Origin of the sequence: Hydrosulfovibrio ferrireducens (assembly GCF_046883345.1) — a bacterium.
GTDB classification, from domain to species: domain Bacteria; phylum Desulfobacterota; class Desulfobulbia; order Desulfobulbales; family Desulfurivibrionaceae; genus Thiovibrio; species Thiovibrio ferrireducens.
This window is the reverse complement of sequence record NZ_JALKCW010000022.1, coordinates 112,466-306,472: the sequence shown is the minus strand read 5'-3', so window position 1 is coordinate 306,472 and position 194,007 is coordinate 112,466. Positions and strand designations below refer to the sequence as shown.

Genomic DNA, 194,007 nt, shown 5'->3' with positions numbered 1-194,007 from the left:
CTGACGAATATTTCGAAACGCTGGACGATGCCGATTAAAAACTGGAAATCGGCGCTGAATCAGTTCAGCATCATGTTTGAAGACAGGCTGCCGGAATTTTGATCACAAAAACCATTTACACAAAATTCTTTACACACCCCATTTGTTTCGTCATCGTCGTTCTCCTCTGTTGTTGAGTTTCCTGCTGTTTCACGCCGGATGCGTGATGTAAAAGAACGGTCTTTCTTGAAAAAATCCGGGAAGGGAAGAAACTCCGCTTTTCCCCGAGCTTTGCAAACGCCTGGTGCTTGCTCTTATCACACGACTATTTCAAAGAGTACCCGCATGTTGGCCTTTGCCGGCTTTGAGTATATCTCTCTAGGCGCTGACTCACAGGCGACCGGGTATTTTTTGCCATAGCCGATGGTGGACTACTTAATGGACATCCGGTTCGTTACGCTCTTCACTCCGTGTACGTCGCTGGCAAGTTTGGTGGCCAAACTCAACTCGGCGGCGTTATTGGCCTTGCCAGACAAGGTGACCTCACCACGCTTCGTTTCGACCTTGGCATTCATGGCGCTGGTCGATTGGTGGGAGAGCAACGTTATCTTGACCTGGGCCGTGATGGAAGCGTCATCAATCTTTTCCCCCACCGTTCGCTCCTTCTGCGGAATCTTTGCCACACTCATCTCGTTATGCACGCCTTTAACCCCTTCCACATCCTTGGCGTATTCCGCTGTCAATTCCTTTTGCGCCAGACTGGCAGCCTCGCCGCGCAGGGTCACGATACCGCCTGCAACCTCCACCTCGGTTGTGCCGGCGCGCACGCTGCGATGAAACAAAAGCGTGATTTTCACCTTCTCACGGAGCCACGCATCGGAATTTGCGGTGGGGGCTGCCCCTTTAACCACCAACCTGTTGTCCACGTTCTTGACCCCAGGCAACCCTGCAACGGTTTCCTGGGCCAATGATTTATGGAAGTTCTCGGCAACGGTCCCGGTCAAGATGACGGCGCCGTCCTTGGATTCGATCTTGATATCATCACCCTGCAGGTAGGTTTTGAACACATACGACTGCCTGGCGGAAGATTCGATGCGAGCGTCCATGTTTTTAGCTTGCTCAGTGCTATCGAGCGCCCCCATAGCCATCGCGGCCACCAGTAACGTTTCGAAACGGGTGTCCTTACTTCCGGCTTGCACAGGTTTATCGAACGCCCCCATGACCAAAGCAACTACCAGTAACGTTATGAAACGTATCGTTTTCATAAAACGTCCTCCTCATGTCGACTGTTGCAGCTTCATCAGTAAATATCCAAGACCGCATATCCTGAAGGAAATGAACAAAAAAATCGGCGCCAGCAAGGATGCTGGCGCCGATTGACTCCCGAAGAAAGTTACTCCGTATACTGGAGGGTGATGATCACGGTTCTGTTCAGCGACCTCCCCTCGGGCAGACTGTTGTCATAGGGCGGATTATTGGGCCCGTTGCCCACATGGTTTATCTGTGCGGCAACCGATGTCCCGGCTTGCTGAGTGGTGTCGTACACCGTTTTTGCGCGGCGCTCCGACAATTCGACATTATATTTTTCCTTGCCAATGGTGTCGGTGTGTCCAATGATATCCATGGTCACGGTCTTAAGCTCCGCCACCCTGCCGAGCACCCGATTGACAATGATCTGATTGCGATCCTTGAGTTCCGCCCGGTCAAAGTCAAAGAGGATCAGACCATACTTCTCCACTATCTTGTTGCCGGTCTTCTGGGCGCTGCGCTCCTCCCGTCTGATAAGATTGATGGCAATCGGCTCCGTGGAGACGCCAAACACATTGCCTTCCTTGTCTTTCACTTCAAGATCGGCGCTGAGCTGCCCAAGCGCGGCAAGATTACGAGAGTTCATCGTTGCCAGGGGGAAAATAATTTCCGCCGGCGGATTCCCCACGCCCTCCCGGGTAGCCAGCACCTTGTCCCCGCCCAGCAGTCTGAGCTGCCAGCGCACAATCTCGGTCTCGGCTTGCAGGGATGAACTGATCCGAATTTCCTTGGTGTCGGCTTGTTCCTGCACATAGGTACTTTTGATGGTGTCGAGGATGGCGGGATGGCTGGACAGGATTTCCACCCGCTGATTTTCAACGATACCTTCCGGCACCCGGCTGGTACTGGGCACGGCGGGAAGATTTCGGGCCTTGATTTCCATCCGGGCCGGGTCAATGGCCCACACGGATTGCAGATAGGCGGAAACCGCCTCGGCCCGGCTCTTTGCCAGGGCAATCTTTCCTTTTTCCACGCCGTTATTGGAATTGCAGCCCACCAGGGTTATCCGGGCCTCGGGGTTGGCCACCAGCCGTTTACCGATCACATTCAAAACGTGGTGGTACTTTTCCATGGTGTCGGTGAGCTTTTCCTCGGCAAACGCCCCTGTCTCCGCCGGGCCGGACAGGGCAACGTATCTTTCCGGGATGCGGCTTTTTCCCGTGTCAAAATAGATGTGGTTCAACAACGGCGAGCTGTCCACGATGGTGACCTCCTCGATATTCACGGAGGAAGGCACGGAAAAAAGAGCCCCGGTCGGCGCGGTGAGAAAACGGTAGGTGACCAAGTAGCGGTGGAAGATGGTGGTGGAAAATTTGTTGAGAATGGGCAGGAAATCACTGGCCGCATTGGCTTTGCGGATCATCCCGTTATTGCCCTGCGCAAACGAGCTCAAAAAAGTATCCAGGCCCGGCTTGTCCATATAGTCCACGGCATAGGCGGTGAAGTTGGTCACACCCGTGGCCGCCAAGCCTACTTCCTCGGCCTTTACCGTGCTGTTGATGTCTTCCCCGTCTGAAAAAACGATCATGAACTTTTGGCTGTCCGCAGGCATCTGGCGGATGATCTCCAACCCCTTCTGCATGCTGTCATAGAGGTAAGTACCGTCGGTCGTCTCCGGGAAATAACTGCTCCGGAGAAATTGGTTCAAAGCCGCCACATCGTTTCCCTGAAACGTCTTGGTGGAGACTCGCGGTAGTTTATCGCCCGGATCGACAAAGGTGACGATATGAACATTATCAATGGGCCGAACCAGGGCAAGGAAACTGCTCATCGCGGCCAGCAGCGGCTCAACCGCCTTGCGCTGTTCCATGGAGTAGGAATTGTCCACCACCAAAACGATATTAAGGCCGGTGTTCCGTTGCTCCAGGACGTCTTCCACCGAAATAATCTTCGCTGTTTTTGGCCCTTGCGTAATGGAAAAATCCTCTTTCTTTAAACCCAGGATGGCATCTCCGTCCTGATCCTGGACCGAGACCAACACCTTGCCTTCGGCAATGGGCTGGAAACTCAGTCTTGTTTTCTGGTGGAGAACCTGCACCTCAAGATTGTCAAGGGCCAAACTCACGCCCGCCCATGAAAAACAGGCAAAAAATAGGCACAATAGACTAACGGTTTTTTTCATGGTGTTTCTCCTGTAAGAATGCGCTGTGCAACACGATGGCAAGACTTCATGCGGTTTTCTTTATCCAACGGCCAAAACACCCATATCATGTGCCACATCCTCCAAGGCGCCACTTACAGCCAACAGGAAGATGTCTCGGTGTTTGTTCGTGATCAGTGTCTTGTAAAGCAGAATATGTGCCAGGTGATGTATTGCCGGGATTCCGGCTGTCATCCTGCTGAAATGATAGAAATTTAAATGGATCGTGCTGTGCGGAACAAACTCTGTGAAAAGGATCGCGAGCTGACATATCAGGAAATTCCTGACATGTCAGCCGTGATAACCACTTGGAAGCAGATGTGCTCCCATTGCCAATTTTCCGCGAACATGCTCCTAGCGGATTGGACTGCGGATGACGAAAGATTTCCCCTGGAAGTCCAATATTGCCCCCGTTGAAGTAATTTCCACGACATGCAGCTCGCTGCTCAGCCAGTCGCCTTCATGCAGCAGGCGATCGTTGATCCGCACCAACCTGCGGCCCGGGTCGGCACTGTGGTAATGCATGCTCATGGTCAGACGGGGTATCCGATCGCGCAGTTCCTTGGGCAAGTCGAGATAGAGCGGCAAATTTTCTTGGCTTCGCGCTTCCGGCTGTTCGCTGACTCCGGCCGTAACCCGTTCAGCGGGTTCCATCCTTTTGCTTGGCGTGCCGCCATGAACCAGCGCCGGTGGTGTACTCAGCGCGCGGCTCTCCGCCGGAATCGGAGCTGAGTCTTCCGCCAAGGAAGCCTCGGGCTGGGGGGCCGGAGCTGGAACAAAATCCTGCAAAACGGCTGTCGGCTCGGCCGGCCTGGACTGATCGAGAGAAGAAGGTGCTTGGCTCGCCCCGTTCACCGCCGGGGCCGGCGCAAGGATTGCGGGTTCAATCCCGCGGTAAAACCACCAACCACTGACCAGAGCCAGGGGCAGGATGCCGGCCGCCAGCCAGGAAGACCAGCGCCGTGCCCGGCGCGAGGACAGCAAGAGTGTCCGTTTGCACACCTCCTGCTGCGGCGTGTTATTCTGCAGCCGTTGCTGCTCCGATTTCTTGAGTGCTTCGAGGATAAAGGACATCAACTGACTCCTAGCGGGGAAAGATGCGGACCGGCCGGATTACGGGCGGTGTCGAGATGGACCAGGGTCATCGGTCCGAGAACGCCATCCGGCGTCAGACCATTACTGAGCTGGAAGCGCTTGAGAGCGACAAGGAGCGAGCCCTCCAGGCGGGCTTCCTGACCGGTCGCGGCATACAGACCCAGCTCCTGGAGGGTCTTTGCCAACCAGGCGACCGAAGCGCCCGCCTCTCCGGGTTCCACAATCTCCCGCTGCAACGGCGGCCTCTGCCAGAGCAGAAGGTACTCCCCAACCCAGTACGGGGCAATCGCGGAAAGCGCCAAGTCGTACTGCTTGCCTCCGGCGATGAATATGCCCCGGTTGCCCTCAAGACGCGCCATTACGACATGAAACGGTGTTCCGGCCTCGCCGTAGAGGGTCAGGATGACCGGCCGATTCATTTTCCGCAGCGTCTTCATGCTGTCGTTGCGGACGAGGCAATCCAACCCCTGTTCGCTGGCGTATGAGCAGTAGTCCGGACGGTCAGGATTATAGGAGAGGCCCCACAGCCCGGCCAGATCGGCAAACGCACCCTCCATGCTCTGGGAAGCGACGAAATCCTCCGGCAGCCTCCGGCCCGCAGCATCGTCGGAACCGCCCTGGGACGAGACTGCCGCCTGCGGATTTTTGCCTTCGCTGGCCGAGCTTTGTGTCTGCGCGGAAGAGTCTTTGCCGAAACCGAATGGCAGCGGGTACGGCCTCTTCCAGTACCAAAAAACGGCGATGCAGATCATGAGGACGAGAGCACCCAGAGCGGCTGCCAGCGCAACCTTTTTTCGCTTTCCTTGCGACTGGAGTCTCCCGAGTACTTCATGGGCGGCCTGGCGAAGGATTCTCCGGTTGACCTGCTGGCGATTCAAGGTATACGCCCCGAGCAGGGCGCGATCGCAAATGAGATTGATCAAGCGCGGAATGCCGCCGGTCAACTGCCAGAGAGTCTTACTAAGATTTTCGGGGAAGAGCGGGCGATTGCAGCCGGCGATCTCCAGGCGATGCCGCACATAGGAGCCCATTTCTTCCGCATCAAGAGGCCCCAGGTGGTAACGGGCGGTAATCCGCTGGGAGAACTGACGCATCTCCTGCCGGTTCAGAATTGAAAGCAGCTCCGGCTGGCCGAGCAGCACGATCTGCAGCAGTTTGTAGCGATTCGTCTCAAGGTTGGTCAACAGACGCAACTGTTCAAGGACATCGGTGGAAAGGTTCTGTGCCTCGTCGATGAAGAGTACGGTTTTACGCCCGCGGGCATTGGCCTCAAGCAGGTAGGCGTTGAGGCGATCGACCAGGTTCTTGATACTGCCCTGTTTTTCCCGGTCGATACGGAGTTCGTCGCAGATGGTCTCCAGCAGCTCGATGACGCTGACCTTGGGATTGAAAACAAAGGCAACATCCACCCCCTCGGGCAGTTGTTCAAGGAGACTGCGGCAGAGGGTCGTCTTACCGGCCCCGACCTCACCGGTCAGAAGAACGAAACCACCGTCTCTCTTGATCCCGTACTGCAGGTGGGCCAAGGCTTCACGGTGGCGCTCGCTCATGTAAAGGTAGAGCGGGTCCGGCGCGATCGAGAAGGGAATTTCATTGAGGCCAAAATGGGAAGTGTACATACAGGTCCACACAGGGTTGGTTGTTGTTAGCTGCTTGACTCCATTACAGAAGAGCAACCCGGTTCCTCCAGGAGGACGGCTTACCTGATCACGGGGTTGGCCAAGGTTCCCGTCAGGTGGAGATTGCGGCTGCCGTCCGGCAAAGGAGTTCCGGCAAGTTGAATAAAATTGGCCAGGGTCGGGTCCTCCTGATCGCCGGCACGTACCGACACATTGAGATTGATCTGGCTGTTTTGCGGATTTTCCTTCACCAGCGTCACGGTTCCCTTGCCGGAAAGCACCACATCCCCCCCGGTGGCTTCCAGGCTATCGATGAAAAACAATGTTCCCTGACCGCTCATCCGCAGGGACATCTTGCCCAGGCGTAAACCGGCCGCATCCCTGGTCAGGGCTTCGAGGCCCTGGAGCGCGGCCTGCTCGAAGCGGAGGTCGATCAGGCTTTTGGTGGCCGATTGCAATGGGGCAGCGGTCTCCATCTGCCCCGTGGTGATAATACCGACAAAACGCATTCCCAAACCGCTCGGCAAGGGGATGTCGACCGGCAGCGCGGTCGCGCCCAGGGCCAGCAGCCCGCTCCGCTGCCAGCGGAAGGCAAGCTCTCCGTCCGCAGCAAAAAGTTTTCCCTTAATCCCCGGGTCTCCCGTGATAATGCCCGCCCAAAAGGGGGAGAACCTAAACCGCTCAACACTGACGACCGTTTCGTGACGATCAAGGTAACGGATGCCCCCTTTCTCGCCGGTCAGGGTAAGCATTGGTTGCAAACCGGCTTTGGCAAGCTCAACCTGGATCGGGAACCGGGCTTCGAGCTCGTAGACCAAGCGCTGCCGGAGAACCTCCTCCGGGAAGGCCAGGTAAACGCCGCCCAGCAGTCCGAACAGAAAAAGAGCGGGTGCGGCAACACGGTAAAAAAGCCGAGGGTTCCGGACCATCCCGGTTTCGCCGGAGAATCCGGCTCGAAAATATTTCGCAAACTGCATCAATTTCTCCTGGCAGCGCTGACCGTGACGCTCATATCAAGTTGGGCTGCGTTGTCGAAGCGTTGCTTGAGGTGCAGGCGGTCGACTCGCATCGGCGGGCTGGCCTGTTCCATTTCCTGGAGAATCCGCAGAACCTGTTCCATGTCAAGCCGCTCCAATTTGAACTCAGTGGTCTCAATCCGCAGTTTCCCCTGAACAACAGAGGGCAGAGGGCGCATCAGGACAAGGTTCTCGCGGCCGCCGATCTGGCTGGCGGTCTGTTCGAGAAAATTCAACGGCGGATTGGTTTCACGGCGGTCCAGATCGCGCTGCAACTGGTCGGCCTGTTTCTTGAGGGTCAGGTAGTCGGCTTGCAACTGCCGCACCTCCTTCAATTGCGCCTGGCCGGAGCTGATCCTGTTGTCCAGCCGTTTACCAGCCGCGCCGTAGGGAAGCACCACGCCGAAAACAATCAGCAACACAGCGAGCACCACAGCCGCGCCGGCCAGGGCATAGAGTTCTCTCTGATTCAATGTTTTGATCATGACGCCCCGCCTTTTTCGCTCACAGTCATGCGCAGGCGGTAACTGACCTGCTTTCCGTCCAGACCCATCTTCGATTCAGAAACCTCGACTTTCTCGAAGTAGGGCGAGTGTCGAAAGGTCTCCGCCATGCTATTGACCTCTTCGAATGTGCCGGTTTGCCCCGAAACCCGCACTTCATTGCGTTCCATGGTGATTTCGTCCACATCGACACTGAGCGACTTCGGCAGTTCGGAGAGGGTTTGCAGCACTTGCAGGGAGGAAAGCCGGCCAAAACTGATGATGCCGACGTCCTCCTGTAACTGCCGGATTGCGCTTTTCATTTGCAGGGGGACATCGACCGCGGTTGCGGCATTGGGAAAACTCTCCTGATAGAGCGCCGCCATCTGCTGTTCCAGCAGCCTGACCTGATGCTGCTTGTCGTAATAGCGCAGCCCCATGCTGACGCCGACCGTAATCAGGGTGAGGCCGGCCAGACAGGCGGCCATCATCAGGGTTTTGCGCAGACCGGCCCATTCGCCTTTCAGGGCAAACACCCCCTGCCGCAGGTTGAAGGCCTGCTCCTTACCGGTATCCGCTGCCCGCAACGCCAGAGCCACAGCCGGCAGAAAAGGCGCGGCGATGGTTTGACCGTTGATGTCGATGGCCAGCAGTTCCACTTGGTCCCGCAGCAGAGCGAGGGAGGCAACCAGTTCTGGCGTGGCCAGAGGGCCCATCAACTGCAAGGGCATGCCATCCGGCTGTTGCGCCCGGGCCAGAACCGTGGCTTGTTGATGAATGGCCCGGGCCTGGTCGGCCACCGGCATCGATCCCCCAAGGGGCATTTGCAGATAATCGAGCACCTCTCCGGAGCGGATCAGGGCCAGGCAGATTTCCTGTTCCATGGCGCAGACCAAAATACCGTCCGCCAGGAAATCTTTGAGACCGGCGACGTAGGCATACGGCGCCAGGTCCAGGATGTGCAGGGGAATGCCCATGGCGTCGAAAGGGGCGAGGGTTTCCGCAAGCAATGTTGTTTTGACCGCGGCGGCAACTATGGTGGCCCCATCACCCTTTCGAACCGGCGGCTGCATGGCCGTACTATAGTCGTCCAAGGCGACCGGCAGTTGACCCGCCAGTTCAAAAGAGAGGGCAGCCGCAATTTTCCGTTGATTGCTGAACGGAAAGGTCAGCCGGCGCACCAAGGCGGCACTGCTGGGCAGACAAGCGGCCAGCCGGTCTCCGAACTGAAAATCGCCATCCACGAAATCCCGCAGCCGAGCCACCTGGCCCGCCACCTCTTCGTGAAGAATTTCCATAACCAGAACGAGCGAAATGGCCCCTTGGTCGCGGCTGAGGACGGCCAGACGCAGAATTTTCCGGTCTATATCGATGCCTATCAATCGTTTTGCCATAGCAGTCAGTGTACCTTTAGAAATAAAAGTAGGTTGCCCTGTTTGTTCACTTCGGCCTGGAAGCGCCGCCGGCCGTCATTGATCACCGCCTCGGACTCGATCCGGTAGCGGCTACTCTTTACGTTCAGCGTCCCAAGATTAGCGAGACTCTTCAGGGCGCTGTAGCCTCCGGCAGAGAGCACCGGCTCAAGTTGATCCAGACGCTCAATCGGCGTTTCCTGGCGATACGCGATCAGGGTTTCGGCCACGTTGGCATCGATCAGGGGATCGAGGGACCTGAGCACACCGCCACTGGCGGTATTGATATTCACCGTCGAGTGGTCATGCAGACCAATATGCGGCAGGATCCGGCGCACAACCTCCGGGGTAAAACCCTTGACCAGCTTCAATTCGTCGAGGGTATCCAGGTGGCCGTTCTTGACCGGATACGGTTGCGGCAAACTCTGATAATAGGAGGACTCGGCCCCCGCCACCGGGGTATCGATCCCATCGGTGCGAATCACCTGGTACGGAGCATCGCCCGTGTCCAACCAATCGATCAGATTGGCGGTCAACTCGGCCGGATCGCCGAGATCGTTGATTGCCAGTGCTACAAAAAGCCGATAAAAACGATCGACCATCAAGGCGCTCGGCGTGTTTTCTTGGACTAGGGCGTTGATTCCCAATTTGCCATCCTGATCCATGATGCGCACACTGACAGCACCGTCACCGACCGGGTAATTGGTGACTCCCTGGGACCAGAGTTCGTCCAAGCCATCGTAGCCATTGCGATCCTCTTGGAGGATCATGCGTCCGGCGGTGATCCCCCCCTTGGCCAAGTAGGAGGCCCGGGTGGTGTCGCGAAAGGTTTCGGTCAGACGCAGGTCGACCAGGGCGGAAAAAGCCAGTTCGGTCAGTAGCGAGGTCAAGAGGGCCACGATAACCAGGACCACCAGTAACGCCATGCCTCGATTGTGCTTGATTTGTAACCGCTCGCGGGGCAAACCCACAAAGGTCAAATAACCACGGAACAAGCGGTCACAGGGTGCCGCAGGTTGCGACAAGCGGGACGGCGATGCGTACTTTTGTCCGTGAGCCGGATCGATCGCCGCAAGATGTGGTGCCCTGTGATCGCTTACCTTGTTTTTTTTCATTTCATTGCCCGCTGACGTCCGGGATTTCAAAGGTCGTGGTAAAGGGAATCCGCTGCTGTTCCTCCTGGCCGACCACCAGGGAAACTTCCACCAGTTGCGGCAATCCGCTCTGCCGGGCATCCCATTGCTCCAGCCAGCGACCTCCGGTGTAAAAGCGCAGCGACAGACTGGCAACATTCGGCGCCAGCCGCATCATCCGATCATCAACAGGCGCGGCGGCTGACTGCCGGGACCGCTCGCCACGCAGCAGCACCTGGCGGCTCTTATCCTCCGCCTCCTGGTCCGGGGCAAGGCGGTAGCGAACCTCGGAAATTCCGCTGCCGGTGTCGCTTAACAGCGTCACCGCCGTGGTGGTCAGTTCCAGGAAAGGTTCGTCCTGGTCATTGACGCCGCCGCGGAACATGGTGGTCTGATCGCCGGAGCGAAAGTAGACGCCATGCAGTTCTCGACCGAAGCGGTCGAAGATAACCCGCGCCAGGTGGTAGTCGGCGCTGTCCCTGTCAAGGCGCAGTTTGGCGGAATTCACCCCCCCGAAAATTCCGTAGACCGCGGTCAGGAGGATGGCCAGCAGACTGACGGCCACCAGCACTTCGATCAGGGTGAAGCCCCGCTCTCCCCATGGCGGCTTATTAAAACAAAAACGAGGTGATATCGACACTCTCATTGCGCTCCTCCTTGCCCCAGAGCACCGTGACCGTGACCATCTGCACCGCGGGCAGGGCTGTGGGACCGGTGGAGATCCGCCAGCGGTAGTCGGCGAACGGTTCGGCAAACGTCCCAGCCCCATCGGCGAGTTTCGCCCCGGTGTTGCCTCGGGCTTCAAGTTCGCTCTGGGCCATCTTCTGCTGGGCCAGCAAGGTCGCCTTGGTCAGATGCTGCAAACGGCTGTGCACCCCGATGGCGCGGTTGCCAAGGCTCAGCAGCGCGATCATGGCAATACCGATGATCGCCAGCGCGATCATGATTTCCAGCAGGGTAAAACCCCGTTGCCCGGCAGCGTTAATGTCCGTGTCTCCCATTTAGAGCGTCTTATAGCCCTCAAAAATTTCAGCGGTTCCGGTCAGCGGCATGACATGCAAGGTCAGCGCGTTTCCGCTGCCATCCTCAAGATGCACGCTGGTCTCCTCGACCCAGCCGGCAGGATGAATCCGCACTGTCACCTCGCCGGTGGTAAAAGTGCCCCGGTCCGGCATTTGCAAATCCCTGAACCGGACATCGCCGGCCAACTCGGTTTCCCGACCAATCCCGGAAAGCGGCACAACCTCACCATCGGCTTCGAGAACCCGGGCGCTGTAGGTGCCACGGTCCAGGTTGCAAATCAGGCGGTGCTCCCTTCCGGTCAGGGCCGCCTCATTGAACAGGTACTTGATCGTCCCGTTCAGGCAACGGGCGGAATAAGCCAGCTTATTGGCCCTGGTCCCGCCGAACAGCGGAATGGTGAGCAGGGAAAACAGGGCCAGCAAGGTGATCACCACCCCCAGCTCCAGCAGGGTGAACCCGGACTGCCCAGGACGCGGTCTGATTGTCAATGAGCCGGCGGCAAGTCCCATACAACAGCTCCTTTTCGCCCAATATCCACAGCTAGTGCCTCGCAAACGAAACGCTTTTCCTTGGGCGCACATGCAGACGCCCTCCTAGTGCCTTGTAACTTTTTTAATCGACATCCCATTAATTCCCTCCCGCAAGGGGAGGGGAGTTTTTCAGAAATATTAAGAGAGAAAGGTGCTAATCAAGCTCCCAACTGTTGATATCCGCATCGAACCCTTCCCCTCCCGGCTCATTGTCGGCACCGTGACTGATCAGATCAAAGGAGAGGCTGTGTGATCCGGGAGAGAGATAGATATACGGCTTGTTCCATGGGTCGACCGGAACTTTTTTCAGGTACCCTTCCTCTGAATATCGGGCCGGAATGCGCCCGGTCTCCGGCTTGACAACCAACGCCTGGAGTCCCTGCTCGGTGGTGGGGAAAAATCCGTTGTCGAGTTTGAACATGCCCAGCGCTACTTCGATTCCCTTCATATCCACCTTGGCCTTGGTCACCTTGGCCATATCCGGACGGCTCAACAAACGCGGCACGATCACCGCCGCAAGGATTCCAAGAATCACCACGACCACCATGATTTCGATCAGGGTAAAACCACGGCAGGAACGATATTTTGGTGATAACATATTCAACTCTCCTTGCAATTGCCTGACGGCATCTTCAACACCCCCGCCTCGGCGCGTATTTATTTGATTTGTAACTATTCAGCCGAACCCTTGGCTTGCCTGGAATATCGGCAACAGGATCGCCAGGACCGCAAAGCCGACCACCACCCCCATGAAGAGAATCATCAGCGGTTCAAGCAGGGAGAGCATGCCGGAGATCGACAGGTCGGTCTGGTGTTCGTATGTATCGGCGACCCTGAACAGCATCTCTTCCAGTTTGCCGCTCTGCTCGCCGGCCGCCGTCAACTGGACCAGCATCGACGGAAAGACCGCGGTTTCCCGGAGCGCGACCGCCAGACTGCCCCCTTCCTGGACCCGCAGCTTGGCGGTCTCCACCGCCCGGCGCAGCACGCGATTAACCAAAAGGTTGCGGGCGACATCAAGGGCCTTGAGCAGGGGAACGCCGCTCTGCAGCATGGTGCCGAGGGTGCGGGCGAAACGGGTTGTGGCGATCAGCAGCAGCAAACGACCGAAAAGCGGCGCCTTGAGCAGCATTCGATCAATGCGCAAGCGTCCGGCCTCGGTGCGCCAATAACGCCGCAAACCCGTGAAACCGAGCACCAGCCCGAGGAGCAGCAGCCACCACCAGGCAAGCAGCAGATCGACCAGATTGATCAGCAGCAGGGTCGGCCAGGGCAAGGCCATTTTCATCTCCTGGAGCATGCGGGTGATCTTCGGCACCACGAACACAAACAGGAAGGTGAGCACGGTGCTGCCGACCAGGGTCATCAGCACCGGATAGGCCAAAGCAGCCTGAATCCGTGCCCGGGTTCGTCCCTGGCTTTCGAGAAAATCGGCCAAGCGGTGCAAGGTTTTGTCGAGCGTCCCGCTGTTTTCCCCAACCTGGACCATGTTGATAAACAGGTCGGGAAAAACCGTCCGATGCTTGGCCAGCGACTCATGGAGCGAATTGCCCTGAATAACATCCTCACGGACATTGGCCAGGATCTGCCCGAGCATCGACTGGTCGGACTGCTCGGCAACGCTGCCCAGGGCAGTATCCAGCGACAATCCCGCCACGAGCAGGGTGGCGAGCTGGCGGGTTGCCGAGGCGAGCTCCGCTGTCGAGCAGCGCCGCAGGAGGGAGCGCAGGTCCGACCAGCGATGGCGCACGCCCGCGAGGGAGCTTTCGTGCACTTCGGTGGGAAAAATCCCCCGCTCGCGCAACTGTTGGCAGACCAGGCCGGATCCGGGCCCGTCGATTCGGCCGGAGACCTTGCGCCCCAGTTTGTCGAGCCCGGTGTATTCGAAAAGCGGCACTAGTTCTCCTCCTGGGTGACGCGCATCACTTCCTCGAGGGTGGTGATGCCCTGCAGCGCCTTGGCGAGGCCGGCAGCCCGCAGGGAGCGCATACCCCGCTGCAAGGCGGCCTTTTTGATGGTGGCGGCGTCCTTGTTCTGCAACAGCAGTTCGCGCACCGTATCATCCACCTTGAGCAGTTCATAAATGGCGACCCGGCCCCAGTAGCCGATCTGCATGCACTGGTCGCAGCCGGTACCGCGATAAAAGGTAGCCCCGGCCGGCAGAGGGACCTCACCGGCAATCTCTTGCAGCAGTTCCTCGGGCGGCTGGTGTGCCTCCTTGCAGTGGGGGCAGATGGTTCGCACCAACCGCTGGGCAATGATGCCGACGATACTTGAGGCGGCCAGAAACGGCTCTACCCCCATCTCCACCAGGCGGGTCAGCGCGCCGGCAGCATCGTTGGTGTGCAGGGTCGAAAACACCATGTGGCCGGTCAGGGCGGATTGCACGGCAATCTCGGCGGTTTCACGATCGCGGATTTCACCGACCATGATGATGTCCGGGTCCTGGCGCAGAATCGAGCGCAGGCCGTTGGCAAAGGTCAGGTTGATTTTCGGATTGACCTGAATCTGGCCGACCCCGGGAAGCTGATACTCGATGGGGTCCTCAACGGTGATGATGTTCTTCTCGCGATTGTTCAGGCGGGTCAGGGCCGTATACAGGGTGGTGGTTTTGCCGCTGCCGGTGGGGCCGGTAACCAGAAAAATCCCGTGATTCTTGCTGATCATCGCCTCGAATGGCTGCAGCAAATCGCTTTCCAGGCCGATCTCCTCAAGGGTCAGGATGCCCGCCGCCTTGTCGAGCAGCCGCAGCACCACCCGTTCGCCAAAGGCCGTGGGCAGGGTCGAGACGCGGATGTCCATGTCGCGGCCACCCATGCGCACGCGGAAACGGCCATCCTGCGGCAACCGTTTTTCAGCGATATCCAACTGGGCCATGATCTTGATGCGGGAGACGATTCCGGCGTGGGCCTTGAAGGTTGGCCGGAGAACTTCGTGTAAAATTCCGTCCACCCGGTACCGGACGATCAGTTCCCGTTCAAAGGGCTCGATATGAATATCGCTCGCCCTTTCCTTGAAACCTTGCGTGATCAGACTGTTGACGAAGCGGATGATCGGAGCCTCGTCGGAACTGTCAAGCAGGTCACGGGGTTCTAGGGAAATAGCCAACTCATTGGCGTTGCCGCCATCGATCTCCTCGATCACGGCGCCGGTGCTGCCGGCCTGTTTTTCATAGCCCCGATTAATGGCGCGCAGAATCTCCTCCGGGGTGGCGACACAGGGTTCGACCCTGGCTCCGGTCAGGGTGCTCAAGTCATTCAGCGGGCGGGTGTCGAGGGGGTCGGCCACGGCCACCTGGAGAGATCCGTTCTGTTTTGCCAGGGGATACATCCGGTATTCCTTGGCAAAGCCGATGGGGATTATCTCGAGCAGACCCTCGGCAACCGTTTCCTCGGGAATCGTCTCCAGATACGGGAGTTCGAACTGGGCTGCCAGTGCTTTTGCCAGGGTCGTGCTGTCCAGCGCTTTCATCTTGATGAAAATTTGGCCGAGGCGCTCCCCGCTCAGCTCCTGTTCCGCCAGGGCCGCCGCAATCCGCTCCTGCGGTACGGTGAAGTCCTGCTGGAGTATTTCGCCAATCCGCCGCCAGTTCTGCATAATTGGTTTCTTTTCACCAGAAGTTACGATCATTCGTTGCCCAATTGGCCGGGCCTCGGCGAGATCGGCGCCGGAGCCGCGTTGCCGGGAGCGGTAATGCTCTCCGCTCCTGCCGCACCCTCGGGCAGGAGGAGATTTGCCTCTCCGGTCTCGCCAAAAAAATTATCCGGCAAGGCACTGCGGACTTTGTCGGTCAATGAATCACTGGCCGCCTTACGGTTGCGGCCGGTTATCAGTTCAAGATCCATGGAATTCTTGATAATGGTCGGATTGATGAAGACCAGCAGGTTGGTCTTTGCTTTCTGGGTTGAAGTGCGTTTGAACAACCAGCCCAGCCCAGGGATATCGCCCAGGATCGGCACCTTGGTGACCGATTCGGTGACGTTGGTATCGATCAGGCCGCCAAGCACCACGGTTTTATGGTTTTCCACCAAAACCGTATTGCGCAGCACGCGTTTGGTAAAGGTCGGGCCAACATCGCTGGGGTTGCCGACGCTGGCCACCAGGGCCTGGGTGGCCGGAGCGATACTGGTTATTTCCTGATACACATTGAGACGAACCAGATCGCCTTCGGTAATCTGCGGGGTAAACCGCAAAATCAAGGCAACATCCTGGCGATCGACGGAGACCCTCTGGGCCAGGCCGTTGTTGGAGCCGACATCGGTCAAGCGGCCGGTGATGATCGGGACATTGGAGCCCACGATGATTTCGGCTTCTTCGTTATCGGAGGTGAGCAGGCGCGGAGCCGAAAGCAAGTTGACATCGGTGTCGGTTTTCGACACATCGATCAGCACCGAAAGGGCCGGAACAGTAATCAGATTGCCATTCGGGCCGGTGACGGTAATGGGATTGAAAAAACCGCCGGCCAGCATCCCGTCGATGGCCTTGGTCAGAAGGTCGGGCGCACCGGGAGCAATTGTCTGCGTCAGGGCAGCCCCGATCCCGACCGGGCCGGTGTTTTGGTTGCTGCTGCCGAAAATAATGCCGTTGCCGTCGGCTGTCCCGGCGCCCTGCAGGGAGACCCCGAGGCGCTGGGTGGCATCCATGGAGAGTTCCAGGATCAACGCCTCGACATAGACCTGTTTGCGCTTGATATCGAGCTTGTCAATGATTTGCTTGATGGTTTTGTAGTCATCCAGACTGGCGTTGATGATCAGCGAGTTGGTCGGCTTGTCGGCCGTAATGGTCACGGGGCTGGAGGACAGCGAACCGGGGGACGGGGATAGCGGCCCGGGGGATGGTTGCCCGTTCGTTGCCCCCTCTTTTTTGGGACCCTTGGTTTCCGTCTTAATGCCGGTGATGATTTCGCTGAGAGTCGCAGCCAGCGTTACCGCATCGGCATTTTCCAGGTAACAGAGATTGATGTTGGAGCGGGTTCCGTCGATTTCCTGGTCCATCCGGGCAATCAGGGCTTTGACGATCACCATGTCCTCTCGGCTGGCCGTGACAATGACGCACCGCCCCGCGGGATACGGGATGATCTTGGTGAGGACCTCATTTCCGAGGTTCACTCCGGATGCGGCCCGCCGCCGGGCAGGATTGGCGGCATCGGGCTGGCTCATCGTCTCGTTGATGGCCTTGGCGAGGTCTTCCGCCTGGGAATTCTTCAACATGATGATTTCAATCTCGTTTGCCGTATTCGGCTGGTCAAGCTCGCGGATGATCTTGGCCAGCCGTTCGATATTGGCTCCCGTATCCGTAATAATCAAGCTGTTTCCCGGCGGATAGGCGGCAACATTGGCGGTGGTCGGCATCAGAGGCATGAGGACAGTCTGGGCAACGAGGCCCACATCGAGATGCTTCAGGCGAAAAACCCGGGTGATGACCTGCTCGGTCCCCTTGCCCTTGCCATTGACAAGGGTCGGCAGGCTGGATTCCTTGGCGCTTTTGAGCGGCACAATCTTGTTGGTATTGCCCGAAGGGACGACCGTGTAGCCCTTGACGTTGAGGACCGTGAGAAAGAGCTGATAGGCTGCGTCCAGGGTCATGCTGTCCGGGGAGATGATCGTGGCCTTGCCCTGCACGGTTTCGTCGTAGAGAAAATTTTTCCCGGTCAGCTCGCTGATCGTCAGGATCAGCTCCGTGAGCTCCACATTCTTGAAATCGAGAGTAACCCGGCCGTCCATGTCCGGCTTTGATTTACTCTGCGCAAGAGACTGGATGGGAACGAGGCATAAAGCCAGAAACGTTATCCATACCACCATTCGGGAGGTAATCGGGATGCTCATGCGGAGAAAACTCCTATTGGATTTCATATAAAAAGCTCATCGGTTGATTATCGCGTTCGACAGCCAGGGTTATCCGGCGTGCTTCGCGCAACTGCTGAACTATCTGCAACCCTTTTTCCGGGCTATCCAGCTTGGTGTTGTTGACATCGATAATCACGTCACCTTTCTTCAGGCCCAACCGGCCCAGAACCGACGACGAGTCGATGCGCTGGATTACAAAGCCATCGATTTTGCCTGCCTGGGTGCGCGGTTGCATCTGGACCAAGCGCATTTGCGCGGCAAAATTGTCCCGCACCGATTCCCCCATGTTGCGGGAGATCAACCAACGGTTTTCGCCGACGTTTCTGACCTCCCCACCCGCACCCCTCTCAGACCCTGCCTTGGAAAGCGTTGCCGGTGTCGAGAGGGACGCCTTCTCCTGGAGCGTCAGAGTAGTCAGGCTCTGGTCCCGATTCCTGATCTGCACCTGGTTGCGGAGGATTTTTTCGACAACCCCATCGCCGGGAACCTTGTCGCCAAGATGGTAGAACTTCAATTCGTTGTTGCCTTCAAGCAGGACTTGGGAACGTCCGGCTGCGACCACCGTGCCGATGAGTTTGAGTTCGGCGCGGGCTGCGGCGACCGAGGCGTCCTCCCTGCTTGTCAGGGTCATGGTCGCGGTGGAAGACCGGCTGTTTGCATCGAAAATATTATTCTGTAGAATCAGGCTCAAACCGGCTTCGGTGTTTTCCTGCGGTTTGAGCACGGCTGAGCGGTTGGGAGGGGGAGCGGCGGTGATTTTCGGGCGCAGATTCATCTGAAGAACGGTATCGATCAGGTGCCCGCCGGCAAGCCCCAAAAGCACAAACAGGGCCAAAAAGATCGGTTTGTAAAAGCTGTGTAAAACGCTCAGCATGTCAAAAATCCCGTGGCCAGTTGAGTCGCGAAGATATAGCCCATCACCCCGGAATGCCGCGAGTGGGAGGCATGGGTTTCCTTGACCGAGTAAAGATAGCGGTGTTTTTTCAACCATCATTTTAAAACCCTGCCAACGATCCGAATAAACAAAAACCCGCCGGAGCGGGTTTTTGTTGCCCCAAAAACTACCCGGCTATTTCACAATCAGATCGTTTTGCACATCCTTGACGCCTTCAACACGGCGGGCAACCTCTCCCGCCTTTATAACGCTCTGCTTTGAATCGACAAAACCGCTCAACTGAACCACCCCTTTGTATGTCTTCACATTGATTTGCATGGTTTTCAGCTTTTCTTCTTCCAAAATTCCGGTTTTCACCTTGGTTGTGATAACGGAATCGTCGATATACTGACCGGTACTTTCGTGTTTTTGGGTGGATGCGCACCCCATGAAAGCAGTGATCAATCCGACACAGATTAATAAATTAACAATACGGTGTAGTTTGGTCATGACACTTCTCCTTGTGTTATTTGTTTACAAACAGTTCCATCATTGGGATACGGATTTGAGCCTAGGGGTTTTCTTTCAGGATTCGGGGATTCTTTCGCAAAATTTTCTTCGCTTCCGGCTGAAGGGCTGCCCGATCAAAATCGAAATGGATGTCATCAAAAGCAATAGCGATCCCCCTCGGTTCAGCCAGCGAGGGAACAAACTTCCCTTGAGCCGCTGACGCGGACTTTTCCTTGTCATCAAACGCAAAGGTTATTCCCGCCATGCCCCCCACAGTATGGGAGGTGTCCTGCATGGCCTCGGTAGCCATATAATCCCGGACATCAACCCAGAGTCCGATAGTATCCGTCATCGCATATTCCACTCCCGCGCCGACATTGAAAGCCGCCGTGCTCCCGGTCAATATCTTGGGGCTGTAGTGTGCTCCGCCCAAACCGGCGCTGACAAAGGGGGTGAATTTGGTGTCGGGCATAAAACGGTAGACAGCATCGATATGATAAAAAATCAGATTCACTCTCTCCATGGGACTTCCGGGCTGTCCTTCCGCAAGGCCTGTTCTTGTTGTGTCATCAACCCGAGTTTGGATACATTCCACCGCGGTTTCAATGCCGAAATGCTTGGTGAAATTGTAGCCGGCTGACTCTGCCCGCATTTCCGCACGAGCATTTACATCTGAAAAAAGAACACTGGCCCCCGCTATCAGAAGTGCTGGATAGAGTAATTTCACAATCCAATCTCCTTCTTTTCACAAAAGCTGATGATGACCGGACCAATCAGGGCAACGGCTCTCGCAGGCAAGGCCGTTGTCACAGCCGCCGCAGGGAAAGCCCGCGTTGTGCATGCGGGCTCCCGTGCGGTTTTTGCTTACTTCGCAGGACGCGTGGCCGTAATTTTCTCGATCTCCACCCGGCGATTGGGCGCCAGACATTTGATCAAGGCAACGTTTTTCTTCCCCGTGCAGTCAGCGATCGGGCTTGACTCGCCCTTGCCTATTGCCTTCAGTCGCTCCGCCTTGACTCCCCTGCCCACCAGATAATTTTTTATCGCCTGCGCACGACGCTCTGATAATTTCTGGTTGTATGTTTCGGAGCCGATACGATCGGTGTAGCCAACAATAAGGACGTCATCTATCGTGCTGTCGCTCATGAGAACGTTGGCGATTTCGTCCAATTTCGGTTGCGACTTCTGCAATTCCGCGCTGTCAAAGGCAAATAGCTCCGTTACCGAGAGGGTATATTTTTGGAAGCGCGGAGCCGGAGCTGGGGCCACTACCGGGGCGGGAGCCGGGACCGGAACAGGTTCCGGCGCTACTGTTTTAGCAACAAGCTCCGGTGCCGGTTCCTCGACGCGCGGAGCAGCAGGGGGAGCCCCGCCGAACCGGAAAACCAGGCCGGCCGAGATAAGATCGATGTCGCCATCGTTGCCAACGGCATCGTCGATCCGGTAGCGTTCCGCCTCAACGCGCATGGCGAGAGCGTCATTGAAAGCGTACTGAAGTCCCAAGCCGAGCTTGTAATTGGTATCGCGCTTGGTGGGGTTGGGATTGAGCACCGTGAGTGAGCCGCTCCCGACAAAGGAGTCTTCGACTTTGGCGTAGTTCGCCCCGACCCGGCCAAAGGCGGAAAATTTTTCGGTAATGGGCAGAATGCCGACTAGGTCGAGATTCACGCCTTTGACTTTGATATTGCCGCTCAGAGTTCCCGGGGGCAACCCGGTTGCAGTAAAATCAAACTTTCCCAGATCGAAATAGCCGCCTTCGAGGGCCAAATACTTGTTGAACTGGTAGCCGCCAAAGAGCTTAAAGCCGAGATCGCGGTTGTCATCTTCGAATCCGGTGGTGGTAAAACCTTCTCCAGCCAGACTGTTGATAATCCTCTCCTCGTCGATTGTCGCGCGTGATTGGCCGATGTTGCCTCCGATGTACAAGCCCGAATCATCGGCCATGGCAAATGGGGTGGCAATTACAGTGAGTGCCACCATCCCTAGTGTCACTGCTGAGGCTCTTATTACTTTCATGGTTTTCTCCTGGAGGATTTAAAAACTCCCGCGCACGTTGCAATTACAAGATGCGCAATCTGTGTCAATCCCTCCTGCCTCCTTGCTCACGCTAGCTTGCACACGCAATCAAGATCGGCAGAAGGGACGTTGTCCATACCGCATTCCTTACGGAGCAGGCACGTTAACCGTATTGGTGTCCAAAGCAATCGTGCCGGCGGTGATCGCCCCGGTCAATATTCTGCCGTTTATCACGGCGCCAGTCACACCAGTGGTATCTCTACCGGCCACTATGGTTCCATAGAAGATCGTGCCCACGCCGATAGTCGCATCGGAAGTAGGAACCCAAAACACGTTCTTGGCCTGCGCGTTGTTGGCCAGCGAAACACTGGCACCCGTCGTCAACGAGGAGCCAATCTGGAAGACCCATACGGCATCGGCGTCGCCCCCTGCGTCAAGAACGAGAGGAGTCGCGACCGACATCGTGCTGCCGGACGTATAGGTGCCAGGGGGAATTCCTAAAGGATACAAGGCGCCCAAGTCTTCGCCAGCATTTATGGTTGTTCCCGGCGGCAAAGTCTTGGCAAAGTTATACGCGACCAGCAGGTCGGCTCTGGCCTGTGCGGACTCTGCATCGTTGATGTGGATGGCGCCGTTCACCACACCCGGCGGAAATCCAGTCATTGAAGTGCCTGGATCCAACGAAACATCCCCGTTAATCGTGGAGGCGCCGGTATTGGTGATCGCGGAGGTTGCCATGATCCCGAAAGTGCTGGCCGAACCAAGGTTTACGGCCCCCGGCGCCAAACCGGTCCCGGTTGTAAAGGTCCACACATAATTATTTGCCAGGGCATTGCCTGCCAAGTCCTTGGCCCCGACGGTAATCGTGCCGGTATATGTGGAGCTGGGCGCAAGATTGGCGTCTGGATTAAAAGTCGCAATGTTGGTCAATGAATCATAGGAGACTAATCCTCCGGGGATGGGTAAGCCAGGCCCAGTCACGGTAAAGGTGATGTTGGTGATCGTTATCGGGTCCATCGGCTCGCTGAAGGTGGCGGTGACGGTCTGGTTAAGGGGCACGTTGATTGCACCATTAACAGGAACCGTGGAAAGCACTGTGGGCGGAGTGGTGTCTAAGGCAGCCCCGGTTGACCAGGTCCAAACATACTGTGCGGCCATTGGATTGCCCGCCAGATCAGTGGCCGCGACGGTGACCGTTGAGGTGAAAAGGGTATTGGCGGCGAAAGTCCCGCCTGTGGGGGTAAAGGTCGCGGTCTTGCTGGCAACGGAATACGTCACCGTGCCCGGCACGGGGTTTCCGGCAGCGGTAACGGTGAAGGAAGGCGGGGTGGTGATGCTTAACGGGTTCATCGCCTCATTAAAAATCACGGTGCTGATTCTGTTAATGGGCAGATCCGTGGCGCCAGCCGTTGCACCAGTTATGCCGTAGGCTCCCGTGGCAATAACAAAGGGTGCGGTGGTGTCCGCGACCGTGCCGGTGGTAAAGGTCCAGACATAGTTGCTGGCCAGGGGAGTGCCTGCCGTGTCCGTTGCCGCCGTGGTAATCGTGGCGGTATAGAGGGTGCTGGCCAGCAGGTTGGCAGCCGGCAGGGTGAGCGTTGCCACATTGCCGGTCGTTACATAGGTAACCGTTCCTCCGGCAACGAGCGTTCCGCCTTGGGCCAGGGTAAAGCTTGCCGTGGTGAGAGAGGCGGGAGCCATCGCCTTGCTGAAGGCGGCGGTGATTATTTTGGTGTTGATCGGTACGCCGGTGGCCTTGTTGAGCGGAGCCACGGCTGTTACCGTGGGCGCGATTACGGCGTCGCCGCTTCCTAGTACAGGAGCTTGGCCGTCACTCCCCCCTCCTCCACAGCCTGTAATGGAAAAAACGCTTAGAACTACAATAAACAAAAGGTACATTTGCCGAGCCTTAAATATTTTCATACAAACCCCTCCTTCTCTCTTTTCCGCTTTAACTTACGGACAACCTCTTTGTTTCTCTTGCTTGTCTCTTCAAAAAAACTTCACAAACGATATTACAGCCGCACTATGTCCCTCCTCTCCACCACAGTGCCGGCAGTACTTCCTTGCCCGGTCTCCATAACAATGGAATTATTGATTGCCATGAAGCCAAATTCCCTGATTGAAATTGTTTGCGTGATAAACAGATACAGCGATTGATCAAGACATGTGCCATCCCTTTAATGGAGGGGCCGATCGCGCCCCAGAGGCAACATGCCTGGCGTTTGTTAGTGATATTGATTAGCAGAATGCGTGCCATGGGCATGGCCGCACAGACGGAAGACCCCATCGTGCTGAAATGATTGATATATAAGAGGAAGCTATAACTGAAAATAGCTGCTTTGCAGAGGGGAATCGCCTGACATATCAGGAGACTCCTGATATGTCAGGAGTTTTCTTGGCTCGGCATATCCTTAACTGCATCCCCGGAGTTTAGGGCGATTGAGGCAGAAATGGGAACATTCCGCAAAAATGAGACAGGTGGTTCGATCCGGCGCACCTCACATGAGCCAGCGTTTTTTCAGTAAGAGATATGAAAACAAAGAAGTTATGAGTCCGACTGCACAGAGATATATCCATTCCAGAGGAAAACTCGATATTCTCCCCCCCTCCAGCAGGATTGCCTTGATTGGCCCATAAAACTGATAGGAAGGCAATACCGGAGCAAAGGAATGCAGTTTTTGCGAAAAGTCGGATAATGCGGAAGGAAGCAGAAGGGGCAGATAAAAAAGGACGCCCAAGGTCCTGGCGCTTGCCTGGGTGCGGCATAAAAAGCCCAAGAATATGCCAAAAGAACTGAAGCAGAAACTCCCAATTCCTATGAAGGCACAATAACTCAGGCTGTTTTCAACTTCAAATTTACCCAGGAGATGCAGGAAGATAACGGCCAGATGTATCAAGATCATCCCTAAAAACAACTTGGCAAGCAACCACTCACATTCACGCACCGGGGTTTGCAAAAGGCCGAGAAGCAATTTCTTTTCTTTTTCTTCGGCAATTTGCGCAGGAATCACAATGAAGCCGACAAGTAAAACCAACATTAAGATCCAGGTGGGCAGCGTCTGCCGTTGAATCCCGCTATCACGAAGAGACGTGATATCGGAAAGCCAGTTTTTGCTCTTCCCTTCCACGGCTATTTGCAAGGCGGAAAACCCTTCAACAATGGCAATGGTTCGAAACGATGCTTTTTCCAAAACCAACAACTCTAAACTCCGCGGCTCCTTTTTAGATTTCAGCAAAAACCCATCTATTTTTTTTTCTTTTAACCACCGTCTTCCTTCCTCTTCCGTGGCAAGCCAAGAAACTACGAAGACTGTATCCGCTGCCTTCAAGCTTTCAATAATAACCGGAGAATATTCCTCATTTTGGATGAGGCCGATCTGTATTGTTTGCAGCTCTTCATTTTTCTGATCCACGAATTGCAAGGAGAGGAAAACAAATAACGGAATAAATAATATGAGATAGATTGTCTTGTTTTTAAAGGCAATGGCCAAATCATTCACAGTCAAGGTGATAATATTTCGTATCATGCGTAGAGATTCTCGTAAATTTTTGACTGGAAATATTCCTGGGGCGGGCCGTCAAAAACCAGACTTCCCTGATGCAACAGCATGATCCGCGTGGCAAGGGTTTTGATCTCTTCGGGACGATGGGAGGTGAACAGAATTGTTTTCCCTGAAGCATGGGTGCTTTTCAGCAGTCTATACACCTCTTTCGTCATCTCGAAATCCAGGCCCGAGGTTGGCTCATCAAAAAGAAGCACCGGCGGGTCCGCCAAAAGAGAACGCCCGATGCTCACCCGTTGTTTTAAGCCCTTGGACAAAACCTGTACCTTGTTATGCCGATAGGTGAGCAAATTAAACTCCTGCAAGATTTCTTCGATTCGCGAAAAAGGTATTTGGAAAAGACGGGCAAAAAGTTTGAAGTTGTATTCAACGGAAAAAAAATCAAAAAGGTTGGGCGTTTCCGGGACAAACCCGATCTTTCGCACCAACGCCATCCTGTTTTCCAGATTGATCCCGGCCACTACAACCTCGCCGCTGTCGGGAATTATCCAACTGGATAGCATTTTCAAAAGCGTGGATTTCCCAGCCCCGTTGTGCCCGACAATGGCAATCAGCTCTCCTTTTTCCACTGCAAAACTGGTCTGAAGAAGTCCCCTCTTTCCAGTATAGATTTTTGCAAGATCACGGACCTCAATCAACATGATAAATCTCCATCTTCTCTCTCTCGTCCAATCTGCTCGAACTGCTTGTCTTTCTGGTATTTGTCAGCGCCTCAGCCACTTTGACGCCCAGGTCCTTCATCGAGAATGGCTTTTCAATAAAATTCACACTCTCGTCCAGCACCCCCTGGTCAGTGATCATGTTCACGGAATAGCCGGACATGAACAAAATTTTCATATTCGGGCGCAGGTTGTGCAGCCGTTCCGCCAGGTCTTTGCCGTTCATCCCCGGCATAACCACATCGGTGAGAAGAAGGTGGATCTCGCCCGCATGTTTCTTGGCCAAGCCAATGGCCTCGCCCGGCGTGCCAGCGGCCAACACCAGATACCCTATTTTTTGCAACATCATCTTGCTCATCTTCAGAAGCGCAGGCTCGTCCTCCACCAACAGCACTGTCTCCCCCTGACTGAGGGGGGTTTCCACCGTTTCCCCCCCCAGGGCGTCAACAACGTGGTCCGCGCATTGGGACAGGTAGATTCTAAAGGTCGTTCCTTTTCCCGGCTCGCTGTAGACGTTGATGAATCCATTGTTCTGCTTGACGATGCCGTATACCATGGATAGCCCCAAACCGGTTCCCTGCCCCACCGCCTTGCTGGTGAAAAACGGCTCGAAGATTTGGTCCAGGGTCTCCTTGTCCATGCCGCAGCCATTGTCGCTGACCGCTAGCAAGACATACTCTCCGGCGACAAACCCGACATGGTCGGCGCAGTAGCCCTCGTCAAAGACAACGTTTCCCGTTTCAATCGTGATCTTGCCGATGTCGGCAATGGCGTCCCGGGCATTGAGGCAAAGATTGGCCAGCACCTGATCCACTTGGACGGGGTCCATCTTGACCAGAGCGAGGTCCTTCCCGGGCAGCCAGACCAGATCGATACCCTCGCCGATGAGCCGCCGCAACATGTTGAGCATGTTGGTCACGGCTTTATTCAGGTCAAGCGCCACGGGGGTGATTGTCTGTTTGCGGGCAAAGGTCAGCAATTGCCGGGTTATGTCCGTGGAACGTTTTCCGGCCTTGATGATTTCCTCAAGGTCGCCATGCAGCGGCTGGGCCGGATCCACCTTGCGTTGCGCCAGCTCCGCATAACCGAGGATCACGGTGAGCATATTGTTGTAGTCGTGGGCCACACCGCCCGCCAGCAGGCCAACCGCTTCCATCTTCTGAGCATGCTGAAACTGGGCGGTCAACCGGAGATGATCGGTGATGTCCCGTCCGACGCCCACATAGTTGACGATCTGCCCCAACGCGTCGCGAACCGGCGAAATCGTGGTTTCCTCGGTGTAGAGGGTCCCGTCCTTGCGCTTGTTGACCATCCGGCCGCTCCAGGTTTTGCCGCCGGAGACGGTCCCCCACAGATTGCGATACAGTAGTTCGTCCTGCTCGCCGCTTTTGAGGATGCGCAGATTCTGCCCGACTGCCTCCTCTCCGGAGTAGCCCGTCATCCGCTTGAAAGCCGGATTGACGAACTGGATGGCCCCCTGGGCATCGGTTACAAAAATGCCCTCGCCAACCTGTTCGATGGCCGCCATCAACCGCGCGCGCTCGGCCTTGGCCCGCTTTTGGGCGGTGATGTCGCGGATGTTGCATTGAATCACCTTGCTGTGATCCACCAAGTACACATTGCTGACAAACTCCACGGCGATGGATTGCCCATCTTGGGTTTCCAGCGGCAAATCCTCATAGCGGATGTATTCGTTATCTTGCAGAGCCTGAAAAGCGTCCTTGGACGCGGCAATGTCTTTGAAGACGCCAAGCTCCCAGATATGCTTCCCGCATAATGCCTCGTACGAATAGCCGAGCAACTGCAACAGGAAAGGATTGACGTCAACTACCTTGCCCGTATCAGCATCGAGAATCAAGATTCCGTCCTTGGCCGATTCAAAAAGCCGGCGGTAGCGCTTTTCGGAATCTTGCAGCGCCTCCCCGGCTTTTTCCTTTTCCAGCAAGGCCTCTTCCAATCGCGCAATATGCTTACCCAGTTCGATGTTGGCGAGGAAAAGTTGATTCTCGGCATGTGTGTCTGACATGGTCACAACCTCAATCTTCTTGCCGAATGGTATCCGGAAAGGTGCCGCGGATTGGCTTCATAATCATGCTGCCTGTTCCGCGACATCACGATTATGGGCCTGAACGGCGGCCAGCACGGAGAGCAACAGGTTGGATATGGTGTGGAGCAGGGAGCAATAATCGTGTCATGCTCAACGCGGTGGCCGGCGAGTCAGGTCGCCCGCCCTCTTTCAAGACGATCTTCCAGTTCACCGATGTAGGCGGCGAGCGTGTTTCCCGACTGTTCAACCGCGGAGCGGAGATCACGATCAAGCTGGTCCAGCCTTGCCAGCACAATCGCCCTCGACTCCGCGTTCAGGCCCGCCTCTCTCTTCAGCTCCGCCTCAAGAAACCCGCGCAGTTCGGTGAAACGCGAAGCCTCGGCTTGGTCCGCAAGCTCCCGGTTGGCTTGCAATTCCCGGGCATGGCGGCGAGCCTCAAGGAGCACCGACGTCTGGAGATAGACCACAAACACCAGAAACAGGGCGGCGAGAAAAGCCACCAAGCCAAGCATGACCAATCCCAGCGGCGCCTGAACATTGGCAACCCCCAAGGAAAGGGTTGCCGGCGCCATGAACGCGCTCCAGTTGAGCGCGGTAAAAACAGCAATTGCGGCCACGGTCAGCAACAAAAACAGAGTGCGAACCTTCATGTTGACCAGTCTCCTTTGTCCATTTCACGGGTAGCACGTTATGCTGCTGTCCAGGATATCACCGGCACTTCCCCCATCTATTGACCCGGCGATTAAATACGTCATGCCCGAATGCTTTAGTCGGGCATCCACACCCATAGATTCCCGCCTTCGCGGGAATGACGGTTTAGCAGGGTGTTGAAAAACTCGTTTTTCGACGCCTTGCGTCCGATCCAGGGATGGATCGTCAATTTCAACGAGTTCCAACTCGGTGAAATTGTGAGATCGGCCAGAATTCACTTCTGGCCGATCGTGGTTGAAAAAAGCCAGGACGGCTTTTTTCAACATCCTGTTAGATATTTAACCACCGAAGCAATATCAAACCAGTTCAAGAGGAGTGTTGCCGGCCGCTCCACGACAACCAGGAGAGGGCGCGTTATTTTTTCAGCTTGGCGCCGACATCTCGAACCCCATCGCGCAATGCCCCCCAAGCGCTTTCCACTTCTTCTTTAAGATGCTCCCAGGCTTCCTCGTTCGCCTCGCCCAGCTCCTTCAGTTTAGCCTTCGTGGCGACAACCCCCTGTTCAAGCTCATCAATCTGCTGCGCGTATTTGATCCGGGCGTCGGCAACAGAAATTTTCGCCTTGGCCCGCAACTCGAATAATTTCGCCTGCGCCAGCTCCACCTCGGCATCTATCTTCTGTTTATAAGCTTCTCTCGTGCTCATAACGCCTCTCCTTTGTTATTGGATTCAGAATTTTTAGGCTTTCTTGAAAAGTCCGATTAATACCAGCAGGATTACAGCTCCCAGAGTAGCTGTCACGATTGAGCCGATTAAACCGCCCGCGGCAATTGCCAACAACCTGAACAAAAACCCGCCTACGACCCCACCGATAAGACCAATAATGATGTTCCCCTGCAGACCAAAGCCCCCGCCCTTCATGACTGTGCCGGCCAGCAAACCCGCCACCGCGCCTACGGCAAGAGAAATCAACACGCTTACGAAGTCCATTGGTTCTCCTCTTGCTTATCAGCTAATATGATTAAAAAGCAAAAGCACCCTTCGCTTAATTCGCACCACCTTGAGCCATTTCGCTTTTAGCGCCATCGAGGGCGGACAATACCGGCAAAACAGCATTCCTGAGAATAGTCCCGTCGTTTATGGCCTTCCGGGCAACCGGAGTAATGGAGGCAATTCCCTTGTCAGTGAGGTCCGTCGAGAGGAACGACTGAATTTCCTTAATATCGCGCATGTAGGCAATGAACCAGCCTTTCACGCCGATGCTGGATTCGGATATTTTTCTATATACCGCATGCAAGTCGGCTCGCCGCTGTTCACTGAGTTCCCGAATCCGCGGATTGGTGTAGGCATTGCCCTGCTTTTCCCACTCGGCGAAGTAGTCTTTGCCCCGAACGCTCATCTCATCGGTGTGCTTGATCAACTTTTCCCCCAAGCGCTCCATCGTAACGACGTTTTCCGAATATGTTGCAAAAGCCTCTTTCGTATCGGACAACCCCGGCTTAATGAGTTTTTCCAGCGAGATCCCAGTCGCATCGATCTGGACAACGGCTTGCCGTATGTCGCTGTCCACGACTTCCATTTTGGCGGTGGTCTTCTCCGCGCGGCCGGAACCGGTCGTCGCGCAACCAGGCAGAAGGAGAAGAACCCCAAGCAACGGGGCAACGAGAGGGAATACGGACTTGATCCTAAATGTCATGAAAAAATATCTCCTTGGATGATGTTCAGTTCCCCGTGTGACGGGACTACGTTGTTGACGCTAGCTCTTCTTGCTGCCCAAAAGGAGGAGTCCGCCGCCAAGCACGATCGCCCCCACGCCAGCCCAAACCGGAACGTTGACCTTCTGCTTTTCCTGCACCGACAGCTCGAGCGGCCCCAGCTTGGCTTCATGGGTCTCCTTGGTGTAGCTGAAACCGCCATAGACCAACCCCAGAACCCCGGCCACGATCAGCAGGATTGCCGCAATTTTGAGTGCGTTCATTTTGTTTCCTCTTCCTGATTATTAAATAAACTCTTACCCCGGCGATTAACTACGTCATGCCCGAATGCTTTCGTCGGGCATCCATCCCTCTGGATTCCGGCCTTCGCGGGAATGACGGTTTACAATTTAACCACCAAAGCAATACCAAGGGATGCTAAAGACGGCGACCCTGAATGATACGAAGCAGAACCACCACGACCGCGACAACCAACAGGACATGAATGAGTCCGCCCATGGTATTCGAGGTGACAAACCCCAGAAGCCAGAGGACTACCAGGATGACGACAATGGTTTCGAGCATTTTGCTTCTCCTTGTGCCATAACTGAACTTTCGGGAGTTGAGCTGACTGGCCATTACAGTGTTTGTCTTTTTCCGCCTTCCCGGCGGAGGAAGGCGCCACCATATGTCAAGCCAGGCCCATGGCTATTGCACCTGACGATGCCCCGATAAAAAATCTCCCGCCCACACACAGTGGGCAGGGAGATATCCCTGCCCGGCCGGACAGGCGAGAATCCCAGCAGGCGCTGGGTGCCGGCCCGGTTGAACAGGGTTGGCCATGACAGTGTCATGCGTGGAGTGCGCGAGGGCGATCCCCCCGCCCTTCAGTCCATCAACATTGCGGATAGACACATGAATTAAACCGAATGTTAGGTGAGCTGCATAATTACTATCACGAGAATTACCACCACTAAGACTGCAATAATGAATTCCATGCTGTACTCCTTTGTAGAATTTTTTATCCGTGCTACACCAAGTAAATAATTACATACACCAGTACAGCGACAACCAATACGGCGACAACAAATTCCATATTGCCCCCCCCCTCATTCCGATAAGTTTCAATGACTCTTTTCGCTGCTCCTATCGCAACAAAAGAGAAAGGGCCCTTGATCTTTCCATGGATGCTTAAAGCAGAATGTGTGCCAGAAGTGTTACTGCCGAGGCATAAGTTCCAATGATATTGAAATCATTGGAACTTATGTGGACACTGCGGGGGAAGGGAATATTCGTTGCGAGGCGCTGCCGCCTGACATATCAGGAGACTCCTGATATGTCAGAAATTATTTTTATTTCGTTGGATGCCTAATCTTTGCATTCTCGATTCAAGCGTCTTCGGGTTGATGCCCAAAATCGTTGCCGCCCCGCTTTTGCCGCTTACCCGCCAGCCGGTTGCGTCCAGCACATCGACGATGTGGCGTCTCTCCAGATCCTCAAGGGTCCCGGACGGGGCTGGCCCAGCCTGCGCAATCTGCGGCAATTCGATGTGCAGCACAGGGGTGGTGGCGACAATCATCGCCCGCTCGGTGGCATTCCGCAGCTCCCGCACGTTGCCCGGCCAGGAATAGGCTTGCATGGCTTGCACGCTCTTTTGCGAGATGGATTCGATCCGCTTGTCCATGCTCTTGCTGAACTCTTGCACAAAAGACCACACCAGCGGCACGATGTCGTCCCGCCGTTCGCGCAGAGGCGGCACGGTGATCTGGAAAATGTTCAAACGGTAGTACATGTCTTGCCGGAAACTGCCCGCGCTGACCAATTCGGCAAGGTCGCGGTTGGTCGCCGAAATGATTCTGACATCGACCTTGATGGTCCGGGGGCTGCCCAGGCGCTCAAACTCGCCGCTTTCGAGCACCCGAAGCAGCTTGGCCTGGAGTTCCAGGGGCAAGGCGTCAATTTCGTCGAGAAAAATGGTGGAGCCATCCGCCAGCTCGAAACGGCCTATCTGCTTCGCCGTCGAGCCGGTAAAAGCGCCCTTCTCGCGGCCGAAGAGTTCGCTTTCGATGAGGGTCGGCGGCAGGGCCGCGCAGTTGACCGTAATCATGAGCCGATCCTTGCGGCCGCTCTGGTCATGGAGCGCATGCGCGAGCAGTTCCTTGCCCGAGCCGGTCTCCCCCTGGATCAGGACCGTCGCCTCCGTCGGCGCAACCTGGGCCACCTGTTTCAAGGCGGCTCTAATTGCTTTACTGTCGCCGACAAAATTAGAATGCGAATATATCTGGTCAATTTCTTCCCGGAGATACAGATTCTCTTCCCGCAGTTGTTCCTTTAATTGCTTGATTATGGTCAGCGCCTCGCGCAGGGAGTCCGCCGCCACCTTGCGGTCCTCTATTTCGTGGGAGAGCCGCTCGTTTGCCTTGATCAACTCTTCCGTCCGCTCATGGACGGTTAACTCCAGGCTGTCATACTCCTTGTGCATCATCGCTTCCAACTGCTTGTACACCGTGACGTCGGTAATCGAGGTAAAGATATCATCATCATTGTGCTCAGAATTATGCACGGCGATGCTTTGAAATTGACCGGGGATCACCCTGCCGCTATTGCTCCGGAAGCTGACCTCGCATCTCTGGACAATCTGTTTTTTCGCAAGGCGGCTGAGGTGATTTAAAAAAACATTCTTCCCGGCGGCATCGACAATAAAGCCGACAAATGATTTATTGAGCAACTGTCGCTTTTCCAAGCCAAGCAGTTGCGCGCCGGCAAAATTCACCTCTCGGATCACGCCCGCGCTATCAAAGGCGAAATAGGCCACCGGCGCAAAATCGCACAGTTCGGCATATTTATCCCGCGACAGTTCAAGCTCGTCCCTGGAGCGGCACAGCTCTGCATTTTGCATCTCCAACTCGATCTGATGGACCTTGAGTTCATGAACGAGCCGCAACAAGTCCTCTTCCCGAGCCTCGGGCGCAGCAGGCCGTTTCCCTGCCTCCGCTTGCAACCGTTTTTCCGCTTGGCTGCGCAGTACGGTTGCCGCGGACAACTTCTTCTTTTTGCTGCATCCCATAGCGACCATGGCGAACCTCCTTCCCCCCCCAAAATTCCCAAGGAGCTCTCTTCGATTTTCTCAGTTGACGCAATCGCCTGTCCATTATTATTTCATGGCAAGATCATTTTCCCGGTTCTTTGGATGCCCAATCGTTGCATTTTCGACTCCAACGTCTTTGGGTTGAGGCCTAAAATCGTGGCCGCCCCGTTTTTGCCGCTCACCCGCCAGCCGGTTGCCTCCAGCACCTCGGCAATGTGGAGCCGCTCCATATCCTCAAGGGTCCCGGACGGGGTTGAGGCGGACGGCGCAATCTTCGGCAACTCTATCTGCAGCACGGGTCCGGTGGTGATAATCATCGCCCGCTCGGTGACATTCTTCAACTCTCTTACGTTGCCGGGCCAGGGATAGGCTTGCATGGCTTGCACGCTCTTGGGCGAGATGGATTCGATCCGCTTGTGCATGCTCTTGCTGAACTCCTGCACAAAAGACCACATAAGCGGCAAGATATCTTCCCTCCGCTCGCGCAGCGGCGGCACCGTGATCGGGAAAATATTCAACCGGTAGTACATGTCTTGCCGAAAACTGCCCGCGCCGACCAACTCGGCAAGGTCGCGGTTGGTCGCCGAAATGATTCTGACGTTGACCTTTACGGTCCTGGGGTTGCCCAGACGCTGAAATTCGCCGCTTTCGAGCACCCGAAGCAGCTTGGCCTGGAGTTCCAGGGGCAAGGCGTCAATTTCGTCGAGAAAAATGGTGGAGCCATCCGCCAGCTCAAAACGGCCTATCTGTTTCGACAGCGCTCCGGTAAAGGCGCCCTTCTCGCGGCCGAAGAGTTCGCTTTCGATGAGGGTCGGCGGCAAGGCCGCGCAGTTGACCGTGATCATGAGCCGATCCTTGCGGCCGCTCTGGTCATGCACCGCCCGCGCGAGCAGTTCCTTGCCCGTGCCGGTCTCCCCCTGGATCAGGACCGTCGCCTCTGTCGGCGCCACTTGCCCTACTTGCTTCAAAACAGCCCTGATCGCTTCGCCGTTGCCCACGATATGCTTGTGGGAATGGATCAGGTCAATTTCTTCCCGCAGATAAATATTTTCCTCCCGCAATTGTTCTTTTAACTGCTTGATGATGGTGAGCGCTTCCATGAGGGCGTCCGCCGCCACCTTGCGGTCTTGTATTTCTTGGGAAAGCCGCTCGTTTGCCTTGGTCAAATCCGCGGTCCGCTCCTGCACCTTGTCCTCCAGGATACGGCTCTGCTCGGAAAGCGCCAGGTGCGTCCTCACCCTTGCCTGCACGATGGGAGTGCTGATCGGCTTGGCGATGTAGTCGACGCCGCCGCAGGAAAGACCCTTGGTCTCATCTTCGATCTCGCCGCGAACCGTAATGAAGATAACCGGGATATTGCGCGTCCGTTCCTCTTCCTTCAGCAACCGGCAGGTTTCAAAACCGTCCATGCCGGGCATCATGACATCGAGGAGGATAATATCAATCGGGGTCGTCATGGCGATTTCGATGGCCTTCTTTCCCCGCGTCGCCACCTTGATGTCGTATTCCGCCATCAAGGCGGCATTCAGGATGCTGACGTTATCCGGCGTGTCGTCTACAATAAGAACGGCCTTGCGTGCCATGTTTGCTTCCACGTTATTTTCCTTTTTTCAACCTTGACGGTCTCGTAATAACTGCCCTTCGACAGGCTCAGGGCGAACGGAAGCTGTCTTAACGTATTGATATTCCGTTGATGCTGAGCCTGTCGAAGCACCGGTTTGCAGCAAATTCCAAGTTGTTACGAGTCCATCACCCTTGACGGTCTTTTGAAAAGTCATCACTCCAGTGAAAATCGGAATCCGGACAACTTATAATTACCTGACGATACCGGTTTCCAGGGTAATACCGCCCTTTTCCGCCAGGGCGCTGAGAACCGCATGTGCTTTCTCATAGTCAAAGTTCGCCAGACAAACCCCGAGTTTTCCCATCTCCCCAGGGGGAAGCCCTGCCAGCTCGCTCCGGCATTCATCCAGATAGTATTCCGCCCTGCCGTCGTTCTCCGTGATATAACGGAGCAGTTGGCTCAGCACCGCTCGTGTCTTTGCCGAATCAACAGCAACAGAAGCCTGCCTGCCATCGGCGCCTGGCCCGGCCAGCGCCAGTTGCAGGGCAGCCACCAGGGTTGCCATTTCTTCGGCAAAACGCTGGAGTATCTCCCAGGTCAACTCCGGCGCATCGTTATGCCTGATGGAAGCGGCCAATTCCGCCGCGATTTCCTGAACCCTGGTCGCGCCGATGTTCCCTGCCACCCCTTTTGTCGTATGGGCAAGGCGTTCCGCCAGGGAGCGGTCCCCCGACGCAAGGGCCGACTCAAGGGCCGCAGCGGTGCCGGCCTGGTTCACCATGAACTTCCTGAGCAATTGCAGGTAGAGCTTGCCGTTGCCGTTAATCCGATACAGCGCTCGCGTCACATCAACGCCGGGAATCTCAGGAACGGCGACCTGCCCCGGTGCGCTGTTACCGCGGCAAGCAAACGGGTGCGCGTCCGCCGGGGAGTGCCGGAGATAACGGCCCATGGCCCGGAACATGATCCGCGGATCAATAGGCTTGGTAATGTGATCATTCATGCCGGCGTCAACCGTCTTCTGCCGGTCCTCCACCAGGGCGTGCGCGCTCAAGGCGAGGATGGGGAGCCCACTGAAGCGCGCATCCCGCCGGATGCGCCGGGTCGCCTCATAACCGTCCATCTCGGGCATCTGGATATCCATCAGCACCAGGTCGTAGGCATGTTCCGCCGTCGTGACCATCTCCACCGCCTCGCGGCCATTGTTGGCCACGTCTACGGTCAAGCCCGCATTCTTCAGGAGTTCGATGGCAAGCTGCTGGTTGATCTCGTTGTCTTCCACCAGCAGGATATGGGCTGGCATAAACTTGTCGGTTATTTCGCCGCCATGGGGAATTCTCATGGCAGTCGCCCGCTCTGCCGGGGTAAGGATCTCGATTATTGCGTCGAACAAAGACGAGGCGGTGACCGGCCTGCGCAGAAAATAATCCGCGCCGGCCTTCCCTGCCTCCGCCTCTCCTCTTTGCTCACCAAAAAAGGACGTGACCATAATGATGGAGGGAATGGTGTGCAGCGCCAAATATTCCTTGATGTGCCGGGCCGCCCCCACCTCATCCATCTCCGAGGTATTCCAATCCATGAGGATGAGCTTATAGGGGTCGGCGGGGTTCTGGTTCTGGATGACGGAAACGGCTTCGATACCCGAATTAACGGTATCAACCCGTGCCGGGAAACGGCTCAAGAGCTTGACCATTTTCCGTTGACTGAGGTCATTATCATCGGCAACAAGGATTTTCATTCGGTTCAGCTTCTCAGGGATGCGCGGCGGCGAACTCTCCGCGCTTTCAATGGCAAACCAGGCCGTAAAGCTGAAGACACTCCCCGTGCCAGGCTCACTTTCCGCCCAGATGTCCCCCCCCATCATCTCCACCAACCGCTTCGAGATGGAAAGCCCCAGCCCGGTTCCGCCGAAACGCCGGGTCATCGAGCCGTCGGCCTGGGTAAAAGGCTGGAAGAGCTTGGCGAGATGCTCGGAAGAAAGCCCCAGCCCCGTGTCGCGCACGGAGAACTGGAGCTTGGTTCTGCTCCCGCCCCTCTCCTGAAGAGCGACAATGAGTTCCACCTCCCCCTCCAGCGTGAACTTGATGGCATTGCCCACCAGGTTGGTGAGAATCTGACCGAGCCTAAGGGAATCGCCCACGAGCTGCCAGGGGATTTCCGGCGATACATCGAGGAGCAGCTCTATATTCTTGTCAACCGCCTTTTGCTCGACAACTGCGATGACGCTGGACAGCACATCGTCCAGGCCGAACAGGGATTGCTCCAGCTCCAGCTTGTCGGCTTCGATCTTGGAAAAATCAAGGATGCCGTTGATGATCCCGAGGAGCGAGACCCCGGAATCGTTGATCTTGCGGACGTAGCCATGCTGCTTGGGGGAGAGGTCCGTATTCAGGGCAAGAGCGGAGAAGCCGATGATGGCATTGAGCGGCGTGCGGATCTCATGGCTCATGTTGGCGAGAAATACGGATTTCAAACTATTGGCGACTTCCGCGGTCTCCTTGGCCTCCTGCAGTTGTTTATACATCTCCTCCTGAATATCGAGCAAACGCTGTTGCTCTGCTTCGACTTGCTTGCGCGCGGTGTTGTCGATGCCGATCAGCAGATAGCCGATGATTTCGTTGTGCGCGTCGCGCAGGGCCGTGACCGAGACGACCGCCGGGAAACGGCTGCCATCCTTGCGAATATAGGTCAACTCGTAAATGTCTTCGATTCCGCGGGAGGCCTTGAAGACCAAGGCCTCGAAACCCTGGCTGATCATGGTGGCAAGCGCAACGCTCAACGATTTGGCGCGCACGCTCAATTCCTGGGGATCGGAAATGTCGGCCGGGGTGATCTTGCCCACAACCTCGGCGGCGGTGTAGCCGAGCATCCGTTCCGCGCCAACATTGAAGATCTGGATAACGCCATTCGCGTCAGTGGCGATGCTGGAAAAATTTTCGCTGTTAAAAATCGCGCTCTGCAGCGCCCCGGCCTTGAGCAGCGCTGCTTCCGCCTGCTTGCTCACCGTGTCATCAACAATTGAGCAAAGGATATGCCCATCCTTGCTTTCGCTGGTGCCCACGGCGATGCTCTGCAGTTGCCCGTGGAACACCGTGCCGTCTTTTCCCTTGAGCCTGATTTCACATCGCTGCAGATCCTGTTTTTGCACAACACGTGCGAGGTGTTGCGCAAAAAGCGCCCTCCCCTCTGCCTCGGCAATAAAACGGCTAAAGGGTTTGTTGACCAACATCTGCCTCTCGATTCCCAGGAGCTGCGCGCCGGTGAGATTTACCTCCCGGATCAAGCCGTGGGCATCAAAGGTGAAATAACCAACCGGGGCAAAGTCATACAATTCGAGATACTTATTCCGCGAAAACTCAATCTCCTCCTGGGCAATGCGCAGTTCTTCATTCTGCATCTCCAGCTCGATCCGGTGCACCTCAAGTTCATGGACGAGACCCATCGTCTCTTTCGCGTTCCGGGGTGGATGCGCGGAGGCCGTTTGCGCCCGCAACAGCTCTTCCACATGGCGGCGCAACTCGGCCGGGGCCGATCGGCTCTTGTTTGTATCCATACCCATTATGTACTTCCTTTCCTCGCAAGCAGCGCCTTGAGCCGTGCATTCTCCTCGCGCAGTTCCGAGTTCGCAGTCTTAAACGCCGTGATGTCCACGAAGGTGATCACCACCCCGGCGATGACATCCTCCATGGTGCGGTAGGGCATGATGCGCACCGAAAACCAGCTCCCATCCGTGGCGGAAATCTGCTTTTCCGAAAAAGTCAGCTTCCGCAAAACCTCGCGCGCTTCTTCGGCCAGGTCAGGGTACACCAGCTTGCTCGCGATATCCGAAAGCGGGCGCCCCACATCGCCGGGGATCAGCTTAAAGATTTTATCCGCCCCGGGGGTGAAGCGCCGGACATTGAGCCTGTTGTCCAGGAATACGGTGACGATTTCCGTGCTGTTGAGCAGGTTGCGCATATCGTCGTTCACCCGCGAAAGCTCATCCATCTTGGACTGCTGTTCGGCGTTCACCGTTTGCAGCTCCTCGTTTAAGGACTGCATCTCTTCCCGGGAGGTGGTCAACTCCTCGTTGGTGGATTGCAGCTCCTCGTTGGTGGACTGCAGCTCCTCGTTGGTGGAGGTGAGTTCTTCCTGCGAGGATTGCATTTCCTCGCGGGTCGCCTGCAGTGCTTCGCTGACCACCTGGAGTTCCTGTTCCAGCTCGAGCACCCTGGCGCTGCCGGCCGGTTTGCGCCGGGAGCCGGCCGATGTTTTCTTTTCCAGAACCGTTGCCACGTCGGTGAAAACGATCATCACCATCCCCCGCAACGCCTCGGGATTTTTGACCACCTGGATGGTGAGATCAACGGCCTGTGTGCCGCCATTGGCCTCGATCTTGAGACCCTTGGCGGTGATCGTCTCCTTTTGCCGGATCGCTTTCTGGAAGGCGTTTCGCAGATCAAAGCGGAGCCCTTCCCGGGCCATGGCGAAAATATTCCAGTTGGCCTTGCCGGCCGCCGGTTCGAGATATCTCCCGGTCCGGCCGCTGACATACAGAATATCACCCAGGTCGTTGGTCAAAACGGCAGGGGGGGAAAAGTGCTGCAAAAGCAGTTGATCCGCGAGAGACTGGAGGTTGTCCGCTGGTTTCAAAATCTCTAACTCCTTGGAAATTCCCGGCCGAGGGTGGACAAGCGACGAGGCAAATGCAAGCGGCTCGGAGAGCACGGCTGATTCGTGCCGCCGAAAGAGTCGCGACTTGATGCTCAACGGCGCGAAGAGATGGGTAAAGGTGCTGACGGCTTCCGAACTTCCCAAAAACAGGATCCCGCCATGGTTCAGGCTGTAGTGAAAGAGCGGCAGAAGCTTTTTCTGCAATTCCGGCGTCAGATAGATCAAGAGGTTGCGACAAATGAGGATATCGAGCTTGGTGAAGGGGGGGTGCATGATGACGTTCTGCGTGGCAAAAGTCACCATCTCCCGAATCTCCTTGCCTATCCGGTAGCCGTTCGGTTCCTTGACAAAAAAACGGCGCAGCCGCTCGTCGGACACATGCGCGGCGATATTGGCCGGATAGACCCCCTGCCTGGCCTTGTCGATGGCGTCCTGGTCCAGATCGGTGGCGAAAATCTGCAGCGTAAAATTCTCCGTGGGCTTGATCTGTTCCAGTGCCTCCGTGAAGGCAATCCCCAGCGAATATGCCTCTTCGCCGGTTGAGCAGCCGACCGACCATGCCCGTAGCAGGCCACCGGCCGGGCGATCCGCCAAGAGTACCGGAATGGCCTCTGTTTGCAGTTGCGCCCAGGCCTCCGGATCACGGAAAAAGTTGGTTACGCCAATCAACAGTTCCTTAAAGAGTAACTCAACCTCCTGGGGATTCTCCTGCAGAAAGCGAACATAGGTGGCGATCCCTTTGATCTGGTGAATGCCCATGCGCCGCTCGATCCGGCGGTAGATGGTGTTTCTTTTGTACATGGAAAAATCGTGGCCGGTTTTGGCCCGCAAGAGAATGACGACCTTTTCCAGGGCGCTTTGCTCCTTCGCCTCCAGCGGGAGACCCTCGGGCTTGGCCACGACCAAGGAATGCGTGAGATAGTCGATAATCTTGCCGGGCAGCGCCTCCGCCGGGGCGACCAGATCGACGAGCCCGGCATCAATGGCGTTTTTGGGCATGCTGTCGAACTTGGCCGAGGCAGGTTCCTGCGCCAGCGTCACTCCCGCTTTTTCCTTGATGGCCCGCAGGCCTAGCGAGCCGTCCGTGCCCATCCCCGACAGGATGACGCCGATACTCCCATTCTGCCGGTCCTCGGCCAGGGAAGAGAAAAAGTAATCGATGGGGAGACGCAGGCCGCGGGGCGCCGTCGGATCGAACAGATGCAGCACTCCGTGCAGGATGGACATGTTTTTGTTGGGGGGGATCACATAAACGCAGTTCGGCTTCACCCGCATCCGGTCCCTGACCTGAAAAACCTCCATCCCGGTGGTGCGCTGAAGCAACTCGGGCAGGAGCCCCTCGTGGTTCGGGTCCAAGTGCTGGACGATGACAAAGGCCATGCCGCTTTTTTCCGGCACATGCCCCAAAAATTGTTCCAACGCCTCCAGCCCGCCGGCGGAAGCACCGATAGCGACAATGGGAAAGAGGAGGTTCTTGGGACGAGGGGGGGCAACAACTGCCGAAGAAATAGGGATTTTCTTGCCTTTTGCCAATGGTTCCCGTTGCTTTTTCACAACAATTCCGCCCATGTTTTAATAGTATCCGAAAAAGACGCTCTCCCTCCGACATACTCAGCGTACGCTACAACACACTCTTCCCGTGTGTGCCCAAGACAATTCTCTGACTTCTTGATGTATCTCTTGAAAATAGAGGCAAACTACAACAGAGAATTTTCCCGGATGCTTGTGAGGATCACCGGAGATATCTTCTGGTCACGGTAACTGCATTTCTGGACTCGCACTCCTTGAGGCGCGAGCTTGGAGCGCGGAAAAAACGATAGACGGTGTTGCGGTTAAGAGCTGTCAGCACACGTGCAACGTGCTGTCGTCATGACGCTTTTTTTTCATAGGACAAAGACGGGAGAAAAATAAACGAAAAATGAACTATTTTTGGCGAAGCAAGAAAGCCTGAACACTAAAATAACTTAACTGTATTTATTATTTTTTTAAAGTACCCCCCGCTTTGCCGGAGGACTCGTAAAGGTTTGACCTTTACTACAATCGTATTCAGGCTGTTCCTGTGAATGGAGCGCCTTTATTCCCCCCTTTAACAAAGGGGGGGGAGGGGGGATTTGCAGTCTGGTTCGTGCAATGCCGACATTTCAAAATCCCCCTCAATCCCCCTTTATTAAAGGGGGAGACAAATAGTGTTGCCGCCTTGGGCGGCTCACGGTTTTGTCGGTGCCTTTGAGGCGCTCCCAATAAGCCCCCCGCTTTGCCGGTGGTGACTCACTTTTTAATGGTGCGCCCGGAGGGATTCGAACCCCCGACTCCCGGCTTCGAAGGCCGATGCTCTATCCATCTGAGCTACAGGCGCACAAGCATTATTTTTGTAACCCAATCAACCTACCACCCCGCAATATTTCGCGGATCGGAAAGCACCTGCCAGGCCCGGTCCGTGATCTCGTCGATCTCAGCCAGGGTCACGGAAAGCGGCAACCAGAGGTAGATCACATTGCCAAGGGGCCGCAGCAAGAGGCCATGCGCAAGCCCGGCCAGGTAGATCGGCCAGCCGACCCGCTCCTGAAGAGCGTAAGGGGTCTTGGTATCCCTGTTCTTCACCAGCTCCATGGCGCAGATCATCCCGAGCTGCCGGAGATCTCCGACCCAGGGCAGGTCTCCAAAGCGGCGCATCCGCGCCTGGAGATGACTGATCTTGGCCGGTAGCCCGGCCATGGTCTGCTCTTCGGCAAAAACCTGCAACGAGCCGAGAGCCGCGGCGGCGGCAAGGGGATTGCCGCTGAAGGTATGGCCGTGGAAAAAGGTTTTTCCGGCGCTGTAGTCTCCATAAAAGGCCTGAAAAATCTCTTCGCTGGTCAACGTTGCCGCCATTGGCAACATACCAGCAGTCAGCCCTTTTGACAAACAGAGAAAATCAGGCGCCACCCCGGCCTGCTCCAGGGCAAACATGGTTCCGGTCCGGCCAAAGCCGGTGGCCACCTCGTCACAAATCAGATGCACCCCATATTCCCTGGTCAAGGCGGCCACCTTGTGCAGATACTTGGCCGGATAGATGATCATCCCACCGGCGGCCTGGATGAGCGGCTCGATGATCAGGGCGGCAATCTTCTCGCCTTGTTCGGCCAGAAGTTCGGCAAGCGGCTGGAGGCACTGGCAGTCGCAGCTCTCTTGGACAAGCCCGGCCGGACACCGGTAGCAGTATGGGGATGGCAGACGATGGGAAGAAAAAAGCAGCGGGGCAAAGGGGCCATGGAATTCCGGCACCCCGCCCAGGCTCATGGTGCCGATGGTGTCGCCGTGGTAGCCGCGCTCTATACCCGCCAGCCCGCAGCGGCCCGGCTGCCCAACCTGCCGCCAATACTGGAGCGACATCTTGATCGCGATCTCGCAGGCCGTGGAGCCGTTATCGGAATAAAACACCCGGGAAAGCTGGGGCGGCGTCAACCGCACCAACTGCTCCGCCAGCAAAATCGCCCCCGCATGGCTGGTGCCGGCCAGCAACACTTGGTCAAGCCGCGCCAGTTGGGAGCGGATTTTTTCCGTTATAATCGGATGGCCATGCCCATGGACAATGCACCACCAGGAGGAAATGGTATCGAAATAACGTTTCCCCTGCTGGTCGAAGAGGAAAATCCCCTCTGCCCTGTCGATGAGGAGCAGGTCGCGCTGGGCATAATCCTGCATCTGGGTGTAGGGATGCCACAGGAACCGCTTGTCTTTCTCCTGCAGGGTCAACACGGGCTCACACCCCGCTGACGAGCTTGTAAATCGCCGGGTACTGACGATGCTGTTCCGCATGGTCAAGGCCATAGCCGACCAGAAAGCCTTCCGCCACCTCAAATCCGGCATAATCCACGCTCACCTCAACCGTGCGCCGCTCCTTTTTGTCGATCAGGGCGCAAATCCGCACGGATTGAGCCTTTCGGGCCGCAAAGAGATCCTTGAGGCAGGCAAGGGTTTTGCCGGTATCGACGATATCCTCCACCAGCAACACATCCTTTCCTGCCAGCGCAAGCTCGGTGTCCTTGGTGCATTGAACTGCGCCGGAGGAACAGGTGGCGGCGCCGTAGCTCGATACCCGGATAAAATCGATTTCAAGGGGCAGCTCGATTTCCCGGACCAGATCGGCCATGAAGATGAAGGCCCCGTTCAGAATGCCGATCATAACCAACTGGCGGCCGGCATAATCACGGCTGATGGCCTGGCCAAGCTCTGCAACCCGCGTGGCGATGTCCTGCCTGGAAACCACCTCTTGCTTCTCAATCATCAACCCCTCTCCTGCAAAATCCTGGACAACGCCGGTGCATGGCGGTCTCAACGCCCATTGGCGATAAAAATCGTTGACGGTGCCCGAGTTGACCACCTATGATTAACAGATACGGCAGCTTGCCCCGGAGGGTTCGCCTGGCATCCCCATACTGGTCACAACAGAAAAAGGAGCACCGCCATGAAACGTTATGAATGTTCGGTTTGCGGGTATATCTATGATCCGGCCGTCGGAGACCCGGACTCAGGCATCGCCCCAGGCACCTCTTTTGAGGATCTGCCGGAAAACTGGTCCTGCCCCATCTGCGGCGCCAGCAAGGATATGTTCACTCCCCTGGACTAAAATCTACAGCAGGATATCCCCGGTGATGCCGGCCCACGTTTTGTCAAGCTCCGCGGAAAACGAATTGACAAATTGCGGCACGCTGACCTCCTGAAACGGGCGGTGGTATTCCTGGATCAACGCCCAGGAAAAAGAGCGCGCCGCATCTTCCGCTGTCACCCGGGGCTCCCCGAGGCAAACGCCCTTCAGGGAAGCAAAGATGTTCGCCAGATTTATCATGGCCACAGGCACCGGGTTGGTTGTGGCCTTTTCCGGCTGATGGTGGAAGTGCATCACATCCAGATACGGCTGCGGCAGGCCAATGCCTTCGGCAAGCCAGACCCCGGCTTGACCATGATCCACGCCGATATACTCCTTTTCCGCCCTGACCACATCCCGCAGTTCTTCTGAAGGTTGGCAAAACTGCGGGTAAAAATTCGGCGAAATTCCATCCAGCACCAGCATCCCCAGGTCATGAAGAAGGCCGCACAAATACAGATCGGCAGAGGTGTTTATCCGGATTACATCCCGCAACATCTCGGCAATTCGCCCCACCACCACCGCATGTTGCCAGAAATCCCTGGAAACCGAGGTGAAACCGCTGAAGGCTTGTGATGACTTGGCCGCCCTGATGGTATCGACCAGCACCTCCTGCACCTGCTTGACCCCGATAATAACCATGGCCAGCGGAACTGTGCCCACCATGTTGGCCCTTCTGAAGAAAGGCGAATTTGCGGTCTGGATCACCCGGCAGCTCAGCACCGGATCAAGGGAGATTAAATCGGCCAGCCGCCGGGTATTATCAATGCCTGCGCCGCCTTTCATCATGGCGGTCAACTCGGCGGCAACCGCGGGGTTCACCGGGAAAACAGCCTCCGGATGGACTCGAGGATGCAGCTTGGCGGGAGTCTGCCGCTGCTCCTTATCGGGCATGGGGGGAAGCGTGATGGTTGGCCTGGCCTTTTGCTCCTTCCCGGACCGCTCCGTGCCCAGGTTCGGCTTGACCGGAGGCCGGGCCGGTTCTTCTTCGGCTTGGGCCTGGACCTCATCGGAAAGCACCTTCTGCAAGATGGACGGCTTGGCCTCTTCACCATCGCGCCCGGCAACTCTTTTATTGGCCAGATCCAGTCTGGCAACCAACCGCTCGCAGAACCGCTTATAAAACTTCAGTTGCAGAAAGACATTTGAGGTGCTGACAATCTCCGGCTCAACCCGCAGGATAAATGATTCCGCGCTTGCCACCACATCGGCGGTTCTTTTTATTTCGGTGACCAGAGCCATTTCCCCGAAGCAATCTCCGGTGGTAAGGGTGGTGAGCTGAATGGGCTTCGCTTTTCCATGCAACCGTTTTTCCACCCGGACTTGCCCCTTGACCAGGATGTAAAACGCCCGTTCGGTGGTGCCTTCCTTGATGATCACCGTGTCGGGAGGAACCCGGAGCCATTTGCTGACCAGAAGGAACTGCTTGAGTTCATGGTCATCAAACCCATGGAAAAAACTCACTTTTTTCAGAAATTCAATCTGCTCGTCAAGGTCGATTTCTTTGCTCTTTTTACCTGGGGCCATGATTTTTCCTTCGCAGTTGCACTGTCGCCATTTCACTGCTGCCGTTGTACCGCCGCCGCTCCGCCACGCCGTTCCACTGCCGCTCCCGGCTGCCGGGCTATTTCCCGAGACAAAACTCCGCAAAAATCATATCCAGCACATCGTCCGTGGTCGTTTCCCCGATAATATCTCCAAGAAAAGCCAGCGCCCCCTGGAGATCAATGGCCAGAAGGTCGGGCGGCAAATCCGCGCCCAGCCCCTCGCCAACCTGGCGCACCGCGCCAAGGGCCCGTTGCAGGGCAACGGCATGCCGCACATTGGGTGCGGCGACCCCAGGCTCCTGGAGGCCATGGCCGCCGGTGGCCGCCCCGTAAACAGCATCCTCCAGCGTGCGGATGCCTTCCCCGGTCGTGGCGGAAATGGCGACAACCGGCACCCCGGGAAACGCTGCTTCGTAATGGGCGCAACTTAAGGGGAGAGCCCTGTCGATTTTATTGACCACCACCACGACCTTCTTGTCCGCGGCCACCTGAAACAGGACGCGATCCTCGGAATGCGGCCCCTCTGCCCCGTCAAGAACCAGCAGGACCAGATCCGCCTGCTCCAACTTTTGCCGTGCCCGCCGGATGCCGATCTCCTCCACCGCTTCGGAGGTTTCCCGGATACCTGCCGTATCGACAATGCGCACCGGCACCCCTTTGATGTCCAGGCACTCCTCGATGGTGTCCCTGGTTGTGCCGGGCAGCTCCGTGACTATGGCCCGGTCTTCCCGGAGAAGACAATTGAGCAGGCTGGATTTACCCACATTGGGCCTGCCGAGAATCACCACGGAGATTCCCTCCCGGATGATTTTCCCCCCCTCCGCCCTTGCAAGCAATCGGGACAAAGGCTCTGCCGCTTCCAGCACCAGCCTGGCCTGCAGCGCTTTGGTGTCAAGGATCTCCACCTCCTCATCGGGGAAATCGATGGCCACCTCCATGATAGCACGAACCGCCACCAGCGCGTCACGAATTTTCCAGATCTCTCCGTGCAATCCCCCCCGGAGTTGGCTCACCGCAAGGCTCGCGCCCTCTCGGGTCTTGGCGCGCAACAGCTCGGCAACCGCCTCGGCCTGGGTCAGGTCGATCCTCCCATTGAGAAAGGCACGCTTGGTGAACTCCCCCGGCTCCGCCAGGCGGGTGGCGGGGAAGGTCACGATCAGGGCGAGGATCTCCTGCAGCAGCAGATAACTGCCGTGGCCGTGGATCTCCACCACATCTTCCCTGGTGTAGGTCTGCGGCGCCCGCATATACACGGCGAGCACCTCGTCAATCGCCAAGCCTGTTGTGGGATGGACGACAGCGCCGAAATAGAGCCTGTGGCTTATGATTTTTTTGGGGGGATTTTTCGGTTGAAAAAGCTGCTGAAGGATTGCGTGGGACTGGGGGCCGCTCACCCGGATGATGCCGATGCCGCCGGCGCCGGGCGGCGTCGCAATGGCGGCGATGGTCGCCTCGTTGAAATCCGGGAAATCCGGCGTTGCCATACGTTTCTTGCCCTATGAAATTCGGCGGAACAAAAAGCTTGCCCACCCCTCGGCACGCTGTCCGTGCTTACAATCGCGGGAAAACCGAGTTGTCGGCGTCACAGCCCCGACCGCAAAAAATGTTGCTCCGAAACCCTTTGCCGCCGGAGCGCGAACGCTCTTCTGGAAACCGCGCTTTCGCGCCCGTTTCCAGAAGCATCATTCCGGGCTCTTTTCCGCGGTTTTCTTTTTTCTTGGCGCGCGGCGCCGCCCTTTCCCGGGCAGATAGATGAGCACCTTCTTGAACAACCCCTCTCCAACGCTGCGGCTCCTGATCTCGGTATCGTCCTGCAGAGCCATGTGCACCATGCGTCTTTCCGCCGGGTTGATGGCGGGAATGGTTCTGGTCTTCCCGGTTTCCTTCACCTCCTGGGCCAGACGCAGGGCCCGCGCCTGGAGCTCTCCCATCCGGTTGTCCCGGAATCCTCCGGCATCGAGGGAGAAAAGAACCTTCTGCGGGAATTTCCTGGTGATGATCTTGCGCATCACATACTGCATGCTGTCAAGGGTCTGTCCCTCCGGGCCGACAAGAATATCGACAAAATCCCCGGCAATCTTGGCATGGACCTTGTTGTTCTGATCCTGGGAAATGCTGATTTCCGAAGAGCAAGCCATGAGATCCAGAATCCTGGCAAGGTCCGCCCGGATTGCCTCCATCTCCTCGGGGGTGACAGGATCGCCGACCGCCTCCTCCTGTTCATCGTTTTCCGCGGGCTGTTCCACCCGGGCCTTGGGGACAGCGGGCTTTTTCTCCGAAACAGCCCGTTCGGGCCTGGCCTTGGGCGCACTCGCCTTTTTCTCCGGGGCCGGTCGTTTTTGCTCGTGGCCGCCCTCTTTCTTGAGCGACACCTGCACCGCCGCCTTTTTTCGGCCCAGGCCGAAAATACCGGTGGAGCCGGTGGAGATTATGCGGATATCAAGCTCTTCCCGCGGCACATTCAGCGCGGCGCAGGCATTGCCGATCGCCTCTTCAACATCCGTTCCCTTATATTCCATCTTGGCAGACGACATCGTGTGATTCCTCCATCTCAGGCCACATTCTCCGGCGGCCCGACGTCTTCTCTTGGCGACTGTGGCAGGGGCTGCCCCTTGCGCGCTCCTTAACTCAACCCGCTCTACGCGACCTCATCCCGGTTCACGAGATACTGCTGGCCAATGGAGAGCAGGTTGTTGACAAACCAGTACAAGACCAGCCCGGAAGCAAAATTGAGGAACATGAAGGTGAAAATGACCGGCATGAACATCATGACCTTCTGCTGGGTGGGATCCCCGGTGGCCGGGGTCATTTTCTGCTGCAGAAACATGGTTGCCCCCATCAGCAGGGTCAGCACCGGTATCCCTCCGAGAAACGGGATATCAAAGCCGACCGACAACCGGTCGGGGGCGGCCAGGTCGGTGATCCAGAGGAAAAAAGGCGCGTGCCGCAACTCGATGGTCTGGAGCAGCACCTTGTACAGGGCGAAAAACACCGGAATCTGGATGACCATGGGCAGACAGCCGCCCACCGGATTTACCTTGTAGGTCTGATACAGCTTGATCATCTCCTGCTGCTGCATCTGCTTGTCGTCCTTGAATTTCTCACGCAGCTTTGCCATCTTGGGCTGCAGCTTCTGCATGGTCTTCATGGACTTCATGCCCTTCTGGGAAACCGGCCAGAAAAGCAGCTTGATGAGCACCGTCACCAGAATGATGGCCACGCCGTAATTGCCCACATATTTATGGAGAAAATTGAGCAGATAGAGGGTCGGCTTGGCCATCACGTCAAACCAGCCGAAATTGATGCTGCGCTCCAGCTCGTGGCCGGCTTCCTTAAGCGCCCCCATGGTCTTGGGGCCGAAATACACCGAATAGGTATACTGCTGGCTCTGCCCGGGCTGGATGACATCGCTGGCTCCAGCCAGCACCGTGGTCACCCGGGTTTCATCCTGCAGGGAAAAATGGGCGGTGTGCTGTTCGCCGGTGCGCGGCACAATGCCGCAGAAAAAATAATTGTCCTCGTAGGCTGCCCAACTGATCTTGCCGGTGAAGCTCTTGCTTCCCTTTTTCAGATCGGAGGTCTTGACTTCCTCCAACACCCCGTCGTACACGAGAGCGGGTCCAACGAAAACCATCTGGCTTTCCTTGACAAACGGCCGGTTGTCCAGGGTCAGGTACGGCGCTCCCTGCAGGGGGGTGGCCGTATTGTTCACCACATCAACGGTCAGCTCCAGCAGGTACTGCTGATCCACGAACCGCAAGGTGCGAACAATCTCAAGGCCGGAGGGCAACTTGCCCCGCATGGTCAGCACTGAGCCGCCATCTTGCCCCTCTTGGAGCGGAGCAGCCTCATAGACCACCGGAGGGATGCTGCCCGGCTCAATCCCCCAGGAAAAATTCAAAGGGAGATTGTCGCCTTCCTTCGGCCGCAGCATTTCTTTATCGCCGGAATCCTTGGCCAGATCCTCGCGGTAATTCTTCAGGCGAAAACTTTTCACCATGCCGCCGGTTTCCGTGACCACCGCCGAATAGAGGCTTGTCGTCACCGGGATCTCACGCCCTACTCTGCCGGCACCGCCGGCGGGCTGGGCAGCCAAAAGGCTTGCCGCGGCAACCGGCGGTGCCGCCGCAGAGGGTTTTTCTTCTGACTTGCCGTTTTCAGGGGAGGAGACAACGGTGCTTTCCGTGACCGGAGGAGGGGTGGGAACAAAAAAATACTGATAACCAAGCAAAATGGCCAAGGAAAGGAAGATGGCCAAAAACATTCTCTGAGTGTCCATGAAATCGATCCTCGTCAGGCTCTATTAGTTGGATGCAGGCCTGAAGCACCCGGGCAACACCACCTGCTGTCGCCTCAAAAAGGTTTGTCCACCGGATCATAGCCGCCGGGATGAAAGGGATGGCAGCGGAGAAGGCGGCGCGTGGCAAGATACAGACCACGAACAGTCCCGTGGAGGGCAAGAGCCTCTATGGCATACTGTGAACAGGTGGGAGAAAAACGGCAGCTCGGCGCGAAAAGTGGAGAGATGCACAACTGGTAACACCGTATCAGGGCAATGAAAATTCTTTTCACATCCAATCCTGATGGTCTCGTAAAAATGTCGGGAACGTGCCGCATCCGGAAAATATGGCGACCATCAGAAAATCACGAGACCTTCAACGCCACTACGCCCGAGCCTGCTCCATTGCCGACCGCTTTACGCCGGGCGAGAAGCGCGCCAACCGCCGCCTCGACCTCCTGCGGGGAGTTGGGGGTAAATCCGGCCCGCACGGCAAAAACCACGTCGGAGAAAGGCTCGATAAAATCTCGATTATGACGAAAGAATTCCCGGATTATCCTCTTGATCCTGTTTCGCTGAACAGCCTGCCGTACTCCGTGGATACTTATGCCCAGCCTGTTGCCCGCACCGCTGTTCGGCGCATGGATCACGGTAAAGTTCTGACCGCGCACCCGTTTTCCCTGCTCATACACCATTCTGTATTGCCAGGGCTTGACCAGCAGCATGGCCTTGGAGAGGGGCAGAGCTTTCATTCGACGCGAACGGTGCTGTTTTTCCGGAGAGAAACTACACGGTCAGCCGCTTGCGACCCTTGGCCCGGCGACGGTTGATGACGGCCCGCCCGTTCTTTGTCTGCATTCTGGCCCGAAAGCCATGGGTGCGGTGCCTTTTGAGGTTGCTCGGCTGAAAAGTTCTCTTGCTCATGATCGTCTTCCTTTTTCTCTTCTGTTAGGGCCTCTAGGGGGCCTGCCTCTCATTTTTGCTGTCTCGCAGCATCCGGGCCTTGCGTCACGCACTCTTACGGAAACAATACCAAAAACGCAAAAGATTCCGCCCAGCAATAAAGCTCGCTATATTACTCAGAGCCAGGCGACATGTCAAACATTTTCCCGAAGCGGCTACTGCTCCGACGATTCATGGTCAAGGCCGAACAACTGCCGGACAAAAGCCAGTTTGAGCTGCGGATTGTCGTGGGGGGTGCTGTTTTTCAGGAATACCATGGGTTCGTGCAGCAGCTTGTTGACAATGGCATTGGCCAGCATCTCCACCGAACGCCGCTCATTTTCCGACAGCGATTTCAGGGTACTCAAGGTTTTCGCCACCTCGGCCTCGCGGATACCGTTGGCTTTTTGCCTTATCGCCGTAATGGTGGGGGCGATTTCCATGCCTTCCAGCCACTGCCCGAACTTGACCACCTCCTCGGCGACAATGCCCTCCGCCCGCAGGGCCTCTTTTTCCCGCTCCGCCTTGTTCACATCGACCACGTTTTTCAGGTCGTCGATATCATAGAGGTAGACATTGTCCAGATCATTGAGTTCCGGGTCAAGGTCGCGCGGCACCGCGATATCGATGAGAAAAAGAGGCCTATTCATCCGCTGCCGCATGAGCGGCTTCACCTCATCCTTGCGGAGAATCAGGTCGGTGGCCCCGGTGGAACTGACCAGAATATCCACCTCCGCCAACTGGGAGGTCAGCTCGGCCAAGCCAACGGCGGTGCCGTTAAACCGGCGGGCCAGATTGGCCGCCCGCTCCAGGGTCCGGTTGGCCACGATTACCCGGCCGATCCCCTGCCTGACCAGATGCTCGGCCGCCAGCTCAGCCATCTCCCCGGCCCCCACCAGAAGCACGGACTTGTCCCGCAGGGTGCCGAAAATCTTTTTTGCCAGCTCCACCGCCGCGTAACTAATGGAAACCGCACTGCCGCCGATATTGGTTTCGGTGCGCACCCGTTTCGCCACGGAAAAGGATTTGTGCAGCAGCCGGTTGAGGATGACGCCGGTGGTCTTCTGCTCCACCGCTTCGCGGTAGGCCTGCTTCAACTGCCCGAGGATCTGGGGTTCGCCCACCACCATGGAATCAAGACTGGCCGCCACATGGTACAGATGGGCAACCGCATCCCTGCCCTGATGCAGATAGCTGTATTGCTGGGCTTCGGCGTCGGCAAGACCGCTCTTGGCAAAAAGAAAACCGCGCACCGCCACCGCCGCCGCAGCCGGGTCGCTGGCCACAAAAATGACCTCCACCCGGTTGCAGGTGGAAAGAAAGCAGCACTCCCTGCACCCCTCGATGTTCATCAGCGTAACAAGCGGCCCGGCGCAATCCCCGGAAAAGGCCAGCTTCTCCCGCACCGCCACCGGAGCGGTCTTATGGTTCACGCCGATAATGACGATACTCTCAGCCAACATAGGAGTGCACGCCCCCCAAAAGATAAGTCACACCCCAGAGGGTGAAAAGCACCGCACCGAACCCGGCAATGGCCATGATGGCCGCCCGCCTGCGCCGCCAGCCCACGGTGAGCCGCTGGTGCAGGATGGCCGCATAGATGAGCCAGGTGATCAGCGACCAGGTTTCCTTGGGGTCCCACTGCCAGTATGCCCCCCAGGCCTGCTTTGCCCAGACGGAACCGGTAACGATCCCCAGGGTCAGCAAGAGAAACCCCAGCGTCAGACAATGCTGGTTCAGATTATCCAGCGCCTCGAGAGAGGGCAGACGGCTGTAGAATATCCCGAATTTTTTCTTCTTGATCTCCCGCTCCTGGAGCAGGTACATCACCCCGCCGCAAAAAGCCAGGGCCATGAAGCCGTTGGCCATGATGGCGAGACTGGCATGCACCGGCAGCCAGTTGCTCTTAAGGGCCGGGGCCAATGGCCGTATCTCCTGGGAGGAAAAGGCGGCGATGAGCATCAGCAGGGAAATAAGCGGCGAAACAAAGACGCCGAAATTTTTCACCCGGTACCGCCACCAGAACGACAAGAAAGCCCAGGTCATTGACCAGGCAAAGAAGGAGACCGCTTCATGGTTGCTGGTCAGGGGGGTATGCCCCGCGGCAACATAGCGGACAACAAAATAAACGGTATGCAGTACTCCGCCGACGAGAAGAATCGCCCGGGCAACGGCCCGCACCTTTTTCTGCTGGGAAAGGAAATGAGCCACATACACCGCGGTGGCCAGGAGATACAGGTACAGGGTGAGCTGAAACAACAGGGTCATCGCGCCGCTCCTGAAGATTGCTGGTATGCCTGCCTGGCCGACTCCAGGCAACCAAGGGAAACATCAGGCCCCAGGACTTCCTGAATGTGGCCGGCAAGCTTCTGCCAAAGCCCATCCTTGATCCAGGCCGCCATTTCGGGATCAGCCAACCGGGCAAAAATCACCTTGTTCTCCGCATGCGGCCTGCCTTCGGCCAGAACGGTATCCCGCAGGGTTCCGAGGATCTCCACCAGCACCCCGTATTCGGGGCCAAATTGGACCTCCAGCGCCTGGCGCAGGGCACTGGCCAGAGCCGGGCTTTTCCCGGCGGTGGAAACGGAAATGGAGAGATCGCCCCGCCGCGCCGTGGCCGGAAGAATAAAGTTACACCATTTTGGCACATCCGCCACATTGAGCAGGATATTGCGCGCTTCGGCCTCGGCATGAATCCGCTCCTGCGCGAGCGGATCATCGGTGGCGGCAATGACCAGAAAAGCCCCGGCCAAATCGCCTTCCTGATACAGGCGGTCCAGCCAGTCAATCGCGCCGGTCCGCAGCAGGGCGGCAAGCGGTTCGCTCAACTCGGGGCTGATCACCCGCACCAAGGCGCCATGGGCCAACAGCCCTTGCACCTTGCGCTCGCCAACCCGGCCGCCGCCGATGACCACACATTGCCGCCCGGCGACCTTGAGGCAGACCGGGAAATATTGCGAATTATCCGCGGCCAAGGATTTCCACCCGTATCTTGCCGGCAAGCAAAGCGGCAAACCGTTTCGCGTCATCGTCCGTCCCGACAACGGCGCCGTAATGCATGGGCACCGCGATTTTTGGTCCGATGGCAAGAGCCGCCTGCGCCGCCTCCTCGGCGGTCATCACATAGGTGCCGGAAACAGGCAGCAGGGCGATATCCGCCCGAATATCCTTCATCTCCGGAATATAATCGGTATCCCCGGCATGGTACACCCGCACCCCAGCCACGGTGAGGATAAACCCCAGCCACCGGTTGGCATGGGGATGGAACTGCTTGTTGATGTTGTAAGCAGGGACGGCCTCGATGGTGATTCCCTGTTCCTCGCACCGTTCGCCCGGGGCAAGGGAGACGATCCTGCCCTTAAGCTGTGCCGCACTCTGTGCTTCGGCAACAATGAGGGTGGAGGGCTGCTGGATCATCTGCACATCAGCGGGGGAGCAGTGGTCGTAGTGTTCATGGGAAATACAGATGATATCGGCAGGCGGCAAGCCGGAACCGAGCTGGAAGGGATCGAAATAGACGACCTTGCCCCCGGCCCGCAGCAGAAAAGCGTCATGACCGAGCCAGCGAAGATTTTTAAAAACGTTCTCTACCATAGCCTCCCTTCCACATTTGTACCCAATCCGCTCTATAATCAATTTGACGCGTTCCGCAATCTAATATAGTACAATTTCCTTACACAGAACGTCGCATGTTACCCATCATCCCTGTCCAGGAGATCTTTCCATGCCAGCAGGAACCCTTGTTATTTCCACCTTGGCAACCATGCAGTTTTCCGACATCACCGCCCAGCTCCAAAAAGCCGTGACCGCAAGCACCGTTGTTGATGGCGTCTGCCACGTGTACAATCCGCACACCACCGCCGGTTTGACCATCAACGAGGGCGCCGCCCCCGACGTGCAGGCCGATATCCTTGCCGCCCTGCAAAAAATCGTGCCGCAAATCCGGTACCGGCATGGAGAAGGCAATTCTCCGGCCCATGTCATGGCCTCGCTCACCGGCAGCTCGGTAACGGTCTTTATTGAAAATGGCCGGCTCCAGCTCGGCACCTGGCAGAAAATCTTCTTCTGCGAATTTGACGGACCCCGTTCCCGCAAGGTATTGTGGCGGATTGCCTAGCCGGCTTGGGGCAAGGGCGCAAAAAAGGTCAAAACATCCCTTTGCGCAACAGCTCCCGCTCTCGCAGACGCACATACTGGAGAAGGGTTTCCTCTTCCCCCTTGGTAAGATCAAAAAGGATCCCATAGCAATATTTTTTATTGTCTCCCCGGGTTGCCCGCATTACCGTTGCCCTACTGATGTTCATATAGGTGCCTGCGCTCAACCCGGTTCCGGCGCCAGGAAAAAATACGGCCAAATCAAGCAGGATATCCCCGGGTTGAAGGGGGGCAAACCTGTCGGTGCAGACAAAGATCCCGTTGGCACTAACATCTATGACTTGAAACCCTTGCCGCATTTCATTGTTATGCACGAACATGACCGTGCTGCCGTTGGGCACCCCAACCCGGTAGTTGGTCCGGCGCTGCAGGCGAAACAGGGTGGTGGGAAACTCGGTGAAGATACTGCTTTCGGTGGTGCGGGTCACCAGGACGCGCACCTTGTTCCAGACCATGGCCTCGTCCTTGAACAGGATATGGATGATCCCCTGGGTTCCGGGCCAGTCAATGGGCTTGTCGATCTCGAGCATCCGGTCATCGTAGTTGACGATGACCGTCTTGGGGGACTGATACCCGGTCTGCACCAGGGAAATGAGTTCCCTTTTTTCCCGCAACCGGTCGAGGGCCATCCGGATCAACTCCGGAGACTCGGTGGATTGCGTCCCATTTTCCAAGGTTATCCATTGTCTTGACATTTTTCCATCACTCACTGCTTTTACAAGCGATCACTTAACCCACAATTTCCGGAAGCCGCCATGGACAGCAAAAAAACACCCCCCACCCCCCTGCATGCACAAGAAATCTGCTTTGGCCTGAACCGGGCAACAGACGAACGTTCCCTCGCGGCGTTTCTGCAACGATTCGCCGAACCCGCCTTCCTGCAGACCCTCATCCCCCGCCTGAAAGAGGAGGAAATCACCTCGCTCCTTGATTTTCTTTCCAGCCTGATGCATAAGCATTGTAGCGAAAAGGAATACCACCGTCTGTTCCTCAAGGATTAAGCCTTCATTTATACTCACAAAATAGCATACCAGCAAGGAGAGCGCAAAGGTGAGCCAGAATATTATCAGAGACCTCCGGGCCTTTCTCGAAATCCTGCGGAGGGAAGATTCCCTGCTCGAGGTTTCCACCCCGGTTGACCCGGATCTGGAGATTGCCGAGATCCATCGGCGGGTGATCGCCCAGGGCGGCCCGGCCCTGCTGTTCACCAACGTCAAGGGCAGCAGCTTTCCGGTGGTCACCAACCTCTTCGGCACCGCCCGCAGGCTTGAGCTGGCCTTTGGCAAACGCCCCCAGCAATTCGTGACCGATCTGGTGCGAGCGGCGGAAACCCTGATGCCGCCAAACCTCAGCAAAATCTGGGAGATGCGCTCCCTGCTCAGCCAAGCCACCAAGGTGGGGCTGAAAAGGGTTCCGGCGGCCAAGGCCCCCATCCTGGAGGTCTGCCAGACCCCACCCCGGCTGGGCGATCTGCCCCTGCTCACTTCCTGGGCCACGGACGGCGGCGCCTTTGTCACCCTGCCCCTGGTCTACACCGAGCACCCGGACGGCAGGGGCCACAACCTGGGCATGTACCGCATCCAGCGCTTTGATGACCGCACCACAGGCATCCACTGGCAGATCCACAAGGGCGGCGGCTACCATTACCATGCCGCGGAGCGCCGCAACGAAGCGTTGCCCATGACCCTGTTCATCGGCGGGCCGCCGGCCCTGATGCTGGCCGCCATTGCCCCCTTGCCGGAGAACATCCCGGAGCTGATGCTGGCCTCCCTGCTGCTTGGCGAAAAACTGCCCATAACCAAAGACCCGGCCGGCGGCCATGCCTTGGTGGCCCACGCCGAATTCGCGGCCAAGGGGTTTGTCCCGCCCCACATGCGGCGCCCCGAAGGCCCCTTTGGCGACCATTACGGCTACAACTCGCTCACCCACGACTACCCGGTTTTTCATGTGGAACGGCTCTACCATCGCCGCGACGCCATCTATCCCGCCACGGTGGTCGGCCGCCCCCGGCAGGAGGATTTTTACATCGGCGACTATCTCCAGGATTTACTCTCCCCGCTCTTCCCCCTGGTGATGAACGGAGTGCGTCAGCTCAAGACCTTCGGCGAGACCGGCTTCCACTGCCTAGCCGCGGCCAAGGTCACCGACCGCTATCCCCGCGAGGCCTTTGCCTCGGGCTTGCGCATCCTGGGCGAAGGGCAGCTCTCGCTGACCAAATTCCTGATCCTCACCGACGGCGAGGTCGAGGTGACGGATTTTAAAAAACTGTGGGTCCATGTGCTGGAGCGGATCAACTGGCAGACCGACCTCTTTGTCTTTGCCAATGTCTCCCAGGACACCCTGGATTACACCGGCCCCTCGGTGAACAACGGCTCCAAGGCGATGATGATGGGACTGGGCAAGGAACCCCGCCGCATCCTGCCCGAGTCCTTCCACGGCGAACTGCCCCAGGGCTGCACCAAGGCAGAGGTCTTTCTCCCCGGCACCCTGGTGGTTAAGGGGGAGGGCTATGGCGCAGAGCAGGAGCTGCCCACCCGCCTGGCCCACTGCCCGGCCCTGGCCGACTGGCAGGTGGTGGTGCTGGTTGACGATGCCAAGGCTGCCACGGAAAATCTCCAGGAGTTTCTCTGGACCGTTTTCACCCGCTTCGAACCCGCGGCGGATATCCATGCGGCCGCCACCGAGCTGCGCCGCTTCCACCCCACCCTGACCCCGCCCATCATCTTTGATTGCCGCCTGAAGCCATGGTACCCGGAGGTTCTTGCGGTGGACGAAAAAACCCGGCTCCTGGTGGACGGGAAAATCCGCGAGATCCTGCCGTCCCGCTATCGCTGAACCTGGAAATTTTGCCCCGTCTTTTTGTTAAAGATTGACGATCCTTCTGCCGAAACGCTATGGTATAGAGCAGATAACAACTATCCATGGAGGGTGTCCATGAAGATCACCACTATTATTCCCGGCCAGCAAAATGCATCAACCAGCGGCACAGGCTCCACCCCGGCGAAAGGCGCCTCTTTTCAGGAGATCCTCGCGCAGGAACTGACGGCGGCGAAAAGTACGCCCACCGCCCCGGCCATGGCCGCCGCTGCCGCTGCCGTTGCTGCGCCGAGTCCGGCAGCCCTGAAGCTGGACGGGATTTCCCTGGCGGAAGAAACCATCAACACCCTGGAAAAATTCAGCGCCGCCCTGGGCAACCCCTCTTTTTCCGCCCAGGATCTTGCCCCCTTTGCCTCCGCCCTCGAAGATGACACCGCAGCCCTGGTTGCGCTCAAAAATCAACTCCCCGAGAACAACTCCCTCGCTCCCTTGCTTGAGCGGGTTGCCACCGCCTCGTATGTTGAAGCGGCCAAACTGCGGCGCGGCGACTACCATGCCTGAACCGCTGCCGCCCCGCGCCGAAAATCCCCCTCGCACGCGTTCGCTTTCTTCCCGCCCCGCTGCTCCCCCTTTCAACGCCTGATTTCCATAGCCCATTCCCATGCCTGAAGAACGGCTGCAAAAAATCCTGGCCAAGGCCGGTCTCGCCTCGCGCCGCAATGCCGAAGAGTTGATCCGCCAAGGAAAAGTGACGGTGGACGGCAAGGTCGTCACCGAGATGGGCTGCAAGGTGGACCCAAGCACGCAGGTTATCGCCTTTGAAGGGCGAACCGTGAGCCTTGAGGAAGAAAAAATATACCTCCTGCTCAACAAACCCCGGGGCTACGTCACCACCCTCCACGATCCCCAGGGAAGACCCATTGTTTCCTCCCTGCTCACCGGTATCACCAGCCGGGTCTTTCCCGTGGGCCGCCTTGATTTTGACACCGAGGGCGCGCTCATCCTGACCAATGACGGCGATTTTGCCGAACGGATTCTCCACCCGCGTTTTGAAATAAAACGTACCTACCAGGCAGAAGTGCGCGGCTTGCCAACACCTGAAAAAATCCGGCTGCTGGAGGAGGGTGTTGAGCTTGAGGGGAAAAAAACCTGGCCGGCCACGGTGCGCATCGTTGCCAAGACCGCGACGACAACCACCCTGGAAATCACCATCCACGAAGGGCGCAAACGGCAGGTCCGCCTGATGTGCCAAGCCATCGGCCACCGGGTTTTCGCGCTCAAGCGCATCGCCTACGGAGGACTGCGCCTGGATGCCTTGCCCATTGGCAAATACCGCCGCCTCACCCCAGCGGATCTGGCCCAAATTTTCTCTTAAAAAAATCCTCTTTACAATTGGGCACTTAGCTGTTTAAGATGTTTTATCTTGCTGTATTTAATGTTGTTTTTTTTAACGGCAGCACTTCGGAGAAGGGCGATGAACAAATCGGAGTTGATCGAAGCACTGGCTGAGGAGATGCATGTTCCCTTGCGGGACGCGAGTTCAGCCGTGACCACCATCCTTGACGCCATGGGTGACGCCCTGGCAAATGGCGAGAGCATTGAGATCCGGGGATTTGGCAGTTTTGTGGTCAAGGAGTACGATTCGTACTTCGGCCGCAATCCGAAAACCGGAGAGAAAATCAAGGTCAAGCCGAAAAAACTCCCCTTCTTCAAGGTCGGCAAGGAACTGAAGGAACGGGTCAACGAATCGGCTGATTAATCGTCGCTGTCCTGCCCATACTCGACAATCTCGCCAACTAGATCATAGGGGTGCGCCTCGGTGATCAGCACCTCCACGATATCACCCGGGTTCGCCACCCCCGCATTGATGTAGACACAGCCATCGATCTCCGGGGCCTGAAAACGGGTCCTGCCTTCCAGCAGGAGATCGGTTTCCCGGCTCCACCCCTCGACCAGCACCTTTTCCACCTTGCCAACCATTGCCTCATTTCCGGCAAGGGAGATCCCGCTCTGCAGCTCCATGAGCCGCTGCCTCCGCTCGCTTTTCTCCTCTTCGCTGCATTGCCCAGCCAGAGTATAAGCGGCGCACCCCTCTTCGTTTGAGTAGCCGAAAATCCCGACATGGGCCAGCTTCTGCTCCTGCATGAACTCGGCAAGCTGGCGCACATCCGCCTCGGTTTCCCCGGGGAAACCCACCATGAAGGTGGTCCGGATGGCGGCCTGGGGCAGAATCGAACGAATCTTTTCCAGCAGCGTTTCGATCTGCCTGCGCCCATAGGGCCGGTTCATGCCCTTGAGCACCGAATCAGAGACGTGCTGGAGGGGGATATCCAGATAGGGGACAATCCGGGGATTGGCGGCCATGAACTCAAGGAGCTCGGCATTGACCCGGGTGGGATAGAGATAGAGGAGACGGAACCAGGGGATATCGCAGGCCGCAAGCAAAGCGCGGAGCAAAGCCACCAGCCGGGGCGCGCCGGGTCCCAGATCAAGGCCATAGGCGGTAAGATCCTGGGCCACCAAGGTCAGCTCTTGCACTCCGTTTTCCGCCAGCATTCGCGCCTCGATCACCAGATCATCAAGAAGCCGGCTGCGCAGGTCGCCGCGCAGGGAGGGAATCAGGCAATAGCTGCACCGGTTGGAGCATCCCTCAGTCACTTTCATGTAGGCGCGATGCGCCGGGGAAGAAAGCTTTCGCGGCCAGGTGGAATCCTGCAAAAAAGTAGGCGGAGCAAGATGCAGCCGTGATTTTTTCGTCTGGGTCAGCTCCTGCAATCTGCTGACGATCTCCTGGGTGCCCTCGGTGCCGATGAAGAGATCGACCTCGGGAAATTCCTTGGCAAGGTCAGCGCCGTAGCGTTGCACCATGCAGCCGACCACCGCCAGTTTTTTTTCAGGGTACTGCCCCTTGACCTCCGCCAGGGTCAGGATCTCCTCGATCCCCTCTTCCACGGCGGACTGGATAAAGCCGCAGGTATTGACCAGCAGCAGATCGGCCTGGTCCGCCTCCTCGCAGGGGGCATAGCCGGCCTCGACCAGCAACCCCAGCATGAGCTCCGTATCCACCAGGTTTTTAGGACACCCTAAACTGACAGTAAAAACAGTACGCATCATCGCCTCATTTTTTTATACCGCAGCCAGAGCGCCGGCACAGCGCAGAAGATCACCCACCAACCCCTGTGAGCGGTTGCGGAAATCCTTGCTCTGAAAAGCAGGCTGCCAGGGATCCTGCCATAACAGGTCGGAAACCATCAGAACGGCAGCCAGTTCAACCCGACGAAACGCCGCCACCCGGATGAGCGCCGAATATTCCATATCAACGGCAAGAATACCATCCTTGCCATAGCGCACAACCTTTTCCCTGGTTTCACGGTACAGGGCGTCGGTGGTCCAAATCGGCCCCTCGTTCAGTTCCTTGCCGGTGGTGGCAAAAAAATCCTTCAGCTCCTTGCGCAGCCGGGGAGAAGATTCGCTCCTGCCCGCAACGGGGTAGTGGACGGAGGTTCCCTCTTCGCTGACACCCCAGGTCGGCAGCACCAATTCGCCCACGCCAAGGTCGGGCTGGAGCGAGCCACACCAGCCGCTGACAATGATCCGTCTGGCTCCCAAGGCAATGAGCTTTTCCAGGCAGATCACGGCCATGGGCGCGCCCACCGCGGGGCCGGCCCAGAACATGGGGGGAGACTGGATGCGCTGGTGGAGATTGCTGTGAAACAGAAAATGCCTCTCCCAGCCTTCCCGGCCTGCGATCTGCGCCGCCTGCCGGGCTTCGGCGGGATTCACCAGCAGCAAGCCGCAGGCAGGAAGCTGCGGCTCGTTTTTGCCCCGCGAGGGATGGACAACGACTTCGCTCATGGACACAGGCCCCGAAAAACGGAAAAAGGCCGCAGGGAAACCCCTGCGGCCTTACACGTCTAAAAAAATCGCGAACAGCTTACTTGAGCAACGGATTCGCGAACAGCAGGATCAGGGAGATAACCAGACCGTAAATGGTCAGAGACTCGATCAGAGCCAGACCGATGATCATGGTAACGGTGATCTTGCCAGAAGCCTCGGGGTTACGAGCGATACCGGAGCAAGCGCCGCCGATACCTGCGCCCATGCCGATACCACAACCGAGTGCGGCAACGCCAACGGACAGAGCGGCAGCAAGACAAACCAGGGCGAGGTTCACAGCAGGAGCCGCAGTGGTTGCAGCCTCGGCAGCAGCCTCGGAAGCCATGGCCACGGTGGACATAGCCAACACCATCAATACAGACAAAAGTGCTTTCTTCATTCTACTTCCTCCAAAAATTTTTTTATAATTGGCCTTCTTCATTAGTTCACAAGGAACCGGTTAAACAGATTAATGGGCATGCTCCATGGCGGCGGAAAAATAGAGGATCGAGAGGAGCAGAAAAACCAGCGCCTGCACGATGGAAACAAACACGCCGAGACACAGAATCGGCAGCGGGGCAAAGTAGGCGCCCGCCAGCATGAACAGGATGCCCAGCAGGGTCTCCTTGGCCATGATGTTACCGAAAAGACGGATGGAGAGTGAAAGAATACGGGCGAAATGGCTGATGAGCTCGATGGGGAGCATGAGGGGAATCAGCCAGGGAATGGGTCCGAGGAAATGCTTGATATAACCGACCCCGTGGAACTTCACGCCCAGGATGTGGGTGGTGAAGAAAACGATCAGGGTACAGGCCAGGGTGATGTTGAGGTTGGAGGTCGGAGACATGAAGCCAGGCATGAGGCCGATCATGTTCGCCACCAGGATGTAGAGGGCAAAGGTGGCGAGCATGGGGAACATCATCCGAGCCCCTTCCTTGCCCATGTTGTCCGCCATGAACCCCTCAAGGCCGCCGATGACGACCTCCCAGAAATTCTGACCCTTGCCGGGCACCAGGGACATCTGACCCAGGGTCAGCTTCGGAACGATGATCAGAAAGAGCATAACCAGCCAGGTATAGGTCATGTGCGGAGAAACCAGCTTGGCCAGCAACGTGTCCCCAACCGGACCGTGGGGAACCGGCATCCCCAGATTTTGCAGAATCAACGAGATAAACAGTATTGGATGTTCCATGGACCGTGCGCAGCCTCCTTAACCTTGTACTACTTTGTCGAGTAAATACTTCTTGCTGCGACCATGACGGCAAGTCCGATGCCCAAAAGCACGGTGGACAGGCCAATAAGCAGTGCGAAGGGGTGAACCAACCGGTACCTGACCAGCAGGAAGAGAACCCCCACGACCACAAACAGCCGCAGATAATATCGCATAAAAAACAACGGCTTGACCGCCTCAAGCGGCCCAGCCAGCAACCGGAGCAGATCCCTTTTCAAAAACAGGAAGCTGAGGTTTGCAATCGCGCCGCCGATAAAAACCGAACGGGCATGGAAGCCTGAATACCCCAACCAGGCCAAACCGGTGAGCACTCCCAGCAACAGCCAGTTGCACACCATGACCTTGGTGAGCGACACCTCACCTCCCGATGCGGGTGAACCACTAACCGGCATCAGAGATCCTTTCTGTTGGCCATGTCATAGAGGTTTTTGAAGGCCGCCGCCACACCGAACCCGAGAAAAATCAGGGTCAGCCAGGGCGAGGTTCTGCCGCCAAATACCGTATGGTCCAGATAATAACCGATACCGACTCCGATAAAGATGGAGAAGGCAACGGTCATGCCAACGGTGCTGAACTGCGCCAGCAACCGCAGTGTATCCTTTCGATTATTGGACATCTTCACCCCCTGCCACACAGCTCGGACAAAGGATTCATCGAGTTATGACCGATAGGATTACTAGCATTGCATCACCCCAAAGTCAACGGCTTTTTTCTCATTTTGCCAACTTTTTGAATGAGCATTCAGTTTTCTCCAGCGCCATGGCCAGCTCGGCCTCGGTTTGCGCGGCGGAAATAAAAAGGGCCTCGAACTGGGAGGGCGCCAGCCAGATTCCCTGCGCCTGCATCTGCCGGAAATGTTGGCCATATCGGGCCGTATCCGCCTGCATGGCGGAGTCGAAATCCACCACCGGCCCAGGGGTGAAAAAAGCCGTCATCATGGAGCCCACCCGGTTCAGGGTGGTCTGCCCGGGCAGATATTTTTGGGCAAGCGTGGTCAACCCCTGGGCAAAGCGGGCCGACTTCTCCTCCAGCGCGGCATAAAAGCCGGGCTGGGCCAACTGCCGCATGGTGGCGGCGCCCGCCGCCATGGCCAGGGGATTGCCGGACAGGGTTCCGGCCTGATACACCGGGCCCACCGGCGAGATAGTGTCCATCAGCTCCTTCTTGCCGCCATAGGCCCCAACCGGCAAACCGCCGCCGATAATCTTGCCCAGACAGGTGAGATCGGGCATGACCCCGAAGTATTCCTGCGCCCCGCCCAGGGACAGGCGCAAGCCGGTGATAACCTCGTCGAAGATCAGGACGATGCCCAGTTCCGTAGTCAGGGCGCGCAGCTTTTGCAGAAATCCCGGCTGCGGGGCGACGACCCCCATGTTGCCGGCCACCGGCTCGATGATCACGCAGGCAATGTCCAATTTTTCATCCCGCAGGGTCTTTTCCAGGATCTCCGGGTTATTATAGGGGATGGACACCGTGTTCTTGACAATATCCTCCGGCACCCCGGGGCTGCCGGGAATGCCGAGGGTGATCACCCCGGAACCCGCCTTGACCAAAAAGCTGTCGGCATGGCCATGGTAGCAGCCGTCGAACTTCACCACCACCTTGCGGCCGGTGTACCCCCTGGCCAGCCGGATGGCGCTCATGGTCGCCTCGGTGCCGGAGCTGACGAAACGCACTTTTTCCACCGAGGGCAGGGCGCCTATCACCAGCTCGGCCAGTTCAACCTCCAGAGGGCAAGGGGCGCCGAAGCTGGTGCCGTCTTGCAGGGTTTTCTCAATGGCCTCGACCACGGCCGGATGGTTATGCCCAAGGATCATGGGCCCCCAGGAGCAGACAAAATCGAGAAACTCGTTGCCATCCACATCCTGAATTTTTGAACCGGCGGCTTTCTTGACAAAAAGAGGATCACAGCCCACGGACTTGCAGGCCCGCACCGGGCTGTTTACTCCACCGGGGATAAGCTGCTGCGCCCTGGCAAAAAGGCTCTGCGATTGGTCGGTTTTCATATTTCTGAACTCCTTGCCTTCTCAATGATTGATGGTTCCGCACCAACAAGGAACGAGGGCGCCGGGCACCGTCCCGGCTGGAACGCCTTCACCATGCACTTTCTCTCTCCGGCGAGCCGGAAATATAGCAGGCCGGGGCCACGCTGTCAAAATTCTTTCAAGCCCGCAGCGCAAGGCGCTAAAAACCCTGTGCTTTCCGCCATCCTTTCCCTTGACACGACAAAGCCCTTCATAGCAATATGAACGCAGAAACAGATGATTCTTTTTCCCACAGGACCAGGACAGGAGACGCCATGGAAATACATGACCCGAATCTTCATCTCAAGCTTATGGAAATGTGTGACTGCTATCTTGGCACGGACTATGCCGCCACCATTCAAAAGGTGGCGGATGCCCCTTCCGCCGACATCCAGGAAGACGCCCTCCGGTACCTGGCCCTGGCCCTCCTCCTCACCCTGACCGAAGAGGCCCGCCAGCTTTCCCTCAAGCGAAAAAACGACAAGATCACCGTCACCATCAAGCATGAGGCCGAAAAAATCGCCTTGCGCCCGCCGGCCAGGGCTGTCTTCAACAAGATCATCTCCATTATGCGCGCCATCCTCCATCTGGAGGAAGACAAGGGGGGGATGCCGCTGACCCTTGGTCTTAAAAATGACCAGCTCGAGGTCCAGGTAAAAGTCGAACGCACCGCGGACAAGGAAACCCTCAAGGTGAAATTTCCCGAGCTGGGTTGAGCGCTTCGGCCTGCGGGCCGATACCAAGCTGCATGCGGAAGAACCACGCCGTACCCGCCTCCGGACTTTTCCCGCTGTCGCCGCAACTCCGCCCCGCCCCTGTCAAGGCGCAACAACTGGCTGTTTTGCCTTGACAATCTTGGCAATGCCAATAAATAATCAAACATCTCCTGCATACTCGCACGTTTTTGGGAGCAAACGCGTTTTTTCAGACTTTTCTTGCCTCTCATCAGCACATGACCATAAGGAGTCGGTAATGACCAAGAAAGAAAGCGGGACTGAAGAAATAGCCCCTTGGGAGCTTACGGGCTTGCCCGTGGCTCCGGCCGGAGCCACCCCTGCAAATACCGATCTCCAAAAAATCATCCGCAAGAACTACCGAGAACCCATTCTGGACGATGATCCGGTCTGTGCCGAAATCGATGGCCGCACCCACAGGGTCTGCGATATCGGCAGTCGCGGCCTGGGCCTCCTGGTTCCAGCCCTTGGCGGTTTTCTGGCCGGCACGCTTTACGACATCACGCTGCATGTCGGCGACAACACCATCGTCCTCCGGGGAAAAGTCACCCATATCTCGCCAAGCGAGACCTCCGGCGAGTGCCATTGCGGAATCGAATTCATCGATCTGGACAAAAAGGACGAGCAGGCCCTGCAGCATTTTCTCTCCGCCCACCATGCCAAGATCTTTGGTGAAACAAGCCGCTCCGCCGACCTTGGCCGGGATTGAATCGCAACCTCATCATGGACCCGGGGGAAAATGTCGGCAAAAAATAAACACGACATCATGGATGACCTGCTGAAAGGCGCGGAGGAGGATGCGGCGCATGAGGCGTCCTCCCTTGCCAAGCTGATCCATCGCACCGGAGAATCACTGCGCGCCACAACGCCCGCGGAAAGCCCGCCAGACCCGGAGCACAAGAAACCCTCGCCCGGCGACAGCAAGAAAAAATCCACCCACTATCTTTCCGAGGAGATTTTCGAGGATCTGGATGACGCGCGGGAGAAAATAAACGAACTTGTGCATCCGCGGCTGAAATCCCGCATTTCAAAATCACGGATCGTCAATCAGGCGCTGAGTATGATCCTCAAGGATTTTGAGGAAAAGGGTGAAAAAAGCCACCTGATGAAAGAAATCCTCAAGGACATCCGCAAGAAATAACCAGAAGTTGGCCACGGCCGGCCCGGAGACTTCACAATGATAATCACTTGCCCCCATTGCAAAAAAGAACACAACATCGATGAAAAGAGGATCCCGCCCAATGTCAAGATGGCTCGGTGCCAAGGGTGCGGGCAGCAGTTCCCCCTCGATATTCCCCGCGAAGAAACGCCGCCCCCGCCACAGCCGCAGCCCGCCCCGGTCGAAATGGTCCCGGACCCTAATCCCGACTCCGCGCCTCGGTCCGATCAGGAAACCAGAAGAATCGGCGTCTCGTTGAGCAAGGGCGGGGTCGGCAAAACCACCACCTCGGTGAATCTCGCGGCCGGCCTCGCCCTGGCCGGGAAAAGGGTTCTGCTGGTTGACACCGATACCCAGGGACAGTCAAGCTTCATGCTGGGCGTAAAACCCAAAGGCGGCCTCACCGAGCTGGTAACCGGCGAACTCCCCCCCGAGGAGGCAATCGTCCAGGCCCGCAAAAATCTGTGGATCCTGGCCGGCGGCAAATCCCTGGCAGGCCTCAAGCGCCTCATCGACCGCAAGGACTACGGCGGCGAGTTGACCATTGCCCAGGCCCTCACCCCGCTGGAAAAAGACTACGATTACGTGGTGGTGGACACCTCGCCGGGCTGGGATCCGCTCACCGTCAATGTCCTGTTCTATGTCAACGAGCTGATGACCCCGGTCTCCCTTGAGGTCATGTCCATCCAGGGATTTGGCGAATTCCTGAAAAGCATCGCCTCCATCCAGAAATTCCGCAAGGAAGTCGAACTGCGCTACATTTTGCCCACCTTCCGCGACATGCGGGTGAAAAGGGGCAGCGAGTTTCTGGAGGAGATTGAAAAAATTTACGGGGAGAAGGTCTGCGCCCCGATCCGCTACAACGTCCGTCTCTCCGAGGCTCCGGCCTATGGCCAGACCATTTTTGAGTTTGCCCCGGGGTCCAACGGCGCCCAGGACTACCGGGATCTTGTCCGCAAGGTCACCGGCGAACCGGACCTCTTCACCTGATCCACGCCCATGCCGCGCGCATTACCGGAAAATAACGAGCCTGTACACCCGTCCAGGACAGGGAAGGATTCTGCCCATGGCCTTTGAAAGCAAACTGATTCCCATCCTGCGCGAGGGAGTCGAGATCGTGAAAATGATCTCTTTTAAAAAACTGAAAGAAACGTTGACCACAAAGCATCCCGAGCACGAAGCCGCCTTCATCGCCAAGCTTGCCGGGGCGCTGATCAATACGGTCTTCGGCGTCCCCCCCCAAGAGGAACCCTTTGCCGCATTTGCCCGGAACCACGCGGACCTCATTGCCCAGGAGCAGGGCAAGATCGGGGAGATGCTGGAGGAACTGCGGATTCCCCTCACCGACGCCCTCCGCATCCAATCCCTGTGCGACCATCAGGAAGGCGCGGACAGCACCGCCACCCTCCAGCAGGCGCAAGACCTGGGCATTCTCCTGGTTGAGCGCGACCTGCCCATGCCCCACAGCTTCATCGAACTGGTCCGCAGGCTGGGCAGCGGATTCGGCCTGCTTGTCCCGCCCCAGCCCGATCCCGATGGGGCAACAACCCACTAAAAAACGCTTGGCAGGCCCCTCACCCCTCAAGCTCATACTTCTTGATCTTGCGCCAGAGGGAAACCCGGTCAATGCCCAGAACCTGGGCAGCCAGGCTCTTGTTGTCCCCGTGCTCCCTCAACACCCACTCGATATAGGCCCGCTCCTGATCGGCAAGACTGGGGATGCCGCCGCTTTTCCGGCGAAAGGTATGAAACGAAGCGTCGCGCAGATCTTCCGGCAGGTGGCCGACCTCAATGGTGTCGCCGCTGGCCAGCGCCACCCCCCGCTCGATGATGTTTTCCAGCTCCCGGACATTGCCCGGAAAATCGTAGCGCAGCAGGATATCCACCACCTCCGGCTCGATATTGCGCACCTCCTTGTGCATCAACACCCCGTATTTCCTGATAAAATGCTGGATCAGCAGGGGCAGGTCATCCTTGCGCTCGGCCAGGGGCGGGATATGGAGCGCCACCACGTTGATCCGGAAAAACAGATCCTGCCGGAAATGCCCCAGCTTTACCTCCTCCTGGAGGTTCCGGTTGGTTGCCGCAAGAAAGCGGACATTGACCTTGATCGGTGAAACCCCGCCGAGATGCATCACCTCTTTTTCCTGGATCACCCGGAGGAGCTTCACCTGCATGGCCGGAGACATCTCGGTGATCTCATCGAGAAAAAGGGTGCCGCCATCGGCCATCTCCACCAATCCCTTCTTCATTTCCACCGCCCCGGTAAACGCCCCTTTCTCGTGCCCGAAGAGCTCATTGGCCAACAGATCTTCCTGGAAAGCCCCGCAATTCACGGAAAGCAGGGGCCCGTTGCGGCGGTTGCTGCAACTATGGACAAATTGGGCCAGCAGCTCCTTGCCGGTGCCCGACTCCCCGCAGATCACCACATTGCTGTCCGAGGTGGCGACCTGGCCGGCCGTGGCCAGTAATTTTTTCATCCCGGGGTTGTCGGTGATGATGCGGGCATCTCCCTGGAACGCCTTGAGATGTTCCCGCAACCTGGAGTTTTCCCGTTTGAGCCTGGTTTTCTCCAGGGCTTCCCGCACAACCTTCCGAACCTCGTCCAGCTTGTAGGGCTTGGCAATATAATGGTACGCCCCGCCCTTCATCGCCTCGATGGCCGAATCCACCGTGGCGTACCCGGTGATCATGATCACCTCGGTGTCCGGATACAGCTCCCTGGTGCGTTTCAGGATCTGCATCCCCCCGACCTTTTCCATCTTCAAATCGGTCAGGACCAGGTCAAACATGTTCTCCTCCAGCAGATACAGGGCCCGGGGACCGCTCTGTGAGGCGGTGACCTCGTACCCCTCTTTCTTCAAAACATGCTTGAGGTTGTTCAAGGCAATCTCTTCGTCGTCAACGACCAAGATCCTTGTGGGTTCGTCATTCGTGACCATGTTCCTGTTGCTCTCCCGGTAGCCAGATAATGAAAGTAGTGCCGAGCCCTGGCCTGCTGTCCACGCTGATGGACCCGCCATGCCACTCGATGATGTCATGCACAATGAACAATCCCAAGCCGGAGCCCTTGCCCACGTCCTTGGTGGTGAAAAACGGGTCAAAGATCCTGTTGACATGTTCCGCATCGATCCCAGGACCGTCGTCCTCGATGAGGATTTCCACCTCATCCAGCCCGGTGCCGCATCCGGTGCCAAGGGCGGAAATCCAGATATGCCCGCTGCCCTGCATCGCATCGATCCCGTTCTTGATCAGATTGAGCAGAACCTGCTGCATTCGCTGCTTGTCAACGACAATGGAAAGATCCTCCGGAACGTCCACTCCGATAACCACTTCGCTGGGAACGTGCCCGCGCAGGAGGAGGATGGTTTCATCCACCAGCTTTTTGAAAAACAGCTTCTCCTTTTTGAATTCCTTGATCCGGGAAAACTCCAGCAGGGTACGGACGATATCGCGCGCCTTGTCCGACTGCATCTCGATCTGGCCGATGAGGCTCTTCTTGAACTCCACATTGTCGTCGTCGATCTCCTCGCCCAGAATCTGGGCCGAAGTGGAGATGTTGGACAGAGGGTTGTTCAGCTCGTGGGCCACTCCGGACAGCAGGGTGCCCAGCGCCGCCAGTTTTTCCGATTGCACCAGTTGATGCTGCCGCATCTGCAATTCCTTGGTCATCCGGTTGAAGGCCGTGAGCAATGATCGGATCTCCTGCTCCCCTTCCCCCACCGCGACCTCCACGAAATCCCCCTGGGAAATCCTCTTGGTATATCCTTCAAGAATCTTCAGGGAATTCACCACCTTCCTGCCCAGCAGGGCGGCAATGGTGAGGGCGGAAACAAACAGACAAAGCATGGAGGCAAGAAGAATCTTCTGGGTCGTTTTCAGGAGGGTCGTGATTTTCCGCTTTACGGCATTCCGGGTTTTTTCGCCGAACTCGGTGAGCTCTTTCCCGGTGGAACGGAGTTGCTCCTCCAGCTTTTCCTGGGTGTGGCCGCTGCCCGCGTAGTCCGCCCCTTGGGCAATCTGCTGGTAATAGGCATGGAGCTGCCCCATGTGCCTGTTGTACGCCTCGATCACCCGCGCCAACTGTTGGGTCTCCGGGGAGGAAACCACCTGATGCAGGGCCGCCGCGTTATTTTCATAGATGTCTCTGATTTGTCCCCAATAAAACTGGTTTTCCTGGAAATCCTTCGCCTGCCGGTAGAGAAAATAGTTCTTCTCGAACCTGCGCAGCTCAAGGGTCGTATTGAAAAAATCCTCGATAACCTCGCTGAAGGCAACCTGGTCTTCCACCCGCTTGACCAGGGCGTAGGTCAGCACGGCGGAGCCCACCATCAGAAGGAGCAACAGATAAAAGCCGTAGGTAATCTTCTTGCGTATGCCGAGGTGGAACATGATCTGCCTTCCTTTCCCGCAAGGTGCCGATTCGCCCTGCCGGTTTCCTGTTCGAGAGCACAATACTCCCAGCGAAAAACAAAGTCCAGAGGTTGCATTTGGCAACACTGGTTTTCTTGTTGCAACACCAACACATCTCGTTGACTTTATTGAGTATTATTTTTTTACCACGGTTCACGTTGCAAAACTGAAACATCGTCCAAAAAATCCAACACACGCACAACTTGTTGAAATAAAAGGATAAAAATAAAAAATCAGACATGGCACGCTTGTTGCTCAATACAACTGGCAACAGCACAAGGGCATGTCCCAGTTTCACGCACCATCCACAGAGAAAGGAGAACCACCATGAACACCATATTGAATCGCATCGACCGCCTGATGACAGCCATTACCTTTGCCGAAGCCAACGAACCAGAACTGGCGCAAGAATACGCCGGCAACCGGAAATCAACGCCGGGCAAACCGGCACCGCAGGCCACGGAAATATCCGGCGGCCAGATCCTGCCGAACCAGGCAACCCATTAAACCGAACACCCTTTCCCCGGAAACGACCATGAGCGCACTGACGACGATGTTCAAAAAACTTGAAGAAGCCATGACTGCGGCGACCTTTGCCGAGGCAGGCGAGTTCGAGACGGCTCGCCAGTTTCTCCAGACAAACAAGAATGCGCGCAAACGGGTACTTCTGGGCACCGACAAACCGGAAATCGCCCCAAGAACCATCAGCTATGCCCTGCATCTCTGTCAACGCCTGGGCGGCGGCCTAGAGATCTTCCACATGCTGAACATGCCGGAGAATGAACCCGTCTCCGGCTTGGGACAGGAAAAAGAGCCCCTCGCCGCCTTGAACCACGCCCTGCAAGAAAAGGGCGTGATCTATCAACCGGTCAGCGGGCTTGACTGCCTGGCCGACGAAGTACTCCGGCATGCCGGCTCCCGCAGGGACATCCTCTGCGTTGTCTTCGATGCGCTGGAGCCGGACGGCCCAAAATGCCGCAAGGCAAAAGAAAACATGATCGCCAAATTTCAGGCCCTGCACTGCCCTGTCGTGATGTACGCAGGGTCGTCCGTCAGGGCCTGACTTCTATAACTACATTTACAACACATAAGGGAGAAAAGATGACCATCACCACCTTTGACAAAAACATGTCGGCTGTCGCCTTTGCCGAGGCGGGCGAACACGACACCGCCCGCCAGATCCTGGGCGAAAAAGCCACCCGCCAGCACGGCAAATCCCCGGCCCCGGCGGCAAAAAGCAAGCCCTACCTGGAGACCATCATCTTCGGGACGATGTCGCTTTCCGCCTATTACCTGCTCTTCACCAACGAAAAGCTGGTCACCGAGGTCTTCACCATGGGCGGCTGGCGCTGGGTGTATCCGGTGGGGGCGGCCTTTTTCTTTTCCTTTATCCATGGGGCCTTTGCCAGCAACCTGCTGAGCGCCCTTGGCATTGAAGCAAAAAAATAAACCAGCCGCACCGGCTCGCATAAAGGAGATTTACCCGCAATGAAGAAGTTACTGCTCATACTCATGTTCGCCCTGCTCCCCCTGTCCCTGTCCGCCCATTCGGCCCTTGCCGCCGGCGATGGCCCGTCCAAGGACATGCTCAAGGGTATTATTACCCAAGTGAACAGTGCCGAGCGCACGGTTCTTTTTGAAAAAGACGGCACCAAGGAAATGGTGACTTTGGCCCTGAACGAGAAGATGGAGCCCGAGGACATCGCCATGAACCAGAAGGTGTTGATCAATCTGGATAAACATGCCGAGGCCGGCAATGTGATGAAGGATATCTCCGTCATGTTCATGGACATGACCGCCAGCAAGCTCATTGCCCTGCTGGTTATCGGCGCTGTTGGCGGCTTGCTCTCCGGCTTCATCGGCTCCGGCGGCGCCTTTGTCATGACCCCGGCCATGATGTCCCTGGGCGTCCCGGGCGCGGTGGCGGTGGCCAGCAACATGTGCCATAAGTTCCCCAAGGCCATGGTCGGCGCTTACAAGCGCTGGAAATACGGCCAGGCCGACATCAAGCTCGGTCTGGTCATGGCCACCACCGCTGTCATCGGCGTGCAGATCGGGATCAAGATCCAGAAATACATCCTGAACCAGTTCGGCGGCGCAGGCTCCAACCTTTACATCAGCGCGGTGTTCATGGTGGTCCTCGTCTTTGTCGGCGGCTATGTGTTTTTCGATGCCTGGAAACTCGCCAGGGGCGGCGGCAAGGAAACCGTAAGCAAGCTGGCCCTGCGCATGCAGAAGATCCAGCTCGCGCCCATGATGCACTTCAAAACCGCCAAAGTGACCATCTCCGCCTGGATCACCATCCCGGTCGGCCTGCTCACCGGCATGCTCGCGGCCACCATCGCGGTGGGCGGCTTCGTCGGCGTCCCCGGCATGATCTATGTAATCGGCGCCTCCGCCGTGGTGGCCAGCGCCACCGAGCTGATCATCGCCTTTGTCATGGGCGCCTGGGGTTCCGTGCAGTGGGGTCTCTCCGGCCTCATTGATATCCGCCTCGCCCTGCTGCTTTTGGCCACCTCCCTGATCGGCGTGCAGCTCGGCGCCCTGGGAACCACCTATGTCAAGGATTACATCATCAAGGTGGTCATGGCTACCACCATGCTCATTGTCGCAGTCAGCCGCGGCGTCAAGATCCCCGGCTATCTGATCGACCTTGAGCTGATGACCCCCATACAGGAAAGCACCCTCGCCCTGCTCGAAGGCATCAGCTTCTGGTCCCTGGTCACAGCCCTGGGTTCCGCCGCGCTCATCATCATCGTGGCCATGATCAAAGGCATGACCGCCGACAGCAGAAGCAAAAAAGCTGTACTGGGCGTAAGCAATGGCTAAGTACCGGAAGATCCTCGTTGCCTACGACGGTTCTCCCTCGGCTCGAAACGCGCTCTCCCTGGCAAGCCAGTTTGCCAGGGAGGACAAGAGCTGGATCAAGGTGCTTGCCGTTGTCCCCCCCTACCAGGGGGACTTGGAGCTCATCGGGGTTTCGGACATTAAAGAGGCTATCGCCGGCCCCGGCCAGGAAATGCTGGCCGAGGCCAGGAACCTTGCGGACCGCGAAGGGATCAGCATCCTGACCAATCTGGAACAGGGCGAGCCATATGAGCAGATCGTCCAGGTCGCGGAAGAAGAGAACTGCGACCTGATCATCATGGGCCGCAGGGGCAAGAACAAGATGGAGCGTGAGCTCATGGGCAGCGTCACTGCCCGGGTTATCGGACACACGAGCAAGGATGTCCTAGTGACTCCGGAAGCCGGCAAGCTCTCCTGGGAGAATATCCTGCTGGCCACGGACGGCTCCACCTGTTGCGACAACGCCCTGGCCCGGGCCCTGGAGATCGCCCAGGAACGGAAGGTAAAACTCAATGCCGTTTCGGTGGTCTATACCAACGACGAATTTTACGCCCTTGGCCAGGAAGTCGTGAAGGAACTGTACCAGGAAGCGGACAAGGTCTTGGACAAAGTGCGAAAATGGGGTGGGGATCTCGGGGTGCAAACGGAACTGTTCGTGCGGGATGGCGAGCCCCATCAGGCCATCAACGCCATGGCGGCGGAAATCTCCGCCACCCTCATCATCATGGGGTCCCATGGCCGGAAAGGGCTGACCCGGTTCCTCATGGGCAGCGTCACCGAACGGGTTATCGGCTATGCGGACTGCCCGGTTTTGATCTGCCACCTGTAAGCGCAAGCTGCCCTTCATCCACACCCTGTTCCCCGCGGGCGCTCATCCGAGCGCCCGTTTTTTTTCAGTGGGCCGAGGCTTCTCGTACAGCTTTGCCCATGGCGCTCCCGCCCGCATTCGGGTATCTTCACTCCCATGCTTCTCATCCATCCCCCAGCCGCCAAGGGTTGCGAACCTCCCGCCGGTATTGCCCGTCTAGCCGGGGCCATCCGGGGCCATGGCCTTCCCTGCACCTTGCTGGACGCCAATCTGGAAGGGCAAATGTTCCTGCTCGCCTCCCCACCCCAGGGCGCGGACACCTGGAGCCTCCGCGCAGGCCGCAATCTCAAGGATAATCTGGCATCCCTGCGCAGCCCGAAACTGTACACAAACCCTTCCCGCTACCGGCGGGCAGTGGCGGATGTCAACCGGGTGCTGGAGCAGGCAGGCCGCAGCCGGAATCTTTCCCTCACCCTGGCCAATTATCAGGAACAGGATCTTTCTCCCTTGCGCAGCGCGGATCTTCTCCGGACTGCCGAGAACCCCGGAGCAAACATCTTCTTTCCCTACTTCGCAACCCGCCTTCCCGCCCTCATCGCGGAAACCCGCCCTGCCCTCATCGGCATCTCCCTGAACTACCTGAGCCAAGCCCCCGTTACCTTTGCCATGGCCGGCTTTCTTAAAAAACAGTATCCGGGGCTGCCCATCGTGCTGGGAGGGGGGCTGGTCACCTCCTGGCTGCGCAACCCGGCTTGGCGCAATCCCTTTGCCGGGCTCATCGATCATTGCCTTGCCGGCCCGGGAGAAGAAGCGCTGGTTCGCCTCATGGGCGCCGATTTTTCTACCGCCCACCAAACCCCTTCCTATTCCGGCCTGCCGCTCGCCGACTACCTGGCCCCCGGCCTTATCCTCCCCTACGCCGCCTCTTCGGGCTGCTACTGGAACAAGTGCCTTTTTTGCCCGGAAAAGGCCGAAGGCAACCCGTACCTGCAGATCCCCCCCGTCACGGTGCTGGCCGATATCGCCGCGCTCAAAGCCGCTGTCCAGCCCAACCGCCCGGCCTTGCTCCATTTTCTCGACAACGCAGTGAGCCCGGCCCTGATGCAGGCCCTGGCCGCCGAACCGCCGGGGCTCGACTGGTACGGCTTTGCTCGCATCACCCCCCTGCTGGCCGATGGGGCCTTCTGCCGGAGTCTGCGCCGCTCCGGCTGCCGGCTGCTGAAACTGGGCCTGGAGTCTGGGGACCAATCCGTGCTGGAGGCCATGAACAAGGGGCAGGATCTGGCCCTGATCGAAAAGGTGCTGCAAACCCTGGCCGAGGCGGGAATCGCCACCTACATCTATCTGCTGTTCGGCACCCCCTCAGAATCCCTTGGGGAAGCGCGGCGGACCATGGATTTTGTGGTCCGCCACCATGCGGCCATCACCTTTCTCAATCTGGCCGTGTTCAACATGCCCATTGGCAGCCCGGAAGCGCCCTTTATGGCGCGCAGCGAATTTTATGGGGGAGATCTCTCCCTATACACCGATTTCGAGCATCCCAAAGGGTGGTCGCGCACGAAAATCCGGCGGTTTCTCGATCAGGAGTTTAAGCGTCACCCGGATATTGCCCGGATTCTCCAGCGCGACCCGCCGATTTTCACCTCCAACCATGCCGCTTTTTTCTGTTAAATGAGCCCGCGCCGATCCGTTGCTTCCGCCCATTCTTTTTTTGTTTTGACAAACTCCCCGGCGATTACGGATAATAATTCAGAAGAGTTCAACCTTTGCCGGGCGACGAAACACCGCCATCGATCCTGTTGGTAAACATCTGAGAGGGAGGATGCTATGTATAAAAAAATCATGGTTGGCTATGACGGCACAAAATTCAGTGATTGCGCCCTGAAGGAAGCGATGGCCATGGCAAAGGGGTCGAGCGCGAAACTCCTGCTGGTGAGCGCCCCGGAAATCGATATCGAATTCCAGGCCATGGCGCCGGACGCACACAAACTGATGGAAAAAAAAGGGCGCGGCGACCTGGACCGGGCGGCGGCCAAGGTTAAAAAGGCCGGACTCACCTGCGAGACCAAGATCGTCGTCTCGACCTCCACCCCGGAAGCACTGGTGGAGACAGCAAAGAAAAGCAAGGTGGATCTGATCGTGCTGGGCACCCATGGCCGCACCGGCCTTGTGCGGCTGCTCATGGGCAGCACCACGGCGTGGGCAATCGGCCATGCCCACTGCAACGTGCTGGTGGTGCGCTGCAAGTAAAGCGTAGCCTTATCCGGCTGAAGAATAAGGAAAGTGATGGCTGTCATAACCGTTCAGCAGTGCCGCAGATGCGCGAAAGAGGTCTGCAAAGTGTGCTATTGCACATGAGCAGGCCGATGACAAAGCAGATGCGGTGCTGCTGGACGGTTAGCGATTGCAAACCGGACACCCTTGCATGGCAAAGGGCTTTTCCAGCCGGCAGGCACCAAGCAGCGCTTCGTCTCGAAAGATATCCAGGGTAGGGCCATCGGCCCGGACCTCGCCTTCGTGCAGGACAATGGTCCGCTCGCACAGCTCCAAGACCATGTCCAGATCGTGACTGGTGAAAATCCTGGTGTGGCGGAAGTTTTTCAAGAGACCCATGAGCTGTCGCCGGGCAAAGGGATCAAGCCCGCTGGTCGGTTCATCCATGACCAGAATGTCCGGTGACATGGCCAGCACTGTGGCGATGGCCACCCGCTTCTTTTCCCCGCCGGAAAGCCGGTATGGAGGCTTGTCGCGCAGATGTCCGGCCCCCACCCGGGCCAAGGCCTCTTGCACCCGCTCTTCCACCTCATCCCCGGTCAGTCCCAAATTCAACGGGCCAAAGGCCACATCGTCAAACACCGTCGGCATGAAGAGTTGGTCGTCCGGATCCTGGAACACCATGCCCACCGTGCGCCGGATCTCAGGCAGAGTGGCGGGGGTCAGGGGAAAATCCCCGATGCGGATAGACCCCTGGCTGGTTGCCAGATACCCGTTCAGATGCAGGAGCAAGGTGGACTTGCCCGCCCCGTTGGCGCCGATGATCGCCACCGACTCGCCATGGGTGATCCGGAAGGAAACACCCCGCAACGCTTCGGTGCCATCGGGATAGACATGACGCAGATCCTTTACCTCGACAATATGATGGCTCATCCTCTCCCCCCTGTAACGATCGTCCCCAGAAGTTGAGAGACATTGATCAGCCTGAAAAAAAGAAACAACCCCGACCAGCCCGCGAGAAACAAGAAATCCCTGGCCCCGAACCGGGTTGTCCGGCGCGGATGGAATTCGCCGGTGAACCCCCTGGCCAGCATGGCGAGATGGATCCGCTCAGCCCGCAGCCAGGTCCGCAAGAGAAGCTGGCTGAGCAACGAACCGTAGGAGCGCCACCCCAATCCTTTTTTGCCAAAAGCACGCAATTCGCGGGCCCGCGCAGTCCGGCCGCCCTCTTCGATGAGCACAAACAGATAGCGGTGAAGAAAAAGGAGCTGCACGGTAAATATCCGGGGCATTCCCAACTGATCCAGGGCATGGCAGATCGCGGGAAATCCGGTTACTGCCACCAGGATGAGGGCGGCCCCGACCGTGAGCGTTGCCCGCACCATAATCGAAGCAAGGGAGAGCCACCCCCCGCTGACCGCAAGGGGACCGAGACGAATCAGCACCGTCTGATCAAAAAGGGGATTGAACATGCCCACCATCAGGGCAAAGGGAAGAACCACCAGGATTTTCCTGGCGATATGGCGAACCGGCAGATTGCCGAGCGCCATGATCACCGCCGGGTACAGAAAAAACGGAAAGAGTGCTGCCAGTTCGTATTTTCCAAAGGAAACCACCGCCAGGATGAATGCCAGGGTCACCAGCACCTTGGCCCTGGCATCGATCCGATGCACGGACGTATCCCCGTTGGCCAGCAGATCAAGCTGCCTGAATTCCGTTATTGCTCCGGCAATGGAGGCCATCCGCCTCTCCTAAAAAAGAGGGGAAGAGGCCGTGCGCCTCCTCCCCGTGTTTGCGCGATTTCCAGACTTTCCTGCCGTCTCAGGCCACCTTTCCCTGCCTTCTTCGCAGGAGCAGGCCGCTCAACAAGGCCATGGCCAGGGTGAGCAGGCCGCCGACAACCCCGGCCACGCTGGAGCCCAGGGAACTTTCCTGCCCTGCCTTGTTTTCCGGTTGTTGCCCGGATTGTTTAAACGTATAATCCGGCAGAAAGGCGATTGAGGCCTGAAACCCGGCAAGTCTGGCATGCAGCCCTTGTTCCGGCCCAGCCAATTCTTCGGCGCCGGTGACCTTGGCAATGGCCCATTCCAACCCATCGGGATTTTCCGAGGCAAACCAGGAAACAAAGCCGCCGGTCAACAAAGCTGCGCCGAGAAAGAGTGCCAGAACCTTGCGCAAAGGGGTTTGGCCGAGGAGGCGAGCCTGCTGGACGCTCTCGATGATCTCCGGCCTGGCTTGATATACAAAGGAAACCACCGCGGCGGTCACCAATCCCTCGACCACGCCGATGGCCAGATGGATGGGCTGCATGAGACCGGCAAAGGCGGCTAGAGGCAGCGCGGAAATGCCCGAAGCCACCGTTTCAAGGACCACGGCAAAGGCGCCCAGTTGGAGGCCGACGATGGCGGCAACCATGGCGGCCACGGTTATCCGGGTTGTGCTCGGCGCGCTGCCGACCAAGGGCTTATAGATGAAGGGGTAGGCGATACAGGCCGGCAGAACCCCGAGGTTGAAGATGTTGCAGCCCAGGGCCAGCAACCCGCCGTCGGCAAAAAACAGCGCCTGCACCACGAGAACCGAGGCAATGGTGATACAGGCTGCGGCAGGCCCGAGCAAAACCGCCAGCAGAAGACCGCCGCCGAGATGGCCGCTGGAGCCGGTGGCCGGAATGGTGAAGTTGATCATCTGCGCCGCAAAGATGAAGGCGCCCAGGACGCCCATGAGGGGCGCCTTGCCCCCGTCCATTTCCTGGCGCAGCTTTCGGGAACAGTATATGATGGCGCCGGCGGAAGCGGCCCACATGGTCCCGCCGACCGCGGGGGATAACAACGCGTCTGCCATGTGCATGGGTTTCTCCTTGTTTGGGCTACATGCCAGGTGGGTAGCACGACATTTTTTATGGTAACACGATCTAGGTACAATATCTCGGAATAGGTGTCAACATATTTTAAGGAGCAACCACATGGGAAAAACCATCCGTTTCGGAATCTCGCTCGACGAAAGTCTCCTGGAAAGCTATGACCGGCTCATCGAGGCCAAGGGCTATATGAACCGCTCCGAGGCGATCCGCGACCTGATCCGCTCGGCGCTGGTGGAGGAGAAATGGGCGGCCGGCGATGCGGAAGTGGTGGGCACCGTCACCCTGGTGTACAACCACCATGTCCGCGATCTTTCCGACAAGCTGACAGAGCATCAGCATGCCCACCACGACCGGGTTATCTCGGCGCTCCATGTGCATCTCGACGCGCATAACTGCCTGGAGGTCCTGGTGGTGCGGGGGATGGTGGGAGAGGTGAAGCGGATCGCCAACGAACTCATCGGGGTAAAAGGGGTCAAGCATGGCCAGTTGGTCATGACCACCACCGGCGAGGAGCTTCACTAAGAGTTTGTCCGTAAATAATCTTTTCAGGAATCGCGCCGGATTGTGAGACGGATTTGGGCGGGACGATTGCGCAAAAACACAGGCATAGCAGCGCTCCGGCGAGGATTTTGCGATTGAGAAGCGGCCACCGGCGGCCACAAGCCGGATGCGAGCAGCAAAGATTTATTTACGGACAAACTCTACGGGCCGGGCCATGCGGGAAGCAGTAATTCTTTGACAGGCTTTCGGTTGCCGTTATATCCTGAGCCAAAGAAGCGGAGCCAAAATCCCTACACAGGAACCCTTTATGCCCAAGACCGTGCTCTTTGTCGATGACAACCCGGTGATCCTCAAAACCATCGAACTGGCCTTTGCCAAAGAGGAGTATACCCTACTCCTGGCCGGCAACGGGGAAGAAGCCCTGCGGCTGGTGGGGGAGGCTTCGCCCCAGGTCATTGTCAGCGACCTGCGCATGACCGGCATGAACGGGCTGGAGTTTCTCCACCGGGCCCGCGAGAAAAACCCGTTTTTTGTGGGGATGATCTTCACCGCCTACCTGGACATCGACAGCATCATGCAGGCGGTCAGTGAGGAAGCGGTCTGGCGCTATATCACCAAACCCTGGCAGGACAACCGGGAACTGGTCATGGCCGTGCGCAACGGTTTCCAGTACCATGAGGCCATGAGCTTCCGCCGCCTGGCCGCGGAACAGCTCCAGCGGGCGGAGCGCCTCGCGGCCCTCGGCCATCTCGTGGCCGGAATTTCCCACCAGTTCAACAATATCGATGTGGGCATCCTGGGTTATGTGCAGTTGGCCCTGCTCCATAAGGATTTGCCCGCCGAGGTCCGCGAACATCTGGAGCAGGTGCGGGTTTGCGCCAGACGAGGCACGGAAATCATCAAAGAGTTGGTCACCTTCAGCGACCAGAGCGCCCAATGGGGTTTTACCTTCGGCAGCCTGACGGATACGGTGATCGAGGCCCTTTCCTTCTGCCGCAAAGAGCTGGATGCGGAAGGCATCCAGATCGAAACCGAGTTTGCCGAGGAGTGCAACGCGGTGCTCAATTTCGGCCTGGTCAAGCAGTTGGTCATGAACCTGATCCGCAACGCCGCCCATGCCACGCTGGGAAAAGAGACGCGCATCGTCCGCATCGAAACCGAAAGGCAGGACGAAAATATTTTTGTCCGGGTCACGGATAACGGCTGCGGCATTTCCAAGGAATACCTGCCCAAGATCTTCGACCCGTTTTTCACCACCAAAGGCGCCCAGGCCGCGCCAGGCTCCACGCAATCCGGCGTTTCCGGGGTCGGCCAGGGCTTGAGCCTCAGCCAGACCGTGGCCCAGGCCCATCGCGGCGCGATAACGGTGCAGTCAACCCCGGGCAGCGGCTCATGTTTCACCTTCACCCTGCCCATGTCCTAGCCGCCGTCAGACGACAAAATCGATCTCCTGCACCATTCCCGCTCCGCCGTTTTCCTCCAGAAAAATCGAGGTTTCCCGAAGCTGTCCCTGCAACCCGTTTGCCCTGTTTTTCAAGGCAAACGAGGTTTCCACCGGGCGGAGCAGAATGGCGCCGACATTTTTTGCGCAAGGGTGGCCAGCGACTCATTTCCTGCCTCCTCCCGCATCCATACTCGCAACTGGTCATACAGCGGATCGTTTTCATCAAGCCAGCCGTTGTTGTCGCTGTCCAGCCGGGCCAGTTCGGCAAAGCCATTGCCGCTGGCCGGGCCGAAAAGCTCCAAGCCGTTGTTGATCCTACCGTCGCCATTGCGGTCAAAGGCCAAAAACCCGTTGCCCGGGGCAAGGCCTGAGATCTGCTCGCTCGTGCCGTCCCCATCAAGGTCAAAAGCGAAGCGCATATCGCTGAGCGCCGCCGCCTTGCCGGTGAAGTTGATCACCAACGGATCAATCAGCAGGGCGTCTCCCCCCCGAATCCGCACATTGCTCGTGGCCGCAAAGTCCCGGCGCATGGCAAGCTGGAGCTGAAAATCAATGGTCTGCCCGTCAACGGTTACAACCTGACCCCTTGCGGAAAAATCGAGGGACTCCTGCTCGGTCGTTGTTTCCGCGAGGTCGTATTCAAGCCCCCATCCCTGGCGGGCTGGCGGGGATTCTTCCGGGCTGGTGCCCTGTGGCGGAATTCCGGGATCTTCAGAGGAGAGGGGCGCAAAGCTGGTGATGCGAATCTTTCTGCCGGTGAGCGCCTCCAAAATAAGGCGCATGGTGGTCAGCTTGGGGTCTTCCGGCGGAGAAGCATCCGGTGGCGGAGCTTCAACAGCTCCTCCGCCCAGCAAGGATTGGGACACCGCTTGTTCACGCTGCCTGGCCTCGGCGGAGATCCGCACCTGGGCAGCCGGCAACTCTTCTTCCCCGGCGAAGACAGGCCGTTCATTGCCCACCCAGAACCGGAGAGACTCGTTCCTGTTCTGCTCTTCGTGCAAAGCGTGGGCGCTTGTCAGACTGACTCCGGCGGCAGCAATCTTCATGACGAAAACCTCCTGAAAATGATGTTGGCTTTTCAGGATACGTTTCGGCTTGCGGGAAGAAAAAGTTTAAAATTCAATCAGGCAACAGGGTTGGCTTGCCCGCCGTTGCCGGCGCCCTTCTTCTTACGGAGCTTGCTTTCGTACATCAACCCGTCGGCCCGGGTCATGACCTGCCCAAGGGTTTCGTCCTTTTTAAGCCGGACCACGCCAAAGCTGATGGCAACGGAAAAGGGGAGATCACCGCTCCTGTTTTCCTGGAGGATGTTGCTCTCCAACCTGGAGAGAATGGCCTGCTCACTGTCCGTTTCCGGCTTGCAGGAGATAAATACGGCAAACTCATCACCGCCCAGGCGGGCAATGATATCCGCCTCGCGAAAGGTGCTCCTTAAGAGCGAGGCCGTGGTGGCAAGGGCCAGATCCCCGGTCTCGTGGCCGAGGCGGTCATTGATCTCTTTCATGTTGTCCAGATCGGCAAAAATCAGGAACATGTCATGGTCTGCCCGCAGGGCGTTGCCCATTTGCTTCTCGGCCAGGGTCAGGAAGCCGCGCCGGTTGAAAAGCCCGGTCAACTCATCGGTGATGGCGATCTCCCGGAGGTGTTGCTCCAGTTCCTTGTAACGGGAGATATCCCTGAAATCCTCGATGATCCCGATAATCTCGCCGTTGATGTCACGGTAGGGAGTGGCGGTGACGGCGCATACGAGACTGCGGCCCGACGGCAAAACCTTGACCAGCTCGGATTCCAGCCGCCGGGGATTAGCAAGGATCTGAGACATGGGGCACTGCCCGGTCTGGCAGGCGGCGCCGGCAAAAGCCTCGTAGCATTTCCTGCCCACAACCTCCTGCTCGGTCAGGCCGGTGAGTGCAAAAAAGGTCTTGTTGGCCCGCAGAACCGTGTTGTCCAGACCCACCACCCGCATGCCATTGGCCGCGGTGTTGAAGATCTGGTCCAGCTCGGCGTGGGATTGTGCAATCTCCGCCGCGCTCCGCTTCTGCTCGGTGATATCCACGGCGGAACCGATGACCCCGGCAACCTTGCCCTGTTCATCAACAAACGGAGCTTTAACCACCAGCAGGTCGCGGCTGGTTCCGTCCGGAAAAACCAGATGCTGTTCTTCCTGCTGCCGGTGGCCGCAGACCATGACCTTGCGGTCCAGGGCTTGTTGCTGGGCCACGGCTTCCGGGCTGACAAGGGAATCGGTGCGCTGGCCGATGATCTTCTCCCTGGGCAGGCGCAAGAGATCGACCACGGCCTGGTTGCAGTTGAGCAAAACGCCATCGCGGTCCTTGAGGGTGATGGGGATGGGGATGGTCTCCATGAGCTGCCGCTGAAAATTGAGTTGCCCGGCGATCTTCCGGGTGGTCCTCAGGTGCAGGCCGAACAAGAGAACAAGCAGCACCGACGCCAGCAGAAGCGCAAGCAGATACCCATGCCGGATGTGCGCCAGGGGCAGCTCCACACCGTAGGAGACCAGAAACCCGGCGATCCGGCCATCGATCTCGACAACCGGCAAAAAGACCACCAGATAATCCTGGCCGTCGAGCAGGACGGTTTGAGTAAAGGGCTTGCCCGCCGCCAATTTTCCGGAAATCTTCGGCCTGATCTCCGTGTTGATCCGGGCTATGAGACCGGGGGCCAGATGTCCGGCATGCCGGTGCTCGGCCGCCTCGGCAACGAAATCGGCCTTTTCCTGAAGATAGCCGTCCACCAGGGTGGAACCCGCATAATTTTTCAGTCCTTCCTGGGTAAGCCTTTCCACGAGAAGGTCTTTTTTCAGGAGCAGAAAATATTCCTCCGGGTAGATATCCCGCAAGGCCTTGCTGATCACATAAAAAGGCTCGCTGATCTCCACCGTCCCCAGATGTTTCCCCTCTTTTTGCAATGGAAAAACATGGCGGAAGGCATGGTAGTCGCGGCCCACCTCAAACCCTTCGACAAAATGTTTTTCGCTATTGGCAAGGCGGACAGAAGGACGGACAGTGAAAAGTTCATCGCCAAATTCCTCCGGCAGATGCATCCGCAAAAAACTGACGCCATCGGCGCCGTGATAGTGCACCTGCCGGAAATATTCCTGGCCAAGATTGCGGTATGAAGGCAGAAGCAGGGCGTACAAGGCGGTGCGCAACCGGTCGCGCTCTACTCCGCTGGCCTCGACACCCTGGGCAAAAAGAGCAACGGCCTCGGGGTTCATGAAAATTTCCCGGGCCGTGAAGCGGGCAAGCCGGCCGAAACAGGCGATATTGGAGGCGTATTGCCCTTGGTGGTGCACGAGCACGTTTTCCACATACCTTTGTTCGGCTCGCTCTTTTCCCCAAAAGAGCAGTCCGGAGAGCACGGTCTCGACACAGACGAAAACAACGAGATACACTATATTTTTTCTAGTCATACAATTCCTAGGTGTTCCTGTGTCCAGCTCCATGGGCGGAACACAGGAAAAAAACGACACCCTTGGCAGCCGCCTCAACCCTCTGCGGCTGGGCCATTTCAGCCTGCGCCCCATGCCTTGGGCAAGAAGGGGCGGCAATTACTCTCAAAAAAAAAAAACAGGGGAACAGGGCTCGCATCTGTTCACCGCCCGTTTTTCCCTGTGTCGAGCACCCTTCTGATTGTTTCACTCATCTCTTTTCGCAGAACAGGCTTCAGGAGAAAGGCGTCAATCCCCAACGCCTTGGCCTTGGCCTCATCCATGACCAGACTGAATCCCGTGCAGAGGACGACCGGGATATCCGGCCGGATTTTTTTCAACTCCAGCACCAGTTGATCGCCGGTCATGTACGGCATGGTCTGGTCGGTAATGACCAGATCAAAGCCCTCGGGAGAAAGGCGAAAAACCTCCAAGGCCTCAACGCTGCTTGTTTTCGCGGTGACATGGTAGCCGTGGAACTCGAGCATCTTCTGCATGGAATCGACAATTTGCGGCTCGTCGTCCACCAGCAAAAGCCGTTCATCGCCGGTGACCGGCGCGGTGCTCAGGATGGAGCTCAATCCCTCTTCGGCTTTGCCCAGGACGGGAAAATACACCTGAAAGGACGCCCCCTGCCCGGGTTCACTGTACACCCGGATATCTCCCCCGTATTTCTTCACGATCCCCAGCACTACGGCAAGGCCGAGTCCGGTCCCCTCCCCGTGTTTGCGCGTGGTGAAATAGGGATCAAAGATCCGCTCCATGGTGGCCTGGTCCATGCCCGGCCCGGTATCGCTCACGGTGAGAACAAGGTACGAACCTGGAAGCAGCCTGCGGTCCAGGGAGTCTCCCGAGCCGATCTCCACCTGGGACAAGGTCACCTCCATGAGCCCGCCCTTGTCCCGCATGGCATGGTAGGCATTGGTGCACAGATTCATGACGATCTGGTGGATCTGGGTAGGGTCGGCAAGGATGGTGACGCCCTCGGCCTCCAGCCGTTGCGTGATCTCGATGGTGCTGGGCAGCGAGGCCTTCAGCAGCTTGAGGGATTCCTTGACCACCGGGACGATCTGAACCGGGCAGATCTCATGCTCCCGCTCCCGGCTGAAGGTCAGGATCTGTTTCACCAGTTCCTTGGCCCGATTGGCGGCCTTGTACACCTCCTGCAAATTCTGCCAGTTTGCGCTGCCCGGAACCTCGGTGGCCATGACCATGTCCGTGTAGGCAATGATCGGCACCAGGATATTGTTGAAGTCGTGGGCGATGCCCCCGGCCAGGGTGCCGATGGCTTCCATCTTCTGGGTCGTGCGGATCTGGGTTTCCAGCTCGGCCTTTTCCTGATCCGCCCGTTTGCGGGCGGTGATATTGGTGGCGACCTCCATTCGGACATATCTGCCGTCGGTCCATTCGATGGCCTGATCCCGGCATTCATACCACTGGTTGTTCGCCGTGTTTTGAAACTCCCAGACATGAACGCCGGTCGGCCTTCCCTCCTTATCCAGCAATCTGTCGTTGGTGCAGAAGGCACACGGCCCTGTCTGCCCGGTTTGCAGGGCCTGCCAGCAAATCTGCCCCGCAATCTCCCCCCAGATCTCCCGGCCATATCTGTTCACGAAAAGAAGCTCATGGGTTTCAAAATCGGCGACATATACCAAGGCATCCAGGCTGTCCACCAGGGTCTTGAACCGCTGCTGGGCATTGAACGTCTCCGTCTCCAGGCGGGTGCGTTCGGTAACATCCCTGATAACCGCACCGAAATTGACCTCCCCCTCCGAAACCCAGATGGAAACATTCAGCTCCAGGGGGAATTCGCTCCCGTCCTTACGCCTGCCGGCAAAAGCAAAAGCCTTTCCCGTGTGCGGCGCCAAGTCCGAAACCACAAAGTTCTTCAGGCTCAGACGATGGCTTTCCCAATATCGTTCGGGCATGAGAATGGTCAGCGGCTTGCCTTCCAGCTCTTTTTCCCCATAGCCGAACATCTTTTCCGTGGCGCCGTTGACCGAAAGAATATTTCCCTGGGCGTCGGCAATCACGATTGCATCATACGAGGCATTGACAAGGGAGCGGAACCGCTCTTCGGATTTCCGCAAGGTTTCGATCTGATGCTCCAATTCGCGGTTCAACCGCTTGTTTTCTTCCAGGGATCTGGAAAGATTGGGCAAGATCAGCAATTTTGGCAAAAGCGGGAAAAGCAACAGAGCCGTGACGATGGAGATAAGGGCCGTGACCGCCTTGACAAGCCCCTCCTCCCAATAGGAGGGGACATAAATCGTCCAGGCGGCGAAAAAATGCGTGAGGCCGCAGGCAAGAATAAAGACACCAAAGAGAAGAAACAGCCAGAAAAAAGGAAGATCGCGTCTTTTGGCAACCAGAAAAAAGAGCATGGCAGCGATGAGAAGATAGGCCAGGCCGGTGACAACATCCGACCCGGCATGGAGCCAGAGCAGGGCCGGATCCCAGACAAGGCAATAACCGTGCGGCATGAATTCCGTTGCCCCGGTTAATTGTTCCAGAAAATCACGCATCGACAATGCCTTTCCCTTGGGAAAACCCCTCTGCGCCCCCCTCCATGGCGGGCAGCGCTTTCATTATACAAAGTATCATACTCAGCCGGGGGGAAAAGATAAAAAGGATTCAACCCCCCAGCGGCACCAGCTCCACCTCGCCCCAGGCGCCCAACTCCTCACCCCGGATGATGACCACCCCCAAAATCCCCGCTATGGCGGAACCCTTGCCAAGGGCAGGTTCAAGCCCCTGCCCCGGCTGAACCATGTTGCCGACCAGGGTGGCCACCGCATCGGCCAGGGCGGTATCCTTGGCCAGCACCGTAACGGCATCGGCCTCGCCCAGACTCAGGGAATGGCCCACGGTGCCGGAGGAGGTGCAGATGCCGAGGGGCATGCGGCTGGCCGGAATCTTCAACCCCACCCGGTTGCTGAGCGGCGATGATCCGGCAAAGATCCCGGCCACGCTTTCCTGGTTGCGGCAACAATAAATATCGCCGCCGTTTTCCACCACCACCTCCCCTGCGCCCGCAGCCAAAAGATCCAGCCCGACATATTCGGCCATGGCCCCGGCCACCGCGGCCATGGGGCCGACCTCCGCCGCCTGGCCCGCAGCGAGCATGGTTTTAACAATGGGCGGGGCGGTGGGATCGAGGGGCAGGGGGGAGAGAGATGTTACAAATTCCGGATGGTGCGCAATGTAGCCTTCCAGTTGACCGCGATACCGGAACACCGCCGCCGTGGCCTCTTGACGCAGGTCTGTGCCGGAAAGGATATGCAAATCCGTTTCCCGGATCCGCACCTCGAAACTGACCAGCCCGCCAGGCGCGACACGGCTCCGGTAGATTCTTTTCCGGTAGGAACATGGGTCCGGACGTTTCTTTTTTCTTTTGACGGTCACGGGATGGCTGGTATGGTGATGGGTTGTTGGGGAAGGATCTTGGTGGCAAGTATAGCGGAGAACAGACCCTGCGGCAAGGATGTTCCCATCAGTGCGTCTCGGCCCGGAGAGTGAACGAAAAATGGAGAAATCCAGACAGGCGCGGCTCATTCTTTTTACCCGGTATCCCGAGCCGGGACGGGCAAAAACCCGGTTGATCCCGGCCCTGGGAGCCGAGGGCGCGGCCGCGCTGCAACGGCGGATGAGCGAAACGATTGTCGCCCGGATGGTCCGGTTTGCGGGGAACTATCCGGCGGGCCTGGAGATTCGCTACACAGATGGGAACCAACAGGCCATGGCGGCCTGGCTTGCCAACGACATCCCCTGCCTGGACCAGGGCGAGGGCGGCTTGGGCGACCGGTTGCGCCGGGCCTTTGCCCACGCCTTTGCCCAAGGCAACCGCCAGGTGGTGGTTATCGGCGCCGATTGTCCAGGCCTTGGCCCCGTTCATTTTGCCCAGGCCTTTAAAGCCTTGGAATCCCAGGATCTGGTGCTCGGCCCGGCCATGGACGGGGGATATTATCTGGTCGGCCTCAACCGACCGGCCCCCGCTCTTTTTGCCGGGATCCCCTGGGGCACCGGCGAGGTCTTGGCCGCAACCCTGAAACAGGCGCACGAACTGAATCTTTCCACCCACCTTCTGGAACCCCTTGCCGATGTCGACCGACAGGAAGACCTACGACATTTCCATTGTCATCCCGACCCTCAATGAGGAGGGCTGCCTCGGCGAAACCCTGGCCGGGCTGACCGGACAGCCGGGAGTGGAGGTGATTGTCGCCGATGGCGGCAGCCAGGATGCAACCGCCGGTCTGGCCATGACCGCCGGGGCCAGAGTGATACAGGCGCCGCAGGGACGCGGCTGGCAGCAGAACGCAGGGGCGCGGGCGGCGCGCGGCAGGGTGCTCCTCTTTCTCCATGCCGACACCAGATTGCCCGAAGGTTTTGCCGCGCACATCCACCTAGCCTTGGGGCAGCCGGGGGTCGTGGCCGGAGCCTTCCGTTTCGCCGTTGCTGCCGCAGGCTGGCGCTTCCGGCTCCTGGAATATTGCGCCAATTGGCGGGCCGGTTGGCTGGGGCTCCCCTATGGCGACCAGGCGCTGTTTCTCCCCGCCGCCCGGTTTCAGGCAATGGGAGGGTTTCGGGAGCTGGCCCTGCTGGAAGATCTTGAGTTGGTGCTCCGCTTGCGGAAAATGGGGAGGATCGCCCTGCTCGCAACCCCGGCTCTCACCTCAGCCCGGCGCTGGCAACGGTTGGGACTGGTGCAGACAACCGCGGTGAATCAGCTTATTTTATTTGGTTTTTATTGCGGGTTCAATCCGGACCGGCTTGCCCGCTGGTATGGCAAGGTCAGGGCGGCCGATGGCAGGCTCCCTGGGCAGTAGATGGCGCTGCAAATTCCGGTCGGGGACAGAGGCAAGCAGGAAGCCCGAACTTTTAAACAGATAAGGCGAGGTCAGGGAACTGGTCATCAGCGGGTTGGAGTCCGCCAGCAGCCCGGACATCACCATGAAGAGAACGGTCACCACCACTCCCGCCTTGACCAGACCGAAGAGGCCGCCCATGAACCGGTCAAACCAGCCGAGAAGCGAGAGGCTCATGACCTTTTTGAGCACATACCCAATGGCCAGGACTCCCAAAAAAACCGCGATAAACAGCAGGGCGTAGGTCACCAGGAAAGAGATTTGCGGCGAAGGGATAAGGAAAGAAAGGCGCGGGCTTATCTGTTCGTAATACCGTCCGGCAAAAAGGTAGCCGAGAATGAGCGCCGCCAAGGAGGCCAACTGGCGAATGAAGCCGATCCAGATGCCGCGCACAAGAAAGATGAGCATGATGGCGATGACGCCGAAATCAATTGCAGTCATGGTTGACCCCTGAGACATATTATCTAATCCTTACAAAAACTTACGGACAAGAGCAAGGATTTTTATCCTAAGGAGAGAACAATGGCGTTGGCCCAAGCCATTTTTGAGGAATACCGGCAGGAGTGGCAGCACCACTTTGCCCCGGCAACCCAATTGCGGCTGGGAGCGGTGCGGCTTGCCGCCCTCGCGGACCAGCAGTCCGGGGAGGCGCATGCCTGCCTGAACGCGGACGAAATGGCGCAATGGGAGGGCTTTCGCCTGAAAAAAAGGCGGCTTGAGTGGCTGGGAGGACGAATGGCGGCCAAATGGGCGGCGGCGGCGATCCTGGGTGAATCCCCGGCAGCGTGGCCGGAACTGGCTATCCGAACCGAACAAGATGGCCGCCCCTGCGTGGCGGCCGGGGCGCACCCTGCGCCGCCCTTCATCTCCATCTCCCACAGCGGGCCGCTGGCCGCGGCCCTGGCGGCAAATCTCCCCTGCGGCCTTGACATCCAGCAACCCGGCGACAAAATCCTCCGGGTGAAGGAATGCTTTGCCGGTGCGGGAGAGGAAGATATCCTGAAGGCCTCGCTGCCCCTCTCTTTTTCGGAAACGGAGCGACTCACCATGCTGTGGACGGCCAAGGAGGCAATGCGCAAGATGGTCCGGATCACCCCCCTGCTCGGCCTGCTGGAAATTCGTTTGCTTGCAAGCCTCGGCGGACAAGGCACTCCGCACAACCCGTTGGCGCTGACTGTTACCCCGGGCAGAGCGGAGAGTTTTTGCCCTGCGCACACTACCGTGCTCTGTTTTTTTACGGACAACCTGGCCTGGGCCTTGACGTGTCCGCCCGCCAGAAAGGAGTAACCCATGGAACTCATGTCTTTTCTCAAACAGGTTCCGTTGTTTGCCGGCCTGACCCCCGAGCAGTATGACGAGCTGACCATGATCATCACCCTCCAGGACTACGCCCGCGGGCAAAGCATCTTTGCCGAAGGCGATCCGGGCGCCGGATTTTATGTGGTCATGGAGGGATTGGTCAAGATCTACAAGCTTTCCATGGAGGGCAAGGAGCAGATCCTCCACATCTTCGGGCCTGGGGAGCCCTTTGCCGAGGCCGCCGTTTTCATGGGCTCGACCTTCCCGGCCCATGCCCTGGCTCTCGAAAAAAGCCGAACCCTCTTCATCCCGCGCCGCGCCTTCACCGACTTGATCCGGACCAATCCGGCCCTGGCCATGAACATGCTGGCCACCCTGTCCATGCGGCTTAAGAAGTTTGCCCACCTGATCGAGGATCTCTCGCTCAAAGAGGTGCCGGGGAGGGTGGCGGCCCACATCCTGTTCCTCAGCACCCAGCAGGGGGACAGCGACACGGTGAAGCTCAACATCGGCAAGGCCCATCTGGCCAGCCTGCTGGGCACCATCCCGGAAACCCTCTCCCGCATCCTGACCAAGCTCACAAAACAGGGATTGATCAGCAGCGAAGGAGCACAGATCACCATTTTAGACCGCGACGGCCTGGAGGATCTGGCCATGGGGGAGAAGCTGTAGAGCAAGGAAGCGGCACACAAACGACCTGCTTGGTGCAGAAAAATGTAGTAACCTGTTCAGCAGCGGTGCAGATGCTAGGAAGAGGTCTGCGAAGTGTGCTTGTCGCACACGAGCAGGCCGATGACAACGCAGATGTGGTGCTGCTGAACAGTTTACTGTTCCAGCCCGAACTCAAAGGCCATCCCGGTCTTGCCCAGGTGAACAAGGATATTCTTGAGCCCCTGCAGGGTGTCGACCTGAAAGTTGATCTGCCAGGCCGAGGTGCGCGACGGCTGGCTGGAAAGCAGTTCGATCTCGCTGATCCGCATCTCTTCCGGGGCCACGCCCAGCATCATGAGAACGCGGTTGCGGGACGGGGCCTCCAGAATGAGGATGCTCTGCGGCTTGGGCACCAGGGTCTCCTTGAGCCGCCAGCGCACCTCCACCACATCCTCCCGCTGCACCTGCAGGGAGGTAATGGTGGCGCATTCCTTCTGATGCACGGAAAGCCCCCGCTCGCTGAGCAGGCCGTACAGCCCTTTTTCCGTGGGCACCGGATTGCAGCAACGGGAAAACTTGATGCAGGCCGGATCCAGGGTGGCAAGCTCGATGCGGTTCAGGCTGCCGGTGGGGGGCTGCAGGGTTTCCTTTCCCGCATACAGGCACGTTTTGATTTCGTTGATGAGTTCCCGCAACCGGAACCTCCCCTCGCCCAGGCCAAGAAAAAGCTCCGGCAGCTCCCGTGCCCCGAGGGGACCCATGATGCTTGCCATGCCAGGATTTTCAAGAATCTCATAGGGCAACCCATAGCGCTTGAGTTCCTGGCGGAGGATACTCTCGCCGATCATGCTGGCCAGACTCTCCCGCCGTTGGCGGAACAGTTTGGAAAGCTCCGCCCGGGCCCTGGGGGTCTGGCACCGGTGCTGGATGTCCGGTTCAAAACGCACCGGCTCCTTCTGGCAGATGATCTCCACCTGATCGCCGTCTTCGAGGAGGGCGTCGGGCGCCACCTGCCGCTTGCCGATCCTGGCCATGATGCAGCGTTTGCCCACATCGGTATGCACCTTAAAGGCGAAATCCAGCACGATGCTGTGGGCTGGCAGCTCAACAGGGTCGCCCTTGGGGGTATAGGTGTAGATCGCCTTTTTGCCGCTAACCGCGATCATCTCCCGGTAGGAGAGATCCTCGTCCGTCCCCAGGATGTCGAGCATCTCCCGCAGTTCCACCTCGAAACTGGAAGGCACCTTCTTGTGGGCAAACCATTCCCGCACCAGGCCGGTGCGGGAGGAGGTGGTCATTTCGGTGGTGCGGATCTTGAACAGGTAGTTGCGCCCCTTGATATTGGCGCGGACATGCAGGCTCTGGTAGCCGGTGGCCTTGGGGTTGGCGATGAAATCCCGGATGGTGCGCGGGATGGGCGGATAGTTCTGGTTGATGACCCCGAGAATGCGGTAGCAGGTTTGGATATCGTTGGTAACGATGATGAATTCCAGGGGGTTGGCGATGGTTTTGTGCAGCACCTTCTGGGCCGGATCAAAGTAGGCCCACAGCCCCTTGGGGTTGAGGCGAATCTCGTGGGTGATCCACACCTCCTGCATCCGCTCCTCAAGGGTGCGCTTGATGACCAGCACCTCCTCGCTCATCTGCAGCCGCTTGATGGCAGCCAGCACCTTCTGGCTCTGCCGGGGAAATTTATACATCAGGGCCAGGGTGTAGAGCTCGCGCTTGATGGAGTTCAAGCCCATGACCTTGGCCAAGGGCGCGTAAATGTCCAGGGTTTCCTCGGCGATCTTCTGCCGCTTGTCCTTGGGCATGGAGCCCATGGTCCGCAGGTTGTGCAAGCGGTCGGCCAGCTTGATCAAGAGAACCTCAAGATGGGCCGCGGCCCCGGAAAAAAGCTTGCGGTGGACCAGCTTGTAAAAGGTCTGCTTGTTTCCGGAAAAATTGGCGATCTTGGTGCAGGCATCGACGATGATCTCGATGTTCTTGCCGAAGATCTCGCCGATCACCTCGCTGGTCACCTCGGGCACATCCTCCACCGTGTCGTGGAGCACGGCCGCGGCCAGCAGCTCCGGGTCGCGGATGTCCAGTTCCTCAACCAGGATTTTCGCCACCTGGAGGGGATGGCTGACATAGGCCTCGCCGGACTTGCGCCGCTGGTCTTGATGGGCGGAAACCGCAAAGGAGAGCGCCTTCCAGAAGATCTTGGCCGGACCTTCCTGCCCGCCGAGAATCTGCTCCATGCGCTCGCAATAGGCGGCTATGTTGAATTTTTTGGAAGGGGCCATGGATGGTCGTTGTCTTTCTTGTCCGGTCATGGGTAAATGGGATGCCCTGTCCCTGTAAATACGCTATAATCACAGTTGTCAGGTTATCTTATAAGGGTATTTCGTTCTTAGCCCTTGTGCAATGATTTTCCATTTCTTTAAAAAAATAGCGTCGCTATCCAGCGTGATGCCGGACCGAGACAAAAACCATACGAGGCACGCCGTGACACAGAGAAGAAAAGTTTTCCGCAGCAAACAGGGGCGGCCGGGAAAGCGGCAGCGCGAGGGCGGCAAACCGGTGCGGCATCACCAGGAAGCACGATTTGAAGGCGAGATCCTGGGCCGGCTCTACATGGCGGAGATGCCGCTTTCCGCGCCCGAGCTTTTCGCGGCCCTGGGGTTGAGCAAGAGCCACCGGCAGGAGGTGCTGGGGGTGTTGGATGATCTCTGCCGCCGCAAGATTCTTTCCTGCAAACGGGACGCCTTTTCCCTGCGCACAAGCGTAGAGCTGTTTGCCGGCCCGATCAGCGTGACCACCAAGGGGTACGGCTTTGTCGCGCCCACCGAGGCCCCGGCCGAACTGGAGATCGACCAGGACGTCTTTATCCCGCCCGGCATGCTGGGCGGCTCGGCCCACAACGACAAGGTGCTGGTCCAGTTGATGAGCCGCCGCCAGGGCCGTTACGAAGGCCGGGTGGTCGCGGTCCTGAGCCGGGCCACCACCCGGCTGGTCGGAACTTACATGGCCGGAGGCAACACCGGGTTGGTGACCCCGGAGGACAGCCGCTTCCCCTACAACCTGATCATCCGCAGAGAGGACAGCCGGGGGGCAAAAAACGGCGACGCGGTCCTGGCCGAGGTCACCTCCTTTGCCGCCGGGCAGCGCAATCTGGACGGCATCATCCTCGAGGTGCTGGGCAATCCCAAGGACATCCAGGTGCAGACCGAGATGGTCATCCGCAAGTTCGATCTGCCCCATTTCTTCACCCAGGAGGTGACCAGCCAGGTTGAGGGGCTGGATCCGGAGGTGAAAATGACTGCCGGGCGCACCGATCTGCGCACGATAACCCATGTGACCATCGACGGGGAAACTGCCCGCGACTTTGACGATGCCGTGGCCATCGAGGTGCTGAAAAAGGGGTATCGGCTCTATGTCTCCATCGCCGATGTCAGCCATTATGTGCGGCCGCAAACCCCGGTGGATGTCGAGGCCTACCAGCGCGGCACCAGCGTCTATTTCCCCACCCGGGTCATCCCCATGCTGCCGGAGCGGCTGTCCAACAACCTCTGTAGCCTGGTGCCGGGCGAAGACCGCTACACCTTCACCGCCATGCTCGATTTCGACGAGCACGGTAACCGGTTGGCCAAACGGTTCATGAAGAGCATCATCCGCAGCAAATACCGCCTCACCTACACAAAAGTCAAACAGATCCTCGTGGACAAGGATGCGGCGGTGCGCAGCCAGTACGAAGACATGGTGGAGGATCTGGAACGCATGGGCCAACTGGCCCTGAGCCTGGAAAAGCAACGAACAAAACGGGGGAGCATCGGTTTTGAACTCCCGGAGCCCTTGATCGTCCTGGGCGAGGACAACACCGTGCAGACCATCAAACGCAGCGAGCGCAACCAGGCGCACAAGCTCATCGAGGAATTCATGCTCGCGGCCAACGAGGCGGTGGCCGAGGCGTTGGAACAGGGCAAGATCGACTCCCTCTACCGTATCCACGAAGCGCCCGACCCGCTCAAGGTGGCGGAGTTCACCGAGTTTGCCCAGAGCATGGGGCTTGCGGTGGACGACGGCGGGGGCTCGCCCCAGTGGTTCGGCAAGGTATTGAGCATGGCGGCGGGCACCCCCCAGGAGTACATCATCAGCAATCTTTTGCTGCGCACCATGCAGCAGGCCCGCTACTCCCCCCACAATCTCGGGCATTTCGGCCTGGCCGCCACCCACTACACCCATTTCACCTCCCCCATCCGCAGGTACCCGGACCTCATGGTCCACCGGGCCCTGGCCGCGAGCCTGCAAAAAAAGGGGCGGGAAAAGCCCGGCCCCGAAGCGGTGTCCACCGAGGAATCCGGCACCTTTCTCTCCAAGCGGGAACGGGTGGCGGTGGAGGCGGACCGGGAGATGGTGGAGCGGCTTCAGGCCCATTTCATGGCCGACAAGATCGACGAGACCTTTGAGGCCATTATCTCCGGGGTCACGGCCTTCGGCTTGTTCGTCGAGCTGACCGAGGTCTTTGTCAACGGCGCCGTGCCCATCACCGAGATGCGCGACGATTATTACGAACTGGAGCAGGGCCGCCACCGGCTCATCGGCCAGCGGACCAAAACCGTCTTCCAGATCGGCGATCTGGTGCGGGTGCGCCTTACCAGCGTGGAGATTCCCAGGCGGCGGATCAATTTCAGCGTGGAGGAAAAATTGGCCCGGGCCACGGATTTGGCGCAGGCTGCCCCAAAAAAACGCACGCCAAGCCAGGCCAAGCCCCGGAAAAAATCCGTGGCCCAACCAAAGAAGCGGCCTGCTCCAGACAAATGAACGAGGCGGTGCAGGATACGGTGCGGGAACTGATGGGTCAGGCGGCCATCGTCCTGGTCTCCCCAAAGTTTGCCGAGAATGTCGGCTCCGCCGCGCGGGTTGCGGCGAACATGGGGATTGGCAGGCTCATCCTCGTCTGCCGGGAAGTACCGGACCGCGAGAGGATGCTCACCCTGGCCACCGCCAAGGCAGCCCATCTCATCGACACCCTGGAACACCACCGGGAGCTGGGGGAGGCCCTGGCCCCCTTCGGCTGGGTGCTGGGCACCTCGGCCCGCCAGGGCCGGAAGCGGACCACGGTCAACAGCCCCAGGCAGCTCATGGGCGAGGTCCTGCCCCAGCTCAAGAACAACCGGGTCGCCCTGCTCTTCGGCCCGGAAGACCGGGGGTTGGCCAACGAGGAGCTCCGCTACTGCAACCAAATCACCACCATCCCCACCGTTGATTTTTCCTCCCTCAATCTGGCCCAGGCAGTGGCCATCCTCTGCCACGAACTCCATTACAGCGTTCTGGACGCAGTGAGCCGCACCGCCTTTCCCGTCTCGGCCCCAAAGCAGGGCGACAAACAGGAGCTTGAGGCGATGTTCGGCCATGTGGAAGAAACGCTTGCCACCATCGGCTTCTTGAAAAAGGGGGAGGATGATTACTGGATGAAGAGCATCCGCCAGTTTCTCGGGCGGATCGGTTTGAAGTCAAAGGAGATCAAGATCATCCGCGGGGTCTGCAGACAACTGCTCTGGCAGGACAGACAAAAATCCCCTGGCAAAGGGAAAAGCGAATAGCGCGGAACCGGAAAGGGCCGGTAACTGTTCAGCAGCGCCGCAGATGCGCGGAAGAGGCCTGCGAAATGTGCTAGTGCACATGAGCCAAGCCGATGACAAAGCAGATGTGGTGCTGCTGGACAGTTACTAAAACATCCGTTTCTTCCAGAGGACATATCCGGCCACGCCGGTGAGCGACATGGAGCACAGCAGCACGTACCAGAACCCAACCTGCTGATCCAGAAAGGGAACGCCCACGTTCATGCCCCAGAAGCTGGCGATCATGGTCGGGATGGAGAGAAGGATGGTCACCGAGGCGAGCAGCTTCATCACCTGGTTGAGATTATTGGAGATCACCGAGGTGAAGGCATCCATCATCCCGCTCAGGATGTCGGAGTACATCTGCACCATCTCAAGGGCCTGACGGTTTTCAATAATGGCGTCCTCGAGGATGTCCTCATCCTCTTCGTACTGCGGCAGCAAATGCTGCAGGGCGCTGTTCTTCCTAAGCCGCAGCAGCCGCTCCAGAACCAGGCCGTTGGAGCGCAAGGCCACCGTGAAGTAGGTAAGGCCCTTTTCCATGTCGAACAGCCTGAAAACCTCCGCATTGTTCATCGATTTACGCAAATGCCGCTCGATTTCGTCGGTTTGGCGGTTGATCTGATGGATGAAGCGCAGATACACCTTGGCGGTCTTGTAGAGAATCTGAAAAAGAAAGCGGGTGCGCTTGCCGGTGTTGTAATAGGCCGGGGCCCCGGGGCCGACGATGTTTCCGGGCAGGATCTCGGTTTCTTCCAGCGAGACGGTAATGACCTGGTCCGGAGTCAGGATAATGCCCAGCGGCAGGGTGTCGTACATGTCCGGCCCGCGCAGCACCGGAAAATTGGTGAGCACCAGCAGGCAGTTGTCTTCGATTTCGATACGGGAGCGTTCTTCCGAGTCCAGCGCGGCGCGGAGCAAGTCTTCCGGCACTCCGGTGGAGGTGGAAACCGTGCTGATTTCCTCCGAGGTCGGGTTGACCATGCGGATCCAGGATCTTGGCACAGGCCCGCTGTCCGTGACGATCTGCAACTGATGATCAAAGCGTTTGTACACGGTAAGCATGTCGGTACGCCTCCTGTCCGGGGCGGAATTTTATCCGGCCAGCATCTCATTTTTATGGGCCGCCCAGCGGCAACTCCGGAAACACAACAGCCGCTCGCTTGAGTTGACGGGAGAGGAGACAGAGAGAAGGCGACAAGAAAATCAGGGGTCCACACCGCCACGATACAATTCAAACCAGCAAAAGCTCTTTACTTGGTTTTAGAAACCCATGTCAACCGAAAATCAGCCCCGGGGCTAAACCCCCTGCAAGGGGCAGCCATCGCAGAGCGGATTGGTTTTCTTGCAGTATTCCTTGGCAAGGCGGACCAGAAGAGCGTGGTATTCGTTGAAGAGCTGGGCGTCGGTGGGCAGCTTGCCCAGGAAGAGATCCTGGATCTCTTCATACCCGGCGTCTTCCGCAATGAGGTCATGCCGGAGCAGGATGCGATAGGTGTAGGCATCCACCACGAACACCGGTTTGCCAGCCCCATACAGCGTAATGGAATCGGCGGTTTCCGGGCCGATCCCCTTTATGGCCAGCAGTTTTTCCCGGAGGGTCTGGGTGCTTTGCTCGAAAAAGGTCTCGAGATCCCCGCTCTCTTCCCGGATGGCGGCGAAAAGCCCCTTGAGGCGTTTGGCCTTCTGGTTGTAGTACCCCGAAGGCCGGATTTTTTCGGCGAGAACCTCGAGGGGCAGGGCTTCCAGGGCTTCAAAGGAGAGAAGCCCCTCTTGCCGCAATGTTTCGATGACCATGCTCACATTGCGCCAACTGGTGTTCTGGGTCAGAACCGCGCCGAGCATGATCTCAAAAGGGGTTTCACCGGGCCACCAATGCTGGGGGCCGAAATGATCAAGCAGGCGGGCGTGGATTTCCTCAATCCGGTTGCTCACGGTTGCTGCGTCCCTGCCAACAATCAGTCTGAGCGCATGAAGAGGAAGTAGACGGCGATTGCTATGGCGCCGATGAACACCCCGGCCACGGGCAAGACCTTGCCGAGCTGGAGAGTCCCGTCCACCACCAATCCCTCCATGTAGCGGCTCCCGCTGAAAAGCCACAGTCCGAAACCGAGCCCGGTCAAGACCAGAGTATCCACGGCCTGCTTGTAGAGGTTGTAGCAAATAAAAGCGATAAAGGGGACCAGAAACCAGGTGTTGGTGAAAAGCCCCTTAAAGTCTACCTCGCGGAACTGTTGCGGCACGTTGGTGCTGTTGACAAAATCGACAATCTGCCCCAGAAATTCGGTCATGCGCTGCGTCCTCCTCTGTGGTGATGGCGAAATTATTTCTGCAAGCGGCCACAGGGTGCCGCATCTGCTTTGTCATCGCCTTGTCCGCATACCTGATGTATAGCGAACAAGGCTCTTGGTCGGCACTGCTGCCGACAATTGACACGCGCATCTGCGGCACCCTGTGGCCGCTTATTTTGGTGACATACGCCGTTCGTCGAGGCTTACGCCGTGATCAGTTATAATTACTTCTGCAAGCGGTCGGGGGCGGTGGCCTGTTTGTACACCTTGATGGCGCAGTACGAGCCGCACATGCTGCAGGCGTCGCCCTTGTAGGAACTCCCCTCCTCCCGGAAACGCCGCGCCTTTTCCGGATCGATGGAAAGCTCGATCTGGCCTTTCCAGTCCAGATTGTTGCGGCACTTGGCCATGGCGATGTCCTTGTCGATGGCGCCGGGCAACCCCTTGGCGATGTCCGCCGCATGGGCGGCGATGCGGGAGGCCATGACCCCCTCGTGCACGTCCTCGGCGCTGGGCAGCTTGAGATGCTCGGCCGGGGTGACGTAGCAGAGGAAATCGGCCCCAGCCGCGCCGGCGATGGCCCCGCCGATGGCGCCGGTGATATGGTCGTAGCCCGGCGCGATGTCCGTGACCAGCGGGCCCAACACGTAGAAGGGCGCCCCGTGGCAGAGCTGCTTCTGGAGTAGGATATTGGCCTGGATCTGGTTGAGCGGCATATGGCCCGGCCCCTCGACCATCACCTGCACCCCGGCCTCCCAGGCGCGCTGGGTCAGCTCGCCCAGGTGGATCAGTTCCTGGATCTGGCCCCGGTCGGTGGCGTCGGCCAGGCAGCCCGGCCGGATGCCGTCGCCCAGGCTCAGGGTGACCTCATGCTCCTTGAGGATGGCCAGCAACTCGTCAAAATGCTCGTACATCGGGTTTTCTTTCTTGTTGTAGCTCATCCACTCGATGGTAAAGGAGCCGCCCCGGCTGACCACGCCCATGAGCCGCTTATGGTTGCGAACCCGGTCCATGGTGCTTCTGGTAATACCGGAATGGATGGTCATGAAGTCAACCCCATCCTTGGCCTGTTGCTCAATGCCCTTGAACATCTGGGCAACCGTGACCTCGCCGATCTTTTTCTTCTGCTTCTCCACCACCTCGGCAATGGACTGGTAAATGGGCACGGTGCCCAGGGGGATGGGGCAGCTTGCCAGAATCTCGCGGCGAATCTCATTCAACTCGCCGCCCATGGAAAGGTCCATCACCGTGTCGGCCCCGGCCTTAAGGCAGACGCAGAGCTTCTGCAGCTCCTGGCTCACCTCGGGATAATCCTTGGAGGAGCCGATATTGGCGTTGACCTTGGTGGACAACCCCTTGCCCACACCCATGATCCGGTCGAATTGGTGGTTTTTATTCTTGGGAATGCAGATCGTGCCAGCAGCCACTCCCTGCATCAGGGTCTGGACCGCGATATTCTCGTTGGCGGCACAATTTTCAAAAAGAGGGGTGAGCGTGCCCCTGATAGCGTCTTCGCGAATACTCATCACAAATTCTCCGATAACCTCCGGCGCAGGCCGCGGGGTGTTGTTGACAGGAAAGATAAAGGAAGTTCAAGACGCAAAAACATACCAGCGCCCCTTTGAGAATGCAATGGAAATGTATGGGAACCGGGGGGGAGAATGCCTATAACACCCCGTGTTCATAGAGAATTTTGAAGCCGATGCCAAGCAGAACCAGGCCGCCGACAATCTCGGCCCGGGAGCCCAAGCGCGAGGCCGCGCCCAGCAGACAGCCCAGCCGCAGACCCAGCGCGGTGAGAGCCGAGGCGACCAGGCCGATGATCAGGGCCGGAAGCCAGACGCTGATCTCAAGCACGGCAAAGCTCAAGCCTACGGCCAGGGAATCGATACTCGTTGCCACCGAAAGGGTGATGAGCATCCGCCCTTTGGTGGGGTCCGCACCCTCTTCCGCCTCGTGCTCCTCCCGAATCGCCTCCCAGATCATCTTGACCCCCACGAAGGCGAGGAGGCCAAAGGCGAGCCAGTGGTCAAAGGCCTCGATGTAGGAACGGACCGTAAGCCCGCCCAGCCAGCCGAGGATGTTCATCCCGGCCTGAAAAAAACCAAAGTGGAAGGCCAGGCGGAACACCTGCCGGGAATCGACCTGGCACAGGCTGACCCCGGCGGCCAGAGCCACGGCAAAAGCGTCCACGGCCAAAGCCAGGGCGATGAGCAGGATTGCGGAAAATTCCATGAAACAGGCTGCGCGGATGGGGTTATGGGGTGGAATGCGCGGGTTCGCGGCCACTTGACCATTTTTCCCCGGGGCTGGCAAGAAAAAAGCCCCGCCATGGCGGGGCCGAAGGAGAACGGAAACAAGCCGGGAAATCAGGCGCCCCGCGGCTCCCCGCTCTCGATGGGCAGGCTCGGATTCCTGGACCATTCGTTCCAGGAGGCGAAATAGACCCGCAAGCGGTTGAATCCGGCCAGCTTCAATGCCACATAGGTATTGGCCGCCCGCGACCCCTTGAAGCAGAAGATGATGATCTCGCTGTCCGGATAGATCTGCTGGCTGGCGCACAAGGCCCGGATTTCATGGGCTGGCCGGAAGGCCGGAATCGCGTCCCTGCTCATGAAGCTGTACCATTCAATCCAGCGGGCGGTGGGAATCCTTCCCCGCCGGGGGGCAAAATCGAAGCCGTAGGGCGAGGAGGTATGGCCCAGCCATTCGTTGGCATCCCGGTTGTCGAGGAGAATGGTTTCCGAACCACCCAAGGCCGCGAGAACATCATCCCTGGTCGCCATCAGGGCGGTGTTGGGGTGGGGGAGAAACCGGCTGGGGATGGGCGGGATCTCCGCAGTTTCCTCGGGCAACCCATACTGCTGCCAGGCCCAAAAGCCGCCGTCGAGAATGCCGCAGTCCGGGTGGCCGAGGTAGCGGGCCAGCCAATACCCGCGGCAGGAAGCGCCATACCTGGTATCGAAGCTGTCTTCGTAAAAAACAACCTTGTGGTCGTGGGCGACGCCCACCCGGGAGAAACTCGCCCCAAAGGTATTCTGCAGGGCAGCCAGCCCTTCCGGGGTGCTCTCGCTTAAGAAAGAAAAGATCTCCGGCATATTCACCGCTCCGGGGATGTGCCCCTCGGCAAAGGTGTCCTGATCGCGGATATCCACCACCAGCACCGCTCCTTGCTCCAGCAGCGCCTGGGTCTCATGGAGGGTATAGAGAATTTTTTCCGTCATGCACATATCCTGAGCCGAAGAGAAAGCCGTTATGCCCTGCGTCCCCAATATAAAACCTTCGCGCCGGGACCGCCCGGAAAATTCTCCGAACTTGTCGAAACATCTTTCTTCCTCTATATTGGACCACAGGAGGTGGCACAATGGCTCTTGATCCGCAGATGAAGATCTTACTCGTTGAAGATGCCGGGACCATGCGCAAAATGGAAGCCCGGATCCTCGGCCAGGTCGGCTTTACCAACATCGTCGAGGCAAAAGACGGCAACGACGCCATGGAAAAGCTTGGTGCCGAACCGGACATCGCCCTGGTCATCAGCGACTGGTCCATGCCCAACTGCGACGGCTATCAACTGCTGCAGTGGATGCGCGGGCACGATGCTTTCAAGAACCTCCCCTTTCTCATGGCCACGGGGCACGGCGACAAGGCCTATGTGGCCAAGGCCAAGGAGGCCGGCGCCAACGGCGTGGTGGCCAAGCCCTTTACCCCGGACGAGCTCAAGGTACTCATCGATGAGATCTTCGGCCTGAAGCAGGTTGCAGCCCCCAAGAAAGAGGAAGGCCCCAAGATGAGCGCCGAGGGCAAGGTTCACCTCAAGATGGCCCATATCCAGATCACCGACCATCTGGCCCTGGGCGTGCTCAAGCACCAGGTGGCCTCGGGGCAAAAAAATCCGCTCCACTTCAGCCTGGACACCCTCTGCATGCCGGGCTGGAACCCGGTGCAAAACGCCCTGGAAAACGGCGAGGTGGACGGCGCCTTTATCCTGGCGCCCATGGCCATGGATCTCTTCAGCTACGGGGTGCCCATCAAGCTGGTGCTTTTCGCCCACCGCAACGGCAGCATCTGCGTGCGCAACAAAACCGGCAAGTATGCCAAGCCGTACCAGCAATTCTTCAAGCACAAGACCTTCTATATCCCCCACAAGATGTCGATCCACAACATGTTGGCCCACATGTACTTCACCCAGATGGGCTTGCGGCCCGGGGTAGCGGGCAAGGAAGCGGTCAACGTTCTTTTCGACGTGGTGCCGCCGGTGGCCATGCCGGAATTTTTAAAGGACAATGCCGAAGCCAGCGGTTTTCTGGTGGCCGAGCCCATCGGCTCGCGGGCCATTACCGCAGGGATTGCCGAGCGTCAGTTCCTTTCCAGCGAGGTGTGGCAGGACCATCCCTGCTGCGTGGTGGTCTTCCGGGAAGAGATTCTCAGCAAGTATCCCGAGGCGGTGCAGGAATTCACCACCATGCTGGTGGAAGCCGGCCTCTATATCCGCGATCATGTGGACGAGGCGGCGGAGATCGCCGTAACCTTTCTCGACCCCCAGAAAAAAATCGGCCTCGAACCCGGCCTGCTCCGCACCGTGCTTTCCGACCCCCAGGGGATCACCACGGACAATCTCTATCCGGTCAAGGAAGATCTGGAGACCATCCAGGACTACATGACCAGCAAGATGGAGATCGGGCGGCGCATCAATCTGGCCGAATTCATCGACACCCGCTTTGCCGATATCGCCTGCAAGCATGCGCCGATCGCAGCAGGAGGAAGCCGGGAAACCACCGCGCCCAGGGGCGCGGCCAAGAAGCTTGGCATCGACCAGTCCCTGGCCTCCCGCGAGGGCAAGTATCTGATCTTCACCCTGGGCAAGGAGCGCTACGGGCTCGGCATCCTCGATGTCCGGGAGATCATCGGCCTGATGGCCATCCACGAGCTGCCGCAGATGCCGCCGTTTTTCAGAGGGGTCATCAACCTGCGGGACAAAGTCATCCCGGTCATGGACATGCGGAGCAAATTCGGCATGGAAAGCGTGGAGTACGACGACCGCACCTGCATCATCGTGGTGGAGGTTTCCGGCCTCACCGGCTCCCGGCTCATCGGCATCATTGTCGATGCGGTGTCCGAGGTGGTGACCATCAAGGAGCAGGAGGTGGAAGATTCGCCCCAATTCGGCAGTGTGGTTGACAGCCAGTGTTTGCTGGGCATGGCCAAACTCGCCGAGGGCGTGACCATCCTTCTGGACATCGACCGGCTCATGCATATCCAGGAGGCGGTGCTGATCGGTGAAGCAGCTTAGGGGATAAGGCCGCAGAGGGTGAGCCCCTCCTTGATCAGGGAAAGGCCGAAAAGGCAAAGCAGCAGGCCAAGAACCCGCAGGGTGAGGCGGTAGCCTTTGCTGCCCAGGAAAACCATCCGCCCGGCCACGCAGGCAAGGAGCGCCTTGCTCCCCACCAACAGCAGATAGAAACTCCCCAGAAAGACAAAAGGCGCCCCCTGCTTGTAGTCCCAGGCCTTGAGAAGGATAGGGCCGCCCACGCCCAGCCAGAACAGATAGGGGTAGGGGCTGAGGACGTTGACCCAAACCCCCCGGCGGAGCGGGTGCGTTTGCACCCGGTTCTCGACAGCCACCTCCCCGGTACTGCGCAACTCCCCCACCCCCATCCAGATCACCAGACCCCCGCCTGCCAGGGCAAGAATCCCCGGCAGCATGCCGGCGGACGCAACGCGTCCCAGCCCCAGCAGAACCAAGATGATGATGGGCAGATCGCTGACCAGGGGAGCCAGGGCCACCCTGACTCCGGCTGCCGCGCCGCGGCGCAGGGATTCGGAGATAACCAGGGTCAGGAGAGGGCCGGGAGAAAGGCCGGCGCCAAGCCCGAGCAGGGCGCCGGTGGCGAGATAGTAGCGCATGGAGAGGAAAATTCCGGCCGTCGCCGGACTAGAGGCTGAACACAGCGACGGCATCCTGATATTTATCGACGAACTCCTCGATAATCAACCGCATATTGCTTTCAAAATTGGGCACCTCGGGCAGCTCTCCTTTCATGCTCTCGTAGGCCAGCACGTCAAAGAAGAAGTCCCCGGAACTGCCTGCGTCGTATTCGGTAAGATGCACCAATTCGTCCGCCAGGTAGATGATCTTGGACCCCAGCCTTTTTGATTGGGGCTGGGTCATGTCATGGTGCAGGCCGACCGGCACGGAAACCGCCTCGGGCAGACCCCATTTTTCCAACAGGGCCATGCCCACCTCGGCGTGGTCCGTATGCAGCAGACGCCGTTCCACGGTCACGAGATCCTCCGGCTCGCTGTTTTCATCCCGGCTGTAACTCGCCACCTGCAAGGGCCGGTCAAGAATCACCTTGCCAACGTCATGGAGGAGGCCTGCGGTATAAATGGCGGAGGTATCCCTGGCCTTGGCGTTGCGGGCAATGATATTGGCCAGGATGGCCACGGCAAAGGAATGGCGCCAGAGCTCGCCTCGGCCAAGGGCATAGGCCGCCTGCGGCGACCTGAGCAGCCCCACCGAAGCGCTGGTGATGGAGATGATCTTGACCGCGTCCACCCCCATGCGGACGATGATGTCCTTGACCGAGGTGATCTTTTTCATGTGGCCGAAGTAGGCGGAGTTGGCCATCTGCAGCATGTTGGCGGTGAGGCCCGGATCCTGCTCGATCTTTTCCGACAGCTTGGGGATGGAACAATCCGCGGCGTGGGCCATGGACAGTACATCCAGCGCCACCTCCGGGCACGGCGCTATTTTTTCCACATCCCTGACATACTCGGCGGCTACATCGATCATTACTTTTCCCGATTCAAAAGGTCTGGAGCCCATGCGGGCGCAAGCACATAATGCCAACGGGTGGATTATCACATATTCGGACACGGTTGTAAATATTTAGGAGGCATTACAAAAACACCAACAGTGCGGCTAGTTGCGAACCTCAGCCTGGTGCAGCTTGACAGGGCCATGGAGATGATTATTTTTTGAGCCACATTGCCGGTTCGGCAACAAAAGAACCATCCCGGGCCACAGGTAGAAACACCTGCAACGCCCCAACGAAACACATTCAGAGAGAGAACCAATGAGTCCCAAGAAAACCACCCCCCAGACAGAGACCAAGGAGTTTCAGGCCGAAGTAAAAAAGATGCTCGATATCGTGATCCATTCGCTCTACACGGAAAAAGAGATCTTCCTGCGCGAATTGATCTCCAACGCCGCGGACGCCCTGGAAAAATTCCGCCACCAGAGCGTGGTGGAAGAGGAGGTCTTTGACAGCCATGTGCCTCTGGAAATCACCATCGACTTTGACGAAAAGGCAAACACCCTCACCATCACCGATTCCGGCATCGGCATGGACCGCGGCGAGCTGGAGGCCAATCTGGGCACCATCGCCCATTCCGGCTCCAAGACTTTTTTCAGCAAGCTCTCCGAGGCCGACCGCAAGGATGTCAACCTGATCGGCCAGTTCGGCGTGGGCTTTTATGCCGCCTTCATGGTGGCCAAGAAAGTCACGGTCAAATCCCGCTCCTTCCGCATGGACGACATGGGCCACGAGTGGGTCTCCGACGGCGGCGGCACCTTCACCATCGCCATGTGCCCCGGCATCCGGCGCGGCACCAGCATCACCCTGGAACTCACCGACGAGGCCAAGGAGTTTGCCGACGAGCAGACCATCCGCCGCATCATCAAGCAATATTCCAGCTTTGTCCCCTTCCCCATCAAGCTCAAGGGCGAGACAATCAACACGGTCCAGGCCATCTGGACCCTGGGCAAGAGCGAGATCAGCGAGGACGCCTACACCGAGTTTTACAAATTCATCGCCAATGCCTATGACGAGCCCCTGGCCCGGCTCCACTTTTCCGCGGACGCCCCCCTGGCCATCAAAACCCTGCTCTTCATCCCCAAGGAGAATTTCGAGGCCATGGGTTTTGGCCGCATGGAGCCGGGGGTCAACCTCTACTGCCAGCGGGTCTTGATCGAGCAGCACAGCAAGACCATCCTCCCGGAATGGCTGCGCTTCCTGCGCGGGGTCATCGACAGCGAAGACCTGCCGCTCAACATCTCCCGCCAGGCCTTGCAGGACAACGCCCTGGTCGCCAAGATCAACAAGGTGGTGACCAAGCGGGTGCTCAAGTTCCTGGAGGAAATGGCCAAGAGCGAGCCGGAGAAGTACACCGAATTCTGGAAGAACTTCGGCATGTTTATCAAGGAAGGGGTGATCTCGGATTTTGCCTACCGCGAAGAGGCTGCCAAGCTCCTGCGCTTTGAGTCCTCCAAGACCGAAGCCGGGGTCTTCACCTCCCTGGCCGAATATGTGGAGCGCATGCCCGAGGGGCAGAAGGAGATCTTCTACATCAACGGCCCCAGCCGGGAGGCCATTGAAAACGGCCCCTACATCGAGGCCTTCAAGAAGCGCAATATCGAGGTGATCTACACCCTGGAGCCCATCGATGATTTCGCCATGAGCCACCTCAGTATGTTTGGAGAGAAAAAACTGGTCTCCGCCGACCGCGGCAACCTCGATCTTCCCGAAGCAGCGACGGAAACCGAGGCGGACAAGGAAAAAGCCCGGAGCGAGGCCATGGACGCCGCAGAGTCCGAGACCCTGACCACCTGGATGAAGGAGGTGCTGGGCGAGCAGGTGAAAGAGGTTCTCGCCTCAAAACGCCTCACCGACAGCCCGGCCATGGTGGTCAACCCCGACGGCTTTGTCACCAGCAGCATGGAACGAATCATGCGCGCCTCGGGCCAGGGGCTGCAGCAGTTCGGCGGCAAAAACCTGGAGATCAACACCAGCCACCCCCTGATCAAGGGACTGACCGGGCTGAAGAACAAGGATGGTGAGGTGGCGGCAAGCGTGGTGGAGCAGATCTTCGACAACGCCATGATCCAGGCCGGTCTCATGGTGGAGCCCAGGAACATGGTGGCGCGGAGCTACAGGATTTTGGAACGGCTGGTGGGAAAATAAGCGCACGGTGAAAAAGAAAGAGGCGGTTGAAGAATCTGCTTCAACCGCCTCCAAAGCATGAGCTGGCCGACGAATCAACACCCCCTCTTTTTTTCTCCCAAAGCCCAAAAAATACCTGCGCTGCGCCAAGGGGAACGGCGCAGGTCACATTCCTGTCGCCTTGGGCCTTCCCCATTCCCAACTGCCGAGGTCGGCGTTTTCTTTTTCCCCGCCCGGCTGATTGTCGCGCCCGTAGGAAAAGATATCCACCGCGCCGTGCTCGCCGGGATTCTTGTAGCGATAGGGATTTCCCCATGGGTCGTTGGGCACGGCCCTTTTCAGATAAGCGCCGTCCCATTTCTTCACCCCCGGATCGGCGGCCAAGGCGGCCAACCCTTCCTGCTGGGTCGGATAGCGGCCCACATCATGGCGAAAAGCCTCCATGGCCGCCATGAGCATTTCGATCTGGGTCTTGGCCGTCTTCTGATGAGCCTTCCCCTCGGTGCCAAAGAGTTTGGGGCCGACCAGGGAGGCAAGCAGCAGGAGAATGATCATGACGATCAACAGTTCCAGCACCGAAAAACCGCGCTGTTGTTTCCGGATTCGTTGTTTCATAAAAGTATTTTCTGTCCGGCAAAGATTAGCCCTGTCCCGTTGCGCTTCGGTCCGCAACAAGGCGGTATATCGAAAAAAGACTCCATTGTGCTTACAATGGCTGGCTCAAGCATGTCAATAAAAAATGGGAAGACAACTACAGGCCGCAATTTCTGCGAGCCCCTCCAGGCTACGGCACCAAAAGCGTGGGCAGTTCCGAGGCCTCGGCCACCCGGTGCGAATTACTCCCCAGAAAGAATTCATGGAGCCGGTCTTTTCCCGTGGTTCCCATCATGATCATGGTGGCATGGGTTTCCCGGGCAATGCGAATTATTTCAAGGACACTCCTCCCTGCGCCAAGATGCGGCTCGGCAGGAATGCCAGCGGCGGTCAATTTTTCGCAATAGCGGGCCAGCCGTTCCCGGCTCTCTTTTTCCAGGAGATGCAGCCCTGACTTGTCGAGGTTCTTGGCGATCTTTACCCCGATGACATGGCACACGGACACCGCCTCAACAACGTTTTTCAAGGATGAGAGCAGTTCGAGAGCCCGGGTTGAGGGCTCCGACCAATCCGTGGCCAAAAGAGGCCTCTGGAAAACTTTATCATTGAGACGCGTCACCATTTCCCCGGAAAATTCATACTCCACCATGTGCTTGCTCACCAAAATCGGCACAGTGCTGCGGGTGATCAACTGCAGGGTGTGGGATCCCACGAATGACAACTCCGGGCCGGTCTTCTTCTTTTTGCCGACAACGATCAGATCGATTTTCTCTTTTTCCGCAAGGGCCAGGATGTTGGGAACCGGATCCCCCACCTCGATGACGATCTTGCTCCCTATCCCGTGCGCGGAAAGCGCCTGCTGCCATTCCTGAAAACGGATCCGGGTCTCTTCCCGCAGCCGTTCCTCCTCATCCTTCAAATAGCCGCCGTACGGGACAAAACCCACCTCATCCCGGGGGATGACGTTGTGCAGCACAACATCCCGCAAGCCGGCATCCTTGAGCACGAGCAGGGACTCAAGAGCCTCGAAGGCGAATTCCCTGAATTTGGTCGGGAACAGGATCTTCTCTATTTTCATGGCTCCCCCTTGTGTCAGATAAAGAAAAGAATTGATATTACGACGAAAACGCTCCCCAGAATGGGCGCGGAATACTTGAATAAATACCCGAAGAAGGTGGGCATGGGAGTGCCTGCCTCCTCTGCGATGGACCGCACCATGAAGTTCGGCGCATTGCCGATATAGGTAAACGCGCCGAAAAACACCGAACCTGCGGAAATAGCCAGGAGATAGAGGGGATTTTCCTTGATCAGGAGCATGACCGCCTCGCTTTCCGCGACCCCGGGATAAAACCCGCCCATAGCCGTGCTCAAAAAGGTCAGATAGGTGGGGGCATTATCGAGAAAAGCCGAGAGCATGCCGGTGATCCAGAAGTAATGGAGCGGTTCTCGCACCGCCGCGATGAGAAAAGCCAGTTCGCCCTGCGATCCTGCCTGGAGTATCTTGAGGCACGGGATCATCGTCAGAAAAATTCCGATAAAGAGTATGGCGACCTCCTGAATCGGAAACCAGGTGAAAGCGTTCGCTTCCCGCAGGGGCCTAGGGGTTACCACCATGGACAGTCCCGCCATCAGGACCAGCAAGCCGTCCCTGACCACATCCTGCACGCCGCGGTGGATGCCGACAATCGAGATGTCGCCCCATTTGGCCATGCCGCTCATCAGCACCGCCCCGACAATGCCGGCAAGAAAGATAAAGTTGTATGCGCCTTCGATGCGGATCGGCTCTTGGGCGCCGTCGTCAGGCGCGGCGGTGATCCCTTCCCGGCGGTAGTAATGCCTGTCCAGCAGATAATAGAGGGTCAGCAGAATGCCTGCCGCCACCAGCATGTGGGGAAGAAGATGAAAGGTCCAAAAAAAAGGCACACCCCGCAGAAATCCCAGGAACAGGGGGGGATCGCCGAGAGGGGTGAGCGAGCCGCCCACATTGGCGACCAGGAAGATAAAAAAGACGACCATGAATGTCCGATGCTTTCTGTGCGCATTGGCCCTTAAAAGCGGGCGGATCAGGAGCATGGCCGCGCCCGTGGTTCCCATCCAGGAGGCGAGGATGGTGCCGATGGCGAGGATTCCGGTGTTGAGCGCCGGAGTGCCCCGGAGCGTGCCCTTGAGCAAAATCCCGCCTGACACCGTATACAGGGCGCCGAGCAGGATGATGAACGGAACATAATCGGCCAGCACGATATGGAGGATTTCATACACTGCGCCCCCCTGGTACTTCAGCACGAGGGGAGTAACCAGAACCACGGCCCAGAAGGCGGAAACCTTGCCGAAATGATGATGCCAGAACTTCGGCGCCAGCAGCGGAAAAAACGCGATGGAAAGGAGCATGCCCGCAAACGGCAGGACACTGTACAGGGGAAGGGACACCCCCATGTCGGCATGCCCTCCTCCCCCGGCGGCACAAGCGGCCGCAGGCAACCCCAGGCTCGCCAGAACAGCGGCGAAGGCTATGATGATGGTCTCGGATGTACGCATGATCGGCTCTCTCGTGTTGAAGAGGATGGCTATGAAGAATGAGCAAAAGAAATGACCCTTGCGGCAGTGCGCCGCGGATCTCACCCGGCAGTCTCGCCCACGCCGAACCATACCAAAAAAACATTGGCGGTCAAGGACAATCCCCCTTTTATTGGGCGCCGGCCTCGTTGATCCTGGTGATCAATTCGCCGATGTCCACCGGCTTCATGATGTAATCGAACAACCCGCGCTGCATGCCAAGGATGCCGCTCTCGGTGGAGCCGTGTCCGGTGAGGATGATCACCTGAATTTTTGGGTCGTGCTGCTTGATAAGGTCCAGGGTGGCGAGGCCGTCCACTCCCGGCATCATCAGGTCGAGGAGGACCACGTCCGGCCGCCAATTGTCAGCGAGCACCCCCATCGCCTCCTGGGCGCCGCTCACCGCTTTTGCGGCATAGCCCCGCAGTTCCAAGCGCTCAGCCAGGGTTGTCCCGAAATCAAGCTCGTCGTCAACAATCAGAATCCTATGCGCGGTCATTGCTTTCTTCCTCGCTGCCTTCTTTGTAAACCGGAAAAGTGATGATAAAGGTGGTGCCCACTCCGACCTCGCTGCTCACCTCGATTTTGCCCCCCATTTTCTGCACGATTCCGTAGGTGATGGACAGCCCCAGGCCGGTGCCCTTTTTCTCTTCGTTGCCCTTGGTGGTGAAAAATGGATCAAAGATGTGCTTGAGCACATCCGGGGCAATCCCCGGCCCGGTGTCGGAGATTGCCACCATCACCGTTTTCTGGTTTTCGCGGCGGGAGGTGATATGGATCTCGCCGTCGCTGCGAATCGCGTCGATGGCGTTGTTGATCACGTTCAAGAACACCTGCTGCAACTGACCGTGGTCCGCCCGGATGACCGGCAGGTTTTCCTGGAGCTGCAGGAGGATATGAATGTTGCGGTAAGCCGCGTCTTTTTCCAGAAAACTCAAGACCTCCGTGACGATCGCGTTGAGCTGCACCAGGGTCAGGGAGGTTTCCATCCGCCGGGCAAAGCCGAGCAGCCGGTGGGTGATGGTTCTCGCCCGGACCACTGCGTTTTGCAAAGAAGCCAGTTGATCGAGAAATTTTGCCCGGTGGCGGAAGTCCTGCTCCAGCCCGATCAAATCCTGCATCAACCCCGCCTTTTCCGCGATGATCGCCAAGGGGTTGTTGATCTCATGGGCAACGCCCGCAGCCAGCCTCCCGATGGAGGCAAGCTTGTTGGAATGTTCCGTTTCGCTCAAAATCGAATCGCGCGTTTCATCGGCCTCACGAAACTTGCCCGCCAAAAAGCGGGAAAGCCAGAAAACCATCCCCCCCGAAGCAAGAAAGCAAAGACCGAGGGTGAGCTGCAGCCGCCCTTTGAAGATGTGCCATATTTTCCTGGCCTCTGCTCCCTGCTGGTCAAGAACCAGCAGCCAGGGCGTGTTCGGAATCCGGCTCACGGCCCGGTAGAAGCTGCTGTTGCCGCGCATCTCCTCGAAAATAACGATGTCGTTCTGCTTGGGTTTGCGGGTGAGCTGAAAACTCTCCATGGCGTCGCCATGGTAGCGGGAACCGCTTTGCAGAATCCCGCTGTCATTGATAAGAAAGATATCCTCCAGCGCCTCGGTGTCGGCCAAGGCCAGAAAACGATCCAGGGTTTCGGTGTCGATGCTCGCCCGGATCACCCAGTACCGGTCCGAAGAGGGATCCTTCTTGCTGGCTGCCACCACGAAATGGGGAACATTGCGGAACCCGGTAAAAACCTCGCTGACATACATCCGCCGGGCCAGGGCCTTATGAAACCAGAGGCTGTCACTGTAATCCTTGCCCGCCAACCGGTAGGGGCCGACATAGGCGGTCTGGATGCCGTCCACACCAACAATGCTCAAATCGACCAGCCCCTGATGCTCCTTCTTGAGCTGCCGGAAAATCTGTTCGAGTTTTTTGGGGTCGGAGAGATCCTCGAAGCTGTAGGTGTCGATAACCACGGTGATCGCCGCCTCCAGTTTTTCCAGGTAGGCGTTGATGGTCGCCCTGGCGCTTTCCGCGTTCCAGCGGGCATTGGCCCGGGAATCCTCCCGCACAAGCTGCTGATACTGGAAAAAGTTGAGCCCCGAGGTGATCGACAGGGGAATCAGGGTGATGGCCAGCATCACGATGAAGAGGCTGTTGCACATGCAACGGTACCGGGCCTGGGAAGAAAGATCCTTGCCGGACAGGCCGCAGAATATGGGGCAATTACGCTTGCTTGAACGATTTTCGCTCATGTCTGGGCCCTCCTCGTGCTTTCCGTCCGGACAATCCCCCCCGGCCGCAGTTGTTTGGCAATGGCCAGCTCGATGGCCCGTGGCGCTGGACCGATCACCCTGTCGATCACCTCTATTTTTTTCCAAACCAGATACTGGAAATGCGCCTCCTCGATGCCGCCGCAGATCACCAGGGAAACCTCTTCCTTGATGATCAGGCTGCACAGCGCGTCGCTCCCCGGTCCGGGCAGCAGCACCGTGCGCGGCTCCCCGGAAATCTTTCCCCGGACGACCTTGGCGATGAGCACCTCGGTGGCCAGGTCGAAGCGCGGGGCGATATCGTTGTTCTGCAGGGTTGCCAGGATCTTCATGCTGTTTTACCCAAGGTCATATTCTCGCATTTTCCGCCACAGGGTGGTGCGCCCCCAGCCAAGCGCCTTGGCCGCACCGGTGCGGCTGCCGCCGGTCTGCATGAGCGCGGTGAGAATCTTCCTTTTTTCAATGGCGCTCCAGCTTCCGGCGTTGTCCGGAAGCTCCTCCGTCCCTCCGGAATCCTTGTTTCCGGATTCCGGGGACCCTGGCGCTGCGGCTGCGGCCGCCGCTCTGGGCGGTTTGCCCGCGTCGGCAAGCACAGAGGGAGGAAGGTGCTCGATCTCGATAACCTCGCCCCGGCAGATATTGACCCCGTATTCAATGATATTGCGCAGCTCACGGACATTGCCCGGATACCGATAGCCGCCCAGCAGCCGCAAGGCCTGGGCGGAGAGCTTTTTCACGTTTTTCTTGAAGCTCGCGGCAAACATCTGGAGGAAGTGGTCGATGAGCAGCCGCACATCCCCATCCCGCTCGCGCAAGGGCGGCAGGTGTACCCGCAGGACATTGAGGCGGAAAAAAAGATCTTCCCTAAACCTGCCCTCCTCCACCAACTGCTTCAAATCGCGGTGGGTGCCGGTGATCAGCCGCACATCGACCCGGACCTTCTTCTGACTGCCCAGAGGGAAGAATTCCCGGTCGTCGAGCACGGTGAGCAGCTTCACTTGGAGCGGCAGGGGCAAATCGCCTATTTCGGTAAGATAGATGGTGCCGCCCTGGGCAAGCTGAAACATGCCGTGCTTGTCGGCGTGCGCTCCGGTAAACGCCCCCCGCACATGGCCGAAAAGCTCAGATTCGAGCAGGCTTTCCGGCAGCGCCCCGCAGTTCACCTTAATGAAGGGATACTTGCTCCGGCGAGAAGCCAGATGGACAGCCTCGGCCAGAATGTCCTTGCCGGTGCCGGTCTCGCCGGTGATCAGCACCGAAGAATCGGTATGGGCGAGAACCGGCAGGAGTTCAAAGATCTCCTGCATCTTGGGGCTGTGCCCCAGCAGCCCCTTGGCCGTCCCCACCTCCTTCTTGCCTCCTGTCTTCTGACAGTCGGCGATGTCTTCAAGGACCAGAACCAGCGCCTGCCGCCCTCCGGAGGGCTCCACAACCGGGGTGGCGGTGAAGCGCATGGGAATCTTTTTACGGTTGAGGCCGAGGATATCGCCCTCGACGCTGCAGGCAACCCCGGTCTCCAGCGCCTCACGGAACATCTGCACATTTCTGCCAAGACTGCTGCGAAGCACATGATCGCAGTATATGCCGCGGGTTTCCTCGCCGGAATAGCCGGTGAGCGCTTCAAGAAAGCGGTTCATCAGAATGAGCCGGAGATCCGGATCGACAAGGGCGATCCCGTGCGGCACCCCATTGAGGATCTCAACGAGATCGGGGCGGAAGATGTTGGCTTCTTCTCTTTCTTGGGTTTCTACCATTGGCCTCGGACCATTGAACTTTTTGCAAAAGCCCTAAAAGTCCCCTCCCCCCTGGCGGGGGAGGGTTAGGGAGAGGGGGAAAATAACTATGAAATAGGCAGATGCAATTTCACCCACCCCCGGCCCCCTCCCGTCAAGGGAGGGGGAGAGCAAAAAGGCGCGGGCTGCAAAACCAAAAACGTTTCAAATTGTCCCCACATGTTTCAGATACAACACCATGGCCCGGGAAGTCAATATCTTTTTAGCACTCCGCCAAGATCAATCATTTCCGCACCACACAAGCAACCAAATCATGATTTGTGTTTGCCGCCCTTCCCGACGCCAGAGCAATTGGGCTCTTCGGCAACGGCATTGTTTCATCCCACGCCCGCCGACTGTTCCCAAACGTTCCATGATGTTTCTACCCCTTGTTTTGCCATGTCGCCTAGTTTTTACAACATACTGTTTTCATTGAAAATTAATCAGTGGCACGATCCTTGTAATACCACAAGACAACACCGCCCGCTTGTTTCAGGGCGCGGAGAAAAGCTCAACACTTGCGGAGGTTGCCATGAAAACACTCAACACCTTTCAGAAATGGATGACAGCCATCACCTTTGCCGAGGCAGGAGAATGGGAAACCGCCCAAACCATGGCGCCGGTCTCCATCCGGCGCAGGGCGATCGACCAATTTCAAAAGATCTTCATGGCCGCCGCCTTTGCCGAAGAAGGGCTTCATGCCGAGGCCGTTGTCCTGGCCGGAAGCCCCAGCCTCCCGACGCCGGGCGGTGAGGACTTTCTGCAATCGCTGGGGTTGGGCGGCATCCGCATGACCTACGGCGTTTTCGCCACGGAATCGGCACGATAAAAACCGAATCCGGGCAGGCGACCATGCAAGCGACCGCGCTCATTGTTTCAAGCGACGCAGGCTTTGCCGAAACAATGCAGGAGCTGTTGCAGGACTGGGGAATAACAGTGGCATTGTCCAGAGAATCACCGCCCCTGCCCCCCCTCGAAACGGAGATTGTCCTGCTCGATATCCGGCAGGCAGGCAGCGAGGCGCTGCACCCCTTGCTCGCCTTCCGAGAGAAAATACCCGAGGCCGAGGTGATCCTCATCAACCGGCCGGACAACATCCCGCTCTCCATCGCCGGGATGCAGGCCGGAGCCGCCGATGAACTCATCGCCCCCTTTGACACCTCCGCCCTGAAAAACTCCATTTCCGCCGCCCTTGGCCGGAGGAAAAAACGGCAGGGAAAAAAATCCCTGCTCAGGCGCTTCGGAGAGGCGATGGCTGCCGCGACCTTCGCCCAAGCCGGAGAATTTGACACCGCCCTCTCTTTGCTGGAGGACGATACGGAGGCACAACGCCCCTCCGACCGGAAAAAACCATAGGACAGCCCACCACTGCTGCCCGCCAACCGACCTTGAGGACATCATGGACGACATCAAAATTCTGCTGGTAGACGACGAGGAAGATTTCATCAGAACCCTGTCGGAACGCCTTGACCTGCGGGACCTTGGCAGCAAGACCGCGCTCAACGGCGAGCAAGCCCTGGGCTATGTGGGCGAAAAAGAGCCCGACGTCATGGTCCTCGACCTGAAAATGCCGGGCATCGACGGCATGGAGGTGCTGCGGCGGGTGCGCCAGATCTACCCCAACATCCAGGTCATCATCCAGACCGGGCACGGCAACGACCTGGACGAGGCCGAGGCGAGACGCCTCGGTGTGTTCGACTACCTGAAAAAACCCGTTGACATCGAGATCCTGGTGGAACGGATCAAGACCGCCCATCAGGCAAAAAAGAACCTGCTGGACAGCTCCGCCACCGCCGCCGCCTTTGCCGAAGCGGGGGAATATGACACCGCCAAAACCATGCTGAAACAATAATCATCCCAGCCAGGGCCGACAGGAATGCACAAACAACCCTCCCCCATAAACCGCCACTTCATCGTCAGCGGCGAAGGCATTGAGATCCGCCCCCTGGCCGCCGCCTCAGGGGTGCTCGAAGGGTATCCGCCGGAAGGCAGATTCCCCACCCTGCTGGAAGTGGAGCAGGAATATGTGCAACGGGTGCTGGCCCATGTGGCAGGCAACAAGTCCCGGGCCGCCCAGGTGCTGGGCATAGATCGGGTTTCCCTCTGGCGCAAACTGAAAAGGCTGGAAAGCCTCGCCTCCTCCCCGTCCCCGCTTCAGAAATATGCCGACCGGCCATGAAGACTCTCCATCTAAAGCCTAAAAATAGGCATAATCCCCAGCGCTGTAACTGCTCAGCAGTGCCGCAGATGCGCGGAACAGGCCTGCGAGCTATAGTCGGCCTATGCGAGCTGGCTGAGACAGCTAAGCGAGCGCAGCGAGACTGCGAAGCAGATGCGGTGCTGCTGAGCAGTTACCGGCCATGAAGATGTACACCGCCACCATCCCCGGCAGCGCCCTTACGGTCCGCTCGCGTGAGTCCTACTATGCGCGGCAGAAGCGGCTTTTTGTCGTGGTGGTCATTCTGGTGGCCATTATCCCCCTCCTGTTCATCAGTTGGACCGCCTCCCATTTTTACCAAAAGTCCTGGCTGAACAAAACCACCGTTGAGCTGACCAGCCTGGCGAACAGCCGCAGGGAGATCATCGACCTCTTCCTCGACAGCCAGGAAAATATGCTGGCCGGCTACGCGGAACTCTACGACCTTGCCTGGCTGCGCACCCCCGGCAACCTTGAAAAACTCTTCCAGGCCATGAACCGCCAGGGAGTCATCGTCGACCTCGGCCTCATCGCCCAGGACGGCAGCCATTGCAACTACGTCGGCCCCTTTGCCGAGGATCTCAAGGACAAGAATTACGCCGAAACGCGCTGGTTCGCCGAAGTCATGCAGAGCGGCAGGTACATCAGCGATGTGTTCACCGGCTACCGGGGGGTGCCGCATTTCATCGTGGCGGTGACCGACCCCACCCGCTCCTGGGTTCTGCGGGCCACGATCAATTCCGGGCTATTCAACGCCCTGCTGGCCAGCGCCGAGGTAGGGCCGGGCGGGGATGCCTTTATCCTCAACCACCAGGGCGAGCTGCAGACCCCGAGCCGCCTGGGGCTCACCGCCCTTCCCGCCGGGGAAAAAGGGTTGCTTGCCACGGGAGGCGATCTGACCATCCACCACTCCCAGAGTGCCCTGTACGCCACCACCGGCATGAAAAACAACGCCTGGACCCTGGTGCTGAAAACCGACATCAAAACATCGCTCGCCGATTTTTACCGGGCCCGGCAGCGCGATCATCTGATCATCGCCTGCGCCGCCCTGCTCATCCTCGGTGTTGCCACCTTCCTGGTCCGTTCCATGATGAACAAGGTGGAGGATGCGGACCAGCAGCGGATGATGCTCTACGACCGCATCCGCAATTCGGAAAAAATGGCCCTGGTCGGCAGGATGGCGGCCAATGTGGCCCATGAAATCAACAACCCTCTGCAGATCATCGGCGACCAGGCCGGCTGGCTGAACGAACTTCTGGAGGAGGAAGATCCGGCAAGCCTGAAAAACAGCGAGGAATACCGGGCCGCCTTTGCCAAGATCAAGGCCCAGGTCAAGCGGGCCAGCACCATCACCCACCGGCTCCTGGGTTTCTCCCGCTCCACCGATGGGCTGAAAGCGCCGGCCAACATCAACACCCTGGTGGAGGAAACCGTCTCTTTCCTTGAAAAGGAGGCGGCCAATCACCGGATCGCCATCCGGCGCAACCTCGACCCCGCCCTCCCTGCGATCACCACGGACAGCGCCCAGTTGCAGCAGGTGTTTCTCAATATTTTAAACAACGCCTTCGACGCCATCGGCAATGACGGCGCGGTCACCATCAGCACCAGCCGCGGCAACGGGCAGCTTGCAGTGGAGTTTGCCGACAACGGGCCGGGCTTGTCGGAAGAGGGTCTGAAAAAAGTGTTCGAGCCGTTCTTCACCACCAAAAAGGCGGGAAGCGGCACCGGCATCGGACTGGCCATTTCGTACAGCATCGTCGAACGGCTCGGCGGGGGTATCGAGGTGCGCAACGGCAGGCAGGGCGGCTGCGTTTTCCGCGTCCATTTCCCGCTGCCCGCCTGATACGCATCGAAACAGGAGAACGGAAATGACGGAACTTCCCATTCTGGTCGTTGATGATGAAGAGGAATTCGTCTCCACCCTGGTGCAACGTCTGCGCAAGCGGGGCTGGGCCGGAGAAGGAGTGCTGTGCGGCAGCGCGGCCGTCGCCAGGGTTGCGGCCAACGACTTTGCCGTGATCCTGCTCGATATGCGCCTCCCGGACATGGACGGCGGCCAGGTTCTCCGGGAAATCAAGAAGATCCGCCCCCAAAGCCGGGTGGTCATCCTCACCGGCCACGCCTCGGCCAGCGAAGGAGAAGAGGGCATCAAAAACGGGGCCTTTGACTACCTGCTCAAGCCGGTGGAATTTGAAACCTTGCTGGAGAAACTCCAGGCGGCCAGGGACCGCGGCCCACAAGAACATTCACGAACACTGCAACCAAGGGGAACCGAGGTCTTGTATTAATGACTCTCCAGCTTGATGCCGGAATTGGACAAAAAATACGCGCTGTAACTGTTCAGCAACGCCACAGATACACGGAAGAGGCTTGCAAAGTGTGCTGTTGCACATGAGCAGGCCGATGACACAGCAGATGCGGTGCTGCGGGACAGTTACTTTTATTATTCAACAAGGGAGGAGTACAACTATGAAGTTCTTCAGGCAATTGCACCATTTCATGATGGCGGGCGCCCGCGCCCACGCGAAATGGGAAATGGACATCTCAAACACCATCCTGCGAGACCGCAGGCGGCTGATCATCCTCGGCCTGCTGCTCATTCCCATCCTCATCGGCGGCATAGCCTTTGCCGACGAGGTTGTGGGCAAGCTGCCCGGCATGCTCGGCGGCAAGAACGCCTATGCCCCGGCCTTCTACACCCCCACCATCTTCTTCGCCTCCATCGGGGTCGGCATCGTCGCCGGTCTGATCACCGGCTGCATCGGCGCGGGCGGCGGCTTCATTATCGCCCCGGCCCTGATGAGCGTCGGGGTCAAGGGCATCCTCGCCGTGGGCACCGACCTGTTCCACATCTTTGCCAAGGCCATCATGGGCAGCGTCCTGCACCGCAAGCTGGGCAATGTTTCCGTGGCCCTGGCCGTGGTCTTCCTGATCGGCTCCATCGGCGGCGCCACCATCGGCGGCTGGGTCAACCGCACCCTGTATGAAATGAACCCGGTGCTGAGCGACGCCTTCATCACCACCATCTATGTCCTGATGCTGGGCTTTCTCTGCTCCTACGCGCTGATGGATTTTTTCCGCCAGACCCGCAAGGCTAAGCCCGCCAAGACCGCTTCCGCTTCCAGCGCGGCAAGCGCTTCGGGCCTGACCAATCTGGCCCAGACGGTCCAGAGCGTCAACCTGCCTCCCATGATCCAGTTCGACGAAGGCGTTACCCCGGGGGGCCGCAAGATCTCCTGGCTCTTCCTGGTGCTCAGCGGTTTCATCGTCGGGTTGGCCGCGGCCATCATGGGCGTGGGCGGCGGCTTTTTGACCTTCCCGATCTTCGTTTATGTGCTGGGCGTTTCCTCGGCCACCACCGTGGGCACCGACATCTTCCAGATCATCTTCACCGCCGGCTACGCCGGGCTTTCCCAGTATGCGGTCTACGGCTTCATCTTCTACACCCTGGCCATGGGCATGCTCCTTGGCTCCCTGGTCGGCATCCAGATCGGCTCCCTGATCACCAAGGTGGTCAGCGGCGTCACCATCTGCGGGCTTTACGCCATCGCCACCTCGGCCGGCTTTGTCAACCGGGCCTTTGCCCTGCCCTCAAAACTGGCCAGCATGGAGGTGATCTCCATGTCCAAGGAAACCGGCAAACTTCTCGAGACCGTGGGTACCTATATTTTCTTTGTGGTGCTGGGCGCCTTCGCCATCTGGGTTTTCTACATCTTTTTCACCAATATCAAAACCCTCAAGGGAGAGGGTGACGCGCATATCACCAAGGAGGCACACTCATGATTGCCAATAAAAAAGAATTCGGGGGCGGCCTGGTGATGATGGCCGGTTTCTGGATCGTTTTCGCCATCCTTCTCTCGCCGCTGTATCCCGGCCCGGATAAGAAGGTGAATATGCTGGATTACATGGACAACATGTACAACTCCATTTCCAAAAAATCGTCATACTATGTTCCTGTTATCAGGGAAAATGCCGAAGCCTACAGGGGGGAGATTATTAGCCTGAACATTAAAACCGATGAGACTCTTTCCGCCGAGCGGTTGACCAGCCTGTTGCAGCAGGCCGGGGCAGAGGTGCAGGCCGGCGCACAGGAGATCACGGTCAGCGGCGATCTCGGCGGCATCATCACCGCGGTGCTCGCGGACGCGGACGCCATGTTCGCCAATGACGGCCAGGCGGTGAGCGCCAAATACGGGGCAAACGAAAAGCAGGTGATGTTTGACTGGTACAACGCCCTGAAATCCATGGAAAAAAGTCTGACCAAGCAGAAGAAATTCAAGGAATCAAAGATACTCTATCAGGTGCGAACCAAAACCGTTGAGCCAGCCTACAACTACTACGGAATCGAGGCGCAAAGCATCAAGGACAAAGCGGTGCTGGTGATCTTCTCCCTGATTGGCTATGTGATCTACACCATGTGGTTCGGGTTTGCCATCCTCTTCATGTTTGAAGGATGGGGGCTCAAGCTTGAGCATTAAAAAAACCCCCTGTTGATTTGTCCGCGTGTCCCGGGAGGCATCCTTCCGAGGCACGCGGGGCTGAAAAAAGACCACGCGAAGGCGCAAAAATGCATTCTTGTGAAATTCACCCGTTCCTGCGACTCTGCGCCTGTGCGTTATCTTTTTTCCTTTTTCCCCGCTTTTCTTTTTTATTCCCTCGATGGACCTGCTTCCATTATGCTGAAAGGCAACGACTTCCCAGAGCAGCCCAACGCAGGCGACCAGAACATGACCTTCTTTCTTGACCGACTGACCTCGCTCTTCCGCACCAAGCCCAGGCTGAAGCCCGCCGAGCTGCAGGCGGCCTTCCGCGCCCATTACAAAGACTTCCGCGCCCTGCTCACCGCCAACAACAACGCCCTGGAACTGATGGCCGAGATGGAACAAGCCCTCACCGCGGGCCGGTCCTTCGGCATGGCCTTTGTCCGGGGCAATTGCACCGCGCTTTCCGTCAATATCTATAAAATGATCCACCACCTGACCAGACTGGCCGATGGCCGGTATAGCGAGCTGGACCAGCCATTCCGGGCCATCACCAAACAGCTCGAGCAGGTCATCGCCCTCCGTTCCCCAAGCGCGGAGGGCGCGCTTATCCTGACCATGGCGGAGGTGGATGCCTCCGCCGTGGATCAGGTCGGGGAAAAAATGGCCAACCTGGGCGAGGTCAGAAACCGGCTCGGCCTGAGAACCCCGGATGGCTTTGTCATTACGGCAACAGCCTCCCGCCATTTCATTGAGGCCGATGCGTTGCAGGTTGAGATCAACCGCCGCCTGAAAGGGCTGAATTTGGATAATCTGGAAGAGCTCTACACGGTCAGCGCGGGGATTCAAAACCTGATCAGCAATGCCCCGCTATCCCCCGAACTGGAAGAAGCGATCCTGGCCCACCACCAGCAGCTCGCCACGAGCTCCGAAGAAGAGCTGCTGGTTGCCCTGCGTTCCAGCGCCCTGGGCGAGGACAGCTCCAACGTCTCCTTTGCCGGGCAGTACCGGACCCAGCTCAATGTCAGCCGCGAATTTGTCGTCCAGACCTATAAGGAAATCGTGGCCAGCAAATACAAAAGCCAGGCCATTGTCTACCGGCAACAGCGGGGCTACCGGAATCTGGACGTACACATGTGCGTCGGCTGCCTGCGCATGGTGGATGGCGCCATAAGCGGAGTGCTCTATTCCCGTGCCCCGGATGATCCGCGCAGCCCCTATGTCATCATCCAGGCGGCGCCCGGCCTTGCCGCCACGGTGGTGGACGGCAGCGGGGCCACCGAGCAGTTCCGGGTCAGCCGGACCCCGCCCCACCCCATCCTGCACCGGCAATCCGCCGAAGAACTCTCGCACTCCCCCCTGGCCCTCACCGAACTCCAGGCGGCAGAGCTGGCAGCCACCGGGGTGCGGTTGGAGGAACATTTCGGCACCCCCCAGGATATCGAATGGTCCATCGACCGTTGCGGCCTGCTCTATATTTTGCAAAGCCGTCCCCTTGGCCGCCCCGCCTCTGAAGGGGGGCAAGACAACTCCTCAATAAGCAGTCACACGGTGCCGCAGATCCGCGTGTCAATTGTCGGCAGAAGTGTCCGACAAAGAGGCCTGCCCGCTATGCAGCAAGTATGCGGACAGGCCGATGACAAAGGAGATGCGGTGCCATGTGACCCCTTAACGCTTCTGAGCGGAGGAGTCTGCGCCAGCCAGGGCGTCGGCTGCGGCCCGGTGTTCATGGTGCGCTCCAACCTCGACCTCTTGCGCTTTCCCAAAGGTGCGGTGCTGGTCATCGAGACGCCCTATCCGGACTGGGCCAGCCTCCTCAACCGGGCCGTGGCCGTGGTCAGCGAAACCGGCCAACCGGCAGCCCACCTTGCCACCGTGGCTCGAGAATTCGGGGTTCCGGCGATTTTCGGCATGAAACAGGCCCTGGCAACCTTGGAAAACAACAGTTTGGTTACGGTGGACGCCACCGGAGGCAAGGTCTATGCAGGGAGGATCGAATCCCTGCTGGCCCTGGCCCCGCCCAAACCCAATCTCATGGCCGGAAGCCCGGTGTACAAAGTGCTCACCCAGGCCTTGGCCCACATCACCCCGCTTAACCTGACCGATCCAGCCTCCCCGTTTTTCCGGCCCGACGGTTGCAAAACCCTGCACGATCTCACCCGCTTTTGCCACGAAAAGGCGGTGGTGGAGATGTTCACCTTTGGCGAACGGTACGGCTTTGACGACAAGGCGGCAAAACAACTGGTGGTGGATGCGCCTTCCCAATGGTGGGTGATCGATCTCGACGACGGCTTTACCCCGGATTTCGACCCGGAAAGCCGTTATATCGACCTCAACCATATCACCTCCGCGCCCATGCAGGCCATCTGGCAGGGAATGACGGCTTTTCCCTGGGCAGGGCCACCGCCGGTCAGCCTGGGAGGGTTCGGCTCCATCATCTTTCAGTCCACGCGAAACCCCAATCTCGACCCGGCGGTGCGCTCGGCCATGGCCGCCAAGAACTACTTTCTCATCTCCAAGAACTTCTGCAACCTCAGCGTCCGGCTCGGTTACCATTTCGCCCTGGTGGAGGCGAATCTGGGGAAGTATCTCACGGAAAACTATGTGAGCTTCCAGTTCAAGGGTGGGGCGGCGGACCAAGACCGCCGTCTGCTGCGCATTCAACTGATCAGCGAGATATTAAGCGAATTCGGCTTTAGGGTGGAACAGAAGGTGGACGCCATGACCGCCCGGATCGAAAAAAAACCGGGACCCTATCTGCTGGAACGGTTGAAGGTTCTCGGCTACCTTTTGATCCACACCCGCCAGATCGACATGATCATGGCGGACCAGGACATGGCCGCAAGCTACCACCAAAAAATCATGGCCGACCTGCGCACCCTGATGGACAAAACAACACCGGAGGCATGACATGGACCAACCGCTCAAGATCCTGCTCATCGACGATGAAATCGATTTCGTGGAGACAACCGCCAAGAGGCTCATCCGCCGCGGCTACTCGGCGAAAACCGCCCTCACCTGCGCCGAAGGTTTGGAGACTATTGCCTCGGGTTGGCCCGAGGTGGTGGTGCTGGATGTGATGCTCCCGGACCGCGACGGCATGGACTGCCTGCGGGAGATCAAGGAAAAATGGCCAACCCTGCCGGTCATCCTCTTGACCGGCCACGCCTCCATGGAAACGGGGCTGCACGGCCTGGAATCCGGGGCCAGCGACTACTGCCTCAAACCCATCGACCTGGAAACCCTGGTGGAGATGATCGCCATCGCCCACCGGGAAAGCCGACAGCCTGGGGCTTGAAACAAAAAAGCCACCCCGCGCAAGGCAGGATGGCTTTAAAAATCGAAATCTATTTTTCGGGTAACTATTCAGTTCAATCAAAAAACAAGACTGAAACATCCCAACCGTAACTGTTCAGCCGCGCCGCAGATGCGCGGAAGAGGCCTGCGAAGTGTGCGAGTGCACACGAGCAGGCCGATGACAAAGCAGATGTGGTGCTGCTGGACAGTTAATGGGCGCCGACGGAAAGCAGGCCGCTGGCAGCCAGGGTCAGAATAACCGCCTCGGCCAGGGCCATGATTGCCATGGCCTTATCCTTGCGGGCGAACAGCCCCGGGGTGATGACAAGGTAGCAGACAATCGTGATCCCGGACAGGATGGCGATGGGCAGGAAGTTCAGGAAATCGCCATAGCGAAGGAGTTTCAGCCAAGACCAGCCGGTGGGCAGGTTTTCCCAATGCAAAAAGTTGGTGTTGATGGCCACCAGATAGTCATGCACCGGCTGGCTCCAGTAGATGGAGATCTCGTCCACCGGCACGACCGACGGCATGACGCCCAGCACATACAGGGCGAAGGTAATTACCATGAGGGCCAATCCGGCGTACATGCCTTTTTCAAGAATAGCGGCGTACAGCACCTGCTCTTCAGTTGCTTGGGTAGTATGTTGCGACATGAGACAATCCTCCGTGAAATAAACTATTAGTTAAAACCCTTCCCGTTCCCGCGTCTAGAACAGGCTGACGCCCATGGTGCTCAAACCCTTCTGCACCGCCTTCAGGCCGGCAAAGAGGAGAATGGCGATAACCATCCAGCGGATAAAAGTGGGCTTGGCAACCTTGAGCAAGCGAACCCCGACAAAGGAACCCAGCATGATGCCGATGAGCGACGGCACAACCATCATGGGGATGACGCAGCCCTTGTTAAAATAAATCCAGGCGGCGGAGGTGTCGGTGATGGAGAGCAGGAACTTGGAGGTGGCCACGCTGATCTTGAGCGGCGCGCCCATCATCAAATTCAACACCGGCACGTTGGCCCAACCGGCGCCCAGACCGAACATGCCGGCCATGAAACCGATGATGATGAAGGTCAGCAGGCCGGGAATGGTGCGATGAACCTTCCAGTTGATCTCTTCCTTAGTGGTCGGCTCATAAAAAACACCGGTGATGCGCAGGGCGGTGGAAAGCGCGTCCGCCTGGGGAACATGGGGAACCGTTGATTTCTTGGCGGTGAGCATGATGGCCACGATGCCGAGGATGGTGCCGCCCAAGGCAAGCTGGACGATGTGGGTGGGCAGGGCCAGACCGACCATGGCGCCGACAATGGCCATGGTGGAGGCGATGAGCGCCACCGGCATGGCCAGACGCAGGCTGGCGAGGTTGGCCTTCAGCAGGCCGGGGCCAGCGGCCAGGGCGCCGCACAGGGCCACGAGCAGACCGGCGCCGCGGACAAAATCAAGGTGAAACGGGAAAAACCCGCCGATGATCGGCACGAAGAGCACCCCGCCGCCAACCCCGCCAAGCACCGCGATGATGCCCATGACAAAGGTGACGAACAGCAGAATTACCGGCCATTTCCACCAACCCGGATCACCGGCGGCCGGAATCTGATCCATGGTAACCACTTCGCTTGCCAGAGCCCAGGCCGGGCTCAGCATGATGGCGCACATGAGGGAGACGAACAGCACCCCCACCTTTTCCCTAATGTTTCCTTGCATTCTTGTTTCCTCCCTAGTTTTCCCTAAAAACAACATAAAAAAATATCTGCGCCGTTATGGAAAAATAACTGAGACATTGGCATTTCGTGATCGGCATAAGGGGCCGTAACGAAATCGGGGACAATGTATGGGTTATCTCTAACGGCCCCTAAAAAAAGAACCAGCACTGTGAACACTTGCCTACAGAAGGGACTATCTTCGCTGAATGGGGTGGACAGACGCCTTGCCCTGCTCCCTGACTGTGGTTATTTCTAAAAATTTTCGGTATGCTTACTGCTCTCCAAAAATGCTGTCAAGAAAAAACTGTTCATCTCTGAAACATGGCTGTTGCATTACGCATCATCGGCGAAAAATGCTGCGTAATCATACCCATACGCTGCATTGTGCAACATTTTCCCCCAGGAATACATGATGAAATTTTCCCTGCCCAAGGTTCTGCAGATACTCACCAAGGAGGTTGCCGGGTATGCCGTGCCCATTGTCGATCTCATCGCCGTGCAGACCAAGGACCCGTACAAGGTGCTGGTGGCCACCATCCTCTCGGCCCGGACCAAGGATGAAACCACGGCCAAGGCCGCAGACAGACTTTTTAAGGAAGCGCCGGACCTGACCGGGCTGGCAGCACTCAGCGAGGAACGCATTGCCAAGCTGATCTTCCCGGTGGGCTTTTACAAGAACAAGGCCGGTTTCCTCTCCCGGCTGCCAAGCGTGCTGGCCAGCGAGTTTGGCAACAAAATTCCCGACGAGGTCGAAGCCCTCACACGGCTGCCCGGGGTGGGGAGAAAAACCGCCAATCTGGTGGTGGCGGTGGCCTTCAAGAAACCGGCGATCTGCGTGGACACCCATGTGCACCGGATCATGAACATCTGGGGCTATGTGGAAACCCACACCCCATTGGAAACGGAGATGGCGCTCAGGGAAAAGCTGCCGCCTCAGTACTGGCTGACCATCAACTCCACCCTGGTGGCCTTTGGCCAGGGCACCTGCAAGCCGGTGGGTCCCCACTGCGACCGCTGCGTCATCGCCCAGTATTGCCCGAGGATCGGGGTGAGGCCGAGAAAAGTACCGGGACGGAGCAAAAAAATGTAATTTACTTCAAGCAGGTGCTTCGACAGGGCTCAGCACGAACGGAATATCAATACAATTACAGCAAGACAATGTCCGTTCGCCCTGAGCCTGTCGAAGGGCCGTTTTTACGAGCCCCATCAAAAAACAACCGAGGATGATATGCGGAGATTCGTGTCGTGGAATGTCAACGGCCTACGGGCCGTGGAGAAAAAAGGCTTTGTAGAGATCATCGCCGGGCTGAACGCCGACCTGGTGGCGCTCCAGGAGATCAAAGCCTTGCCGGAGCAACTCCCGGAATCGGTCAAAAACATCCCCGGCTACACCGCCTACTGGTTTTCCGCCCAGAAAAAAGGCTATGCCGGAGTGGCGACCTACAGCAAAGAACAGCCCCTGTCGGTGATCTACGGCATCGACCACAAGGATCACGACTATGAGGGGCGAGTGCTGACCCTGGAGTTTGGCGACTTCTTCTTCGTAAACGCCTATTTCCCAAACTCCCAGCACGGCCTGCTGCGCATGAATTACAAGCTCCAGTTCAACCGCGATCTGCTGGCCTTTGCCAACACCCTGGCCGCAAAAAAATCGGTGGTGATCTGCGGGGATTTCAACGTGGCGCACAAGGAGATCGACCTGACCAACCCCAAACAGAACGAAAAGAATCCGGGCTATGCCCCGGAGGAACGGGCCTGGATGGACCAGTTTTTAGGGGCTGGGTTCGTGGACACCTTCCGGATGTTCAACCAGGAGCCGGGCCAGTACACCTGGTGGAGCTACCGCTTCAACGCCAGGGCCAGGAATATCGGGTGGCGGATCGACTACTTCTGTGTGGATCAAAAGAGTAAAAACCGAGTGGCCGAGGCTGCTATTTTAAATGATATAATGGGATCGGATCACTGCCCGATTCTCCTCGGATTCCGCTGACAACTTCTTGTTATTACATGGCCAACCGTCTGTCTTTGCCTGAGAGTTTTTCCTTCTGACCAGTAGCGGATATGATATCACTTACAGTAGTGGTAATAATCATTTAAGGGTTAATTGACACGGAAAATGGCATGGGTAATCTCACGGTGGTGGAAATCGGTGGCTGGGCCGTCTCCAATAATCCTGAAGATATATTGCGCACCTATTCCCTTGGTTCCTGCGTTGCTTTGATCCTGCACCATCCGAGGACAAACACCATGGGGCTTGCCCATATTGCCCTGCCGGATCCACTTTGCCATTATGGGAAAAGTCGCGGAGAGGGATATTATGCCAGTTCGGCCGTCCCTTTGCTGCTGCACGAAGTGAGTGCCGCCGCAGGCCTTTATTCAGCGGATAATTCGGGGATTGTGGCCAAATTGGTCGGTGGGGCCGCTGTCATAAAAATCAAGAATCCTTTTCACCTCGGAAAAAGGCTTGTCATGGAAATAGAGAAGAGTCTGCAACGCCTGCGTACACCTGTAGTGAACCAGGATACGGGCGGCACTGTTCCCCGCACCGTAACGTTATATATTGAGAGCGGTCATGTTTCGGTCAAATCACCGGGTAGGAAGGAAAGACCCTTGTAGTCCGTGCACTGAAGGAGAAATCAATGGTTGAGCCAGTGGACATGAATCTCAAAATACGCGTGTTGGTCGTTGATGATGAACCCACTTCCCGAGAGGTTATCCGCCTTGGGCTGGAAAGACAGAACTGCGAAACCATGACCGCCCATGATGCGGCTTCGGCCATCTCGCTTTTGGGTGATCAGCAATTCCATGCCGTGGTGACCGACAAAAACATGCCCGGCACCGACCATGCCACGGAGGGAGGCCTTGATGTCATCAAATTCGCCAAGGAGTCCAACCCGGCCTGTGCGGTTATCATGGTAACCGGTTTCAGCACTGTGGAATCGGCCATAGAAGCCATGCGGCTTGGCGCCTTCGATTATTTGGCCAAGCCGGTGCGGTCTGAGGATATCAAGGCAAAACTTGAACGGATTCTTTCCTATCAACAGACCTTGAACCCCGCAAACACCATTGCATCCCACAACAGCTTCCGGGAAAAATTCCTCAGTATTATCGAGGAGCAGAAAGGGGTGAGCCAGTGCCTCAGTTCCGAAACCAAAACCGCGCTTTTACAAGTAGTACAGGATGGTATCGATGCCTTTTTTCATGAACGGCGGGCCTGGGAAAACATCATCCTCGAACAGCGGGAAGCGTTGAGTCAAATTGCCGGCTGGGCCGAGCAGATGAAAGAGGCCGCAGTGCAGGGTGGTGCGGAAGAAACTTTTCTGGATAAAATTATCGCCGAATCCAGCCGGAGGCTGTGAAGGTTTTCCCGTAGCGTCCTTCCGCATGGATTTTTCCGCACACCATGTCGGGTTATTCTCTCGCATCCACCAGAAATTTCAGCCCATACCGTTGCGCTTGCAAACTTGAGCAGCAAACCACGGAGGTCACCATGAAGGTACTCATCGTCTATTATTCAATGTACGGCCACATCCACAAAATGGCGCAGGCTATCGCGGAAGGGGTTCGCTTGGTTGAGGGTGCCGAGGCTGAGCTACGGCGGGTCCCGGAAACGCTTCCCGAGTCGGTGCTAGAGAAGATGGGCGCGACCGCGGCGCAGAAGCAGCAGGCACAGGTGCCCATCTGCACGGTAGACGAACTGGGCGCGGCGGATGCGGTCATCTTCGGCACCCCCACCCGCTTTGGCAACATGTGCGGACAGATGCGGCAGTTCCTTGATGCCACCGGAGGCTTGTGGGTAAAGGGCGGTCTGGTGGGCAAACCGGGCAGCGTGTTCGCCAGCTCAAATACCCAGCACGGCGGGCAGGAATCCACGATTTTAAGCTTCCACACCACCCTGCTCCATCAAGGCATGGTCATCGTCGGCCTGCCCTACACCTTTCAGGGCCAGATGACCTCGACGGAAATCACCGGCTGCTCCCCCTATGGCGCCTCCACCATCGCCGGAGGTGACGGCAGCCGGTTTCCCAGCGAGAATGAGCTTGCAGGGGCGCGATTCCAGGGCGAACACGTTGCCAAGATCGCCAAAAAGCTGGCGGCTTGAGCGGCACAAGCTGAAATCTTCTTGCTATTAGTACTCTGTTTTCATATGCAGTCAAAATCCCATTGGCCCGTAGCCGAGCACCGGAGAGGCTGCCGAAAAAGAGGGTTGCACTGTTTGAGGCGTAGCCGAGTTTGCAACCCTCCGGCAGCATCGAGGAGCACAGGGCATCCCGCCTACGGCGGGACAAGGGACACAGGGTGCCCTTTCTTTGGTTCGTTTCTTTGGGCAAACAAAGAAATGAACAGAAAAACGAAGCCTATTACCGCAATTACTACGATTGCTTGGCAATAAAAATCTGAAAGAGGATTTTGTAATACCTATGCCCGACGATATCTGGCAAACCATGATCCTCACCGGCGAGCTGGGCCGGTACCCGGTCCACTTTTTCACCAACACCGGCTCAACCAACGATCTCGCCCTGGCTCTGAGCAACACCGGCGCCCCGGACTCCACCCTAATCGTGGCCGACAGCCAGAACGCGGGCAGGGGCCGCCTTGCGGGCAGAACCTGGCATTCGCCCCCCGGAACCGGGCTCTATTTTTCGCTGATCCTGCGCCCGCATCTTGCCCCGCAGGATTTCCCCAAGCTCACCCTGGCCGCGGGCCTTGCCCTGTGCAAGGCGCTGGAAAGCCATACCTCGTGCCGACCGGGGCTGAAATGGCCCAACGATCTTTTTCTGCACAACAAAAAATGCGGCGGCATCCTTACGGAAACCCAGGCCGTAGGCGGTGTAGGGCAGACCGCGGTGGTGATCGGCATCGGCCTCAATGTGAATACCCCGGCAGAAGCACTTGCAGGCGAGCTGCGCGCCAAAGCCACTTCGCTGCTCGCGGAAACAGGCGTCCCCCTCGAACGCGGCCCTCTGCTTGCGGCCATTCTCGGCGAACTGGACCTGGTGGTAGCCCGACTGGAACAGGGTGATTTTCCCGGTATCCTGGCCGAATGGCGGCAACGGGATATCCACGCCGGGCTACAGGTCTCCTGGGTGAACACCCAGGGGAGCATCATCACCGGCATTTCCCTTGGCCCGGACGATGAGGGCTTCCTCCATATCCGGGATGGTCAGGGCCAAGTCCATTCCGTTATCTCCGGGGATATCTCCCTGGCGCAGGAGTAACTCTGCCATGATTCCCCGCCCGATCCAACACCTGCTGCTTGCCACGCTCTATGACGCCTTTGAACAGTGGGCGAGCACCTTCACTTTTGCCTGCCGCAAGGGGTGCGCCACCTGCTGCACCCGGAGTGTCACCATGACCAGCCTGGAAGGGGATGGGATTATGGCGTTTCTGGCCGAGGCTGGGCGACGATCCGAGCTGGCTGCCCCCGCATTCCAGCCTGCGGCGAACCGAAGGGTGCAGTGCACCACCAACACCTTTGTCGGCGCCCATCTCCGGGGCGAGTCCGTGGAAGAGGCGGAAAGCTGGGATCTGCGCCCCTGCCCGTTTCTCAAGGAGGAAAGCTGTGGCATCTACCCGGTGCGGCCCTTTGGCTGCCGACTCTTTGCCTCCCTGGATTCCTGCGCCGCAAGCGGGGTGGCGGAGATGCCGCCGGGATATCTCGCCGGCGCCACCGCCCTGCTGCAATACATTGAGCATCTGGATAACGGCGGGCGCTGGTCCACCATGGTGGAACTACTGGCAGGGCTGAACACAGGGCAGGTTGACGCATATGGCGAACCAACGGCGCCCATTCCCGGCCTTCTCATCGCCCCGGACGAACACAGCCTGGTCGAGCCGCTTCTTCAAGGATTGCATGCCAGAACGGTCAACGGCCAGAGCTTTGCCCAATGGCTTCAGGCTGCGCGGCCATGAGCCAATTCCACAAGTAACCCGGCTAACGCCTGGCCCGCCCTCCCCTTCCACCGTTCCATCCGGCACGCGCGATGCATGTGTACATCATTTCGCCCAAGCAGACCTCGCTTCATCCCCTTCTTCGCCAGCATGCAATGCACCGGTGCGGAAAACTTCCGGCATCTTGACAAGTCGTATTTTCCTAACGTAATATATCCACAGACCGCCATGGAGCCACGGCGGAGCCCTGAAATAGCAACGTTTAAAAACACCGCTATTTCAATGGGATGAATGGCGATGCCTCGAGAAACCGCAGGTTCGCTCTTTGCTTTCAACATCGAACAAGGAGGGGGGGGAAATGGCTAAGCAGCAAAAACCGACAATTGAATTGTATCTGTACTCAATGAATCAAGAATTCCCCGTGGGCAAGGGGCATGTGACCTTTCTTGAACGCCATTCCGAAGTCCGCAAGGACCTTGCCGGAAAGCTGATATCCAGAGAGGCTGTGGCCAGCAACACCTTCAAGGAAAAAGTCGCGGGGATGGCAAACGACTGGTCCGCCCAGTGGATACACAACCAGTGGGTGCAAGACTATACCAAGGCCCCCTCCTTCTCTTCGCGAGTGAAACCGGGCGAAGATGTCATGGCCAAGCTCATCATGCGCAAGGAAGAGTTTGGCGGCCTTGTTCTCGACCCGGTTAATGACCGGGTGTACAAGCTGAATGCGCCAGGATACAAACTGCTCGAAGAAATGAAAAAAACTCCCGCGGCAAAATTGAAAACATTTAAATCAGCACAGTTTGCCGCAGACGATATGGAATCATTTGTCAGTTTTCTTAAAGGCGCCGGACTATGGACAACGATATAGCCTACCGGGCCCCACTGAAAGCGCCGCTCACCGCCAGTCTCTGGATTACGGGAGGATGCAATCTCGCCTGCAAATACTGCTATGCGGACGCCTCACGAAACATCTACATGGATCCGGCAAGGCTGTTCATGCTGGTGGATGAATTCCGGGACTTGGGCGTCTTTGATATAACCATCGCCGGGGGAGAACCTTTTCTGCACCCGCAGATATTCCAAGTTATTCAGCGAATCCTCGACAGCGGGATGCAAATGGGGGTGCTGACGAATGGCGTGCTGCTCGACAAGGAGAAGGCCTCGCGACTTGCCGGGATTGCGGAGGGGAAGAAAATGATCCTCCAGGTTTCCCTCGATTCCCCAGACCCGCGTATTAACGATCTGACGAGGGGGATGGGAGAAACCGTACTGCAAAACATCAAGCATCTCGCGAAATGCGGTTTGCAGCTCCAGATATCATGCGTCCTCAGCAGTGTGAATATCGACAGCGCTCATTTGATCATCGACGAGTTGTATCCACATGTGAAACGCTTCCATTTCCTTAATATTCAACGCACCGACCGGTCACTCAAGCATCCGGAGCTATTGATCACCGATTCGCAAGCATATGATTTTTGGATGCGGCTGAATGCGCATGCGAAAAAATTTCCCCCTGATCTCTTCCTTCCTTCCTTGCGCATCATGCTCCGGTCATACGGAGAGGAAGAAAGCCACGAGTCTTGGGAGTTCCATAAAAATGCCACGTTTAGCTGCCGGAGCTGCTCCATCGGGCTGACAAAAATCGAGATCACCCCTGAATTCGACATGTTGGGATGCGATATAGCGAAAGATTTCTCCAAAATGGGCAACATCGCGGAAAAACCCTTTGCAGAGGTCTGGAATTCCCGGGATGCCCACACGGTGAGGAATTCCCCGTATCCTCCGTGCTATAAAATTAGAAGCTCCGGAGACGGCGTGGCCCTTGAGGACAATCTCCGGCCGGAATTCGCCTGCTTCCGGTAAGCGGGGCAAGAGCGCAACAAACAAAAAATGGCGCCTTCCCTGCCGGGAGGCGCCATTTTTTGTTGCCGGAACAACTATGCATCAATAGCGGTAATGGTCCGGCTTGTAGGGGCCGGTCACAGGCACATCGATATACGCGGCCTGCGCTTTGGACAGCTCGGTGAGATGCACGCCAAGCTTCTTGAGATGGAGGCGGGCCACCTTCTCGTCCAGCACCTTGGGCAACACATAGACCTTTTTCTGGTATTTCTTGGCATTGGCGAACAGTTCGATCTGGGCCAGCACCTGATTGGTGAAGGAGGCGGACATCACGAAGCTGGGGTGGCCGGTGGCGCAGCCCAGGTTCACCAGCCGCCCTTCGGCCAGCAGGGTGATCTTCTTGCCGTCGGGGAAAACAATGTGATCCACCTGGGGCTTGATGTTCTCCCATTTGTACTTGCGCAGGGAGGCGACATCGATTTCGGAATCGAAATGGCCGATATTGCAAACAATGGCCTCGTCCTTCATCGCCTTCATGTGGGCGTGGTTGATGACCTTCTCGTTGCCGGTGCAGGTGACGAAGATATCGCCCTGGGAAGCGGCCTCTTCCATGGTCATCACCCGGTAGCCTTCCATGGCTGCCTGAAGCGCGCAGATCGGATCGATCTCCGTTACCCACACCTGGGCGCCTAAGCCGCGGAAGGCCTGGGCACAGCCCTTGCCCACGTCGCCGTAGCCTAAGATCACCGCAAGCTTGCCGGCCACCATCACGTCGGTGGCGCGCTTGATGCCGTCCATCAATGATTCGCGGCAGCCGTAGAGGTTGTCGAACTTGGACTTGGTCACCGAGTCGTTGACGTTCATGGCCGGGAAGAGCAGAGAGCCACCCTTCTCCATCTGGTAGAGGCGATGCACCCCGGTGGTGGTTTCCTCGGTCACGCCACGGATGGCCTTGGCCGCGTTGGTCCATTTTTTCTTGTCCGCGGCGAAGTCCTGCTTGAGCACAGCGAGCACGGCCTGCCACTCCTCGTTGTCACCCTTCTTGGCCGCAGGCACCTTGCCAGCCTTCTCGAATTCAGCGCCCTTATGCACCAGCAGGGTGGCGTCCCCGCCGTCGTCGAGGATCATGTTGGGCGGGTTGCCGTCCGGCCAGGTCAGGGCCTTTTCCGTACACCACCAATATTCCTCGATGGTTTCCCCTTTCCAGGCATAGACCGGGATGCCGGCCGCGGCAATGGCGGCGGCAGCGTGATCCTGGGTGGAAAAGATGTTGCAGGAGGCCCAGCGCACTTGGGCGCCCAGGGCAACCAGGGTCTCGATCAGTACCGCGGTCTGGATGGTCATGTGCAGGGAGCCGGAGATCCGCGCGCCCTTGAGGGGCTTCTTTTTGCCGAACTCCTCGCGCAGGGCCATGAGGCCTGGCATCTCGGTTTCGGCGATGCGGATTTCCATGCGGCCCCAATCGGCCAGGCTCATATCCGCAACCTTGAAATCGCCCTGCTTTTTTGCCGGAGCCTTTTTTGCCGGACTCTTCGTGGCAGGTGCTTTTTTTACTGGTGCCTTCATCGGTGTTTCCTCCTGACTGCGCCGTGGCGCGGGATGGGTCGTGATTATTTACATTTGATTCCGGCGGCATCCTTCAAAGCCTCGGCCTTGTCGGTGCGCTCCCAGGTGAACTCTTCCCGCTCCCGGCCAAAGTGGCCGTAAGCCGCGGTTTTTTTGTAGATCGGCCGCAGAAGGTCAAGGTGCTGGATGATCGCCTTGGGCCGCAGGTCAAAATGCTCGTTGATGAGCTGCCTGATCCGCTCGTCGCTGATCTTGCCGGTGCCGAACGAGTTGACGTTGATGGAAACGGGCTTGGAAATGCCGATGGCATAGGCGATCTGCACCTCAAGCTCGGTGGCGATCCCGGCGGCCACCAGGTTCTTGGCCACATAGCGGCCCATGTAGGAGGAGGACCGGTCTACCTTGGAGGGATCCTTGCCGGAAAAAGCGCCGCCGCCGTGGGAGCCCATGCCGCCATAGGTATCAACGATGATCTTGCGGCCGGTCACCCCGCAGTCGCCGACCGGGCCGCCGATGACAAACCGGCCGGTGGGGTTGATGAAATACTTGGTGTTCTTGTCCACCATCTCCACGGGGATGATGGGCTTGATGATCTCCTCCATGACCCCGGCCTTGAGATCCTCGTAGTCAACATCCGGGGAGTGCTGGGTGGAGAGAACAATGGCCTCGACCCGTTTGGGCTGTTTGTTTTCGTATTCGATGGTGACCTGGCTTTTCGCATCGGGACGCAGCCAGGGCAACAGGCCTGCCTTGCGCACCTCGGCCTGGCGTTTCACAAGCCGGTGGGCATAGGTGATGGGCATGGGCATCAAAACCTTGGTTTCGGTACAGGCATAGCCGAACATCAACCCCTGGTCGCCGGCGCCCTGATCCAGGTCGAGGCCGGTTCCTTCGTTGACGCCCTGGGCGATATCCGGGGACTGTTTGCCGATGCTGGTGAGCACCGCGCAGGATTGCCAGTCAAATCCCATATCGGAAGAGTTGTAGCCGATCTCCCGCACGGTTTCCCGGACCACGGAAGGCATATCCACCCAGGCGGTGGTGGTGATTTCGCCGGCGATCAGAGCCATGCCGGTGGTTACCAGGGTTTCACAGGCGACCCTGGCCTTTGGGTCCTGGGCAAGGATGGCGTCGAGAACCGCATCCGAGATCTGGTCGGCAACCTTGTCCGGATGGCCTTCTGAAACAGACTCCGAGGTAAAGAGATAATTTGACATTCCAACTCCTCATAATTTTCGATAAAAAAAACAGGCTGCCGCGCAGCCTCTAAACTTTGCACTTTTATTGGAATACAGGAAGTTGTCAAGGAGAATCATAACAAAAGCACCGTAAAAAGATCCCCTTTATCCCGGCAGATAGCTCTGCTCCATCCCCCGGATCGCGGCAAAAAGTTTGGCGTTGACAGGCGCCGGAATCCCCAGGCGCCGGGCCTCTTCCAGCACGGCGCCGTTGATACCCTCTATTTCGGTTTGCCTTGCATGCCGCACATCCTGGAGCATGGAGGAAATATTGGATCCGGTGGCCCGGCAGACCGCGATGGTTCGGGCCACCGGATCAGGAGCAATGGCAACCCCCTTGGCCAGAGCGACTTCGACCGCTTCCCGCACTGCTGCCCTCATCAACTGAAGCGCTTCGGGGTTGCCGAGCAGCGCGCCGTTTTCGCAGCCATGGATGGCGGTGAGGGCGTTGATTCCCACGTTGACAAGGAGTTTATTCCAGATCTGGGCCAGGATATCCTCCGCAACCCGCACCTCAAAGCCTGCCTTCCGAAAGAGTTCCGCCGTTTCCTGCAAGGCCGGCTTCGCCTCCTGCGGAGCTTCGCGCAGAAAGCCGAAATGTGTTGCACCCTCCCCCCCGAAACGCACCCGCCCCGGGCCAACCAGATTCGCGCCCAGGGAGGTAACCGCCAAGGCTACAGAGCAGGGAAGCTCTGCCTCCTGCAAAACCGGGAGATGACCAATGCCGTTTTGCCAGGCAAGCAGCAGGGTGTTTTTTGTGAGCAGGGGAAGCAACGACGGGAGGGTCTGGGGAAGAGCCGGAGATTTCACGCAGAGCAGAACCAGAGCCACCGGCCCGATCCGCAAGGGATCGGCCGTGGCCTGGATGGGAAAATGTTCGAGACGCTCTCCCTGCTCAAGGGTAAGGCCCGAGTGCTGGAGCAGTCCAGCCCGATGGCTGTCATGATCCAGCACCCGAATTTCCACGCCGATCCGGCCGAGAGAGGCCGCCAACAGACAGCCCAGGGCGCCCGGCCCGACGATGGCGACCCTGTGGGAGGGGATGTCCCGCATTGTGATTAACGGGTGATGGTCACATCTTCAACAATGGCCGCATACTTGTATCCGGCGCCGAAGTCCTTATCCGCGGCAAGCACGCCTTCCACCGTGACGATATCGCCCTTTTCCGCCTTGCCCGCCGTGGTCACCACCAGATCATGGGTGTTTTTCAGGGGATCGCCGGTGCCATCCTGCAGGTGCAACCAGTTTTTCCCCATAATCTGGGGAGAAAACTTGACCACCTGCGCCTTGATCTTCACTTTTTTGCCGTTCAGGCTCGTGGCCTTGGCAAAGATATCCCCAACGCTGAAGGCATTGTCGCCGGCAGCCTTGGCAATCTTCAATTCCACAAAAGGCACCACGGCCTTGCTGCTGCCCGGGGCTGTTTCTCCGGCGGCTCCAGGCGCGGCACCGGTTTCCTTCTGCATGGCTGCGCCGAAAGAACCTCCGGTCGCAGATGCTCCAGGCGTTGCCGGGTGGCCCGCGGGAAGCGCTGCCGCTTCTCCGCCATGGGCGCCATTGCCCATCTCCGTTTTTTTGCCTTCAAGACCTTGGGCAAAAACCAGCTCGGCAAAAGTGCGGTTCAGGCTCTTGCTGGGGAAATCCCGCATGATCTGTCCTTCGGCAACGGTGCATGCCTCACCCACTGCAACCTGGGTTTCCGGGACCGCCACCCAAGTATCTCCCTTTTCAGTTCCAATCAGAATGTAGGTGAAACCGCCTCCCGCAAGCACCTCCTTGGCCTTGCCCTGGATCAAGCCGGCGGGTTTCGCCTGCTGAGTCCCGTCTTCCGCCGCAGTCTGCTCCACAGCCTTGGTCTCCGGCTTTTCACTACTGCAGGCGACCAAGGCCACCAGACATAATCCGCTCACGAAAAAACTCCGCCACTTCGTTGCCTCGCCCATACGCTCAATGCTCCTCCCACTGCTCGTTATTTCAAAATAAGAAAAAACGCACGGCAGCCATTCCGCCGTGCGCCAACATGTATTTTTTAAGACAATTCCCCCGGCAAAAAAGTTCGCCTTATTTTGCACGCGCAGACTTTCGGGGATTTTCCTGCTTCGCTTCCCTGCCTCTGCCCTCGTACTGATAGGTCAGCCGGTTGCCCTTGACCCCGATCCGCACACTGCCCCCCTTGGCCAAGCGGCCAAACAAAAGCTCTTCGGTCAGGGCATCTCCCACCTCTTGCAGGATAAGCCTTCTCAGCGGCCGCGCCCCGAACTCCGGCTCATAGCCACGGGCCGCCAGCCAGGTCCGAGCGCCGGGGCTGAGGCTGATCGTCACCTTGCGCTCGGCCAACTGCACCTGCAACTCCGCGATCATCTTGTCCACGATCCGCTCCATGAGGACGGCATCCAAGGGGTTGAAGGTGATGGTTGCGTCCAGACGATTCCTGAACTCCGGGGAGAAAAGATTCTTCACGGCCCGGTCGTTTCTGCCCTTGCTGTCCCCGGTAAAGCCGATGGCCCGCTCACTCAGCTCACGGGCTCCGGCATTGGTGGTCATGATCAGGATCACGTTGCGGAAATCCGCCTTGCGTCCGGCATTGTCCGTGAGGGTCGAATGATCCATGACCTGGAGCAGAATGCTGAACAGGTCCGGGTGGGCCTTTTCGATCTCGTCGAGCAGGAGCACGCAGTAGGGATGCTTGCGGATGGCGTCGGTCAAGAGGCCGCCCTGGTCGAAACCCACATAGCCCGGAGGCGCGCCAATGAGCCGGGAAACCGCATGTTTTTCCATGTACTCGCTCATGTCGAACCGCTCGAAATGCACGGACAGGGCCGCGGCCAACTGCTTGGCCACCTCGGTCTTGCCCACCCCGGTGGGTCCGGCAAAGAGGAAGGAGCCGGTGGGTCCTTCGCTCTGCTTGAGGCCGGCCCGGGAACGCTTCACCGCCGTGACCAGGGCGCTGATCGCCTGGTCCTGGCCGAAAATGGTCTTTTTCAGGACCGTATCCAGCTCGCGGAGATGGGTCAGATCGGAGCCGCTGACGCTTCTCGCCGGGATCCGGGCCAGCCGGGAAACCACCTTTTCCACATCGCGCACCGTCACGGTCCGCCGTTTGTCGCCTGGGTGTGCGGCCAGCCGGAAGGCGGCGCCGATCTCGTCCAGCACGTCAATGGCCTTGTCCGGCAGAAAACGGTCGGAGATGTACCGACCGGCCAGTTCCGCCGTGGCTTTTACCGCCGGAGCCGAGTAGGTGATGTTATGATGCGCCTCGTAGCGGGGCAGCAGCCCCTGCAGGATGGCGCAGGTCTCGGCCACGCTGGGCTCCTCGACGTCGATCTTCTGAAAGCGCCGGGAAAGCGCCCTATCCTTTTCGATGTAATTCTTGTACTCCTCATAGGTGGTCGAGCCGATGCAGCGCAGCGACCCGGCCTGGAGGGCGGGCTTGAGCAGGTTGGAGGCGTCCATGCTGCCGCCGCTGGTGGCCCCGGCCCCGACAATGGTGTGGATCTCGTCGATGAAGAGGATGATGTGCGGCTCTTTTTCCACTGCCGAGATAACCGCCTTGAGCCGCTGCTCAAAGTCGCCCCGGTATTTGGTGCCGGAAAGCAGCCCGCCCATGTCGAGGAGGCGGATCTCCACCCCCTGCAACAGTTCCGGCACCTTGCCTTCATGGACATGCAGGGCCAGGCCTTCGGCAATGGCGGTTTTTCCGACCCCTGGCTCGCCCACCAGCAGCGGGTTGTTCTTGCGCCGGCGGCACAGGGTCTGCATCACCCGCTTCAACTCCGCGGTCCTCCCGATCAGGGGATCGATCAAGCCCTGGGCGGCCCGCTCGCTGAAATTGATGGTGTATTTTTCCAAGGCTTCGTTTTCCTTGGTTTTTTCCGTACCCTTCTCCTCCGTTTTCTTTTCCTCCTGGGTTTTTTCCTCCTGCTCAAAGCCATGGGAGAGATACTCGGTCACGTCAAGTTTGCTGATCCCTTCGGAATGGAGAAAATACACGGCAAAAGACTCGGCCTCGGCAAAGATGGCGGCCAGCACATCCCCTGCATCCACCTCTTTTTTGCCGCAGCTCTGCACATGGGCAATGGCCCGCTGCAAGACCCTATTGAAGCCGAGGGTCTGGATGGGGTCGTGGGCAATGCCCTCCTTGACCATGGGCAGGTTGGAGGCGAAAAAATCCTCCAGCCGTTTCTTCATGCCCTCGGGATCGCCGCCGCACACCGCAATGGCCCGGGCGGCCAGCTCGTCATCCAACAGGCCGTAGAGGATATGCTCCACCGTGACATGTTCGTGCCTGCGGATCTTTGCCTCCCGGATGGCACGCACCAGGGCTATTTCCAACTTTGCATTTATCATTTCGCGCTCCTCACGGGAAACCCGTTACGCTTTTTCCAGGGAACATTTCAAGGGGTATTCATTCTTGCGGGCCAGTTCATGGACCAGAATCACCTTGGTCTCCGCCACGTCGCGCGTGTATATCCCCGCCACCCCAACTCCCTGCTCATGGACATTGAGCATGATCCGGTTGGCCTCCGCCACGTTTTTATGAAACACCTTTTCCAGTACCATCACCACGAAATCCATGGTGGTATAGTCGTCATTGTGCAGCAGCACCTTGTACATGGAAGGGTGTTTGGTTTGCTGTTTTTTTTCGGTGACTACCGAACCTTCACTCTCCCTGCCCGCACCGCCCATGCCTTTTTTGCCCCCTTGCGATCAATCCCAATCAGTCCGTTTGTTCAAAAATAAGCATTTTTTCCCGATCCGCACACCCGTTGCCCAATTTTTCTTTATCCGGTCACCGTGGCAGGCTTGGCCCGTTCCCGATCCCGCAGGACGGAAAAAAGAAAATCCTCCAGAACCAGATATTCCGGAAGACCGGACCCTTTCAGCCGGTATTCCGCCGTAAGCAGACCGGTTTGGGCCTGCTTCAGGGCCGCCACGGTAAAGCGCTCCGCCTGCTGAAAGCTCTTGTATACGGCAAAGGGATGGCCGGTCAGCGCCTTCTGCTGCGGGCCAAGCGATTCTTGCAATTGCGGCAGCAAACCTTTTTGAAAAGCCGCATAGGAGATGCCTTCTGGGTATGCATAGGCAGGATGCTCGATAATGGCTCGCACCAGCAGCAGCTTGCGCAGGAAATTGCGCAACCCCGCCACCACGATGAGCGGATGCACCCCGTTTTCCTGCAACCGCTGGGAAATCGTCAAGGACGCGGCCAGATCATGATTGCCAAAGGCCTCGTTTAATTCGTAGAGGGCCTCTTCCCTGGTCCGGCCGACCATGGCGTTGAGATCGTCCATGGTGACGGTTTCCGCCTCGCCCACGGACAGGGCCAGCTTTTCCGCCTCCATGGCCACGGCCACCGGATGGAACCCCACCCGTTCAAGGAGTACCGGCAAGGCGCGCGGTTCCAATTTCTTGCCGAACCTGGCCAGATTCTGCTGGACAATCTCCTTGAGCAGTCCGTCCTGATCCTTACGCGCCGCGGAACTCCCCCCGGTGTCCACGGAGAGATCCACCACCACGCAATTTTTTTCCAGATACTTGAAAAGCTTCTTGCGCTTGTCCGCCGCCTCAGCCACCAGAATCAGGGTGTTGCCCGAAGGGACTCCCGCCTCCAGGGCGGCCATGAGCAGCTCCGCCCCGTCCGCCTTGGGCGCGGCCGCGGAAAAATCCCCCTCGCCCGCCGCGCATGCTTCCGCCGCCCAATCCAGCTCCTCCGGCTTGGGAAAACCGAACAGCTCCTGCCAGCGGCCGGGCGTGCAGGCTGCGATCTCCTCTTTCTCCCAATCCAAAGGGGCAAGATCGGCCAAGGCGAGCATCTGGGTCAGATACCGCATGGATTTTTTCACATCTTTGCCGCTCCAAGCCTTGCGCGCCTTGTCCCACAGGACGCCGGCCACAATCTTGGAAAAAAGAATTTGGGAGTCCGTTACCCGGATCACCTGCCTGGCGCCGAACAGGCTGTAGGTTTTGAGCATGTTGACCGTGGCGCCCACCTCTTCCTGGTCGCCGTCAATGACCTTCAGGCTGTTTTGGCGGGAGGTTTCATCGGGCAGCAAGCGGCAGACCAGGTCGTTGGCGATCTCCCGACAGAGGTAGCGCTCGCCGAAAAGCAGATAGACCGGGGCGGTTTCTCCGCGCTCCACAGACTTGAGCAGCGTATTGACTTCCTGTCGTTTATAAACCGGCATCCCTGCATCCCTCGCGCCCATGCCGGCCTACCGGCCCCGGCGCGCTTCCTGTTGACTGACTCACCCCTTCTTGCTACTCTCAAATTATACCCCTGCCGCAGCCGTGCCGCGGCCGAACAGCTACGGATTTGAAAGGTATCTTAAAATTAAGTACTGTGTCTCGCTGCCCTTGTCACTGAAAAAAACCCCGGACAAGAGCGCCAGCCATCCCCGGAAAGCCTCGATGCAGCCAGCCATATCGGAAAAAACAGGAATACTCCTCGGCGGCTCCGGCCTGATCGGCGGCACCCTGCTCTATTATTTCAAAACCCAGGCCGAGGGACGGCTCAACGTCCTCGCCCCCAACAGCAAAAAACTCAGCCTGCGCGACCCGGACGACATCCGCCGCTATTTTGAAAAGAACAAACCCGCCTTTATCATCAACTGCGCCATTGCCGCCATCGACAGCGATCCGCAACTTGCCTACGAGATAAACTATCTGGGCACGGTCTCCCTGGCCAAGGCGGCGCAGGAGTTGGACATCCCCTATATCCATCTGAGTTCGGCCGCGGTCATGCCCACCGGCCTCGATCTCACCGAAAAAAACCGCCTGGACCTGCGCCCGGAGCTGCCCAACTACACCAAGGCCAAACTCATGGCCGAGCTGAGCCTCGAACATCTGCACAGGGCCCATGGCCTTGATTACACCACGATCCGGCTCGGCATCGTCTATGGCGCCCACGACCACAAGATCCAGGGCTTTCAGCGGTTGTTCTTCGCCATTGTCGACCGGTCCATGCCGGTGCTCTTTACCAGGCCCGAGGCGCTGCACTCCTATTCCAACGCCCGGAAGCTGCCCTATTTCATCGCGCATGTCCTGGACAACCGGCCCGAATTTTCCGGGCAGACCTACAACTTTGTCGATAAAAACCCGGTCTCCCTGGGCCAGCTCATCCTCACCATCAAGAACTATCTCGAGCTGAAAACCCCGCGGGAGATCTATCTGCCTCTGCCCGTGGCGCAATTCGGCCTGGGGATCATGACCCGGCTGGTGCGGCTGATAACCCGGCTCGGCATTGATGCGCGGCTACCCGCCGAGCTGATGTTTTTGAAAAATTTCTACGAAACCCAAACCCTGTCCGCCGCCAAATTACGGCAGTCGAGCTTCAGCGATCCCGACCCGGAGGCGACGATCTTCGCCGCGCTTCCCGAGCTCATCGAGTACTATGTGACCCGGTGGGAGCACCTGAACCTCATCGAGCCCTTTAACAAGGAATTTTTCGACCCGCGCAGGCGGGCCGAGGAATTTCTTCACACCCCGGACCAGCTCCTGCGGGAAACGCACCGGGAAAGCGATCTTCCCTTTCTCAAGCAGTGCCCCCTGCCCGATGTGGCACAGGGGGGGGAAACCGCGCAGGGCCTGGCGGACTGACGCCTCGGCAACGCCCGCCCTGCGCGCAGGCTACACCGCGCAGCGTTGCACTTCCGCGCTGACGCCCACCTTGCCGTAGTTGCTGGCCCCGCATTCGTTTTTGCCCAAATCCATGATATCCGCCTCCTCCTGGCTGACCTTGAGCCAGCCCCCGTTCACCCTGCGGATCTCGGCATAGACTCCGGGCTGAGGCCGCATGTTGTCCTGGATGAAATCGGCGAATTTCTTCTCGTTGGGCAGCCGGAAGGCGATGACGCTTTCCCGGAGCTGCCCGAGATTGGCCGAAAAAATCCGGGAGCAGTTGGCCTCGCCCCAACTCGTGTAATGGCCGGGCAGCACCAACACCCCGTCGTCGAGACCCCGCAGCCGCAGCATCAGGGTGATGTAGAGCTCCCTGGCCCATTCCTGCCACCGGCCGCCAAGGTCGGGACGGCCGGCGGTGTTGATGAAAATGGTGTCCCCGCTCACCAGATAGGTGTCATCGATGAGATAGCAGGTGCTGCCCATGGTATGGCCCGGGGTGTGCAGCGCCTGGACCTTCGGCCCGTCTCCTCCCAGGGTATAGGTTTCCCCGTGGGTCACGGGCTTGCAGGGGAAAACCGCCCCCTCAAAATCCAGACTGTTGACCATGGCCGTGCAGCCTGGCTCTTCCGACAACTGCGGGGTGCCGGAGATATAGTCGGCCTGGCGGTGGGTCTCGAAACTGGCGATGATCGTGCTGCCATGCTGGGCGGCAATGCTTTTATAGGCCTCGATGTTGCGCGAGGGATCGAAAACCATGGCCTCGTTTTTATGGATCAGCAGATAGCTGCACGAAGCCTTGCCCGGCCGGACAAACTGATACAAGGTATAGGGATGTCCCTCCGGCGTAACCTTTTGAGGCGCCAGAACATTGCCCCAACTGACAATGCCCTGCTTGAGGTAGCCCACATCGCCAAAACCATTCTGGCAGAGCAGATCGGCAACGTATTTGGCCGAGCCCTCCTTGGCGCAGACGATCCGGACCTTCTCGCCCTTGGGGATGCGGTCGATGCTGCCCTGCACATCCTCCATGAAATTGAAGTAGGGAATATTGAGGTAGGGGAAAAACGTTGGCCCCTCGACGCTCCAGTTGGCGAAATCCTTTTCATTGCGGACATCGAGCAGAATAAAATCGGGCTTGCCGCTGATCCAGTCAAACAGCTCATTGGCGGTGTAGAGAAAAGGTTCGCGTGCGTCCATGGTTCCTCCTGAAATAAAGTGGTTGAGGTTTGTTTTAATAAAGGTTACTAATACCGGAGATTTTCCGCAACGCCTTTTCCCGGAGCAAATCCTTTTACCTATTTGTTCCTCCGCGCGTGTGCTATGATTTAAGCATATTCGAAATGCCCCCTGGGATTTTTTAATGAAGAACGCCAGATGACGCTTCCCCCGGATCTTTCCCATATCCTTTCCTCCCTCTCCTTTCCCCTCGCCATTCTCGAGACGGATGGCACCATTGCGACCTGCAATGGCGCCTGGACTGATACGCTCCAGCGCCTGCAGGTGCAGGGCGCCCGGCCGGGGGATGATCTTGCGGCGCTTTTTTCCGGCGCGCACAAGGAAGCAGTCCGCGCCTTTCTCGCCGGAACGCAGGAGCTTTTTTCCTGCCCCATGCCCGAAAACAACGCGGTGGTGTTTCGCCTGTCCGTGGTGGAGGGAAGCTCCCCGAAGCTGCTGCGGGCTGAAATCCATGCCCCCTGCGCCGATCCCATGCTTCTCGCCGGCGAAGAGCGGCTCCGCTCCCTGCTTGACGCCATGCCCGACATCGTGTGCTTCAAAGACGGGACAGGGCGCTGGCTTGAAGCCAACAAGGCCGACCTGGAACTCTTCCGCCTGACGGGTGTTGCCTATCAGGGGAAAACGGATGCCGAGCTTGCCTCCTTCAGCCCCTTTTACCGGGATGCCTTCCTGGCTTGCCAGGAGAGCGACGAACAGGCATGGCAGGCCGGACATCTTGTCCAGAGCCAGGAGATCATCCCTCTTCCAGAGGGCGGCTTCACCATCCTTGACCTCTACAAGATCCCTCTGTTCCATCCGGACGGCAGCCGGAAGGGCCTTGTGGTTCTCGGCCGGAACATCACCGCCCACACCCTGGCCCAGGACAAGCTCCAGCAACTCCGCCGCCAGCAGGAGATCGTCGAAAACCTTCTCCGGATCAGCTTCAACGATACCTCGCTGGCCGCCCAGCTTTCCACGGCTCTGGACCTGATCGTCGAGATCCCCTGGCTGCCGCTTACGGCAAAGGGAGGGATATTCCTGGCTGACGCGGCCAAACCGAAAAGCCTCACCCTCTTCGTGCACAAGAACATGGCCCCATCCCTGCTGCAGCACTGCGGCAGCATCGCCTTTGGCGAATGCCTGTGCGGCAAGGCCGCGGAGGAACAACGCTTCATCTTCGCGCCGCACCTGCCCAAAGAGGAGGCTTTTCGCTATGCGGGCATGGAAGACCAGAGCCACTACATCGTTCCCATTGTCCGGGAAAACCACCTGCTTGGGGTGCTGATGCTCTATGCCGAGGCAGGATACGCGGGTGGAGAAAACGAACGTAAATTTCTGGAAACCGTGGCCAACACTCTGGCTCTGCTCATCGAACGCCAGCAGGGGGCGGACCGGCTCCTGGCCAGCGAGGCCAATCTGGCCAAGGCCCAGCAGATCGCCCAGCTTGGCTACTGGGACTGGCACATCAACGATAACCTCCTTTTCTGGTCGGAGGAGGTGTACCGGATCTTTGGGCTGCCCCCGGAGGAGACCCAGCCCCTCTATGAAAAGTTCCTGAGCCAGGTCCATCCGGATGACCTTCGGAAGGTGCAGGAGGCAGTACAGGTCTCCCTTGCCAACAAAACGCCTTACAGCATCAATCATCGGATCATCCGGGAGGATGGCGCCCTCCGCGAGGTTCACGAAGAGGGCGAGGTGGAGTATGACGCGCACGGCGGACCGCTACGCATGTTCGGGATCATCCAGGATATCACCGAACTCAAGAAAACAGAAAAGCAGATGACCCTGGCCGCCAAGGTCTTCGACAGCAGCATCGAAGGCATCACCATCACCGACGCCCAGGGAATCATCCAGACGGTGAACAGGGCCTTCAGCCATATCACCGGCTACAGCCCGGAGGAGGCCGTGGGCCGAACCCCGAGCATCCTCAAATCGGACCGCCATGACCCGGAATTCTACCGCGTCATGTGGTCCACCCTGCTGGCCGAGGGAAAATGGGAAGGCGAGATCTGGAACCGCAGAAAAAACGGCGAGGTATATCCGGAAAGGCTTACCATCACGGCGATTACCGACGAATACGGTCAGGTTTCCCACCATGTGGCCGTATTCCATGACATGAGCGAGATCCGCAGCTACGAGGAACAGCTCCATTTCCACGCCTACCACGATGCCTTGACCGGGTTGCCCAACCGTTTGCTAATGCTCGACCGTTTCAGCGTGGCCCTCACCCAAGCGCAACGCGTGCACAAGCAGGTGGCAGTTCTGGTGCTCGACTTGGACAACTTCAAGCATATCAACGACAGCCTGGGCCACAACATCGGCGATGTTCTGCTGCAACAGGTTGCCCAGCGGCTGAAAGAAGGGATCGGCGGTGAGCATACCGTGGGAAGGCTGGGCGGGGACGATTTCGCCATCCTCATCGAACAGTGCGAGGATGAACAGGATGCCGTGCGGATGGCGGAAAAAACGATTGGCCTGTTTGCCAAGCCCTTCAACCTGGCCATCTACGAGACTTTTGTCACGGTGACCATCGGCATCACCTTTTTTCCCGCCGATGGCAATGATGCGGACACCCTGCTGAAAAACGCGGAGCTGGCCATGTACCGCGCCAAGGAGGAGGGGAAAAACAAGTACCAGCTTTTTACTTCGGCCATGAACGCCAAGGTGGTGCATCGCCTTTCCCTGGAAAACAGTCTGCGCAAGGCCCTGGAACGGAACGAATTCCTGGTTTACTACCAGCCAAAGGTGGCCACCGCCACGGGGCGCATTGTCGGCATGGAGGCCCTGGTCCGTTGGCAAAGCAAGGATGGCCGCCTGATCTCCCCCCTTGATTTCATCCCCCTGGCCGAGGAGACCGGCCTGGTCATCCCCCTGGGCGAATATGTGTTACGACAGGCGTGCCGCGACACCAAGCACTGGCTCGAAAAAAACAAGGCATTGGTGGTCTCGGTGAATCTTTCCCCGCGCCAGTTCATGCAGGAAAATCTGGTGCAAACCATCACGAATATTCTCCTCGAAACCGGCCTGCCCCCCTCCCGGCTTGAGCTGGAGGTCACTGAAGGGGCGGTCATGTTCAACGAACAGGCAGCCCTGGCAACACTGTTTGAACTCAAGGAGGCTGGCATCCGCCTGGCCCTGGATGATTTCGGCACGGGCTACTCCTCGCTCCATTTTTTGCGCAAATTGCCCCTCAACACCCTGAAGATCGACCGCTCCTTTATCAAGGAATTGCCAGCGGAGCCAAACAGCGCGGCCATTGCTTCCACTATAATCGCCCTGGCCCAAGCCCTGCATTTTGACGTGGTGGCGGAGGGGGTGGAAAATGCTGCGCAGCTTGATTTTCTTGGCCGACTCAACTGCACGGAGATTCAGGGCTACCTGTTCAGCCCGCCCGTGACCGGACCGGCTTTTGCCGAACTTTTGAACAAGGACACGCCTTTTCCGCTGCCGAAACAACCCCATGCCCCCTAGGCCGGCAATCGCCGGTCGCCTCTGGAGATGCCTGTGAAAGCCACGGACTTGAACCTGGGTGAGCAACTGAAGATGTCGGAGCGGGAGATCCGCCGCCGGCTGGAGTTGTTGGCCATCACCCCGCGGGAAATGGAGGAAATGGTGGGGATGAAGCCCCTGATCGCTCCCCATCTCGATGAGCTGGTGGATGAATTTTACGCCAGACAGGTGGAGGTTGATGAAATCGCCGGACTGATCGGCGACTCCGAAACCCTGGCCCGCCTGAAAAAACATATGTGCCGGTACATCCTCACCCTTTTCGACGGGGAATACGGCATGGAATATGTGCTTTCCCGGCTGCGCATCGGCATGGTGCACAAACGGATCGGGGTGCCGCCCAAGCTCTACGTGCCGTCGCTTCGGAACCTTTTCTCCCTGCTGCGGTCCAGGGTACTCCTAGAAACAGGCAATGACTGCAGGGCCTGCGCCCCCAGGCTTGAAGCCCTGGAAAAGCTCATGCTCTTTGATCTGGAGCTGGTCTTCGACACCTATATCCACAGCCTCATGGATGCCCTGACCAAAGGCCGCCAGGAAATCGAAGAATACGTCGAGGGGTTGGAGGAAACCGTGGCCCAGCGGACCCAGGAACTGGCAATGCTGGCCAGCAGGGACGGATTGACCAGGCTCTTGAACCAGCGCAGCTTCTATGAGGAGCTGCGGCGGGAAACCGCCAGGACCCTGCGGACCGAAGGAAAAATCGCCCTGCTCTACCTGGACCTGGACGGCTTCAAGAAGGTCAACGACACCATGGGACACCGCAAGGGAGACGAAATCCTGCTGGCGGTGGCGGATCTGATCCGCACGGTGATGCGGGCCGAGGATATCGCCGCCCGGTACGGCGGGGATGAATTCTGCCTTCTCCTCCCTCACAGCGGGATTGCCGAAGCCAAGGAAGTGGCGCAACGGCTGATCAATACCTTTTTCAATGAGCCTCGCCTGGCAGGGGTAGAGGTTGCCCTCAGCATCGGGATTGCCGCGGAAAAATGGGATGATCTGCGGGACGGAGACTTGCTTGTTAAAAAGGCCGACGCAGCCATGTACCTTTCCAAGAAAATCCCCGGCCACGCCGTGACCGTGGCCGAAAAGAACAACGACTCCATGCTCTTATCCTGAGCAGGAACACGCCACTCTGTTCTCCTTAGCGAAACAATTTTCCGATTCGCCTCCTGTCCCTTCTTCATTTTTCATGGTGCGTGCGGTATAGTGGGCAAAACCGCTCTCCCTGCGGGGGCGCCTCCAAACAACAGAACGAGGGATTGCCATGCCGTATGTCAACATCCGCCTTGCAGGCACGCTGACCAGAAAACAAAAAGAGGAGATGTGCGCCGGGGTGACCAAGGTCATTGCCGAGGTGACCAACAAACCCGAGGACTCCATCCTGATCTTCGTGGACGAGGATCAGCATGAGAATATCGCCAAGGGCGGCAAGCTTCTCATAAAACCCGCCTGATGGCCCAGCTCTCCTTGTTGAACACGGGTAAGGACGATGTCCGGCAACGGTTGCAATCCCTGCGCCAGGAGCTGAATCTCCACGCCCACCGCTATTATGTGCTGGATGACCCCATTCTTGCCGATGCCGAGTACGACCGCTTGTTCCAGGAACTGTTGGCTCTGGAGCAGCAGCATCCCGAGCTGATCACTGCCGATTCGCCCAGCCAGCGGGTGGGCGGGGCGCCGCTTGCCCAGTTTCGCACCGTACCGCACACCATCCCCATGCTGAGCCTGGAGAACGCCTTTGACGGTGATGCCCTCGTGGAGTTCGAAGAACGCCTCTTTCGCTTTTTGCAGAGCAGGGAGCCGATCACCTATGTAACCGAGCCGAAGCTCGACGGCTTGGCCGTGGAACTTGTCTACGAGGATGGTCTTTTCACCATCGGCTCCACCCGGGGGGATGGCGTGGCCGGCGAGGATATTACCAATAACCTGAAAACCATTCCGGCCATTCCCTTGCGGCTTCTGACCCCAGAAGGAATTGCCCCTCCCCCGCGGCTTGAAGTACGGGGCGAGGTGTTCATCGGTTTGGCGGATTTCAAAAAACTCAACGCAGAGCGGGCCACGGCAGGGGAACCCCTTTTTGCCAACCCCCGGAATGCGGCGGCCGGCTCCCTGCGCCAGCTTGACCCCAGGATAACCGCAACCCGGCCCCTGGATTTTTTTGTCTATGGGGTGAGCGACACCACCGCCTTGCCTTGCACAACGCAACACGAGCTGCTCCAATACCTCGGCCGCCTCGGCTTCAAGGTCAATCCCCTTGTGCGACTCTGCCCTTCCATCGCGGAGGTGATCACCCAGTTCACCGTGCTTCAGGCGCAGCGGACCTCGCTGACCTATGATATCGACGGCATGGTGGTGAAGGTGAACGACTTTGCCCTGCAGGAACGGTTGGGCGCCAAGGCCCGCAGTCCGCGCTGGGCCATTGCCGCCAAGTTTCCCGCCTCCCAGGCCACCACCCGGCTGCTCGCCGTGGAGTTTGGGGTCGGGCGGACCGGGGCGATCACCCCGGTGGCCGTGCTGGAGCCGGTGCAAATCGGCGGAGTCACGGTGCGGCGGGCCACCCTGCACAACGAGGACGAGCTGCGCCGGAAAGGACTGATGCTGGGGGACACTGTCCTGGTCCAACGGGCAGGCGACGTGATCCCGGAAGTGGTCAAACCGGTGCTCGAAAATCGAACCGGCCAAGAGCAACCCGTGCTCATGCCCAGCCGCTGCCCGGAATGCGGATTTCCGCTGGTCCGGATCGGGCAGGAGGCCATCACCCGCTGCCCCAACCCCAACTGCCCGGCCCAACGGGTGCGGGGGCTGATCCATTTCACCGGCAAGGGCGGCATGGACATCGAGGGGTTGGGAAAGAAGGCGGTGGAGCAACTGGTCAGCCAGGGACTTATTCAGGATATCCCGGATATCTACCGGCTTGAGGTCGCGCAACTGGCCGGTCTTGACGGCTGGGGCGACAAATCGGCGGAAAATGCGGTGCGCGCCATTCAGGGGAGCCGTACCCCCACCCTGGCCAAATTCCTTGCCGCCTTGGGCATCCGGCATGTGGGCGAAGTAACCGCCCAAGTCCTTGCCCGACATTTCGCTTCGCTGCCCCGCCTTTTGCTGGCCGACGAAGCTGATTTTTTGCACATCGAGGGCATCGGCGAACAGATGGCCGCCAGCCTGGTGGATTACTTTCAGGATCCCACGGTCCGGGAGATGCTTTCCCGCCTGGAGTCTTTGGGTGTCCGGGTGCAGGAGGAAAAACCGGGTGCGGAGACTCGCGGCGGACTGAGCGGCTGCGTCTTTCTTTTTACCGGAGGGCTGGCCCGCCTTTCCCGGCATGAGGCCAAGGCCAGGATCAAGGAGTTGGGCGGCCAGGTGGCTTCGGGCATCAGCCGCAAGGTAACCCATGTGGTCTTGGGGGAAAGCCCGGGAAGCAAGTTGACACAGGCCCGGGAATTGGGCTTGACCGTGATCACCGAGGACGAATTTCTGCGGCTCATCGGCCGCTGACCATGAACGGATTATCGCGCAAACCGGGAGAGAAACGGAGTATGGCACGAAAACGGGTGGTGACAAGGGTTGAAGGGATGGTGCAGGGCGTTTATTTTCGTGATTACGCCCAAAAAGAGGCCAGAGGCCTTGACTTGAGCGGCTGGGTGCGGAACCGGCCGGACGGCACGGTTGAGGTCGTGCTGGAAGGCGAGGCGGAGAAGGTCGAGCTCATGCTTGCCTGGCTGCACACCGGCTCGCCCCAAGCCGAGGTCAAGGAGGTGCAGGTCACCGAGGAGCAGCCCTTGGGAGACAAGACCGCCTTTGCCATCCGGTACAATTGAGACAGGACGTCCACCCTTCCGTGGTCATCGTCTCTGACCATCCGGATTGACATTTCTCGCCAGTTGCCGTAGAATCCGGCATTTTATGCCCAGGGGAAACCCCTTTTTTTCTGACGAGGAGCAGCATGGAAACCGAAATGGCAACCCCCCGCAGGGTTCCGCAAAAAAGCCGCGCGCGCATCCGTTGCCCGCATTGCGGCAACGATACCGATTTTTTTGAGATCGCCGACGGGGTGGTTCTGACCACCCGCTATCTCCAGAACAACGACGGCAGCTTTACCCAGGAAGGCGATGAATCTCAGGTTCTGGGGGAGATCAAGTTCTTCTGCGGCGAGTGCAACCAGGATCTTTCCGAGTATCACAACCACTTCCTGGAGATGCTTTTCTAAGGGGAAGGCTGGTCGCTTGCTTGCGACTGAACGCTTGTGGCTTTTTTGACAAAAAAAAAAGGAGAAGGCAAATGCCTTCTCCTTTTTTCATTCAATCCTGAACGAATCGACTGGTGTGGTGATTACACACAACCGGTCGGTTTCGGCAGACCTGCCATCTTGCAAGCGCCCTTACCAGGACCGGAGGGGAACAGCTCGTAGATCCGCTTCAACGGGAAGCCGGTGGTCTTGGAGAGGATACGGACCATGGGAGCGATACCGTTCTTCTTGTAGTAGTCCTGGAGGGTATCGATAACCTTGCGATGCTCGTCGGTCAGGTCGCCGATGCCTTCAACACCCTTTACGTAGTCAATCCAGTGCTCGTTCCACTCTTCCATGCCCCTGGTGAGGAAGCCGTCTTCGTCAACGGTGAAGCTTGAACCATTATGCTCGATAGTAGGCATATTCATTCTCCCTTTCAGTAAAATTTTAACAAAAAATTATTGTGAAATGTAACGTATTCGCTAATTCAGGATGCCACTTATTACTATATGCTTCCCCCTTTGTCAAGCAGAGGGTTTTATTTTTTTCTCCCCTGCAAACGCCGCGCAAAAACCGCTGATTTGATACTGCTTTTCATCGATCCCCCCATACCCCCTCAGGCGATCAGAGCGGAAAGGCGGGAAAATATTTCCGGGGCAAAACCCGGCTCTTTTTCATACCTGACGTCCAAGGTGGTCCTGGGATTGAAATTCTGCAGGGTGAGGCGGGAGCGGGAGCGGTCAAACTGCTGCGTCCAGGCAACGATGTCTTCCTCGGTGTGCAGGCTGGGGGCGATGGTCATGCGGAACTCATGGGGGATACCGCTCTCCCTCAACAAATCGATGCTTTCCCGGATCGCGCCCAGGTCCACCGCGCCGCCGGCACAGCGCGCATACTTCTCCTGCTCCAGCACCGTCTTGACATCCATGGCCACCATGTCGAGAAGATTATCGCCAAGGAGCTGGGCCAGCACCTCCGGCCTGGTGCCGTTGGTGTCGAGCTTGATCGCCCAGCCCTCTGCCTTGAACCGGGCGATCATTTGAGGAAGACCTGGGGACAGGGTCGGCTCGCCCCCGGAGATGCAGATCCCCGCCAGCCAATTCTTTCGGGCGGCAAGGCGGCTCATGATCTCCGCGAAAGGGATGGTTTCCATACCTTCCGGGGCGAGGACCAGCGGGTGATTGTGGCAGAATGGGCAGCGGAAGTTGCAGCCGCCCACAAAGAGGATGGCGCACAGTTTGCCCGGCCAATCGATAAATGAGGTTTCGAGGAATCCCTTTATCGGCGGTATACCAGCACTCACAACGGTCCTGCTACTGCAAGGCGCAACTGCCGGATTCGCAGCCTGCCTGTTTACCAGCATGCCGAACCGCAACGCCGCAGCCATAGCGGGCGGCGCGGTCCAGCAGGTGGCTTTCGATATGGCCAAACTCATGCAGGGCGGAAGAATCGTCCAGCACCAGAATGGGCAGCGCCTTCCGCGCCCGTTCCACCAGCCCGTGCCAGGCAAGGTGGGCCAGAGCGCCGGCGTCGTTGTTGCCCAGCACCTCCACCTGCACTTCCATGGCGGAGAGATCAAATTGCTTTTTCAACTGCTCGCAGAGCACGCAATCATCCTTGGTAAACAGTGTCATAAGGTTCTCCCCCCATTTAATTATTAAAACGGTCAATGTTCCGGTAGCGGTCGTGCAGTTCGCCGAGCTTGCCCTTGTTCCAGCTCGAAATCTTGGTGAAATACCCGGTGATCCGGGTGATCCCGTCCACCTCTTTCGACTCGCAGTAAGGGCAGGTCTCGCTCAACCCCCTGCTCGTCTTGCCGCAGGCAAGGCAGGCGGTGAACTCCGGAGAAAAGGCGATCTGGTCGTTCTGGGTGTACTTGAAGACATTGATCACGAAGCTGGCCAGGGCCTCCTTGTCCGGCTGGGCCTCGCCCAACCAGATATGGGTGATGGAGCCCGCCTCGATGAGCGGATGGAACAGCCCTTCCTTCTCCACCCGGGCGATGGGGCTCATGGTGGCGCCCACGTTGAACAGGGTGGAGTTGCTGTAGTAGACCTCTCCCTTTTCCCTATTGCCCTGGACAACCTTTTCCGCGGCTTCGTTGAAATGGGCAAGGTCCAGCTTGGCAAAGCGGAAGGCGGTACTCTCGGCCGGGGTCTGCTCCAGGACGAACTTCATGCCCATGGACTCGGCCAGCTTGTTGCAGACGATGTTCATATGGGCAATAACCTTGAGGCCGAACTTGATGGAGGCGTCGGAGTCGTGCAGTTCCTGGCCAAGATGCACCCGGATCAGCTCGTTGAGCCCCACCATGCCGATCAAAAAGGAGCACTTGTGCAGCTTGAGGTACGGCTCGCCGTCAAGGTCCATGGCCAGCAGGGAGAGCGGCCCGCCCTTGCCCAGGCTCATCAAGCGTTCGATGAACTTCTTCTTCTGGCTGTGGGCCTTGGCCGCAAGCTGGAGTTTTTCGGTGAGCAACTGAAAAAGCTTGGTATCATCGCCCTGGGCCTTGAAGGCGAGGCGCGGCAGGTTGATGGTGATGTTCTGCAGGGCCGAATAGCGCATCTTCCAGGGCTTTTTGGCGTCTTCGATATCCGAGGCCTCCAGCTTGAAGCTCAAACGGCAGCATTCTGAGATTTTTGCCGTGTCGCCGCGGTCGAAGACGAAGTAGGTGTTGCCCTTGACCGAGGCCACCTCGCAGATATGGTGCAAAAAGTCCATGTGGCCGTCGGTTTTGAAGAACTTCTCGGTGATGTGCACCAGCGGCTTGGGGAAGAAAAAGGGCCGGCCCGCGGCATCGCCCTCTTTATAGACCTCGAACAGCGCCCAGGCAAAACGCTGCGCCTGCTTTTCGTACTCGCGGTAGGTCTTGCCGGTGTACTCGCCGCCCGGTCCGATGGCAGGCACGTCCTCGAAATGCTTGGGCACCTCCCAGTAGATGTTGACGTCGGAAAAGATCGCCTGCCCGCCTCGGGCCACGGCCTGCTGGGAAAATTCGTAGATCATCATCTGGGCCAGTTGCTTGACCCCGTTGTCATCCAGCTCTTCCAGATAGGGGGCGTAGAAGAGATTGATCGCGTCCCAGCCGATGGCCCCGGCAAAATGACTCTGCAGGGAGGCGGCAAACTTGACCATGTGGGCGAGGAGCACCTCGGCATGCTTGGCCGGCTTGGCCATGGACAGGGCGTGGGGCAGATTGAGGCCGAATTTCTTAATGTATTCCAGCGACTGGCCGGAACAATACGGCCGGTCGATAAAGCCCAGGTCGTGCAGATGCAGGTCGCCGCTCAAGTGGGCGTCCGCCACATCCGGGGTAAAAACATGGAGCAGGGCGTACTCCTTCTTGATCCCCTCGGCCAGGGTGAGGTTGGTGGCCTCCGGGCCGTGGGGCACATTGGCGTTTTCCTTGTTGTGCTGGACCAGCAGTTGGTCCACGTCATAAAGCGGCACCCCGAGGCGGGTATGCATGCGCCGCGCCTCCTCCAGCCCCATCTCCAGGAGCTTGGCGTTGACCATTTCACGGATCAGCGGACCGGTGATGGTTTTCACCTTGCCGGCCTGGATGGTCAGCTCGATATCCTTACTGATCTTCTCGGCGGTGTCACGGTCAATGAATGTTTCGCGCAACAGGGCATCGACGATGCGCTGCCGGTTCCAGCCGAGCATGTCATCCTGGGAGGAACGGACAAAGAGGGCAATATCGGTGCTGTCCTCGTTCACTACCCGTTGTATTTTGGCCTGGGCGGTCTCGGCATTGAGTGGCATCACAACTCCCATACCCTTGCTCCTCTTGGTGATTAAGAAATTAGTTAAAATCTTCCCCCCCTGTCTTCCTTTAAAACACGACAGGTAGTGTTTCGAAAAACATTATCGCACTACAGGTAGTATATATGCAAGTAAAAATGAACCGAAAAAGAAGAAAAACTGATGGGGCTTTTTGCGCGAAAAATCAAGGGAATGCGAAGGGAAAGCGCTTAACGAAAAACTTACGTTTTAAAGGATTTTATGCTGCGGATGGATGAGTTACGACGCCTATCCGGCTACTTGGAACAGGCAGACAGGCCAGGCTCCCCCTCCTGCCTCTGGATGATGGTGTCCTTTTTCCAGTGCGCATCGTCGGGCTGGGGGAAATCCACCAGATAGTGAAGGCCGCGGGACTCCTTGCGGATGCAGGCGCAACGCACGATAAGTTCGGCAACCTGGGCGATGTTGCGCAGTTCAATGAGGTCCGGGGTCAGGATATAATCATGGTAATGCTGGTTCACCTCGCCCACGATAACCCGAAGCCGTTCCTGCACCAAGGCAAGCCGCTTCTCGGTGCGGACAATGCCGACATAGTTCCACATCAGCCGGCGAATCTGGTCCCAGTTATGGCTGACCAAAACATTCTCCTCGATGCGCTGGGCCGTACCGGCGGACCACTCCGCCACCTCGGGCAGCGCAGCCTCGCGCAGCCCGGGCCATTCCCGTTCGCACTCCAAATAGGCCTGATGGGCAAAAACCACCGCCTCAAGCAACGAATTACTGGCCAGCCGGTTGCCGCCGTGCAACCCGGTGCAGGCGGTTTCCCCAAAGGCAAACAGCCCCTCGATGTTGGTCCTGCCCCACTGGTCCGTGACCACCCCGCCGCACATGTAGTGGGCCGCGGGCACCACCGGAATGGGCACCTTAGTCATGTCGATCCCCAGGGAAAGGCATTTCTGGTAAATGGTCGGAAACCTGTTTTTGAGAAACTCCGCGGGCTGGTGGGTGATGTCCAGATAGACGCAATCATCGCCGCTCGCCTTCATCTCGCTGTCAATGGCCCTGGCCACGGTGTCGCGGGTGGCCAAATCCCCCCGGGCATCATACTTGTGCATGAAAGCGTGGCCGCGCTGGTCGATGAGCCGACCGCCCTCGCCGCGCACCGCCTCGGAGATCAGGAAGTTCTTCACCTGGGGGTGATAGAGGCAGGTGGGGTGGAACTGGACAAACTCCAGGTTCCCGACCCTGCCCCCGGCCCGGTAGGCCATGGCAATGCCGTCCCCGGTGGCGATATCCGGGTTGGTGGTGTAGAGGTAGACCTTGCCGGTGCCGCCGGTGCAGAGCACCGTCACCTTGGCCTGGTAGGTATCGATCCGGCCGGTCTCCCGGTCAAAAACGTAAGCCCCAAGGCACTGGTCGCTGAAGCTGTCGTGGGGTTGGTACGGGGTGCCGGTCTTGGAGCTGACCAAGAGATCCACAGCCAGATGGTTTTCCAGCACCGTGATCCTGGGGTTGGCCGCCACCTGGGCCAAAAGCCCCTCTTCGATCTTGCGGCCGGTGAGATCCATGGCATGGGCGATGCGACGGGCCGAATGGCCGCCCTCCTTGCCCAGGTCGAGATGGCTGGGATCGCCAGCCTCGCTCTGAAACTGGACCCCGAGGCGGATAAGCTCCTCAATCCGGGCCGGGCCGGTCTCCACCACCAGCCTGACGATATCCTCGTGGCACAGCCCGGCTCCGGAACGGAGGGTGTCCTCAATGTGCAGGGCAAAAGAGTCCTCCGGCGAGAGCACCGCGGCGATCCCGCCCTGGGCCAGATTGGTGGCGGTATCCACCTTGGCCTTCTTGGTGATAATGGTCACCGATCCTAAGCGCGCCGCCTTGATGGCAAAGGAAAGCCCGGAGATGCCGCTGCCAATCACGAGAAAATCGGTACTGTATTTCATGGCAATCCCCTTGCGATCATATGGAATCAAGGACGTTGGGCAGTGGCGATTCCAGGTTAACAGCTTGACAGCACCAGGCAATGTTCAGTAAAGAGGAGGCAGCCGCAACCATCTCCATCAATTGCTTTCCATACCCCTTGCTTCGTTCGAACGCTGCCTTTTTCGGTAAAGGATTTACATAGCGCGGAGCCGGCAAGATGACAAGGATTCTTCGCAATGGCTGCTTTGAAACTGGTGATCTTTGACTGTGACGGCGTGATGTTCGACTCCAAAAACGCCAACAGGGTGTACTATAATCATATGCTGGAAAAATTCGGCCACCCGTCCATGGATGCGGAAGAGCTCGAGTATGTGCACATGCACCATGTCATGGATTCGGTTCGCCACATCTTTCGCAAATATCCCAATGACTTGGACGCGGCGGAAACCTTTCGCAAGGGGCTTGACTACACTCCCTTTCTGCAGCACATGATCATGGAGCCGGATCTTCCGGAGTTTCTCGATTTCCTCCGGCCCGGGTACAAAACCGCGATCAGCACCAACCGCACCTCCACCATGCGCTCGGTGCTCGAGATGTTTCGCCTGGACGACCTCTTCGACAAGGTGGTCACCGCCTTTGACGTGGCCCACCCTAAGCCGCATCCGGAAGCGCTGCACCAGATCCTTACCCATTTCGGCTATCAGGTGGACGAGGCGGTGTACATCGGCGACTCCCAAGTGGATCGGGAGCACACCGCCGCCCTGGGCATGCGGCTCATCGCCTTCAAAAACCCGGCCCTGCCCGCGGAATACCATGTGAGCAGCTTCATGGAAATCACCCGGCTGCCGATCCTGGCCGAAGTTGGAAAAGGGGGGAAATGAAACTTGAAGTGACCCACACAATCCTGGCCATGGAGCCGGACCTTGAAAAAAGCTCCGGCCATGTCCTGCGCTTCCTCGACCGCACCACCCTGGTGCACTACGATGCGGTGCGGGTTGTGGCGGACCAGTCCTGCTCAGCAACGGACCCGCGCTTCTGGCCCTGGCTTGAACAGGGCCTGGCCGACAACCACCGGGTGCTGACACAATTGCTTAGGGAATTACGGGCCGCAGGCACCAAGGAGTTCAGCGACCTGCTGGCCATGCCGCAGGGGTTTCAAAGCAAGATCTTCCACACCATGGCCCATCTGCTCGACGGCTTTTTCGGCATCGACAGCCAGTTCTACAGTTTGCCCGAAGATTCCCACTGGCTGGGGGAAAGCCTGCGCAAGCAGATCGAGGCAAGCCCGGAAGAGTTCTGGCTGGTCACGGTGGTGGCCACATTGGAGTCGCCAACGCACCACACCATTGCGGGATTACGCTCCTTTGAGAAATGACGCTCAATCAAGTCTTACGAAGCGCTGCAAAGTCCCCTCCCCCCTGGCGGGGGAGGGTTAGGGAGAGGGGGAATAGCGAGCGCGGCAGGCTGCAACTTCACCCTCCCCCTGCCCCCTCCCGTCGAGGGAGGGGGAAAAATCAATCGTAATGCTGATGGTGATGATGCCCGTGGTGATGGCCTTCTCCTGGGCCGCCGATCTCCGCCAGCACCTTTTTCAAAATGGTATCGGTCTCAGCCATGCTGGCCACGGCCTTAGCCAGAAGATCCGCCAGCCCCGCATGCCCCTCGCTGCGCACCAACTCCACCCATTTCTTGAACTCGGCCTCATGGTTGTGGTTATGCTCAATCCAGTGGGGCAGAAGAATCTGCAGCTTTTCCATCGTGGTTTTCTGGTCCATCTAGGCCTTTTCTCCTTTTTGCATCACGGTTACCCGACCGTTTAAAAAATCAATGGCCCGGACTACGGCGCCAGGGATGAATTGCGGCTCCTCAAACAGGGTGCTGATCCGGATGCCGTCCTCACCAACCTCAAGCTGCGAAGCGCTTTCCGCCACCACCGCCTCATTGCCATCCTGCACAAGAACAACGCGCATCTGACACATACCCTGCCTCTTTCTTTTATTTTTTTTAACTGTGACGCCTGCAAAAAAACAATATAATACCTTTTCCCGGCTTTATCATGCAGATTTGCAGGACCTACAACCTTAGCACGAGATACCCGCATGCTCCTTGACGATCTCCCGGCCATAAAAAAACTGCTGGCCACAGCCAGAACCATCGCGGTGGTCGGCCTCTCTCCCAAGGAAACACGCCCCAGCAACATGGTGGCCCGCTACCTGATCGAGGCGGGCTACACCGTGATTCCGGTCAATCCTGGCCAGGAAGAAATCCTCGGCCTGGACTGCTACCCCGATCTTGGCTCAATTCCCGTTCCGGTGGATATTGTCGATATCTTCCGCCGCTCCGAGGATGTGCCCCCCATCGTGGCCGAGTCCATTGCCATCGGCGCCAAGGCAATCTGGATGCAGGAAGGGGTAATCCACGCCGAGGCGGCCAGGACCGCGCGGGCGGCAGGGGTGTTGGTGGTAATGGACCGCTGCCTCAAGACGGTGCATCATGGCCTTGGCCATGAGCGGGGATGAGGCTGCCCCTCATTTTTTCATTGTCGGATTGCTGAATCAACTGGGGTTGCAATGAACGATTATACTCTTTTGCTTTTGGGTGTTGTCTGCGCCGGCCTCGGCGGCGAGCTTTTTGTTCGCGGCGCGGTGGGCCTGGCTCACTGGGCCAGGGTTAGGCCGGGCATTATCGGCGCAACCGTTGCCGCTTTCGCCACCTCCAGCCCGGAATTGTCAGTCGCCATAAATTCGGCTCTGGCGGGAAATCCCAAAATCTCTCTCGGCGACGCCCTTGGCAGTAATGTTGTCAATGTTGCCCTGATTCTCGGTCTTGCCTTGCTGATTTCCGGAATCCAAAGTCCTCGCGACAGCGTAAAACGGGATTTTCCCGTGGGGGTGCTGATTCCCATAATCACAGGGGTTCTGTTTCTGGATGGCGAGCTGTCCCGGATCGACGGCTTGCTGATGTTGGGCATGTTTTGCGCCTGGCTTGTGGCGACGATCATCGAAGCACGAAAGCAACGAAGCGCTGCGGATAAAATTCTTGGCGAACATCGAGTATGGCTGGTTGTTCTTTCGTGCGTCGCCGGCCTTGCCCTTCTTGTCGCAGCCGGAAATTTCATTGTGAAGGGAGCAAGGGGCCTCGCCCTTGCCTTTGGCGTCGGTGAATTCATTATCGGGGCAACCATTGTGGCGATTGGCACCTCCGTGCCCGAGCTCGCGACAACAATAATCGCCAAGCTGCGCGGACACGACGAAGTCGGCCTGGGAACAATTCTTGGCAGCAATATCTTCAACGGCATTTTCATCATCGCCGTCGCGGCCATTATCCATCCCATAACCGTTGCCTGGCGCGAGATCGCCATTGCGTTGGTGTTTGGTCTCGTGGCCTTGGCGTGTACGTATCCTCCGCGCTCAGGCTTCATTGAACGAAGAAGGGGTATCTTGCTTCTGGCGCTCTATGTGGCCTATCTCGCGGCGCTTTTTCAACTCGGGGTCGCCTAAAGGGCATTCCTTTGCCAGCCCGCACAAAAAAAGGCCTGCCTGGAAAACCCAGGCAGGCCAACATCGTCATTTCGCTTCACTCCCGGTGAAGGGCTCACTCAGCCTCAACACCCTTTGCCGCCACCGCCGATGGCGCAGGCCGCACCCTCTTTTCCATCCCCGCCTTCCGCGCCCGCAACCGAGCCCAGGATATAGGGGCGGGCGATCTTCACCCGCACATTCTCGGCAATCTCAAGGGTCGCCACCCGGTCGGTCAACCCGGTGATCTTGCCCTGAAGGCCGCCGCTGGTGAGAACCTCGTCGCCCTTCTTCAGGTTGGCGATGAATTCCTGGTGCTCCTTGGCCTTTTTCTGCTGCGGCCGAATCAGGAGAAAATAGAACACTACAAAGATCAACACCAGCGGCAGAAAACTCATCAAGCCTCCCGGTCCACCTGCACCAGCCGCGGCATCCGCGGCATACGCTACATCAACCATAAACCCCTCCGATTCAGTTTAAATTTTCCCGACAGGCCCTAATCCGCCTGCGCCCTTATTACTCTGCCATCCGCTTGGCATAAAAATCCCGGCGGAACTGGCTGAAACGATCTTCTTCAATGGCCTTGCGAATCCGGGCCATGAGCCCCACATAGTAATGCAGGTTGTGGATGGTGTTCAACTGCGAGGAAAGAATCTCCCTGGCCATGAACAGATGCCGCAGATAGGCGCGGGAATAATTGCGGCAGGTGTAACAGTCGCACTCCTCATCCACGGGCCGATGGTCATCCTGATGGCGAGCGTTTTTTATAACAAGCCTGCCGCTTGAAGTAAAGAGCATTCCGTTTCTGGCGTTTCGCGTGGGCATGACGCAGTCGAACATGTCGATGCCGCGATACACCGCCTCCACCAGATTTTCCGGGGTACCAACGCCCATGAGGTAGCGGGGATAATCGGCAGGCATCAGGGCGGCGATCTGTTCGGTGATCTCCATCATCAGTTCGGCGGGTTCGCCCACGCTCAACCCCCCCAGGGCATAGCCGTCAAAGCCGATTTCGACCAGCTCCTCCACCGCCTTGGCTCTCAAATCGGGATACATGCCGCCCTGGATGATGCCGAACAGGAGCTGCCCCCGCTCTTTATGGGCGGCGCGGGAACGTTTGGCCCAGCGGGAGGTGAGGTCGGTGGAAGCAATGGCCTCTTCGCGGGTGGCCGGGTAGGGGATGCAGGTGTCCAGGCACATCATGATGTCGCTGCCCAGCGCCTCCTGCACAGCCACGGCATCCTCGGGGCTCAAGAAGAGATTGCTGCCGTCGAGATGCGACTTGAACCGGGCGCCCTCCTCGGTGATCTTGGTGAGATCCTTGAGGCTGAAGATCTGGAAGCCGCCGCTGTCGGTAAGGATCGGCCGGTCCCAGTGCATGAATGTGTGCAGGCCGCCGAAGCTGCGAACCAGCTCGTGGCCGGGCCGGATGTAGAGATGGTAGGTGTTGCCGAGGATGATCTGGGCGCCCAACTCTTTGAGGTTTTCCGGGGTCACGCCCTTGACCGTGGCCTGGGTGCCCACCGGCATGAAGACCGGGGTCTGCACCGTGCCGTGCAGGGTGCGCACCTCGCCGCGCCGGGCCGCGCAATCGCTGGCTTTACTGTGCAGGATAAAAGGGGAAGCCATCACAGAGCCCACAGGGTGAACAACTCATCGATGCCCTTGCGGGCCAGGGCTGCCATGCGGATGAAATCCTCGGGGCTGAAGGGCTTGCCCTCGGCGGTACTTTGGGCCTCCACCCAACGGCCATCCCCGGTCATGACAAAGTTGGCATCCACCTCGGCATTGGAATCCTCCAGATAATTGAGATCAAGCAACGCTTGGCCGTCCACCATGCCCACGCTGATGGCGGCCACCGGCAGAATCTCCACCGGGGCGGCAAGAACCCCCTCGCGCAACATGCGGTCAAGGGCATCCCGCAGGGCAATGGCCGCGCCGGTGATCGAGGCGGTGCGGGTGCCGCCGTCGGCCTTGAGCACGTCACAGTCCACCCGGAGGGTCACCTCGCCCAGAGAGGCAAGATCAACCATGGTCCGAAGCGAGCGGCCCAGAAGCCGCTGAATCTCATAGGTACGGCCGGATCTGCCCTTGGCCGCCTCCCGTTGCATCCGGCTGTTGGTCGAGCAGGGCAGCATGCCGTACTCCGCCGTGATCCACCCCTGGCCGGTGCCCCGTAAAAAGGGGGGGACGCTGGGTTCCATGGTGATGGCGCAGCACACCTGGGTGCCGCCCATGGTGATGAGCAGCGAGGCATAGGCTTGGGGCTGGAAGCCCTTTTCAATAGTGACCGGCCGCAGCGCATCCGCGGCCCGTTGATCGTTTCGCATAATGAATTTCCTGAAAAGTAATGAAAGAGGTGCTTGTTTAGACAGTCTCGAAAAAACAGCCCTTCGACAGGCTCAGGCCGAACGGATGGGGTCTTAATAGATTGATATTCCGCTCGTGCTGAGCCCGTCGAAGCACCGATTTGAAGCAGATTACGAATTGTTTAGAGATCAAGAAAGGTGGTGTCCCGATTCAACACCCTACATCCCTCTTCTTCAATCACCGCCATGTTCTCAAGGCGAATCCCGCCCCAATCCGGAATATACACCCCCGGCTCCACCGTGACCACCATGCCGGCCCCAAGGGGCTTGCGGTTCCGGTAGTTAAGCGAAGGGCCTTCGTGGACATTGAGGCCCACCCCGTGGCCCAGGCCGTGGCCGAACCGCTCGCCCAAACCCGCCCGCTCGATCACCCCGCGGGCGATCTTGTCCACCGCCATGCCGCTGATCCCGGCGCGCAGGCTATTAAGCCCTGCCAGTTGCGCCTTGCGCACCAGGCGAAAAAGCGCCACTGTTTTGTCATCCGGGGTGCCCAGCACCACGGTGCGGGTCATGTCCGAACAGTAGCCGTCCAGAACAAGGCCCATGTCGATGACAATGGTTTCTCCCGCTGCCAAAGGCCGGTCGGAGGGAACCGCGTGGGGCAGGGCCGCGTTGGGGCCGGAAGCGACGATGGTTTCGAAGCTTGGCCGCTCAGCACCCTTGAGCCGCATCCCATTTTCAATGGCCAGGACCACCTCTTTCTCGGTCTGGCCCGGCCGCAGGGTGGGATAGATCTCCTGAAACACCGCTTCGTTGAGCAGCACCGCCCGTTCGATCCTGGCCAGCTCCGTTGCATCCTTTGCCAGCCGCAACTCCTCGACAAACCCGGTGAGCGGCGCCAGCTCCACCGTGAGACTGTCCGCCAGCTTGGCCAGGGTCAGGGAGGTGGAATGCAGGAAATAATGGCTCTCAAAGGCCAGCCGTTTGATGCGCAGCCGCTTGAGCAGCAAGTGCAGCAGGGGGAATAAGCCACGGGGATAGAGCTTGACCCGGAAACCCGCCGCCTCCTGCTCCGCCTGCAAGTAAAACCGGGAGTCGGTGAGCAGATAGGGCTCGCCCTCGCAGGGGATGAGCAGGACGCCCGCGCTCTCGTTGATTGCGTGGTCCCTGGCCGTATAGCCGCTCAGATACCTGCGGTTTTCCGGCTGGGTCACCAGGATACCGTCGAGCTGGCGCCGCTTGAGGCTGCGCCTGATCCGCTCAAGAATTCCCTGCCTCGGCATGGGCTCAATGCATGAAGTGGACAAAAACCTTGACCCCGAACCGATAGAGCTTGCCGTGCAACCCTTGAATGGATTGGGTGAGATCGGCCTGCCCGAAATCCACCTGGTAGCGGTACGGCTTATCGAGCACAGTGAGGAAACCAAAACACGGCTTATTGTAGCGCGCCTCCGCCCCGGCGGCGTACCAATCCTTGAACCTTTTTTCAACCTCGGGCAGATCCTTGGGATCGGCCTCCGCCACGTCGAGCCAGATTTCTGCTTCCATATTCCCTCCTTGCCTGAAACTGTCGCCCCAGGCTACGGGGCAACCTCCATAACCAGATGGCGCTCCACCAAATCCTTCAGTTGCTGCAGGGCCTTGCCGTACTGTTCGTTGAGCTGGCCTTGAATCCTGGCCCACTCCTCCTGAAACTTGGGGTGCTGGGAGGGTTGCAGCTTCATGGCCATGCCGGTCTGCTTGGCCAGATTCTGCTCCATCATGGCCATCTGCTGGGTGAACTGCGCTTCAAGCTGTTCCTTGAGCTGCTCGCCATGCTGCCGGTAGCCATCAAGAATCTTTTTCATCTCGGCCAGGATTTTGAGCAGCTCGCCATCCCCCTGCCCGACCTCAATCAGGCCCTGCATGGCTTTGTCCGCCAAGGTCTGCTTCTCCAGCTCGCGGGCCAGGAAGATATTGCGCAGCAGGGATTGCACCGCCCCTTTCCGCACCACCCCCGATTCCTCCGGCGACACAGCGGCAAGCCTTTCTGCCAGCCCCGGTTCCCCGCGCATGTAGGCGGCGCCGAGACGCATGCCCTCCTTGAGCCGTTCCTCGCCGAGATAATCGCTGTCCCCTGCTCCGGCACTCATCCGCGCCGCCCGTTCCATCACCATATCCATGGTGCTCTTTATTTCCGCCATGGAAAACAGCCTCCTTGATTTTTCATTTTTTTCCGTGTGCCTTGGGCAACCATACACCAAGGATGACGCCATTTCCAGCCCTGTCTTTACCTTAGCGCGGGAAGGCGGCCATGATCCCGCCATCCACCGGCAGGGTGGCGCCGGTGGTGGGGGTCTGTTCGCTGGCGAAAAAAACCACCGCGTTGCCGACATGGTCGGCATGCACCGTGGTTTTCAACAGATTGCGCTGGCGATAATAGTCCTTGAGTCCTTCCGGGTCGAGGTTGCGGGAGCGCATCCGCTCGGGCCCCACCACATCCCAGAGCCCGGAGGAAACGCCTCCGTCATCGAAAATCGCATCGGCATTGATCATATTCACCCGCACCCCGAACTCGGCCAGCTCCAGGGCGGCAATCTTGCCCAACTGGTGCGCCCCGGCCTTGGAAGCGCTGTAGGCGCCAAAGGAGGCGCCCGGGGCAAAGACGTTTTTCGAGCTGTTGATGACGATACTGCCGCCGGTCCCCTGGCGCTTAAAAATTGGGATCGCCCCCTTGATCACCTGAAACACCCCCATGCAATTGACATCCATCACCTGCCTGAAGGCGGCCTCGCTGAGGTCGGCAAGCTTTGCCACATGGGCGATGCCCGCGTTGGGTACCAAAATATCCAAGCCGCCGCATTGCATGACCAACTGCTCCAGGCCGAGCTGCACCGCTTCTTCGCTGGTCACGTCCATGAGCAAGGGGGAAACCATGCGGCTGCCGAAGGTGTCGGCCAGGTTATGACAGACGGTTTCCAGCCGTTCCTGGTTGATATCGGTCATGAAGACCCTTGCCCCGGCCTCCAGAAGCTTGCGGCCGATGCCCATGGCTATGGCCCCGCCCCCGCCGGTGACCAGCGCGGTTCTGCCTTCAAGGAGCTTTGGCTTTGCCTTGCCCAGCTTGGCCTGCTCCAGGGCCCAGTATTCCATGTCGAAGATTGCATCCTGCCCGAGTTCGCGATACGGGCCAAGGGGTGCGCCCAGCAGCTTGGCCGCGATGGTGTGCTCGGCGATATCCGCCGCGATCCCGGCATCCTTCCCGGTGAACCCGGCGGCGACCACCCCCAACCCTGGCACCAGCACTATCCGCGGCAGGGAATCCAGCTTGGTGCGGGCAACCCGTTTCGCTTCCGTCTGGGCTGCGAAATACTGGTCATACTCCTCCTGATATCGAGCAAGTCCGCTTTGCACCGCAGCCTTGGTTTCCTCCTCATCCAGACCAGCCGCCTCAAGCCAGAGGGGGTAATTCTTGGTGCGGATCACATGGTCCGGGGTAAGCACCCCGCCCACGAAAAGTTCCTTGGCGTCCGGCCGGGCCAGGGCGGCGATGATCTCCTGATTCCGCCGGACCGCCAGTTGCATGGTGCGACGACGGCCCGACTCCTCGATAAAGCTCAAGCCTCCCCGCAGAATGGGCAGCACCACCGAAGGTTGCACCACCCCCGGATCGACAACAGGGCTTGCGGTTGCCCCGGCGGCACGCTTGGCAAGATACGCCTCGGCCCGGCTCACACATTCTATCATGCGGTCGTAGGCGGTTTTCGCATCCTCGCCAAAAGTGAAGATGCCATGGTTTTTGAGAATGATGCAGTCGATTCCGGGGTTGCGCTCATGGAGTTCGGCCATGGCCAAGGCCAGGGGCAGACCCGGCATGATGAAGGGCAGAATGCCGATATTGTCCCCCAGAGCCGCGTGCAGATGTTTTTCCGCCTCTTCCCGGTTGGTCAGGGTGACAATGGCGTCGGCATGGGTATGATCAATGAACCGCTGCGGCAGAAAGGCATGCACCAGGGTTTCGATGGAGGGATTGGGCGAACCGGCATCCAGGAGATGGGTGCGGAACTGGTTGACCATCTCGGCATCGCTGAGCTCCCCGACCTGCCGCAGTTTGCGCAGATAGGCGAGATCAAGGCCGGGAAAACCCTGGGGCGCGATGACTCCAAGATCCCAGCCGCTCCCCTTGATATAGAGGATCTCCTGCGCTTCCCCCACCAGATTGGTGATGGTGCATTTCACCGAGGTGTTCCCCCCGCCATGCAGCACAAGATCTTCTTCCGCACCGAGCAGCCGCGAGGTATAGACCCGAAGAGCGAGCTCCCGTGGGCAGTTGGAATAGGCTCCCACAAAGGCCTGAGCCTCTTTTTCATCATAACGGTTCTTCATGCAGCACGATTCTCCTGAAAAACACCGGCCCATGCGCCGGGAAAAGTTCTCAACGGTTTAATTATTTAATAAAATCTTTACGCCAAAAACAACCTAAAAAGTTGACTTTTCTACGTTTTTTGCTTGACACCCCCCTCAGATGGATTACACAGAAAGATGGGCTGTATCATACCCCAGTTATTTTCGATCGTGTACCTTTCCTTTTGCTGTGAGGAGTCTTTTTGACGGTATGGCTGTGAATCAGGGAGAAGATACCGTCCAGCTCATCAAGGACGCCGTGGACATCGCCGAGATCATCGGCGAGCATGTCTCCCTCAAGCGCGCAGGCACCAACCTCAAGGGGCTTTGCCCCTTTCATTCCGAAAAAACACCATCCTTCACCGTCAACCCGGAGCGCAAAACCTACCACTGCTTTGGTTGCGGCGAGGGGGGCGACGTCTTCAGCTTCATGATGAACTTTCACCGTCTGAGCTTTGTCGAGGCGCTGAAGGAGCTGGCCCGCAAATACCAGATCCCCCTGCCGGAAAAACCGCTGAATCCGCAGGAGCTGGAAAAAGCCCAAAAGCGCGAGGCGTTGCAGAGCGCCAATGAAAAGGCCGCCGAGCTCTTTCATCAGCTCCTGCTTTCCGACCCGACCGCGCAAAAGGCCCGCGAATATCTTGGCAAACGGGGCATCCCCGAGGAAATCACCACGGAATTCCGCCTGGGCTTTGCCCCGGACAGTTGGAATTTTCTCGTCAACACCCTGCCCAAGCAGAATATCACCATCGAAGCGGCCAAGGAGGCCGGTCTGATCGTGCCCCGGGAGAAGTCCGGCTTTTATGACCGCTTCCGCAACCGGGTCATGTTTCCCATCGTCGGCCTGACCGGCAGGGTCGTCGCCTTTGGCGGCCGCATCCTGGACGATGGCCAGCCCAAGTACATGAACTCGCCGGAATCCCCGGTTTTTGACAAAAGCCGGACCCTCTTCGGCCTCTATCAGAATCGCGAATACATCCGCCAGGCGAAAAACTGCCTGGTGGTTGAAGGCAACTTCGATCTACTCTCCTTGGCCGTGCATGGGGTGCGCAATGTGGTCGCCCCCCTGGGCACCGCCCTGACCCAAGCCCATGTCCGCTCGCTTAAAGGCTACACCGACGAAGTGATCCTGCTTTTTGACGGAGACCAGGCCGGACTCAAAGCCGCCATGCGCTCGGTCCCGCTTTTTTTGAGCGAACAGGTCACGGCCAGAATCGCCGTGCTGCCCGAGGCCCATGATCCGGACACCTTTGTCCGGGAATTTGGCCGGGAGGGGTTGCACAAACACCTGAAAAGCGCCATGCCCCTGCCGGAATTTGTTTTTGACAAGCTCGTCGCCCAATACGGCTCGAGCGTGGCGGGCAAGGCCAAGATCGTGGCGGAACTGCAGGAGTTGATCAAGGCCATCGGCGATCAACATCTCCAGCGCACCCTTTTTGTCTCGCATTTCGCCAAAAAACTGGACCTCACCCCGCAGCAGCTCCTTGCCGGGGTCATTCTCCCCCAGTCAACCGGCACCCAGGCAGCTAAACCCCTTGCCCAGGGCAAGGGCGAAGCCCAGCTCCCCATGAAACAGCGCCAGCTCCTTGAATTCCTGGTGGCCTACCCCGAGTATCTGCCCGCCTTTCTGGAGGCCGGCCTCGAGGAGATCATCATGAACCAGTTCGGCCTGGCCATTCTCCATCTGCTCAAGAGGCAGCCGGATCTCGCCGGCGGGCCGGAACAGCTCCTTGAACTTGCCACCGGCCCGGAACGGGCTTTTATTTCCCGCCTGCTCATCTCCACGCCCTCGCATGCCGAAGAGATGCGTGAGCAGATGGCCCGGGAAATGCTGAACTGGCTTTCATCTACCAGCCTGAAGGCAAAAAAGGAACGGCTCATGCGGCAAATCAAAGAGGCTCAGCACACCCAGAATGAACAGCTCCTGATGGAGCTGATGAGCAAAAAAATTCAGATGGACGAGGCCCTGCATTCATAGGGCTCGTACCCGTTTTCGACAGCTTTTGGACAGCTTTTGTATAAGTTAAAGAGGTGGGGCGAATTAACTTAGGAGGGTGAAAAAGCTATGGCGAGGCATGAGAAAGCAACCAAACAACCAGGGATAACCGCGGCCAAGGAAATGGCAAGCGTCCTGCTGGCAGACGAAGTTTTACTTGAAAGTGGGGAGGAAGAGGAAAACGGCTGGTCGGTTGAACGCCCGAATAATCTGACCGCCATTTTTGATCTGGACCTGGACACCGAGGCCGATTTGGAGGAAAGCCTGCATCCGGTGGATCAGGAGGATGACAGCCCCGGCGAAGGGCTGATCACCAAGGTCCGCGATCTTTCCGGCAACCAGTTGGATCCGGTCAAGGCATATCTCCAGGAAATGGGGTCCGTCGGCCTGCTTTCCTCGGAGGCGGAAACCGAGATCGCCAAGAAGATCGAAGACGGGGAAAAACTGATCCAGGATACCCTCCTGACCACGCCGCTGGCCATTGAATACCTGCGCGAGGTGGCGGACAAGATGCTGGCCGGGAAACGGAGCATCGCCGATATCCTGCGCGGCCTGGATGAAACAAACAACCAGGTCAATGAAGAGAAAAAGGAGCATTTCCTCTGGCAGATCAGCGAGGCGCACCGGCTCAACGAAGAGCTTTCGGCCTTCCGCCTCGACCTGCTTGACCCCGCTATAACCAAGAGCGAAGCCCAGAAGATCAGGATCCGCATCAAACGCAACACCAAGGCGATCGCCAAACTTTTCGAGCACGACCGCTTGAGCGCCAAGCATCTCTCCACCATCATCGCCCGGCTGCGCAAACAAGGGGTCAAACTTACTCCGCCAGCCCAAATCAAGGAAGATACGGTCAGGTACCCCCTCTTTCTGCAGGGCTGCATCAAAACCCATGGCATCGACCATGAATCGTTGGTTGCCTTGCTGGCCGAAATCACCGCCGGCGAAAAAGCCAGCCGCGAGTCAAAAAACGCCCTGGTGCAAGCCAATCTGCGCCTCGTGGTCAGCGTGGCGAAAAAATATGCCAACCGGGGACTGCAACTGCTCGACCTGATTCAGGAAGGCAACATCGGCCTGATGAAGGCCGTGGAAAAATTCGAGTACCGTCGGGGCTACAAATTCAGCACCTATGCCACCTGGTGGATCAGACAGGCCATCACCCGGGCCATTGCCGATCAGGGCCGCACCATCCGCATCCCGGTGCACATGATCGACACCATCAACCGCCTCCTCAAGGGCGCCAAGGATTTCCTGCGGGAAACAGGGAGGGAACCCACCCCGGAGGAAATGGCCGAACGGCTCGATATCGACCTGAGCAAGGTCAAGAACATCCTGAAGATCGCCAAGGAGCCCCTGTCGCTCGATACCCCCATCGGCAGCAGCGAGGACAGCTATCTTTCCGATTTCATCGAGGATGTGGATTCCCTCTCGCCGGACGAAGCAACCGCCATGGAAAGCCTGCGGGAGAATCTCCGCAACGTCCTGCGCACCCTCTCCCCGCGGGAAGAGCTGGTCCTGCGCATGCGCTTCGGCATCGACACCTCGGTTGACCTGACCCTGGAGGAGGTCGGCGACAACTTCGCCGTCACCCGGGAACGGATCCGCCAGATCGAAGCCAAGGCGCTGAAAAAGCTCAAACACCCCACCCGGCGCAATCTGCTCTTCGCTTTTTATAACGATTAGCCGGCGTATACGCCAAAAAAACAGGACCTCCCCTGCCGGATGTCCTGTTTTTTTGGTGCCAATACCTGACAATTAATTTACCCTGAGATCACCCTCTCCTGGATTTTCGGACGCAACCAGGACTGTAAACATTCTCCTTCTCTTCCTTGCGATCTTGCTGACATGGACACCAGACTCCAGTGGCTCACCCTCGCCTTTACCCCGGGGCTCGGCCCAACCACCCTCAAAAAACTTGTCGAACGATTCGGCTCCGCCCGGCAGATTCTCGCGGCCAGCCGCCAGGCGCTTGCGGAATGCGGTTTTTTGCGCAAAGACTCCCTTGCCGCGCTGTGCGACCAAAGGAGCGTTGCCGAGGCCGCAGCGGACAAAGAGCTTCGTCTGGCGGCAAAAGCAGGGACCACCCTGCTTTGCTGGGACAATCCGCTCTTTCCTCCTCTGCTCAAGGAAATAAACGACCCGCCGGTGATTCTCCATGTGTTGGGAAATCCGCAACTCCTCAGCAACCCGGGCATCGCCATGGTCGGAGCGCGAGCCGCCTCCTCCTACGGATTGCAGGTGGCGGAACGGCTGGCCACGGAACTGGCCCGCCTTGATCTGGTCATCACCAGCGGTTTTGCCCTGGGGATAGACACCGCCGCCCACCGGGGAGCGCTGGCGGCAGGGGGCAAGACCATCGCGGTCATGGGCTGCGGCCTGGACATCGTCTATCCCAGCCAAAACCAGAGGCTCCATGCGCAGATCGCCGCCCACGGCGCGCTCATCAGCGAGACCCCCCTGGGAACCCTGCCGGAAGGGTTTCGCTTTCCCGCCCGGAATCGGATTATCAGCGGGTTGTCGCTGGGCGTCGTGGTGGTGGAAGCCGCCCACCGGTCCGGCACCCTGATCACCGCGCACCAGGCGCTGGAGCAAGGCAGGGATGTTTTTGCCATTCCCGGCAGGATCGATTCCCCGAAAAGCGAAGGCTGCCACCGCCTGATCCAGGAAGGGGCCAAGCTTGTGCACAGCGCGGCCGACATCCTTGCGGAGCTGGCCCTGGCCGTTCCTGCCTCCCCTCCGGAAGCAAGGATGCAAGCCCCGCCCCTGCCCCCCGAAGAGGGCAAGGTCTTCTCCCTGCTTGAGGTGTACCCGCGAAACATCGAAGAGATTATCCTGGCGGCGCAACTCCCATCGCACAGGATAAGCGAGATCCTTCTTCACCTCGAACTCCAGGGGCTGGTGGCATCTTTACCGGGCAATCAGTACCAAAGGCTTGCGGAACCACATTCGTCCAGTGTATAAGGCCCCTAGAGAAAGGGACGCATCTGCGCCACCTTAACAAAAACGCACAGGACACCATGTCACAATCGCTTATCATTGTTGAATCTCCGGCCAAAGCCCGAACCTTGCAGAAATATCTCGGCAAAAACTTTACCGTCAAGGCATCGGTGGGCCATATCATCGATCTGCCGGTTACAACCCTGGGCGTTGACATCGCCAATGATTTCGCCCCCCAATACGTAACCATCCGGGGCAAGGGAAAAATCATCAGCGACCTGAAAAACGCGGCGGAAAAAGCGGACAAGATTTACCTGGCCCCTGACCCTGACCGCGAGGGGGAGGCCATTGCCCACCATATCGCCGAAATCCTGCAAGCCACGCACAAGCCCATCCACCGGGTTCTCTTCCATGAGCTCACCAAAAAAGCCATCCTCGCCGCCATCGACCAGGCAAGCGAGGTCAACCAGCAGCGCTTCGAAGCCCAGCAGACCCGCCGCATCCTGGACCGGTTGGTGGGCTATCAGATATCCCCTCTTTTGTGGGACAAAGTCCGCCGGGGCTTGAGCGCGGGAAGGGTGCAGTCCGTGGCGGTGCGCATGGTCTGTGAGCGTGAGCAGGCCATCGAGGCCTTTGTTTCGGAAGAGTACTGGTCCATCCACACCACCCTGGAAGGAAAAACCCCACCGCCCTTTATCGCCCAGCTCGACCAGGCGTATGGCAAGAAGATCGACCTCAAGAAAAACAAGATCGGCACCGACGGTGAGGCGCAGGCCATAGTCGCCGCGGTGCGGGACGCTTCTTTTCTGGTGGAGAGCCTGGAAAAGAAAAAGAAGAAACGCAACCCGAGCCCGCCCTTCATCACCAGCACCATGCAGATGGACGCCAACCGCAAGCTCCGCTTTTCCGCGAAAAAAACCATGACCCTGGCCCAGCGCCTCTATGAGGGCATTGAGTTGGGCGCCGAAGGCCCCACCGGCCTGATCACCTACATGCGGACCGACTCCACCCGGATCAGCAACGAGGCCTTGGAGGAGGCCCGGGGGTATATCACCGAGGCCTTTGGGGAACAGTTCCTCCCTGCCAAGCCGAACATCTTCAAGACCAGCAAATCCGCCCAGGATGCCCACGAAGCCATCCGGCCCACCGACGTGCGCAACACCCCGGAAAAACTCGCGCCCTTTCTGGAAAAAGACATGCTGGCCCTCTACTCCCTCATCTGGAAACGCTTTCTCGCCTGCCAGATGGCTCCGGCCGAGTATGACCAAACCACCATCACCCTGCTGGCGGCCAACGACTTTGTTTTTAAAACCGTGGGCTCCATCATGCGTTTTCAGGGCTTCATGGCCCTGTACGAAGAGGCGGTGGATGAAAGCGCTTCTCCCGGGGATGGCGCGGAGGGCGACAGTGCCGCCCTGCCGGATCTGAAAAAAGGCGATACCGTTTCTCTTCTGAGCATAGAGCCGAAACAGCATTTCACCCAGCCTCCTCCCCGCTACACGGAGGCGACTCTGGTAAAGGCCCTGGAGGAAAACGGCGTGGGCCGCCCCTCCACCTATGCCTCTATTCTTTCCACCATCCAGGAGAAGGAATACGCCCTGCTGGTCCAGCGCAAATTCATGCCCACCGACCTGGGCAAGCTGGTCAACGAACTGCTGGTCGCCCATTTTCCCGATATTCTGGACATAGAATTCACCGCCTCCATGGAGGAAAAGCTCGATGAGGTGGAGGCCGGAAACACTCAGTGGCTCAAGGTGTTGCAGGATTTTTACGGTCCGTTCAGCAAAACCCTGGAGGCAGCCAAGGAGGAGATGAAATCGATCAAGAAAACAGCCATCCCCACCGATCTGCCCTGTCCGCTCTGTGACGGGAAAATGGTGATCAAGTGGGGGAAAAACGGCGAATTTCTTGCCTGCGAGAAGTATCCGGAATGTAAACACACCCAGGATTTTACCAGAAACGACGAGGGGAAGATCGTGCCCGTTGAACGGGAACAGCCAGCCGAATCAGGCGAGATCTGTGAAAAATGCGGCAAGCCCATGGTTTTTAAAAATGGGCGCTACGGCAAGTTCCTGGCCTGCTCCGGCTATCCGGCCTGCAAGAACATCCGCGCCACCACCACCGGGGTTCCTTGCCCGGAACCAGGGTGCACCGGAGAACTCATCCAGAAGATATCCAAGCGCGGCAAGATCTTTTACAGTTGCAACCAATATCCCAAGTGCTCTTTCGCCCTCTGGGACAGACCGGTCAATGAACCGTGTCCGCAGTGCGGGTCTGCGTATCTTCTTGAGCGGGAGACGAAAAAAAGCGGCTTGCAACTGCATTGTCCGAACAAAGACTGCGGGTATACAAAGAAGATCGGCGAGGACGAGTAAGGGAAGGTTACAGATTGCCCCGAATCAAGTAGGCGGTGTAGCCGACAAGCTCATAGAGCATCCCGTAGGTATCCTCCAGGCCATCGTCGGAAGGGACGAAGCTCTCCCGGGTAATGGGAGTATTGTCCCTGGAAACTGACAACAGATCCGGGTTCAAGCCCTGCTTGCGAAAAAGCGCCGCCGCCCTCCGCATATGGTTCGCCGAGGTAATGAGCAGAATCCGCTTGATACCCTTGCTATCGCAATACGCCTTGACGCTTTTTGCCTCGGCCAGGGTGTTGTAGACCTTGCCGTGGACCGCGATCTTGTCGGGTTCAATCCCCTGCCTTCCCAGAAGATCGAGGAGGATTGCGGTCTCGTTCACCCCCTTGATGCTCACATCGCTGAGAAGCAAGGTGTCGGCCAGGCCACTTTTTACCGCCGCAGCCCCCATCAGTATCCGCGCGGAACTCTGCCCCAGTTGCTGATAGCCGGAAACATGTTTGAAGATCTCTGCTTCATTCTCCGCCGCATGCAGCACATACCAGTTGTAATCAACAATCCCTCCCAGCACCACGGCGGCATCATACCTGCTATGCCGGTCCACTGTATCCGCCACCGACCATCTGGCCATGACAACCTGTGAAGGATAAGGAATGCTGACTCCGTAGAGATAGACCAGCAGAAAAAAAAGGCCGAAGCGGGTCCGCTCCTTCTTGAGCAACAGAATCAGGCCGATAAAAAATGCCGGGAAGAGCGGGTTGAGAAAAAACCGGGCCACATCCTGGGCGGTATAAAAAGGCATAGCAACCCTCATGTATCATCAGAAAAAACGTTGCCGCGAAGGGGTGCCGATGGACGACAATTCTCGGCCCCTGAGCAGGCGGTACGCGCCGTCAAAGTCCTCTCACATATACCTGCAAAACTGTCCGATTGCCACCTGCAAAATTAAAGCTGCTTGCCAAACGGACCGATAAGGGCATATGATAAGGGATACTGTACGCAAGGACCTCAGGAGGTAACCCCATGATTTCCGGCATCCATTCGGCACTTTCCGGCCTGACCGCCATCCAGAAAAAAATCGAATCAAACGCCAATAATGTGGCCAACATCAATACGGATGGCTACAAAAAAACACGGGTAACGTTGCAGGAACAAGAAACTCAGGGCGTCGAGGCCGTGGTGCAACAGATTCAAACACCCGGGCCCATGGTGTATGAACAAACCTCCCAGGGGGAAATCCTGGTTGAAAAATCAAACGTGGAGTTGGGCGAAGAACTGCCCAGCATGATGCTCAGCCGCAGATTTTTTCAGGCCAACCTGAAAACCGTGCAGATCCAGGATGAGATGCTTGGCAGCCTGCTGGACCTTAAGAGCTGAAGGATTCCTGCCAGGTTATCCGGCCCGCCATGATGGTCAACACCGCCTTTCCCTGCAGCTCCCAACCAAGAAACGGAGAATTCCTGCTCTTGGACTGAATGGACTCCTCGGTAAAAACAAACTTCTTCTCCGGATCAATCACCGCAATATCCGCGGGCGCGCCCACGGAAAGCGTCCCGCCGGGCACTCCGAGAATCCTGGCCGGATTCACTGAAAGCAGCTCCACCATCCTCCGGGCATCGAGCTGCTTCTCCCGCACGAGCTGCAAGGTTAACGGCACCGCTGTTTCCAGGCCTATTATACCGTTGGCAGCCAGATCAAACTCCTGGTCCTTATCAAGCTCTCCGTGCGGCGCATGATCCGTGGCAATGGCGTCAAGGGTTCCGTCCCGCAAGGCCTCCCGCACTGCGGCGACATCCGCCTCGGTGCGCAGGGGAGGATTCATCTTGGCCAGGGTGTTGTAACCATCCACCGCCGTCTCGGTAAGAGTAAAATAATGCGGCGCTGTCTCCGCGCTCACAGCCACCCCTTTTTCCTTGGCCCTCCGGATCAAAGCCAAAGACTCTCGAGTGCTGACGTGGGCGATATGGATGGGCCGGCCGGTGAACTCAGCCAGGGCCAAATCACGATACACCATAATCTCTTCGGCCACATGCGGAATGCCTCGCAGGCCGAGCCGGGTGGCCAGCGCGCCATCGTTCATCGCGCCGCCCTGGCTGAGCGACAGCTCCTCGGCATGGGAAATAACCAGCAGATCGTGGTTGCCGGCATACTCAAGGGCGCGGCGCATGAGCTGGCTGTTGCCCACCGGCAACCCATCGTCGGTTACGGCAACCGCCCCGGCTTGGCGGAGTTCGCCGAACTCGGCCAGATGTTCCCCGTTGCTCCCGCTGCTGATCGCCCCCACCGGATAGACCCTGGCGAGACCCGCTTCCGCTGCCTTGGCCAGAATAAACACGGTCACGGTCTGATTGTCATTGATAGGCTTGGTGTTCGGCATGCAAGCCACCGCGGTAAAGCCCCCGGCCGCGGCAGCGCGGGTTCCGGTTTCAATGGTTTCCTTATACTCCTGCCCTGGCTCGCGCAAATGGACATGCATGTCGATCAGCCCCGGCACCACCCATTTGCCCGTCACGTCATAGACAAGGCCGTCGTGCCCGGCAAGGGATCCTGGTTGGCCCAGCGCGCGTATCCTGCCATCGACGATCAACACATCACGGATCTGATCGATTCCGTTTGCCGGATCAATCACGCGCCCATTCTTTAACAGAATACCTCCGGGCATGCTAATCGCCTCCCATTATCAGATAAATCAAAGCCATCCGCACCGCCACCCCGTTGGTAACCTGCTCCAGAATCACCGAGCGGCTGCCATCGGCAAGCTTGGGATCAAGCTCAACCCCGCGGTTTATCGGGCCGGGATGCATGATAATCGCCTCGGGCTTGGCTGCGTCGACCACCTTTTGCGAGATGCCAAAAAATCTCGCATACTCGCGCAGGGAAGGGAACAGTGGATCCTGTTGGCGCTCTTTCTGGATCCGCAGGGCCATGATCACATCCGCCCCATCAACCGCCTCCAGCACGGTGCGGCTGACCTGGGCGCCCAGATCCTTGATGCCTGGAGGGATCAGCGTCGCCGGGCCACTCACCGTTACGCTCGCCCCCATCTTGGAAAAACCGATAATATTTGAATGCGCCACCCGGCTATGGGCTATGTCGCCGATAATGGCGATCTTGAGCCCCGCGATCCCGCCCTTGGCTTCCCGGACCGTCATCAAATCGAGGAGTCCCTGGCTTGGATGTTCGTGGGTTCCGTCTCCGGCATTGATCACGGAGGCGTTGATATGGTCGGCCAGCAAACGGGCCGCCCCTGAACTGGGATGACGGAGAATAATACAATCGGGATTCATGGCCGCCAGATTGCGCGCGGTATCAATCAGGGTTTCCCCTTTCACCGTGCTGCTGCCGGAATTGGAGATGTTAAAGGTGTCCGCGCTCATGCGCTTTGCGGCAACCTCAAAGGAAAGACGGGTCCGGGTGCTTGGTTCGAAGAAAAAATTGATGATGGTCTTGCCGCGCAGGGTCGGGACTTTTTTTATGGATCGGGAAGATATTTCCTTGAACGATTCCGCCGTCTGCAAAACAACCTGAATATCTTCCGGGGAAAGATCGGCAAGCCCAAGGATATGTTTGTGGCTGAATCGGTACTCGGGGTCCATGCGATTCTTTCCGTGAAAATATCAACACAACCGGTGGAGACATCTCGCCTCAAAACATGAGGAGCAACGCCGCGTCAATTCAGAATAAAAAAAACAGAGGCCAATGGTCCAGAACTTTTTTGAAACGTGCGCCTTGAATATGGCCATTATCCGAGCTGTTGGCGAAAACAACGCATAACGAAGCGGCTACACAATATCGTGTTGTCACAGCCTAAGGAATTATTTTGCCGAGCCGATTCCATCGCACCGTAAAATTTTCACTGTCCCATGACCAGTACAACATAAAAGCCTTGCCCCGAATGGCCCTGAGATCGACAAACCCCCAAAACCGGCTGTCGTGGCTATTGTCCCGGTTATCGCCCATGACAAAGACGGAATCGGGCGGCACGGTTATCGGCGCCATGTTGTCCCGCGGAGAAGGCAGAACCTCGGTGTCCAGATTCACGGCGTTTGGCTCGACAAAAGTTTCTCCGTTGACGAACACCTTTTTACCCACAATTTCAATCCGATCGCCGGCAACGCCCACAACCCGCTTGATGAAATCCTGGGAGGGATTTTCAGGATACTTGAAAACGATGACATCATGCCTTTGGGGATCGCCCACGGCGAACCATGTCGCCCCGTTCAGCGGATTTTTAACGCCGTAGCCGAATTTGTTCACCAGGATATGATCCCCAATCAACAAAGTCGGAATCATGGAGCCGGAAGGAATCTTGAAGGCCTGCACCACAAAAGTTCTGATGAAAAATGCCAGCAGCAAGGCAATAATGATTGCCTCCGCATATTCACGCACAACAGATTTTTCCACGGTCTTGACAGGAGTTTTTTTAAACACGTTTGGTCCTCGTCTCGCAATCTGTTCATCCTGGGAATACCAGAACCGATCAGCGGCAAATCGCCGCCCGGAAGGTTCCCCAAAATAAGCGAAGACCGAAATAAATACAAGGGGCTGAATGCTTCCGGTGCAGAAACTCTCCGGATCTCGGCCCGCGAAAGGGCCAATTTTCCCCACACGCAGAAACCACCTGTAGTGGCAGCCACTTATGAAAAACACAACATATCGATATTTTTACGTTTTTCCAACCACCCCTTTCCCTGTTCTCCCATTCAACTACTCAATTTTTATGAGAAAAATCCACGATCTACCACCTACTTTATTCTTGACACCATGTTTTTTTTGTGTCTCTAATGCAACAGGGTAGATAAAATTATAATCACCAGGCGCAGTTAGAAAGTATTCCGCCCGGCAATCGATGTCGATCCGCGGAGGAGCATAGCCAGTAAATCTTGGTCACGGGGTACTCATGGGCAAGTCGGGTTTCAAAAAATTACAATTGCCATCCTTGCATATCCCTTTCCTCAAAAGGCAAACGCTTTCCATCGGTCTTGACATTGGCTCCCATGCCGTAAAGATCTGTGAACTGGCGGAAACGAGCAACGGCTATCAGCTCGTGGCCCTGGGCAGCGCCCTGCTCCCCCCGGATTCTCTTGAAGACGGCGCTTTGCAGGATCCCGCAGCCGTGGGCAAGGTCATTACTTCCTTGATCAACAACCTGAAAATCAAAAACAAAAAGGTCGCCATCTCCATTTCAGGCTACTCCGTCATCGTCAAAAAAATAAATCTGGCGGTAATGACTGAAGAGGAACTTGAAAAACACATCGAATCCGAGGCTGAACAATACATCCCGTTCGATATAGAAGATGTGTACCTGGATTTTCAGGATCTGAAAACAAACACCGCCACAGAGTCCCGCACGGATGTCATGCTGGTTGCCGCCAAACGGGACGTGGTCGACGGATATCTCAACATGCTTCGGGCGGCCGGCCTTCAGCCGGTGGTCGTTGACGTGGATGCCTTTGCTCTGGAAAACGCCTTTGAAGCAAATTTCGGCATGACGGACAATGTCGCCCTGGTGGATATCGGCGCCTCGAAAATGAACATCAATATCATCTCCCATGGCTCTTCAATTCTGGCCCGCGACGTTGTCCTCGGCAGCCGGCAGTTGACCGAACAGATTGAAAATCTTTTCGGCATCGGTTTCGCGGAGGCCGAAGCCCTCAAAACCGGAGAGACCCTCGCCAAGGATAAGCAGGCGGAACTTGAAGTCTTGTTTGCGAATACCTGCAGTCAGTGGGTGACAGAGGTAAAACGCGCCATTGACTTTTATTATTCCAATCATCCGGACGAAACGATCTCGAAAATCGTCCTCAGCGGCGGCGGCGCAAAAATACAGGGCCTAACGGAATTCTTTGAAAAAGAGACGGATATCCCGGTTGAAATTTTCAACCCTTTCAAGCAAGCGGCGGTGGATAGCAGGGTTATTGATCCCTCCTATCTGAAAAGTATTGCTCCGGAAATGACCCTTGCTGCCGGCCTGGCAACAAGACCGGTGGAGGTGTAGCCATGATCCGCATCAACCTCCTGCCGATCAGGCAACTGAAAAAAAGAGCGCGTCTGAAAACAGAGCTTTTGGGCTTTTCCGCCGTCCTCGCCTTGGTGTTGCTCGTCCTCGTTGTCGGCTGGCTTGCCCTGGCGGGAAAGATTTCCAATCTGAAGGATGAGATGGTTGCGCTTGAGAAAAAAAAGCAGTCATACCAGCCCATTATAAAACAGATCGAAACCCTGAAAAAAGAAAAACAATTGGTCGAGCAAAAACTGGATTCCATCAAAACACTTCGGGCCGGCGCCAAGGTTACGGTACGCGTCCTCGACGAAGTGGCCTCCCGCACTCCGACAAGCCGCATGTGGTTGAACTCACTGCAGCAATCCGCCGGACGCTTGCAGTTGCAAGGCATTGCCCTGGATAACGAAACCATTGCCCAGTACATGCAGCAGTTGGAAGCCTCGGAGTATTTTGAAAAAACCGAATTGACCAGTTCCGCTCAGACGGACGTTGCCAAGCAAAAACTGAAATCTTTTGCTCTTACGATAAATGTTATCGTACCGAACAGTTAACACCTTTGGCGGGAGAAGCCATGGCGCTTGACATACAAAAAATCCAGGCGAGTCTTGAGAAGTTTCTCGACAGCAAGGTAAGCCGGCTTGAGATGAAGCAGAAGATGCTGATTGCCGGGGCGGCATGTATTCTGCCGTGCGTGGCTTTCTTTTTTCTCGCCTATTCCCCGAAAAACGCCGAAATAAAGAGACTTGAAACACAAAAGGCCGGGATCGAAACGGAAATTCGAAAGGTTGAAAAAATTGTCAGCGACCTTGACAAACACAAAACGGAAATGGCGGAAGTTGAAAAACAATTTGCCGAAGCATCCCTGCTGCTTCCCGATCAAAAAGAAATCCCTTCTCTCTTGGCCACCATTTCCGGGCAGGCCACCATTTCCGGCCTGGATGTTCTCTCCTTCAAACCGCTTGCGGAAAAACCGCAGCAATTTTACGCGGAAATTCCGGTGGATATCGCGGTGCAGGGCTCATATCACAATGTGGGTATTTTTCTTGACAAGATCAGCAAACTCCCGCGTGTTGTCTCCGTGAACAACATCAAGATGGACACCCCAAAGCAGATGGGCGGAGAAATGATCCTCAATTCAACCTTTCAGCTTGTTACTTATCGCTTTCTCGATCCCGCTGAAATTGAGGCAAACACAAAGAACGATGTGAAAAAGAAGAAATAGCAGGTCAACGGTAAGGAATTACAAGGGTGCGAGTGTTGACAGTTCCATTCGGCGAGAACCTCTTCCCATGACGAACAGCATGAACTCAAAAAATATTTTCCTTGCGGTTGCCCTCATTGCAAGCGTGTACTGTGCGGGCGCGTGTAACCCAGCGTATGCTCAACCGGAATCCCTCCCTCCGGAAACAGCCGCCACGGATCCTAATCAAGCCTTGGAATCTGCCCTTGCCAGCGGCCAGGCGCTCCCCTTTATTTATAACCGTGAAAGGCCGGACCCATTTTTTCCTTTTCTCACCCAGGAAATCATGAAAGCAGAGGCCAAGGCCAAGGCGGAATTGACGGGAACCCAAAAATATGAGCCAGCCCAGTTAACCCTGGTCGCCATTGTTTCAGGCAAACGCGGACTATTGGCCATGGTGCAGGACTCCTCCGGCATTGGCTATGTGCTCCGCAAGGGCACGAAGATCGGAGAAAATGGCGAAGTTGTACAAATAGCCCACGACAAGGTAATCATCGAGCAGTCGCTGAAAACCGTGACCGGTGAACGCACATCCCGCAAAATTGAGATGACCTTAAGCAAAGAGGGAGAAAAATAATGACACCCGTTATTACCCGCCTGAAATGTATCTCTGCCGGGCTGATGATATTCTGTTTTCTTGTGACCGGGACAACTTTTGCCCAAAAGAGCGGTTCCCAGACAAAGGCATCCTACACAATATCAGGTATCACCCTCGAGCAGACCGCCGATGGTCTGCAACTGGTCGTCCAAGGCGCGACGCCACCCACCTACACCATGTACGAGCTCTTCGATCCCCTACGGATCGTGCTGGACATTGCCGACGCCAGACTCCTTGATTCCACGGCAATTCCGGTAAATCTGCCGCAGGGTCCGGTACAGGAAATTAAAAATATCGCCTTGACCGATCAAGACCCGGCCATAGCCCGCCTGGAGATATACCTCTCGGACGATCCGGCCTATACCATCGAAAGAAAGGGGAACAATATTGTCGTCAGTTTTGCCAAGACAATGCCCCTGCCCGCTCACCTCGAACAGACGGCAACCGAACCGGAACAGCAGCCAGCACCCGCAATAAATCCGCAATCTCGTCCGGCATCAATGCTTGAGGACATTGAAATTGACACCACCAACCCGGCTGAAACCCGCGTCTTCATCAAAACCAACGGACCAGTCAATGATTTCCAGAAGGCCCACCTTGTGAAGAGAGGCGCCCTGCCGGCCAGAATGTATATTGACATCGCCAATGTTGTGCTCCCTGGGAGAATGCTGCAGCACACGGTTGGAACGGCCTTGGGAAAAATCCGCGCGGCGCAGCGCAATTCAGCGGTTCGCATCGTTTTTGATTCCGGGTTGAAAGAGCTGTTCACCTATGAGCTGGAAAATAGGCCCGACGGCTTGCTGGTGAAGATCGTCGAGCCTTCTGCGCCCATGACCGCGCCCGTCGTGGCGGGCATCATGAAGCACAGTGCACCGCCAAAAACAACCGAAGCTCGACAACCTGAAGCAATAATGCTTCCCGCACAGCCTGAACCTGCTCCTTCCCTTTCCGCCGCAGAGCTTGCTCCTCCGGAAACTTCGGCAGCCTCTGCCCCTGCGGCTCCTCTCCAGGAGGCCATCGCCCCGGAGTTGATCGTTCCTAAGTTCACCAGCACAGCAAAAGCCAAACCAAAATCCGTTGCCGGCAAACCGTCTCCGGAAAACAAAACAGCCAAGGGGGGTGCCTCCGGTCCATCCCAGAAGGCCTCGGAGAAAACCGCCAAGGCGGACTCGTTTGCTTTCGCTGGATATGAAAAACAGAAAATCACCGTGGACTTCTTTAAAATCGATCTCCACAATGTATTCCGGCTGTTCGGTGAAATAAGCGGCCAGAATATTGTTGTTGATGAAGGGGTCAGCGGCACACTGACTCTTGCGCTCAACGATATCCCTTGGGATTTTGCCTTGGACATCATCCTCAATCTCAAGGAATTGCAAAAAGAGGAGCGGTTCAACACCATTGTCATCTCGCCCAAAACCAAACAATTCCAATGGCCCAAAGCCGCCACTGAAGCAGTTTCCATCAAGGGGGGCGAAAGGATTGAGGCCATCTCGGTAAAGCAGCGCCTCGAGACGCCCAAAGGGGTTGTCGAAGCAAAAACCCTCATTCAGCAAGCTACTGCCGCCGAAAAAAACGGCCAACCCGAAAAGGCCTTGGCTCTTTACGAAGCAGCCTTCGCCAACTGGCCTGAAAATGCCCAACTGGCAAGCCGCATCGCCTCGCTCTGCCTTACTCAGCTCGGGCTGAACGCCAAGGCCGTGCACTATGCCAAGGCAACCCTGACCCTTGAGCCAGCCAACGCGGAAGCAGCGCTGCAGGCGGCCATTGGCTCGGCCAACATGAAAAAAACCGAAGCGGCAAAAACATACTTTGACTTGGCAATCAGCGGAGATACGCCCTCAAGCGAAGCGCTGATCAGTTACGCTTCCTTTGCCGAAGAATACCAAAGTTACAATGGCGCCCTGGCCCTGCTGGACAGACATGAAGCCCTGTTCGGCGATACCCTTGACACCCTGGTGGCCAAGGCCCGCATTCTTGACAAACTGGGACATTCCGCCCAAGCGGTTGCGGCATACAATGCTATCCTGCTTTCCGGTTATGCGGTGCCGGAAGACTTGCGCCAGTTCATCAAAGGAAGAGTTGCCGCGGCAAATTAGGACTCTGGTTGATGTGATGGGCTCGCACACGAAAACGATGACACAGGTCCGTGACGGAATTCAAAAAGTTACAGAGCGGCCACTGTTGCAAACGCGGTTTTTTTGCGATTTCAACAAATTTCTTTCACCTCTAAAAAGTAGAAAGACTGCCATTATGAAAAAGAAAACTCGAAATGCTCTCGCCTTGTTTGTCACTGCAGCGATCTCCCTGCTGCTCATTTCCGCTTGCGCACCTGCCGCCAAAACCGAGGCAACGCAAGATCCGCTGGCGGCAAAGACGTCAATCGCCGGGAAACAGTCTAAAACCCTGGAATCCGGCCAGTTGCCGGTCCGCTACCAGAATCCGGCGTATATGCTGGGAGAAACTTCTACCCAGAATATTGGAACCGGGGGCGCGGAAGGCCTTACCATCCCGGTTGGCGCCGATATTTCCTCCAATACCGGTCCCGTGGCCTTGCGGGACATCATGAAACGGTTGGCTGCCCTGAAGGGTATGAATATCAGTTGGGCCAGCGATGTTGACCAGATGGCCATGGTGGATGTGGATATCCGGGCAGAGGATGATTTTTTCAGGTCACTGGAAAATATCCTCAGACAAAAGGATTATTTCCACGAGGTTCAGGGCAATACCATTGTGGTAATGTACCGGGAAACCCGGAAATTCCATGTGGCCATGCCGTTCATGAAATCCACCTATAATACCGGAGTCGGCGGGGATGTCCTGGGAGGCGGTGCAACTACAAGCGGCCTGAAAGGCAATATCCAGTTGACGAGCGAGAAAAACGATTTTGATATTTGGGCCAATATCAGTGGCAATCTTGATCAAATACTTGGGATATGGGAAGAGACCGTCACCACCCCCTCTTCTGAAGCCGCCCCTGCGGGAGACACCGCAGCGCAGCCCCCCACCCCCGCCAAGCAGACACGCACGACGAACAAGCGCAATGTCCAGGCAGGAAAAGGCTATTACAGCATCGACAAACCCATCGGGTTGATCACCGTGACCGCCCCGAGGCCTCTCGTCGAGAAGATCGCCGTCTATCTCGATAATCTGAAAACAGAACTCTACCGCCAAATCTCCATTGAAGCGAAAATTGTCGAGGTTTCTATCGATAACACCGAGAACCGAGGCATCGACTGGACCAATTTCCTTACCGGAAAAAATGTCGATTTCACCCTGTTTGGTCCCAACGGCATCATCTACGATGCCGCCGCAGCCAACAGCGGCGGCCGGGTAGTGAGCAAGATAGGAGTTCCCACTGGCACCACCGGCAATCCCTTCTCCCTTGCCCTGAACTTTCTCGACACCCAGGGGGATACCACCGTGCTGGCCAATCCGAAACTGAGCATTATGAACGGCCAGCCGGGTCTCATCACCGCAGGCGACAGTGTCAAATATATCGATAAGGTTGAATCCAGGGTCGATGGCACCACCGGGGCGGTTACCTACACCGTTACAACGGCAACCCTCATGTCCGGCATCGGCATGTCGGTCATCGGCACCATCATGGACAACGATGAGATTATCCTCACCCTGACCCCGGTCACCTCAAAGCTTGAAGGTAATGAAGTTGAGTATATAAACGGTTGGGGTGGCGTGATCGGTGTCCCCAGAATTAAGCTGCGGGAAATGAATACCACTGTCCGCATCAAAAGCGGGCAGGTGGTGGTCGTGGGCGGTCTTATTGATAATGCGGAATCGGGCATCGGCAGCAATAAAGTGCCTTTCCTTGGCGACATTCCTATTCTTGGCAATCTTTTCTCCAAGTCTTACAAATCCACCAAGAAAAGCGAGCTGGTCATCATGCTCCAGCCCAAAATTCTTTGATTCTCAATCGCCCTTTGCTCCACAAAAAAAGCCCGGCAATCGCCGGGCTTTTTCTTTCTCAACTTTCCACTGCGTCTATTGCTGTTCCGCCGCCTTCTGCCTTTTTGAATTTTCATACAGAGCATGAAAATTAATCGGCTCCATAAGGAAGGGGATAAATCCGCCGTCCACCGAAACCTGGCTGATTATCTGCCGGGTAAACGGAAAGAGCAAGGCAGCGCATTCCACCGACAGCACCGGTTGCATGTGCTCCTCGGGAATATTTTTCAGCAAAAACACCCCGGCATGCTCGATCTCAATGATAAAAAGGGTTTTCTCACTCTGGCTGTTGGTCACCTTGGCGGTGATGGACAGGGTGACCTCATAATGGTCTTCCGTCTCCAGCTTCCGGTGCTTCAAGCCCAGGTTCACATCAACCTTGGGTTCGCCTTTGGCAAGAAAAACATCCGGAGCCTCGGGGTTTTCAAAGGATAAATCCTTGAGGTACATCTTCTGCAACCGGAAAATAGGTGGTTGCGGGGCTTGAGCGTCCTCTTTATTCTCTTCCGCCATGATTCGCAATTCCTTGTCTGAGTTTCTCTATGGCAAGCGCCATGGTTCAACCTGCTTATTGTACCGCACTCCATTCTTTATAATGAAATATGCCGAAACTTCAACGGGTCTTTTCAATTTTCCGCCGAATCGCCTGACGCTCCCTTCGGTAATTGGGTTGAGGATTCGCGCATTACTCGCCTAATTCCTTCCTGACAAAATCTTCTTGAGAAACTGACCGGTGTACGATTCCGTGACCCGGGCCACCTCTTCCGGAGTGCCTTGGGCGACAATGGCGCCGCCTTGATCCCCGCCCTCGGGGCCCAGATCGATGAGATGATCGGCGGTTTTGATCACATCGAGATTGTGCTCGATGATCACCACGGTATTGCCGCTCTCCACCAGCCGGTTCAGCACATGGAGCAGATGCTGAATGTCCGCCGGATGGAGCCCGGTTGTCGGTTCATCCATGATGTACAGGGTCCTGCCGGTGCTGCGTTTGCTCAACTCCTTGGCCAGCTTTATCCGCTGGGCTTCGCCGCCGGAAAGGGTCACCGAAGACTGGCCCAGGGCAAGATAGGACAGCCCCACCTCCAGCAAGGTTTGCAGCTTGCCCTTGATCTGGGGAACCTTGGCGAAAAAGTCCAGGGCCTCCTCCACGTTCATGGCCAAAATCTCGGCGATATTCTTGCCCCGATAGGCTATATCCAGGGTGTCTTGATTGTAGCGTTTACCGCCGCAGGCCTCGCAGGTCACATAGATGTCCGGCAAAAAATGCATGGCGATCTTGATCACCCCTTCGCCCTCGCATGCCTCGCACCTCCCTCCCTTCAGGTTAAAACTGAAACGGCCCGGCTGATAGCCTCTGGCCCGCGCCTCGGGCAACCGGGCCAGAAGTTCGCGCACCGGAGTAAGCAATCCGGTATAGGTGGCGGGATTGGAGCGGGGTGTGCGACCGATGGGGCTCTGATCGATGTCGATGACCTTGTCGATCTGCTCCAGACCCTCAAAGGCACACCCTTTGCCGGATTGTCCCGGTCCGTGCGCCAGATAATTCACCGCCCCCTTGAACAGGGTCTCAATCACCAATGAACTTTTGCCGGAACCGGAAACCCCGGTAACGCAGGTCATCAAGCCAAGAGGAATACGAACATCGATCTTTTGCAGGTTGTTGGCCGTGGCCTGCCGGAGGCTGAGCCATCCTTTTTTCGCGGCGGGCCGGCGCCGCTTTTTGGGGATCGGGATGGACAACCGGCCGGAAAGATAGCCGCCGGTAATGGATGCTTTATGGCGCAACAGCCCAGCCACCTCGCCGTTGTAGACCACCTCCCCGCCATGCACCCCGGCGCCTGGGCCCATGTCCAGCACATGATCCGCCGCCCGGATGGTGTCCTCGTCGTGCTCCACCACCAACACGGTATTGCCCAGATCCCGCAGCCGGGTCAGGGTGTTGATCAGCCGGGCATTGTCCCGCTGGTGCAGCCCGATGCTGGGCTCATCGAGGATGTACAAAACCCCGGCCAGCCGCGAGCCGATCTGCGAGGCGAGCCGGATTCGCTGGGCCTCGCCGCCGGAGAGGGTTGCCGCCTTGCGGGCCAGCGAGATGTAGCCCAACCCCACATCGTGCAAAAAGGTGAGCCGGTCCATGATCTCTTTCAAAATCCGCTCGGCAATGAACAGCTCCTGATCCGTCCAGGCAAGGGCTGGCAAGATTTCCATGAGCCCCCCGATACTCTGGCTGGTCAGGCCGTGGATATTCCACGCCCCGATCCGGACGGCCAACGCCTCGGGCCTGAGCCGCGCTCCATGACAGGCCGGGCACTCCTGCTCGTTCATGTACTGTTCCAGCTCCTCCCGCACCGAGCCAGAGCCTGTTTCCAGATACCGCCGCGCCAACTGCGGGAGAATCCCCCCGAATGGCTTGCGGTGGGTATGGATGCGCCGAAAACGCACATAGTCGAAGACAACATCCTCAAACCCGCTCCCGTGGAGAATAACCTCCCTGGCCCGCTCGGGCAGCTCGGCAAACGGGGTGTCCAGCGAAAAGCCGTATTGCCGGGCCAGCCCAGCCATGAGTTCTTGCGTATAAGTGGAGGGGGAGTTGGACTGCCAGGGAAGGATGGCGCCCTGGTTGAGGCTGAGCTTGGGGTTGGGCACCACCAGCTCCGGATCGAAAAACTGCTTCACCCCCAGGCCGCCGCATTCCGGGCAGGCGCCCTTGGGGTTGTTGAAGGAAAAGAGTTGGGTGGACAGTTCCGGCAAACTCTTGCCGCAGCGGACGCAGGCGGCATGTTCGCTGTACAGCGTCTCCTGCCCGGTTTCCGGCAACTGCACCAGCAAAAAGCCCTGGCCCAACTGCACGGTGGTGGCCACGGAATCGGAGAGCCGCCTGGCCACCGAGGGCTTGATCACCAGCCGGTCCACAACCGCCTGGATGGTGTGGCGCTTGTTCTTTTCCAGGATAATTTCTTCACCAAGATCGCGGATCTCCCCGTCGATCCGCGCCCGGACATAGCCCTCTCGCCGGAGCTTCTGCAGCACCGCCTGGTGCTCGCCCTTCTTTCCGTCCAGCAGCGGGGCCAGCAGCACGATCTTCGTCCCCTCCGCAAGGGCGAGCAGGCTTGCCACCATGTCCTGCACGGACTGGGGCCTGATCTCCTCGCCGCACTCCGGACAATAGGGCCTGCCCACCCGGGCAAAGAGCAAGCGCAGGTGATCGTAAATCTCGGTGATGGTCCCCACCGTGGAGCGGGGGTTCCGGCTGGTGGTCCGCTGCTCGATGGAAACCGCCGGGCTCAACCCCTCCAGCGAATCCACCTCGGGCTTTTCCATCTGCCCCAGAAACTGCCGGGCATAGGTGGAAAGCGATTCCACATAGCGGCGCTGCCCCTCGGCATAGAGGGTGTCAAAGGCCAGCGAGGACTTGCCCGAACCGCTCAAGCCGGTGAAAACCACCAGCCGGTTGCGGGGCAGATCCACGCTGATATTTTTTAAGTTGTGCATCCGGGCGCCCCGGATGCTGATGTATTTTGGTTCCATGGAACACCACTTGGCAGTTCACAACGAAAGGGACTCTTTTTTACGCGCCGCAATGATTCACAATAATCATCAATTGTGGGAGCACAATAACGAGCTATCCCTTTCTCACCATTCTGGCCGCAAAAAATCCATCCAAGCCTTGCTCTGGAGTGGTTTTTAAAAACCCCGCCCCATCGCACAAGCCCATGGCCGCCTCGGGAAGAGACTCCTGCGCCGGGGTGGTGGAAAATTCCGGATGCTCACGGAGAAAGGCACCAATCACCTCGTCATTTTCCCTTGGGTCAATGCTGCAGGTCGCATAGACGAGCACGCCTTTTTTTTCGACAAGCCCTGCCGCGGCAATGAGCAACTCCCGTTGCCTATCCTGATACCCCTGCAATGCTGCAAGCGATCGCTGCCAGCGGATATCAGGCTGCCGCCGGATAACGCCAAGACCGGAACAGGGTGCATCGACAAGAACGCCCGCAAAGCCCCCGTGAGGCTGTCCGGCAAACTCTTGGAGTGTTGTGCCGTGGATTTCTATCTCCGGCCCGCCAAGGCGCTGCACGTTGGCTTTAAGCAGGGCCTGGCGTTTTTGGCTGGGTTCGACCGCCACCACCCTGCCGCCATCCGGCACCATCTGGGCCAGATGCAGCGCCTTGCCGCCAAGCCCGGCACAGCCGTCGAGATATCTCCCGCTGACAAACGGCCCCAGCAATTGGGTGACCAGTTGCGCCGCTTCGTCCTGGACCACGAAAAAGCCCTCCCCATACCCGGGCAGGGCGGTGACAGACCCTTGAAAATTTTCGATCCGCACCGACTCCTGGGCAAACAAGCCGCGCTCGCAGTCAATCCCATTTCCCCGCAGAAGGCTCATCCAGTCATCCACGGAGATCCGCAGGGTGTTCACCCGCACCACCAGCACCGGCGAGGTGTTGTTTATCCAGCAGATCCGCCTGGCCCGTTCCTGGCCGAACAACTCTTCCCAACGCGCCACCAGCCAGGCCGGATGGCTCAACACCGCCGCCGCCTCGTCGGGCGCGGGCAGGGATGCTCTCTGCCGGGCCATGGCGCGGAGGACCCCGTT

General features: G+C 57.9%; 182 protein-coding genes and 1 tRNA gene (1 of these 183 running past the window's edge). 71 read left to right on the top strand and 112 right to left on the bottom strand.

The features are described from left to right. Window positions 1–410 precede the first annotated feature (410 nt). The 36 genes from MWR57_RS11630 to hpt form a co-directional block, all read right to left on the bottom strand. A complete protein-coding gene (locus MWR57_RS11630) occupies window positions 411–1,244 on the bottom strand; it encodes a BON domain-containing protein (protein WP_423124987.1) in 834 nt (277 codons plus the stop codon). A gap of 128 nt (window positions 1,245–1,372) precedes the next feature. After that, a complete protein-coding gene (locus MWR57_RS11625; RefSeq protein ID WP_423124986.1) occupies window positions 1,373–3,409 on the bottom strand; it encodes an OmpA family protein in 2,037 nt (678 codons plus the stop codon). A 372-nt stretch (window positions 3,410–3,781) separates the two neighbouring features. After that, the gene (locus MWR57_RS11620; protein ID WP_423124985.1) at window positions 3,782–4,501 is read right to left on the bottom strand and encodes a general secretion pathway protein GspB; all 720 of its coding nucleotides are present in this window, start codon (window positions 4,499–4,501) and stop codon (window positions 3,782–3,784) included. Continuing rightward, window positions 4,501–6,141, bottom strand: a complete 1,641-nt coding sequence (locus MWR57_RS11615; protein ID WP_423124984.1) for an ExeA family protein — start codon at window positions 6,139–6,141, stop codon at window positions 4,501–4,503. Before MWR57_RS11615 ends, MWR57_RS11620 begins: the two co-directional genes overlap by 1 nt. An 80-nt stretch (window positions 6,142–6,221) precedes the next feature. Beyond that, window positions 6,222–7,118, bottom strand: a complete 897-nt coding sequence (gene gspN / locus MWR57_RS11610; protein WP_423124983.1) for a type II secretion system protein GspN — start codon at window positions 7,116–7,118, stop codon at window positions 6,222–6,224. Continuing rightward, on the bottom strand, window positions 7,118–7,642 hold the full coding sequence (gspM, locus tag MWR57_RS11605; RefSeq protein ID WP_423124982.1) for a type II secretion system protein GspM: 525 nt from the start codon (window positions 7,640–7,642) through the stop codon (window positions 7,118–7,120). Before gspM ends, gspN begins: the two co-directional genes overlap by 1 nt. Continuing rightward, window positions 7,639–9,033 (bottom strand): type II secretion system protein GspL, encoded by a 1,395-nt coding sequence (gspL, locus tag MWR57_RS11600; protein WP_423124981.1) that lies wholly within the window; start codon window positions 9,031–9,033, stop codon window positions 7,639–7,641. Before gspL ends, gspM begins: the two co-directional genes overlap by 4 nt. A 5-nt stretch (window positions 9,034–9,038) precedes the next feature. Beyond that, on the bottom strand, window positions 9,039–10,166 hold the full coding sequence (gspK, locus tag MWR57_RS11595) for a type II secretion system minor pseudopilin GspK (RefSeq protein WP_423124980.1): 1,128 nt from the start codon (window positions 10,164–10,166) through the stop codon (window positions 9,039–9,041). A 1-nt stretch (window position 10,167) separates the two neighbouring features. Then, window positions 10,168–10,830 (bottom strand): type II secretion system protein GspJ, encoded by a 663-nt coding sequence (locus MWR57_RS11590; RefSeq protein ID WP_423124979.1) that lies wholly within the window; start codon window positions 10,828–10,830, stop codon window positions 10,168–10,170. Further along, window positions 10,796–11,185, bottom strand: a complete 390-nt coding sequence (gene gspI / locus MWR57_RS11585; RefSeq protein ID WP_423124978.1) for a type II secretion system minor pseudopilin GspI — start codon at window positions 11,183–11,185, stop codon at window positions 10,796–10,798. Before gspI ends, MWR57_RS11590 begins: the two co-directional genes overlap by 35 nt. Next, complete coding sequence (locus MWR57_RS11580; RefSeq protein WP_423124977.1) at window positions 11,186–11,716, bottom strand: pilus assembly FimT family protein; 531 nt, start codon at window positions 11,714–11,716, stop codon at window positions 11,186–11,188. A gap of 175 nt (window positions 11,717–11,891) precedes the next feature. Then, window positions 11,892–12,335 (bottom strand): type II secretion system major pseudopilin GspG, encoded by a 444-nt coding sequence (gene gspG / locus MWR57_RS11575; RefSeq protein ID WP_423124976.1) that lies wholly within the window; start codon window positions 12,333–12,335, stop codon window positions 11,892–11,894. A gap of 78 nt (window positions 12,336–12,413) precedes the next feature. Next, entirely contained in the window at window positions 12,414–13,634 is a 1,221-nt protein-coding gene (gspF, locus tag MWR57_RS11570; protein ID WP_423124975.1) for a type II secretion system inner membrane protein GspF, read from the bottom strand. Next, on the bottom strand, window positions 13,634–15,334 hold the full coding sequence (gene gspE / locus MWR57_RS11565; RefSeq protein WP_423124974.1) for a type II secretion system ATPase GspE: 1,701 nt from the start codon (window positions 15,332–15,334) through the stop codon (window positions 13,634–13,636). The genes gspF and gspE overlap by 1 nt, the downstream gene beginning before the upstream one ends. A gap of 29 nt (window positions 15,335–15,363) precedes the next feature. Then, window positions 15,364–17,562: a type II secretion system secretin GspD gene (gene gspD / locus MWR57_RS11560; protein ID WP_423124973.1), complete on the bottom strand. Its 2,199-nt coding sequence runs from the start codon at window positions 17,560–17,562 to the stop codon at window positions 15,364–15,366. A 13-nt stretch (window positions 17,563–17,575) separates the two neighbouring features. Then, the gene (locus MWR57_RS11555) at window positions 17,576–18,457 is read right to left on the bottom strand and encodes a type II secretion system protein N (RefSeq protein ID WP_423124972.1); all 882 of its coding nucleotides are present in this window, start codon (window positions 18,455–18,457) and stop codon (window positions 17,576–17,578) included. Between the two features lie 195 nt (window positions 18,458–18,652). Beyond that, a complete protein-coding gene (locus MWR57_RS11550) occupies window positions 18,653–18,967 on the bottom strand; it encodes a BON domain-containing protein (protein WP_423124971.1) in 315 nt (104 codons plus the stop codon). A gap of 61 nt (window positions 18,968–19,028) precedes the next feature. Next, window positions 19,029–19,694, bottom strand: a complete 666-nt coding sequence (locus MWR57_RS11545) for an outer membrane beta-barrel protein (protein WP_423124970.1) — start codon at window positions 19,692–19,694, stop codon at window positions 19,029–19,031. Between the two features lie 137 nt (window positions 19,695–19,831). Then, window positions 19,832–20,983 carry an OmpA family protein gene (locus MWR57_RS11540; RefSeq protein ID WP_423124969.1) on the bottom strand — a complete coding sequence of 384 codons (1,152 nt, stop codon included), beginning with the start codon at window positions 20,981–20,983 and terminating at the stop codon, window positions 19,832–19,834. A 147-nt stretch (window positions 20,984–21,130) separates the two neighbouring features. Continuing rightward, a complete protein-coding gene (locus MWR57_RS11535; protein ID WP_423124968.1) occupies window positions 21,131–22,906 on the bottom strand; it encodes an Ig-like domain-containing protein in 1,776 nt (591 codons plus the stop codon). A gap of 578 nt (window positions 22,907–23,484) precedes the next feature. After that, window positions 23,485–24,513, bottom strand: coding sequence for an ABC transporter permease (locus MWR57_RS11530; RefSeq protein WP_423124967.1), 1,029 nt, complete (start codon window positions 24,511–24,513; stop codon window positions 23,485–23,487). Then, window positions 24,510–25,190 (bottom strand): ABC transporter ATP-binding protein, encoded by a 681-nt coding sequence (locus tag MWR57_RS11525; RefSeq protein ID WP_423124966.1) that lies wholly within the window; start codon window positions 25,188–25,190, stop codon window positions 24,510–24,512. Before MWR57_RS11525 ends, MWR57_RS11530 begins: the two co-directional genes overlap by 4 nt. Beyond that, window positions 25,180–27,234: a hybrid sensor histidine kinase/response regulator gene (locus tag MWR57_RS11520; RefSeq protein ID WP_423124965.1), complete on the bottom strand. Its 2,055-nt coding sequence runs from the start codon at window positions 27,232–27,234 to the stop codon at window positions 25,180–25,182. Before MWR57_RS11520 ends, MWR57_RS11525 begins: the two co-directional genes overlap by 11 nt. Window positions 27,235–27,425: 191 nt before the next feature. Further along, a complete protein-coding gene (locus MWR57_RS11515) occupies window positions 27,426–27,905 on the bottom strand; it encodes a hypothetical protein (RefSeq protein WP_423124964.1) in 480 nt (159 codons plus the stop codon). A 415-nt stretch (window positions 27,906–28,320) separates the two neighbouring features. Then, window positions 28,321–28,611, bottom strand: coding sequence for a sll1863 family stress response protein (locus tag MWR57_RS11510; protein ID WP_423124963.1), 291 nt, complete (start codon window positions 28,609–28,611; stop codon window positions 28,321–28,323). Between the two features lie 33 nt (window positions 28,612–28,644). Next, window positions 28,645–28,896 (bottom strand): GlsB/YeaQ/YmgE family stress response membrane protein, encoded by a 252-nt coding sequence (locus MWR57_RS11505; protein WP_423124962.1) that lies wholly within the window; start codon window positions 28,894–28,896, stop codon window positions 28,645–28,647. Window positions 28,897–28,951: 55 nt separating this feature from the next. Further along, window positions 28,952–29,602, bottom strand: coding sequence for a hypothetical protein (locus tag MWR57_RS11500; RefSeq protein WP_423124961.1), 651 nt, complete (start codon window positions 29,600–29,602; stop codon window positions 28,952–28,954). Window positions 29,603–29,662: 60 nt separating this feature from the next. Further along, window positions 29,663–29,884: a hypothetical protein gene (locus MWR57_RS11495; RefSeq protein WP_423124960.1), complete on the bottom strand. Its 222-nt coding sequence runs from the start codon at window positions 29,882–29,884 to the stop codon at window positions 29,663–29,665. A gap of 154 nt (window positions 29,885–30,038) precedes the next feature. Further along, the gene (locus MWR57_RS11490) at window positions 30,039–30,185 is read right to left on the bottom strand and encodes a lmo0937 family membrane protein (RefSeq protein ID WP_479723972.1); all 147 of its coding nucleotides are present in this window, start codon (window positions 30,183–30,185) and stop codon (window positions 30,039–30,041) included. 754 nt (window positions 30,186–30,939) lie between these two features. After that, entirely contained in the window at window positions 30,940–32,676 is a 1,737-nt protein-coding gene (locus tag MWR57_RS11485) for a sigma 54-interacting transcriptional regulator (RefSeq protein ID WP_423124958.1), read from the bottom strand. A gap of 83 nt (window positions 32,677–32,759) precedes the next feature. Further along, window positions 32,760–34,271 carry a sigma-54-dependent transcriptional regulator gene (locus MWR57_RS11480; RefSeq protein ID WP_423124957.1) on the bottom strand — a complete coding sequence of 504 codons (1,512 nt, stop codon included), beginning with the start codon at window positions 34,269–34,271 and terminating at the stop codon, window positions 32,760–32,762. Window positions 34,272–34,502: 231 nt separating this feature from the next. Continuing rightward, a complete protein-coding gene (locus MWR57_RS11475; RefSeq protein ID WP_423124956.1) occupies window positions 34,503–37,811 on the bottom strand; it encodes a hybrid sensor histidine kinase/response regulator in 3,309 nt (1,102 codons plus the stop codon). After that, window positions 37,811–40,474 (bottom strand): chemotaxis protein CheB, encoded by a 2,664-nt coding sequence (locus MWR57_RS11470; protein WP_423124955.1) that lies wholly within the window; start codon window positions 40,472–40,474, stop codon window positions 37,811–37,813. The genes MWR57_RS11475 and MWR57_RS11470 overlap by 1 nt, the downstream gene beginning before the upstream one ends. A gap of 710 nt (window positions 40,475–41,184) precedes the next feature. Beyond that, window positions 41,185–41,261, bottom strand: a tRNA-Arg gene (locus tag MWR57_RS11465). Between the two features lie 29 nt (window positions 41,262–41,290). Beyond that, window positions 41,291–42,643 carry an adenosylmethionine--8-amino-7-oxononanoate transaminase gene (bioA, locus tag MWR57_RS11460; protein ID WP_423124954.1) on the bottom strand — a complete coding sequence of 451 codons (1,353 nt, stop codon included), beginning with the start codon at window positions 42,641–42,643 and terminating at the stop codon, window positions 41,291–41,293. Window positions 42,644–42,647: 4 nt separating this feature from the next. After that, the gene (gene hpt / locus MWR57_RS11455; protein WP_423124953.1) at window positions 42,648–43,172 is read right to left on the bottom strand and encodes a hypoxanthine phosphoribosyltransferase; all 525 of its coding nucleotides are present in this window, start codon (window positions 43,170–43,172) and stop codon (window positions 42,648–42,650) included. A 180-nt stretch (window positions 43,173–43,352) separates the two neighbouring features. On the opposite strand from hpt, the gene rd reads away from it, so the two are divergent. Next, on the top strand, window positions 43,353–43,514 hold the full coding sequence (gene rd, locus MWR57_RS11450; RefSeq protein WP_423124952.1) for a rubredoxin: 162 nt from the start codon (window positions 43,353–43,355) through the stop codon (window positions 43,512–43,514). A gap of 3 nt (window positions 43,515–43,517) precedes the next feature. On the opposite strand, the gene MWR57_RS11445 is transcribed toward rd, so the two are convergent. The 11 genes from MWR57_RS11445 to MWR57_RS11395 all read right to left on the bottom strand — a co-directional run bounded on the left by MWR57_RS11445 (window position 43,518) and on the right by MWR57_RS11395 (window position 53,894). Then, a complete protein-coding gene (locus MWR57_RS11445; RefSeq protein WP_423124951.1) occupies window positions 43,518–45,059 on the bottom strand; it encodes an HDOD domain-containing protein in 1,542 nt (513 codons plus the stop codon). Between the two features lie 97 nt (window positions 45,060–45,156). Continuing rightward, the gene (gene mnmE, locus MWR57_RS11440; RefSeq protein ID WP_423124950.1) at window positions 45,157–46,563 is read right to left on the bottom strand and encodes a tRNA uridine-5-carboxymethylaminomethyl(34) synthesis GTPase MnmE; all 1,407 of its coding nucleotides are present in this window, start codon (window positions 46,561–46,563) and stop codon (window positions 45,157–45,159) included. 198 nt (window positions 46,564–46,761) lie between these two features. Further along, on the bottom strand, window positions 46,762–47,613 hold the full coding sequence (locus MWR57_RS11435; protein WP_423124949.1) for a Jag family protein: 852 nt from the start codon (window positions 47,611–47,613) through the stop codon (window positions 46,762–46,764). A gap of 104 nt (window positions 47,614–47,717) precedes the next feature. Further along, window positions 47,718–49,358 (bottom strand): membrane protein insertase YidC, encoded by a 1,641-nt coding sequence (yidC, locus tag MWR57_RS11430; RefSeq protein ID WP_423124948.1) that lies wholly within the window; start codon window positions 49,356–49,358, stop codon window positions 47,718–47,720. A 74-nt stretch (window positions 49,359–49,432) separates the two neighbouring features. Next, window positions 49,433–49,696, bottom strand: coding sequence for a membrane protein insertion efficiency factor YidD (yidD, locus tag MWR57_RS11425; protein ID WP_423124947.1), 264 nt, complete (start codon window positions 49,694–49,696; stop codon window positions 49,433–49,435). Window positions 49,697–49,723: 27 nt separating this feature from the next. Then, entirely contained in the window at window positions 49,724–50,110 is a 387-nt protein-coding gene (rnpA, locus tag MWR57_RS11420; RefSeq protein ID WP_423124946.1) for a ribonuclease P protein component, read from the bottom strand. 34 nt (window positions 50,111–50,144) lie between these two features. Continuing rightward, entirely contained in the window at window positions 50,145–50,282 is a 138-nt protein-coding gene (gene rpmH / locus MWR57_RS11415; protein WP_307632211.1) for a 50S ribosomal protein L34, read from the bottom strand. Between the two features lie 194 nt (window positions 50,283–50,476). Next, window positions 50,477–51,763: a glutamyl-tRNA reductase gene (gene hemA / locus MWR57_RS11410; RefSeq protein ID WP_479723971.1), complete on the bottom strand. Its 1,287-nt coding sequence runs from the start codon at window positions 51,761–51,763 to the stop codon at window positions 50,477–50,479. Next, window positions 51,753–52,568: a c-type cytochrome biogenesis protein CcsB gene (gene ccsB / locus MWR57_RS11405; RefSeq protein ID WP_423124945.1), complete on the bottom strand. Its 816-nt coding sequence runs from the start codon at window positions 52,566–52,568 to the stop codon at window positions 51,753–51,755. Before ccsB ends, hemA begins: the two co-directional genes overlap by 11 nt. Further along, window positions 52,565–53,275 carry a precorrin-2 dehydrogenase/sirohydrochlorin ferrochelatase family protein gene (locus MWR57_RS11400; protein WP_423124944.1) on the bottom strand — a complete coding sequence of 237 codons (711 nt, stop codon included), beginning with the start codon at window positions 53,273–53,275 and terminating at the stop codon, window positions 52,565–52,567. The genes ccsB and MWR57_RS11400 overlap by 4 nt, the downstream gene beginning before the upstream one ends. Further along, window positions 53,262–53,894 (bottom strand): MBL fold metallo-hydrolase, encoded by a 633-nt coding sequence (locus MWR57_RS11395; RefSeq protein WP_423124943.1) that lies wholly within the window; start codon window positions 53,892–53,894, stop codon window positions 53,262–53,264. The genes MWR57_RS11400 and MWR57_RS11395 overlap by 14 nt, the downstream gene beginning before the upstream one ends. 130 nt (window positions 53,895–54,024) lie before the next feature. On the opposite strand from MWR57_RS11395, the gene MWR57_RS11390 reads away from it, so the two are divergent. Further along, window positions 54,025–54,417, top strand: a complete 393-nt coding sequence (locus MWR57_RS11390) for a secondary thiamine-phosphate synthase enzyme YjbQ (protein WP_423124942.1) — start codon at window positions 54,025–54,027, stop codon at window positions 54,415–54,417. Between the two features lie 28 nt (window positions 54,418–54,445). Here the strand turns inward: MWR57_RS11390 and MWR57_RS11385 are convergent, their stop codons facing one another. After that, window positions 54,446–55,150: a flagellar brake protein gene (locus MWR57_RS11385; protein ID WP_423124941.1), complete on the bottom strand. Its 705-nt coding sequence runs from the start codon at window positions 55,148–55,150 to the stop codon at window positions 54,446–54,448. A 60-nt stretch (window positions 55,151–55,210) separates the two neighbouring features. On the opposite strand from MWR57_RS11385, the gene MWR57_RS11380 reads away from it, so the two are divergent. The 5 genes from MWR57_RS11380 to MWR57_RS11360 all read left to right on the top strand — a co-directional run bounded on the left by MWR57_RS11380 (window position 55,211) and on the right by MWR57_RS11360 (window position 59,031). Beyond that, a complete protein-coding gene (locus tag MWR57_RS11380; protein ID WP_423124940.1) occupies window positions 55,211–55,456 on the top strand; it encodes a hypothetical protein in 246 nt (81 codons plus the stop codon). Between the two features lie 49 nt (window positions 55,457–55,505). Further along, window positions 55,506–57,290, top strand: coding sequence for a UbiD family decarboxylase (locus tag MWR57_RS11375; protein ID WP_423124939.1), 1,785 nt, complete (start codon window positions 55,506–55,508; stop codon window positions 57,288–57,290). A gap of 99 nt (window positions 57,291–57,389) precedes the next feature. Then, entirely contained in the window at window positions 57,390–57,833 is a 444-nt protein-coding gene (locus MWR57_RS11370; RefSeq protein WP_423124938.1) for a hypothetical protein, read from the top strand. Between the two features lie 100 nt (window positions 57,834–57,933). Next, a complete protein-coding gene (locus tag MWR57_RS11365) occupies window positions 57,934–58,647 on the top strand; it encodes a pseudouridine synthase (protein ID WP_423124937.1) in 714 nt (237 codons plus the stop codon). Between the two features lie 99 nt (window positions 58,648–58,746). Then, on the top strand, window positions 58,747–59,031 hold the full coding sequence (locus MWR57_RS11360) for an integration host factor subunit beta (RefSeq protein WP_423124936.1): 285 nt from the start codon (window positions 58,747–58,749) through the stop codon (window positions 59,029–59,031). Here the strand turns inward: MWR57_RS11360 and rimO are convergent. From rimO to hemL, 7 genes are all read right to left on the bottom strand, one after another. Next, on the bottom strand, window positions 59,028–60,386 hold the full coding sequence (rimO, locus tag MWR57_RS11355) for a 30S ribosomal protein S12 methylthiotransferase RimO (protein WP_423124935.1): 1,359 nt from the start codon (window positions 60,384–60,386) through the stop codon (window positions 59,028–59,030). The genes MWR57_RS11360 and rimO overlap by 4 nt on opposite strands. Window positions 60,387–60,398: 12 nt before the next feature. Further along, window positions 60,399–61,127, bottom strand: a complete 729-nt coding sequence (locus MWR57_RS11350; protein WP_423124934.1) for a nucleoside phosphorylase — start codon at window positions 61,125–61,127, stop codon at window positions 60,399–60,401. A gap of 79 nt (window positions 61,128–61,206) precedes the next feature. Further along, on the bottom strand, window positions 61,207–61,548 hold the full coding sequence (gene atpE / locus MWR57_RS11345) for an ATP synthase F0 subunit C (protein ID WP_423124933.1): 342 nt from the start codon (window positions 61,546–61,548) through the stop codon (window positions 61,207–61,209). A 69-nt stretch (window positions 61,549–61,617) separates the two neighbouring features. Further along, window positions 61,618–62,340, bottom strand: coding sequence for a F0F1 ATP synthase subunit A (atpB, locus tag MWR57_RS11340; protein WP_423124932.1), 723 nt, complete (start codon window positions 62,338–62,340; stop codon window positions 61,618–61,620). Between the two features lie 29 nt (window positions 62,341–62,369). After that, window positions 62,370–62,735, bottom strand: a complete 366-nt coding sequence (locus MWR57_RS11335; protein ID WP_423124931.1) for an ATP synthase subunit I — start codon at window positions 62,733–62,735, stop codon at window positions 62,370–62,372. Between the two features lie 35 nt (window positions 62,736–62,770). Further along, window positions 62,771–62,995 (bottom strand): AtpZ/AtpI family protein, encoded by a 225-nt coding sequence (locus MWR57_RS11330; RefSeq protein WP_423124930.1) that lies wholly within the window; start codon window positions 62,993–62,995, stop codon window positions 62,771–62,773. A 97-nt stretch (window positions 62,996–63,092) separates the two neighbouring features. Further along, window positions 63,093–64,385, bottom strand: a complete 1,293-nt coding sequence (gene hemL / locus MWR57_RS11325) for a glutamate-1-semialdehyde 2,1-aminomutase (RefSeq protein WP_423124929.1) — start codon at window positions 64,383–64,385, stop codon at window positions 63,093–63,095. Between the two features lie 293 nt (window positions 64,386–64,678). Here hemL and MWR57_RS11320 point away from each other — a divergent pair, with 293 nt between their 5' ends. The 5 genes from MWR57_RS11320 (at window position 64,679) to MWR57_RS11300 (ending at window position 67,851) form a co-directional block, all read left to right on the top strand. Beyond that, a complete protein-coding gene (locus MWR57_RS11320) occupies window positions 64,679–65,119 on the top strand; it encodes a hypothetical protein (RefSeq protein ID WP_423124928.1) in 441 nt (146 codons plus the stop codon). A gap of 256 nt (window positions 65,120–65,375) precedes the next feature. Further along, window positions 65,376–65,846 carry a PilZ domain-containing protein gene (locus tag MWR57_RS11315; protein ID WP_423124927.1) on the top strand — a complete coding sequence of 157 codons (471 nt, stop codon included), beginning with the start codon at window positions 65,376–65,378 and terminating at the stop codon, window positions 65,844–65,846. A 30-nt stretch (window positions 65,847–65,876) separates the two neighbouring features. Next, window positions 65,877–66,278, top strand: coding sequence for a hypothetical protein (locus MWR57_RS11310; RefSeq protein WP_423124926.1), 402 nt, complete (start codon window positions 65,877–65,879; stop codon window positions 66,276–66,278). Window positions 66,279–66,314: 36 nt separating this feature from the next. Continuing rightward, on the top strand, window positions 66,315–67,286 hold the full coding sequence (locus MWR57_RS11305) for an AAA family ATPase (protein WP_423124925.1): 972 nt from the start codon (window positions 66,315–66,317) through the stop codon (window positions 67,284–67,286). Between the two features lie 76 nt (window positions 67,287–67,362). After that, complete coding sequence (locus tag MWR57_RS11300; protein WP_423124924.1) at window positions 67,363–67,851, top strand: hypothetical protein; 489 nt, start codon at window positions 67,363–67,365, stop codon at window positions 67,849–67,851. Between the two features lie 19 nt (window positions 67,852–67,870). Here the strand turns inward: MWR57_RS11300 and MWR57_RS11295 are convergent, their stop codons facing one another. Together MWR57_RS11295 and MWR57_RS11290 are read right to left on the bottom strand one after the other, a co-directional pair. Continuing rightward, window positions 67,871–69,238 carry a sigma-54-dependent transcriptional regulator gene (locus MWR57_RS11295; protein ID WP_423124923.1) on the bottom strand — a complete coding sequence of 456 codons (1,368 nt, stop codon included), beginning with the start codon at window positions 69,236–69,238 and terminating at the stop codon, window positions 67,871–67,873. After that, entirely contained in the window at window positions 69,225–70,688 is a 1,464-nt protein-coding gene (locus MWR57_RS11290) for a sensor histidine kinase (protein ID WP_423124922.1), read from the bottom strand. Before MWR57_RS11290 ends, MWR57_RS11295 begins: the two co-directional genes overlap by 14 nt. Here MWR57_RS11290 and MWR57_RS11285 point away from each other — a divergent pair. From MWR57_RS11285 to MWR57_RS11250, 8 genes are all read left to right on the top strand, one after another. Further along, the gene (locus tag MWR57_RS11285) at window positions 70,687–70,932 is read left to right on the top strand and encodes a hypothetical protein (RefSeq protein ID WP_423124921.1); all 246 of its coding nucleotides are present in this window, start codon (window positions 70,687–70,689) and stop codon (window positions 70,930–70,932) included. The genes MWR57_RS11290 and MWR57_RS11285 overlap by 2 nt on opposite strands. Before the next feature lie 104 nt (window positions 70,933–71,036). Then, on the top strand, window positions 71,037–71,216 hold the full coding sequence (locus tag MWR57_RS11280) for a hypothetical protein (protein WP_423124920.1): 180 nt from the start codon (window positions 71,037–71,039) through the stop codon (window positions 71,214–71,216). A gap of 28 nt (window positions 71,217–71,244) precedes the next feature. Continuing rightward, on the top strand, window positions 71,245–71,772 hold the full coding sequence (locus MWR57_RS11275) for a hypothetical protein (protein WP_423124919.1): 528 nt from the start codon (window positions 71,245–71,247) through the stop codon (window positions 71,770–71,772). Between the two features lie 38 nt (window positions 71,773–71,810). Beyond that, on the top strand, window positions 71,811–72,158 hold the full coding sequence (locus MWR57_RS11270; protein ID WP_423124918.1) for a hypothetical protein: 348 nt from the start codon (window positions 71,811–71,813) through the stop codon (window positions 72,156–72,158). A 312-nt stretch (window positions 72,159–72,470) separates the two neighbouring features. Then, window positions 72,471–73,538: a sulfite exporter TauE/SafE family protein gene (locus tag MWR57_RS11265; protein WP_423124991.1), complete on the top strand. Its 1,068-nt coding sequence runs from the start codon at window positions 72,471–72,473 to the stop codon at window positions 73,536–73,538. Next, window positions 73,531–74,385: a universal stress protein gene (locus MWR57_RS11260; RefSeq protein WP_423124917.1), complete on the top strand. Its 855-nt coding sequence runs from the start codon at window positions 73,531–73,533 to the stop codon at window positions 74,383–74,385. Before MWR57_RS11265 ends, MWR57_RS11260 begins: the two co-directional genes overlap by 8 nt. Window positions 74,386–74,520: 135 nt before the next feature. After that, window positions 74,521–76,035, top strand: a complete 1,515-nt coding sequence (locus MWR57_RS11255) for a B12-binding domain-containing radical SAM protein (protein ID WP_423124916.1) — start codon at window positions 74,521–74,523, stop codon at window positions 76,033–76,035. A gap of 156 nt (window positions 76,036–76,191) precedes the next feature. Beyond that, on the top strand, window positions 76,192–76,614 hold the full coding sequence (locus MWR57_RS11250; protein WP_423124915.1) for a universal stress protein: 423 nt from the start codon (window positions 76,192–76,194) through the stop codon (window positions 76,612–76,614). Between the two features lie 147 nt (window positions 76,615–76,761). Here the strand turns inward: MWR57_RS11250 and MWR57_RS11245 are convergent, their stop codons facing one another. The 3 genes from MWR57_RS11245 to MWR57_RS11235 form a co-directional block, all read right to left on the bottom strand. Further along, a complete protein-coding gene (locus tag MWR57_RS11245; protein WP_423124914.1) occupies window positions 76,762–77,511 on the bottom strand; it encodes an energy-coupling factor ABC transporter ATP-binding protein in 750 nt (249 codons plus the stop codon). Then, window positions 77,508–78,320 (bottom strand): cobalt ECF transporter T component CbiQ, encoded by an 813-nt coding sequence (gene cbiQ / locus MWR57_RS11240; protein ID WP_423124913.1) that lies wholly within the window; start codon window positions 78,318–78,320, stop codon window positions 77,508–77,510. The genes MWR57_RS11245 and cbiQ overlap by 4 nt, the downstream gene beginning before the upstream one ends. Before the next feature lie 79 nt (window positions 78,321–78,399). Next, on the bottom strand, window positions 78,400–79,425 hold the full coding sequence (locus MWR57_RS11235) for an energy-coupling factor ABC transporter permease (RefSeq protein ID WP_423124912.1): 1,026 nt from the start codon (window positions 79,423–79,425) through the stop codon (window positions 78,400–78,402). Between the two features lie 115 nt (window positions 79,426–79,540). Here MWR57_RS11235 and nikR point away from each other — a divergent pair, with 115 nt between their 5' ends. Beyond that, the gene (gene nikR / locus MWR57_RS11230; RefSeq protein WP_423124911.1) at window positions 79,541–79,960 is read left to right on the top strand and encodes a nickel-responsive transcriptional regulator NikR; all 420 of its coding nucleotides are present in this window, start codon (window positions 79,541–79,543) and stop codon (window positions 79,958–79,960) included. A 286-nt stretch (window positions 79,961–80,246) separates the two neighbouring features. Further along, on the top strand, window positions 80,247–81,362 hold the full coding sequence (locus tag MWR57_RS11225) for a sensor histidine kinase (RefSeq protein WP_423124910.1): 1,116 nt from the start codon (window positions 80,247–80,249) through the stop codon (window positions 81,360–81,362). Window positions 81,363–81,472: 110 nt separating this feature from the next. Here MWR57_RS11225 and MWR57_RS11220 read toward each other — a convergent pair whose 3' ends face one another. The 4 genes from MWR57_RS11220 to MWR57_RS11205 all read right to left on the bottom strand — a co-directional run bounded on the left by MWR57_RS11220 (window position 81,473) and on the right by MWR57_RS11205 (window position 88,239). After that, window positions 81,473–82,429 carry a hypothetical protein gene (locus MWR57_RS11220; protein WP_423124909.1) on the bottom strand — a complete coding sequence of 319 codons (957 nt, stop codon included), beginning with the start codon at window positions 82,427–82,429 and terminating at the stop codon, window positions 81,473–81,475. Window positions 82,430–82,506: 77 nt separating this feature from the next. Next, window positions 82,507–84,816: a diguanylate cyclase gene (locus MWR57_RS11215; RefSeq protein ID WP_423124908.1), complete on the bottom strand. Its 2,310-nt coding sequence runs from the start codon at window positions 84,814–84,816 to the stop codon at window positions 82,507–82,509. 182 nt (window positions 84,817–84,998) lie between these two features. Continuing rightward, entirely contained in the window at window positions 84,999–87,359 is a 2,361-nt protein-coding gene (locus tag MWR57_RS11210; RefSeq protein WP_423124907.1) for a PAS domain-containing sensor histidine kinase, read from the bottom strand. Window positions 87,360–87,468: 109 nt separating this feature from the next. Next, window positions 87,469–88,239 carry a UPF0280 family protein gene (locus tag MWR57_RS11205; RefSeq protein ID WP_423124906.1) on the bottom strand — a complete coding sequence of 257 codons (771 nt, stop codon included), beginning with the start codon at window positions 88,237–88,239 and terminating at the stop codon, window positions 87,469–87,471. A gap of 121 nt (window positions 88,240–88,360) precedes the next feature. Between MWR57_RS11205 and MWR57_RS11200 the strand changes: the two genes are divergently transcribed. Both MWR57_RS11200 and MWR57_RS11195 read left to right on the top strand, forming a co-directional pair. Next, window positions 88,361–88,990, top strand: coding sequence for a TIGR04282 family arsenosugar biosynthesis glycosyltransferase (locus MWR57_RS11200; protein ID WP_423124905.1), 630 nt, complete (start codon window positions 88,361–88,363; stop codon window positions 88,988–88,990). Then, window positions 88,935–89,660 (top strand): TIGR04283 family arsenosugar biosynthesis glycosyltransferase, encoded by a 726-nt coding sequence (locus MWR57_RS11195; RefSeq protein ID WP_423124904.1) that lies wholly within the window; start codon window positions 88,935–88,937, stop codon window positions 89,658–89,660. The genes MWR57_RS11200 and MWR57_RS11195 overlap by 56 nt, the downstream gene beginning before the upstream one ends. Here MWR57_RS11195 and MWR57_RS11190 read toward each other — a convergent pair. Next, on the bottom strand, window positions 89,568–90,140 hold the full coding sequence (locus MWR57_RS11190; protein WP_423124903.1) for a CvpA family protein: 573 nt from the start codon (window positions 90,138–90,140) through the stop codon (window positions 89,568–89,570). The genes MWR57_RS11195 and MWR57_RS11190 overlap by 93 nt on opposite strands. A gap of 81 nt (window positions 90,141–90,221) precedes the next feature. Here MWR57_RS11190 and MWR57_RS11185 point away from each other — a divergent pair, with 81 nt between their 5' ends. Beyond that, on the top strand, window positions 90,222–90,986 hold the full coding sequence (locus MWR57_RS11185; RefSeq protein WP_423124902.1) for a 4'-phosphopantetheinyl transferase family protein: 765 nt from the start codon (window positions 90,222–90,224) through the stop codon (window positions 90,984–90,986). Between the two features lie 3 nt (window positions 90,987–90,989). After that, entirely contained in the window at window positions 90,990–91,670 is a 681-nt protein-coding gene (locus MWR57_RS11180) for a Crp/Fnr family transcriptional regulator (protein ID WP_423124901.1), read from the top strand. 152 nt (window positions 91,671–91,822) lie between these two features. Here the strand turns inward: MWR57_RS11180 and MWR57_RS11175 are convergent, their stop codons facing one another. Further along, window positions 91,823–93,937: an HD domain-containing protein gene (locus MWR57_RS11175; RefSeq protein WP_423124900.1), complete on the bottom strand. Its 2,115-nt coding sequence runs from the start codon at window positions 93,935–93,937 to the stop codon at window positions 91,823–91,825. Between the two features lie 202 nt (window positions 93,938–94,139). Here MWR57_RS11175 and rnr point away from each other — a divergent pair, with 202 nt between their 5' ends. Then, window positions 94,140–96,455, top strand: coding sequence for a ribonuclease R (gene rnr / locus MWR57_RS11170; RefSeq protein WP_423124899.1), 2,316 nt, complete (start codon window positions 94,140–94,142; stop codon window positions 96,453–96,455). After that, complete coding sequence (locus MWR57_RS11165; protein WP_423124898.1) at window positions 96,452–97,237, top strand: RNA methyltransferase; 786 nt, start codon at window positions 96,452–96,454, stop codon at window positions 97,235–97,237. The genes rnr and MWR57_RS11165 overlap by 4 nt, the downstream gene beginning before the upstream one ends. 126 nt (window positions 97,238–97,363) lie before the next feature. Here MWR57_RS11165 and MWR57_RS11160 read toward each other — a convergent pair whose 3' ends face one another. From MWR57_RS11160 to MWR57_RS11135, 6 genes are all read right to left on the bottom strand, one after another. After that, the gene (locus MWR57_RS11160; protein WP_423124896.1) at window positions 97,364–98,320 is read right to left on the bottom strand and encodes a magnesium transporter CorA family protein; all 957 of its coding nucleotides are present in this window, start codon (window positions 98,318–98,320) and stop codon (window positions 97,364–97,366) included. Between the two features lie 234 nt (window positions 98,321–98,554). Next, window positions 98,555–99,190 (bottom strand): endonuclease III domain-containing protein, encoded by a 636-nt coding sequence (locus MWR57_RS11155; protein ID WP_423124895.1) that lies wholly within the window; start codon window positions 99,188–99,190, stop codon window positions 98,555–98,557. A 23-nt stretch (window positions 99,191–99,213) separates the two neighbouring features. Then, complete coding sequence (locus MWR57_RS11150; protein WP_423124894.1) at window positions 99,214–99,546, bottom strand: hypothetical protein; 333 nt, start codon at window positions 99,544–99,546, stop codon at window positions 99,214–99,216. Window positions 99,547–99,770: 224 nt separating this feature from the next. After that, window positions 99,771–101,072: a phosphomethylpyrimidine synthase ThiC gene (thiC, locus tag MWR57_RS11145; RefSeq protein ID WP_423124893.1), complete on the bottom strand. Its 1,302-nt coding sequence runs from the start codon at window positions 101,070–101,072 to the stop codon at window positions 99,771–99,773. A 139-nt stretch (window positions 101,073–101,211) separates the two neighbouring features. Next, the gene (locus tag MWR57_RS11140; RefSeq protein WP_423124892.1) at window positions 101,212–101,781 is read right to left on the bottom strand and encodes a manganese efflux pump MntP; all 570 of its coding nucleotides are present in this window, start codon (window positions 101,779–101,781) and stop codon (window positions 101,212–101,214) included. A gap of 134 nt (window positions 101,782–101,915) precedes the next feature. After that, on the bottom strand, window positions 101,916–102,770 hold the full coding sequence (locus tag MWR57_RS11135) for a sulfurtransferase (RefSeq protein ID WP_423124891.1): 855 nt from the start codon (window positions 102,768–102,770) through the stop codon (window positions 101,916–101,918). 140 nt (window positions 102,771–102,910) lie between these two features. On the opposite strand from MWR57_RS11135, the gene MWR57_RS11130 reads away from it, so the two are divergent. After that, complete coding sequence (locus tag MWR57_RS11130) at window positions 102,911–104,836, top strand: chemotaxis protein CheW (RefSeq protein WP_423124890.1); 1,926 nt, start codon at window positions 102,911–102,913, stop codon at window positions 104,834–104,836. On the opposite strand, the gene MWR57_RS11125 is transcribed toward MWR57_RS11130, so the two are convergent. Beyond that, window positions 104,833–105,450: a LysE family transporter gene (locus MWR57_RS11125; RefSeq protein ID WP_423124889.1), complete on the bottom strand. Its 618-nt coding sequence runs from the start codon at window positions 105,448–105,450 to the stop codon at window positions 104,833–104,835. The two genes, MWR57_RS11130 and MWR57_RS11125, sit on opposite strands and share 4 nt — an antisense overlap. 28 nt (window positions 105,451–105,478) lie before the next feature. Continuing rightward, window positions 105,479–106,339 (bottom strand): HDOD domain-containing protein, encoded by an 861-nt coding sequence (locus MWR57_RS11120; RefSeq protein WP_423124888.1) that lies wholly within the window; start codon window positions 106,337–106,339, stop codon window positions 105,479–105,481. A gap of 283 nt (window positions 106,340–106,622) precedes the next feature. On the opposite strand from MWR57_RS11120, the gene htpG reads away from it, so the two are divergent. After that, entirely contained in the window at window positions 106,623–108,509 is a 1,887-nt protein-coding gene (gene htpG / locus MWR57_RS11115; protein WP_423124887.1) for a molecular chaperone HtpG, read from the top strand. A 144-nt stretch (window positions 108,510–108,653) separates the two neighbouring features. Here the strand turns inward: htpG and gspG (MWR57_RS11110) are convergent, their stop codons facing one another. The 7 genes from gspG (MWR57_RS11110) to MWR57_RS11080 form a co-directional block, all read right to left on the bottom strand. Then, window positions 108,654–109,103 carry a type II secretion system major pseudopilin GspG gene (gspG, locus tag MWR57_RS11110; RefSeq protein WP_423124886.1) on the bottom strand — a complete coding sequence of 150 codons (450 nt, stop codon included), beginning with the start codon at window positions 109,101–109,103 and terminating at the stop codon, window positions 108,654–108,656. 169 nt (window positions 109,104–109,272) lie between these two features. Beyond that, a complete protein-coding gene (locus MWR57_RS11105) occupies window positions 109,273–110,160 on the bottom strand; it encodes a universal stress protein (protein ID WP_423124885.1) in 888 nt (295 codons plus the stop codon). Window positions 110,161–110,174: 14 nt separating this feature from the next. Then, complete coding sequence (locus tag MWR57_RS11100; protein ID WP_423124884.1) at window positions 110,175–111,617, bottom strand: sodium:proton antiporter; 1,443 nt, start codon at window positions 111,615–111,617, stop codon at window positions 110,175–110,177. 148 nt (window positions 111,618–111,765) lie between these two features. Beyond that, a complete protein-coding gene (locus tag MWR57_RS11095; RefSeq protein ID WP_423124883.1) occupies window positions 111,766–112,134 on the bottom strand; it encodes a response regulator in 369 nt (122 codons plus the stop codon). Next, window positions 112,121–113,875 carry a sensor histidine kinase gene (locus MWR57_RS11090; protein ID WP_423124882.1) on the bottom strand — a complete coding sequence of 585 codons (1,755 nt, stop codon included), beginning with the start codon at window positions 113,873–113,875 and terminating at the stop codon, window positions 112,121–112,123. Before MWR57_RS11090 ends, MWR57_RS11095 begins: the two co-directional genes overlap by 14 nt. After that, window positions 113,872–114,225, bottom strand: coding sequence for a NifB/NifX family molybdenum-iron cluster-binding protein (locus MWR57_RS11085; RefSeq protein WP_423124881.1), 354 nt, complete (start codon window positions 114,223–114,225; stop codon window positions 113,872–113,874). Before MWR57_RS11085 ends, MWR57_RS11090 begins: the two co-directional genes overlap by 4 nt. A gap of 6 nt (window positions 114,226–114,231) precedes the next feature. Next, window positions 114,232–115,647, bottom strand: coding sequence for a sigma-54 interaction domain-containing protein (locus MWR57_RS11080; RefSeq protein ID WP_423124880.1), 1,416 nt, complete (start codon window positions 115,645–115,647; stop codon window positions 114,232–114,234). Window positions 115,648–116,197: 550 nt separating this feature from the next. Between MWR57_RS11080 and MWR57_RS11075 the strand changes: the two genes are divergently transcribed. The 10 genes from MWR57_RS11075 (at window position 116,198) to MWR57_RS11030 (ending at window position 125,641) form a co-directional block, all read left to right on the top strand. After that, window positions 116,198–116,494: a hypothetical protein gene (locus tag MWR57_RS11075; protein ID WP_423124879.1), complete on the top strand. Its 297-nt coding sequence runs from the start codon at window positions 116,198–116,200 to the stop codon at window positions 116,492–116,494. Between the two features lie 23 nt (window positions 116,495–116,517). Then, complete coding sequence (locus MWR57_RS11070; RefSeq protein ID WP_423124878.1) at window positions 116,518–117,021, top strand: DNA-binding transcriptional response regulator; 504 nt, start codon at window positions 116,518–116,520, stop codon at window positions 117,019–117,021. 43 nt (window positions 117,022–117,064) lie between these two features. Next, window positions 117,065–117,517: a response regulator gene (locus MWR57_RS11065; protein WP_423124877.1), complete on the top strand. Its 453-nt coding sequence runs from the start codon at window positions 117,065–117,067 to the stop codon at window positions 117,515–117,517. Between the two features lie 24 nt (window positions 117,518–117,541). Further along, a complete protein-coding gene (locus tag MWR57_RS11060) occupies window positions 117,542–117,844 on the top strand; it encodes a helix-turn-helix domain-containing protein (RefSeq protein ID WP_423124876.1) in 303 nt (100 codons plus the stop codon). A 181-nt stretch (window positions 117,845–118,025) separates the two neighbouring features. After that, complete coding sequence (locus MWR57_RS11055) at window positions 118,026–119,705, top strand: sensor histidine kinase (protein ID WP_423124875.1); 1,680 nt, start codon at window positions 118,026–118,028, stop codon at window positions 119,703–119,705. Between the two features lie 25 nt (window positions 119,706–119,730). Next, a complete protein-coding gene (locus MWR57_RS11050) occupies window positions 119,731–120,150 on the top strand; it encodes a response regulator (protein ID WP_423124874.1) in 420 nt (139 codons plus the stop codon). A 181-nt stretch (window positions 120,151–120,331) separates the two neighbouring features. Beyond that, complete coding sequence (locus MWR57_RS11045; RefSeq protein WP_423124873.1) at window positions 120,332–121,645, top strand: sulfite exporter TauE/SafE family protein; 1,314 nt, start codon at window positions 120,332–120,334, stop codon at window positions 121,643–121,645. Beyond that, entirely contained in the window at window positions 121,642–122,340 is a 699-nt protein-coding gene (locus tag MWR57_RS11040; RefSeq protein WP_423124872.1) for a hypothetical protein, read from the top strand. Before MWR57_RS11045 ends, MWR57_RS11040 begins: the two co-directional genes overlap by 4 nt. A gap of 198 nt (window positions 122,341–122,538) precedes the next feature. Further along, a complete protein-coding gene (locus tag MWR57_RS11035) occupies window positions 122,539–125,253 on the top strand; it encodes a PEP/pyruvate-binding domain-containing protein (protein WP_423124871.1) in 2,715 nt (904 codons plus the stop codon). Between the two features lies 1 nt (window position 125,254). Further along, window positions 125,255–125,641 carry a response regulator gene (locus tag MWR57_RS11030; protein ID WP_423124870.1) on the top strand — a complete coding sequence of 129 codons (387 nt, stop codon included), beginning with the start codon at window positions 125,255–125,257 and terminating at the stop codon, window positions 125,639–125,641. A gap of 208 nt (window positions 125,642–125,849) precedes the next feature. Here the strand turns inward: MWR57_RS11030 and MWR57_RS11025 are convergent, their stop codons facing one another. Together MWR57_RS11025 and MWR57_RS11020 are read right to left on the bottom strand one after the other, a co-directional pair. After that, complete coding sequence (locus MWR57_RS11025; protein WP_423124869.1) at window positions 125,850–126,293, bottom strand: DUF1634 domain-containing protein; 444 nt, start codon at window positions 126,291–126,293, stop codon at window positions 125,850–125,852. 54 nt (window positions 126,294–126,347) lie between these two features. Next, complete coding sequence (locus MWR57_RS11020; RefSeq protein ID WP_423124868.1) at window positions 126,348–127,334, bottom strand: sulfite exporter TauE/SafE family protein; 987 nt, start codon at window positions 127,332–127,334, stop codon at window positions 126,348–126,350. Window positions 127,335–127,742: 408 nt separating this feature from the next. Between MWR57_RS11020 and MWR57_RS11015 the strand changes: the two genes are divergently transcribed. From MWR57_RS11015 to MWR57_RS10975, 9 genes are all read left to right on the top strand, one after another. Further along, window positions 127,743–128,423 (top strand): endonuclease III domain-containing protein, encoded by a 681-nt coding sequence (locus MWR57_RS11015; protein ID WP_423124867.1) that lies wholly within the window; start codon window positions 127,743–127,745, stop codon window positions 128,421–128,423. A gap of 138 nt (window positions 128,424–128,561) precedes the next feature. Beyond that, a complete protein-coding gene (locus MWR57_RS11010; protein ID WP_423124866.1) occupies window positions 128,562–129,323 on the top strand; it encodes an exodeoxyribonuclease III in 762 nt (253 codons plus the stop codon). A 131-nt stretch (window positions 129,324–129,454) separates the two neighbouring features. Beyond that, window positions 129,455–129,949, top strand: a complete 495-nt coding sequence (locus MWR57_RS11005; RefSeq protein WP_423124865.1) for a chemotaxis protein CheD — start codon at window positions 129,455–129,457, stop codon at window positions 129,947–129,949. 23 nt (window positions 129,950–129,972) lie between these two features. Beyond that, window positions 129,973–130,692, top strand: a complete 720-nt coding sequence (locus MWR57_RS11000) for a response regulator (RefSeq protein ID WP_423124864.1) — start codon at window positions 129,973–129,975, stop codon at window positions 130,690–130,692. 131 nt (window positions 130,693–130,823) lie between these two features. Further along, window positions 130,824–131,435, top strand: coding sequence for an NAD(P)H:quinone oxidoreductase (wrbA, locus tag MWR57_RS10995; RefSeq protein WP_423124863.1), 612 nt, complete (start codon window positions 130,824–130,826; stop codon window positions 131,433–131,435). Between the two features lie 319 nt (window positions 131,436–131,754). Next, on the top strand, window positions 131,755–132,552 hold the full coding sequence (locus tag MWR57_RS10990) for a biotin--[acetyl-CoA-carboxylase] ligase (protein WP_423124862.1): 798 nt from the start codon (window positions 131,755–131,757) through the stop codon (window positions 132,550–132,552). Between the two features lie 7 nt (window positions 132,553–132,559). Continuing rightward, window positions 132,560–133,246: a YkgJ family cysteine cluster protein gene (locus tag MWR57_RS10985; protein ID WP_423124861.1), complete on the top strand. Its 687-nt coding sequence runs from the start codon at window positions 132,560–132,562 to the stop codon at window positions 133,244–133,246. 337 nt (window positions 133,247–133,583) lie between these two features. After that, complete coding sequence (locus tag MWR57_RS10980) at window positions 133,584–134,093, top strand: hypothetical protein (RefSeq protein WP_423124860.1); 510 nt, start codon at window positions 133,584–133,586, stop codon at window positions 134,091–134,093. Beyond that, window positions 134,078–135,088, top strand: a complete 1,011-nt coding sequence (locus MWR57_RS10975) for a radical SAM protein (protein WP_423124859.1) — start codon at window positions 134,078–134,080, stop codon at window positions 135,086–135,088. The genes MWR57_RS10980 and MWR57_RS10975 overlap by 16 nt, the downstream gene beginning before the upstream one ends. Before the next feature lie 81 nt (window positions 135,089–135,169). On the opposite strand, the gene ahcY is transcribed toward MWR57_RS10975, so the two are convergent. From ahcY to holA, 7 genes are all read right to left on the bottom strand, one after another. Next, a complete protein-coding gene (gene ahcY / locus MWR57_RS10970; RefSeq protein WP_423124990.1) occupies window positions 135,170–136,543 on the bottom strand; it encodes an adenosylhomocysteinase in 1,374 nt (457 codons plus the stop codon). A gap of 134 nt (window positions 136,544–136,677) precedes the next feature. Then, the gene (metK, locus tag MWR57_RS10965) at window positions 136,678–137,850 is read right to left on the bottom strand and encodes a methionine adenosyltransferase (protein WP_423124858.1); all 1,173 of its coding nucleotides are present in this window, start codon (window positions 137,848–137,850) and stop codon (window positions 136,678–136,680) included. Between the two features lie 126 nt (window positions 137,851–137,976). Next, window positions 137,977–138,924 (bottom strand): ketopantoate reductase family protein, encoded by a 948-nt coding sequence (locus tag MWR57_RS10960; RefSeq protein ID WP_423124857.1) that lies wholly within the window; start codon window positions 138,922–138,924, stop codon window positions 137,977–137,979. A gap of 5 nt (window positions 138,925–138,929) precedes the next feature. Further along, entirely contained in the window at window positions 138,930–139,814 is an 885-nt protein-coding gene (locus MWR57_RS10955) for a hypothetical protein (protein WP_423124856.1), read from the bottom strand. Window positions 139,815–139,932: 118 nt separating this feature from the next. After that, complete coding sequence (gene clpA, locus MWR57_RS10950) at window positions 139,933–142,218, bottom strand: ATP-dependent Clp protease ATP-binding subunit ClpA (protein WP_423124855.1); 2,286 nt, start codon at window positions 142,216–142,218, stop codon at window positions 139,933–139,935. Between the two features lie 24 nt (window positions 142,219–142,242). Beyond that, entirely contained in the window at window positions 142,243–142,557 is a 315-nt protein-coding gene (gene clpS, locus MWR57_RS10945) for an ATP-dependent Clp protease adapter ClpS (protein WP_423124854.1), read from the bottom strand. 95 nt (window positions 142,558–142,652) lie between these two features. Further along, on the bottom strand, window positions 142,653–144,056 hold the full coding sequence (gene holA / locus MWR57_RS10940) for a DNA polymerase III subunit delta (protein WP_423124853.1): 1,404 nt from the start codon (window positions 144,054–144,056) through the stop codon (window positions 142,653–142,655). A gap of 223 nt (window positions 144,057–144,279) precedes the next feature. Here holA and MWR57_RS10935 point away from each other — a divergent pair, with 223 nt between their 5' ends. Further along, on the top strand, window positions 144,280–145,467 hold the full coding sequence (locus MWR57_RS10935) for an NAD-dependent epimerase/dehydratase family protein (protein ID WP_423124852.1): 1,188 nt from the start codon (window positions 144,280–144,282) through the stop codon (window positions 145,465–145,467). A 30-nt stretch (window positions 145,468–145,497) separates the two neighbouring features. On the opposite strand, the gene MWR57_RS10930 is transcribed toward MWR57_RS10935, so the two are convergent. After that, on the bottom strand, window positions 145,498–146,688 hold the full coding sequence (locus MWR57_RS10930; protein WP_423124851.1) for an MBL fold metallo-hydrolase: 1,191 nt from the start codon (window positions 146,686–146,688) through the stop codon (window positions 145,498–145,500). 177 nt (window positions 146,689–146,865) lie between these two features. Between MWR57_RS10930 and MWR57_RS10925 the strand changes: the two genes are divergently transcribed. The 6 genes from MWR57_RS10925 to MWR57_RS10900 all read left to right on the top strand — a co-directional run bounded on the left by MWR57_RS10925 (window position 146,866) and on the right by MWR57_RS10900 (window position 154,420). Next, a complete protein-coding gene (locus MWR57_RS10925) occupies window positions 146,866–150,177 on the top strand; it encodes an EAL domain-containing protein (RefSeq protein WP_423124850.1) in 3,312 nt (1,103 codons plus the stop codon). 33 nt (window positions 150,178–150,210) lie between these two features. Next, window positions 150,211–151,329, top strand: coding sequence for a GGDEF domain-containing protein (locus MWR57_RS10920; RefSeq protein ID WP_423124849.1), 1,119 nt, complete (start codon window positions 150,211–150,213; stop codon window positions 151,327–151,329). 148 nt (window positions 151,330–151,477) lie between these two features. Continuing rightward, a complete protein-coding gene (locus MWR57_RS10915; RefSeq protein ID WP_423124848.1) occupies window positions 151,478–151,666 on the top strand; it encodes a tautomerase family protein in 189 nt (62 codons plus the stop codon). After that, entirely contained in the window at window positions 151,666–153,708 is a 2,043-nt protein-coding gene (ligA, locus tag MWR57_RS10910) for an NAD-dependent DNA ligase LigA (RefSeq protein WP_423124847.1), read from the top strand. The genes MWR57_RS10915 and ligA overlap by 1 nt, the downstream gene beginning before the upstream one ends. A gap of 41 nt (window positions 153,709–153,749) precedes the next feature. Further along, entirely contained in the window at window positions 153,750–154,031 is a 282-nt protein-coding gene (locus MWR57_RS10905) for an acylphosphatase (RefSeq protein ID WP_423124846.1), read from the top strand. Between the two features lie 125 nt (window positions 154,032–154,156). Then, window positions 154,157–154,420 carry a hypothetical protein gene (locus tag MWR57_RS10900; RefSeq protein ID WP_423124845.1) on the top strand — a complete coding sequence of 88 codons (264 nt, stop codon included), beginning with the start codon at window positions 154,157–154,159 and terminating at the stop codon, window positions 154,418–154,420. 122 nt (window positions 154,421–154,542) lie between these two features. Here MWR57_RS10900 and MWR57_RS10895 read toward each other — a convergent pair whose 3' ends face one another. From MWR57_RS10895 to nadB, 5 genes are all read right to left on the bottom strand, one after another. Next, window positions 154,543–154,863, bottom strand: a complete 321-nt coding sequence (locus MWR57_RS10895) for a TusE/DsrC/DsvC family sulfur relay protein (protein WP_423124844.1) — start codon at window positions 154,861–154,863, stop codon at window positions 154,543–154,545. Window positions 154,864–155,057: 194 nt separating this feature from the next. Continuing rightward, window positions 155,058–155,744, bottom strand: a complete 687-nt coding sequence (locus tag MWR57_RS10890; RefSeq protein WP_423124843.1) for an anaerobic ribonucleoside-triphosphate reductase activating protein — start codon at window positions 155,742–155,744, stop codon at window positions 155,058–155,060. Window positions 155,745–155,754: 10 nt separating this feature from the next. Beyond that, the gene (locus MWR57_RS10885) at window positions 155,755–156,075 is read right to left on the bottom strand and encodes a thioredoxin domain-containing protein (protein ID WP_423124842.1); all 321 of its coding nucleotides are present in this window, start codon (window positions 156,073–156,075) and stop codon (window positions 155,755–155,757) included. A gap of 16 nt (window positions 156,076–156,091) precedes the next feature. Further along, entirely contained in the window at window positions 156,092–158,218 is a 2,127-nt protein-coding gene (gene nrdD, locus MWR57_RS10880) for an anaerobic ribonucleoside-triphosphate reductase (protein WP_423124841.1), read from the bottom strand. A gap of 263 nt (window positions 158,219–158,481) precedes the next feature. Next, entirely contained in the window at window positions 158,482–160,131 is a 1,650-nt protein-coding gene (gene nadB, locus MWR57_RS10875; RefSeq protein ID WP_423124840.1) for an L-aspartate oxidase, read from the bottom strand. Between the two features lie 216 nt (window positions 160,132–160,347). On the opposite strand from nadB, the gene MWR57_RS10870 reads away from it, so the two are divergent. Continuing rightward, window positions 160,348–160,992 (top strand): HAD family hydrolase, encoded by a 645-nt coding sequence (locus MWR57_RS10870; protein ID WP_423124839.1) that lies wholly within the window; start codon window positions 160,348–160,350, stop codon window positions 160,990–160,992. Next, a complete protein-coding gene (locus MWR57_RS10865; protein ID WP_423124838.1) occupies window positions 160,989–161,486 on the top strand; it encodes a hypothetical protein in 498 nt (165 codons plus the stop codon). The genes MWR57_RS10870 and MWR57_RS10865 overlap by 4 nt, the downstream gene beginning before the upstream one ends. 139 nt (window positions 161,487–161,625) lie before the next feature. Here the strand turns inward: MWR57_RS10865 and MWR57_RS10860 are convergent, their stop codons facing one another. Together MWR57_RS10860 and MWR57_RS10855 are read right to left on the bottom strand one after the other, a co-directional pair. Continuing rightward, the gene (locus MWR57_RS10860; RefSeq protein ID WP_423124837.1) at window positions 161,626–161,886 is read right to left on the bottom strand and encodes a DUF8180 domain-containing protein; all 261 of its coding nucleotides are present in this window, start codon (window positions 161,884–161,886) and stop codon (window positions 161,626–161,628) included. Continuing rightward, on the bottom strand, window positions 161,887–162,081 hold the full coding sequence (locus tag MWR57_RS10855) for a CooT family nickel-binding protein (protein ID WP_423124836.1): 195 nt from the start codon (window positions 162,079–162,081) through the stop codon (window positions 161,887–161,889). 129 nt (window positions 162,082–162,210) lie between these two features. Between MWR57_RS10855 and MWR57_RS10850 the strand changes: the two genes are divergently transcribed. Together MWR57_RS10850 and MWR57_RS10845 are read left to right on the top strand one after the other, a co-directional pair. After that, window positions 162,211–162,630 carry a CoA-binding protein gene (locus MWR57_RS10850; protein WP_423124835.1) on the top strand — a complete coding sequence of 140 codons (420 nt, stop codon included), beginning with the start codon at window positions 162,211–162,213 and terminating at the stop codon, window positions 162,628–162,630. 51 nt (window positions 162,631–162,681) lie between these two features. Next, complete coding sequence (locus MWR57_RS10845; protein WP_423124834.1) at window positions 162,682–163,611, top strand: sodium:calcium antiporter; 930 nt, start codon at window positions 162,682–162,684, stop codon at window positions 163,609–163,611. 104 nt (window positions 163,612–163,715) lie between these two features. Here the strand turns inward: MWR57_RS10845 and yajC are convergent, their stop codons facing one another. The 7 genes from yajC to MWR57_RS10810 form a co-directional block, all read right to left on the bottom strand. After that, window positions 163,716–164,087: a preprotein translocase subunit YajC gene (yajC, locus tag MWR57_RS10840; protein WP_423124833.1), complete on the bottom strand. Its 372-nt coding sequence runs from the start codon at window positions 164,085–164,087 to the stop codon at window positions 163,716–163,718. 58 nt (window positions 164,088–164,145) lie between these two features. Beyond that, window positions 164,146–165,258 carry a tRNA guanosine(34) transglycosylase Tgt gene (gene tgt / locus MWR57_RS10835; protein WP_423124832.1) on the bottom strand — a complete coding sequence of 371 codons (1,113 nt, stop codon included), beginning with the start codon at window positions 165,256–165,258 and terminating at the stop codon, window positions 164,146–164,148. Next, window positions 165,258–165,959: a ribonuclease PH gene (gene rph, locus MWR57_RS10830; RefSeq protein ID WP_423124831.1), complete on the bottom strand. Its 702-nt coding sequence runs from the start codon at window positions 165,957–165,959 to the stop codon at window positions 165,258–165,260. The genes tgt and rph overlap by 1 nt, the downstream gene beginning before the upstream one ends. Before the next feature lie 161 nt (window positions 165,960–166,120). After that, a complete protein-coding gene (locus MWR57_RS10825; protein ID WP_423124830.1) occupies window positions 166,121–167,221 on the bottom strand; it encodes a M24 family metallopeptidase in 1,101 nt (366 codons plus the stop codon). A gap of 4 nt (window positions 167,222–167,225) precedes the next feature. Continuing rightward, complete coding sequence (locus MWR57_RS10820; RefSeq protein ID WP_423124829.1) at window positions 167,226–167,486, bottom strand: hypothetical protein; 261 nt, start codon at window positions 167,484–167,486, stop codon at window positions 167,226–167,228. A gap of 32 nt (window positions 167,487–167,518) precedes the next feature. Further along, window positions 167,519–168,121, bottom strand: a complete 603-nt coding sequence (locus MWR57_RS10815) for a DUF6657 family protein (RefSeq protein ID WP_423124828.1) — start codon at window positions 168,119–168,121, stop codon at window positions 167,519–167,521. 91 nt (window positions 168,122–168,212) lie between these two features. Then, a complete protein-coding gene (locus MWR57_RS10810; protein ID WP_423124827.1) occupies window positions 168,213–170,303 on the bottom strand; it encodes a bifunctional aldolase/short-chain dehydrogenase in 2,091 nt (696 codons plus the stop codon). Between the two features lie 229 nt (window positions 170,304–170,532). Here MWR57_RS10810 and dnaG point away from each other — a divergent pair, with 229 nt between their 5' ends. From dnaG to topA, 4 genes are all read left to right on the top strand, one after another. After that, window positions 170,533–172,299 (top strand): DNA primase, encoded by a 1,767-nt coding sequence (dnaG, locus tag MWR57_RS10805; RefSeq protein WP_423124826.1) that lies wholly within the window; start codon window positions 170,533–170,535, stop codon window positions 172,297–172,299. An 87-nt stretch (window positions 172,300–172,386) separates the two neighbouring features. Continuing rightward, window positions 172,387–173,997, top strand: coding sequence for an RNA polymerase sigma factor RpoD (gene rpoD, locus MWR57_RS10800; protein WP_423124825.1), 1,611 nt, complete (start codon window positions 172,387–172,389; stop codon window positions 173,995–173,997). 162 nt (window positions 173,998–174,159) lie between these two features. Further along, entirely contained in the window at window positions 174,160–175,275 is a 1,116-nt protein-coding gene (gene dprA, locus MWR57_RS10795; RefSeq protein WP_423124824.1) for a DNA-processing protein DprA, read from the top strand. Between the two features lie 56 nt (window positions 175,276–175,331). Beyond that, a complete protein-coding gene (topA, locus tag MWR57_RS10790; RefSeq protein WP_423124823.1) occupies window positions 175,332–177,626 on the top strand; it encodes a type I DNA topoisomerase in 2,295 nt (764 codons plus the stop codon). Window positions 177,627–177,633: 7 nt separating this feature from the next. On the opposite strand, the gene MWR57_RS10785 is transcribed toward topA, so the two are convergent. Next, window positions 177,634–178,410 (bottom strand): YdcF family protein, encoded by a 777-nt coding sequence (locus tag MWR57_RS10785; RefSeq protein ID WP_423124822.1) that lies wholly within the window; start codon window positions 178,408–178,410, stop codon window positions 177,634–177,636. 221 nt (window positions 178,411–178,631) lie between these two features. Here MWR57_RS10785 and MWR57_RS10780 point away from each other — a divergent pair, with 221 nt between their 5' ends. After that, the gene (locus tag MWR57_RS10780) at window positions 178,632–178,985 is read left to right on the top strand and encodes a flagellar basal body rod C-terminal domain-containing protein (protein ID WP_423124821.1); all 354 of its coding nucleotides are present in this window, start codon (window positions 178,632–178,634) and stop codon (window positions 178,983–178,985) included. On the opposite strand, the gene MWR57_RS10775 is transcribed toward MWR57_RS10780, so the two are convergent. From MWR57_RS10775 to lepB, 3 genes are all read right to left on the bottom strand, one after another. Next, window positions 178,975–180,270, bottom strand: a complete 1,296-nt coding sequence (locus tag MWR57_RS10775; RefSeq protein ID WP_423124820.1) for a dihydroorotase — start codon at window positions 180,268–180,270, stop codon at window positions 178,975–178,977. The two genes, MWR57_RS10780 and MWR57_RS10775, sit on opposite strands and share 11 nt — an antisense overlap. A 1-nt stretch (window position 180,271) precedes the next feature. After that, window positions 180,272–181,204 (bottom strand): aspartate carbamoyltransferase catalytic subunit, encoded by a 933-nt coding sequence (locus MWR57_RS10770; protein WP_423124819.1) that lies wholly within the window; start codon window positions 181,202–181,204, stop codon window positions 180,272–180,274. A 211-nt stretch (window positions 181,205–181,415) separates the two neighbouring features. Further along, window positions 181,416–182,216 carry a signal peptidase I gene (gene lepB / locus MWR57_RS10765; protein WP_423124818.1) on the bottom strand — a complete coding sequence of 267 codons (801 nt, stop codon included), beginning with the start codon at window positions 182,214–182,216 and terminating at the stop codon, window positions 181,416–181,418. Window positions 182,217–182,508: 292 nt separating this feature from the next. On the opposite strand from lepB, the gene pilM reads away from it, so the two are divergent. From pilM to mshL, 6 genes are all read left to right on the top strand, one after another. Continuing rightward, on the top strand, window positions 182,509–183,606 hold the full coding sequence (gene pilM, locus MWR57_RS10760; protein WP_423124817.1) for a type IV pilus biogenesis protein PilM: 1,098 nt from the start codon (window positions 182,509–182,511) through the stop codon (window positions 183,604–183,606). A 2-nt stretch (window positions 183,607–183,608) separates the two neighbouring features. Continuing rightward, window positions 183,609–184,160, top strand: a complete 552-nt coding sequence (locus MWR57_RS10755) for a PilN domain-containing protein (RefSeq protein ID WP_423124816.1) — start codon at window positions 183,609–183,611, stop codon at window positions 184,158–184,160. A gap of 20 nt (window positions 184,161–184,180) precedes the next feature. After that, window positions 184,181–184,831: a type IV pilus inner membrane component PilO gene (locus MWR57_RS10750; RefSeq protein WP_423124815.1), complete on the top strand. Its 651-nt coding sequence runs from the start codon at window positions 184,181–184,183 to the stop codon at window positions 184,829–184,831. Between the two features lie 67 nt (window positions 184,832–184,898). Then, window positions 184,899–185,426, top strand: coding sequence for a pilus assembly protein PilP (locus MWR57_RS10745; protein WP_423124814.1), 528 nt, complete (start codon window positions 184,899–184,901; stop codon window positions 185,424–185,426). After that, window positions 185,426–187,543, top strand: a complete 2,118-nt coding sequence (locus tag MWR57_RS10740) for an AMIN domain-containing protein (RefSeq protein ID WP_423124813.1) — start codon at window positions 185,426–185,428, stop codon at window positions 187,541–187,543. The genes MWR57_RS10745 and MWR57_RS10740 overlap by 1 nt, the downstream gene beginning before the upstream one ends. Window positions 187,544–187,697: 154 nt before the next feature. Further along, on the top strand, window positions 187,698–189,371 hold the full coding sequence (gene mshL / locus MWR57_RS10735; protein ID WP_423124812.1) for a pilus (MSHA type) biogenesis protein MshL: 1,674 nt from the start codon (window positions 187,698–187,700) through the stop codon (window positions 189,369–189,371). A gap of 75 nt (window positions 189,372–189,446) precedes the next feature. Here the strand turns inward: mshL and secB are convergent, their stop codons facing one another. The 3 genes from secB to rsmB form a co-directional block, all read right to left on the bottom strand. Beyond that, the gene (gene secB / locus MWR57_RS10730) at window positions 189,447–189,923 is read right to left on the bottom strand and encodes a protein-export chaperone SecB (RefSeq protein WP_423124811.1); all 477 of its coding nucleotides are present in this window, start codon (window positions 189,921–189,923) and stop codon (window positions 189,447–189,449) included. A 180-nt stretch (window positions 189,924–190,103) separates the two neighbouring features. Further along, complete coding sequence (gene uvrA / locus MWR57_RS10725; protein WP_423124810.1) at window positions 190,104–192,941, bottom strand: excinuclease ABC subunit UvrA; 2,838 nt, start codon at window positions 192,939–192,941, stop codon at window positions 190,104–190,106. A gap of 94 nt (window positions 192,942–193,035) precedes the next feature. After that, window positions 193,036–194,007, bottom strand: partial view of a 16S rRNA (cytosine(967)-C(5))-methyltransferase RsmB gene (gene rsmB, locus MWR57_RS10720; protein ID WP_423124809.1) — the 3' portion only. 360 nt of this gene lie beyond the right edge of the window; only the last 972 of its 1,332 coding nucleotides appear in the window; its start codon lies off the right edge, out of view; the stop codon is at window positions 193,036–193,038.

Excerpts from the sequence above, each read along its gene's own strand:
- MWR57_RS11630 (WP_423124987.1), bottom strand. The coding sequence starts at position 1,244 with ATGAAAACGATACGTTTCATAACGTTACTGGTAGTTGCTTTGGTCATG.
- MWR57_RS11625 (WP_423124986.1), bottom strand. The coding sequence starts at position 3,409 with ATGAAAAAAACCGTTAGTCTATTGTGCCTATTTTTTGCCTGTTTTTCA.
- MWR57_RS11620 (WP_423124985.1), bottom strand. The coding sequence starts at position 4,501 with ATGTCCTTTATCCTCGAAGCACTCAAGAAATCGGAGCAGCAACGGCTG.
- MWR57_RS11615 (WP_423124984.1), bottom strand. The coding sequence starts at position 6,141 with ATGTACACTTCCCATTTTGGCCTCAATGAAATTCCCTTCTCGATCGCG.
- gspN (WP_423124983.1), bottom strand. The coding sequence starts at position 7,118 with ATGCAGTTTGCGAAATATTTTCGAGCCGGATTCTCCGGCGAAACCGGG.
- gspM (WP_423124982.1), bottom strand. The coding sequence starts at position 7,642 with ATGATCAAAACATTGAATCAGAGAGAACTCTATGCCCTGGCCGGCGCG.
- gspL (WP_423124981.1), bottom strand. The coding sequence starts at position 9,033 with ATGGCAAAACGATTGATAGGCATCGATATAGACCGGAAAATTCTGCGT.
- gspK (WP_423124980.1), bottom strand. The coding sequence starts at position 10,166 with ATGAAAAAAAACAAGGTAAGCGATCACAGGGCACCACATCTTGCGGCG.
- MWR57_RS11590 (WP_423124979.1), bottom strand. The coding sequence starts at position 10,830 with ATGAGAGTGTCGATATCACCTCGTTTTTGTTTTAATAAGCCGCCATGG.
- gspI (WP_423124978.1), bottom strand. The coding sequence starts at position 11,185 with ATGGGAGACACGGACATTAACGCTGCCGGGCAACGGGGTTTTACCCTG.
- MWR57_RS11580 (WP_423124977.1), bottom strand. The coding sequence starts at position 11,716 with ATGGGACTTGCCGCCGGCTCATTGACAATCAGACCGCGTCCTGGGCAG.
- gspG (WP_423124976.1), bottom strand. The coding sequence starts at position 12,335 with ATGTTATCACCAAAATATCGTTCCTGCCGTGGTTTTACCCTGATCGAA.
- gspE (WP_423124974.1), bottom strand. The coding sequence starts at position 15,334 with ATGCAGAACTGGCGGCGGATTGGCGAAATACTCCAGCAGGACTTCACC.
- gspD (WP_423124973.1), bottom strand. The coding sequence starts at position 17,562 with ATGAGCATCCCGATTACCTCCCGAATGGTGGTATGGATAACGTTTCTG.
- MWR57_RS11555 (WP_423124972.1), bottom strand. The coding sequence starts at position 18,457 with ATGCTGAGCGTTTTACACAGCTTTTACAAACCGATCTTTTTGGCCCTG.
- MWR57_RS11550 (WP_423124971.1), bottom strand. The coding sequence starts at position 18,967 with ATGACCAAACTACACCGTATTGTTAATTTATTAATCTGTGTCGGATTG.
- MWR57_RS11540 (WP_423124969.1), bottom strand. The coding sequence starts at position 20,983 with ATGAAAGTAATAAGAGCCTCAGCAGTGACACTAGGGATGGTGGCACTC.
- MWR57_RS11535 (WP_423124968.1), bottom strand. The coding sequence starts at position 22,906 with ATGAAAATATTTAAGGCTCGGCAAATGTACCTTTTGTTTATTGTAGTT.
- MWR57_RS11530 (WP_423124967.1), bottom strand. The coding sequence starts at position 24,513 with ATGATACGAAATATTATCACCTTGACTGTGAATGATTTGGCCATTGCC.
- MWR57_RS11525 (WP_423124966.1), bottom strand. The coding sequence starts at position 25,190 with ATGTTGATTGAGGTCCGTGATCTTGCAAAAATCTATACTGGAAAGAGG.
- MWR57_RS11520 (WP_423124965.1), bottom strand. The coding sequence starts at position 27,234 with ATGTCAGACACACATGCCGAGAATCAACTTTTCCTCGCCAACATCGAA.
- MWR57_RS11515 (WP_423124964.1), bottom strand. The coding sequence starts at position 27,905 with ATGAAGGTTCGCACTCTGTTTTTGTTGCTGACCGTGGCCGCAATTGCT.
- MWR57_RS11510 (WP_423124963.1), bottom strand. The coding sequence starts at position 28,611 with ATGAGCACGAGAGAAGCTTATAAACAGAAGATAGATGCCGAGGTGGAG.
- MWR57_RS11505 (WP_423124962.1), bottom strand. The coding sequence starts at position 28,896 with ATGGACTTCGTAAGCGTGTTGATTTCTCTTGCCGTAGGCGCGGTGGCG.
- MWR57_RS11500 (WP_423124961.1), bottom strand. The coding sequence starts at position 29,602 with ATGACATTTAGGATCAAGTCCGTATTCCCTCTCGTTGCCCCGTTGCTT.
- MWR57_RS11495 (WP_423124960.1), bottom strand. The coding sequence starts at position 29,884 with ATGAACGCACTCAAAATTGCGGCAATCCTGCTGATCGTGGCCGGGGTT.
- MWR57_RS11490 (WP_479723972.1), bottom strand. The coding sequence starts at position 30,185 with ATGCTCGAAACCATTGTCGTCATCCTGGTAGTCCTCTGGCTTCTGGGG.
- MWR57_RS11485 (WP_423124958.1), bottom strand. The coding sequence starts at position 32,676 with ATGGTCGCTATGGGATGCAGCAAAAAGAAGAAGTTGTCCGCGGCAACC.
- MWR57_RS11480 (WP_423124957.1), bottom strand. The coding sequence starts at position 34,271 with ATGGCACGCAAGGCCGTTCTTATTGTAGACGACACGCCGGATAACGTC.
- MWR57_RS11475 (WP_423124956.1), bottom strand. The coding sequence starts at position 37,811 with ATGGGTATGGATACAAACAAGAGCCGATCGGCCCCGGCCGAGTTGCGC.
- MWR57_RS11470 (WP_423124955.1), bottom strand. The coding sequence starts at position 40,474 with ATGGGCGGAATTGTTGTGAAAAAGCAACGGGAACCATTGGCAAAAGGC.
- hpt (WP_423124953.1), bottom strand. The coding sequence starts at position 43,172 with ATGATTGAGAAGCAAGAGGTGGTTTCCAGGCAGGACATCGCCACGCGG.
- rd (WP_423124952.1), top strand. The coding sequence starts at position 43,353 with ATGAAACGTTATGAATGTTCGGTTTGCGGGTATATCTATGATCCGGCC.
- MWR57_RS11445 (WP_423124951.1), bottom strand. The coding sequence starts at position 45,059 with ATGGCCCCAGGTAAAAAGAGCAAAGAAATCGACCTTGACGAGCAGATT.
- mnmE (WP_423124950.1), bottom strand. The coding sequence starts at position 46,563 with ATGGCAACGCCGGATTTCCCGGATTTCAACGAGGCGACCATCGCCGCC.
- MWR57_RS11435 (WP_423124949.1), bottom strand. The coding sequence starts at position 47,613 with ATGTCGTCTGCCAAGATGGAATATAAGGGAACGGATGTTGAAGAGGCG.
- yidC (WP_423124948.1), bottom strand. The coding sequence starts at position 49,358 with ATGGACACTCAGAGAATGTTTTTGGCCATCTTCCTTTCCTTGGCCATT.
- yidD (WP_423124947.1), bottom strand. The coding sequence starts at position 49,696 with ATGCGGCACGTTCCCGACATTTTTACGAGACCATCAGGATTGGATGTG.
- rnpA (WP_423124946.1), bottom strand. The coding sequence starts at position 50,110 with ATGAAAGCTCTGCCCCTCTCCAAGGCCATGCTGCTGGTCAAGCCCTGG.
- rpmH (WP_307632211.1), bottom strand. The coding sequence starts at position 50,282 with ATGAGCAAGAGAACTTTTCAGCCGAGCAACCTCAAAAGGCACCGCACC.
- hemA (WP_479723971.1), bottom strand. The coding sequence starts at position 51,763 with ATGTTGGCTGAGAGTATCGTCATTATCGGCGTGAACCATAAGACCGCT.
- ccsB (WP_423124945.1), bottom strand. The coding sequence starts at position 52,568 with ATGACCCTGTTGTTTCAGCTCACCCTGTACCTGTATCTCCTGGCCACC.
- MWR57_RS11395 (WP_423124943.1), bottom strand. The coding sequence starts at position 53,894 with ATGGTAGAGAACGTTTTTAAAAATCTTCGCTGGCTCGGTCATGACGCT.
- MWR57_RS11390 (WP_423124942.1), top strand. The coding sequence starts at position 54,025 with ATGCCAGCAGGAACCCTTGTTATTTCCACCTTGGCAACCATGCAGTTT.
- MWR57_RS11385 (WP_423124941.1), bottom strand. The coding sequence starts at position 55,150 with ATGTCAAGACAATGGATAACCTTGGAAAATGGGACGCAATCCACCGAG.
- MWR57_RS11380 (WP_423124940.1), top strand. The coding sequence starts at position 55,211 with ATGGACAGCAAAAAAACACCCCCCACCCCCCTGCATGCACAAGAAATC.
- MWR57_RS11370 (WP_423124938.1), top strand. The coding sequence starts at position 57,390 with ATGAAGATCACCACTATTATTCCCGGCCAGCAAAATGCATCAACCAGC.
- MWR57_RS11365 (WP_423124937.1), top strand. The coding sequence starts at position 57,934 with ATGCCTGAAGAACGGCTGCAAAAAATCCTGGCCAAGGCCGGTCTCGCC.
- MWR57_RS11360 (WP_423124936.1), top strand. The coding sequence starts at position 58,747 with ATGAACAAATCGGAGTTGATCGAAGCACTGGCTGAGGAGATGCATGTT.
- rimO (WP_423124935.1), bottom strand. The coding sequence starts at position 60,386 with ATGATGCGTACTGTTTTTACTGTCAGTTTAGGGTGTCCTAAAAACCTG.
- MWR57_RS11350 (WP_423124934.1), bottom strand. The coding sequence starts at position 61,127 with ATGAGCGAAGTCGTTGTCCATCCCTCGCGGGGCAAAAACGAGCCGCAG.
- atpE (WP_423124933.1), bottom strand. The coding sequence starts at position 61,548 with ATGAAGAAAGCACTTTTGTCTGTATTGATGGTGTTGGCTATGTCCACC.
- atpB (WP_423124932.1), bottom strand. The coding sequence starts at position 62,340 with ATGGAACATCCAATACTGTTTATCTCGTTGATTCTGCAAAATCTGGGG.
- MWR57_RS11330 (WP_423124930.1), bottom strand. The coding sequence starts at position 62,995 with ATGTCCAATAATCGAAAGGATACACTGCGGTTGCTGGCGCAGTTCAGC.
- hemL (WP_423124929.1), bottom strand. The coding sequence starts at position 64,385 with ATGAAAACCGACCAATCGCAGAGCCTTTTTGCCAGGGCGCAGCAGCTT.
- MWR57_RS11320 (WP_423124928.1), top strand. The coding sequence starts at position 64,679 with ATGGAAATACATGACCCGAATCTTCATCTCAAGCTTATGGAAATGTGT.
- MWR57_RS11315 (WP_423124927.1), top strand. The coding sequence starts at position 65,376 with ATGACCAAGAAAGAAAGCGGGACTGAAGAAATAGCCCCTTGGGAGCTT.
- MWR57_RS11310 (WP_423124926.1), top strand. The coding sequence starts at position 65,877 with ATGTCGGCAAAAAATAAACACGACATCATGGATGACCTGCTGAAAGGC.
- MWR57_RS11305 (WP_423124925.1), top strand. The coding sequence starts at position 66,315 with ATGATAATCACTTGCCCCCATTGCAAAAAAGAACACAACATCGATGAA.
- MWR57_RS11300 (WP_423124924.1), top strand. The coding sequence starts at position 67,363 with ATGGCCTTTGAAAGCAAACTGATTCCCATCCTGCGCGAGGGAGTCGAG.
- MWR57_RS11295 (WP_423124923.1), bottom strand. The coding sequence starts at position 69,238 with ATGGTCACGAATGACGAACCCACAAGGATCTTGGTCGTTGACGACGAA.
- MWR57_RS11285 (WP_423124921.1), top strand. The coding sequence starts at position 70,687 with ATGATCTGCCTTCCTTTCCCGCAAGGTGCCGATTCGCCCTGCCGGTTT.
- MWR57_RS11290 (WP_423124922.1), bottom strand. The coding sequence starts at position 70,688 with ATGTTCCACCTCGGCATACGCAAGAAGATTACCTACGGCTTTTATCTG.
- MWR57_RS11280 (WP_423124920.1), top strand. The coding sequence starts at position 71,037 with ATGAACACCATATTGAATCGCATCGACCGCCTGATGACAGCCATTACC.
- MWR57_RS11275 (WP_423124919.1), top strand. The coding sequence starts at position 71,245 with ATGAGCGCACTGACGACGATGTTCAAAAAACTTGAAGAAGCCATGACT.
- MWR57_RS11270 (WP_423124918.1), top strand. The coding sequence starts at position 71,811 with ATGACCATCACCACCTTTGACAAAAACATGTCGGCTGTCGCCTTTGCC.
- MWR57_RS11265 (WP_423124991.1), top strand. The coding sequence starts at position 72,471 with ATGAAGGATATCTCCGTCATGTTCATGGACATGACCGCCAGCAAGCTC.
- MWR57_RS11260 (WP_423124917.1), top strand. The coding sequence starts at position 73,531 with ATGGCTAAGTACCGGAAGATCCTCGTTGCCTACGACGGTTCTCCCTCG.
- MWR57_RS11255 (WP_423124916.1), top strand. The coding sequence starts at position 74,521 with ATGCTTCTCATCCATCCCCCAGCCGCCAAGGGTTGCGAACCTCCCGCC.
- MWR57_RS11250 (WP_423124915.1), top strand. The coding sequence starts at position 76,192 with ATGTATAAAAAAATCATGGTTGGCTATGACGGCACAAAATTCAGTGAT.
- MWR57_RS11245 (WP_423124914.1), bottom strand. The coding sequence starts at position 77,511 with ATGAGCCATCATATTGTCGAGGTAAAGGATCTGCGTCATGTCTATCCC.
- cbiQ (WP_423124913.1), bottom strand. The coding sequence starts at position 78,320 with ATGGCCTCCATTGCCGGAGCAATAACGGAATTCAGGCAGCTTGATCTG.
- MWR57_RS11235 (WP_423124912.1), bottom strand. The coding sequence starts at position 79,425 with ATGCACATGGCAGACGCGTTGTTATCCCCCGCGGTCGGCGGGACCATG.
- nikR (WP_423124911.1), top strand. The coding sequence starts at position 79,541 with ATGGGAAAAACCATCCGTTTCGGAATCTCGCTCGACGAAAGTCTCCTG.
- MWR57_RS11225 (WP_423124910.1), top strand. The coding sequence starts at position 80,247 with ATGCCCAAGACCGTGCTCTTTGTCGATGACAACCCGGTGATCCTCAAA.
- MWR57_RS11220 (WP_423124909.1), bottom strand. The coding sequence starts at position 82,429 with ATGAAGATTGCTGCCGCCGGAGTCAGTCTGACAAGCGCCCACGCTTTG.
- MWR57_RS11215 (WP_423124908.1), bottom strand. The coding sequence starts at position 84,816 with ATGACTAGAAAAAATATAGTGTATCTCGTTGTTTTCGTCTGTGTCGAG.
- MWR57_RS11210 (WP_423124907.1), bottom strand. The coding sequence starts at position 87,359 with ATGCGTGATTTTCTGGAACAATTAACCGGGGCAACGGAATTCATGCCG.
- MWR57_RS11200 (WP_423124905.1), top strand. The coding sequence starts at position 88,361 with ATGGAGAAATCCAGACAGGCGCGGCTCATTCTTTTTACCCGGTATCCC.
- MWR57_RS11195 (WP_423124904.1), top strand. The coding sequence starts at position 88,935 with ATGTCGACCGACAGGAAGACCTACGACATTTCCATTGTCATCCCGACC.
- MWR57_RS11190 (WP_423124903.1), bottom strand. The coding sequence starts at position 90,140 with ATGACTGCAATTGATTTCGGCGTCATCGCCATCATGCTCATCTTTCTT.
- MWR57_RS11185 (WP_423124902.1), top strand. The coding sequence starts at position 90,222 with ATGGCGTTGGCCCAAGCCATTTTTGAGGAATACCGGCAGGAGTGGCAG.
- MWR57_RS11180 (WP_423124901.1), top strand. The coding sequence starts at position 90,990 with ATGGAACTCATGTCTTTTCTCAAACAGGTTCCGTTGTTTGCCGGCCTG.
- MWR57_RS11175 (WP_423124900.1), bottom strand. The coding sequence starts at position 93,937 with ATGGCCCCTTCCAAAAAATTCAACATAGCCGCCTATTGCGAGCGCATG.
- MWR57_RS11165 (WP_423124898.1), top strand. The coding sequence starts at position 96,452 with ATGAACGAGGCGGTGCAGGATACGGTGCGGGAACTGATGGGTCAGGCG.
- MWR57_RS11160 (WP_423124896.1), bottom strand. The coding sequence starts at position 98,320 with ATGCTTACCGTGTACAAACGCTTTGATCATCAGTTGCAGATCGTCACG.
- MWR57_RS11150 (WP_423124894.1), bottom strand. The coding sequence starts at position 99,546 with ATGACCGAATTTCTGGGGCAGATTGTCGATTTTGTCAACAGCACCAAC.
- thiC (WP_423124893.1), bottom strand. The coding sequence starts at position 101,072 with ATGAGTATTCGCGAAGACGCTATCAGGGGCACGCTCACCCCTCTTTTT.
- MWR57_RS11140 (WP_423124892.1), bottom strand. The coding sequence starts at position 101,781 with ATGGAATTTTCCGCAATCCTGCTCATCGCCCTGGCTTTGGCCGTGGAC.
- MWR57_RS11135 (WP_423124891.1), bottom strand. The coding sequence starts at position 102,770 with ATGACGGAAAAAATTCTCTATACCCTCCATGAGACCCAGGCGCTGCTG.
- MWR57_RS11130 (WP_423124890.1), top strand. The coding sequence starts at position 102,911 with ATGGCTCTTGATCCGCAGATGAAGATCTTACTCGTTGAAGATGCCGGG.
- MWR57_RS11125 (WP_423124889.1), bottom strand. The coding sequence starts at position 105,450 with ATGCGCTACTATCTCGCCACCGGCGCCCTGCTCGGGCTTGGCGCCGGC.
- MWR57_RS11120 (WP_423124888.1), bottom strand. The coding sequence starts at position 106,339 with ATGATCGATGTAGCCGCCGAGTATGTCAGGGATGTGGAAAAAATAGCG.
- htpG (WP_423124887.1), top strand. The coding sequence starts at position 106,623 with ATGAGTCCCAAGAAAACCACCCCCCAGACAGAGACCAAGGAGTTTCAG.
- gspG (WP_423124886.1), bottom strand. The coding sequence starts at position 109,103 with ATGAAACAACGAATCCGGAAACAACAGCGCGGTTTTTCGGTGCTGGAA.
- MWR57_RS11105 (WP_423124885.1), bottom strand. The coding sequence starts at position 110,160 with ATGAAAATAGAGAAGATCCTGTTCCCGACCAAATTCAGGGAATTCGCC.
- MWR57_RS11100 (WP_423124884.1), bottom strand. The coding sequence starts at position 111,617 with ATGCGTACATCCGAGACCATCATCATAGCCTTCGCCGCTGTTCTGGCG.
- MWR57_RS11095 (WP_423124883.1), bottom strand. The coding sequence starts at position 112,134 with ATGACCGCGCATAGGATTCTGATTGTTGACGACGAGCTTGATTTCGGG.
- MWR57_RS11090 (WP_423124882.1), bottom strand. The coding sequence starts at position 113,875 with ATGAGCGAAAATCGTTCAAGCAAGCGTAATTGCCCCATATTCTGCGGC.
- MWR57_RS11085 (WP_423124881.1), bottom strand. The coding sequence starts at position 114,225 with ATGAAGATCCTGGCAACCCTGCAGAACAACGATATCGCCCCGCGCTTC.
- MWR57_RS11080 (WP_423124880.1), bottom strand. The coding sequence starts at position 115,647 with ATGGTAGAAACCCAAGAAAGAGAAGAAGCCAACATCTTCCGCCCCGAT.
- MWR57_RS11075 (WP_423124879.1), top strand. The coding sequence starts at position 116,198 with ATGAAAACACTCAACACCTTTCAGAAATGGATGACAGCCATCACCTTT.
- MWR57_RS11070 (WP_423124878.1), top strand. The coding sequence starts at position 116,518 with ATGCAAGCGACCGCGCTCATTGTTTCAAGCGACGCAGGCTTTGCCGAA.
- MWR57_RS11065 (WP_423124877.1), top strand. The coding sequence starts at position 117,065 with ATGGACGACATCAAAATTCTGCTGGTAGACGACGAGGAAGATTTCATC.
- MWR57_RS11060 (WP_423124876.1), top strand. The coding sequence starts at position 117,542 with ATGCACAAACAACCCTCCCCCATAAACCGCCACTTCATCGTCAGCGGC.
- MWR57_RS11055 (WP_423124875.1), top strand. The coding sequence starts at position 118,026 with ATGAAGATGTACACCGCCACCATCCCCGGCAGCGCCCTTACGGTCCGC.
- MWR57_RS11050 (WP_423124874.1), top strand. The coding sequence starts at position 119,731 with ATGACGGAACTTCCCATTCTGGTCGTTGATGATGAAGAGGAATTCGTC.
- MWR57_RS11045 (WP_423124873.1), top strand. The coding sequence starts at position 120,332 with ATGAAGTTCTTCAGGCAATTGCACCATTTCATGATGGCGGGCGCCCGC.
- MWR57_RS11040 (WP_423124872.1), top strand. The coding sequence starts at position 121,642 with ATGATTGCCAATAAAAAAGAATTCGGGGGCGGCCTGGTGATGATGGCC.
- MWR57_RS11035 (WP_423124871.1), top strand. The coding sequence starts at position 122,539 with ATGCTGAAAGGCAACGACTTCCCAGAGCAGCCCAACGCAGGCGACCAG.
- MWR57_RS11030 (WP_423124870.1), top strand. The coding sequence starts at position 125,255 with ATGGACCAACCGCTCAAGATCCTGCTCATCGACGATGAAATCGATTTC.
- MWR57_RS11025 (WP_423124869.1), bottom strand. The coding sequence starts at position 126,293 with ATGTCGCAACATACTACCCAAGCAACTGAAGAGCAGGTGCTGTACGCC.
- MWR57_RS11020 (WP_423124868.1), bottom strand. The coding sequence starts at position 127,334 with ATGCAAGGAAACATTAGGGAAAAGGTGGGGGTGCTGTTCGTCTCCCTC.
- MWR57_RS11015 (WP_423124867.1), top strand. The coding sequence starts at position 127,743 with ATGATGAAATTTTCCCTGCCCAAGGTTCTGCAGATACTCACCAAGGAG.
- MWR57_RS11010 (WP_423124866.1), top strand. The coding sequence starts at position 128,562 with ATGCGGAGATTCGTGTCGTGGAATGTCAACGGCCTACGGGCCGTGGAG.
- MWR57_RS11005 (WP_423124865.1), top strand. The coding sequence starts at position 129,455 with ATGGGTAATCTCACGGTGGTGGAAATCGGTGGCTGGGCCGTCTCCAAT.
- MWR57_RS11000 (WP_423124864.1), top strand. The coding sequence starts at position 129,973 with ATGGTTGAGCCAGTGGACATGAATCTCAAAATACGCGTGTTGGTCGTT.
- wrbA (WP_423124863.1), top strand. The coding sequence starts at position 130,824 with ATGAAGGTACTCATCGTCTATTATTCAATGTACGGCCACATCCACAAA.
- MWR57_RS10990 (WP_423124862.1), top strand. The coding sequence starts at position 131,755 with ATGCCCGACGATATCTGGCAAACCATGATCCTCACCGGCGAGCTGGGC.
- MWR57_RS10985 (WP_423124861.1), top strand. The coding sequence starts at position 132,560 with ATGATTCCCCGCCCGATCCAACACCTGCTGCTTGCCACGCTCTATGAC.
- MWR57_RS10980 (WP_423124860.1), top strand. The coding sequence starts at position 133,584 with ATGGCTAAGCAGCAAAAACCGACAATTGAATTGTATCTGTACTCAATG.
- MWR57_RS10975 (WP_423124859.1), top strand. The coding sequence starts at position 134,078 with ATGGACAACGATATAGCCTACCGGGCCCCACTGAAAGCGCCGCTCACC.
- ahcY (WP_423124990.1), bottom strand. The coding sequence starts at position 136,543 with ATGAGCCTGGCCGATTGGGGCCGCATGGAAATCCGCATCGCCGAAACC.
- metK (WP_423124858.1), bottom strand. The coding sequence starts at position 137,850 with ATGTCAAATTATCTCTTTACCTCGGAGTCTGTTTCAGAAGGCCATCCG.
- MWR57_RS10960 (WP_423124857.1), bottom strand. The coding sequence starts at position 138,924 with ATGCGGGACATCCCCTCCCACAGGGTCGCCATCGTCGGGCCGGGCGCC.
- MWR57_RS10955 (WP_423124856.1), bottom strand. The coding sequence starts at position 139,814 with ATGGGCGAGGCAACGAAGTGGCGGAGTTTTTTCGTGAGCGGATTATGT.
- clpA (WP_423124855.1), bottom strand. The coding sequence starts at position 142,218 with ATGATAAATGCAAAGTTGGAAATAGCCCTGGTGCGTGCCATCCGGGAG.
- clpS (WP_423124854.1), bottom strand. The coding sequence starts at position 142,557 with ATGGGCGGTGCGGGCAGGGAGAGTGAAGGTTCGGTAGTCACCGAAAAA.
- holA (WP_423124853.1), bottom strand. The coding sequence starts at position 144,056 with ATGCCGGTTTATAAACGACAGGAAGTCAATACGCTGCTCAAGTCTGTG.
- MWR57_RS10935 (WP_423124852.1), top strand. The coding sequence starts at position 144,280 with ATGCAGCCAGCCATATCGGAAAAAACAGGAATACTCCTCGGCGGCTCC.
- MWR57_RS10930 (WP_423124851.1), bottom strand. The coding sequence starts at position 146,688 with ATGGACGCACGCGAACCTTTTCTCTACACCGCCAATGAGCTGTTTGAC.
- MWR57_RS10925 (WP_423124850.1), top strand. The coding sequence starts at position 146,866 with ATGACGCTTCCCCCGGATCTTTCCCATATCCTTTCCTCCCTCTCCTTT.
- MWR57_RS10915 (WP_423124848.1), top strand. The coding sequence starts at position 151,478 with ATGCCGTATGTCAACATCCGCCTTGCAGGCACGCTGACCAGAAAACAA.
- ligA (WP_423124847.1), top strand. The coding sequence starts at position 151,666 with ATGGCCCAGCTCTCCTTGTTGAACACGGGTAAGGACGATGTCCGGCAA.
- MWR57_RS10905 (WP_423124846.1), top strand. The coding sequence starts at position 153,750 with ATGGCACGAAAACGGGTGGTGACAAGGGTTGAAGGGATGGTGCAGGGC.
- MWR57_RS10900 (WP_423124845.1), top strand. The coding sequence starts at position 154,157 with ATGGAAACCGAAATGGCAACCCCCCGCAGGGTTCCGCAAAAAAGCCGC.
- MWR57_RS10895 (WP_423124844.1), bottom strand. The coding sequence starts at position 154,863 with ATGCCTACTATCGAGCATAATGGTTCAAGCTTCACCGTTGACGAAGAC.
- MWR57_RS10885 (WP_423124842.1), bottom strand. The coding sequence starts at position 156,075 with ATGACACTGTTTACCAAGGATGATTGCGTGCTCTGCGAGCAGTTGAAA.
- nrdD (WP_423124841.1), bottom strand. The coding sequence starts at position 158,218 with ATGGGAGTTGTGATGCCACTCAATGCCGAGACCGCCCAGGCCAAAATA.
- nadB (WP_423124840.1), bottom strand. The coding sequence starts at position 160,131 with ATGAAATACAGTACCGATTTTCTCGTGATTGGCAGCGGCATCTCCGGG.
- MWR57_RS10870 (WP_423124839.1), top strand. The coding sequence starts at position 160,348 with ATGGCTGCTTTGAAACTGGTGATCTTTGACTGTGACGGCGTGATGTTC.
- MWR57_RS10865 (WP_423124838.1), top strand. The coding sequence starts at position 160,989 with ATGAAACTTGAAGTGACCCACACAATCCTGGCCATGGAGCCGGACCTT.
- MWR57_RS10860 (WP_423124837.1), bottom strand. The coding sequence starts at position 161,886 with ATGGACCAGAAAACCACGATGGAAAAGCTGCAGATTCTTCTGCCCCAC.
- MWR57_RS10855 (WP_423124836.1), bottom strand. The coding sequence starts at position 162,081 with ATGCGCGTTGTTCTTGTGCAGGATGGCAATGAGGCGGTGGTGGCGGAA.
- MWR57_RS10850 (WP_423124835.1), top strand. The coding sequence starts at position 162,211 with ATGCTCCTTGACGATCTCCCGGCCATAAAAAAACTGCTGGCCACAGCC.
- MWR57_RS10845 (WP_423124834.1), top strand. The coding sequence starts at position 162,682 with ATGAACGATTATACTCTTTTGCTTTTGGGTGTTGTCTGCGCCGGCCTC.
- yajC (WP_423124833.1), bottom strand. The coding sequence starts at position 164,087 with ATGGTTGATGTAGCGTATGCCGCGGATGCCGCGGCTGGTGCAGGTGGA.
- tgt (WP_423124832.1), bottom strand. The coding sequence starts at position 165,258 with ATGGCTTCCCCTTTTATCCTGCACAGTAAAGCCAGCGATTGCGCGGCC.
- rph (WP_423124831.1), bottom strand. The coding sequence starts at position 165,959 with ATGCGAAACGATCAACGGGCCGCGGATGCGCTGCGGCCGGTCACTATT.
- MWR57_RS10825 (WP_423124830.1), bottom strand. The coding sequence starts at position 167,221 with ATGCCGAGGCAGGGAATTCTTGAGCGGATCAGGCGCAGCCTCAAGCGG.
- MWR57_RS10820 (WP_423124829.1), bottom strand. The coding sequence starts at position 167,486 with ATGGAAGCAGAAATCTGGCTCGACGTGGCGGAGGCCGATCCCAAGGAT.
- MWR57_RS10815 (WP_423124828.1), bottom strand. The coding sequence starts at position 168,121 with ATGGCGGAAATAAAGAGCACCATGGATATGGTGATGGAACGGGCGGCG.
- MWR57_RS10810 (WP_423124827.1), bottom strand. The coding sequence starts at position 170,303 with ATGAAGAACCGTTATGATGAAAAAGAGGCTCAGGCCTTTGTGGGAGCC.
- dnaG (WP_423124826.1), top strand. The coding sequence starts at position 170,533 with ATGGCTGTGAATCAGGGAGAAGATACCGTCCAGCTCATCAAGGACGCC.
- rpoD (WP_423124825.1), top strand. The coding sequence starts at position 172,387 with ATGGCGAGGCATGAGAAAGCAACCAAACAACCAGGGATAACCGCGGCC.
- dprA (WP_423124824.1), top strand. The coding sequence starts at position 174,160 with ATGGACACCAGACTCCAGTGGCTCACCCTCGCCTTTACCCCGGGGCTC.
- topA (WP_423124823.1), top strand. The coding sequence starts at position 175,332 with ATGTCACAATCGCTTATCATTGTTGAATCTCCGGCCAAAGCCCGAACC.
- MWR57_RS10785 (WP_423124822.1), bottom strand. The coding sequence starts at position 178,410 with ATGCCTTTTTATACCGCCCAGGATGTGGCCCGGTTTTTTCTCAACCCG.
- MWR57_RS10780 (WP_423124821.1), top strand. The coding sequence starts at position 178,632 with ATGATTTCCGGCATCCATTCGGCACTTTCCGGCCTGACCGCCATCCAG.
- MWR57_RS10775 (WP_423124820.1), bottom strand. The coding sequence starts at position 180,270 with ATGCCCGGAGGTATTCTGTTAAAGAATGGGCGCGTGATTGATCCGGCA.
- MWR57_RS10770 (WP_423124819.1), bottom strand. The coding sequence starts at position 181,204 with ATGGACCCCGAGTACCGATTCAGCCACAAACATATCCTTGGGCTTGCC.
- pilM (WP_423124817.1), top strand. The coding sequence starts at position 182,509 with ATGGGCAAGTCGGGTTTCAAAAAATTACAATTGCCATCCTTGCATATC.
- MWR57_RS10755 (WP_423124816.1), top strand. The coding sequence starts at position 183,609 with ATGATCCGCATCAACCTCCTGCCGATCAGGCAACTGAAAAAAAGAGCG.
- MWR57_RS10750 (WP_423124815.1), top strand. The coding sequence starts at position 184,181 with ATGGCGCTTGACATACAAAAAATCCAGGCGAGTCTTGAGAAGTTTCTC.
- MWR57_RS10745 (WP_423124814.1), top strand. The coding sequence starts at position 184,899 with ATGACGAACAGCATGAACTCAAAAAATATTTTCCTTGCGGTTGCCCTC.
- MWR57_RS10740 (WP_423124813.1), top strand. The coding sequence starts at position 185,426 with ATGACACCCGTTATTACCCGCCTGAAATGTATCTCTGCCGGGCTGATG.
- mshL (WP_423124812.1), top strand. The coding sequence starts at position 187,698 with ATGAAAAAGAAAACTCGAAATGCTCTCGCCTTGTTTGTCACTGCAGCG.
- secB (WP_423124811.1), bottom strand. The coding sequence starts at position 189,923 with ATGGCGGAAGAGAATAAAGAGGACGCTCAAGCCCCGCAACCACCTATT.
- uvrA (WP_423124810.1), bottom strand. The coding sequence starts at position 192,941 with ATGGAACCAAAATACATCAGCATCCGGGGCGCCCGGATGCACAACTTA.